Origin of the sequence: Kribbella monticola, from assembly GCF_003261635.1 — a bacterium.
In the GTDB taxonomy this organism is placed as follows: Bacteria; Actinomycetota; Actinomycetes; order Propionibacteriales; family Kribbellaceae; genus Kribbella; species Kribbella monticola.
In genome coordinates this window covers 1-230686 of the sequence record NZ_QFXK01000022.1, presented here as the reverse complement: position 1 = coordinate 230686, position 230686 = coordinate 1, and the positions used below count along the sequence as shown (strand labels likewise).

The 230686-nt window shown below is 68.5% G+C and carries 206 protein-coding genes, 1 tRNA gene and 2 pseudogenes (1 of these 209 cut by a window edge); 79 read left to right on the top strand and 130 right to left on the bottom strand.

From position 1 onward, the window contains the following. A protein-coding gene (locus tag DIZ26_RS10130; protein ID WP_269815380.1) for a Gfo/Idh/MocA family protein crosses the window boundary here: on the bottom strand, positions 1–498 show its 5' end (the start). It extends 675 nt beyond the left edge of the window; only the first 498 of its 1173 coding nucleotides appear in the window; it begins with the start codon at positions 496–498; its stop codon lies beyond the left edge, outside the window. On the opposite strand from DIZ26_RS10130, the gene glgX reads away from it, so the two are divergent. Then, positions 432–2537: a glycogen debranching protein GlgX gene (gene glgX, locus DIZ26_RS10125; RefSeq protein ID WP_232828243.1), complete on the top strand. Its 2106-nt coding sequence runs from the start codon at positions 432–434 to the stop codon at positions 2535–2537. The genes DIZ26_RS10130 and glgX overlap by 67 nt on opposite strands. A 101-nt stretch (positions 2538–2638) precedes the next feature. Continuing rightward, positions 2639–3439 (top strand): SGNH/GDSL hydrolase family protein, encoded by an 801-nt coding sequence (locus DIZ26_RS10120; RefSeq protein WP_112239683.1) that lies wholly within the window; start codon positions 2639–2641, stop codon positions 3437–3439. On the opposite strand, the gene DIZ26_RS10115 is transcribed toward DIZ26_RS10120, so the two are convergent. From DIZ26_RS10115 to DIZ26_RS37820, 4 genes are all read right to left on the bottom strand, one after another. Next, complete coding sequence (locus tag DIZ26_RS10115) at positions 3413–3886, bottom strand: hypothetical protein (RefSeq protein WP_112239681.1); 474 nt, start codon at positions 3884–3886, stop codon at positions 3413–3415. The genes DIZ26_RS10120 and DIZ26_RS10115 overlap by 27 nt on opposite strands. Continuing rightward, a complete protein-coding gene (locus DIZ26_RS10110; RefSeq protein WP_232828230.1) occupies positions 3883–4380 on the bottom strand; it encodes an RNA polymerase sigma factor in 498 nt (165 codons plus the stop codon). The genes DIZ26_RS10115 and DIZ26_RS10110 overlap by 4 nt, the downstream gene beginning before the upstream one ends. Next, complete coding sequence (locus tag DIZ26_RS10105; RefSeq protein WP_112239678.1) at positions 4377–5678, bottom strand: alpha/beta fold hydrolase; 1302 nt, start codon at positions 5676–5678, stop codon at positions 4377–4379. Before DIZ26_RS10105 ends, DIZ26_RS10110 begins: the two co-directional genes overlap by 4 nt. A 77-nt stretch (positions 5679–5755) precedes the next feature. Beyond that, the gene (locus DIZ26_RS37820; RefSeq protein ID WP_232828242.1) at positions 5756–6175 is read right to left on the bottom strand and encodes a PadR family transcriptional regulator; all 420 of its coding nucleotides are present in this window, start codon (positions 6173–6175) and stop codon (positions 5756–5758) included. Positions 6176–6534: 359 nt separating this feature from the next. Here DIZ26_RS37820 and DIZ26_RS10095 point away from each other — a divergent pair, with 359 nt between their 5' ends. Both DIZ26_RS10095 and DIZ26_RS10090 read left to right on the top strand, forming a co-directional pair. Then, the gene (locus DIZ26_RS10095) at positions 6535–7383 is read left to right on the top strand and encodes a MerR family transcriptional regulator (RefSeq protein WP_112239676.1); all 849 of its coding nucleotides are present in this window, start codon (positions 6535–6537) and stop codon (positions 7381–7383) included. Continuing rightward, positions 7380–8276: a transglutaminase-like domain-containing protein gene (locus DIZ26_RS10090; protein ID WP_112239673.1), complete on the top strand. Its 897-nt coding sequence runs from the start codon at positions 7380–7382 to the stop codon at positions 8274–8276. The genes DIZ26_RS10095 and DIZ26_RS10090 overlap by 4 nt, the downstream gene beginning before the upstream one ends. On the opposite strand, the gene DIZ26_RS10085 is transcribed toward DIZ26_RS10090, so the two are convergent. Further along, positions 8254–9156, bottom strand: coding sequence for a DMT family transporter (locus DIZ26_RS10085; RefSeq protein WP_112239671.1), 903 nt, complete (start codon positions 9154–9156; stop codon positions 8254–8256). The two genes, DIZ26_RS10090 and DIZ26_RS10085, sit on opposite strands and share 23 nt — an antisense overlap. A gap of 237 nt (positions 9157–9393) precedes the next feature. Continuing rightward, positions 9394–11991 carry an alpha-glucan family phosphorylase gene (gene glgP / locus DIZ26_RS10080; protein WP_112239809.1) on the bottom strand — a complete coding sequence of 866 codons (2598 nt, stop codon included), beginning with the start codon at positions 11989–11991 and terminating at the stop codon, positions 9394–9396. Between the two features lie 247 nt (positions 11992–12238). On the opposite strand from glgP, the gene DIZ26_RS10075 reads away from it, so the two are divergent. Then, complete coding sequence (locus DIZ26_RS10075; protein WP_112239669.1) at positions 12239–14227, top strand: alpha-1,4-glucan--maltose-1-phosphate maltosyltransferase; 1989 nt, start codon at positions 12239–12241, stop codon at positions 14225–14227. On the opposite strand, the gene DIZ26_RS10070 is transcribed toward DIZ26_RS10075, so the two are convergent. Together DIZ26_RS10070 and DIZ26_RS10065 are read right to left on the bottom strand one after the other, a co-directional pair. Further along, positions 14224–15399: a threonine synthase gene (locus DIZ26_RS10070; RefSeq protein ID WP_112239667.1), complete on the bottom strand. Its 1176-nt coding sequence runs from the start codon at positions 15397–15399 to the stop codon at positions 14224–14226. The genes DIZ26_RS10075 and DIZ26_RS10070 overlap by 4 nt on opposite strands. An 11-nt stretch (positions 15400–15410) precedes the next feature. Beyond that, positions 15411–15983 carry a winged helix-turn-helix domain-containing protein gene (locus DIZ26_RS10065; RefSeq protein WP_112239665.1) on the bottom strand — a complete coding sequence of 191 codons (573 nt, stop codon included), beginning with the start codon at positions 15981–15983 and terminating at the stop codon, positions 15411–15413. A 328-nt stretch (positions 15984–16311) separates the two neighbouring features. Here DIZ26_RS10065 and DIZ26_RS10060 point away from each other — a divergent pair, with 328 nt between their 5' ends. Then, the gene (locus DIZ26_RS10060; RefSeq protein ID WP_232828229.1) at positions 16312–20679 is read left to right on the top strand and encodes a S8 family serine peptidase; all 4368 of its coding nucleotides are present in this window, start codon (positions 16312–16314) and stop codon (positions 20677–20679) included. A 96-nt stretch (positions 20680–20775) separates the two neighbouring features. On the opposite strand, the gene DIZ26_RS10055 is transcribed toward DIZ26_RS10060, so the two are convergent. Further along, positions 20776–21303 (bottom strand): winged helix-turn-helix domain-containing protein, encoded by a 528-nt coding sequence (locus DIZ26_RS10055; RefSeq protein ID WP_112239661.1) that lies wholly within the window; start codon positions 21301–21303, stop codon positions 20776–20778. Positions 21304–21621: 318 nt separating this feature from the next. Here DIZ26_RS10055 and arfA point away from each other — a divergent pair, with 318 nt between their 5' ends. The 5 genes from arfA to glgB all read left to right on the top strand — a co-directional run bounded on the left by arfA (position 21622) and on the right by glgB (position 29440). Further along, on the top strand, positions 21622–22788 hold the full coding sequence (arfA, locus tag DIZ26_RS10050; RefSeq protein ID WP_112239659.1) for a channel-forming protein ArfA/OmpATb: 1167 nt from the start codon (positions 21622–21624) through the stop codon (positions 22786–22788). Between the two features lie 224 nt (positions 22789–23012). Next, entirely contained in the window at positions 23013–23633 is a 621-nt protein-coding gene (locus DIZ26_RS37815) for a sunset domain-containing protein (protein ID WP_198676020.1), read from the top strand. A 296-nt stretch (positions 23634–23929) separates the two neighbouring features. Beyond that, positions 23930–25645: a maltose alpha-D-glucosyltransferase gene (gene treS / locus DIZ26_RS10040; protein ID WP_112239807.1), complete on the top strand. Its 1716-nt coding sequence runs from the start codon at positions 23930–23932 to the stop codon at positions 25643–25645. Further along, a complete protein-coding gene (locus DIZ26_RS10035; RefSeq protein ID WP_112239657.1) occupies positions 25642–27063 on the top strand; it encodes a maltokinase N-terminal cap-like domain-containing protein in 1422 nt (473 codons plus the stop codon). Before treS ends, DIZ26_RS10035 begins: the two co-directional genes overlap by 4 nt. Positions 27064–27235: 172 nt before the next feature. Beyond that, the gene (gene glgB / locus DIZ26_RS10030; RefSeq protein WP_408610224.1) at positions 27236–29440 is read left to right on the top strand and encodes a 1,4-alpha-glucan branching protein GlgB; all 2205 of its coding nucleotides are present in this window, start codon (positions 27236–27238) and stop codon (positions 29438–29440) included. 2 nt (positions 29441–29442) lie between these two features. Here the strand turns inward: glgB and DIZ26_RS10025 are convergent, their stop codons facing one another. Together DIZ26_RS10025 and DIZ26_RS10020 are read right to left on the bottom strand one after the other, a co-directional pair. Further along, positions 29443–30765: a hypothetical protein gene (locus tag DIZ26_RS10025; RefSeq protein ID WP_112239653.1), complete on the bottom strand. Its 1323-nt coding sequence runs from the start codon at positions 30763–30765 to the stop codon at positions 29443–29445. Positions 30766–30904: 139 nt separating this feature from the next. Continuing rightward, complete coding sequence (locus tag DIZ26_RS10020) at positions 30905–32176, bottom strand: hypothetical protein (RefSeq protein WP_112239651.1); 1272 nt, start codon at positions 32174–32176, stop codon at positions 30905–30907. Positions 32177–32313: 137 nt separating this feature from the next. On the opposite strand from DIZ26_RS10020, the gene DIZ26_RS10015 reads away from it, so the two are divergent. Further along, entirely contained in the window at positions 32314–33342 is a 1029-nt protein-coding gene (locus tag DIZ26_RS10015; protein ID WP_232828228.1) for an NUDIX hydrolase, read from the top strand. Here the strand turns inward: DIZ26_RS10015 and DIZ26_RS10010 are convergent. From DIZ26_RS10010 to DIZ26_RS10000, 3 genes are read right to left on the bottom strand one after another with little or no spacing between them, the layout of a single operon-like run. Then, positions 33335–34258 carry a phosphotransferase family protein gene (locus tag DIZ26_RS10010; protein ID WP_112239647.1) on the bottom strand — a complete coding sequence of 308 codons (924 nt, stop codon included), beginning with the start codon at positions 34256–34258 and terminating at the stop codon, positions 33335–33337. The genes DIZ26_RS10015 and DIZ26_RS10010 overlap by 8 nt on opposite strands. Before the next feature lie 27 nt (positions 34259–34285). Further along, positions 34286–35509 (bottom strand): RNA polymerase sigma factor, encoded by a 1224-nt coding sequence (locus tag DIZ26_RS10005; protein WP_112239646.1) that lies wholly within the window; start codon positions 35507–35509, stop codon positions 34286–34288. Then, positions 35509–35877, bottom strand: coding sequence for a YciI family protein (locus DIZ26_RS10000; protein ID WP_112239644.1), 369 nt, complete (start codon positions 35875–35877; stop codon positions 35509–35511). Before DIZ26_RS10000 ends, DIZ26_RS10005 begins: the two co-directional genes overlap by 1 nt. A gap of 91 nt (positions 35878–35968) precedes the next feature. Here DIZ26_RS10000 and DIZ26_RS09995 point away from each other — a divergent pair, with 91 nt between their 5' ends. Further along, positions 35969–37417, top strand: coding sequence for a flavin-containing monooxygenase (locus tag DIZ26_RS09995; protein WP_112239642.1), 1449 nt, complete (start codon positions 35969–35971; stop codon positions 37415–37417). Here DIZ26_RS09995 and DIZ26_RS09990 read toward each other — a convergent pair. After that, the gene (locus DIZ26_RS09990; RefSeq protein ID WP_112239640.1) at positions 37414–38580 is read right to left on the bottom strand and encodes a citrate/2-methylcitrate synthase; all 1167 of its coding nucleotides are present in this window, start codon (positions 38578–38580) and stop codon (positions 37414–37416) included. The two genes, DIZ26_RS09995 and DIZ26_RS09990, sit on opposite strands and share 4 nt — an antisense overlap. Positions 38581–38655: 75 nt before the next feature. Here DIZ26_RS09990 and DIZ26_RS09985 point away from each other — a divergent pair, with 75 nt between their 5' ends. Next, complete coding sequence (locus tag DIZ26_RS09985; protein WP_112239638.1) at positions 38656–39846, top strand: citrate/2-methylcitrate synthase; 1191 nt, start codon at positions 38656–38658, stop codon at positions 39844–39846. On the opposite strand, the gene DIZ26_RS09980 is transcribed toward DIZ26_RS09985, so the two are convergent. Both DIZ26_RS09980 and DIZ26_RS09975 read right to left on the bottom strand, forming a co-directional pair. After that, positions 39806–40675 (bottom strand): MurR/RpiR family transcriptional regulator, encoded by an 870-nt coding sequence (locus DIZ26_RS09980; RefSeq protein ID WP_112239636.1) that lies wholly within the window; start codon positions 40673–40675, stop codon positions 39806–39808. The two genes, DIZ26_RS09985 and DIZ26_RS09980, sit on opposite strands and share 41 nt — an antisense overlap. Positions 40676–40724: 49 nt before the next feature. Next, complete coding sequence (locus DIZ26_RS09975; protein WP_112239634.1) at positions 40725–41720, bottom strand: SMP-30/gluconolactonase/LRE family protein; 996 nt, start codon at positions 41718–41720, stop codon at positions 40725–40727. A gap of 97 nt (positions 41721–41817) precedes the next feature. Here DIZ26_RS09975 and DIZ26_RS09970 point away from each other — a divergent pair, with 97 nt between their 5' ends. Continuing rightward, entirely contained in the window at positions 41818–42267 is a 450-nt protein-coding gene (locus tag DIZ26_RS09970; RefSeq protein ID WP_198676019.1) for a MarR family winged helix-turn-helix transcriptional regulator, read from the top strand. Here the strand turns inward: DIZ26_RS09970 and DIZ26_RS09965 are convergent. From DIZ26_RS09965 to DIZ26_RS09955, 3 genes are read right to left on the bottom strand one after another with little or no spacing between them, the layout of a single operon-like run. Then, positions 42264–43208 (bottom strand): tetratricopeptide repeat protein, encoded by a 945-nt coding sequence (locus tag DIZ26_RS09965; protein ID WP_112239632.1) that lies wholly within the window; start codon positions 43206–43208, stop codon positions 42264–42266. The genes DIZ26_RS09970 and DIZ26_RS09965 overlap by 4 nt on opposite strands. A gap of 37 nt (positions 43209–43245) precedes the next feature. After that, the gene (locus DIZ26_RS09960) at positions 43246–45078 is read right to left on the bottom strand and encodes an NAD-binding protein (RefSeq protein WP_112239630.1); all 1833 of its coding nucleotides are present in this window, start codon (positions 45076–45078) and stop codon (positions 43246–43248) included. After that, positions 44999–46672 (bottom strand): acyl-CoA mutase large subunit family protein, encoded by a 1674-nt coding sequence (locus DIZ26_RS09955; RefSeq protein WP_112239628.1) that lies wholly within the window; start codon positions 46670–46672, stop codon positions 44999–45001. Before DIZ26_RS09955 ends, DIZ26_RS09960 begins: the two co-directional genes overlap by 80 nt. Before the next feature lie 107 nt (positions 46673–46779). Between DIZ26_RS09955 and DIZ26_RS09950 the strand changes: the two genes are divergently transcribed. After that, positions 46780–47283 (top strand): MarR family winged helix-turn-helix transcriptional regulator, encoded by a 504-nt coding sequence (locus DIZ26_RS09950; RefSeq protein WP_112239626.1) that lies wholly within the window; start codon positions 46780–46782, stop codon positions 47281–47283. 35 nt (positions 47284–47318) lie between these two features. Then, positions 47319–48065, top strand: a complete 747-nt coding sequence (locus tag DIZ26_RS09945) for a maleylpyruvate isomerase family mycothiol-dependent enzyme (RefSeq protein ID WP_112239624.1) — start codon at positions 47319–47321, stop codon at positions 48063–48065. A gap of 3 nt (positions 48066–48068) precedes the next feature. On the opposite strand, the gene DIZ26_RS09940 is transcribed toward DIZ26_RS09945, so the two are convergent. From DIZ26_RS09940 to DIZ26_RS09925, 5 genes are all read right to left on the bottom strand, one after another. Further along, positions 48069–48644, bottom strand: a complete 576-nt coding sequence (locus DIZ26_RS09940) for a dienelactone hydrolase family protein (protein ID WP_112239622.1) — start codon at positions 48642–48644, stop codon at positions 48069–48071. An 86-nt stretch (positions 48645–48730) separates the two neighbouring features. Then, the gene (locus DIZ26_RS09935) at positions 48731–49456 is read right to left on the bottom strand and encodes a PH domain-containing protein (RefSeq protein ID WP_112239620.1); all 726 of its coding nucleotides are present in this window, start codon (positions 49454–49456) and stop codon (positions 48731–48733) included. Between the two features lie 109 nt (positions 49457–49565). Continuing rightward, on the bottom strand, positions 49566–49724 hold the full coding sequence (locus DIZ26_RS37810; RefSeq protein ID WP_166678885.1) for a hypothetical protein: 159 nt from the start codon (positions 49722–49724) through the stop codon (positions 49566–49568). Positions 49725–49965: 241 nt separating this feature from the next. Next, positions 49966–50922 carry a methylmalonyl Co-A mutase-associated GTPase MeaB gene (gene meaB, locus DIZ26_RS09930; RefSeq protein WP_112239618.1) on the bottom strand — a complete coding sequence of 319 codons (957 nt, stop codon included), beginning with the start codon at positions 50920–50922 and terminating at the stop codon, positions 49966–49968. Between the two features lie 12 nt (positions 50923–50934). After that, positions 50935–52149, bottom strand: coding sequence for an acetyl-CoA C-acetyltransferase (locus DIZ26_RS09925; RefSeq protein WP_112239616.1), 1215 nt, complete (start codon positions 52147–52149; stop codon positions 50935–50937). Positions 52150–52242: 93 nt separating this feature from the next. Between DIZ26_RS09925 and mce the strand changes: the two genes are divergently transcribed. The 7 genes from mce (at position 52243) to DIZ26_RS09890 (ending at position 60064) form a co-directional block, all read left to right on the top strand. Next, positions 52243–52674, top strand: coding sequence for a methylmalonyl-CoA epimerase (gene mce / locus DIZ26_RS09920; RefSeq protein ID WP_112239614.1), 432 nt, complete (start codon positions 52243–52245; stop codon positions 52672–52674). Positions 52675–52730: 56 nt separating this feature from the next. Then, positions 52731–53642 carry an anti-sigma factor RsbA family regulatory protein gene (locus tag DIZ26_RS09915; protein ID WP_112239612.1) on the top strand — a complete coding sequence of 304 codons (912 nt, stop codon included), beginning with the start codon at positions 52731–52733 and terminating at the stop codon, positions 53640–53642. A gap of 167 nt (positions 53643–53809) precedes the next feature. Further along, positions 53810–55141, top strand: a complete 1332-nt coding sequence (gene ccrA / locus DIZ26_RS09910; protein WP_112239610.1) for a crotonyl-CoA carboxylase/reductase — start codon at positions 53810–53812, stop codon at positions 55139–55141. Between the two features lie 244 nt (positions 55142–55385). Then, positions 55386–57260 carry a transposase gene (locus tag DIZ26_RS09905; protein ID WP_232828227.1) on the top strand — a complete coding sequence of 625 codons (1875 nt, stop codon included), beginning with the start codon at positions 55386–55388 and terminating at the stop codon, positions 57258–57260. Next, positions 57257–58615 carry an AI-2E family transporter gene (locus DIZ26_RS09900; protein WP_112239608.1) on the top strand — a complete coding sequence of 453 codons (1359 nt, stop codon included), beginning with the start codon at positions 57257–57259 and terminating at the stop codon, positions 58613–58615. Before DIZ26_RS09905 ends, DIZ26_RS09900 begins: the two co-directional genes overlap by 4 nt. A gap of 67 nt (positions 58616–58682) precedes the next feature. Beyond that, positions 58683–59657 carry a GNAT family N-acetyltransferase gene (locus DIZ26_RS09895; protein WP_232828226.1) on the top strand — a complete coding sequence of 325 codons (975 nt, stop codon included), beginning with the start codon at positions 58683–58685 and terminating at the stop codon, positions 59655–59657. Continuing rightward, positions 59654–60064, top strand: a complete 411-nt coding sequence (locus tag DIZ26_RS09890; RefSeq protein ID WP_112239605.1) for an HIT family protein — start codon at positions 59654–59656, stop codon at positions 60062–60064. Before DIZ26_RS09895 ends, DIZ26_RS09890 begins: the two co-directional genes overlap by 4 nt. A 36-nt stretch (positions 60065–60100) precedes the next feature. Here DIZ26_RS09890 and DIZ26_RS09885 read toward each other — a convergent pair whose 3' ends face one another. From DIZ26_RS09885 to DIZ26_RS09870, 3 genes are all read right to left on the bottom strand, one after another. After that, a complete protein-coding gene (locus DIZ26_RS09885; protein WP_112239603.1) occupies positions 60101–60865 on the bottom strand; it encodes an alpha/beta fold hydrolase in 765 nt (254 codons plus the stop codon). 118 nt (positions 60866–60983) lie between these two features. Continuing rightward, entirely contained in the window at positions 60984–61223 is a 240-nt protein-coding gene (locus DIZ26_RS09875; RefSeq protein WP_232828225.1) for a hypothetical protein, read from the bottom strand. Positions 61224–61411: 188 nt separating this feature from the next. Further along, positions 61412–62482 (bottom strand): fatty acid desaturase family protein, encoded by a 1071-nt coding sequence (locus DIZ26_RS09870; protein WP_112239599.1) that lies wholly within the window; start codon positions 62480–62482, stop codon positions 61412–61414. 241 nt (positions 62483–62723) lie between these two features. Here DIZ26_RS09870 and DIZ26_RS09865 point away from each other — a divergent pair, with 241 nt between their 5' ends. From DIZ26_RS09865 to DIZ26_RS09855, 3 genes are all read left to right on the top strand, one after another. Beyond that, positions 62724–64022 (top strand): sensor histidine kinase, encoded by a 1299-nt coding sequence (locus DIZ26_RS09865; protein ID WP_112239597.1) that lies wholly within the window; start codon positions 62724–62726, stop codon positions 64020–64022. Next, entirely contained in the window at positions 63974–64621 is a 648-nt protein-coding gene (locus DIZ26_RS09860; protein WP_112239596.1) for a response regulator, read from the top strand. Before DIZ26_RS09865 ends, DIZ26_RS09860 begins: the two co-directional genes overlap by 49 nt. 143 nt (positions 64622–64764) lie before the next feature. Further along, complete coding sequence (locus DIZ26_RS09855) at positions 64765–65637, top strand: DUF559 domain-containing protein (protein WP_232828224.1); 873 nt, start codon at positions 64765–64767, stop codon at positions 65635–65637. 111 nt (positions 65638–65748) lie between these two features. On the opposite strand, the gene DIZ26_RS09850 is transcribed toward DIZ26_RS09855, so the two are convergent. Genes DIZ26_RS09850 through DIZ26_RS09835 form a run of 4 tightly spaced genes read right to left on the bottom strand, consistent with a single transcriptional unit; the run spans position 65749 to position 69055 of the window. Continuing rightward, positions 65749–66480, bottom strand: coding sequence for an amino acid ABC transporter ATP-binding protein (locus DIZ26_RS09850; RefSeq protein WP_112239593.1), 732 nt, complete (start codon positions 66478–66480; stop codon positions 65749–65751). Continuing rightward, a complete protein-coding gene (locus DIZ26_RS09845; protein ID WP_112239591.1) occupies positions 66477–67328 on the bottom strand; it encodes an amino acid ABC transporter permease in 852 nt (283 codons plus the stop codon). The genes DIZ26_RS09850 and DIZ26_RS09845 overlap by 4 nt, the downstream gene beginning before the upstream one ends. Then, positions 67325–68185 (bottom strand): ABC transporter substrate-binding protein, encoded by an 861-nt coding sequence (locus tag DIZ26_RS09840; RefSeq protein ID WP_112239589.1) that lies wholly within the window; start codon positions 68183–68185, stop codon positions 67325–67327. Before DIZ26_RS09840 ends, DIZ26_RS09845 begins: the two co-directional genes overlap by 4 nt. A gap of 54 nt (positions 68186–68239) precedes the next feature. Beyond that, the gene (locus DIZ26_RS09835; protein WP_112239588.1) at positions 68240–69055 is read right to left on the bottom strand and encodes a helix-turn-helix domain-containing protein; all 816 of its coding nucleotides are present in this window, start codon (positions 69053–69055) and stop codon (positions 68240–68242) included. A gap of 49 nt (positions 69056–69104) precedes the next feature. On the opposite strand from DIZ26_RS09835, the gene DIZ26_RS09830 reads away from it, so the two are divergent. After that, a complete protein-coding gene (locus tag DIZ26_RS09830; protein WP_112239586.1) occupies positions 69105–69893 on the top strand; it encodes a phytanoyl-CoA dioxygenase family protein in 789 nt (262 codons plus the stop codon). A 25-nt stretch (positions 69894–69918) separates the two neighbouring features. Here DIZ26_RS09830 and DIZ26_RS09825 read toward each other — a convergent pair whose 3' ends face one another. From DIZ26_RS09825 to DIZ26_RS09815, 3 genes are all read right to left on the bottom strand, one after another. Next, entirely contained in the window at positions 69919–71697 is a 1779-nt protein-coding gene (locus DIZ26_RS09825) for a 3-hydroxyacyl-CoA dehydrogenase family protein (protein WP_112239584.1), read from the bottom strand. Between the two features lie 64 nt (positions 71698–71761). Further along, positions 71762–72664, bottom strand: coding sequence for a class I SAM-dependent methyltransferase (locus tag DIZ26_RS09820; RefSeq protein WP_112239582.1), 903 nt, complete (start codon positions 72662–72664; stop codon positions 71762–71764). Continuing rightward, positions 72661–72984: a hypothetical protein gene (locus DIZ26_RS09815; protein WP_112239580.1), complete on the bottom strand. Its 324-nt coding sequence runs from the start codon at positions 72982–72984 to the stop codon at positions 72661–72663. Before DIZ26_RS09815 ends, DIZ26_RS09820 begins: the two co-directional genes overlap by 4 nt. Positions 72985–73057: 73 nt before the next feature. Here DIZ26_RS09815 and nucS point away from each other — a divergent pair, with 73 nt between their 5' ends. The 5 genes from nucS (at position 73058) to mmuM (ending at position 77785) form a co-directional block, all read left to right on the top strand. Continuing rightward, on the top strand, positions 73058–73717 hold the full coding sequence (gene nucS, locus DIZ26_RS09810; protein WP_112239578.1) for an endonuclease NucS: 660 nt from the start codon (positions 73058–73060) through the stop codon (positions 73715–73717). Positions 73718–73804: 87 nt separating this feature from the next. After that, positions 73805–74080 carry an HU family DNA-binding protein gene (locus DIZ26_RS09805; protein ID WP_112239576.1) on the top strand — a complete coding sequence of 92 codons (276 nt, stop codon included), beginning with the start codon at positions 73805–73807 and terminating at the stop codon, positions 74078–74080. 34 nt (positions 74081–74114) lie between these two features. Then, positions 74115–75935, top strand: a complete 1821-nt coding sequence (gene glmS, locus DIZ26_RS09800) for a glutamine--fructose-6-phosphate transaminase (isomerizing) (RefSeq protein ID WP_112239575.1) — start codon at positions 74115–74117, stop codon at positions 75933–75935. A gap of 66 nt (positions 75936–76001) precedes the next feature. Continuing rightward, on the top strand, positions 76002–76928 hold the full coding sequence (locus DIZ26_RS09795; protein ID WP_112239573.1) for an FAD-dependent oxidoreductase: 927 nt from the start codon (positions 76002–76004) through the stop codon (positions 76926–76928). Then, positions 76928–77785 (top strand): homocysteine S-methyltransferase, encoded by an 858-nt coding sequence (gene mmuM / locus DIZ26_RS09790; RefSeq protein ID WP_232828223.1) that lies wholly within the window; start codon positions 76928–76930, stop codon positions 77783–77785. The genes DIZ26_RS09795 and mmuM overlap by 1 nt, the downstream gene beginning before the upstream one ends. Here mmuM and pdxR read toward each other — a convergent pair. Next, the gene (gene pdxR, locus DIZ26_RS09785; protein WP_112239571.1) at positions 77782–79191 is read right to left on the bottom strand and encodes a MocR-like pyridoxine biosynthesis transcription factor PdxR; all 1410 of its coding nucleotides are present in this window, start codon (positions 79189–79191) and stop codon (positions 77782–77784) included. The two genes, mmuM and pdxR, sit on opposite strands and share 4 nt — an antisense overlap. A gap of 47 nt (positions 79192–79238) precedes the next feature. Here pdxR and DIZ26_RS09780 point away from each other — a divergent pair, with 47 nt between their 5' ends. Genes DIZ26_RS09780 through DIZ26_RS09770 form a run of 3 tightly spaced genes read left to right on the top strand, consistent with a single transcriptional unit; the run spans position 79239 to position 81388 of the window. Then, the gene (locus DIZ26_RS09780; protein WP_112239569.1) at positions 79239–79703 is read left to right on the top strand and encodes a carboxymuconolactone decarboxylase family protein; all 465 of its coding nucleotides are present in this window, start codon (positions 79239–79241) and stop codon (positions 79701–79703) included. Between the two features lie 11 nt (positions 79704–79714). Next, positions 79715–80431 (top strand): isocitrate lyase/PEP mutase family protein, encoded by a 717-nt coding sequence (locus tag DIZ26_RS09775; RefSeq protein WP_112239797.1) that lies wholly within the window; start codon positions 79715–79717, stop codon positions 80429–80431. A 48-nt stretch (positions 80432–80479) separates the two neighbouring features. Beyond that, positions 80480–81388 carry a cyclase family protein gene (locus DIZ26_RS09770; protein WP_112239567.1) on the top strand — a complete coding sequence of 303 codons (909 nt, stop codon included), beginning with the start codon at positions 80480–80482 and terminating at the stop codon, positions 81386–81388. 3 nt (positions 81389–81391) lie between these two features. Here the strand turns inward: DIZ26_RS09770 and DIZ26_RS09765 are convergent, their stop codons facing one another. The 6 genes from DIZ26_RS09765 to DIZ26_RS09740 form a co-directional block, all read right to left on the bottom strand. Beyond that, a complete protein-coding gene (locus DIZ26_RS09765; RefSeq protein ID WP_157979667.1) occupies positions 81392–83071 on the bottom strand; it encodes a DNRLRE domain-containing protein in 1680 nt (559 codons plus the stop codon). Positions 83072–83149: 78 nt separating this feature from the next. Next, the gene (locus DIZ26_RS09760; RefSeq protein ID WP_112239563.1) at positions 83150–89218 is read right to left on the bottom strand and encodes a DNRLRE domain-containing protein; all 6069 of its coding nucleotides are present in this window, start codon (positions 89216–89218) and stop codon (positions 83150–83152) included. Positions 89219–89452: 234 nt separating this feature from the next. Beyond that, positions 89453–90499 (bottom strand): LuxR C-terminal-related transcriptional regulator, encoded by a 1047-nt coding sequence (locus DIZ26_RS09755; RefSeq protein WP_157979665.1) that lies wholly within the window; start codon positions 90497–90499, stop codon positions 89453–89455. Between the two features lie 121 nt (positions 90500–90620). Continuing rightward, positions 90621–92507: a hypothetical protein gene (locus tag DIZ26_RS09750; protein WP_112239559.1), complete on the bottom strand. Its 1887-nt coding sequence runs from the start codon at positions 92505–92507 to the stop codon at positions 90621–90623. Positions 92508–92541: 34 nt separating this feature from the next. Beyond that, positions 92542–94521 carry a protein meaA gene (locus DIZ26_RS09745; RefSeq protein WP_112239557.1) on the bottom strand — a complete coding sequence of 660 codons (1980 nt, stop codon included), beginning with the start codon at positions 94519–94521 and terminating at the stop codon, positions 92542–92544. Between the two features lie 81 nt (positions 94522–94602). Further along, positions 94603–94935: an STAS domain-containing protein gene (locus DIZ26_RS09740; protein WP_112239554.1), complete on the bottom strand. Its 333-nt coding sequence runs from the start codon at positions 94933–94935 to the stop codon at positions 94603–94605. Positions 94936–95059: 124 nt separating this feature from the next. Between DIZ26_RS09740 and DIZ26_RS09735 the strand changes: the two genes are divergently transcribed. The 4 genes from DIZ26_RS09735 (at position 95060) to rox (ending at position 99228) form a co-directional block, all read left to right on the top strand. Next, positions 95060–95392, top strand: a complete 333-nt coding sequence (locus tag DIZ26_RS09735) for a hypothetical protein (RefSeq protein ID WP_112239552.1) — start codon at positions 95060–95062, stop codon at positions 95390–95392. 283 nt (positions 95393–95675) lie between these two features. Then, positions 95676–96338: an RNA polymerase sigma factor gene (locus tag DIZ26_RS09730; RefSeq protein WP_112239550.1), complete on the top strand. Its 663-nt coding sequence runs from the start codon at positions 95676–95678 to the stop codon at positions 96336–96338. Continuing rightward, on the top strand, positions 96331–97497 hold the full coding sequence (locus DIZ26_RS09725; RefSeq protein ID WP_112239548.1) for a CU044_5270 family protein: 1167 nt from the start codon (positions 96331–96333) through the stop codon (positions 97495–97497). Before DIZ26_RS09730 ends, DIZ26_RS09725 begins: the two co-directional genes overlap by 8 nt. Positions 97498–97791: 294 nt before the next feature. Further along, the gene (gene rox / locus DIZ26_RS09720) at positions 97792–99228 is read left to right on the top strand and encodes a rifampin monooxygenase (protein ID WP_232828240.1); all 1437 of its coding nucleotides are present in this window, start codon (positions 97792–97794) and stop codon (positions 99226–99228) included. Between the two features lie 83 nt (positions 99229–99311). Here the strand turns inward: rox and DIZ26_RS09715 are convergent, their stop codons facing one another. After that, positions 99312–99761, bottom strand: coding sequence for a MarR family winged helix-turn-helix transcriptional regulator (locus DIZ26_RS09715; protein WP_112239544.1), 450 nt, complete (start codon positions 99759–99761; stop codon positions 99312–99314). Between the two features lie 73 nt (positions 99762–99834). On the opposite strand from DIZ26_RS09715, the gene DIZ26_RS09710 reads away from it, so the two are divergent. After that, positions 99835–100449: a maleylpyruvate isomerase family mycothiol-dependent enzyme gene (locus tag DIZ26_RS09710; protein ID WP_112239542.1), complete on the top strand. Its 615-nt coding sequence runs from the start codon at positions 99835–99837 to the stop codon at positions 100447–100449. Between the two features lie 28 nt (positions 100450–100477). Next, positions 100478–102478, top strand: a complete 2001-nt coding sequence (locus DIZ26_RS09705) for an RCC1 domain-containing protein (RefSeq protein ID WP_157979664.1) — start codon at positions 100478–100480, stop codon at positions 102476–102478. 54 nt (positions 102479–102532) lie between these two features. Here DIZ26_RS09705 and DIZ26_RS09700 read toward each other — a convergent pair whose 3' ends face one another. Next, the gene (locus tag DIZ26_RS09700; RefSeq protein ID WP_112239539.1) at positions 102533–103315 is read right to left on the bottom strand and encodes an LLM class flavin-dependent oxidoreductase; all 783 of its coding nucleotides are present in this window, start codon (positions 103313–103315) and stop codon (positions 102533–102535) included. A gap of 264 nt (positions 103316–103579) precedes the next feature. On the opposite strand from DIZ26_RS09700, the pseudogene DIZ26_RS09695 reads away from it, so the two are divergent. Further along, positions 103580–104041, top strand: a pseudogene (locus tag DIZ26_RS09695) (ATP-grasp domain-containing protein); the annotation flags it as partial. Beyond that, a complete protein-coding gene (locus tag DIZ26_RS09690; RefSeq protein ID WP_112239537.1) occupies positions 104028–106529 on the top strand; it encodes a DEAD/DEAH box helicase in 2502 nt (833 codons plus the stop codon). The pseudogene DIZ26_RS09695 and the gene DIZ26_RS09690, both read left to right, overlap by 14 nt. 61 nt (positions 106530–106590) lie before the next feature. Here DIZ26_RS09690 and fabV read toward each other — a convergent pair whose 3' ends face one another. Further along, the gene (fabV, locus tag DIZ26_RS09685) at positions 106591–107769 is read right to left on the bottom strand and encodes an enoyl-[acyl-carrier-protein] reductase FabV (RefSeq protein WP_112239535.1); all 1179 of its coding nucleotides are present in this window, start codon (positions 107767–107769) and stop codon (positions 106591–106593) included. Between the two features lie 56 nt (positions 107770–107825). Next, positions 107826–109112, bottom strand: coding sequence for a UDP-N-acetylglucosamine 1-carboxyvinyltransferase (murA, locus tag DIZ26_RS09680; protein WP_112239533.1), 1287 nt, complete (start codon positions 109110–109112; stop codon positions 107826–107828). A 50-nt stretch (positions 109113–109162) separates the two neighbouring features. On the opposite strand from murA, the gene DIZ26_RS09675 reads away from it, so the two are divergent. After that, positions 109163–109747, top strand: a complete 585-nt coding sequence (locus DIZ26_RS09675; protein ID WP_112239531.1) for a cob(I)yrinic acid a,c-diamide adenosyltransferase — start codon at positions 109163–109165, stop codon at positions 109745–109747. Here DIZ26_RS09675 and DIZ26_RS09670 read toward each other — a convergent pair. After that, entirely contained in the window at positions 109742–110710 is a 969-nt protein-coding gene (locus tag DIZ26_RS09670) for an AraC family transcriptional regulator (RefSeq protein WP_112239529.1), read from the bottom strand. The genes DIZ26_RS09675 and DIZ26_RS09670 overlap by 6 nt on opposite strands. A gap of 69 nt (positions 110711–110779) precedes the next feature. On the opposite strand from DIZ26_RS09670, the gene DIZ26_RS09665 reads away from it, so the two are divergent. After that, positions 110780–111517: a phytanoyl-CoA dioxygenase family protein gene (locus tag DIZ26_RS09665; protein ID WP_112239527.1), complete on the top strand. Its 738-nt coding sequence runs from the start codon at positions 110780–110782 to the stop codon at positions 111515–111517. Positions 111518–111527: 10 nt separating this feature from the next. Here the strand turns inward: DIZ26_RS09665 and sppA are convergent, their stop codons facing one another. From sppA to DIZ26_RS09595, 14 genes are all read right to left on the bottom strand, one after another. Beyond that, the gene (gene sppA / locus DIZ26_RS09660; protein WP_112239525.1) at positions 111528–113186 is read right to left on the bottom strand and encodes a signal peptide peptidase SppA; all 1659 of its coding nucleotides are present in this window, start codon (positions 113184–113186) and stop codon (positions 111528–111530) included. 29 nt (positions 113187–113215) lie between these two features. Beyond that, positions 113216–113647, bottom strand: a complete 432-nt coding sequence (locus DIZ26_RS09655) for a DUF2550 domain-containing protein (protein WP_112239523.1) — start codon at positions 113645–113647, stop codon at positions 113216–113218. 110 nt (positions 113648–113757) lie between these two features. Next, on the bottom strand, positions 113758–114162 hold the full coding sequence (locus DIZ26_RS09650; protein WP_112239521.1) for a F0F1 ATP synthase subunit epsilon: 405 nt from the start codon (positions 114160–114162) through the stop codon (positions 113758–113760). A gap of 1 nt (position 114163) precedes the next feature. Next, a complete protein-coding gene (gene atpD / locus DIZ26_RS09645; RefSeq protein ID WP_112239519.1) occupies positions 114164–115618 on the bottom strand; it encodes a F0F1 ATP synthase subunit beta in 1455 nt (484 codons plus the stop codon). 5 nt (positions 115619–115623) lie between these two features. Next, a complete protein-coding gene (locus DIZ26_RS09640; protein ID WP_112239516.1) occupies positions 115624–116535 on the bottom strand; it encodes a F0F1 ATP synthase subunit gamma in 912 nt (303 codons plus the stop codon). Positions 116536–116541: 6 nt separating this feature from the next. Next, complete coding sequence (atpA, locus tag DIZ26_RS09635) at positions 116542–118179, bottom strand: F0F1 ATP synthase subunit alpha (RefSeq protein ID WP_112239514.1); 1638 nt, start codon at positions 118177–118179, stop codon at positions 116542–116544. A 90-nt stretch (positions 118180–118269) separates the two neighbouring features. Next, positions 118270–119067, bottom strand: coding sequence for a F0F1 ATP synthase subunit delta (locus DIZ26_RS09630; protein WP_112239512.1), 798 nt, complete (start codon positions 119065–119067; stop codon positions 118270–118272). Continuing rightward, positions 119067–119639: a F0F1 ATP synthase subunit B gene (locus tag DIZ26_RS09625; RefSeq protein ID WP_112239510.1), complete on the bottom strand. Its 573-nt coding sequence runs from the start codon at positions 119637–119639 to the stop codon at positions 119067–119069. The genes DIZ26_RS09630 and DIZ26_RS09625 overlap by 1 nt, the downstream gene beginning before the upstream one ends. A 32-nt stretch (positions 119640–119671) precedes the next feature. Beyond that, positions 119672–119896 carry an ATP synthase F0 subunit C gene (atpE, locus tag DIZ26_RS09620; RefSeq protein ID WP_112239508.1) on the bottom strand — a complete coding sequence of 75 codons (225 nt, stop codon included), beginning with the start codon at positions 119894–119896 and terminating at the stop codon, positions 119672–119674. 77 nt (positions 119897–119973) lie between these two features. Continuing rightward, positions 119974–120756 (bottom strand): F0F1 ATP synthase subunit A, encoded by a 783-nt coding sequence (atpB, locus tag DIZ26_RS09615; protein ID WP_112239506.1) that lies wholly within the window; start codon positions 120754–120756, stop codon positions 119974–119976. 106 nt (positions 120757–120862) lie between these two features. Continuing rightward, positions 120863–121069, bottom strand: a complete 207-nt coding sequence (locus DIZ26_RS09610) for an AtpZ/AtpI family protein (protein ID WP_112239504.1) — start codon at positions 121067–121069, stop codon at positions 120863–120865. Between the two features lie 114 nt (positions 121070–121183). Further along, positions 121184–121648: a hypothetical protein gene (locus DIZ26_RS09605; protein ID WP_112239502.1), complete on the bottom strand. Its 465-nt coding sequence runs from the start codon at positions 121646–121648 to the stop codon at positions 121184–121186. 251 nt (positions 121649–121899) lie between these two features. Further along, entirely contained in the window at positions 121900–123018 is a 1119-nt protein-coding gene (locus tag DIZ26_RS09600; protein ID WP_112239500.1) for a glycosyltransferase family 4 protein, read from the bottom strand. Next, positions 123018–123905 (bottom strand): L-threonylcarbamoyladenylate synthase, encoded by an 888-nt coding sequence (locus DIZ26_RS09595; RefSeq protein ID WP_232828222.1) that lies wholly within the window; start codon positions 123903–123905, stop codon positions 123018–123020. The genes DIZ26_RS09600 and DIZ26_RS09595 overlap by 1 nt, the downstream gene beginning before the upstream one ends. A gap of 130 nt (positions 123906–124035) precedes the next feature. Between DIZ26_RS09595 and DIZ26_RS09590 the strand changes: the two genes are divergently transcribed. Both DIZ26_RS09590 and DIZ26_RS09585 read left to right on the top strand, forming a co-directional pair. After that, complete coding sequence (locus DIZ26_RS09590) at positions 124036–125055, top strand: adenosine deaminase (RefSeq protein ID WP_112239498.1); 1020 nt, start codon at positions 124036–124038, stop codon at positions 125053–125055. Between the two features lie 64 nt (positions 125056–125119). Beyond that, entirely contained in the window at positions 125120–126073 is a 954-nt protein-coding gene (locus DIZ26_RS09585; protein WP_232828221.1) for a DUF3558 domain-containing protein, read from the top strand. A 3-nt stretch (positions 126074–126076) separates the two neighbouring features. On the opposite strand, the gene prmC is transcribed toward DIZ26_RS09585, so the two are convergent. The 14 genes from prmC to DIZ26_RS09515 form a co-directional block, all read right to left on the bottom strand. Further along, a complete protein-coding gene (prmC, locus tag DIZ26_RS09580) occupies positions 126077–126910 on the bottom strand; it encodes a peptide chain release factor N(5)-glutamine methyltransferase (RefSeq protein WP_112239496.1) in 834 nt (277 codons plus the stop codon). Next, on the bottom strand, positions 126907–127983 hold the full coding sequence (gene prfA, locus DIZ26_RS09575) for a peptide chain release factor 1 (protein ID WP_112239494.1): 1077 nt from the start codon (positions 127981–127983) through the stop codon (positions 126907–126909). Before prfA ends, prmC begins: the two co-directional genes overlap by 4 nt. Positions 127984–128074: 91 nt before the next feature. Further along, entirely contained in the window at positions 128075–128281 is a 207-nt protein-coding gene (gene rpmE, locus DIZ26_RS09570; protein WP_112239492.1) for a 50S ribosomal protein L31, read from the bottom strand. 270 nt (positions 128282–128551) lie between these two features. After that, positions 128552–130897, bottom strand: a complete 2346-nt coding sequence (rho, locus tag DIZ26_RS09565; RefSeq protein ID WP_112239490.1) for a transcription termination factor Rho — start codon at positions 130895–130897, stop codon at positions 128552–128554. A 343-nt stretch (positions 130898–131240) separates the two neighbouring features. Then, positions 131241–132290: a homoserine kinase gene (gene thrB, locus DIZ26_RS09560; RefSeq protein WP_112239488.1), complete on the bottom strand. Its 1050-nt coding sequence runs from the start codon at positions 132288–132290 to the stop codon at positions 131241–131243. Then, positions 132287–133375: a threonine synthase gene (gene thrC / locus DIZ26_RS09555; RefSeq protein WP_112239486.1), complete on the bottom strand. Its 1089-nt coding sequence runs from the start codon at positions 133373–133375 to the stop codon at positions 132287–132289. The genes thrB and thrC overlap by 4 nt, the downstream gene beginning before the upstream one ends. A 2-nt stretch (positions 133376–133377) precedes the next feature. After that, the gene (locus DIZ26_RS09550) at positions 133378–134667 is read right to left on the bottom strand and encodes a homoserine dehydrogenase (protein ID WP_112239484.1); all 1290 of its coding nucleotides are present in this window, start codon (positions 134665–134667) and stop codon (positions 133378–133380) included. After that, a complete protein-coding gene (lysA, locus tag DIZ26_RS09545; RefSeq protein WP_112239482.1) occupies positions 134664–136070 on the bottom strand; it encodes a diaminopimelate decarboxylase in 1407 nt (468 codons plus the stop codon). Before lysA ends, DIZ26_RS09550 begins: the two co-directional genes overlap by 4 nt. Beyond that, positions 136067–137728, bottom strand: coding sequence for an arginine--tRNA ligase (gene argS, locus DIZ26_RS09540; protein WP_112239480.1), 1662 nt, complete (start codon positions 137726–137728; stop codon positions 136067–136069). Before argS ends, lysA begins: the two co-directional genes overlap by 4 nt. Before the next feature lie 63 nt (positions 137729–137791). Then, on the bottom strand, positions 137792–138205 hold the full coding sequence (locus DIZ26_RS09535) for a type II toxin-antitoxin system VapC family toxin (protein ID WP_112239478.1): 414 nt from the start codon (positions 138203–138205) through the stop codon (positions 137792–137794). After that, positions 138205–138447, bottom strand: a complete 243-nt coding sequence (locus tag DIZ26_RS09530) for a FitA-like ribbon-helix-helix domain-containing protein (protein WP_112239475.1) — start codon at positions 138445–138447, stop codon at positions 138205–138207. The genes DIZ26_RS09535 and DIZ26_RS09530 overlap by 1 nt, the downstream gene beginning before the upstream one ends. Before the next feature lie 45 nt (positions 138448–138492). Then, positions 138493–138924, bottom strand: coding sequence for a hypothetical protein (locus tag DIZ26_RS09525; RefSeq protein ID WP_157979662.1), 432 nt, complete (start codon positions 138922–138924; stop codon positions 138493–138495). Positions 138925–139014: 90 nt separating this feature from the next. Continuing rightward, positions 139015–139542 (bottom strand): hypothetical protein, encoded by a 528-nt coding sequence (locus tag DIZ26_RS09520; protein WP_112239471.1) that lies wholly within the window; start codon positions 139540–139542, stop codon positions 139015–139017. Between the two features lie 48 nt (positions 139543–139590). Then, positions 139591–139776, bottom strand: a complete 186-nt coding sequence (locus DIZ26_RS09515) for a PspC domain-containing protein (protein ID WP_112239469.1) — start codon at positions 139774–139776, stop codon at positions 139591–139593. 153 nt (positions 139777–139929) lie between these two features. Here DIZ26_RS09515 and DIZ26_RS09510 point away from each other — a divergent pair. Next, a tRNA-Arg gene (locus DIZ26_RS09510) sits at positions 139930–140001 on the top strand. 165 nt (positions 140002–140166) lie between these two features. On the opposite strand, the gene DIZ26_RS09505 is transcribed toward DIZ26_RS09510, so the two are convergent. Next, positions 140167–141030 carry an AraC family transcriptional regulator gene (locus DIZ26_RS09505; protein WP_112239467.1) on the bottom strand — a complete coding sequence of 288 codons (864 nt, stop codon included), beginning with the start codon at positions 141028–141030 and terminating at the stop codon, positions 140167–140169. A 138-nt stretch (positions 141031–141168) separates the two neighbouring features. On the opposite strand from DIZ26_RS09505, the gene DIZ26_RS09500 reads away from it, so the two are divergent. After that, positions 141169–142182: an aldo/keto reductase gene (locus tag DIZ26_RS09500; RefSeq protein WP_112239465.1), complete on the top strand. Its 1014-nt coding sequence runs from the start codon at positions 141169–141171 to the stop codon at positions 142180–142182. 57 nt (positions 142183–142239) lie between these two features. Here DIZ26_RS09500 and DIZ26_RS09495 read toward each other — a convergent pair whose 3' ends face one another. The 3 genes from DIZ26_RS09495 to DIZ26_RS37805 are packed head-to-tail and all read right to left on the bottom strand — an operon-like array spanning position 142240 to position 144410. Next, the gene (locus DIZ26_RS09495; RefSeq protein WP_112239463.1) at positions 142240–142863 is read right to left on the bottom strand and encodes a maleylpyruvate isomerase family mycothiol-dependent enzyme; all 624 of its coding nucleotides are present in this window, start codon (positions 142861–142863) and stop codon (positions 142240–142242) included. A 36-nt stretch (positions 142864–142899) separates the two neighbouring features. Next, positions 142900–144081: an RNA polymerase sigma factor gene (locus DIZ26_RS09490; protein WP_198676018.1), complete on the bottom strand. Its 1182-nt coding sequence runs from the start codon at positions 144079–144081 to the stop codon at positions 142900–142902. Further along, on the bottom strand, positions 144078–144410 hold the full coding sequence (locus DIZ26_RS37805; RefSeq protein ID WP_198676017.1) for a YciI family protein: 333 nt from the start codon (positions 144408–144410) through the stop codon (positions 144078–144080). The genes DIZ26_RS09490 and DIZ26_RS37805 overlap by 4 nt, the downstream gene beginning before the upstream one ends. 145 nt (positions 144411–144555) lie before the next feature. On the opposite strand from DIZ26_RS37805, the gene DIZ26_RS09485 reads away from it, so the two are divergent. From DIZ26_RS09485 to zwf, 3 genes are all read left to right on the top strand, one after another. Beyond that, positions 144556–145449, top strand: coding sequence for a serine hydrolase domain-containing protein (locus DIZ26_RS09485; protein ID WP_198676016.1), 894 nt, complete (start codon positions 144556–144558; stop codon positions 145447–145449). After that, positions 145404–145655 carry a serine hydrolase family protein gene (locus DIZ26_RS38585; protein WP_198676015.1) on the top strand — a complete coding sequence of 84 codons (252 nt, stop codon included), beginning with the start codon at positions 145404–145406 and terminating at the stop codon, positions 145653–145655. Before DIZ26_RS09485 ends, DIZ26_RS38585 begins: the two co-directional genes overlap by 46 nt. Before the next feature lie 84 nt (positions 145656–145739). Then, positions 145740–147242 (top strand): glucose-6-phosphate dehydrogenase, encoded by a 1503-nt coding sequence (zwf, locus tag DIZ26_RS09480; protein WP_112239459.1) that lies wholly within the window; start codon positions 145740–145742, stop codon positions 147240–147242. A 9-nt stretch (positions 147243–147251) separates the two neighbouring features. On the opposite strand, the gene DIZ26_RS09475 is transcribed toward zwf, so the two are convergent. Beyond that, on the bottom strand, positions 147252–148124 hold the full coding sequence (locus DIZ26_RS09475) for an LLM class F420-dependent oxidoreductase (protein ID WP_112239457.1): 873 nt from the start codon (positions 148122–148124) through the stop codon (positions 147252–147254). Between the two features lie 131 nt (positions 148125–148255). Continuing rightward, positions 148256–148876: a TetR/AcrR family transcriptional regulator gene (locus tag DIZ26_RS09470; RefSeq protein WP_112239455.1), complete on the bottom strand. Its 621-nt coding sequence runs from the start codon at positions 148874–148876 to the stop codon at positions 148256–148258. 124 nt (positions 148877–149000) lie between these two features. Here DIZ26_RS09470 and DIZ26_RS09465 point away from each other — a divergent pair, with 124 nt between their 5' ends. Then, positions 149001–149756: an SDR family NAD(P)-dependent oxidoreductase gene (locus tag DIZ26_RS09465; RefSeq protein ID WP_112239453.1), complete on the top strand. Its 756-nt coding sequence runs from the start codon at positions 149001–149003 to the stop codon at positions 149754–149756. Positions 149757–149766: 10 nt separating this feature from the next. Here DIZ26_RS09465 and DIZ26_RS09460 read toward each other — a convergent pair whose 3' ends face one another. Beyond that, the gene (locus DIZ26_RS09460; protein WP_112239451.1) at positions 149767–150648 is read right to left on the bottom strand and encodes an aminoglycoside phosphotransferase family protein; all 882 of its coding nucleotides are present in this window, start codon (positions 150646–150648) and stop codon (positions 149767–149769) included. Positions 150649–150650: 2 nt separating this feature from the next. Next, entirely contained in the window at positions 150651–151034 is a 384-nt protein-coding gene (locus DIZ26_RS09455; protein WP_112239449.1) for a nuclear transport factor 2 family protein, read from the bottom strand. An 87-nt stretch (positions 151035–151121) separates the two neighbouring features. Between DIZ26_RS09455 and DIZ26_RS09450 the strand changes: the two genes are divergently transcribed. Then, the gene (locus tag DIZ26_RS09450; RefSeq protein ID WP_112239447.1) at positions 151122–152042 is read left to right on the top strand and encodes an XRE family transcriptional regulator; all 921 of its coding nucleotides are present in this window, start codon (positions 151122–151124) and stop codon (positions 152040–152042) included. Positions 152043–152105: 63 nt separating this feature from the next. Here DIZ26_RS09450 and DIZ26_RS09445 read toward each other — a convergent pair whose 3' ends face one another. Next, a complete protein-coding gene (locus DIZ26_RS09445) occupies positions 152106–155423 on the bottom strand; it encodes a trypsin-like serine protease (RefSeq protein WP_112239445.1) in 3318 nt (1105 codons plus the stop codon). Between the two features lie 229 nt (positions 155424–155652). On the opposite strand from DIZ26_RS09445, the gene cobF reads away from it, so the two are divergent. Next, complete coding sequence (gene cobF / locus DIZ26_RS09440) at positions 155653–156405, top strand: precorrin-6A synthase (deacetylating) (protein ID WP_112239443.1); 753 nt, start codon at positions 155653–155655, stop codon at positions 156403–156405. 74 nt (positions 156406–156479) lie between these two features. Further along, positions 156480–158108, top strand: a complete 1629-nt coding sequence (locus DIZ26_RS09435) for a carboxylesterase/lipase family protein (protein WP_198676014.1) — start codon at positions 156480–156482, stop codon at positions 158106–158108. Here the strand turns inward: DIZ26_RS09435 and DIZ26_RS37415 are convergent. Next, positions 158097–158714: a TMEM175 family protein gene (locus DIZ26_RS37415; RefSeq protein ID WP_232828239.1), complete on the bottom strand. Its 618-nt coding sequence runs from the start codon at positions 158712–158714 to the stop codon at positions 158097–158099. The genes DIZ26_RS09435 and DIZ26_RS37415 overlap by 12 nt on opposite strands. Positions 158715–158810: 96 nt before the next feature. Between DIZ26_RS37415 and DIZ26_RS09425 the strand changes: the two genes are divergently transcribed. The 6 genes from DIZ26_RS09425 (at position 158811) to DIZ26_RS09400 (ending at position 164963) form a co-directional block, all read left to right on the top strand. Continuing rightward, complete coding sequence (locus DIZ26_RS09425; RefSeq protein ID WP_112239439.1) at positions 158811–159971, top strand: N(5)-(carboxyethyl)ornithine synthase; 1161 nt, start codon at positions 158811–158813, stop codon at positions 159969–159971. Between the two features lie 67 nt (positions 159972–160038). Then, positions 160039–161232, top strand: a complete 1194-nt coding sequence (cobG, locus tag DIZ26_RS09420) for a precorrin-3B synthase (RefSeq protein ID WP_112239437.1) — start codon at positions 160039–160041, stop codon at positions 161230–161232. Further along, positions 161229–161861, top strand: coding sequence for a precorrin-8X methylmutase (locus tag DIZ26_RS09415; protein ID WP_112239435.1), 633 nt, complete (start codon positions 161229–161231; stop codon positions 161859–161861). The genes cobG and DIZ26_RS09415 overlap by 4 nt, the downstream gene beginning before the upstream one ends. Next, positions 161858–163372, top strand: a complete 1515-nt coding sequence (locus tag DIZ26_RS09410) for a precorrin-2 C(20)-methyltransferase (protein WP_112239433.1) — start codon at positions 161858–161860, stop codon at positions 163370–163372. The genes DIZ26_RS09415 and DIZ26_RS09410 overlap by 4 nt, the downstream gene beginning before the upstream one ends. A 73-nt stretch (positions 163373–163445) precedes the next feature. Beyond that, entirely contained in the window at positions 163446–164114 is a 669-nt protein-coding gene (locus DIZ26_RS09405; protein ID WP_112239431.1) for a hypothetical protein, read from the top strand. A gap of 81 nt (positions 164115–164195) precedes the next feature. Beyond that, a complete protein-coding gene (locus tag DIZ26_RS09400; RefSeq protein ID WP_198676013.1) occupies positions 164196–164963 on the top strand; it encodes a YrzE family protein in 768 nt (255 codons plus the stop codon). Positions 164964–164968: 5 nt separating this feature from the next. Here the strand turns inward: DIZ26_RS09400 and DIZ26_RS09395 are convergent, their stop codons facing one another. Beyond that, positions 164969–165520, bottom strand: a complete 552-nt coding sequence (locus DIZ26_RS09395) for a GNAT family N-acetyltransferase (protein ID WP_112239429.1) — start codon at positions 165518–165520, stop codon at positions 164969–164971. A 111-nt stretch (positions 165521–165631) separates the two neighbouring features. On the opposite strand from DIZ26_RS09395, the gene DIZ26_RS09390 reads away from it, so the two are divergent. Beyond that, entirely contained in the window at positions 165632–166690 is a 1059-nt protein-coding gene (locus DIZ26_RS09390) for an FAD-dependent oxidoreductase (RefSeq protein ID WP_112239427.1), read from the top strand. Between the two features lie 32 nt (positions 166691–166722). Here DIZ26_RS09390 and DIZ26_RS09385 read toward each other — a convergent pair whose 3' ends face one another. After that, complete coding sequence (locus DIZ26_RS09385) at positions 166723–167205, bottom strand: GyrI-like domain-containing protein (RefSeq protein WP_112239425.1); 483 nt, start codon at positions 167203–167205, stop codon at positions 166723–166725. Positions 167206–167328: 123 nt separating this feature from the next. Here DIZ26_RS09385 and DIZ26_RS09380 point away from each other — a divergent pair, with 123 nt between their 5' ends. Then, positions 167329–168621: a glycoside hydrolase domain-containing protein gene (locus tag DIZ26_RS09380; protein ID WP_232828220.1), complete on the top strand. Its 1293-nt coding sequence runs from the start codon at positions 167329–167331 to the stop codon at positions 168619–168621. 176 nt (positions 168622–168797) lie between these two features. Here the strand turns inward: DIZ26_RS09380 and DIZ26_RS09375 are convergent, their stop codons facing one another. Continuing rightward, positions 168798–169169, bottom strand: a complete 372-nt coding sequence (locus DIZ26_RS09375; RefSeq protein ID WP_112239421.1) for a cupin domain-containing protein — start codon at positions 169167–169169, stop codon at positions 168798–168800. A 62-nt stretch (positions 169170–169231) separates the two neighbouring features. Here DIZ26_RS09375 and DIZ26_RS09370 point away from each other — a divergent pair, with 62 nt between their 5' ends. Continuing rightward, positions 169232–169696: a MarR family winged helix-turn-helix transcriptional regulator gene (locus tag DIZ26_RS09370; RefSeq protein ID WP_198676012.1), complete on the top strand. Its 465-nt coding sequence runs from the start codon at positions 169232–169234 to the stop codon at positions 169694–169696. Positions 169697–170931: 1235 nt separating this feature from the next. On the opposite strand, the gene DIZ26_RS09365 is transcribed toward DIZ26_RS09370, so the two are convergent. The 4 genes from DIZ26_RS09365 to DIZ26_RS09350 all read right to left on the bottom strand — a co-directional run bounded on the left by DIZ26_RS09365 (position 170932) and on the right by DIZ26_RS09350 (position 178072). Beyond that, complete coding sequence (locus tag DIZ26_RS09365; protein WP_232828219.1) at positions 170932–172827, bottom strand: DUF222 domain-containing protein; 1896 nt, start codon at positions 172825–172827, stop codon at positions 170932–170934. Between the two features lie 487 nt (positions 172828–173314). Further along, positions 173315–176206, bottom strand: a complete 2892-nt coding sequence (locus DIZ26_RS09360) for a DEAD/DEAH box helicase (RefSeq protein WP_112239417.1) — start codon at positions 176204–176206, stop codon at positions 173315–173317. An 85-nt stretch (positions 176207–176291) separates the two neighbouring features. After that, positions 176292–176948, bottom strand: a complete 657-nt coding sequence (locus DIZ26_RS09355; RefSeq protein WP_112239415.1) for a response regulator — start codon at positions 176946–176948, stop codon at positions 176292–176294. Continuing rightward, complete coding sequence (locus tag DIZ26_RS09350) at positions 176945–178072, bottom strand: sensor histidine kinase (RefSeq protein WP_112239413.1); 1128 nt, start codon at positions 178070–178072, stop codon at positions 176945–176947. The genes DIZ26_RS09355 and DIZ26_RS09350 overlap by 4 nt, the downstream gene beginning before the upstream one ends. A gap of 163 nt (positions 178073–178235) precedes the next feature. Here DIZ26_RS09350 and DIZ26_RS09345 point away from each other — a divergent pair, with 163 nt between their 5' ends. Both DIZ26_RS09345 and DIZ26_RS09340 read left to right on the top strand, forming a co-directional pair. Next, entirely contained in the window at positions 178236–180398 is a 2163-nt protein-coding gene (locus DIZ26_RS09345) for an MMPL family transporter (protein WP_198676011.1), read from the top strand. 77 nt (positions 180399–180475) lie between these two features. Beyond that, positions 180476–180805 carry a hypothetical protein gene (locus DIZ26_RS09340; protein WP_232828218.1) on the top strand — a complete coding sequence of 110 codons (330 nt, stop codon included), beginning with the start codon at positions 180476–180478 and terminating at the stop codon, positions 180803–180805. Here the strand turns inward: DIZ26_RS09340 and DIZ26_RS09335 are convergent. The 6 genes from DIZ26_RS09335 to DIZ26_RS09310 all read right to left on the bottom strand — a co-directional run bounded on the left by DIZ26_RS09335 (position 180802) and on the right by DIZ26_RS09310 (position 185429). Then, positions 180802–182085, bottom strand: a complete 1284-nt coding sequence (locus tag DIZ26_RS09335) for a winged helix-turn-helix domain-containing protein (RefSeq protein WP_112239409.1) — start codon at positions 182083–182085, stop codon at positions 180802–180804. The two genes, DIZ26_RS09340 and DIZ26_RS09335, sit on opposite strands and share 4 nt — an antisense overlap. Before the next feature lie 126 nt (positions 182086–182211). Next, positions 182212–183063 carry a chitosanase gene (locus DIZ26_RS09330; protein ID WP_269815379.1) on the bottom strand — a complete coding sequence of 284 codons (852 nt, stop codon included), beginning with the start codon at positions 183061–183063 and terminating at the stop codon, positions 182212–182214. Positions 183064–183169: 106 nt separating this feature from the next. Next, the gene (locus tag DIZ26_RS09325; protein ID WP_112239407.1) at positions 183170–184042 is read right to left on the bottom strand and encodes a YegS/Rv2252/BmrU family lipid kinase; all 873 of its coding nucleotides are present in this window, start codon (positions 184040–184042) and stop codon (positions 183170–183172) included. Further along, on the bottom strand, positions 184042–184800 hold the full coding sequence (gene tatC, locus DIZ26_RS09320) for a twin-arginine translocase subunit TatC (protein ID WP_112239405.1): 759 nt from the start codon (positions 184798–184800) through the stop codon (positions 184042–184044). Before tatC ends, DIZ26_RS09325 begins: the two co-directional genes overlap by 1 nt. Before the next feature lie 76 nt (positions 184801–184876). Then, a complete protein-coding gene (locus DIZ26_RS09315; RefSeq protein ID WP_112239403.1) occupies positions 184877–185185 on the bottom strand; it encodes a twin-arginine translocase TatA/TatE family subunit in 309 nt (102 codons plus the stop codon). Between the two features lie 52 nt (positions 185186–185237). Beyond that, positions 185238–185429: a hypothetical protein gene (locus DIZ26_RS09310; RefSeq protein ID WP_112239401.1), complete on the bottom strand. Its 192-nt coding sequence runs from the start codon at positions 185427–185429 to the stop codon at positions 185238–185240. A 127-nt stretch (positions 185430–185556) separates the two neighbouring features. Here DIZ26_RS09310 and DIZ26_RS09305 point away from each other — a divergent pair, with 127 nt between their 5' ends. Then, on the top strand, positions 185557–186747 hold the full coding sequence (locus DIZ26_RS09305; protein ID WP_112239399.1) for a winged helix DNA-binding domain-containing protein: 1191 nt from the start codon (positions 185557–185559) through the stop codon (positions 186745–186747). A 37-nt stretch (positions 186748–186784) separates the two neighbouring features. On the opposite strand, the gene DIZ26_RS09300 is transcribed toward DIZ26_RS09305, so the two are convergent. The 3 genes from DIZ26_RS09300 to DIZ26_RS09290 all read right to left on the bottom strand — a co-directional run bounded on the left by DIZ26_RS09300 (position 186785) and on the right by DIZ26_RS09290 (position 189940). Further along, entirely contained in the window at positions 186785–187756 is a 972-nt protein-coding gene (locus DIZ26_RS09300; protein WP_112239397.1) for a helix-turn-helix transcriptional regulator, read from the bottom strand. After that, positions 187753–188715, bottom strand: coding sequence for a helix-turn-helix transcriptional regulator (locus DIZ26_RS09295; protein WP_112239395.1), 963 nt, complete (start codon positions 188713–188715; stop codon positions 187753–187755). The genes DIZ26_RS09300 and DIZ26_RS09295 overlap by 4 nt, the downstream gene beginning before the upstream one ends. Before the next feature lie 70 nt (positions 188716–188785). Beyond that, a complete protein-coding gene (locus tag DIZ26_RS09290) occupies positions 188786–189940 on the bottom strand; it encodes a LuxR C-terminal-related transcriptional regulator (protein ID WP_157979660.1) in 1155 nt (384 codons plus the stop codon). Between the two features lie 190 nt (positions 189941–190130). Between DIZ26_RS09290 and DIZ26_RS38690 the strand changes: the two are divergent. From DIZ26_RS38690 to DIZ26_RS09275, 4 genes and pseudogenes are all read left to right on the top strand, one after another. After that, positions 190131–190436, top strand: a pseudogene (locus tag DIZ26_RS38690) (SDR family NAD(P)-dependent oxidoreductase); the annotation flags it as partial. Positions 190437–190512: 76 nt separating this feature from the next. After that, positions 190513–190920, top strand: a complete 408-nt coding sequence (locus DIZ26_RS38240; RefSeq protein WP_232828216.1) for an SDR family NAD(P)-dependent oxidoreductase — start codon at positions 190513–190515, stop codon at positions 190918–190920. Positions 190921–190979: 59 nt separating this feature from the next. Next, a complete protein-coding gene (locus DIZ26_RS09280; RefSeq protein ID WP_112239392.1) occupies positions 190980–191840 on the top strand; it encodes an alpha/beta hydrolase in 861 nt (286 codons plus the stop codon). A gap of 37 nt (positions 191841–191877) precedes the next feature. Next, positions 191878–192969: a DUF3866 family protein gene (locus tag DIZ26_RS09275; RefSeq protein WP_112239390.1), complete on the top strand. Its 1092-nt coding sequence runs from the start codon at positions 191878–191880 to the stop codon at positions 192967–192969. Positions 192970–193005: 36 nt separating this feature from the next. On the opposite strand, the gene DIZ26_RS09270 is transcribed toward DIZ26_RS09275, so the two are convergent. From DIZ26_RS09270 to ald, 10 genes are all read right to left on the bottom strand, one after another. Next, positions 193006–194004 (bottom strand): FKBP-type peptidyl-prolyl cis-trans isomerase, encoded by a 999-nt coding sequence (locus tag DIZ26_RS09270; RefSeq protein ID WP_112239388.1) that lies wholly within the window; start codon positions 194002–194004, stop codon positions 193006–193008. 271 nt (positions 194005–194275) lie between these two features. After that, the gene (gene pafA, locus DIZ26_RS09265) at positions 194276–195637 is read right to left on the bottom strand and encodes a Pup--protein ligase (RefSeq protein ID WP_112239386.1); all 1362 of its coding nucleotides are present in this window, start codon (positions 195635–195637) and stop codon (positions 194276–194278) included. A gap of 81 nt (positions 195638–195718) precedes the next feature. After that, positions 195719–196459 (bottom strand): pseudouridine synthase, encoded by a 741-nt coding sequence (locus tag DIZ26_RS09260; protein ID WP_112239384.1) that lies wholly within the window; start codon positions 196457–196459, stop codon positions 195719–195721. Then, on the bottom strand, positions 196452–197825 hold the full coding sequence (gene scpB, locus DIZ26_RS09255) for an SMC-Scp complex subunit ScpB (protein ID WP_232828215.1): 1374 nt from the start codon (positions 197823–197825) through the stop codon (positions 196452–196454). The genes DIZ26_RS09260 and scpB overlap by 8 nt, the downstream gene beginning before the upstream one ends. Beyond that, positions 197822–198823, bottom strand: a complete 1002-nt coding sequence (locus DIZ26_RS09250; protein WP_112239382.1) for a segregation and condensation protein A — start codon at positions 198821–198823, stop codon at positions 197822–197824. Before DIZ26_RS09250 ends, scpB begins: the two co-directional genes overlap by 4 nt. Beyond that, positions 198820–199224 (bottom strand): hypothetical protein, encoded by a 405-nt coding sequence (locus DIZ26_RS09245; protein ID WP_112239380.1) that lies wholly within the window; start codon positions 199222–199224, stop codon positions 198820–198822. Before DIZ26_RS09245 ends, DIZ26_RS09250 begins: the two co-directional genes overlap by 4 nt. Continuing rightward, positions 199209–200084, bottom strand: coding sequence for a ParA family protein (locus DIZ26_RS09240; RefSeq protein WP_232828237.1), 876 nt, complete (start codon positions 200082–200084; stop codon positions 199209–199211). Before DIZ26_RS09240 ends, DIZ26_RS09245 begins: the two co-directional genes overlap by 16 nt. Positions 200085–200483: 399 nt before the next feature. Continuing rightward, the gene (locus DIZ26_RS09235; protein WP_157979659.1) at positions 200484–201755 is read right to left on the bottom strand and encodes a low temperature requirement protein A; all 1272 of its coding nucleotides are present in this window, start codon (positions 201753–201755) and stop codon (positions 200484–200486) included. Between the two features lie 14 nt (positions 201756–201769). Further along, entirely contained in the window at positions 201770–202708 is a 939-nt protein-coding gene (gene xerD, locus DIZ26_RS09230) for a site-specific tyrosine recombinase XerD (RefSeq protein ID WP_112239779.1), read from the bottom strand. Then, on the bottom strand, positions 202705–203820 hold the full coding sequence (ald, locus tag DIZ26_RS09225) for an alanine dehydrogenase (RefSeq protein WP_112239376.1): 1116 nt from the start codon (positions 203818–203820) through the stop codon (positions 202705–202707). Before ald ends, xerD begins: the two co-directional genes overlap by 4 nt. 634 nt (positions 203821–204454) lie before the next feature. On the opposite strand from ald, the gene DIZ26_RS09220 reads away from it, so the two are divergent. Beyond that, positions 204455–205285 carry an LLM class F420-dependent oxidoreductase gene (locus DIZ26_RS09220; protein ID WP_112239374.1) on the top strand — a complete coding sequence of 277 codons (831 nt, stop codon included), beginning with the start codon at positions 204455–204457 and terminating at the stop codon, positions 205283–205285. 25 nt (positions 205286–205310) lie between these two features. On the opposite strand, the gene DIZ26_RS09215 is transcribed toward DIZ26_RS09220, so the two are convergent. After that, entirely contained in the window at positions 205311–205748 is a 438-nt protein-coding gene (locus DIZ26_RS09215) for a cupin domain-containing protein (protein ID WP_112239372.1), read from the bottom strand. A gap of 80 nt (positions 205749–205828) precedes the next feature. Between DIZ26_RS09215 and DIZ26_RS09210 the strand changes: the two genes are divergently transcribed. The 4 genes from DIZ26_RS09210 (at position 205829) to DIZ26_RS09195 (ending at position 211331) form a co-directional block, all read left to right on the top strand. Further along, the gene (locus DIZ26_RS09210; protein WP_112239370.1) at positions 205829–206440 is read left to right on the top strand and encodes an HIT family protein; all 612 of its coding nucleotides are present in this window, start codon (positions 205829–205831) and stop codon (positions 206438–206440) included. A gap of 214 nt (positions 206441–206654) precedes the next feature. Further along, a complete protein-coding gene (locus tag DIZ26_RS09205) occupies positions 206655–207005 on the top strand; it encodes a VOC family protein (protein ID WP_112239368.1) in 351 nt (116 codons plus the stop codon). 171 nt (positions 207006–207176) lie between these two features. Beyond that, the gene (locus DIZ26_RS09200) at positions 207177–210575 is read left to right on the top strand and encodes a GH92 family glycosyl hydrolase (protein ID WP_198676010.1); all 3399 of its coding nucleotides are present in this window, start codon (positions 207177–207179) and stop codon (positions 210573–210575) included. Between the two features lie 27 nt (positions 210576–210602). Beyond that, positions 210603–211331, top strand: a complete 729-nt coding sequence (locus DIZ26_RS09195) for a peptidylprolyl isomerase (RefSeq protein WP_112239366.1) — start codon at positions 210603–210605, stop codon at positions 211329–211331. 70 nt (positions 211332–211401) lie between these two features. Here DIZ26_RS09195 and DIZ26_RS09190 read toward each other — a convergent pair whose 3' ends face one another. The 13 genes from DIZ26_RS09190 to DIZ26_RS09130 all read right to left on the bottom strand — a co-directional run bounded on the left by DIZ26_RS09190 (position 211402) and on the right by DIZ26_RS09130 (position 225543). Next, the gene (locus DIZ26_RS09190) at positions 211402–212052 is read right to left on the bottom strand and encodes an NUDIX domain-containing protein (protein ID WP_112239364.1); all 651 of its coding nucleotides are present in this window, start codon (positions 212050–212052) and stop codon (positions 211402–211404) included. Continuing rightward, entirely contained in the window at positions 212049–213782 is a 1734-nt protein-coding gene (locus DIZ26_RS09185) for a CTP synthase (RefSeq protein WP_112239362.1), read from the bottom strand. The genes DIZ26_RS09190 and DIZ26_RS09185 overlap by 4 nt, the downstream gene beginning before the upstream one ends. A 21-nt stretch (positions 213783–213803) precedes the next feature. After that, entirely contained in the window at positions 213804–214829 is a 1026-nt protein-coding gene (locus DIZ26_RS09180) for a glycosyltransferase family 4 protein (RefSeq protein ID WP_112239360.1), read from the bottom strand. Then, the gene (murJ, locus tag DIZ26_RS09175) at positions 214826–216451 is read right to left on the bottom strand and encodes a murein biosynthesis integral membrane protein MurJ (protein ID WP_232828214.1); all 1626 of its coding nucleotides are present in this window, start codon (positions 216449–216451) and stop codon (positions 214826–214828) included. The genes DIZ26_RS09180 and murJ overlap by 4 nt, the downstream gene beginning before the upstream one ends. Next, complete coding sequence (locus DIZ26_RS09170) at positions 216430–217245, bottom strand: hypothetical protein (protein ID WP_112239358.1); 816 nt, start codon at positions 217243–217245, stop codon at positions 216430–216432. The genes murJ and DIZ26_RS09170 overlap by 22 nt, the downstream gene beginning before the upstream one ends. Positions 217246–217260: 15 nt before the next feature. Continuing rightward, complete coding sequence (locus tag DIZ26_RS09165) at positions 217261–218202, bottom strand: copper transporter (RefSeq protein WP_112239356.1); 942 nt, start codon at positions 218200–218202, stop codon at positions 217261–217263. After that, positions 218199–219380 (bottom strand): putative cytokinetic ring protein SteA, encoded by a 1182-nt coding sequence (steA, locus tag DIZ26_RS09160; protein WP_112239354.1) that lies wholly within the window; start codon positions 219378–219380, stop codon positions 218199–218201. Before steA ends, DIZ26_RS09165 begins: the two co-directional genes overlap by 4 nt. A 143-nt stretch (positions 219381–219523) precedes the next feature. Further along, entirely contained in the window at positions 219524–221251 is a 1728-nt protein-coding gene (gene recN, locus DIZ26_RS09155; protein WP_112239352.1) for a DNA repair protein RecN, read from the bottom strand. Between the two features lie 4 nt (positions 221252–221255). Beyond that, positions 221256–222200, bottom strand: a complete 945-nt coding sequence (locus tag DIZ26_RS09150; RefSeq protein WP_112239350.1) for an NAD kinase — start codon at positions 222198–222200, stop codon at positions 221256–221258. A gap of 35 nt (positions 222201–222235) precedes the next feature. Then, on the bottom strand, positions 222236–223051 hold the full coding sequence (locus DIZ26_RS09145; protein ID WP_112239348.1) for a TlyA family RNA methyltransferase: 816 nt from the start codon (positions 223049–223051) through the stop codon (positions 222236–222238). 32 nt (positions 223052–223083) lie between these two features. Further along, positions 223084–223707: a hypothetical protein gene (locus tag DIZ26_RS09140; RefSeq protein WP_112239346.1), complete on the bottom strand. Its 624-nt coding sequence runs from the start codon at positions 223705–223707 to the stop codon at positions 223084–223086. Position 223708: 1 nt separating this feature from the next. Next, a complete protein-coding gene (locus DIZ26_RS09135) occupies positions 223709–224299 on the bottom strand; it encodes a polyhydroxyalkanoate synthesis protein PhaF (protein ID WP_112239344.1) in 591 nt (196 codons plus the stop codon). A gap of 131 nt (positions 224300–224430) precedes the next feature. Next, a complete protein-coding gene (locus DIZ26_RS09130) occupies positions 224431–225543 on the bottom strand; it encodes an HAD-IIA family hydrolase (RefSeq protein ID WP_112239342.1) in 1113 nt (370 codons plus the stop codon). A 24-nt stretch (positions 225544–225567) separates the two neighbouring features. Here DIZ26_RS09130 and DIZ26_RS09125 point away from each other — a divergent pair, with 24 nt between their 5' ends. Then, positions 225568–226731, top strand: a complete 1164-nt coding sequence (locus DIZ26_RS09125) for a DUF1015 domain-containing protein (RefSeq protein WP_112239340.1) — start codon at positions 225568–225570, stop codon at positions 226729–226731. A 5-nt stretch (positions 226732–226736) separates the two neighbouring features. Here the strand turns inward: DIZ26_RS09125 and DIZ26_RS09120 are convergent, their stop codons facing one another. From DIZ26_RS09120 to DIZ26_RS09105, 4 genes are all read right to left on the bottom strand, one after another. Further along, on the bottom strand, positions 226737–227600 hold the full coding sequence (locus DIZ26_RS09120) for a CHAD domain-containing protein (protein WP_112239338.1): 864 nt from the start codon (positions 227598–227600) through the stop codon (positions 226737–226739). A 100-nt stretch (positions 227601–227700) separates the two neighbouring features. Beyond that, positions 227701–228768, bottom strand: coding sequence for a tetratricopeptide repeat protein (locus DIZ26_RS09115; protein WP_232828213.1), 1068 nt, complete (start codon positions 228766–228768; stop codon positions 227701–227703). Next, positions 228765–228950: a hypothetical protein gene (locus DIZ26_RS09110; RefSeq protein WP_112239337.1), complete on the bottom strand. Its 186-nt coding sequence runs from the start codon at positions 228948–228950 to the stop codon at positions 228765–228767. The genes DIZ26_RS09115 and DIZ26_RS09110 overlap by 4 nt, the downstream gene beginning before the upstream one ends. Before the next feature lie 18 nt (positions 228951–228968). Further along, on the bottom strand, positions 228969–230153 hold the full coding sequence (locus DIZ26_RS09105) for a hypothetical protein (protein WP_198676009.1): 1185 nt from the start codon (positions 230151–230153) through the stop codon (positions 228969–228971). Positions 230154–230686: the final 533 nt, after the last annotated feature.

The following is a 230686-nucleotide window of genomic DNA, read 5'->3' as shown; positions in this document are numbered from 1 at the left end:
AATCCGTACGCCGGCCGCGGTCGCCGCCTCGGACAGCTCGCGGGAGTCCGCGGCGGTCAGCGTCAGTGGTTTCTCGCAGATCACGTCACGGCCGGCCTTGATCGCGGCCAGCGTGATCTCCTTGTGCGTCGCCGACGGCGTGACGATGTCGACGAACTCCACCTCGCCGAACAACGCGTCCAGCGAATCCACCGCCTCCAGCCCGTACTGCGTGGCGAGCTCGGCGGCACCCGCATGCGAATGCACCAACACCCGGGCACCCAGCGCCTTCCAGGCCGCGACGTGCACGTGCGCGATGTTGCCCGCGCCGATCAGCCCGACCGTCAAGCCGGTCAGTTCCGGTTCACCCATGCTGGCCTCGACTTTGTCCTGAGTAATGGAGGAAACTTTATTATGTGCCCTTGAAGCATCCAAGGCCGCTCTTGGGCACAATGTGCCGGGTGACCGAAGCCACCGCCGCCCCGAACGAGCTCGGCCCCGCCCCCCACCCGGACCCACGGCTGGGCGCGGTGGTCCAGCACGACGGCACCACTTTCACGTTGTGGGCTCCCGCGGCCGAGCGCGTCGAGCTCGCCCTGATCGCTCCTGACGGCAGCCAGCGCAACCTCGACCTGGTGCACACCGGCGAGTACTGGACCGGCTTCGTCCCGGACGTCGGCCCCGGCCAGCGGTACGGGTACCGGGTGCACGGTCCGTTCGACCCGACCCACGGACTGCGGTTCAACCCGGCCAAGCTCCTGCTCGATCCGTATGCGCGCGCGGTGGACGGATCGCTCGACTTCGGCAGCCCGCTGATCTACGACTCCTCCGAGGGTGACTCCGCCGGGCACGTCCCGGTCGGTGTGGTCGTCGCGTCCTCCGAGCCACCACCACCGATCAGCCGGCCGGTGCCGTGGACCGAGACGGTCATCTACGAGCTGCACACGAAAGGTTTCACCAAGCTGCACCCCGACGTACCGGAGCATCAGCGCGGGACGTACGCCGGGCTCGCGCATCCGTCCGTGATCGCGTATCTGGTCGACCTGGGCATCACGTCGGTCGAGTTGTTGCCGATCCATCACTTCCTCACAGAGCCGGCCATCGCGGCACGTGGGCTGCCCAACTACTGGGGTTACAACACGCTGAACTTCTTCGCCCCGCATGCGCCGTACTCCTCGTCGGGCTCGCTGGGTGAGCAGGTCGCCGAGTTCAAGGCGATGGTCGCCGCATTCCACGCCGCGGGGATCGAGGTCATCCTCGACGTGGTCTACAACCACACGGCCGAGGGCGGGTTCGACGGGCCGACGCTGAGCTTCCGCGGCATCGACAACCGCGCGTACTACCGGCTCACCCAGGGCGGCGCGATGTACGACGTGACCGGCACCGGGAATTCCGTCGACACGTCGCACCCGCAAGTCCGCCGGCTGGTGATGGACTCGCTGCGCTACTGGGTCGAGGAGATGGGCGTCGACGGGTTCCGGTTCGACCTCGCGGTAACGCTGATCCGCAACGAACGGCACGAGGTCGACACCGTCAACCATCCGTTCCTCGCCGAGGTCGCCGCCGATCCGGTGCTCGGCCGGGTCAAGCTGATCTCCGAGCCGTGGGACGTCGGCAACTTCGGCTACCAGGTCGGCAACTTCGGTACGCCGTGGTCGGAGTGGAACGGCAAGTTCCGCGACTCGGTCCGAGACGTCTGGCGGACGTCGTCGTACGGCGTGCAGGATCTCGCCTACCGGCTGTCCGGCTCCAGCGACCTGTACGGCGACGACGGGCGCTACCCGTATGCCTCGATCAACTTCGTCACCGCGCACGACGGGTTCACCCTGCGCGACCTGGTCTCCTACAACCACAAGCACAACGAGCAGAACCAGGAGGACAACCGGGACGGCACCGACGACAACCGGTCCTGGAACTGCGGGGTCGAAGGCGAGACCGACGACCCGGGCGTGATCGCGTTGCGCAGACGGCAGATGGCGAACCTGATGGCGACGCTGGTGCTGTCCACCGGCGTACCGATGATCACCGCCGGCGACGAGTGCGGGCGCACCCAGCACGGGAACAACAACGCCTACTGCCAGGACAACGAGACCTCCTGGTTCGACTGGACGCTGTTGTCCTCGTGGTCGGACCATCTGGAGTTGACCAAGAAGCTGCTGGCGCTGCGTTCGGCCCACCCGGCGTTGCGGCAATGGCACTACTTCTCCGGTCAGCCGGTCGTCCCGGGCGGCCGCAAGGACCTGTCCTGGATCGCGCCGCACGGCGGGGAGATGACCGAGGCCGACTGGCACGACGGCAATCTCCGCACGATCGGGATGTTCCTGGCCGGCGACGCCATCCGCGGAACCGATGCCGAGGGCAACGTTCCGGTGGACAACTCGTTCCTGCTCGCCCTCAACGCCACCGCCGAGACCCGCGAGGTCGTCGTCCCCGACGCCTCCTGGGCCCCGGCGTACGAGGTCGTACTCGACACGTCCGGAAGCGGCGCCACCGAGGTCGAGGCCAACGCCGTCGTTCCCCTCGCGCCCCGCTGCCTGGTGCTGCTCCGCGCGCTCTGAAGTTGTTCACCTAGCTCGGGTACCTTCGTTCGTCACCAACTGTTCACGTCCGGGACACCTCCAGTGGTCCGGCGGTGAAGTGATGTCCGGAGGGGGCCTGAATGGCGTTATTGGGAACGGCGGAGCGGCACTACGAGCGCAGCGAGCAGGACCACACCACGCCCATCGGTGTCCTGCACCAACTGGTCGTGCGCTGGGGTGACGCCGAGCGGATGACGTCTCGGCGTGCCTTCCGGCGTTGGTGCGACGGAGTGGCCTTCGTCGATGTCCAGGCGCGGACGTTCGCGGAGTACTGGACTGAGCAGAACTCGGTTGCCCGCACCGGTGACGGTCCGCTCTGGGTGGTGCTGGGCGACTCGACTGCTCAAGGTCTTGGCGCCAGCTCACCGCTGCACGGGTACGTCGGTCAGGTGCTGCACGTCTTGAACGGCCGGTCGCATCGTCCCTGGCGCATCCTCAACCTCTCCCGCGCCGGCGCTCAGGCCGCGCATGTGCTCAACGACCAGCTGCCGTTGCTCGAAGCGCTCGGCACCGAGCCGGACCTCGTCACGTGTGGGATCGGCAGCAACGACATCCTCGGCAGCGCTCCGAAGAAGGTGCACGGCAACCTTCGTCAGCTCATCCACCGGCTGCCGTCGACCTCGGTCGTGATGGATCTGCTGCTGCCGGACAGGTTCTGGCTGGTCGGCGGCATCTGCAGCCCGTACGTCGCCGCCCTCAACCGGACGATCCATGCGACCGCGCTCGAACGCGGCCTTCCGGTGGCCGAGGTCTCCCGTCACGTCCGCCCACCGTGGCGCGGCAAGCTCGCCCCCGACCTCTTCCACCCGAACGACCACGGCTACCGGCCATTGGCCGACGCCCTTCTCGCCGCGCTACCCAGCACTGTCGCGCAGTACTAGCTCCTGAAGGCGATCGAGCGACTTGGTGCTCTCTCGTCGTACGCCGATGGGCACGAGCGCTGCGCGAGCAGGGATGCGGACTCCCCCGGTCAGCGCGACGCGGGTGCGGCCGCCCGGTTCCTCGGCCGCCGCCATCCCGATCAGCAGGAAGCGGCTCTGCAGCCAGCACCAACCAGGACGGACGGTCCCTTGCAGGTGGGCCCGGAAACCGTAGCGGCTACGGGCGTGCAAACTGACGCGGTCGCCGTCGACGGTCAGGTCGGTGATCGCGTGCATGTCGGGCTGGATCTCGGCGAAGCTTCGGCCGTCGTCCCACATCAACTCCCACACGACCGGAAGCGGACGATCGAAGACTCGCTCGGTGACGACGGCACCCGGAATCCCGGCAGCGAGCGCGCGGAGCCGGCGGACGGCATCGAGTTCTACTTGCGGCCAGTTGGCGGTCATGAGGTCCAGGCCTTTCGGAAGCTTGCTCGGGCGCGATGAAGGCGGGATTTCGCCGTCCCTGCCGGTACTGCGAGGAGCTCCGCGGCCGCCGCCTCGTCGAGTCCTTCCAGGTCGCGCAGTACCAGCAGGGCACGGTGTTCGGGCGATAACCTCGCCAAGGTGTCCTGTACGTCGATCGCCAACTGCGGATCGCCGCGGGCGGGCAACTCGGCGAGCTCGGCGACAACCTGCCGCCCCTCCCGCCGTGCCACCCGGACCGCTTCGCGCACCGCGATCGCCCGGACCCAACCGAACAGCGCGGCCGGCTCCTTCAAGGTGCGCAGTGATCTGAACACCGCCACGAGCGCCTCCTGGGTCGCGTCCGGTCCGTTGCCCAAGGCAATCGGCCCGCAGATGCGCCCGACGTACGGCGTGAGCTGGTCGAGCAGGTCGTTCATCGCGAGCGTGTCTCCACCCTGCGCCGCGCGCACGAGCCGCTCCGGATCGTCGATCACTCCACGAACTCTTCCAGCAACCGCGTGACCCGGTCGGCGCAGTCCAGGGTGAGCGCATGGCCGCACCCTGCCAACGTGTGCACAGTTGCGTGCGGCAACAAATTGCCGAAGCGAGCCGCTTGCGCGACCGGCAGCACGGTGTCCTCCTCACCCCAGACGATCAGGACCGGTTGTTCCGTCGACGGCAGCGCCGCCTGGGTGACGCGCCAGTCGAGACCGCGTTCGAGCGCGTACATCGCCCGGACGTTGTCACGATACGTCCCCGGAACCCACATCTTGTCGACAAGTGCTGGAGTCACCAGTTCCTTATGGACAAAGAGATCCCGGACAGCGGTCTGGACGGCTGACCTACTCGCCCCAAGCTTCGCGAGCAGTTCGCCGGCGAGTGGCAGCTTGAGGATCTCCCAGCTCGCCGGGTCGGGCTCGTCCAGCCCGGACGGCGCGAGCAGGAGCAGCTTGGAAGCGCGCTCGGGATGCCGCTGTGCGTAGGCGAGTCCCCAGCCGCCGCTCCAGGAGTTGCCGCCCAGAACGACCTGCTGGAGGTGCAGCTGGTCCAGGAACTGGTCCAGTGCTCCGGTCATCGCGTCCAGGTCGAAGGCGAAGCCCTTGCCGTGCAGCCGGGTCTCTCCTTGGCCAGGGAGGTCCACGACGTACACGGCATGGGTCTTCGACAATGCGTCGAGTTCGGGCTGCCAGGCCGATGCCGGTGACGCACCTGGTGACAGGAGCACCACGGGTGCGCCACTGCCGCGCTGCAAGTAGTGGAACCTCGCCACGGGCGTATCGACGTACCGGGAGTCGCTGGACGGCTCCGGACTCGGCTGGGCCGTCGGTTGATAGGTGTAGGCCAGCAAGCTGATCAGTACTACGCCGAAGACGGGCAGTGGAATGACCAATCGCTTGAGCCACTTGGCCTGCAGCAGCCTGACGTCTATCACCAGGAGTGCCACACAGGCTGGGGTGTAGAGAAACAGGTTGAGCCAGAAGAACGCAGTACCGGTGCCGGTGAAGGTCCAGACCAGGCCGAGAGTGGCTCGGGCGGTCAGGCCTGCGGCGAGGCCGGCTACTACTGCTCTGGCGAGTGCGGACCGGGCGGACCGGAGTACAGCCGTCGCTAGCAGCAGGTGCAGCGCTGCCAGTGGCAGCACCACTTGAGGAGCGAACGACGCTTCACCGCCGAGGACCGCTCGGGACAGTGATCGCTCGTCGGACGCGGGCCAGCTTGCGCCCGTCGCCCAGTAGAGGTGCACTGCCGCCAGCAGGACGTGTGCGCCTGCGGCGACTTTTCGAGACTCCATCCCGACCCCTCCTCAGATGTGTGGACATCGGGGAAGAGGAGCCGTTCGACCGAAACGTTCCCTGCGTGACTCAGGTCTCAGGCTTCGGGACTCTGCGGGCCGTCGGCCAGCAGCAGATAGAGCGAGCGCCGGGCTTCGGCCAGGATCTTGGCGGCCGCCGCGCGCTGCTCTTCCGAGCCCCTTCGGCCGACCTGCCGCGTTGCCGAGTGCAACTCCTCGAGCAGTCCTCGCAGATCAGTGGCGGGCTCGGTGCTCGCGAAGCCGGCGAACGGGTCGACGGACGTCTCGCGACGACCTTCGACGTACTCGCGTCCGGCGTCGGTCAGGGTGACGAGCTTGCGGCCGGCTTCCGCGGTCACGGTGACCAGGCCCTCGTCTTCCAGTTGGTTGATGGTCGGGTAGATCGCGCCGGGGCTGGGGGTCCAGCGCCCGCCGCTGCGGTCGGCGATGGCCTGCATCAACTGGTAGCCGTGCATCGGCTCCTCGGCGAGCAGCATCAGCACGGCCGATCGGACATCACCGCGCGGAGCCCGGCCACGGCCCGGGCCCCGACGAGGCCCGCGCCCGTAGCCACGCTCGCTGCGTTCTCCGCGTTCTCCGCGCTCGCTGCGGCCGGAGCCGCGCTCGCCTCGCTCACCGCGTCCGCGGTGCATCGGGGCGCCTTCTTCGCCCATCCGCGGTCCACCGCGGCGGGGGTGACGATGACCGCGTCCGCGGCCTCTGAGTTCGTCTGGGGTGTTCATCATATCCTCCAAGATATTGTTGATGACACTAACGATATATCGCTACCGTCACTAACGCAAGCCGCGCGGAAAAACTTCCCTCTGCCCCTGGGGCAGGGTGTTCACTGGCGTCCATGGCTGCCCGGGATCTCGACGACGAGCTGACGATCAGCGAGTTCGGCCGCCGGGCCGGGCTCTCCCACAAGGCACTGCGCCTGTACGACGTGTCGGGACTGCTCGCCCCGGCCAGGGTCGACCCGGCCAACGGGTTCCGGTTCTACTCGGTGACCCAGCTCGAGCGGGCCCGCCGGATCAGCGTGCTGCGCCAACTCGACGTACCGCTCGCGACGATCACCGAGATCCTGGCCGGCACCGACGAGGAAGGCCTGATCCGGCTCGACCGCTGGTGGGCCGCCGAGCAGGCCACGAACGAGGCCCGCAAGGCGACGCTGGAGTATCTGCGCGACCGGCTGATCCGGCCGTCGAGTCCCGGCCTGGCGCCGCGGCCCGTCCTGACCCGGGAGGTCCCGGAGACCAAGATCGCCACGATCCGGACCGACACCGACCAGCAGTTGCTGGTCGGGGTGATCATCTCCTCGGCGATGCAGATCCGCGCGCACCTGGCCCAGGCCGGTGCCGTGCTGACTGCCGGCTCGTGGGTGATCTTCCACGGCGCGGTCACGCCGGAAGGCGAGGCACCCGTCGAGGTGTGCATCCCGTTCAGCGGGCTGGTCGACCCGGCCGGGCCGATCGCGATCCGGGTCGAACCCGCGCACACCGAGGCCTATTGCACGCTCACCAAGGACGAGTGCGCGTACCCGCGGATCATGCTCGCCTACGACCTCCTCAGCGACTGGGTGCGGCGAGCCGGCGTACCGACGACCGGCGCGGTACGCGAGATCTACCACCCGAACTTCCCGGCGGCTGCGGGCCCGGACCTGGCCGTCGACATCGCTCAACCGATCGAAGGACCACGGAAATGACGACTCCCCCACCGACTCCCGCCGACTACGCCACCCAGACCCGCTACAGCGATCCGGGCGAGTACGCCGAACTCTTCGACGCGGTCCCCGCCGACATCCCCGGCCTGACCGAGGTCATCCGCAACCTGGTGATCCATTACCGCGGCGGCGGCATCGAGTTCACCGGCGACCGGTACGAGGAGATCAACCATCGCTGGGTTTCCGCGATGCTGGCGACCGACCAGAAACGCAACGGTACGGCGCTCGCCGTACCGCGGGAGCCCGTCGACCGGATCGTCGGGTGCTGCCGCGACTACACCTTGCTGACGGTCTCCGCCCTTCGCCACAAGGGGATCCCGGCCCGCAGCCGGGTCGGTTTCGCGTCGTACTTCGCCGAGGGCTTCAATCCCGATCACGTCGTCGCGGAGTACTGGAACGGTGATCGGTGGGTGATGGTCGACTCGCAGCTCGGCCCGGACCCGCACTGGAAGTTCGACCCGCAGGACATGGAGCCGGGCTGGTTCCGCTCGGCGGCCGAGGTCTGGCTGGGCTACCGTTCGGGTGCGCTGGACGGCGACGACTTCGGGGTCGATCCGGGGATGCCGATCCGCGGTGGCTGGTTCATCCGCAATTACGTGTTCTTCCAGCTGTCCCATCTGCAGGGCGACGAGCTGCTGCTGTGGGACGCGTGGGGCGCCCAGTCGGGCTCGCTCGACGACGCCGACCTCGAACTGTCCGACGAGATCGCCACCCTATTGGTTGCCTCTGACAACGGAGATGCGGAGGCGACCGCAGTACTGGCTGCTCGGTACGCGGAGGACCCGCGGCTGCACCCGGGCGATCAGGTCCTGCAACTGTCGCCGGCCGGGCATCCGCCGGTCACCGTCGATCTCAGGACGCGCGCGACGGTCTGATCATCGTGATCGCGACCGCGCCGAGGGTGAGCGCGATCGCGATCCACGTCGCCGGCGGCGGCCGGTGCGAGCCGAGTGCGTCGAGCAGTACGGCGCCGAGGAGTTGACCCGCGATGCTGGTCAGGCCGAAGACGAGTACGCCGAGGGTGCGGACGACCGAGGTCGCGATGGCGATCACGCCGACGCCGACGAAGCCGCCGCAGTACAGCCACGGCTCTGCCGGGAGTACGCCCGGTGTCTTGCCGCGGATCAGGAACTCGATCGGCAAGGCGATGCAGAGCGTGCAACCGGCCACGACGAAGTTGACCAGCGCACCGGCCCAGGGCGATCCGGCGACCGCGCCGACCCTTCCGTTGAGGGCCGACTGCAGGGCAAGACCAAGACCGGCGACCAGCGGAAGCACGAGCAATGCTGGGGAGCCGTTGCCGGTGAGGCGATCATGACCGGCAACGGCGACCGCACTCACTCCCGCTGCCGCGCCGATCAGCCGGCGCACCGTGATGACCCGGACGCCGCCCGGGCCGAGTCCCACCCGATCAACGGCCAGACTGCCCACCGACGTACCGCCGACCACCGCAACGGTGAACACTCCAACCCCGAGAGCGCTGACACTGACGCCTTGGCTCACGACGTACAAGGCTCCAGCCACCCCACCGAGACACTGCCACCACCGAAGGCCGCGGACTCGCAGTGCTTCACGGATCTGCCCCAACGCGCGACGACCGGCTCTCGAGCCCGGCACGATCGCGAGCAGCACGAGGACCCCGCTGCCGGTGGAGATCATCGACGCGACGACACCGTCGCCAAGGCTGGCCCCCAGTCCCCCGTTGAGCCGAGCCTGCACCGCCAGCCCCACCCCACCAACCACCGCCAACCCCACCGCAGTAACCTGCCGAACCCCGAGTGCCTCCACCCCACCGATCCTGCCCCAACCCCTGAGCCCCACACGCCGCGCCCGTCCCGACCGACAGGTAGTGCACTGCCTGTACGCCGTACGCGGGTGCCCCGCTGCGCTCAGCTGCACTAGTTGCCCTCGGCTACCTCCTGTCCTTCGGCACGGCAAACAGACGCGAGCCCCGCCGAGTGAGGTCGGCGGGGCTTGCGGGGTGAGCGGTGGTCAGAACTCGGAGCCGGCGGGGAGGTCCGGGGTTTCCGGGTCCTCGGGATCCGAGGGGCCGGCGGCCAGACCCAGCTCGGCGGGGCTGGCGAGCATGGCGTTCTTCGGGAGGACGCGGACCGTGTAGCCGAACGGGCCGGTGCGGTCGAGCTTCAGCTCACCTTCGTACCGGTGCCGGTTGCCTTCGTACGTCTCGGCCAACGACAGCGACACGCGGACCGGATCGGTGATCTCGTCATCGGAGTTCACCCGGCCGTGCAGCGCCTCGACGTCGATGTCGGCCGGCGTCAGGTCGCCGAGCGTGACATAGGCGCGGATCCCGACCGTCGTACCGAGTTGCGGTACGTCGCCGAGCCCCTGCAGCTCCACGTGGTCGACGCGGATCTGCGGCCACGCGGCCCGCACCCGCTTCTTCCAGGCCGCCAGCTCACGCGCGCCGTCGTACGTCGAGTTGAGTTCGCGCGACGAGTGCGCGGCCGGGACGTACAGGCGCTCGACGTAGTCGCGCACCATCCGGGTCGCGAGCACCTTCGGGCCGAGTTCCTTGATCGTGTGCCGGAGCATCTCGATCCAGCGGCCCGGGACGTCACCGTCGTAGAAGCGCGGCGCGACCTGCTTCTCGATCAGGTCGTACAGCGCGTGCGCCTCGAGGTCGTCGCGGCGGTCGGTGTCCTCGATCCCCTCGGCGGACGGGATCGCCCAGCCGAACTCGTCGTCGTACCACTCGTCCCACCAGCCGTCGCGGATCGACAGGTTGAGCGCACCGTTCAGCGCCGCCTTCATCCCCGACGTACCGCACGCCTCGTAGGGACGCAGCGGGTTGTTCAGCCAGACATCGCAGCCCGGGTACATCGGCTGCGCCAGCGCGATGTCGTAGTCGGGCACGAACACGATGCGGTGCCGGACCTCGGGGTCGTCGGCGAAGCGCACCATCTCCTGGATCAGCTTCTTGCCGCCCTCGTCGGCCGGGTGCGCCTTGCCGGCGATGACGATCTGGATCGGCCGGGTCGGGTGCAGCAGCAGCGCCTTCAACCGGGCCGGATCGCGCAGCATCAAGGTGAGCCGCTTGTACGACGGTACGCGGCGCGCGAAGCCCATCGTCAGGACGTCGGGGTCCAGGATCGAGTCGACCCAGCCCAGTTCGGCCTCCGAAGCGCCCCGGTTCACCCAGGACGCGCGGACGCGGGCGCGGGTGTCGTCGATGAAGCGCTGCCGCAGCATCCGCTTCGTCTCCCACAGCTGCGCGTCGGTGGTCTTGTCCAGACCCTCGAACATGCCCTCGGAGTCACCCTGATCGGCGTTCGCGTAGGTCAGTGCCGAGATCTCCCGCGCCACCCAGGTCGGCGCGTGCACGCCGTTGGTGATCGAGGTGATCGGCACGTCGGACGGATCGAAGCTCGGCCAAAGGCCGGCGAACATGCCCCGGCTGACGACACCGTGCAGCTTGGAGACGCCGTTGGCGCGCTGGGCCAGCCGCAGGCCCATGATCGCCATGTTGAAGACGCTCGGGTCACCGTTCTCGAAGTCCTCGGCGCCGAGCGCGAGGATCCGGTCGATCGGGACGCCGTCGCCGAACACGTCCGGCGAGAAGTGCTGCTGGATCAGCTCGACCGGGAACCGGTCGATACCGGCCGGGACCGGCGTGTGGGTGGTGAACACGGTGCCGCCGCGGGCGACCTCGAGCGCGGTGTCGAAGTCGAGCTTCTGCTCGGTGGCGAGTTCGCGGATGCGCTCGATGCCGAGGAAGCCGGCGTGGCCCTCGTTGGTGTGGAACACCTCGGGCGCCGCGTGGCCGGTGATCCGGCAGTACTCGCGGACCGCGCGGACACCGCCGACGCCGAGCAGGAGCTCCTGCAGCAGCCGGTGCTCGGTCGTGCCGCCGTACAGCCGGTCGGTGACCTCGCGCTCGGCGGTCTCGTTCTCCTCGATGTCGGAGTCGAGCATCAGCAGGGGGACGCGGCCGACCTGGGCGACCCAGATCTGCGCGTGCAGTTCGCGGCCGCCGGGCAGGGTGACGGTGACCAGGGCAGGTGCCTCGCCGTCGCGGAGCAGGCTGATCGGCAGCCCGTCCGGATCCACCAGCGGGTACCGCTCCTGCTGCCAGCCCTCGCGGTTCAGCGACTGCACGAAGTAGCCGTGCCGGTACATCAGCCCGACGCCGATCAGCGGCACGCCGAGGTCGCTGGCCGCCTTCAGGTGGTCGCCGGCCAGGATGCCGAGACCACCGGAGTACTGCGGCAGGACGTGGGTGATGCCGAACTCCGGCGAGAAGTAGGCGACCGAGTTGACCGGCGTACCGGCGTCGGCCTGGAACCACCGGTCGTCGGTCACGTAGCCGGTCAGGTCGGCCACCGCCAGCTCGAGCCGGCGCAGGAAGGCATGGTCGTTCGCCAGCTCGTCGAGCCGGGCCGCCGGGACCTCACCGAGGAGCCGGACCGGGTCACCGCCGGTGGACCGCCACAGCTGGGGGTCGACAGCCTCGAAGACATCTTGTGTCTCCGGGTGCCAGGCCCAGCGAAGGTTGTTCACCAGGGTGCCGAGACCGGTCAGCGGCTCGGGCAGGACAGGGCGGACGGAGAATCGTCGTATCGCTCGCACCGGGACACCGTACCGGCAGACCGAGCCCAGAACACCCTCGGGATGCATCAATCTTGCAACGCGAGCAAGATCTTGCAGGACCAGACCAGTTGCACAGCAGGACCAGCCGGTGACGGAACCGACCGAGTGCTGGACAGGCCGACCGAACTGTGACCCTTGCATGGCGTGGCGACACAATGGGAACCGATAACGTCAGTGCTGTACTTCTCTGTCCCCGCTAGTCGGAAAGCGAAGGTTCGTTAACTCCATGACTGGGCGCATCCCGATCACCGACGTCAGCCCGACCGTCGACGCCGGAGCGTATCCGGCCAAGGCGTCGGTCGGCGAGACCTTCACCATCGCGGCCGACGTGTTCCGCGAAGGACACGACGCGGTGAACGCGAACGTCGTGCTGACGTCGCCGACGGGACAGACCAGACGGATGCTGATGTCCCCGGTCGGCCAGGGCAGCGACCGGTGGACCGTCGACGTCACCCTGCAGGAGCAGGGCGCGTGGACCTTCGCCGTCGAGGGCTGGAGCGACCCGTACGGGACGTGGCGGCACAACGCCGAGATCAAGATCCCGGCCGGGATCGACGTCGACCTGATGTTCGCCGAGGGCGCGGCGTTCTTCGATCGGGCCGCGGCTGGTGTGCCACCGGCAGTGCGCGTGGATCGCAGTACGTTGAGTGACGCCGCGCAGGCGCTCGCGAACGGCGCGCTGCCGCCGGAGGCCCGGCTCGCCGCCGGGATCTCGCCGCAGGTCCGCGCCGCCCTCGGGCGGTACCCGGTCCGCGAGCTGATCACCTCCTCGGAGACCTTCCCGGTCTGGGTGGACCGCCGCCTCGCGCTCTACGGCAGCTGGTACGAGTTCTTCCCGCGCTCCGAAGGCGCGAAGTACGACGAGGAGACCCAGACCTGGCAGTCGGGCACCTTCCGTACTGCGGCCAACCGGCTCGAGGCCGTCGCCAAGATGGGCTTCGACGTGCTCTACGTGCCGCCGATCCACCCGATCGGCCAGTCGTACCGCAAGGGCCCGAACAACACCCTCGACCCGAAGCCGGGTGACCCCGGGTCGCCGTGGGCGATCGGTTCGGCCGAGGGCGGTCACGACGCGATCCACCCCGAGCTCGGCACCTTCGAGGACTTCGACTACTTCGTCGGCCGTGCCCGCGAGCTCGGGCTCGAGGTCGCCATCGACCTGGCCCTGCAGGCCTCGCCGGACCACCCGTGGGTGACCGAGCACCCGAAGTGGTTCTCGGTCCGCGCCGACGGGTCGATCGCGTACGCGGAGAACCCGCCGAAGAAGTACCAGGACATCTACCCGATCAACTTCGACAACGATCCCGAAGGCATCTACGCCGAGGTCCTGCGGATCGTGAAGCTGTGGATCTCGCACGGCGTCACGGTGTTCCGGGTCGACAACCCGCACACCAAGCCGGTGAACTTCTGGGAATGGCTGCTCGGCGAGGTCCGCAAGACCGACCCGGACGTGGTGTTCCTGTCCGAGGCGTTCACCCGCCGGCCGATGATGCGTGAGCTGGCGAAGGTCGGGTTCCACCAGTCGTACACCTACTTCACCTGGCGCAACGAGAAGTGGGAGCTGGAGGAGTACCTGCAGGAGCTGACCCAGGAGACCGGGCACTACCTGCGGCCGAACTTCTTCGTGAACACGCCGGACATCTTGACGGCCTACCTGCAGTACGGCGGTCCGGGCGCGTTCAAGATCCGCGCCGCGATCGCCGCGACCTCCGCACCGGCCTGGGGCGTGTACGCCGGCTTCGAGTTGTTCGAGCACGTCGCGCTGCGGCCGGGCTCCGAGGAGTACCTGGACACCGAGAAGTTCCAGTTCCGGCCCCGCGACTGGGAGGGCGCGGCGGCCGAGGGTCGCACGCTCGCGCCGTACATCACGCTGCTGAACAACATCCGCCGCCGTCACCCCGCGCTCCAGCAACTGCGCAACCTGAGTCTGCACACGGTCGACGACGACCAGATCATGTGCTTCTCCAAGCGGGTCACCGGCCCCGACGGGCACAGCGACACCGTCATCGTCGTGGTGAACACCGATCCGCACTCGGTCCGCGAGACGATGGTCCACCTGGACATGGCCGCGCTCGGCATGCGCCCGGAGGACACCTTCACCGTGTACGACGAGATCAGTGGCGCCACCTGGCGCTGGGGCCAGCAGAACTACGTCAAGCTCGACCCCAACGGCGAACCGGCGCACATCCTCGCCGTCCGCCGCGGTCAGGCCTAAAGCGGAACCGTCTCCGGGTACTTCAGGCCGGTACCGGTGTTCAGGGCAACGACCTGGTCATCGGCCTTGATCCAGCCTGAAGCCCGGAGTTGCCGGACAGCGGCGAAGTTGGCAGCTCCTTCGGGGCAGACGAAGGAGCCTTCCAACTCCGCGCAGCGACGCTGAGCGGCAAGGATCTCGTCGTCGTCCACGGCGACAGCGCAACCATCGGTCTCCGCGATCGCTTGCAGGACAAGGAAATCGCCGAGCGCCTTCGGCACAGTGATGCCGAAGGCAACGGTTTTCGCGTCGACCCAGGGCTCGCTCTCCGGCAGGCCCTTCTCCCACGCCGTCACGATCGGCGCACACCCGGTGGCCTGTACTGCGACCAGCCGCGGCATCGGCCCGTCGACCCAGCCGAGCTCGGCCAGTTCGGCGAGGGCCTTCCAGATCCCGATCAGCCCGACGCCGCCACCGGTCGGGTAGAGGATCACGTCCGGCAGCTTCCAGCCGAGTTGCTCGGCGATCTCCAGCCCCATCGTCTTCTTGCCCTCGATCCGGTAGGGCTCCTTCAACGTCGACACGTCCAGGTAGCCCTCCCGCGTCGCCAGCTGCTCGCGGATCCAGGCGCCGGCGTCACCGATCAACCCGTCGATCAGCTTCAACTCCGCGCCGACGATCTTCACCTCGCGCCGGCAGATCTCCGGCGCCGCGATCGGCATCGCGATCAGCGCCTCCATCCCCGCCCGGGCCGCGAAGGTGGCCCACGCCGACCCGGCGTTCCCGTTCGTCGGCATCGCGATCTTCCGTACGCCGACCTCGTACGCGCGCGACACCCCGACCGCGGCCCCGCGCGCCTTGAACGTGCCGGTCGGGATCAGCCCTTCGTCCTTCATCAGCAAGTTCGGCACGCCGAGCTCCCGCCCGTACGCCGGTAAGCCGAGCAAGGGGGTCATCCCCTCACCCAGGCTGACCACGTTCGCCGGATCGCGGACCGGCAGCAACTCGTGGTACCGCCAGAGATCGGGCGCCCGCGAGGCGACCTCCGCCTTGGTCAGGCCGGCCCGCACCTCGTCGAGGTCGTAGCGGGCGAGCAGGGGCGAGCCGCAGGCGCACAGACCGATCACCTGATCGGGGTCGTGGACGAGACCGCACTTCGGGCATTCGAGCTGACGCAAGGCTGAGAAGCGCACGAGTTCAGAGGCTACCCGGCCCGCAACCCGGTGATCGACGGTCGCTGGTGATCGGTGAGCCGGAAGCCGGTCCCCCGGACCGCGTCGATGGTGACCGTCGTACCGAGCTCGTCGAGTTTGCGCCGCAGCCGTTTCACCAGCGAATGCACATCGGCCGTTCCGCGCAGATGCCGGTTGCCCCAGACGGCCTGGTGCAGGGCCTCGTACGTCCAGGTCCGCAGCGGCTCGATCGTCAACTGCAGCAGCAGATCGTGTTCCAGCTCCGTCAACGGAACCTCCCGGTCCCGCCACTGCGCCACCGACCGCGCCGAATCGATCGTCAGTACGTCGGCCGACCGCGGCCTCCCCTCGCGTCCCGACCGGGCGACCGCTTCGGCGGGCTCCGGCGGTTCGGGTTGCTCGGGTTGGGTGGCGGGCGTGATCAGCTTGCGGAGTTCTTCCAGGCTGGAGACGAGCAGCAGCGGCGCGACGTCGTCGACCAGTTCGGCCAGGCGGACACGCTCCTCCAGCGAGGCGGTGACGGCGATCAGGAGCGGAAACGGGGCGGGGTCGTTCGGTGGATCAGGAACACGGGCGGTGACCATCCGGCTACGGTGTCAACCCCTGCCCGTAATCGTCAACGGATTGACAAATAATGGCGAGCTTTGCCCGGAAGCGGTCAACCGCTAGTGATGTCTTGCTCACGAAGTGTGCTTGTTCAGACCTTTGCGTGACACATAGGGTCCACGACAAGCTCGCGGCGTCACAAACCGCGACCTGGGGGGCACGGAGCGTTCGCAGAACCGGTTCACCACCCTGAACCCTGCGAAGCCCTGCACCTCGCAAGTTGGCTCGGGGGCCGACTCGGGGATGTACAAGTGAGGGGCTGCAGAGATGTCACATCAACGAAGAGGGGGACTCGCCAGATCTCTGGTGAGTGCCCTGGCGGCGGTCGCCGTGATCACGACCGGGCTGGCCTCGGCCGCCCAGGCGGCGCCACCCACCAAACCCAGCGGGACGCCCGCGCCGGCGAGCAAGATCAAGCCTGATCTGCTGTCGAAGCTGCAGGGTGACAACGCCAAGGAAGCCACCGATTTCTGGGTTCACTTCAACGCGAAGGCCGACCTGACCGCCGCGAGCAAGATCACCGACTGGAACCAGCGTGGTACGGCGGTCGCCGCCGCGCTGAAGAAGACCGCCGCGGAGAGCCAGGCCGCCGTCAAGGCCCAACTCGAGGCCGGCCACGCGTCGTACAAGAGCTACTGGGCCACCAACGCGATCGTCGTCAAGGGCGGTTCGCTGGAGATGGCGCAGAGCCTGGCCGCGCGCAGCGAGGTCGAGGCGATCTACAACCCGGTCAAGTACGAGATCCCGAAGACCACCGTCGGGACCACCGAGCACCAGATCAACTCGGTCGAGTGGGGTATCGCGAACATCAAGGCCGACCAGGTCTGGTCGCAGTACGGCGACAAGGGCGCCGGCATCGTGGTCGCCAGCATCGACACCGGGGTCCAGTACGACCACCCGGCGCTGGTGAACTCCTACCGCGGCAACCTGGGCAACGGCCAGTTCGACCACAACTACAACTGGTTCGACGCGGCCGGCACCTCGCCGAGCGCGCCGGCCGACGGCAACGGGCACGGCACCCACACGATGGGCACCATGGCCGGCGACGACGGCGCGGGCAACCAGGTCGGTGTCGCACCGGGCGTCAAGTGGATCGCGGCCAACGGCTGCTGCCCCAGCGACGACGCGCTGATCAGCTCCGGTCAGTGGATGCTCGAGCCGACCAACCTCGCCGGGCAGAACCCGGACGCGAGCAAGCGACCGAACGTCATCAACAACTCCTGGGGCAGCACGCTGCCGTCGAACGACCCGTTCATGGAGGACGTCACCAACGCCTGGACCGCGTCCGGGATCATGGGTGTGTTCGCCAACGGCAACAGCGGCCCGGGCTGTAACACCAGCGGCTCGCCGGGCAGCACGCAGAGCATCTACTCCGCGGGTGCCTACGACATCAACAACAACGTCGCCTCGTTCTCCGGCCGCGGTTCCGGCCAGAACGGCGTGATCAAGCCGAACATCTCGGCCCCGGGTGTCAACATCCGGTCGAGCCTGCCCGGCAACACCTACGGCGCCTTCAACGGCACCTCGATGGCGACACCGCACCTCGCGGGCGTCGTCGCGCTGTTGTGGTCCGGGGCGCCGAGCCTGAAGGGCGACGTCGCGGCCACCCGGGCGCTGCTCAACCAGACGGCCGTCGACAAGTCCGACACCACCTGTGGTGGTACGGCGACCAACAACAACGTGTACGGCGAAGGCCGGCTCGACGCGCTCGCACTGCTGAACGCGGCTCCGGTCGGCGACACCGGCACGCTCAAGGGCAAGGTCACCGCGACCGGTGGCGCTGCTGTCGCCGGCGCCTCGGTGACGATCAGCCAGACCGGTACTCCGGACAAGGTGCTGACCACTTCGGCAGACGGCAGCTACTCGGCCATCCTGCCTGCCGGTGACTACTCGATCGCAGTGGCCGCCTTCGGCTACGTCGGCCAGAGTGGCATGGCAACGATCACCGTGAACACCACCACGACGAAGGACTTCACCCTGGCGTCCGCTCCGACCGTCAACGTCGGCGGCACCATCACGGACGGCTCCGGCCACGGCTGGCCGCTGTACGCGAAGGTGAGCGTGGTCGGTCCGGGTGGCGTCTTCGACTACACGACTCCGACGAACGGCCGATACAGCCTCAAGGTGCCGGCCAGCGCGTCGTACTCGCTCAAGGTCGAGTCGCAGTACCCGGGCTACCAGACGGTGACCCAGCCGATCGCGGTCGGTACGGGCAACCTGACCAAGAACGTCGCCGTACCGGTTCGTGGCGACGCCTGCCTGACCGCACCCGGCTACCGCAACGGCTCGGACGGGGTCTACGAGACCTTCGACGGCACCACCGCGCCGAGTGGCTGGACCGTGGTCGACAACAAGGGCAACGGCCAGACCTGGAAGTTCACCGACGCCGGCAACCGCGGCAACCTGACCGGCGCGTCCGGCGGTTTCGCGATTGTCGACAGTGACAAGTACGGCTCCGGCCAGTCGCAGGACACCTCCCTGGTCAGCCCTGTCGTCGACCTCAGCGCGGTCACCGCGCCGGTGGTCCGCTTCAACCAGGACCTGAACTACCTGTCCGGTGAGAAGGCCGACGTGGATCTGTCGATCGACGGCGGCACGACCTGGAGCAACCTGGTCGCCCAGACCGCGGACCTGCGCGGAGTGAAAGAGATCCCGATCCCGCAGGCGGCCGGCAAGTCCGCCGTACAGGTTCGTTTCCACTACTACGACGCCTCGTACGAGTGGTGGTGGCAGGTCGACAACGTGCTGATCGGCAGCACGATCAGCTGTGAGCCGACCGGCGGCGGCCTCGTCGTCGGCAACGTCAAGGACGCCAACACCGGCGGTTTCGTGAACGGTGCCGTCGTCACCCGTGACGACAAGCCGGCCGAGACCGCGACCACCGTCGCCACCCCGGACGACACCGGCCTCGCCGACGGCTTCTACTGGCTGTACTCGTCGGATTCCGACACGCACGGCTTCACCGCGAAGGCCGGCAACTACGTCGCGGCGAACCAGTCGGTGAACGTCGAAGCCGACTGGGTCACCCCGGCCGACTTCACCCTGGCCGCCGGCCGGGTCAGCGTCACCCCGTCGGCGATCACGGCCAACCTGAAGATGCCGGACGGCAAGGTCACCAAGTCGTTCACCGTCACCAACACCGGTGGCGCACCGGTCGACCTGAAGTTCGGTGAGCGCGACGGCGGCTTCGTCCTGCAGAACGCCAACGGCAGCACGACCACCAAGACGCAGGTGCTGACCGGCACCGGCGCCCCGCTGCAGCGGCTGGAGGTACCGACGTACTTCGGCAGCAAGCTGACCGGCAAGACGAACGGTGCCGCTGCTCCGGTCAAGCCGCTCGCGGCCCCGTGGCAGGACATCGCCGACTACCCGTCGGTCGTGATGGACAACCGGACGGTCAACGTCGACGGCAAGATCTACTCGATTGCCGGCGGCAACGGTTCGGCCTCGTCGGCGAACAACTACGTCTACGACCCGGCCACGTTGGCCTGGACGGCGATCGCGCCGCTGCCGGGCGCCCGCAACGCGGTCAGCGTCGGTGCTGTCGGTGGCAAGATCATCGCCAGCAGCGGCTGGGGCGCGTCCGGTCCGGATCCGGCAACCTGGTCGTACGACCCGGCCGCCAACACCTGGACCGCAGTAGCGGCCAACCCCGCCCCGCGGGCGGCCGCCGGTACCGCTGTCCTCGACGGCAAGCTGTACGCCGTCGGCGGCTGCACCAGCGCCAACTGCACCCCGATGTCCAACTCGGTCGTCGCGTACGACGCGGCAGCCAACAGCTGGTCGACGGTTGCGAACTACCCGAAGTCGGTGGCGTTCCTGGCCTGTGGCGCGATCGACGGGAAGGTGTACTGCTCCGGCGGTAACGACGGAGCAGCGGCGCAGAAGGGCGGCTACGTCTACGACCCGTCGGCCAACTCCTGGTCGCCGATCGCCGACGCTCCGGCCGACCACTGGGCCTCGTCCAACTCGGTTGCCGGCGGCAAGCTGATCGTCGTCGGCGGCGTCCAGGCCGGCGCCATCACCAACGCCGGCTTCGCCTACGACGCGGCCGCCAACACGTGGACCGCAACGCCGAACGCCAACCAGCCGCGGTACCGCGGTGGCGCGGCGTGCGGCTTCTACAAGATCGGCGGTTCGTCCGGATCGTTCAACGCGACCGCAAGCAGCGAAGTACTGCCCGGTCTCGAGGACTGCTCCGAATCGTCGGCCGACGTCAGCTGGCTGACCGTCGACCACACCGAGGCCACCTTGGCCCCGGGCGAGAAGGTCGTCGTCAAGGTCGGCCTCAGCGCGACCGTCGACCAGCCGGGCACCTACACGGCCACCGTCACCATCGGTGAGAACACGCCGTACACGGTCAACCCGGTCGACGTGAAGATGAACGTCACCCCGCCGACCACCTGGAGCAAGCTGCTCGGCACCGTCAGCGGTGTCAGCACCTCCGGCGTCACCGCTCCCCTTCCGGGCGCCACCGTCGAGGTCGACTCCTGGGCGTCGTCGTACACCTTCATCACCGACAAGGACGGCAACTACGCCTACTGGCTGGACCGTCGCAACAACCCCCTCACCCTGATCGCCGCCAAGGACGGCTACAAACCCCAAACCCGCACCACGAAGCTGGTAGCCGGCACCCCGGTCACCGAAAACTTCGCCCTGAAGGCCACCAAGTAACCCAGGCCTAGCAACCCCGGCCCCGCCCACAACCTGTGGGCGGGGCCGGTCTGCTTGTACTACGAGCCCGCATCGCGGCTCCGCGTACGCGGGGAGTCAGGCCGGTAAGAGGTGGAAGCCGACGCCTCGGACTGCGTGGATGGTGACGGTGGTGCCCAGGTCGGCGAGCTTTTGGCGGAGGCGTTTGACGACGGAGTGGATGTGGGAGCCGTGGCCGAGGTGTTCGTTGCCCCAGACGGCGAGGTGGAGGCGTTGGTAGGTCCAGACGCGGCCGGGTTCGGTGACCAGGCAGCGCAGGAAGTCGTGTTCCAGCCGGGTCAGCGAGATCTCGCGGTCCCGCCAGCGGACGACACGGCGGTGGACGTCGAGACTGAGCCCGTCCGGATCGGATGTGGCTTCCGGGTCGGATGCAGCGGCCGGGGTCGGGCGAGGTTCGGCAGCGGGAGTCAGTACTACTGGTGTCGTCTCGGGCGCCGTGGTCAGCGCCAGGAACGCGCGGGCCTGTTCGGCGCTGGAGACCAGGAGTACCGCGTCGGCGCCGGCGAGGAGCCGGGCCAGGTTGACCCGCTCGGCGGTGGACGTGGCCACGCCGATGACCAAGGACGAGTCGGGCGGCCGCTGCATGAGCCCCTCCTGTCAGCGCTTGCCGAGTCGGGCGCAGGGTCAAGTACGGCCAACCACGAGGGTTAAGTCAAGGGATTCCCTCCGCATCAACATGGCACATATGCGCCCTGTCCGAGACAGGACAACGATGGACAGCCCCGTTCACGCAGCGCCACGGAATGGGCCTTCCCCGGTCGCAGACAGTCGCAGTACTGCGGACGCCGGGGGCAGCGGTGATCGGCCGCGGATGTCGAGGCGTGGGCGGGCGTGCGCGACGGACGCCGTACGGAGTAATCTCTGCGCGCACGGTCACGCTTGACCGCAGTCGACGGAGGAACAGTGCCCGGACCCTCGGACGAGAACCGGTCCGACCCCATTCCGGCAGTCGCGACGAGTACCGGACTCGTCCACCGACGGCCTGGTTTCGTCTGGCTGCTCGCCGCGTTGCTCGTCTCCGCGCTGCTGGCCGCCGCCCTGCTCGTCTCCCGCACCGGCGCGACCGAGGAGGACCTCCGCGAGAGATCGTTGGCTGCTCTGCAGGCCCAGGGAATCAACGGGGTCCAGGTCACGATCGACGGCCGGGACGCGACGGTCGTCGTACCGGCCGGCGCCGACGCAGCGCAGGCTCGGGACGTCGTCGCGCGGGTCGACGGAGTCCGGGCGGCCAAGGCCACCGGCGGCAGCGTCGACACAGCCGGGGCGAACCCGTCGGCCTCCCCCACGACGCCCAGCCAGCCGTCTCAGACAGCGCAGGCAGGCATCGCGCCGTTCAGCTTGAACAGGACCGACACGTCGTTCGAGGTCACGATCGCGGTGCAGAACCAGGCGATCAAGGACGCGATCGTCACCGAGGTGCAGTCGTTGCTGAAAGAGGGCGGCACCTTCGGCGACAAGATCACCGTCGACCCGAACTCCGGTCTGGCGAACGCGACGGCGGTGACCGGTCTGCTCCGCGCGCTCTCGACGGCGACCGGTGACGCGTCGGTGGAGTACGACGGTACGACGGTCAAGTTGGTCGGCCGGGTGGCGGACCAGGCCACCAAGGCGACGGCCGCGCGCGCTGCCGCGACCGCCGTGCCGGGTGCGGTGATCGCGAACCAGTTGACCGTGCCGCAGGTCGCGAAGCCGCCGGTCTCCGAGGCCTGCCAGACCTTCGAGGCGCGGCTGGCCCAGTTCACCGCGCAGAACAAGATCATCTTCCTGTCCGGGACCGCGATCGTGAACGATCCCTCCCGCCCGTCGGTCGTCAAGGCGTCGGCACTGCTCAAGAGTTGTGACAGCACCCGCGTCGAGGTGGCCGGCTACACCGACAACCTGGGCAGCAGCGCGAGCAGCCTCCCCTTGTCGCAGCAGCGCGCCGACGCGGTGAAGGCAACGCTGGTGAGGCTCGGCGTACCGGCTGAGCGCCTCATCAGCCGCGGGTACGGCGAGGCCGACCCGGTCGCGTCGAACACCACGGCGGCCGGCCGCGTCGCCAACCGCCGCGTCGAACTCCGCATCCCGTAGCCCATGTCGTTGCCGTGCGCAACAATGCTGGCGGGCCGGCAGTTGGCCTGCCCGCAGTCGAGCGAGTAATGTCCTCGCGCACGGTCCATAGATTCCGTAGGGGACTCCATGAGTTGGCTCGTCGCGCAGGTCTGGATCTTGCTGTTGGTCGCGTTCGTGCTCGGTAGTGCCGCCGCCTGGCTAGCCTTCCGGCTCGCACCTGCCCGGTTGAAGGGCGCCCGCCGATGAGCTGGCTCTTCCGCAACAACTGGCCGTGGTCGCTGCTGGCGTTCCTGCTCGGCGCGATCATCACCTGGTTCCTGCTCGCTCGCCGGCCACAGCCGCAGGTCGCGCCGGTCGCCGCGCGACAGGCCACCGAGGAGAAGGCGGACGTCCTGGTCGGAGCAGCCGCAAGAGCAACCGGTACGCCGGACGCCTCACCACCTCCCTCCCCCGCCACCCCGAAGCCCACGCCCGCAAAACCCGCGGCACCGGCCGAGCCCGCCATTCCGGCGGAGCACGCAGTACCGGTAGAGCCCGCGGAACCCGCAGTACCGGTCGCTCAGTTTTCGCAGCGGATGGATGCGGGGGAGGCTGCGGTGCCGACGTTGTTCGACGAACCGATGGACGACGTGCCGCCCGGACGGTACGGCGAAGGCTCGGCCGACGCGGTGCCGCACCAGGGGCCGCCGGACGGTTTCACCATCAAGGGCAACGCCCAGTCGATGCTGTTCCACACCCCGGAATCGCCGTACTACGGCCGGACCCGGCCCGAGGTCTGGTTCCGCACCGAGGCCGACGCCGAGCGCGCCGGTTTCACCAAGTACGTCCGCAAACCACGCAAGTCACCGACCGCCGGAAAGTAGCGAAATCGGCCCGCAGATAGGGCGATCAGGCCCCCATTTGCATGTACTGGCAAAGGCCCGGCAGACTGAGCGGAGCGTCGGCCAGGACCGCCATCCCACGGCCGTTTCCACAGCACCGGACATCACCGGACCGCACTGCCCTTTTGAGAAACCGTCTGACGGGTAAGGGATATCAGTGCAGCCCGGAGAAAGCGTGTCCACCCGCGCGTCGCCGGATCGTTTCGGCGTACCGCAAACCGCATCACAGCTAGGTTTGGACCGAGGGATGACACCCATTGGAGGTGAGCGTGACCGACATGCTGCCGGAGCAGCACCACGGACTGACGAAGAGTGACCCGCTGTGGTTCAAGCGGGCTGTCTTCTACGAGGTCCTGGTGCGGTCCTTCAAGGACTCCAACGCCGACGGCATCGGCGACCTGCAAGGCCTGACCGAGAAACTCGACTATCTCGAGTGGCTCGGTGTCGACTGTCTGTGGTTGCCGCCGTTCTATCCCTCACCTCTGCGTGACGGCGGCTACGACATCTCCGACTACACGAACGTGATGCCGGAGGTCGGCACGATCGCCGACTTCGCCGCGTTCATGGACGCGTGCCACCAGCGCGGCATGCGGGTGATCGTCGATTTCGTGATGAACCACACCTCGGACCAGCACCCCTGGTTCCAGGAGTCCCGCACCAACCCCGACGGCCCGTACGGCGACTTCTACGTCTGGTCCGACACCGACGAGGCCTACGCCGACGCCCGGATCATCTTCGTCGACACCGAGACGTCGAACTGGACCTGGGACCCGGTCCGAGGCCAGTACTTCTGGCACCGGTTCTACTCCAACCAGCCGGACCTGAACTTCGAGAACCCGGCCGTCGGCGACGCGATGATCGAGGCGCTGAAGTTCTGGCTCGACCTCGGCGTCGACGGGTTCCGGCTGGACGCGGTGCCGTACCTGTTCGAGGAGCAGGGCACCAACTGCGAGAACCTGCCGCGCACCCACGAGTTCCTCAAGCGGGTCCGCAAGGAGGTGGACGCGAACTACACCGACCGCGTCCTGCTCTGCGAGGCGAACCAGTGGCCGGGCGACGTGGTCGAGTACTTCGGCGACCGCGAGTCCGGCGGCGACGAGTGCCAGATGGCGTTCCACTTCCCGGTGATGCCGCGGATCTTCATGGGCGTACGGCGTGAGTCGCGGTTCCCGATCTCGGAGATCCTGGCCCAGACGCCGCAGATCCCCGACACCTGTCAGTGGGGCATCTTCTTGCGCAACCACGACGAGCTCACGCTCGAGATGGTGACCGACGAAGAGCGCGACTACATGTGGGGCGAGTACGCCCAGGACCCGCGGATGAAGGCCAACATCGGTATCCGCCGCCGGCTCGCGCCGTTGCTCGACAACGACGTGAACCGGATGGAACTGTTCACCGCGATGCTGCTGTCGCTGCCCGGCTCGCCGATCCTGTACTACGGCGACGAGATCGGGATGGGCGACAACATCTGGCTCGGTGACCGCGACGGCGTCCGGACGCCGATGCAGTGGTCCCCCGACCGCAACGCATCGTTCTCGACGGCCACCCCGGGCAAGCTGACGCTGCCCGTGATCATGGACCCGGTCTACGGGTTCCAGGCGGTCAACGTCGAGGCCGAGATGGAGAACGCGTCGAGTCTGCTGCACTGGACCCGGCGGATGATCCAGACCCGCAAACAGCACCCGTGTTTCGGGATGGGTACTTTCACTGACCTAGGCGGTTCCAACCCGAGCGTGCTGTCCTACGTTCGCGAGTTCGGTGACGACGTCGTGCTGTGCGTGAACAACCTGTCACGCTTTCCCCAGCCGATCGAGCTGGACCTGCGGCAGTGGCAGGGCGTGGAGCCGGTCGAGTTGCTCGGTGGGGTGCACTTCCCGACCATCGGCGAGCTGCCCTACCTGCTCACCCTCGGTGCGCACGGTTTCTACTGGTTCCGCCTGCCAGTCAACAACTCCGGGGTCGCCCAGGCCAATCGTGAGGAGAGCTCTTCGTGACTTCCCATCTGGACCAGGTCCAGTCCTTCTGTGCCAACCAGCGATGGTTCTCAGAGAAGGGACACGACGTCCATGTCGATGCGATGGCCACCTCGGCCTGGCTGTCGGACGAGGGCGTCTGGCCTGCGGTCCGGATCGGATTCGTCTACTGTGCCGGGCCTCCCGGTGCAGAGAACGCGATCCGGGTCTACCAGCTGCCGCTCAGCTACCACCAGTCGCCGCCCGACAACATGGGTCACGCGCTGGTCGGTGACTGGGTGGAGCAGGACCTCGACGACACGAGGGTCTGGGTGTACGACGCGCTGCACGACAAGGAAGCGACGCCGTACTGGCTGGACGCGCTCACGCACGGCCGCACGCGCGACGGGCTGGAGTTCCACCCCGTGCACGCGCCGGAGCGCACGATCGTCGTACCGGAGGACGCGCAGTCGCTCGTCCTCACGGTCGAGCAGAGCAACACGTCGCTGGTCTTCGGCGACACCGCGCTGCTGAAGGTGTTCCGCCGGCTCGAGCCCGGGAGCAATCCCGGCGTCGAGATCGAGTCGGCGCTCACCGAGGCGGGCTCCGAGCTGGTGCCCGCGGTACTCGGGACGGCGCGTGGCTCCTGGCCGCGCGCCGGCGGCGGCACCGATTCGGGTGATCTGGCGATGATGACGGCGTTCCAGAAGAACGCGACCGACGGCTGGTCGTACGCGACCACCTCGGTCCGGGACCTGTACGCCGAAGCGGATCTGCACGCCGAAGAGGTCGGCGGCGACTTCGCGGGTGAATCCCACCGGCTCGGCGCGGCCACCGCACAGGTGCACGCCGAACTGGCCAAGGCACTCGGCACCGACGTCTGGGAGCCGGCGCTGATGGTCGAGCACGCGGCGGCGATGAAGCGCCGTCTCGACAAGGCGGCCGCGGCGGTGCCCCAGCTGGAGCCGTACGCCGATGGTCTCTGCCGGGCGTTCGAGGCCCTGGCGGAGTACGGGCAGCCCGTGACGGTGCAGCGGATCCACGGTGACTTCCACCTGGGTCAGGTGCTGCGCACGATCGACGGCTGGAAGCTGATCGACTTCGAGGGCGAGCCGGCCAAGTCGCTGATCGAGCGGCGCGCGCTGGACACCCCGATCAAGGACATCGCCGGGATGCTGCGTTCGTTCGACTACGCGGCCCGCTCGTTGCTGGCCGATCACCAAGGTGACCAGCAGATCGCGTACCGCGCGGCCGAATGGGCCAACCGCAACCGCAAGGCCTTCTGCGACGGCTACGCCGAGGTGTCCGGCACGGATCCTCGCGACCAAGCTGTCCTGCTGAGCGCGTTCCTGGCCGACAAGGTCATCTACGAAACGCTGTACGAAGCCCGCAACCGCCCGACCTGGCTCCCCATCCCGCTGGCCGCGGCCGCCCAACTGAGCGCCTCCGCCGACGACTGACCCGGCGCCGCCGTGTAGGTGTGAGGCGTTCGGGTACGGGGTGCGGGAGATGTGTGGTCTATCGGGCAGGATGGGGTGTATGGATTCGAGTGAGCGGGACACCGAGGTCAGTGAGGTGGCCGGAGCGCCGATCTCCGAGCCGATGAGCGAACCCGAGCACGTGATTCCGGTGATGCCGGACGCGCCGGCCGAACCGGTCGGGCTGGTGGCCGTGCCGGTCGAACGCCAGATCCTCGAGCGGCTCGTCAGCGGGACGTACCACGATCCGCACCAGGTGCTCGGTCCGCATCTCGGCGAGAGCGGTGTGACGCTGCGCGTGTTGCGGCCGTTCGCGCAATCGGTGACCGCGGTCTTCGACGACCAGCGGGTCGAGTTGGTGCACGAGTTCGAGGGTGTCTGGGTCGGCGTGCTCGAGGTCGACAAGGTGCCCGACTACCGGATCGAGGTCACCTACACCGACGGTCCCGCGGTCGAGCTCGACGACCCGTATCGCTACCTCCCCTCGCTCGGCGAGATGGACCTGCACCTGATCGGCGAGGGCCGGCACGAGCAACTGTGGACCGTGCTCGGCGCGCACGTCCGCCGCTACGACGGCCCGACCGGCTCCGTGACCGGTACGTCGTTCGCCGTCTGGGCCCCGAACGCCCAGGGCATCCGGCTCACCGCCGACTTCAACTTCTGGGACGGCCGCGCGCACCCGATGCGCACGATGGGCTCGTCCGGCGTCTGGGAGATCTTCGTCCCCGGCGTCGGCCCGGGCACGCGGTACAAGTTCGACATCTGTGGGCGCGACGGGGTCTGGCGGCAGAAGGCCGACCCGATGGCCAACCTGGCCGAGACGCCGCCCGCGAACGCCTCGGTGGTGCACGAGTCGACGTACGAGTGGCAGGACTCCGCCTGGATCGACCGGCGCGCCGCCTCGCAGGCGTACGCGGAGGCGATGAGCGTCTACGAGGTCCACCTCGGCTCCTGGCGCAAGGGCAGGTCGTACCGCGAACTCGCGGACGAACTCGTTGCCTACGTCACCGAAATGGGCTTCACCCACGTCGAACTGATGCCGGTGATGGAGCATCCGTTCGGCGGTTCCTGGGGCTACCAGGTCACGTCGTACTTCGCGCCGACGTCGCGCTTCGGCAGCCCGGACGACTTCCGCTACCTGGTCGATTCGCTGCACCAGGCCGGTATCGGCGTCATCGTCGACTGGGTGCCGGCCCATTTCCCCAAGGACGCCTGGGCGCTGGCCCGTTTCGACGGTACGCCGCTGTACGAGCACCCGGATCCGCGCCGCGGCGAGCAGCCCGACTGGGGCACGCTGGTGTTCGACTTCGGCCGCCCGCAGGTGCGGAACTTCCTGGTCGCCAACGCGGTCTACTGGGCCGAGGAGTTCCACATCGACGGCCTGCGGGTCGACGCGGTCGCCTCGATGCTCTACCTGGACTACTCCCGCGAAGAGGGCCAGTGGGTGCCGAACCAGTACGGCGGCCGCGAGAACCTCGAAGCGGTGTCCTTCCTGCAGGAGATGAACGCGACCCTCTACAAGCGGGTTCCGGGCGTGATCACCGTCGCCGAGGAGTCGACCTCGTGGCCGGGCGTCACCCGCGCGACCCATCTCGGCGGCCTGGGCTTCGGCTTCAAGTGGAACATGGGCTGGATGAACGACTCGCTGCGTTACCTGGAGCACGAGCCGATCTACCGGCAGTACCACCACAGCGAGATGACGTTCTCGATGATGTACGCGTACTCCGAGAACTTCGTGCTGCCGATCTCGCACGACGAGGTGGTGCACGGCAAGGGCTCGCTGCTGCGCAAGATGCCGGGCGACCGGTGGCAGCAACTCGCCAACGTGCGCGCGTTCCTGGCGATGCAGTGGGCGCATCCCGGTAAGCAACTGCTGTTCATGGGGTGCGAGTTCGGGCAGGAGTCCGAGTGGTCCGAGAAGGGCGAACTCGACTGGTGGCTGCTCGACCACTCCGACCACCGCGGCCTGCAGCAGTTGGTGAAGGACCTGAACGGCAACTACCGCGACACGAAGGCACTGTGGTCGACCGACCACGCGTCCGAGCGCTTCTCCTGGATCGACGCGAACGACGCCGGCAACAACGTCTTCTCCTTCGTCCGGTACGGCGACGAGGGTGAACCGACCCTCGCCTGCATCACCAACTTCTCGGCCGTCCCCCACCACGGCTACCGCCTCGGCCTCCCCTACGCGGGCCACTGGCAGGAACTGGTCAACACCGACGCCGCCGACTACGGCGGCTCCGGCGTAGGCAACTTCGGCGGCATCGAAGCCAACGGCCCCAACTGGCACGGCATGCCCAGCAGCGCCGAAATCTCAGTCCCTCCCCTGGCCACCGTCTGGCTCCGCTACAACCCCTGACCTCACCGCACGGTCAGACTGAACGGCCCGGTGTAGACCGGGCCGACCGGGAGCCCGTTGTGGGTGCTGGTGGGGACGTACCAACGAAACTGGGTGGTGCCGCGGCGGTTCCAGGGGAACTGGAGAAGGCCTTTGCCGGCGTACAAGGTCTTGTAGGCGACGCCCTGCCAGGCACCGGTGGAGTTCTTGTACTGGAGGGCTGCTCGTTGGGTGCCCGCCGGATTCACCCAGAGGTACGCCTGCGGCCTGGTGCCGTAGCTGATCGTCGGCGTGATGAACTTGGCTGACATCACCCGGGTTGTCGCCCTCACCAGTCTCGATGCCGAAGTGCTGCCGTAGCTGGCCGTCGGCGAGCCGGACCGATTCGCGACGACGGTGCGGTACTCCCTGGCGCCGGGATTGGGCAAGCTGAAGGTGTACTTGCCTCCGGCAACCGTATGCGTGGTGCCGATGACGTACCACGAGGCAGTGCTCGTGTTGCGCCCCTGCAGGGTGACCAGTTCGCCACTGCCGATGGCGCTGCTCGTCTCCATACAGGCAGGCGGCATGCCGGTCTCATAGATATACCGACCCGACAGCGTGCCGGTCAGGGTCATCGGTACGCCGTACCCTGACGAGCCGGGTGCGCTCAAAGTCAGCGCCGTCGTCGAAACGTGCCCATAGCCGCCGATGCCTCCGTGGAGTCCGTTCGGAGCCCACTCGTTCACGGTGTCGACGAACAGGTCGTACGGCTTGTTCCGGTTCGCGATGGTGCCGCTCGGTTCGGTGGTCGTGAACGTCACCTCGCCACAGTTCATCACCGTGTACGGCAGCTCGTTCAGTCGCAAGATCAACGAGTAGCGCGCGAGCTCGTCCAGGTCCAGCGGGTCGTGCGGCGTAGTGTCCTGCCCCGACGCAGCAGGCACCGACCAACGCACCCGACCATCAGCCATCACCACCAGCTCGGGATCGGAGACCCCAGGAACGAAGCGATCGAAGCCCGGCGAGCTCGCCTCGCCGCCCGACTGGTCCGTCACCACGATCTTCGAGATGGCGGAAGACGACGTGGAGCCGAGCTGGCTGGTGTTGACCAGCAGTTCGTTCGGCGCGCTCGCCGGCACCGATCCGAGCGACACCGGGTCGGCCCCGTCGCCCGGCTCGAGACTCAGCGAGTTGGCGACCGGAGTGGTCTCGGTCCACGTGATCCGGATCTTCGTATGTGTCGCGTCGGCCCATGCGAGATCGACGCCGCTCACCGCGGTCCCAGCGGCAACGGCCGACGAGCCCTGCCACCCTGCGAGCAATACCAGCCCGCAGCCGACAGCAATCGTCCCTTTCAACAGCATGCGCCCACTCCTCAGTCGGTCCATATCCGTCTCGATGCACGGTGCGGCCGGGAAGTTGCGCAGTCTTGTGGACCCGCAACACGAAGGCTGGGCGGACGTTGCCTGAGGCAGCGCCGCCCAGCCTTGGTTCAGCCCGAGATCAGTTGACCCTCAGGCCGAACGGCGCCGTGTAGATCGGGTCGACCTGGAGGCCGTTGTGAGTGCTCCCGCCGACCCACCAGCGGAACGAAGCCACTCCACGGCGGTTCCAGGGGAAGGTCACCAGGCCCTTGCCGGACGACAACACCTTGGTCGTCACGCCTTGCCAGGCGCCACTGGCGTTCAAGAACTGCAACGCCGCCTGCTGGGTGCCGGCCGGATTGACCCAGATGTAGGCCTGCGGCTTGGCGCCGTAGCTGATCGTCGGCGTGATGAACTTCGCCGACATCAGCGCAGTGGTCGCTCGCACGGTCCTTGATGCGCTGACACTGGCGTACTGAATTGTGCCGGCCAGGCTGTTCTCGTTGACCCAGACCCGGTACTCGCGGGCGCCCGGGTTGCTGAGCGTCACCTTGTAGTTGCCTTGGGCATCCGTGTTGCCAGGGCTCACCAGGTACCACGGGCTGGTGGCCGAGTTGCGGCCCTGCAGGCTGACCTGGATCCGGGCGCGATCCGGGTCGTCGGCCTCGACGCAGGTGCTCCCGCTCTCGACGATGTGCCGGACGCTGACCTTGCCGGACAGCACGGCCGCGGCGCCGAACCGGGTACTCGCCGGTGCGGACAGGGTGACCGAGGAGGTCCGCACCTGCTTGCGGTAGTAGTTGTCCCGGCCCCACTCGTTGGCGGCCTGCAAGGTCAGGTTGAACGGCCGGCCCTGGTTCGGAATGGTGCCGCGCAGCTCCGTCATACTCGGTTGGCTCTTCACCGTGCAGCCGGCGAACTTCATGATCGGCGTGATGTGGATCGGGCCCGCCAGGTCGAGCGGATCGTTCGGCGTACCGTCCACGGCCGAATCGCCCGGGACACTCCACGACAGTTCGCGGCTGTTCATCCATGTTTCGGTGAAGGCCGGCGTGCGGAAGTAGGTGTCGAACGCGGCCGACTTCGCTTCTCCACCGGCGCTGTCGGTGACGGTGATGACAGCGGCGGACGCCGGGTCGCTGCTCACCCCGATCGCTGCCGGGTCGACCGACAACAGGTTCGCCCCGGTCGCCGTCGTCGTCCCCAGCACCTTGGCCGGCTGCCCGGCCCGCGTGACGGTGATGGTGTTGGCGACGGCGGCGGACTCGCTCCAGGTGACCTTCACCCGGGCGCTGTCCCAGCCCAGCTCGACCTTCGATACCGTCGCCGCCGACCCGGTCGCAGCGTGCGCGACCGCCGGCACCCCGAGCGCGGTGACGAACACCACTCCAGCCAAAGACTTCTTGAACATCGGCAAATCCCCCTAGCAGCTATGAACACAACTTCGTACTCCCCTTGACGCGCTGTGCCGGCCGAAACATTGAGTCCCGGCCGAAACTTTTTTCCCCCGATCGGCGATCGCTCGGATGGGCCGGGTAGCGTTTGGGTGTGACTGGTGTGCCGCCGCAGCCGACGTTGAGCGATGGGGAGTTGACGCTGCGTCCGTGGCGCGCGGAGGACATCGAGGTCGCGCACGGGCTGACCGATGACGAGATCGTCCGCTGGTTCGATCTCGACGGAGTGACTCCGCGGGACGGGTTGGCCGCGGCGCTCGACAGATGGCGACGCCTGTACGCCGAGGATCGGTCGCTGGTGACGTTCGTCGTCGAGCTGGCCGGCGTCTCCGGTCCGGTCGGGACGGTCGCGGTACGGCGTACGTCGGAAGGCGTCGGCAACATCACCTGGTCGACCTTCAAGCCGTACCGGGGCCGCCATGTCGCGCAGCGCGCAGTACAGCTGCTGGTCGTGTACGCCTTCGGTGAGCTCGGGCTGGAACGGCTGCAGGTCGAGGTCGATCCCGAGAACCGCGCGTCCGCCCGGGTGGCGATCCGCTCCGGGTTCCGGCGCGAAGGGCTGCTGCGAGGCGGCGCGACTTTGCAGGGTGAGCGCCGCGATCTGGCGATCTACGGACTGCGCCGCGACGACCCGCGTGCGGACACAGTGACCGGGTGGACCGCGCTGATGGACTCGGTGCTGCCGAAGAAGCGGGTGATCGCGCACGTGGTGGTTCGCGACACCGGCGGCCGGGTGCTGCTGTGCAAGGTCAGCTACAAGCGCGATCTCGAACTGCCCGGTGGCGTGGTCGAGCCGGACGAGGACCCGGCGACCGGTGCGCTCCGCGAAATGGAGGAGGAACTCGGCGTCTCCCTCCCGCTGCTCGGCGTCCTCGCGATCGATTGGCTACCCCGCTGGGAGGGCTGGGGCGACGCGATCGAGATCCTGTACGACGGTGGTGTCCACGACCCGTCTTTCATCGACACCCTGCACCCCGACGGCTTCGAGATCCTCGGGCTCGCCTGGTACGCCGCCGACGAGCTCACCGGCCTCGTCAGCCCGCTCAACCAGCGCCGACTCCCGGTGATCCTCAAATCGCCGACTCCCCTGCACCATCTCCGCGACGGCAACCCGATCACCTGATGGCCGGGCCAAACTTCGTCAGGTCGCGCAGGCACCACTGGTAGTGCCCGTCGCGGGCATCTGGGCTGTAGATCGTCGCCGTGATGATCGCGTAGGCGACCCGGTACAGGTGCATGCGATCCGGCGAGTGCCCCAGCTTCTCGAAGCGCCCCAGTAGCTCGGCGTCCAGGCTCTCGGCGTCCGCGCCGTACATGTCGAAGAAGCCGGCGGCAGTCGCGGCATCGAAGGTGTTGTCGCCGGCTGTCGTGAGGAAACCCCAGTCGAGCAAGGCGACCTCCCCTGCCTGGCCGACCAGCACGTTCGGCTGACAGATGTCGCCGTGAACGATGCTCGGCTCCTCGACGACGACTTCCCGCAGCCGGCCGACGACCCGCTCCACGAGTTCGTCGAACCCGTCGACGTCCGCCGAAAGCAAAGGCCGTCCCACCGCGGCCCGCCGCATCACCAACTCGGCCAGCGCGTTTCCCCAGACCAACGCGGGCGGTGTGGAGGATGAAGGAGGCCAGAAGGGCTCGGACTCACCGATGACCGCCAATGCCTTCGTCGCTTCGCCTGCGGATGTGGTGCCGAGCGCGGTGACCAGGTCGACGAACAGGTCCAGCGCGTCCGGCAGGCCGATCAGCCCGGACTCGAGCGCGTCTCGCAGCGGCGTACCGGCCAGCTTCACCTCGACACTGACGGCTCGATCCTCGACTTCGCCGACAGCGCGGATCTCCGGCGTCCTGAACGGCAGCCGTTGACTGCTCAGCTCCAGCAGGAAAGCCTGCAAGGGCCGAACCTCTGCCGCCGACCGGTGGAACCACGTCTTCCCGACCAGGTCGCCGCCGAGGTCGACGACCGCACCCTCCATGCCCTGACCGATCGGCTCGATCGGGCCGACGGCGTACGACTGGAAGAACTCACTCGATGACGACACGGCGATCCAGTCAACACGATCCGCAGGTCACTCCGCGAGAGCGGCGCGGCGACGACGGAGGAACCGTTGCTCGGCTCCGTTGACGGTCAACGCGATCGCTTCGTCGTACGCCGCGACGGCCGCCTCCTTGCGCCCGAGGCGAGCCAGTACGTCGGCTCGCGCGGCGGGCAGGTAGCCGTACGACCTCAGCGTCGGTTCGTTGCTCAGAGCATCTAGTTCGGCGAGTACGGCGGTCAGGTCGGCGCCCGGGACCAGGCTGTGCGCGGCCGCCCGGTTCAGCGCCACGATCGGCGACGGCCAGCTGACCAGCATGGCGTCGTACATCCGGACCACCTGGTGCCAGTCGGTCTGCTCCCACGACTGAGCAGTGACGTGGAGCCCGGCAACCGCCGCCTGCAGAGCGAACCGGCCATGTCCCCGCTCCAACGCGGCCGTGGCCCGCGAAAGCCCTTCGGCCAGCAGCCGCACGTCCCACCGCGAGCGGTCCTGATCGGCCAGCAGCACCAACTCGCCGTCTTCGCTGAGCCGGGCGTCACCGCGCGCTTGCGTCATCTGCAGCAACCCCAGCAACGCTTGGGGTTCCGGCTCGTCCGGCATCAGTCTCACCAGCAGCCCCGCCAACTCCAGCGCGCGCCCGGTCAGATCGGCCCGGGTCAGGTCGGGACCTGCTGCCACGTGGCCGGCCGTGTAGACCAACTGCACCACGGTCAGCACCACATCGAGTCGTGAGGGCAGTTCCTCGTCGGGCGGAATCCGGTACGGGATGCTTGCCGCCGCGATCTTCTTCTTCGCCCTGGTGATCCTCGCGGCCGCGGTCGCTTCGCTGATCAGCATCCCGGCCGCCACCTCACGGGTGGTCAGCCCGCAGATCAGCCGGAGCGTCAGCGCCACCTGCGAGTCACGCGCCAGCGCCGGGTGACAGCAGGTGAACACCAGCCGGAGCGGATCGGTCGGCTGCTCGACGTCGTCCGGCGAGACCGGATCCTCGATCAGCAGCGGCAACTTCCGCCGCAGCGTCGTCTCCCGCCGGAGCCGGTCGAGCGCGAGCCGCCGGGCGACCGTGGTGAGCCAGCCGGCCTGATTGACCGGGACCCCGTCCGGCCAGGTCCGCAGCGCCTGGACGAAGGCGTCCTGGGTGCAGTCCTCGGCCAGATCGAGGTCCCGGGTCAGCCGGACGGTCGAGGCCAGCACCGTCGGCCAATGCCGACGGTGTGCCTCATCCACCACCCGGGCGATCTCGCGCGCGGACATCAGGCCGGCGGCGCCGAGCCCTCCGAGGTGTCCATCACCGGACGGACCTCGACATTGTTCGACGGGCAGAGCTTGGCCAGTGCGAGCGCCTGGTCGAGATCCTTCGCGTCGATGAGGTAGAACCCGCCGAGAGCCTCCTTGGTCTCGATGAACGGGCCGTCCGTGACCAACGGCTCGCCGCTGCCCTGCTTCACCGTGCTCGCCGTGGACGACTTCTCCAGCGCCGCTCCGCCGAGAATGCTGGCACCGGCCGCCTCGACCGCCTCGGCGAAGGCGGTGTGCAGCTTCATCGTCTCCTGCCAGCCCTCCGGCGTGACGTTGTCGTAAAACTCTTCGGTGTCGAACAGCAAGAACATGTACTGCGCCATCGCCGGCTCCCTTGACTGGGTCTGTACTGGACATCTTGCTGACGAACGGCCGGGAGCGGAATCGACAGGACCGACCGGGATAATCTCGATCATGCCAAGAGAGCACCTGGACGTCCTGATCGTCGGCGCCGGCCTGTCCGGCATCGGCGCCGCCTACCGGCTGCAGACCCAGGCTCCCAGCCGCTCGTACGCCGTCCTCGAGGGCCGGGACGACCTCGGCGGCACCTGGGACCTCTTCCGCTATCCGGGTATCCGCTCGGACTCCGACATGTTCACGCTCGGCTTCCCGTTCCATCCGTGGACCGCGGCCAAGGCGATCGCCGACGGACCGTCGATCCTGGAGTACCTGCACGAGACCGCCGCCACGTACGGGATCGACAAGCACATCCGGTTCGGGCGCCACGTAGTACGGGCGTCGTGGTCGTCGGACGATGCGCTCTGGACCGTCGAGACGAATCAGGAGTCGTACACCTGCTCCTTCCTCTACGTCTGCACCGGCTATTACGACTACGACTCCGGGTATCAGGTGGCCTTCCCCGGGCTCGACAGCTTCGAAGGCACCGTCGTCCATCCACAGCACTGGCCGAAGGACCTCGACTACACGGGCAAGCGAGTCGTGGTGATCGGCAGCGGTGCAACCGCGGTGACGCTGGTACCGGCGATGGCCCCGGACGCAGCGCACGTCACGATGCTCCAGCGCACTCCGAGCTATGTCGCGTCGCGGCCGGCCCACGACGCCTTCTCCGACAAGCTTCGGCAGTTGCTGCCGGAGAAGCTCGCGCACAGAGTGATCCGGACGAAGAACGTCGCGTTCAGCTCGGCCGTCTACGCCGCCTTCCGGAAGTGGCCCGCGCACGCCGCCTGGCTCCTCAACAGCACGGTCGCCAAGCAACTCCCCGATCACATCCCGGCCGACCCGCACTTCACCCCGCGGTACAAGCCATGGGACCAGCGGCTCTGCCTGGTCCCGGACGCGGATCTGTTCGAGGCCTTGCGAGCCGGTACGGCGTCCGTGGTCACGGACGAGATCGAGACCTTCACCCCGACCGGTATCCGGCTGCGCTCCGGTGACGAACTCGAGGCCGACCTGGTGGTGACCGCGACCGGCCTGCAAATGGTTGCCCTGGGCAAGATCAAGGTGACCGTGGACGGCCGGGACATCGATCCGCACGACACCTTCGTCTACAAGGGGATGATGCTCAGCGGCGTACCGAATCTCGCGTGGTGCATCGGCTACACCAACAACTCGTGGACGCTGCGCTCCGACCTCACCTCGCAGTATGTCTGCCGACTGCTGAACCACCTGGAGCGCACCGGCACCAGCATCTGCGTCCCGGAGATCGACGCGAGCGAGTACGACGCCCCGCCGCGGGCCGTGGTCGACCTGTCCTCGGGCTACATCCGCCGCGCCGCCAACCTCCTCCCCCGCCAGGGCTCCTACGGCCCCTGGCGGCTCCGGCAGAACTACCCCCGCGACTTCCTCTCGCTCCGCTACACCTCCCTCACCGACGGCTCGATGCGCTTCAAGCGAGCCGCCTAGTTGGGGACGGGCACCGGAGGGGCTTCGCCGACGTAGCGGGCGGATGGCCGGATGATCTTCGATGTACCGGCCTGTTCGAGGATGTTGGCGCTCCAGCCGATCACGCGGCTGACCGCGAAGGTCGGCGTGAACAGTTCGCGCGGCAGACCGCACAGGGACATCACCACGCCTGCGTAGAACTCGACGTTCGCATAGAGGTTGCGGCCGGGCTTGAGTTCGGCGAGCACCTCGACGATGCGCCGCTCCACGGTCGTGGCGAAGTCGACCAGGTCACCGCCGAGTTCTTGCGCGATGTCGCGAAGCATCAGCGACCGCGGGTCCTCGGTGCGGTAGACCGCGTGCCCGAAGCCCATGATCCGGTCGCCGGAGCTCACCTTCGCCCGGACCCACGCGTCGATCCGGTCCGGCGTACCGATCTCGTCCAGGCTGGCCAGCGCGCGGTCGGGCGCGCCGCCGTGCAACGGTCCCGAGAACGCACCGATCGCCCCGGCGACCGCGGACACCACGTCGGCACCGGTCGACGCGATCACCCGCGCGGTGAAGGTCGAGGCGTTGAAACCGTGGTCGATCGTCGCGATCAGATAGTGCTCGATGGCCCGGGTCTTCGACTCATCCGGTACCTCGCCGGTGACGAGGTACAACCACTGAGCTGCGGCGCCCAAGTCGTCGCGTGGCTCCAACGGCTCCAGCCCCGCACGCAACCTGTACAGCGCAGCCAGAATCGTCGGCGTCACCGCGCAGACAAGCGTCGCGTCGGCCTTCCGCCGAGCCGGATCGGCATCCCACAGCGGCGGCAGCTCACGAGCCGCGGCCAGCACAGACAGCGCGGTCCGCAACCCGGCCAGCGGATTGAACGACGACCCCGCAGCCGCGATCGCAGGAAGAACAGCCTGTACTTCGGGCGGCAGCAGCCGAAGTGGCGCGAGCTCGGCCAGGAAGCCGGCGCGCTCGGCCGCGTTCGGCAGCCGGCCCTCGAACAACAGGAACCAGACGTCCTCGACCGTCTTCGAGCGCGCCAGGTCGATGGCGGAGTACTGCCGGTAGTGGTAGAAGCCCTCGTCACCGCGGACGTCGCCGAGCCGGGTCTCGGTCACCACGACGTTGCGCAGCCCTGCGGGTACTTCGATCGGTCCGTCGACCGGGCTTTCCAGTGAAATTGACATGCGTCTCAGACTTGAACTCGAATCAAGTATTGTCAATGTTGATCCAGTCAATATGAACGGCTCGCGGAGCGGTGGATGGCACAGCAGAGTGACGAGAATTACCTGACGACGGCCGAGGTCGCTCGCCGGCTCAACGTGAAGCCGGAGACGATCTACGCCTACGTCAGCCGGGGGCAGCTCACCAGCGTTCGAGCTCGCGGCCGACGCGGCAGCCTGTTCGCCGCGGCCGACGTGGAGCGGCTGGCCGGCCGGAGCGTGGAACACCCCGGCGTGGTCGAGCGGATCGAAACAGAGCTGAGCCTGCTGCAGGACGACGAGCTGTACTACCGCGGCCGCCTCGCCAGCGAGCTCGCCACCACCAGCACGGTCGAGTCGGTCGCACACCTGCTATGGACGGGCGAGCTGGCAGAGCAGGACCCCTTCCCCGCTCCCCCGGAGTCAGTGGCGCTCGCTCGTGCTGCGATGAACGTGGCGCCATCGAGCGCGCGAATGACGGACCAGTTGCGGATAGCCGTCGCAGTACTGGGCGCTGGAGACCCGCTGCGCTTCGGGCTCGCACCGGAATCAGTGATGGCCGCTGCGCGCCGGCTCCTCGGCGTACTGGTTGATGCGCTGCCCGGTGAAACCACGGTGGGCACGCTGGGCGCCAGGCTTTGGCCGAAGGTCAGCACACAACCGCCGCAACCCGCAGTACTGGATGCTGCCTTGATCCTGTTGGCAGACCACGGTCTAGCCGTCTCCACGATCGCTGCGCGGGTCGCGGCGAGCGCACGCGCCAACCTGTACTCCGTGGTGTCGGCCGGCCTCGGCGCTCTCGACGGGCACTACCACGGGGCTGCGACGACGCTGGCCTACAAGTTCCTCGAACGAGCGCTGCAAGATCCGGTCGAGGCACTGTCAGATCAGTTGCGCTCCGGTGAGCCGGTGCCGGGGTTCGGCCATCGCATCTATCAGCAGCGCGACCCTCGCGCGGAGGCGCTGTTCGAACTGCTTGCCGACAGCCCCGCTCTGCACAGCATCCAAAACCTCACGGAGAAGGTGCCCGGATTCCCCAACAGCGATCTCGCGGTCGCCGCGATGATGCACACCCACGGCTTCCGCCCGGACGCCGGTGAGGCGCTGTTCGCGATCGCGCGCATCATCGGGTGGACGGCCCATGCGCTGGAGGAGTACGCCGAACCAGGCCTGCGGTTCCGCGCCGCCGGCATCTACACGGGTCTGCCGATCAGCGCTGGACCCGATGCGCCGCGACAGCGTCGGCCGTGACGTCGAAGGCCTGCTCAGCCAAGGAGTAGTCGCGCTGAGCCACTCCGATGTACAACGCGTCGAGGACGATCATCTGCGCGTGCCGCCCCGACAGACCGCCCGTCCGAAAGGTCACGTCCCGCGCGGCCGTGATCAGTACGACATCCGCTTCGCGCGCGATCGGTGACCTCGGGTAGTTGGTGATGGCAACGGTTCGCGCGCCCTGGCCCCGGGCGCGGGTCAGCGGCTCCAGTACTTCGACCGTCTCGCCGCTGTGCGACAGGCCGATCGCGACGTCGCCGGCACCGAGCAGTGCCGCACTGGTCAACGCGTTGTGCACGTCGCTCCAGCAGTTCGCACTACGACCGATCCGGTGCAGCCGCAGCCGGAGATCCTCAGCGACGGTGGCCGACCCACCCACGGCGTACAGGTCGATTCGCCTGGCGTCGGAGACGGCCCGGACCGCCTGCGCTAGGGCACGGACGTCCAGCTCGGCGACAGTGTCCTCCAGCGCGCGAGCGTCGGCCCGCAGGAGGGTACGCAGTACGTCGTCCAGACTGTCGTCCGCGCCGACCTCTCCCCCGGTGCCCAGCTCCCAACTGGCGCTGGACCGTCCGCTTTCGGCCGCCAGCGCCAGCCTGAGTTCGGCGTAGCCGCTGAGTCCGAGCGCCAGGCAGAAGCGGGTGACGCTGGGCAACGAGGTACCGCAGCGGGCGGCCAGTTCGCCGATCGTCGACGAGGCTGCGGCGGCCGGATCCCGCAGTACCTCGTCGGCGACCTGCCGTTGGGCCGGACTCAACCCCGGCAGCAAGCCGTGGATCCGCGCTTCGAGACGCTCGCCGGCATTCATGTGAATGATTCTCAAAACTGTCGACGTTGCCTGTCAACAGTTCACACGCTCAGAACCGATGCAGGTCGAATTCGTTCGACTGGCCGCCGGCCAGCAGGACGTCGATCCGGCCACTCAGCACGTACATCCCGTGCGGGCTGAGCGCGACCGTGGTGGGGCCGCCGATCGGCCACGCCTTCGCCGCGACCACCCGGGCCGACCGGTAGTTGTCCGTACTCCGCAGCACGGCCACCTCTTCCACCCCGGGCGCACCAAGCTTGTTGGTGACGGCAACCAACTTGCGATCGGCCGTCATCGCGAGCCCGTCGCCGCCCACCAGCGCCTTGGGCAACTTCACCTCGGTGATCGCACCGGCCGGCGAGATCTTCAGCACCGAGCCGACGTCGTACCGGACTGCGAGCAGGTAGCCCGCCGGATCCCAGACGATCCCGTTCATCCCGATCCTCGGGCTGGCCAGCCGGGCATCCCGGACGAGCACGGACGCCTTGCCCTGTGGGGTGATCCGGTAGATCGCATCCCCGGCGGGATCGGTGACATAGGCGTTGCCGCGACGGTCGATCGCCAGATCGTTGACCCCGTGCCGGCCGCCCGCCGGGTTCAGCGCGGGCGTGTTCAGGTCGACCCGGTACTGCAGCCGCCCGGTCCGCAGGTTGTAGATCGCGACGCCGGACTGCTTGGAGGTGGTTGGCTCTGACGACCGCTCCCCGCTGCCGATATCGGCGTACGTCACCAGGAATCGGTTGCGCACGGCATCGACATGCAGGCCGAACGTCGAAACCCCCGGCGCCTGTTCGACCAACGGCCTCGACCTGCCGTGACGGTCCACCACGTCGATCCGTCCGGTCGCTATCGAGCCGACCAGGAACGCCTGCCGGCTCGGATCCCAGGTCACTCCTTCCGGATACCGATCCGCGGTCTGCCCTCTGATCGTCCCCGGCCATCCCCGCGACGCGTCGGCCCGCAGTGCGGACGCCGGTACTACGGACGCCGGCGCCGCGGTCGCGAACGTGAGCAGAGCGACGGCTGCCGCTGTGCGTCGGAACATCTGATGCCTCCCTCGATTGGATACGAGCACGGAGACTAATCAGAGCTCTGATGGCTGTCAATGCATATACAGATAGCTACGTTCGTACGATAGGGACATGCGGATGTCATTCGAGGAGCGCCTGGGCAGCCACCTCAAGCGGGTCGAGCAGGAACTCACCACCGCGAAGGCGGCCGCCGTGAAGCCTGCCGGGCTGACCGTTCCGCAGTACGCGGCGCTCTTCGTCTTGGACGAGCAACCGGGCATCTCAGCCGCCGAGCTGGCCCGGCGTTGCCTGGTGACACCTCAGACGATGACCACGATCCTGCGCAACCTGGAGTCGGCCGCGCTGATCGAGCGCACGCCGCACCCACTGCATCGGCACGTCATCGAAACCCGCACGACGCCGACCGGCCGGAAGGCCCTCGACCAGGCCGACGAGCGGGCCGCCGGAGTAGAACGCCGTCTGGCGGCCGCGTTCACCGCGGAGGAACTCGACACCCTGCGCACTCTGCTGGCGCGGGTGTCGGAGTCCCTCACGAACGATCCGATCCTGAAGACCTCTTAGAACAGCGCTGCCATCAGCCGGCGGCGGGCCTTGACGACGCGCTCGTCGTCGGCGCCGACCACCTCGAAGAGCTCGAGCAGATGCTTGCGGACGGCGTCGCGCTCGTCGCCCGCGGTCAGCTGGATCGTCTTGATCAGCCGGGCGAAGGCGTCTTCCACGTGCCCGCCCATCAGATCGACATCGGCGACCAACTGCTGCGCCTCGATGTCGGTCGGGTTGTCGGCAGCCCTAATCCGCACCTCGGCCGGCACGTCGCGGGTCCGCTTCACCAACTGGACCCGGGCCAGCCCTGCCTTGGCCTCCGCGTCGTTCGGCGTCTCCTTGAGCAACACCTCGTACGCCGTGATCGCGCCGTCCAGGTCGCCCGCGGCCAGAGCGTTCTCGGCCGCCTCGTACCGCGGGTCCGGCTCGGGCTCGGCCGCCTCTTCCGCACCGGCCGGGCCGACCGGGTCCGTGCGGCCGGTGATGCCGTTGGCAACGGCCACCGTGAGCAACTGGTCGACGTACTGACGTGCCTCCGGCTCACCGACGGCACCCTGGAAGAGCGGGACCACCTGCCCACGCAGTACGGCGATCACCAGCGGCACGGTCTGCACGCCGACCGCCTGCGCCAGTTGCGGGTTCGCGTCGATGTCGATCCGGGTCAGCAGGAACTTGCCGGCGTACTCGGTGGACAGTTTGACCAGGATCGGGCTGAGCGCGAGCGACGCCTCCGAGCGCGGCGAGTGGAACTCGACGATCACCGGCACCTGGATCGAGCGCTCGATCACGTCGGCCTGGAAGGTCGGCTCGGTCACGTTCAGCACGTACGCACCACCGGTCGCGGCGCCACCGGGAGCCGCCGGGGCTCCGGGTGTTGCGGCACCGGGTCGTGGTGCGGCGGGCTTGCGCAGGGACGACAGGTCGATCGCCCCGGGACGGGAGAAGTTCGGCTGGCTCACCGGTGGCCTCCGGTCGGCAGTCGGTCGGTACGTACGGTCATGGGTCCATCCTCCCCGACGGCCCCGAACGGTGTGGAGCGCGGGTGGCCAGCAGCAGCCGAGCGAGGCCGCTCCGGGTGCCCGCGACCGCCAGCCGGGTGCCTGGCGCGAGGGGCCGGTCGAACGCGGGCTCCCAGTCCCAGCCGTTGCCGTCCTGCCTCGCCAGCACTCGCAACCCGCCGGCCTCGTCCAGCTCACCGAGGCGCTTGCCGACCGCCACCGAGTCTCGCTCGACCGTGACCTCAGTCAGCAGCAGGACCCGGCGGCCGGCCGGAATCGTCGCCTGACTGCGCCTGTTCGCCACTGCCGCCGCGATGGCCGGTGCGACCAGCATCGACACCGACCGGCTGTGCCCGAGCCCCAACTGCCGCTCGACCCGCTGGGCCAGGTCGTGGTCGAACATCCGCATCGTGATCCGCGCATCGGGGTTCAACTCGCGGACCACCATCGCGGACTCGAGATTGGTGATGTCGCCGTTGGTGATCGCGAGCACCGCCTGGGCTCGCTGGACCCCGGCCGACCGCAACGTCTCCTCGTTGCTGCTGTCCCCGATCACCACCGGGATCCGCAATCGATGAGCAGTCTGTACGCCGGGGGCGTCGTCGTCGTGCTCCACGCCGACCACGGCCACGCCTCGTTCGACCAGGATCTCCAGCACCCGGGCCCCGACCGTGCCTAGTCCGCAGACCACCACGTGATTGCGTGGCCGGCCACGGACGCCGCCGATCACCCGGGACAGCCGGGCGCCGATCAACGAGTCGACGATCACCGCGGTCAGCAGTGCCATCAACACGATCCCGGTGAGCTGGACGACGACCGCGGCGACCTTGGCCCACGGCTTGGCGTCCGAGAAGGTGTTGTCCTCGATCCCGGCCGACGTCACCGCACCGGCGGCCAGATAGAGCGCCCGGAGCCATTCGACGTGGGCGATCCAGTGCGTCAGCGCCGTACCGGTCAGGATCAGCCCGGCCATCACAGCCCCGATGACCCGGACCCGGCGATCCATCACGTCCCGGGTCGCCATCAGCCAGCCGGCCCGGCGGACGTCCCTGGTCCGCAGCACCTTGCGCAGCCCGGTCCCAACCACGATGTCACCGGCCGGGTCCGGACTCACCGCGGGCAGCAGCTCAGGTGTCGCGGACGAACTGGTGTCGGCAAGCACAGTCAGGTGCGGTGTCCGGATGAGCGCGGCCGGACCGGCCACGAGCCGGCGGCCGCCGACCTCGAACCAGGTCAGCTCGTCGTCCTCCAGCGCGTCGGCGACGAACGCCGGTGCCGCCAGCGAGGGTCCGGCGATGACCACGCAGTCGCCGAGCAGGTTGTGCAGCTGACCACCGAGCCGCGGATTGACCATCTGGATGACGATCTTCAGGTCCGGATCCATGTCGCGAGCCGTCAACGCGGTGTGCACGTTGTGGACGTCGTCGGCGTCCAGCAGCACCAGGGCGCGCGCGGTCGACGGCTTGCCGTCTGCGGCATCGATGCCAGCGCGCCGCAGTACGGACTCGCTGACCACCCGCACACCCATCACCTGCGCGCCGAGCTCACCGATCCGCTCGAAGTGCCGCGACGCCGGATTGACCACCGCGGTGACGTGCTCGCCCGAGCCGACCAGCTCGGTGACCACCCGGAGCATGGTCCGGTCGGAGCCGCAGACGACCACGCCGCGACTGTCCGGCGTCGGCGTGGCCGTGCGCGTCTGGGTCTTGCCGCGACGCCGGCTCTGGGCGGCGGGCTCTGTCTGTTCGGCCTCAGAAGCGGGCGGGCTCTCGGTACTCGCCCCATTCGAGCCGAAGAACGTGACAGATCTCCCCCATCGTGGCCTCGGCACGCGCAGCCTCCAGCATCGGCTCGATCAGACTGCCGGTCCCACGGGATGCCTCGACCAGCGCCGACAGCGTACGACGTACCAGGTCCTCGTCGCGTTGCGCCTTGCGTGCCGCGAGCACCCGGCACTGCTCGATCTCCACCTCGTGGCTGACCCGGAGGATCTCCAGCTGGCCGGACACTGTGTCGGTCTGGGTGTTCACCCCGACGATCTTCTTCTCGCCCTTCTCGAGCTTCTGCTGGTACTCGAAGGCGGCGTCGGCGATCTCGGCCATGAACCAGCCGTCCTCGATCCCGCGCAGGATGCCGCCGGTCATCGTGCCGTCCGGGCTCATCTCCTTGATCCGGGCAAAGATCTCCTCGGCCTCGGCCTCGATCTTGTCGGTCAGCGCCTCGACGTACCACGAACCGCCGAGCGGGTCGGCGACGTTGGTGACGCCGATCTCCTCCATCAGCACCGACTGGGTGCGCAGCGCGATCTCGGCCGACTGGTCGGTCGGCAGCGCCAGCGTCTCGTCGAGTGCGTTGGTGTGCAGGGAGTTGGTGCCGCCGAGGACCGCGGCGAGCGCCTCGACCGCAGTACGGACCACGTTGAGCGTGGGCTGCTGGGCGGTCAGCGAGACGCCTGCGGTCTGGGTGTGGAACCGCAGCCACTGGGCCTTGTCGGTCTTGGCGCCGTAGACGTCGCGCAGCCAGCGGGCCCAGATCCGGCGGCTCGCGCGGAACTTGGCGATCTCCTCGAAGAAGTCCAGGTGGCTGTCGAAGAAGAACGACAGACCGGGCGCGAAGGTGTCGATGTCGAGCCCGCGGCTGAGCCCGAGTTCGACGTACCCGAAGCCGTCGGCGAGCGTGTAGGCGAGCTCCTGCGCGGCCGTCGAGCCGGCCTCGCGGATGTGGTAGCCGGAGACGCTGAGCGGCTTGTACGCCGGGATGTTGGCGGCGCAGTACTCCATCAGGTCACCGATCAGCCGCAGGTGCGGCTCCGGCGGGAACAGCCATTCCTTCTGGGCGATGTACTCCTTGAAGATGTCGGTCTGCAAGGTGCCGTTGAGCTTGGTGATGTCGGCGCCCTGGCGCTCGGCCGCGACGAGGTACATCACGAAGGCCGGTACCGCGGGGCCGGAGATCGTCATCGACGTGGTGACGTCCTGCAGCGGGATGTCCTTGAACAGCCGGTCCATGTCGGCCGCCGAGTCGATCGCCACCCCGCAGTGGCCGACCTCGCCGAGCGACTTCGGGTCGTCGGAGTCACGCCCCATCAGCGTGGGCATGTCGAACGCGACCGACAGCCCACCGCCCCCGGAGTTGAGAATCATCTTGTACCGCGCGTTGGTGTCCTCCGCGTTGCCGAAGCCGGCGAACTGGCGGATCGTCCAGGTCCGGCCGCGATAGCCGGTCGGATAGAGCCCGCGGGTGAACGGGAACTCCCCCGGCCAGCCGATCCGCTCCATCCGGGGGTCGTCGTAGCCCTCCGGCGGGCCGTAGACCGGCTCCACCTCGGTGCCGGACAACGTGGTGAAATCCGCCTCCCGGCGGCGCGACGCGTCGTACCGCTGCTGCCATCGGTTCCGTCCGTCGGCGATCTGCTCGGCGTCCATCAACGACCTCCCTGGGTTGCTCACCCCCAAACTACTAGGACGTCCTACTAAATACCACTTCGCGGCCTTCCCTCGTCGACCGCCGGTGGACCGTTAACCTTCCGGGCATGGCCAGGAAGAAACCGCTGCCGTTCGATCCGATCGACGAGGCGTCACGGCAGTGGGGCCGGCGCTGGGGAGCCGTCGAGCAGATGCGGGCCGTCACGTCGCTGATGCGCGCCCAGCAGATCGTGATCGGCGAACTCGACGACATCCTGAAGAACCACGGCCTGACCTTCGCCCGCTTCGAGGCGCTCGTGCTGCTCACGTTCTCCCGGCGCGGCTCGTTGCCACTGGGCAAGATGGGCGAACGGCTCCAGGTGCACCCGACCTCGGTCACCTCGATCGTCCGCCGCCTCGAAGCCGCGGGCCTGGTCACCCGGACCCCGCACCCGGACGACGGCCGCGCGGTGCTGTGCGAGATCACGACCGCCGGCCGCGAACTCGTCGAGGCAGCCACGGCCGATCTCGTCGCCGCCGACTTCGCTCTCCACGGCCTGACCGACGAGCAACTGAAGATGCTCTGGACCGTCCTGGAACCACTGCGGCACTCCGCCGGCGACTTCAGCTGAGGAAGCTGTCCGTCGGTTCTGCCATGCTCTGCGGCATGTCTACATCGCCCGAGCGTGCCGCGTTCTACCTCGCCTGCCTGCAGTCCGATTCGGCCCGCTTCGCCGAAGTCGCCCGACTCGGGCTCCCCGCCAAGGTGCCGAACTGCCCCGACTGGACGGTCGAGGACGTCGTACTGCACTTGGCCACCGTCTACCTGCACAAGGTCGAGATCCTGCGCCTCAACGCGCTGCCGGATCCCTGGCCGCCGGAGTTCGGCGACCGCGATGCGCTCGAGGTGTTCGACGACGCCTACGCGAAGCTCGTGCCTGCGCTCGAAGCGGCCGGGACCGGGCAGGAGACCTGGACGTTCTCGCCGACCGACAAGACGTCGGCGTTCTGGTATCGCCGGATGGCACTGGAGACCGCGGTGCACCGCATCGACGTCGAGCAGGCCCACGACGTCGTCGCGCCGATCGACAACGAGCTGGCGGTCGACGGCATCGACGAAGTCCTCACGCTGATGCTCGGCGGCCCTTGGTGGGAGGAAGGCGACACCAAGCACCCGGTGGACGCGACCATTCGGATCACCACCGAAGGCCGGTCCTGGACGATCCGCCTCGACGCGACCAGCGCGATCGTCACTCAGGGCGCCGAAGGCTCCGTCGATGCGGAGGTCTTCGGCGACGCCAACGAGCTCTACTTGTGGCTCTGGGGCCGGGGCGAACTGGATCTGGAGCAGGCGGCCGGCGACGACGCCGCCGTACAGGAGTTCCGGGCGCGGCTGGCCGAGACGCTGACCTGAGCCTCAGACCTTCTTGAGCAGGTCGAGGCTGCGGCTGATGAGGAGTTCGGTCGCGGCCTCGTCGTACGACGCCAAGGTGCTGTCGGCGAAGTAGTGCTGGTCGCCGGGATAGGTGAACAACTCCGCGTCGTCGGTCGCGGCGACCAGGGCGCGGGCCGCGTCGATGTCGCCCTCGTCGACGAAGAACGGGTCGGCGTCGGCGCCGTGGATCTGGACCGGCACACCCTTCGGCCAGGTGGGACTGAACTCCTCCACCGGCACGCACGAGTAGTACAGGAGTGCACCCTTGGCACCGGGACGCGTCTGGGCCAGCCTCTGCGCCGCGACGACACCGAGCGAGAAACCGGCGTACACCAGCTCGGCGGGCAGCTTCTCCGCCTCGCGGACGCCGCGCTCCATGACCTCGCCGAAGCCGATCTCCTGGGCGTGCTTGACGCCTTCCTCGAGAGTCGCGAACGTGCGTCCCTCGAACAGATCAGGCGTGTGGACGGTGTGCCCGGCCGCCCGCAGCCGGTCGGCGAACACGGTGACGCCGGGAGTGAGCCCGAGTGCATGGTGGAACAACAGGACCTCAGCCATGGTGACCTTCCGCTGGTCGTGAACTCGAATGATCCATGACTTTAGTACGTTCCGCCGAAGTCGATCAATAGCGGCAGTAGTCCGAGTCAGTCCCGGTCGAGGTCGTCGGTCCAGTTCCCGCGTTCGGAGTTGAAGATCGACTTGGACGCGTTGCCGGCCACCCGGGTGTGCTGGTGGGCGGGCGCGGGAACCGCCTTGGTCGTGGTGATGACGTCCTGGGCGGAGTCCATCCCGATCGGGCCCGTACCGTCGTCGTCGGTGTCGTCGTCGTCGCCCTGGACGACGTCCACACTGGCCGACGCGCGCAGGCCGGTGCGCTGGATGACGCGCTGGATGGTCAGGTCACGGTCGTCGGGCCGGCTGACGTACTTGATCTCGCGGAAACCCTGGTCCTGCGCGGCGGACTCGAAGACGAAGTGGCCGTAGCCGAACATCCGCCCGACGATCGGCTTCTGCAGGGTGATGTCGAGGATCCGGGCGATCGGGGTGGTCGCGACGGTCTGGGAGAAGACGCCGCGGATCCGCATCACCCGCATGTTCGTGACGACGAACCGGTCCCGGTGCTCGGTGAGGAAACGCCAGAACGAATGCGACAGCAGCACCAGGACGAGCACCAGCAGGACGCCGGCGCCCTTCAGCGGCAGCCACAGCATCGCCACCAGCAGTGCGGTGGCCAGGACGACCTCGAGCATCGGCACGGCGAACACCACCCAGTGGTGCCGCACCTCGTCGATGACGACCTCGCCCTCGTCCGAGATCAGATGGCGCCGGACCTTCGGATCGAAGATCCTGAAAAGGCCTATTCCGGCCATCCACTCACTCCCCTGTCCACCCCGCTGTCGGCCGCGCGGCCCTCACCGAACCCATCACAGCCAAGTGTCCCGCACGAATGCTCGTCACGGGACACCTGGAAGCGAAGGATCAGTTGAACAGCGCGGACAGGAAGACGATCACGCTCCCGAACGCATCGCCGACGGCCGAGAACGCACCTCCCACGGCATCTGCGGCGCCTCTGGGCTGTGTGAACAGATAGAACGCCGCAAAGGCGATGACCAGCCAGATCAGCAGCTTCTTCGGCATGTCACCACTCCTCGTTCGCAACCAACTCGGTCGACTGTGTTGTATCACGGATAGTCACCAAATGTCACTGACTGAACACAGCCCACCGCACAATGCTCACCAGCTACAAGATCCATTCTGTAACGGATCCGGGGGCATGGCAGCCACCGGCGCGCCGCTTGAGACGATCCGTCCCCAGTTGCCCGCTTTCGGATGTGACACAGAGTCGCCGAGTGTTTCACTGTACGACGGTCGGCGGTCGTCAGAGCGCAGCGATGAGTTCGTCGGCGGCGGAGTACGGATCGGTGTCGCCGTCCACGACCTTGGTGGCCAGAACGTCCAGCCGCGCGTCGCCGTGCAGGTGCGCGAACCGATTCCGCAAGGCCGTCATCGCGATCGCCTCGATCTCGTCCCGGGCGCGGGCCCGGCGGCGTTCGGTCAGCACACCGTTGGCTTCCATCCAGGCCAGCCGGTTCTCGATCGCGGCAACCACCTCGTCGACCCCTTCGTTGCGCGAGGCAACGGTTTTGAGGATCGGCGGGACCCAGTCGCCCTCGCGGCGTTCGGCCAGCCCGAGCATCGAGCGCAGATCGCGGGTGAGGTTCTGCACGCCGTCGCGATCCGCCTTGTTCACAACGTAAAGGTCGCCGACCTCGAGGATGCCGGCCTTGGCCGCCTGGATGCCGTCGCCCATCCCCGGCGCGAGCAGGATCAGCGTCGTGTCGGCCATCCCGGCGATCTCCACCTCGGACTGCCCGACGCCGACCGTCTCGACCAGGACGACGTCGAACCCGGCCGCGTCCAGCACCCGCAACGCCTGCGGGGTCGACCAGGCCAGGCCACCGAGGTGCCCGCGCGATGCCATCGAGCGGATGAACACCCCGGAGTCGGTGGCGTGGTCCTGCATCCGCACCCGGTCGCCCAGCAACGCACCGCCGGAGAACGGCGACGACGGGTCGACAGCCAGTACGCCGACGCGCTTCCCAGTCGCCCGGTACGCCGTGACGAGCGCGGAGGTGGACGTGGATTTGCCCACCCCGGGCGAACCCGTGATGCCGATGATGTGCGCTCGCCCCGCATGGGGTGCGAGCGCCGCCATCACCTCACGGAGCTTCGGCGACTCGTCCTCGACCAGCGAGATGAGCCGGGCGACCGAGCGGGAATCACCTTCCCTGGCACGTTCGACGAGTTCGGCGACCGGGGCTGTCCGTCGGGGCATCAGGTCAGTCTGTCAGCTGCTGGGCACGCGGACGATCAGGGCGTCACCCTGCCCGCCGCCACCGCACAGGGCGGCCGCGCCGGTGCCGCCACCGCGGCGCTTGAGCTCCAGCGCGAGGTGCAGGACCAGTCGTGCGCCGGACATACCGATCGGGTGGCCGAGGGCGATCGCGCCGCCGTTGACATTGACCTTGTCCAGCTCGACGTTCAACTCGCGCGCGCTGGCGATCCCGACCGCCGCGAACGCCTCGTTGATCTCGATCAGGTCGAGCGCGGCCGGCTCGATGCCTTCCTTCGAGCAGGCCTTGACGATCGCGTTCGCCGGCTGGCTCTGCAACGTCGAGTCGGGACCGGCCACCGAACCGTGGGCGCCGATCTCGGCGAGCCAGGTCAGCCCGAGCTCTTCGGCCTTCGCCTTGCTCATCACGACGACGGCACAGCCACCGTCGGAGATCTGCGAGGCCGAGCCGGCCGTGATCGTGCCGTCCTTGCCGAAGGCCGGCCGCAGCCGCGACAGCGTCTCGACCGAGGTGTCGGCCCGGACGCCTTCGTCGCTGTCGATCACCAGCGGGTCGCCCTTGCGCTGCGGCACCTCGACCGGGACGACCTCGTCGGCGAACACGCCGTTCTTCCAGCTCTGCGCCGCCAGCTGGTGCGACCGGGCGCTGAACTCGTCCTGCTCCTCGCGGGTCAGCTGCAGGCCCGAGTTGTTCGCCTGGTCGGTGAGCGCGCCCATCGCCTGGTCGGTGAAGGCGTCCCAGAGTCCGTCGAAGGCCATCGAGTCGACCATCGTCACATCGCCGTACTTGAAGCCCTCGCGCGACTTCGGCAGCAGGTGCGGGGCGTTCGTCATCGACTCCATCCCGCCGGCCACCACCACGTCGTACTCGCCGGCGCGGATCAGCTGGTCGGCCAGCGCGATCGCGTTCAGGCCGGACAGGCAGACCTTGTTGATGGTGATCGCGGGAACGTTCATCGGGATACCGGCCTTGACGGCCGCCTGGCGGGCCGCGATCTGGCCCGCGCCGGCCTGCAGCACCTGGCCCATGATCACGTACTCCACCTGGTCCGGCGCGACGCCGGCCTTGTCCAGCGCGCCCTTGATCGCGAAGCCACCGAGGTCGGCACCGGTGAAGCCTTTGAGGCCGCCCAGCAACCGCCCGATCGGGGTCCGTGCGCCGGCGACGATGACACTGGAGTTCTGCGAGCTGCGAGTGGCGTCAGACATGTCTGTCACGATACCTGCGAGGACACTGGTACGCCGCTGTCGATCGGGTCACACTCCTTGGATTCAAGGCCGGAACTGGGACAGTCTGTGGCCATGGAGCACACCGGAACCCTGACGCTGTTCGAGGCGATCGACCACGTCGGCATCGCCGTGGCGGACTTCGACGAGGCCGTCCGGTACTACGCGGAGATGTTCGGGATGACGGTCGCGCACGAGGAGATCAACGAAGACCAAGGGGTCCGCGAGGCGATGCTGTCGGTCGGCGGGTCCGGTTCGTCGATCCAGTTGCTGGCGCCACTGTCCGACGACTCCCCGATCGCCAAGTTCCTCAGCCGGCGCGGCCCCGGGATCCAGCAGCTCGCGTACCGGGTCCGCGACCTCGACCAGGTCTCCGCCACTTTGCGCGAGCGCGGCGCCGAACTCCTGTACGACGAACCGCGGCGCGGGACGGCCAACTCGCGGGTCAACTTCATCCACCCGCGCTCGGCCGGCGGCGTCCTGGTCGAGCTGGTCGAGCCCGCCTGAGATCTGCCGGGCGCTGTCACGAGGCCGACCCGCCGGTACGGGACTAGTCTGTTGGAGTGCTGATCGACAGCGCTACGAGATCCCTGCACGGTGCCCCGGACGGGTTTCTGCACGACGCTTTCGTCTATCGCGACGACGACGAGTTCGTCCAGCAGACCTCGGCCTTCGTCCGCGACGGCGTGGCCGGTGGCGAGGCCGTGCTCGCGGCACTGCCGCCTGCCGGGATCACCAAGCTGCGCTCGGCTCTGGGCTCCGCCGCGGACCAGGTGACCTTCCTCGACATCACCACGGCGGGCCGCAACCCGGCGCGGATCATCCCACTGTGGCGCAATCTGCTCGACCAGCACCCGGGCCGGCCGGTGCGTGGCATCGGCGAACCCGCCTATCCGGGCCGGACCGCGGCCGAGTTCGCCGAGGCGACACTGCACGAGGCACTGCTGAACCTCGCGTTCGAGAACGACGGCCCGTTCCAACTGCTCTGCCCGTACGACGCGTCGATGGCGACCCCGGCGGTTGCCGAGACACACGCGGGTTGCTTCGATCGGTCGGCCACCGAGCGGGCTTTCCGAACCCCGCTGCCCGGCGTACCGGAGTACGCGGAAAGGCTCGACTTCGGGCTCGCCGAGCTGGCCGACGTACGGCGCTGGTTCACCGGGCGTGCGCGGTTGCGGGGTCTGCCCGGTTCGCGGATCGACGACGTCGCGCTGGCCCTGCACGAGATCTGTACGAACAGCATCCGCTTCGGCGGCGGGCGGGGGACGTTGTGGATGTGGTCCGAGGACGGCGCGCTGGTGCTGGAGGTGGCCGACCGCGGGCGGATCGACGACCTGCTGGTCGGTCGGGTGCTGCCGCCGGTCGACAGCCTCGGCGGCCGCGGCGTCTGGCTCGCGAACCAGCTCTGCGACCTGGTCCAGATCCGCTCCGGCGCCGGCTTCACCCAGGTGCGCCTGCACACCCGGCTGGACTGACCCGGCGCTGACATCGAAAGCCAGTCGCTCGATAAGACCACCAAACGCACTGGACTGAGAAAGTGACGGTCGTCTCAACGGCTGCGAACTAGGTCACAGACCGCTGCAGCGCGGGCATACTCGTCGGTAGATTCCGCTCACACGCCCCACCTATTCGGAGGTACGACGTGAAGCAGATCCTCGACGCGATCCTGGCCGGCGAGAACGCAGCCCTCGGCGAAATCCCGGTGCCCGAGCACTATCGCGGCATCACCGTGCACGCCGACGAGGCGACCATGTTCGACGGGATGGACAGTCGCGAGAAGGATCCGCGCAAGAGCCTGCACCTGGACGACGTACCGACGCCGGAGCTCGGTCCGGGCGAGGCGCTGATCGCGGTGATGGCCAGTGCGATCAACTACAACACGGTCTGGACGTCGATCTTCGAGCCGGTCTCGACGTTCAGTTTCCTCAAGCGGTACGGGAAGTTGTCGCCGCTGACCGCCCGCCACGACCTGCCGTACCACGTGGTCGGCTCCGACCTGTCCGGCGTCGTACTGCGGACCGGGCCGGGCGTGAACGCGTGGAAACCGGGCGACGAGGTGGTCGCCCACTGCCTGTCGGTCGAGCTGGAATCGCCCGATGGGCACAACGACACGATGATGGATTCGGAGCAGCGGATCTGGGGCTTCGAGACCAACTTCGGCGGCCTGGCCGAACTCGCGCTGGTGAAGTCGAACCAGTTGATGCCGAAGCCGGCCCACCTCACCTGGGAAGAGGCTGCCTCGCCCGGCCTGGTGAACTCCACGGCGTACCGGCAGTTGGTGTCGGCGAACGGCGCGAACATGAAGCAGGGCGACGTCGTGCTGGTCTGGGGCGCGTCGGGTGGTCTCGGTTCGTACGCGACGCAGTTCGCGCTGAACGGCGGGGCGATCCCGGTCTGCGTGGTGTCGTCGCCGGAGAAGGCGGAGATCTGCCGGGCGATGGGGGCCGAGCTGATCATCGACCGGTCGGCCGAGGGGTACAAGTTCTGGTCGGATGAGCAGACGCAGGATCCGAAGGAGTGGAAGCGGCTGGGTGCGAAGATCCGTGAGCTGACCGGTGGGGACGATCCGGACATCGTCTTCGAGCACCCGGGGCGGGACACGTTCGGAGCGTCGGTGTTCGTCGCGCGCAAGGGCGGGACGATCGTGACGTGTGCCTCGACGACCGGGTTCATGCACGAGTACGACAACCGGTACCTGTGGATGAACCTGAAGCGGATCATCGGCTCGCACTTCGCCAACTACCGCGAGGCCTGGGAGGCCAACCGGCTGATCGCGAAGGGCATGGTCCACCCGACGGTTTCGAAGGTCTACCCGCTGGAGGAGACCGGCCAGGCGGCGTACGACGTCCACCGCAACCTCCACCAGGGCAAGGTCGGCGTCCTCACCCTCGCCCCCACCGAAGGCCTCGGCGTCACCAACCCCGACCTCCGCGCCCAGCACCTGGAAAAGATCAACCGCTTCCGCAACCGCTGACCCGCACCAACCCGACAGCACACCTGGACAGCCCCGCCCCGCTGCCCAGCCACGCGCCGCACCCGGGCACCCAGCGATGAAGGTGAGGTGCCCGCGTCCCGCCCTACTTCATTTCAGTGGGTCGTGCACAGGGTTCCCTTCCCTTGAGTGGGTTGTGCACAGGGGCGGTTAGGTGTTGGTGGGGTGGTTCTGACAGGCTCTAGGGTGGGGATTTCATCCGAGCCGCCTAGAAGGGAACTTGGGGATGGCTGACGAGTCGAGCCTGCCGTTCTTCGACCGTACGGCGACCGCTGCCGGGGGCTTCCCCGTCGGTCGGCGCGGGTACGACAAGCAGGCAGTGGACGACTACGTCCGCGCGCTGGAGGCGCAGCTTGCCGAAGCGCGCAACCGGGTGGACGAGTTGCAGAACAACTCGGCGCCACTGCAACGCCAGCTCGACGAGGCCAAGCGCCAACTCGAGGCCAGCGCCAACCCGTCGTACGCGGGGCTCGGTGACCGCGCGGCGCAGATCCTCCGGCTCGCCCAGGACCAGGCCTCCGAGGCACTGGAAGAGGCCAAGCGCGAGGCCGACGAACTGCGCGCCACCGCCGCCAAGGAGGCCGCTTCGGCCCGGGCAGCCGGTGAGCGCGAGGCGCAGGACATCCGCACCGTCGCGCTGAACGAGGCCGACAGCCTGCGCCGTACCGCCGAGGGCGACGCGGCCGAGATTCGCCGCACCGCCGAGACCGAGGCGGGCGAGGTCCTCGCTGCCGCCCGCCGCAAGGCCGAGCAGTTGCAGCTGACGGCCGAGTCGCAGTCCAGCACGCTGAAGAACGGCGCGCTGCACGAGGCGGAGAAGATCCGTACGGCGATCCAGCGCGAGTCCGCCGCTCTGCGGGCCCGCCTCGCCGACGAGCGCGAGCAGCAGGCCAAGGAGCTGGCCGACAAGCACTCCCAGATCGCCAGCGACACCGAGAACCTGACCACCCAGATGCGCGAGGCCGCCGAGGCGTCCGAGCGTCGGGTCGCCGAGGCCACCGCACAGGCGGCGAAGATCCGCGCTCAGGCGGAGGAGTCGGCCGAGCGCACGCTCGCCCGCGCCCGTCGTGAGGCCGAGCAACTGCTCACCACCGCCCGGACGCGTTCGGAGGCCGAGCTGGCCAACGCCGCGGACGAGGCGGAGCGGTCCCGGACGATCGTCGCCCGCGAGACCGAGCGATTGGCCAAGCGCCGCGACGGCATCCTGGCCCAGATCGCCGGCCTGAACGAGATCGCCGGCAACATCGCCCGGCAGGCCGCCGAGCTCGACTCGGAGACCGCCGCCCCGACGTACACGCCGTTCAACTCCGGCGGCACTCCGGCTCCGGCAGCACCGAGCAGCAGCACGGACAGCCCGTTCGGTCGCACCGGGAGCCCGTTCAGCGCACCGGCCACCGACACCCCGTCGTACCCCAACATCGGTTCGTACTCCACACCGAGCAACGACAACGCGTACGGCGGCGCTTCATCGAGCGACAACTCGTACGGCAGTGCCTCGGCGAACGACAGCTCGTACGGCGGCGCTTCGGGGAACGACAGCTCGTACGGCGGAGCGTCGGCGAGCGGCAGTTCGTACGGCGGGGCGTCGGCCAAGGAGGCGCCGACCTCCGCGTTCGGTACGACGTCGAGCGGGAGCGCGTACGGCGGGAGCAGCCCGTTCACCGGGGCTGACGCGGGCGGCGCACGGGTCGACGAGACCCGGATCGACACCGGCCTGCGCGTGGACGTGTCGACGCTCGAGGCGGCGCGGTCCGACGAGCCGCGCGACGCGACCCGGATCGACGAGTTCCGGCTCGAAGGCTCGGCGAACGGCAAGAAGTCAGCGGCCGACGCGGTGACGGCGCAGGCCGACGCCGACGCGAAGGCCGGCACCGATGCCGATGCCAAGGCCGACTCCACCGCGAAGACCGACTTCACCGCGAAGAGCGACTCCGACGAGAAGACCGGCGCCAACGCGAAGACCGACTCCATCGCGAAGGCCGACTCCATCGCGAAGGCCGACTCCATCGCGAAGGCCGACACCGACACCGACGACGACGCCGAGATCGCTGCCGACAAGGCGGACGAGGGCGACGCCAAGGCCGCGAAGGACGACAGGTGACGCCACCCGGCGACGACACGTCGGCCGGAAACATCGCGGCGATCGAGGCCGCGGCCAGGGAGGCGAAAGCGGCGGCAGCCGAGGCTGAGGCCGCGGCCGACGACGCAGGCAAGTCCGCCGAGGAAGCGGAAACGTCCGCCGAGCTGGCCGAGGACTCGGCCACCAAGGCCAAGGTCGCGGCCCGCTCGGCCGATGCCGACGCCGACCGCGCGGACGCCGACGCCGATCGCGTGCAGGCCGATGCCGACGAAGCGGACAGCCTGGTCGGCGAACTACTGATCGACGAGCGTCATCCCTCCGAGGGGATGGGCGCGCCTGGTCCGCCACTGCGCCGGTCGAACCCATTCGTCTTCGGGTTCTTCGCCGCGCTGGGTGTGCTGGTCGCGTGGGGTCTGTGGCACGCGCTCGGTCAGGCCAAGTCGGTGCTGATCCTGCTCATCGTCTCGATGTTCATCGCGGTCGGCTTGAACCCGCTGGTCGAGTGGTTCATGCGCCGCGGGCTGAAACGCGGGCTGTCGGTCGGCGTGGTGTTCCTGCTGGTGCTCGGGGCGTTCGCGGGCGTCGGTTTCGCGATCGTGCCGGTGGTGACGGACCAGATCAACGGGCTGATCACCAACGCGCCGGACTGGCTCGATCTGCTGACGAAGTCCAAGACGCTGACGGACCTGGACACGAAGTACCACTTCATCGACAAGGCGAAGGACTACATCCAGGACCCGGCGCTGGCCCAGAAGGCCTTCGGCGGCGTGCTCGGCGTCGGCAAGGTGGTCGCGAACGCACTGTTCTCGGCGTTCACGGTGCTGATCCTGACGCTGTACTTCCTCGCCTCGCTGCCGACCGTGAAGAAAGCGGCGTACAGTCTCGTCCCGGCCAGCCGGCGGCCGCGGGTGTCGATCCTCGGCGACGAGGTGCTCGGCCGCGTCGGTGGGTACGTCAGCGGTCAGTTCCTGGTCGCGATCACCGCCGGGTTCTTCGCGTTCGTGTTCCTGGAGATCGTCGGCCTCGGCCAGTACGCCGTGGCGCTGGCGATCGTGGTCGTCTTCACCGACTTCATCCCGATGGTCGGTGGTCTGATCGGCTGCGTGATCATCACGCTGATCGGGCTGACCGACGGGTTGTGGACCGGCGTGTTCTGCCTGGCGTACGGCGTGATCTACCAGCAGATCGAGAACTACATCGTCGCGCCGCGAATCATGCGCCGCGCGGTCGACATCCCGGGCGCGGTGACCGTGATCGCCGCGCTGCTGGGTGGCGCGCTGCTCGGTGTGGTGGGCGCTCTGCTCGCGATCCCGACGGCCGCGGCCGTGCTGCTGATCATCCGTGAGGTGTGGGTCCGCAAGGCCGACGCTTCCTGAACCGCCGACCCGCCCCGCAGCCGGAAATGTGATTGACGGTTGCGGGGCGTTCGCGTTTCCTCAGCAGGTGACGAATCCTGCACTGCCGACCGCCAGGGACCTGGCCGGGTTCAGCCTGCCGGCTCAGCATCCGGTCAGCCGGGAGTGGGTCGACGACGAACTGCGGCTCCAGCTCCTGACCGAGCAGCACGAGCTGGACGTCGAACTGCTGACGGATCCGGAGATCGCGGCGATCCGCGCCGAGCGGTTCGCGCCCGGCCGGCCGATCGGGCTCATGTTCAACCAGTGGGTCCAGATCGCGGCCGATCAGCACGTGATGCTCAGCATGCGGTACGAGGGCGGCGACCCGGCGAAGCCCTTCGTCGACGCCTCCGCGCTGAGCCGCCCGTTGCAGCCTGGCGATCTGCGACCGGCGGCGAGGGCGGCCTGGGAGTACTTCGGTTCACTCGACCCGAAGTACCTGCGACTGTGGAGTTCGCAACCGGTCGGGTGGATCCCGGGAAGCCTTCCGGACAAGCGGTTCCTCGCCGCTCCCCTCGACGTACTACGACGTGCGGGCGAGCGCGTGCCCGAAGAGCTGACGTTGCTCCCGGCAACCTCCTTGGCGAACTACGAGCACGCGCAGGCGGCGTACGCGGCAGTTGACGCGGCGCACCCAGAACACTCCGAGCAGGCGCAACTACAGAGCCCTGACAAGCTGGAAAGCACCGTGGAAGACGGTCTGCTCTTCGAGGTGCTCGTCGACGGCTCCTGGGCCGGATACATCGCGGCCTCCCCCGACGGTCAGAACCTCGGCCTCCCGGCGTACATCGTCCAGGACGTCATCCTCGCCCCCACCTACCGCGGCCGAGGCTACGGCCCTCACCTCACCACCCTGCTAGCCCGCGCCCTCCCCACCCATCCGCCCAACCACCTGTCCTTCCTCCTCGGCACCATCCACGCCAACAACCGCGGCGCCCTCACCGCCGCCCACAACTCCGGCCGCACCGACCTAGGCGGCTGGCTCCAACTCCCCCTCCCAGCCGACGCAGGACAGCGATGAGCGATCACTGCATCTTCTGCGCCATCGCCTCCGGCCGCGCACCAGCCAGATTCATCTACATAGACGACAACGCGTGCGCCTTTCTCGACATCAATCCGCTCCGAACCGGCCACACCCTGGTCGTCCCGCGCCGTCACGTTCGCGACCTCGCGGACCAAGGCGCCGCCGAAGCACTCGCCGAGGTCGGCCTTGCGCTGCAGCACACAGCGCGGCTGCTCAGAGCGAGATTGGATGCCGACGGCATCAGTGTCCTCCAGGCCAACGGCGCCGCAGCCGGCCAAACCGTCTTCCACCTGCACTTCCACCTGCTCCCCCGCCCCGCTGGCGACAGGCAGCTCACCGACTGGACCGAAGACCGTCAAGCCCGCAAAACGCTCGACGAGACCCACCAGGCTCTGACCAGCTGAGCGGCGAGGTGGGCTTTACCTTGCCGCTGCGGAGGCTCAGGGCAGGAAGGGGGTGATGGTGGTGAGGAAGTCGTCCAGGCGTTCGGCGTGGACCCAGTGGCCGGCTTCGGGGATTTCGGCGTACTGGGCGTTCGGGAAGTAGGCGGCGATGGTGGCGCGGTGGTCCTGCTGGACGTAGTCCGATTTGCCGCCGTAGACGAAGAGGGTGGGGCCGGGGTAGGTGCCGGTGAGGTCCTCTGGCCAGCCCGAGATCGCGGGGAGGGCGGCTTCGATGACGGGGAGGTTCGGGCGCCAGCGGGCGCCTTCGGAGTCGAGGATCAGGTTCTGCAGGAGGAAAGCGCGGGTGCCGGGTGAGTCGACGGCATCGACCAACTGGGCTTCCACGTCGGCGCGGCGGCTGACGTTGGAGAGATCGGCCGCGCGCATCGCCTTGGCGTACTCGACGAAAGCCGGCGGGTACGTCACCGGCGCCGCGTCGACGACGATCAGCCGCTCGACCACCTCGGGATACTGCAGCGCAGTGACCATCGCGGTCTTGCCACCCATCGAGTGCCCGACCAACGCGACCGGCCCGACACCGAGCTCCGCGATCGTCTCCTGGACGTCCGCGGCCATCTCCGGGTAGCTCATCGTGTCGACATGCGGCGACGTCCCGTGGTTGCGCAGGTCGAGCGCATACACCCGATGCGCGGACGCCAGCCGGCGAGCGGCCGTCATCCAGTTCCGGCCGGAGCCGAACAGACCGTGCATCACCACGACCGGTGAACCACTCTCGCCGTACGCCGTGACCGGGAGCTTCATCGACACCTTCCTCGAACCGACCGAACCGACCGAACCAACTGAACCGACCGAACCAACTGAACCAGCTGAGCCGACTGAGCCGACTGACCCAGCTGAACCGACAAGACCGGCAGCACTGTCACCGCCGGCGTTGCCAGCAAGCCGTGTGCCAGTGCCGCCGCTCGTCCAGCGACTGCCCGCCGCCGATCGCCGCGAGCAGACTCGGGTTCTCCGGCCAGACCACCACGTGCGGCGTGGCGGGCAGGATCTGCTGGTCGCAGCCAGGACAGCGGTATGCCTTGGTCGACGCGGATCCGGACACCTGGCGGACGATCCAGTCGCCGTCGGCGTGCGATTCCCGGAGTTGATGACCACCCATCAACGGGCGGTCACTGACCGGCCGCGTGTGTTTCGAGGGCCTTCTCTTCCGGGGCGACACAGCAGCGAGCCTATCCGCCCCACCCAGCCCACTCGATCACACCCGCCCAGGCGGCTCACCCGCCCCGGGCGGCTCAGACGCGAAGTGCGACGGCTCGAGCCCGGGGCGGTTCAGACGACCGGTCCGGTTCAGATGCCGCGGGCGGCGTGTTCGGCGCGGAGGTCCTTGCCGACCTCGTGCATGTGGGACAGGCCCATCCGGTACGACTCGAGTACGCCGGTGCTCAGATACGGCATCCCGATGCGTTCGCAGTACGACTGGACCATCGGCTGGGCGAAGCGCAGGTTCGCCCGCGGCATGCTCGGGAACAGGTGGTGCTCGATCTGGTAGTTCAGTCCGCCCATCAGCCAGTCGACGACCAGGCCGCCCTGAACGTTGCGCGACGTCAGCACCTGCTTCTCCAGGTGGCCCCAGTTGGTGTCGTCGTCGGGCATCTCCATGCCCTTGTGGTTCGGTGCGAACACGCTGCCGAGGTGCAGCCCGAACAGCGCGTGGTGCAGCGCGGCGAACGCGATCGCCTTGCCGGGCGACATGATGAGGAAGAGCGCCCCGAAGTACAGGACCAGGTGGGCGGCCATCAGGCCGAGCTCGATCCGCGCCTCCCGGCTGCGGCGCTTGCCGATCAGGAAGATCACACTCGACACCTTGAGGTTCAGGCCTTCGAGGGTGAGCAGCGGGAAGAAGATCTTGGCCTGGTTGCGGCTCAGCCAGCCGTGCAGACCGGTCCGGCCCTCGGCTTGCTCCAGCGTCCAGACCAGCACGCCCTCGCCGACGTCGGGGTCCTTGTCGGTGTGGTTGGGGTTCGCGTGGTGCCGGTTGTGCTTGTCGTTCCACCAGCCGTAGCTCATCCCACAGAGGAAGTCCCCGTGCAGCATGCCGAGCCAGTCGTGCCACTTACGCGACTTGCTGATCTGCTGGTGGCCGGCGTCGTGACCGAAAAACGCTGCCCTGGTGGTGAAAATCGCCAGCGGTACGGCGAGCAGCAGCTGCAGCCACGAATTGCCGAGCAGGACGATGCCGGCCCAGGTCGCGGCCAGCAGCGCGACGTTCAAGGTGATGGCGATCACGTACGAGGCCGTCCGGCGCTCGAGCAGCCCGGCTTCTCTGACCTCACGCAGCAACGGAGCGAAATCGCTGCCCTTCGTGCCGGTGCCTGGACCGGAATTCGGGCGGGCGGAAGCAGTGACGGGCTGTGCCATCAGGGTCCTCATCTCAGAGCGGTGGGAGGCCTAGGCGAACAGCCTCGGCCAGCGTACGCCATCCAGCCTGGGCGCGAGGCGACACGAAAACAGCGGTCCTGGCACCAGTACGGCGTGGGTGGAGGGACCCCTGGAGAGAGTGGACCTAACACCACTGAGGAAGAACTGACGCTCCGTCATGATGGGAGGAGCCGGGTCTCCGGCACCATGGCCGAGACGCACTGCACGGGAGAAAACAGCGATGACGATCACCCAAGCGCCACCCCAGGCGCCGATGCGGTTCCCGCGCCTGGCGCAACCGTTCATCGCCCTGTTCCTGGCCGTCCTGGCCGAGCTCGGCATCGCCTTCTTCGTGCTCAACGTGGTCGCCGTACCGCTGATCGCGGTCTGGGTCGGCATCCCGCTGCTGCTGGTGTTCGTACCCTGCGTCCGCTGGTTCGCGAACTGCCACCGGACGTTGTTCGGCGCCATCAGCGGCACCGAGATCCCGCGGCCCTACAAGAAGCCGCCGCTGCCCGGCGTCCTGATGTGGTTGCGCACGACGCTGACCGATCCGGCCACCTGGCGCGACATCGCCTGGCTGCTGGCCAACGCCGTCGTCGGCTTCGTCCTGACGCTGGTGTCCGCCGTACTGTTCTTCACCACTGCCTTCTACCTGATCTACCCGCTCCTGGTCGGTGTGACGCCGCACGGTGTCTTCGACGAGCCGTTCGGCGGGCTGATCACGCTCAACTTCTGGCAGAGCTTCGGAATGGTGCCGCTCGGCCTCGTCGCGTTCGGGCTCTGGTACGCCGTCGGCGAGCGGCTGCTCAAGGCCGACGCCGTCCTCGGCCGGTCGCTGCTCGGGCCGACCGAGAGCGCGAAGCTGGCGATCCGGGTCCGGGAGCTGTCCGAGTCCCGCGCCGAGACCGTCGACACCCAGGCGGCCGAGCTGCGCCGGATCGAGCGCGACCTGCACGACGGGGCGCAGGCGCGGCTGGCCGCGCTGAGCATGAACCTCGGCATGGCGGAGGAGATGGTCAGCCGCGACCCGGCGCAGGCCGCCGCGTTGCTGACCGAGGCGCGCGAGTCGGCGAGTACGGCACTGTCGGAGCTACGCGACCTCGTTCGAGGCATTCACCCGCCGGTGCTGGCCGACCGGGGTCTCGAAGGCGCGGTGAAGGCGCTCGCGCTGACCTGCCCGTTCAAGGTCGACGTCACCATCGAGCTACCTGGCCGGCCACCGGCGCCGGTGGAGTCCGCGGCGTACTTCGCGGTCGCCGAGGCACTGGCCAACATCGTCAAGCACTCGGCCGCGACGACGGCCTGGATCCAGATCACGCACGAGTCCGAACGGCTGCACATCCTCGTCGGTGACGACGGGGTGGGCGGCGCCACGGTACGCCCCGGCGGCGGTTTGCACGGAATCGAGCGGCGGCTGAACGCCTTCGACGGTACGTTGACGGTGGCCAGCCCGACCGGCGGGCCGACCACCGTGATCATGGAGTTGCCTTGCGAGTCGTCATCGCTGAAGATCACGCCCTCCTCCGGGACGGCTTGATCCGCCTGCTCGAAGCCCACGACTTCCAGGTCGTGGAAGCCGTCGACAACGGCCCCCGGCTGGTCCCGGCGCTCGTCGAGCACCGGCCGGACGTGGCCGTCGTCGACGTCCGGCTGCCCCCGACGTTCACCGACGAGGGTCTGAAGGCCGCCATCGAGGCCCGCCGCCAGGTCCCGAACCTGCCGATCCTCGTGCTCTCGCAGTACGTCGAACAGCTCTACGCCCGCGAGCTCCTCACCGGAGGCGGCGGCGCCGTCGGCTACCTGCTGAAGGACCGCGTCTCCAATGTCGCCGACTTCCTCGACTCGGTACGCCGGGTCGCCGGCGGCGGCACCGCGATGGACCCCGACGTCATCGGCCAGCTGCTGGCCCGCAACACCCGCGACGAACCGATCAGCCGGCTCACCCCGCGCGAGTCCGAAGTACTGGGCCTGATGGCCGAAGGCCGCTCCAACGCCGCCATCGCCGCCGCCCTCTTCGTCACCGAGAAAGCCGTCTCCAAACACACCAACAACATCTTCGCCAAACTCGACCTCCCCCCATCCGAAGACGACAACCGCCGAGTAATGGCAGTCCTCACCTACCTCTCCTCCCGGTGAGCGTCCCGAGCGACAGGTAATAGTCCTCGTACTGCGACCGCCCGCCGCTTCCGTGAGCGTGGCGGCCGACTATTACCTGTCGCTCGGGACAGCCTGTGGATGAACTTCGGCGCGGGTGCGGCACCGACCGGCAAGATCTGCCGGTGGAATCCGTCAAGCTGGTTGAAACGGTGCCCGAGGTCCTGGCCAGGTTGCGGGGCCGGGCCACCTTCGCCGAGCTGACCCAGGTCATCTCGAAGCGAGAACTGATGGCCGCGGTCAGCTCCGGCACGGTCGTGCGGCTGGCGCGGGGGATCTACACCCTGCCCGGTCCCTTGACCGCCAAGCGCGTCGCCACAGCGTACGACGGGGTCGTCTCGCACCAGAGTGCGGCACTCGCGTGGCACCTCCCGCTGCTTGCGCCACCCGAGACACCGCACATCACCTTACCGCCGAAGCGGCGCCGTCGACCTGGGCCGCCTGCGGTGTTGCACTGGGCGCCGATCGCCTCAGCCGATCATCCCCGTCGGCTGACTTCTTTGCTTCGAACGGTGCTGGACTGCGCTCGGATCTTGCCGTTCGGCGAAGCGCTCGCGGTCGCGGACGCCGCTTTGGCCGGCAGATTGACTCGTCACCGATTGATCGGGGCAAGCATCGCGATGCGCGGTCCAGGCTCCAGGAACGCGCGCCAGGTGGCGGCCGCTGCCACGGGGGCGGCTGAGAGCTTTCTCGAGTCGATGCTCCGAGCGCTCGTCGTACAGGCCGGGCTGGAAGGGTTCGAGCCGCAGGTTCTGGTCGAGCGTAAGCGGTTTCGCGCGCGGGTGGATCTTGGGCATCGAGAGGCCAAGATCGCGGTGGAGGCCGAGGGGTACGCGTTCCACGGGTCCAGCGGGGACTTCGCCGCCGACTGCCGCCGGTACGACGAACTGGTGGCGGCAGGCTGGCTGGTGCTGCGGTTCACCTACCAACAGGTGCTGTTCGAACCGGACTGGGTGATTGCCACAATCCAGGATGCCCTCAAGCAGCGGTTGCCGTGATGGATACGTCCCGAAGGACAGGTAATAGTCCCCGTACTGCGGCCGGCCGCGCTTCTGTGAGCGTGGCGGCCGGCTTGTGGGCTGACTATTACCTGTAGCTTGGGACGCCCCCTACAACCGGATCCGGCGGAGGAATTCTTGGGTGCGGGGTTGGGTGGGGTTTTGCAGGACTTGGGATGGGGGGCCGGATTCTAGGAGGCGGCCGGCGTCCAGGAAGCAGATCTGGTCGGCTACGTCTTGGGCGAAGGCCATTTCGTGGGTGCAGAGGAGCATGGTCATGCCGTCGGTCTTGAGTTCGCGCAGGAGGTCGAGGACTTCGCCGACGAGTTCGGGGTCGAGGGCTGAGGTGACCTCGTCGAGCAGCATGAGTTTGGGCGAGTTGACCAGGGCGCGGGCGATGGCGGCGCGTTGTTGCTGGCCGCCGGAAAGGTCGTCAGGGCGGGACGAAGCCTTCGCGGCGAGGCCGACGCGGTCGAGCATTTCGAGGCCGCGGGCGCGAGCGACGTCACGTGGTACGCCGTGCACGCGGATCGGGGCGAGCGTGACGTTGTCGAGGACCGACAGGTGCGGAAAGAGGTTGTAGGCCTGGAAGACGATGCCGATGCCTGATCGGACCCGGTCGGCGTCGATGCGCGGATCGGTGATGTCGCGGCCGTCCAGCTCGATCACGCCGTCGTCGACGGTCTCCAGCAGGTTCACGCAGCGCAGCAGGGTCGACTTGCCGGAACCGGACGCGCCGATCAACACGACGCACTCGCCCGCTTCGACCTCCAGGCTGAACCGGTCGAGCACCACGTTGGCACCGAACGTCTTCCGCACCTCGCGGATGGACAGCAGGCTCACACCACACCTCCCCCGCCGCCGTACCACCCCTGCCGCCGGGCGACCCAGTCGGTCAGCCTGGTCAACGGGATCGTCAGCGCGACGAAGAGCAGCCCCGCCACGACGTACGGGGTGAAGTTGAAGTCGACGGCGGTTTCGAGTTGCGCCGCCCGGATCGCGTCGATGACGCCGAGGACGGCGATCAGGCCCGAGTCCTTCTGCAGCGAGACGAAGTCGTTCAGCAGCGGCGGCAGCACTCGCCGTACGGCTTGCGGCAGTACGACGAAGCGCAGGGTCTGCCGGTACGACAGGCCGAGCGAACGCGCCGCCGCTCGTTGGGAGGGATGCACCGACTCGATGCCCGCGCGGAACACCTCCGCGACGTACGACGAGTAGGTGAGCACCAGCGCCGCGCCACCCCAGATCACCGCCTGGTTCGGCAGACCGCGCAACTGCAGCGCCGGGACTCCGAAGCCGAGCAGGAAGATCACCAGCAGCAACGGCAACCCGCGGAACACGTCGGTGTAGGCGGCTGCGAATACCCGCAACGGAAAGAAGATCGGCCCGCGCAAGGTACGCATGATCGCCAGCGTCATCCCGAGGATCACGATCAGTACGGCGCAGATCAGCATCACCCGGACGTTCAGCCAGAGCCCCTGCGCGACGACCGGCAGCGCCTCCCAGCCGCGGTGGACGTTGAAGAACGTCTCCCGTACCCGCGGCCAGCCCGGCGTCGAGCCGACCGCGACCGCGACGAGCACGACCAGTACTACGGAACTGATCCCGGCGATCGCTGTCGACCGCCGGGCCCGGCTGCGCCGGTACGCGGTCCGTTCCAGCTGAAGCGCGGACGGCTGCCAGTCGCTCACGAGAGCTCCGGCGCGCCTTCCGAGGTCAGGAACTGGTCCTGCAGCCGGGTCAGCGTGCCGTCGGCGCGCAGCGCGTCCACGGCCTGCGAGACACACGCCGTCAGCTTCGACCCCTTCTCCAGCACGAACCCGAACTGCTCGGCCTGACCGCCGGCCGGAAGCTGCCCGACGATCTTGCCGTTGTCGAGCTGCGCGGCCGTCATGTAGAACCCGGTCGGCAGATCGACCACGATCCCGTCGAGCTGTTTGTTCTTCAGCGCCTGCACCGCGAGATCGTTGCTGTCGAAGACACCGGGCTTCTGCTTCGGCTTGATGATGTCGCGCAACGCGGTGTAGCTGGTCGTGCCGACCTGGGCGCCGAGTTTCGCATCGGCGAGTTCGGCGATCGACTTGGCGTTCGCGATCTTGCTGCCGGCCGTGGTGATCACGGTCTGCCGGACGTCGTAGTACCCGGTGGAGAAGTCGACGGCCTTGCGGCGGTCCTCCGAGATCGACACTTGGTTCACGTCGAAGTCGAAGTTCTTCGGCCCGGGCGCGAAGGCGGCGTTGAACTGCACCGTCTGCCACTTGACGTTGGCCGCCTCGAAGCCGAGCTTCTTCGCCACGGCGTACGTGACCGCCGACTCGTACCCCTTCCCGTTGGCCGGGTCGTTCGCCGAGAACCACGGCTCGTACGCCGGCTTGTCGGTCGCAACCGTCAGGGTTCCGGCGGTCTTGAGCGCCAGTTGGTCCTTGCTACAGGCGTCGGCGGCCGGCGGGGTGGTGGCACCACCGCTGGCGTTGTCCTCCGGAGCACAGGCGGTGAGTCCGACAACTGCGAGCACGGCCAGCGCGGCCAGGCCAGAACGTGAATTCATGGCAGCAGCGTAGAGGCACCTACCGGCATCGCCTGCAGGCGACCGGCATCTGGTTCAGCGGCGGCGGTAGGTGGTCGGGGGAAGCCCGGTGTGCTGGCGGAAGCGGGTGGAGAAGTAGAGCGGGTTGGTAAAGCCGACCTCGGCGGCGATGGCGGCGACCGGGCGGCTGGTGAGTTCGAGGAGGCGGCAGGCGGCGTCGAGGCGGCGGCGTTCGACGAAGCGCTGCGGGGTGACGCCGAGTTGTTCGCGGAAGAGATGAGCGAAGCGGGATACGGAGAGGTTTGCGACGCGGGCCAGGACGGCGACGTCCAGGTCCGCCCGCAGGTCGCGGTCGACGAACTCGATGGCGCGGAGCAGGCGATCGTCGATCTGGGCGGCTGACGGGTTCTGGGTGTCGCACCAGAGCATGGCCGCTTCCAGGGCGTTCACGCTGAGCATTTCGCCCTGCGCCAGGACGCTGTCCTGGTAGCGAACGCAGGCGTGCAGGTTGTCCGTGATCCGGTCGAAAACCTGATCGCCGGCCCGGAGCTGATGGATGCCCGGGGCAACTTCCGGCCAGTCGAGCAGCGGCAGCCAGTCCGGCTTGGGATGGAAGTGCACGAAGAGAAAATGCCAGTGCCGGTACTCCGGTTCGACGCCGTAGTCGTGCAAGGTGCCCGGCCGGACCAGCGTCGTCAACCCCGCGTCGGCGAACACGTCGTCGGCCTCGGGGACGCCGTACCGTCCCCGGCCGGCGAGCGTGTGGGTCAGCAGGAAGTCGGTGGTCCCCCGCGACCGGTAGGTGGCATAGCCGGCGTGCTCGTCGAATTCGCCGGCCATCAACCGGCGTACCGTCGGCGTGTGCGACTCAGCAGGATCTCGAATGTTCACAGCTCGATAGGCTATCCACTCGACGGCAAGGTGTCGCCAGACTGGAGACATGACAAGCACTGTCCAAGAGGTGTACGAACGCGACGGCATCGTTCAGGTCCCCGGACTGCTCAGCTCGGGCGAGATCGAGCAGCTCAAGACTGCTTATATGGAACAAGTTGCCGTCGACCACTCGCTGGCGATCGACGACGGCGTGCCGGCCGACGACCCGCTCGCCCGCTATCCGCGCTTCGTCCACCCGCATCGGCGGACCGAGGTCGAGGCCGGCCGGCTCGCGCTGGAGCTGATGCTCGACAGCCGGATCCTCAATGTGGTCACCACCTTGATCGGCCCGGCGCTCGGCGCCCAGTCGATGTTCTACTTCAAGCCGCCGGGCGCCCGCGGGCAGGCGATGCACCAGGACAACACGTTCCTCCGCGCCCATCCGGAGACCTGTCTGGCCGCCTGGATCGCGGTGGACGACGTCGACGCGGACAACGGCGGACTGGCCGTCGTACCGGGGTCGCATCAGGTCGAACTGGTCTGCCCGGAGCCTGCTGACCTGACCGAGTCGTTCACTGACGTCGAAGTACCGATTCCGGACGGGCTCAGCAAGGTTCAGACGCGCATGAAGGCCGGCGACGTGCTCTTCTTCCACGGCAGCGTCGTGCACGGCTCCCGGCCCAACACCACCACAGACCGCTTCCGCCGCTCACTGATCTTCCACTACATCCCCGAAACGAGCACCGAGATCGCGGCCTTCTACAACCCGCTGGTCCGCCCGGACCGGCAACCCACCCACCTCACCGAAGCCATCGGCGGCGGCCCCTGCGGCGACTACGCCACCGCGGAGCCGTGAGCAGCATCTTCCACGGGCTGCCGGCTCACTTGGCGTAGTCGCGGAAGCCGCGGCCGGTTTTCCGGCCGAGGTAGCCGGCGGTGACCAGGTGCTCCAGCAAGGGGGCCGGGGCGAAGCCGGGCTCGCGGAACTCCAGGTACAAGGTGCGCTGGATCGCCAGGGCGACGTCCAGCCCGACCACATCGAGGAGTTCGAACGGGCCCATCGGCAGCCGGCAGCCGAGCTTCATCGCGGCGTCGATGTCGTCGACACCGGCGTAGTGGGCCTCGAGCATCCGGACCGCGTCGTTCAGGTACGGGAAGAGCAGCGCGTTCACGATGAAGCCGGCCCGGTCGCCGCACCGTACCGGATGCTTGCCAGCGGCAACGGCCACCGCGGCGACGGCGTCCGCCACCTCGGGCGCAGTACTGACCGTACTGACCACCTCGACCAGTTGCATCACCGGCGCGGGGTTGAAGAAGTGCAGGCCGACCACGTCGGTGGGCCGCTTGGTCGCCACCGCCAGGTCGATCACCGGCAGGCTGGAGGTCGTCGTGGCCAGGATCGCGCCCGGCTTGCAGATCTCGTCGAACGTCTCGAACAGCGCCTGCTTCACGCTGAGCTCCTCGACCACGGCCTCGATCACCAGGTCTGCCGTGGCGAGGTCGTCGAGACGCGCGCTGCCCGTGATCCGGCGCAGCGCCGCGTCGCGATCCTCCGAGGACAGCTTGCCGCGCTGGACACCCTTCTCCAGCGAGCGTTCCAGCCCGGCCCGGACCCGGTCGACCTTCTCGGTGCCGCGCGCGACGTACAGGACGTCGTACCCGGCCTTGGCGCAGACCTCGATGATGCCGACGGCCATCGTGCCCGAGCCGACCACGCCGATCTGCTGCACGCGGCGCACCGGAGCGGTGTCCTCGGAGCGGGTCGGGGTCAGGTCGTCGTCCACCACGACCGGCGAGTCGGGCGACTCGTAGGTGTAGAAGCCGCGCCCGGTCTTGCGGCCGAGCAGGCCCGCGGTCACCATCTGCTTGAGGATCGGGGCCGGCGCGTGCAGCCGGTTCCGGCCCTGCTTGTACATCGTGTCGAGGATCTCGTACGCCGTGTCGAGGCCGATCAGGTCGAGCAAAGCCAGCGGCCCCATCGGGTAGCCACAGCCGAGCCGCATCGCGGCGTCGACGTCCTCGCGGGTCGCGTAACGCGACTCCACCATCGAGACCGCGTGGTTCAGATAGCCGAACAGCAGCGCGTTCGCGATGAATCCGGCCCGGTCGGCGGCGACCACGGGGACCTTGTCCAGCCGGCGCGCGAGCTCGGAGACGTCGTCGACCACGTCGGGCTCGGTGACGACGGTCTTGATCACCTCGACGAACTCCTGCACCGGAGCCGGGTTGAAGAAGTGCATCCCGACGACCCGGCGCGGCCGCTGGGTGGCCACGGAGATCTCGGTGACCGACAGCGAGGAGGTGTTGGTGGCGAGGATCGCGTCCTCGCCGACGATCTTGTCCAGCGCGGAGAAGATCTCCCGCTTCAGGTCGAGCCGCTCGACCACGGCCTCGATCACCAGGTCGCACTCGGCCAGCGCCTCCAGCTCGGTGGCGAAGGTGACCCGGTCGAACAGCGCCTGCTGGTCCTCGACGGACAGCTTGCCGCGCTTCACGGCCCGGTCGGTGGAGTGCTGGATGTGCCCGCGGCCGCGCTCGACCGCCTGCTCGTCGCGTTCCACGCCGACCACGCTCAGCCCGTGCCGGGCGAACACCTCCGCGATACCGGCACCCATCGTGCCGAGACCGACCACTCCCACCGTCTTCAAGTCACGAGCCATGGCTCGAAGTGTGCCAGTCGCCACACTGGTCCGCACATGAGCCACATCACGACCGAGGGCAACCTCACATCGCCAGCACGAAGAACCAGTTGCTGCCGGGGCGGGTCTGGTGCCGTTCGAGGTGGGAAACGGTCCAGCCGGTCTCGGTCAGCAGCTCGCGCAGAGGTTCCTCCTGCCACGAGTTGAAGCGTCTGGGCAGGTCGAGGAATCGGGTCGACCACTCACCGCCTTCACCCTCGCGGGTGGTGAAGGCCAACCAGGCAGCCGCGCGACGAGCTTTTCGCAGTACGGTCGTGAGTTCGGCGCGGTCGAAGTGCAGGAAGACGGCGTCGGCGAAGATCAGGTCGTACGGGCCGCCGAAGTCGTCGGTGAGCGCGTTCAACCGGTCCGCCGGGTAGCCGTCGGCGCGGATCATCTCGACGAACGAGCCCGCCGCGTCAGTACGCCGTACGCGATAGCCGCGTTCTTCCAGCGCCACCGCGTCCTCGCCGGTGCCACTGCCGATCTCGAGCACGCTCGCGCCGGGCGGGACCACCTCGCCGATCCGGTCGAACCAGCGATCCATCACCTCGGTCCGCCCGTGCGGCAGCGTGTCGCGGAACTTGTCCGCCGCCTGCTCGTACGCCGCCAGCGTCACCTCGTTGTCGCTCGGCAGCACGGACCAGCCGTCACCGGTGTGCTCGATCACCAGGCGACGGTCGGCCGGGATCGCCAGGCCGAGATCGAGCCCGGGCGCGACCACCACGACCGTCTCGCCGCGGTGCACGTCAGCGATGTCGCGCAGCGCCTCGCCCGCATCCAGCTCCGGATCCACCGTCAACCGCACGCCGAGTTCGGCGGCCCAGCGTGCTGCGGTCGCCTCGCCTCTGGCGTTCGCATAGACCGCAGCAACACGTTCTCCCGGCGGCACCTCGACCGGTAGCTCGTCGGGGACCAGGATGAGCCGCGCGGGGCACATCAGGTTCATTCGCTGACGAACTCCAGGGCCAGTTCGGCGTACTTCGGCCAGCTCGCGCTGTGCTCCAGCGGAACCACGACCCACTCCTTCATCGGTCGCCCCATCCCAGGGTCGAAATGTTCGGCTCCAGCGAGCGCGAGCGCCTCCTCGCGCGGTTCGGGCGGCAGTTTGAAGGTCATCGCGTCGCCGTACAGCCCGCCGAGCATCTTCTTCTCGATCTTCAGGCACGGCATCCCGAACATGGATCCCTGCACGACCCCGGCGTCGGCCAGTCCCTTGGCCACGTCGTCGTACGCGAGCCGGGCTTTCAGGCTGATCTTCGGCTTCATCCCAGCAGCGTGCCACCCGGACCCGGCACGCCGCCAGCGCATCGTCGTGACGAGTGCACTACGGTGCTTTGTCGTGCGCCTGGTGATTGCTCATTGCTCCGTGGACTACTCCGGCCGGCTGACCGCCCATCTCCCGATGGCGCCGCGGCTGCTGATGGTCAAGGCGGACGGCTCCGTCCTGATCCACGCCGACGGCGGTTCGTACAAGCCGCTGAACTGGATGTCTCCCCCGTGCAAGCTGACGGAGGAGGACGGCGTCTGGAGCGTCACCAACAAGGCCGGCGAGGAACTGCGGATCACCTTCAAGGAGGTGCTCAGCGACACGTCGTACGAGCTTGGCCTGGACCCGGGGCTGATCAAGGACGGCGTCGAGGCGCACCTGCAGGAACTGCTGGCCGAGCACGTGACCACCTTCGGCGAGGGCTTCACGCTGGTACGGCGTGAGTACCCGACCGCGATCGGCCCGGTCGACCTGCTGTGCCGCGACGCCGACGGCAAGCACGTCGCCGTCGAGATCAAGCGCCGCGGCGAGATCGACGGCGTCGAGCAGCTCACCCGGTACGTCGAACTGCTCAACCGCGACCCGCTGCTCGCCCCGGTCCGCGGCATCTTCGCGGCCCAGCTGATCAAGCCACAGGCTCAGTTCCTGGCCACCGACCGCGGCCTGGAGTGCGTCACCGTCGACTACGACGCCCTCCGTGGGATGGAATCCGACGTCCTTCGGCTGTTCTGAAGCCTCCTTTCCTTACTGTGCCCCCTGTGCCCGATTTCGGGCAGATCCTTGGATTTTGGCCCGGATCGGCTGCACAGTAGGCGGGTGATGACCGAGGTAGGCGTCCCGAGTGATGAGCTGGTCGAGCAGGTCAGCCGGACCACCGGGCTGACGCCCGAGGACGCCCGGCGCGTGGTCGCGGACGTGCTGGCCTACTTCACCGAGACGACCGAGGAGTACGTCCGGCGCCGGCACCGCGAACTGCAGACCTACGGCGCCCGCAACGACGAGATCTTCGCCCGTCTCGGCATCGAGCTCCGGCACTGGCCGGTCCGCTCCCCCGAACTCTCCACGCGTCAGCTCCGACGGATCGTCTACGGCTGACGCCGCCCTGCCCCCAACGAAAGGACCATCTTTCATGTGCGGAATCGTCGGGTACGTCGGTACGAAGCCGGCCGCGCCCATCCTGGTCGACGGACTCGCCAGGCTGGAGTACCGCGGCTACGACTCGGCCGGCGTCGCGGTGGTCGGCTCCAGCGAGCTGCGGGTGCACAAGGACGCGGGCCGGGTGCGTGAGCTCGAGGCGTCACTGCCGAAGCGGTTCGGCGGCAAGCTCGGCATCGGGCACACCCGGTGGGCCACCCACGGCGGTCCGAGCAAGGACAACGCCCACCCGCACGTGAGCGGCAACGAGCGGATCGCAGTCGTCCACAACGGCATCTTCGACAACGCCGGCGTACTCCGCGCCCAGCTGGAGGAGGCCGGCGTCAAGCTGCGCTCCGAGACCGACACCGAGGTCCTCGCGCACCTGATCGAACAGGCCGAGGGCGACACCCTCGAGGAGAAGGTGCTGGCCGCCCTGCGCCGGCTCGAAGGCACCTATGGCATCGCCGTGATCGACCTGGACTTCCCGGACCGGATCGTGGTCGCCCGCAACGGCAGCCCGCTGATCCTCGGCGTCGGCGACGGCGAGATGCACGTCGCGTCCGACGCGGCCGCGCTGATCCGCTACACCCGCCAGGTCGTCTACCTGGACGACGGCGAACTCGCCACCGTCCGCGCCGACGGGTACCGCACGTTCACCCAGGATGCCCGCGCGACCACCAAGACCGAGAAGACGGTCGAGTGGACCGCCGACGAGTACGAGCGCGGCGCGCACGAGCACTTCATGGTCAAGGAGATCCACGAGCAGCCCGAGGCCGTCCAGCGCGCGACCCGGGGCCGGCTCGACGAGCGCTTCCACACCGTTCACCTCGGTGGCCTGAACATGGACGCCCGGGAGGCCCGCGAGATCAAGCGGGTGAAGATCCTCGGCTGCGGTTCGGCGTACTACGCGGGCCAGCTCGGCGCGCAGTTCATCGAGGAAGTGGCCCGGATCCCCGCCGACGCCGAGCCCGCGTCGGAGTTCCGCTACCGCAACCCGGTCGTCGAGCGGGACACCCTGTACGTCGCGGTCAGCCAGTCCGGCGAGACCCTGGACACGCTGGTGGCTGTCCAGGAACTCAAGCGCAAGGGCGGCCGGGTGATCGGTCTGGTCAACGCGGTCGGTTCCAGCATCGCGCGCGAGGTCGACGGCGGTGTCTACCTGCACGCCGGCCCCGAGGTGTCGGTCGCGTCGACGAAGGCGCTGACCAACATGGCCGTCGCGTTCGCGATGCTCGGCATCCACCTCGGCCGGATCCGGGACGTCTCCCCCGCCGACGGACGCCGGCTGATCGAGGGGCTGAAGAAGCTTCCCGCGCAGATCCAGGCGATCGTCGACACCGAGCAGGAACTGGCGTCGATCGCGGGCCGGCTCGCCCAGCACGAGAGCATCTTCTTCGTCGGCCGGACGCGTGGCTACCCGGTCGCTCGTGAGGGCGCGCAGAAGCTCAAGGAGATCTCGTACCGGCATGCGGAGGCTTACCAGACGTCGGAGCTGAAGCACGGCCCGCTGGCCCTGATCTCCCCGGACGTACCGACGGTCGCGATCGTCCCCGACGACGAGCTCCTCGACCGCAACATCGGCGCCCTGCACGAGATCGCCGCCCGCTCCGGCCCCTTGTACGTCGTGACGCACGCGTCGGTCGACGTACCGGACGGTGCGGCCGCCATCATCCGGGTCCCCAAGAACGAGCCCGAGCTGGACCCGATCCTGCTCACGATCCCGCTCCAGCTGCTCGCGTACCACGCGTCGGTCGCCCTCGGCCACGACGTGGACAAGCCCCGCAACCTGGCCAAGTCCGTCACGGTCGAGTAATCCCCGGGACGCGAGCCGTCACCGGCTGTGGTGGCGGCTCGCGGCTCGGCGGGACACAATGCGGGCATGCGCGTGATCGTGGTGGGTGCCGGCGTGATCGGGCTGAGCTGTGCCATCAGGCTGGCCGAGTCGGGGTACGAGGTGGCCGTGCTGGCGCGGGATCTGCCCTTGGAGACCACGTCGGCCGTGGCAGGAGCGATCTGTTATCCGTACCTGTCGGCGCCGGTGGATCGCGTCGCGGGCTGGGCACGGGCGTCCTACCAGGAGTTCACCAAACTGGCCGAGAACGAGCCGTCGGTGCAATTGCGGCACGGGCAGGAGTTCAAGCATGCGGTGACTCCTGATCCGGTCTGGACGGACGTGCTCAGCGACCTGCGCCGGGTCGGCTCGCCGCCGCCCGGGTTCAAGGACGGCTGGTCGTTCACCGCACCCGTGATCGAGATGCCGAGCTACCTTCCCTACTTGGTGAAACGCCTCGAATCCGCCGGCGGAACGCTGACCCGAGCAGCCTTGTCCGGTCTGCCGACCGACGCCGAGCTCGTCGTCAACTGCACCGGCCTCGGGGCGCGGTTGACCGCAGGCGATCCGACTGTCACGCCGGTTCGCGGCCAAGTACTGACCGTCGAGCAGTTCGGTCTCACCGAATGGCTGATGGCCGACGAGGGGCCGCACGACCTCGTCTACGTCTTTCCACGCGGCAAGGACATCGTCGTCGGTGGCACCAGCCAGCCGGACAGCTGGGATCTGGCCGTCGACCCGAAGACGGCGACCGCGATTCTGGATCGGGCCTCCGCGTTCGTTCCCCAGCTACGCAAGGCGAAAGTGCTCCGGCACCGCGTCGGGTTGCGGCCCGCGCGGCCCGCCGTACGGTGTGAAGCAGTTCGTACTGCGAGCGGCCAGCGGGTCATCCATTGCTACGGGCACGGCGGCTCCGGTGTCACGCTCTCGTGGGGATGTGCCGACGAGGTCCTCGACCTGGTTCGGCAAGGCTGATGCAGATTCTCGACGGCGGGATGTCGAACGCGCTGGAGGATCGCGGCCACGATCTGTCCGACGAGCTCTGGTCGGCGCGGTTGCTGCGGGACGCACCCGGTGAGATCGCCGCCGTCCATCGCGCGTACTACGAAGCCGGCGCCACCTTCGCGACGACGGCGAGCTACCAGGCGAGCGTCTCGGGCTTCGCCAAGGCCGGCGTACCGCGCGATGAGGCCGAGCGGTTGATCACGTCCAGCGTGACCATCGCGCGGCAGGTCCGAGACGCGTTGGCGGTCGACGGGCGACAACGCTTCGTGGCGGCATCGGTCGGCCCGTACGGCGCGGTGCTCGCCGACGGATCGGAGTACCGGGGCCGGTACGGCGTGAGCAAGGCGTTCCTCCGCGATTTCCACCGGCCGCGGCTGGAGCTACTGGTTGCCGCAGGCCCTGATCTGCTGGCGGTCGAGACGATCCCGGACGTCGAGGAGGCGGAGGTGCTGGTCGAGTTGATCGACGAGATCGCCTTCCCTGCTTGGGTTTCGTACTCCGTGGCCGGTGGCCGGACTCGCGCCGGCCAGCCGCTCGAGGACGCGTTCGCTGTTGGCAGTACGCATCTTGTTGCCGTTGGCATCAACTGTTGCGCACCGGAGGACGTGCAGGAGGCGGTCGAGCAGGCTGCCGTCAGCGGGAAGCCGGTCGTTGCCTACCCCAACAGTGGGGAGGGATGGGATGCGGGAGGCCGGGGCTGGACCGGTGATGCGTCGAACTCGACCTCGTTGGCGCCCGCTTGGGCCGCCGCCGGCGCGGAGTACATCGGCGGCTGTTGCCGGGTGGGACCGGACGACATCCGCGCGCTCGCTCGCACGCTCGGCTAGACGGCGAGCACCTGGCAGAGCAGGTCGAGCGCGCCGCTGTAGGCGTGGTCAGGCGGAGTGCCGTAGCCGACAATGACCGCCTGGCGGTCGTCGGGATCGGGGACGAAGCGATACCGGTCGAGGGCCGCGATCGCGAGCCCTTGCCTGGCCGCGCGCTCGACCATCTCGGCCGCCTGCCCCGGTACGTCGAGGAGCACGTGCAAGCCGGCCGAGATCCCGGCCACCTTGACGTCCGGCGCGCGGACGGCGAGCAACTCGACCAGCCTGTCGCGGCGCCGGCGATAGTGCAGCCGCGAGCGCCGGACGTGCCGGTCGTAGTGGCCGGAGGCAATGAATTCGGCGAGGACCAACTGATCCAGGGTTGCGGTGAGCAGATCGGTGGTCCGCTTGGCGGCGAGGACCGGATCCATCAGCTGTTCGGGCAGCACCATCCAGGCCAGACGGAGTGCCGGCGCGAGGCTCTTGCTCGCCGTACCGGTGTAGACGACGCGCTCGGGATCCAAGGCCTGCAAGGCGCCGACGGGCTGGCGGTCGTACCGGAACTCGCCGTCGTAGTCGTCCTCGATCAGCAAGGCTCCGGTCTGCCGTGCCCATTCGATCGCCGCCGCTCTCCGGTCCGGCGCCAGCGGCACGCCCGTCGGCATCTGGTGGGCGGGGGTGAGGAAGGCGGCCTGGCCGGTCAACAGGTCCGCGCGTACGCCGTACTCGTCGACCGGGACCGGAACGGGTTCGAGCCCGCGCGATCGGATCACATCCCAGTGCAGGTCGTACCCGAACTCCTCCACCGACATCGTCGTCGCGCCTTGCACCCGGAGTACGTCGCTCAGCAGGTTCAGCGCCTGGATGTAGCCCGAGCAGATCAGGATCCGCTCGGGATCGGCCCGTACGCCGCGCGCGCGGGCGAGGTAGTCGGCGAGCTTCTCGCGGAGTTCGGGGCGGCCGCGCGGATCGCCGTACCCGAAGGCGTCGTTAGGTGCCGAGGGCAACGCTTTGCGAGCCGCGGCGAGCCACTCGGTTCTTGGGAAGGTGGAGACATCCGGGGAGCCGGGGGTCAGGTCGTACCGGAACTGGGTCGGACCCGGCCTCGGCGAGACCTTCTTGGCTGTCCCGGTCAAGGTGGGGGCGCGACCGGCGACGACGGTGCCCGAGCCTTGGCGGGCGGTGAGCCAGCCCTCGGCGACCAGTTGGCCGTAGGCGTCGGCGACCGTGTTGCGGGCGATCCCGAGGTCTTTCGCGAGTGAGCGCGACGAGGGCAGCCGGGTGCCTGCCGGCAGCCGGCCGGTCCGGATCGACTCGTGCAGCGCCTCGACCAGGTCGGCCCGGCCGCGCCGGTTGGCCAGATCGAGATGCAGGTCGGCGCCGGTGCCGGGCCCTGAGTCGCCGGAATTGGCCCTTTGATCCTCCATGGAAGTGGACCATACACCTGGGCCGATCTGCGCCTAGCGTTGTCGTCATGAGCACATCGACACAGCGACGAGTCAAGGTCGCCTCTCTTGCCCCCGACTTCTACAAAGCCATGATCGACCTGGACGCCCAGTCCGCCACCGGCCTCGACCCGCGACTGGCCGACCTGGTCCGGATCCGCGCCTCCCAGTTGAACGGGTGCGCCTACTGCCTCGACATGCACACGCTCGACGCCAAGCACGCCGGCGACTCGGAGCAGCGACTGCACCTGGTCGGCGCCTGGCGCGAGGCCCGCAAGTTCTACAGCGAGCAGGAGCAGGCAGCACTCGCCCTCACCGAGGCGATCACGCTGATCAGCGTCGACCACGTCCCCGACGACGTGTACGCCGTCGCCGCCGCGGCCTTCGACGACAAGGAACTGGCCCAGCTGATCGGCCTCATCATCACCATCAACGCCTGGAACCGGATCGGCGTCACCTGCCGCCTCGAGCCCGGCCACTACGACCCCAGCTGACGATGACTTCGATGAAGAGCACACCGACAGACGCCGAACTGTTCCGGGCGATGCACCACGGCCCGGAACCGCTCATCCTCCCGAACGCCTGGGATCCGGTGAGCGCACGGGTGATGGCCGACGCGGGCTATCGGGCGATCGCGACCAGCAGTGGCGCGGTCGCCCGGGTCCTCGGGTACGACGACGGCCAGCTGACTCCGCCGGCCGAAATGTTCGCGGCAGTCGCGCGAATCGTCCGCGCGGTCGGCGTACCGGTGACTGCCGACATGGAAGCCGGCTACGGCCTTGCCCCGAAGGAGTTCGCCGAGCGGCTGCTCGAAACCGGGGCGGTCGGCTGCAACCTGGAGGACTCCGTCGCCGGCTCCCTGGTGGACCCGGCGGAGCAGGCCGACTACCTCAACGCAGTACGAGCCGCCGCGGGCGCCGACCTCGTCATCAACGCCCGCGTCGACAACTTCCTGTCCTCCGGTGACGTCACCGACGCCATCGCCCGCGGCCGCGCCTACCGGCGGGCCGGCGCCGACTGCATCTACCCGATCATGGCGCCGGTGGACGTCCTCCATCACCTGGCCACCGAAATCGGCGGCCCCCTCAACGCCCACGCCACCCCGACCGGCCCCACCGCCGCCGACCTCCTCACCGCCGGCGCCACCCGAATCTCCTACGGCACCAGCCTCCACACCCACACCACCAACACCCTCCGCGCTCTCCTCCCCACCCTCACCTGAGTACTACGCGCTGGTGGTCGGCTGATGGAATGGGTGAGGATGCTGGGCATGACCACGTATCGCGCGCGCTTTGATGCCTCTGTCAGCTTTACCAACGGCGGAGGGCTGCAGGTGCAGGGGTTCTTGGTGGATGTGCCGTCGGCGGAGGTGACGGCTGCGGAGGTTGCGCAGTTGTTCCTCGCTTCGCTCGGGCTGTTGATGGCCGGTGAGGTGGAGCTGAGCAACCTGGAGATCGTGGCGGCGGCGCACAAGGGGACTCGGGGTGGGCCGGCGGAGCGGGCCGTGGTGGGAGGCGACGGGCCGCGGTACGTCGAGCTCAGCCATGTGATTCGGGACGGCATGGTCACGTTGCCGAATCTGCCGGGGCCGGAGTTGGCGGAGCATCTCAGTCGGGAGGCGTCGCGGGCGATCTATGCGGAGGGGACGGAGTTCGAGATCGGGCGGATCTCGATGGTGGCCAATACGGGGACGTATCTGGACAGTCCGTATCACCGCTACCCGGACGGACACGACCTCACCGGGTTTTCGCTCGACCGGCTGGCGGGATTGCCCGCGGTGGTCGTGCGGGTGGCGGACAGCGGGCGGCTCGGGATCGACGCGAACGCGCTGGCGACGTACGACGTACGGGGGAAGGCGGTGTTGTTGCATACCGGCGACGACGCGCGGTTCGGAACTCCGGAGTATGTCGAGGATGCGCATTTTCTGACCAGGGACGGCGCCGAGCACCTGATCGGCCAAGGGGCGGCGCTGGTGGGGATCGACGCGGCCAATATCGACGACATGACCGACGGCACGCGCCCGGCGCACACGTTGTTGCTCGGCGCCGGGCTGCCGATCGTCGAGCATCTCACCAAGCTGGACGAGGTGCCGCCGACCGGTGCGACCTTCACCGCTACGCCGCCGCGCATCGCGGGTCTCGCCACGTTCCCGGTGCGAGCCTTCGCGACGATCGGCTGAGTACTACATGGTGATCACCGTGAACTCGCACCAGTTCGACCACTCGCCGGGCGTCGTACCGTCGGTGCCCTGGACCCGCCAGGCATAGCTGCTGCCTTCGGTGAACGCGTCGTCGGGGATGGTCGTGCCCAGCCACGAGCCGGACGCGCCAGGGCCTTCGGTTGCGGTGGAGCTGGTGATGCCGCCGACCACCTTCCACTCGAAGACGGCGTACACCTGTGCGCCCTGGGTGTCGCTGATCTGCGCGCGCAACTGTGGGTTCAGGGTGGACATGGCCGGTCGATCCGCGCCGGTAACGCAAGCGGTGTCGGGTGCGGTCGCCTGGGCGTCCACGGAGGTCTTGGTCTGATAGGTGATCGTCACCGACGGCGGGTTGGCACCCTCGCGGGAGTTGAACCGCTTCCAGCCGTAGTTGTCGGTCTCGCTCGCCGCGCTGATACCGATGTTGGTCTTGCTCAGCCGGTGCGCCGCCGTGTACTGGAAGGCCGCGGTGACCGGGATCGTCACCCAGCCGGCACCACAGGAGCTCGAGAAGCCCTTTGTCTGCGTCGATGTCCCGACCTGCTCGTACTGCGCGGGCCGGTTCGTCCAGCGGGCTGTATTCGTGACATCCGCGACCCGGTACGCCACCCATCCCCTGGCCGTGCAGGAGTACGAGTGGTGTTCCCACAAGCTCAAGGTGGCCGCCTGGATCTGCTTGTCCCACAGCCAGTCCTGGTTGTCGAACCGCAGATACGACCTGGCCTTGTTGGCACCGGAGTCGTACGTGCCGATCTTCAGCTCGGTCGCCGCCGACTGGTCCGTGCTGTAACTGGACTGCACGAACGCATCGAAGTTCGGACCCGAGCTCTGCGACGGGTCGATCGTGACCGGGTAGACGGTCTTCGGGTCGGTCAGGAACGACGCGTCGGGCGTCAGCAGCAACGCATCCTTGCCTAGGGCAAGCTTCACCGGCGCCCTCCTGAGATGCTCACCGGACGCCTTGTCCACGGTCGAATCCCACATCACCGAAGCCGGCGACGTAGCCGGACCGTCAACTTTCCAAGGCATCCTGAGCTGCTTGAGCTGTACTGCGGCCTGCCGGCTCTTCACCACCAGCTGCTGCTCGTAGCCGGTACGAGTCGCCTGCACGACCAGATCGACACCCGGTTTCACCTCGCGATAGGTCGCTGTGGTTCCGTCGAGCTCCGGCGCCGGCAGCCGACCGGACCAGCCAAGTCTCGAACCTCGCCCGGGCGCACCGAGCTCGACAAGGTCGTGATCCCCCGACCGAGCAGGCCCGGACAGCTTGAGGCCGTAGGGATGAGCCTTGGAAGTAACCGAACCGTCGGCCTGCCGGACCAGCGAGACATCGACGGCGATCCACGAGCCGTTCGCGCCCCGCATCCGGACCGGTCCAGCGGCAATGATCGCCTCGATGAGGCCGGAGGGCAGCGCGCGGTACTCCGTGGTCTCGGTCGTCTTGCTCGTGATCAGCACCGGCTTGCCGCTTGCTTTGGCGGTAACGAGGGCCGCGGCGACGGTCGAGGCTTCGCCCGAAGGGCCCAGCGCGGGTTTCTCCACCACCATGGCGGATGCGGGCAGCAGACCGGCGATCGACACCAAGCAGACGGCTGCGGAGAGCCAACGCGCCGAGCGGTACCGCGGAACGGGCAGCTGATGCGTGCGGGGATCAGGGGACATGCGCAGGACCTTTCTGGACAACGCATCCCGGGCGGCCGCGAGGGCCGCCCGGGACACGATCACTGGATCAACCCGACGTCACCACGTGCGCGGGAACGGGTACTTCGGCCTCCACTGCCTGACCTTCTGCCAGACGTAGAGCTTGACGACGCCGAACGCGCACCCTTGCGCGCCCCAGCGGCCGACCTTATACGGGAGTCGCCTGAACTTGGCCCAGAACGACTTCCTCAGCATCGACAGACCGGCACCCTTGGCACAGGCCCGCACGTACTTGTTCTTGACGACCTTGCGCCAGACCCACCGCACGTACTTGTTCTTCCGGATCTTCTTCTTCAGCGCCTTCAGCTTCTTCGCGGCCGCCTTGAGCAAGCACTTCTTGCTCCAGCACGGCCACTTGCCGTCCAGGTCGACCTTGTCCACCGGGTCGGCGCAGGTGTACTCGTACGCGTTGCAACTGGCGCCGTAGATCGGGTCCGTCTGCAGGAAGCGCCCGGTGGTCGGGTTGTAGAGCCGCACACCCATCAAGACGATCCCGGACGGCGCGTCCGCGGCCCGCTGCTGCGTGCCGAGCCAGCCGTACCGCTGCTTCCCGACGGCTTCGGAGTCGCCCAACTGACCGTATTCATCGGCCTCGCTCGTGCTGGACAAACCCTCGTCACCACTGTGGATCGTGGCGACGATGTCACCGGACAGATCGGCGATCTGCCAGTCCGGCGCACCACTGTCGCTGTCGACGATCGCGGTCATCCCGGACAAGCCCGCGACGACCCGGGTGAACCGGCTCGCGCCTTCCTGCGTCCAGGCCGGCGAATCCGAGTCCTCGTCGTAGTGCTGGACGTTGGTCACCACCTCGCCGGTGGAGTTGTCGGTCCAGGACCGGACCCGCTCACCGGTGACGTCGATCGTGTAGTCCGTCGTACGACCGCCCTGCGTCACCGTGTCGACCAGGTCGTCCGCGTGGTAGGTGGCCGTCACGTCGCCGGCCGCGGGTGCTCCCGTGTCGATCGCCGGCACTGTCGTGGTCCGGCCGAGAGCGTCGTAGGCGTAACCGGCGGAGGTCACCCGGTTCGCCGTGTCGTAGGTCCAGGTCCGAGTGGATGCCGGGGTGGTCGACTGACAACTGCCGTCGGCAGCCGGACCGTACTCCGCGCTACTCGTCCTGTCGGTTGCAGGACTGAACCCGTAGGTCCTGGTCACACACTTCTCGCCGACCGTCTCCTCCACCGACGTGACCCGACCGGCCCCGTCCTGGTGGAACAGCTGGCTGGACAGAGTGGAGATGCGCCTGGCCGTCTGGCCGTGCGCTGTCCCGGTCAGCGACTCGCTGAACAACGTGCAGTCGCCGGAGGCACACCCGGGCTTGCTGTAGGTGATACCGGCCTCCTCGCCGGCCTCGTCGTACCGGGTGTCGACCTTGACCCCGTTGGGCCAGGTCTCACTGATCAGCTGCCCGTCGCCGTTGTAGCTACCGGTGTAGGTGCCGGTCTGGCTGTCGTTCACCGAGGTGAGCAGACCGCGGAAGTCGTACCCGTAGGTGCGGGTGGCCTTGCCGTCCGAGCTGGTCGCCGGCCGGCCGAGCAGGTCGTACGTCGTGATCGAAAGGTTGCCATCGGCATCTTGATAGGAGGTGATCCGGCCGAGCGTGTCGTAGGTACGGATGATCTCGGCGGTGACGGCGCCGGCCGCGCTCACGGACTGGGACCGCAGCAGGTTGCCGTCGAGTGGGTCGTACACGTTGCGCTGGATCGGCACCGGCGTACCGAGCCCTGCTGCCGCCGTCAGTCCGATCTCTGCGATCCGGCCGGCTGCGTCGTACTTCGTGGTGCTGGTCCGCAGTGTCCCGGCGCTGGTCTTCTCGACCAGGACCCGCTGCTGGTTGAACATGTCGTAGGTCTGCACCTTGACCGGCAGCTCAGGACCGGTGGCCGCTTGACCACCTGGCTGGAGACGGCAGGTCAGGTTCGCCCACTCCGGTCGCAGGTCGCACTCGCTGTACCCCGAGCCGGCTGTGGCCCGGTAGTAGATCGTCTTCTGCGTGGCCGGGGTGTTGGTCGTCGTACCGCCGGCCACCTGGGTCTCGGAGGTTTCCAGACCGGTGACCGGATCCAGGCTGGTCCGAACCGTCTGGGCGAGACCACCTGGGTCGTTGGTCGTCACGGTCGGCATCCGCAGGGTCCAGTTGTAGCCGGTGGTGGTGACCCGGCGATCCGCCTCGACCGCCGTACCGTCCGCGCCCCAGAGCCGGACCTGCGACTCCGCGGTCGTGACCAGGTTGAACGGACCACCGGTGGTGGGTGCACCTTGGTCGTAGGTGTTGCGGGTCAGGTGCCTGCCCCTGACCGTGGCGCCGGTGCTGAGGCGGACCTCTGTCTCAGGGGCCAGCGTCGTCTCGAGTCGTTCTCCGTCCCGCGAGTAGGTGCTCACCGTGGAGTAGGTCTGCGCCAACGTCTGCTCTGCGGCGTCGTCGTCCGACGCCGACTGATTCAAGGCCCGGTTGCGGTTCTCCGCGGTCAGCGTGCGAACGGAGTTGCCGAAACCGTCGTACCAGTTGGTGGTGATGTTGCCGCCCGGTGTCGCCTTGTTGACCTCTTGGCCGTTGGCGTCGAGGTAGGTGACGGTTGCCCGCTCCCAGTTGGACGGCAGCGCACCGGTGGCTGGGTTGCCACTGGGCACCTGGTCCGGTGGGAAGACGGCAGCGGCGTCGGTCGGAGCTTCTGCCTGACCCCACCGCTTGGTCTGGCCAGGAGACAGGTCGTTCGGCGCACCCGCGCCGGACAGAGGAACCTTGTAGACAACGGTTTCGACAGCGGTGCCCGCGGTCAGGGCAGAGCGGGACACCTTGCTGAGCCGGCCGATGGCGGGGTCGTTGGGCAGTGTGGTGTAACTCAGCTGCCAGGGCTCCTGCCCTGCCGGCTTGATGGTCGAGAGAACCCCGTCAGCCTGGTAGCTGTAGAGATCGCCGACATGGGTGCTGCCGGAGTCCAGCCGCGGGTCCCAGCTGGAACGCAGCCGGCCGGTGTTGTCGTAGCTGTACCGCGAGACCGGCACGGTCCGCATGGCTGGCGTGGCAAGGTCCGGATCCCAAGCGGTGAAGGAGATCTCCTTGACCCTGCCGAGGTAATCGCCCAGCGTCGCCTCGGTCGTCCCGGTAGCGGTCGTTGTCGTGGCGTAGGTGAAGTTGAGTGCCCGGCAGCCGCGAGCCATCGTCGCACAGCTGACCCCGTCCGGAACGGGCGCCAGCATACGGATCGGCCGCACTACCTCGGCGCCGCCGATCGTCACCTTCTCCCAGGTGAAGGTGGTGACCTGGTTGCTGCCCGGCAGTGTGGTTGCGGTCGGGTAGTAGTGACCCGCAGACGTTCCCGTCACCCGGCCGAACGTCACGATCGAGCCCTGCTCGTCGGTGAGCTTGTACGAGTCGGTCGCACTGGCATAGCTGAGCTTCAGCGTCTCCTGCCCGACCTCGGGGTCGAAGTTGACACCGTCGCGGGCCGTGAAGCCGACCGTGTCGCCGTCGGGCGTGCCGACCTGGACCAGCGTTCCGAAGACATCGAGAGACGTGTACGGCGTGTCCGCCTCGTCCACCACCGCGCCGGAAATCCAGCCTGGGCCGAACATGTTCGAGTTGTCGGTGCCGGCCGACTGGCGGCTGTTGTAGGTCCGGCTGACGGTCAGATCGCTGCCGTAGGAATCGACTGACACATCGGTGTCGGACAAGGTGTAATTGCCGGTCAGCAGGTTGACCTCACCGGGACCGACCTCGTCGGTGGCGGCCGTCGCGAGGTTGCGGTCGAAAGTGAGCTTCACCGCGCCGGACGACGCGGCCGTGCCACCGGTGAAGTTGCCCCGGAGCTGTACCGGTCCGTCCCGCGGGACGGACTGCGCGTCGACGGCGGCGAGAGTGGCCTCCAGGTTCCAGTTCAGCTTCGGGAACTGTCCGTTGCCGCTGGTCGGCAGCGGCCAGGTCACTGCGCCACCACCAGCCGCGACCTGCACATGGGCGGCCGGGATCGTCACCCACGCGTCGGTGTCGCCGCGACGCCACTGGTAGGTGACACCGGTCGCAGTACTGCGGCCCGCTCCGACGATCGCCGTCTTGGCCGCGCTGACATCACCGTTCTTCGGCGCGATCACAGCGCCACCACCGACAGAGAACTCGTACGCCGTCAGCGGCGACCGGTTGCCCGCTCGATCCCGGGTGCGCACCCACAACGTGTGCGGTCCATCCGCGGTCGGGGTGATGCTGATGCTCGTGGTCGCGCCAGGAGTGGCGGCGTTCACCACCTGGTCCGGCGGGTTGGTGTCGACGCCGTACTCGTAAGCCACGACATCGCCGGCACCTGCTGCCCCGAAGGTGAAGGTGCCGGCCGTGCCCGCTCCTCCTGACCACTGACCCACGGGGTACGTCGTCGAGGAGACAGTCGGTGCAGAGGCGGGCGCAACCGTGTCGACGGTGAATTCGCACCAAGGTGACCATGCGCCAGGCGTCGTACCGTCAGTGCCCTGGACGCGCCAGGCGTAGCTGCCGCCCTCGACGAAAGCGCCGGCAGGGATGGTGGTGCCCAGCCAGGCGCCGGACGCACCGGGTCCTTCGGTGGCGGCGGTGGTGATTCCGCCGACCGGCTGCCACTCGAAGTTGCCGTAGACCGCGGCGCCGAGACCATCGCTGATCTGCGCCCGCAACTGGGGCGTCTTGGTGGAGATGTACGGACGCGTTGCGCCTGTACCGCAGACCGTCGCAGGGGCCGTCGTCTGCGCGTTCACCGCGGTCTTGGTCTGGTAGGTGATCGTCACCGACGGCGGGTTGGCCGCGGCCTCACGCGAGGCGAACCGCTTCCAGCCGGCGCTGTTGGTCTCGCTGGTCGCCTTGATCCCGATGTTGGTTTTGGCCGCGTGGTTGGTGGCCGTGTACTGGAAGGCGGCGGTCACCGGGATCGTCACCCAGCCGGCAGCGCAGGAGCTCGAGAAACCCTTTGTCTGCGTCGATGTACCGACCTTCTCGAGCTCGGCCGGCTGCGCGGTCCAGCGCGCCGCGCTAGTCACGTCGGCGGTGCGCCATGCCTCCCAGCCCGCCGTCGCGCACGAGTACGAGTGGGTCTCCCACAGGTTGAGCGTGGCGGCCTGGATCTGCTTGTCCCACAGCCAGTTCTGGTTGTCGAACCGCAGATACGACTTGGCCCGGGTCGAACCGCCGTCGTAGCTGCCCAGCTTCAGCTCGGTTGCCGCAGACTGGTCGCTGGAGTAGGTGTTCTGCACGAACGCGTCGAAGCTCGCACCTGAGCTCTGCGACGGGTCGATCGTCACCGGATAGACAGTCTTCGGGTCACTCAGGAACTTGGCGTCCGGCGTCAGCAGCACTGCGTTCCGCGCCAGCCCGAGTCCGACCGGCGCCCGGCGGGTGTGCTCCCCCGACGCTTTGTCCACGGAAGAGTCCCACATCAACGGCGCCGGTACGTCGAAGCTCTCGCCACCCTTGCGAACCGCGAGGCCACCCTTGCCGTCCGCCTTCGCGGTCAGCCCGTCCACCTTCCACGGCATCCGGAGCTGCTTCACCTGCGCGGCTGCGGCCCGGTTCTTCACCAGTAGGTGCTGCTGGTAGCCGGTACGCGTTGCCTCGACGACGAGGTCCACGCCGGGCTTCACTTCGCGGTACGTCGCGATGGTGCCGTCGATCTCGGGGGCCGGCAGGGGGCCGGACCAGCCCAGCGCGGAACGGTTGCCTTCGGCACCTAATGCGACGAGTTCGTGATCGCCCTTACCGGCCGGACCGGACAGTGTCAGTCCGTACGGATGGGCCTTGGGCTCGACGGTGCCGTCGGGGAGCCGGACCAGCGACACGTCGACATCGATCCAGTCACCGTCCTCGTCGCGCATCCTGACCGGCCCGGCGGCGACGGTCGCCTCGATCCTGCCGGACGGCAGCGCGCGGTACTGCGTGGTCTCGGTGGTCTTGCCGCTGATCACCACGGGTTTGCCGGTGGTCCTCGCGGTGATCACCGCGGACGCCTCGTCGGCGCGCTCGAGCGGTTGGTCGGCGACGGTCTGCTGAACATCGGAAGTGTCGTCTTCGGCGGCCGTGGCCTCAGGTGGACCGGACAGCAGGCCGGCAACCAGTGCCAGGCCCAACCCGGCACTGAGCCAGCGCACCGGCCGAGTGGCCGGATAGCCATTCAGCAAGCGTGATCTCGGATAGGACATGGGCGACCTCTCTACGAAGCCCTCCCGCGCACGTCGAAGTCCATCGCGCGGTGGCCCGCGCGATGGGAGGGGACGGACGTGGACGGGAACCTCAGGGGCGGAAGGGCGGGAATCACCAGGGTGGGGGCAGCGCTCGCCGTCCGACAGGGCAAAAGTGGACAAGTTCCCCAACCGGCCAAGGCCTCAGCCGAGCAGACCGAGCCGTTGAGCGGCGGCGCCGGCCGCGAACCGGGTCGGGGCGTCGACGAAGTCCATCACCGTGGCGATGTGCCGGCGTACGGTCCGGACGCTGAGGCTCAGGTGCCTGGCGATCGCCTCGTCCTTGAGGCCGTGCACCAGCAGGGTCAGCACTTCGCGCTCGGTGCGGCCCAGGTTCTTGGCGGCCTGCCGGGATCGCGACACCGGCCCCACACCCGGCAGCACCACCGGAGTGGCGGTGGCCCAGATCTGGTCGTAGTACTGCGTGAGCGCAGCGATCAGCACCGACGACCGGATCAGCAGCGCACCGCTGTCACCGGCCGGGACCAGACCGACCAGAGCGAAGTGGTCGTCGACGATGATCATCCTGGCCGGCAGCGTCTGGGCTGTACGGACCTCGATTCCGGCGTCGATCGCGGCCCGGATGGCATCGTTACCACGCGGGTGCGCGAGGCACTCCGGCGTACAGAGCTGGCGGAACTGCATGGAATCGCACTGACTTGCCAGCGCCGACGGCAGCACGGGCGCTGTCTGCGCGGGATCGTGGCCGGCTATGGACCGGTAGGTGCACTGGACCGTGTGGATCGAGGTCGTCCAGCGCTCGGCGATCTCGTCGGAGTCGGTCAGCAGCTGCGCGAGCACCGACGGGACCTCGCCTGGCTGTTTGTCGTGCAGCTGACGCTGATGGAGTTCGGCAGCCGCCACATAGCCCTGCAGCAGCCGGTCCTGGTGCCTGCCGAGCTCACGCTGCACCTGGGTCAGCAGGCCGGTGGTCGCGATCAGGGGATCGACCGGCCGCAACGTCACCGAGCCCTCGGAGCGATGCCGGTAGGCAAGCTGACGGGTGACCAGTTCCTGGTCGATCCCTTCCTGCACAGCGCCGGTCTGCTCGGTGATCTCGCGCTGGCCCAGCTCGAGCAGTTCGAAGTACGTGTCGGCGACCGGGCCGGGGAGCAGTTCGCGGAAGAGTTTCTCGTGCTCGGAGAGCTCTTGCTGCTGGATCCGATGGCGCAGACTCAGATTGACCACCACGGCGACCCCCACCACAGTCAGCCACCAAGCGGTGGCACACAGTCCCGAGGTGAAGAAGCTACCATTGGACAACGATTTCTGGCAGTTACTTTCATCAGAGCGCCAAATGATCGGCTTCAGGTCAGGTGAGCCCGAAGCGCAGGGCGTACACGAGCGCCCAGTCCTGGTCGTTGGCGAGCGGGTCGGCGACGTGAGCGGGTCGGCCGTTGACCGCGCTCGGGTAGACGAAGGCGCAGGTGGCCGAGCCGTCCGGGAAGAAATTGACCAGATTGGCGCGCAGGATCGCGCGCCCGATGTGTGCGAGCTCGTCGGACGGCCAGGAGAGGTAGACGGCCGCACTGAGCACCGACCAGTAATGCGGGAACACGTCAGCCCAGAGCCGGAGCAGCCCGAACCAGTAGCCGTCCCAGTGACGGATCGGGATGTGACGCAGCCGTACGTCGGGCTGGTCCGCGGCGAACGCCGTCAGCCAGGGCAGCCGGCGATCCAGTTCAGCGCGATCGACCAAGCCTGCTTCATGGGCCGCCACCAGCAGTTCCAGCAGCGGAGCGACCATCGACTGCTCGTAATTCACCTCATGGGGTGGCAGGTCTTCGCCGTACTCCAGGAAGATCCGCGCATGCCGGTCCAGGTGCTCCAGCAGGCGCGGCGAATGCTCCGACAACGCCAGGAGCAACGGGCCGAGGTCGAACGCCAGATAGTGGTCGCCACCGAGTTCGTAGTACCGGTCGATGATCTGTACTGCGCGGTCGTGGTCGCCCTGGCCGAGGAAGAACCGGGCGAACCAGGGGAAGTTGTAGAGCCGCGTCGGGCTCTCGTGCAGGCTGTCGTCGGCAACAGTGCCATCGGCTGCCACCAGGTGCTCCACTACGAACTGCTCGTACCCCGTCAGCGCTTCGTCGAGCTCGGCCCGGTCGCCCCAGCCGCGATCGCGCGCCTCCTGCAGAAGCAGAGCCGTACCGATTCGCTCTCGTGCGTCCGACCAGTCGCGCCAGGCGCCCGACAGCACGGTCAGCCCGGTCTCGTTGTCGTACGGCAGGAAGGAGAACCGCCTGCTGTCGCTTCGCTCTGCCGGACGCTGTCTGTCGAGCACGAACCGCAGCCGCGACTCGACCAACTCCCGCAGCGGCTGGTGGAACAGCACCTGGATCCGCGAGCTCACCTTGCCGTCAGTGGCTTCGACGTACTGCGTACCGGGTATCGCCGAGGTGACCGACGACGGACCGGTCACACCGTGGGCCGGCCGCACCGACAGCGTCTCCCCGACCTCGGCCACCAATTCGGTTGCCTCCAGCAACGGCTGCCGGGTCGCGTGGAAGTCGGCGAGGCTGTCGTGCCAGCCGAGTTGCCAGGTCCAGCGATAGGAGTCGCCCGGCCGGAGTACGAGCTGCGGTTGACCACCCATCGCGTGCGGCGCCCGGAAGTGGTCGGTGACGTGCAGGTAGAGGTGTCCCCTGCTGTTGCTGCCGATCCCGCCGTCACGTGACTCGACCGAGTACGCCCAGAGCTCGCCCTCGGTGAGCTGCAGGCCGAGCCCCGGTCCGCTGCCGTCCATCGGCGTCGCCCAGACCCATGAATCTGCGCCACCGGTCCACACATGCGCATGGACCGCCTTCCGCAAGCTCTCCCGGCTCGACTCGTAGACATCGCGCCACGGCGTACTGACCGCAAGGGACCCGACAGCAACGGACTCACCCGAGACATTCCGTACTTCGTACGTCTCGGTCCACACGTCGCCGAACCGCCGGCCCACCCGCAACTCCAGGTCGCCCAGTTGATACAGCAGATCGATCCCGGCCGATCGCCAGCGCTGACTCACCGGCGCGTCCCAGCGGTGGCTGCCGCGATCGGTGATCACGAAACCCTTGCCCCAGTACCGCGTCGGGTCGTGCACCACCCCGTCCTCGAGCAACACCGAGGACCCGCGCACCGGATGAACCACGGCCGCGACGGCCCCGTCCTCCGTCAACTCCACCGACCCGGCCCCGAACCTGAACGTCTGCCCCATCGTCCCAACCTAACCGCCGTTGCGGGGGCTGAGGTCAGAGGTGGTTGGCGTGGCGGATCACGTCGACGACGTTGGACATCATGCCGGTGAGGTCGTAGTCCTTCGGGGTGTAGACGGCCGCGACCCCGGAGCCGAGGAGTGCTCGCGCGTCACCGTCGGGGACGATGCCGCCGACGACCACAGGCACGTCCTCGAGGCCGGCTTCGCGCAGGCCCGCGACGACCTGCGGTACGAGTTCCATGTGGGAGCCCGACAGGATCGAGAGACCGACGCAGTGCACGTCCTCGGCGACCGCGGCCGCGACGATCTGCTCGGGCGTCAACCGGATGCCCTGGTAGATCACCTCGAACCCGACGTCACGAGCCCGGACGGCGACCTGCTCGGCACCGTTCGAATGCCCGTCGAGACCGGGCTTGCCGACCAGGAACCGCAGCCGGCCGCCGAGTTCCTCCGACGTCGACGCCACCTTCGCCCGGACCGCGGCGATCGCCTCGCCACCGCTCGACGTACCGACCGAACCGGAGACACCCGTGGGCGCGCGGTACTCGCCGAACACCTCACGTAGTACGCCGGCCCACTCCCCCGTCGTCACACCCGCGCGGACACATCGCAAGGTCGCCGGCATCAGGTTCTCGGTCCCCTTGGCCGCCTCGCGCAAGGACGCCAGCGCTTCCTCGACCGCCTCGTCGTCGCGCTGCTCACGCCACTCGACCAAGGACGACAGGGCGGCGCTCTCGGCGGCCGGGTCGACGGTCTGGATCGCGGTCTCGAGGTTCTCGGTCAGCGGCGACGGTTCGGTGTTCTCGAACTTGTTCACGCCCACGACGATCTGCTCGCCCGACTCGATCCGCTGCCGCCGTTCGGCATGGGACGCGACCAGCGCCTGTTTGAGATACCCGCTCTCCACCGCGACGACGGCACCGCCCATCGCCTGGACGCGGTCGATCTCCTCCTGCGCCCCGGCGACCAACTCGTCCACCTTCGCCTCGATCACGTGCGAGCCGTCGAAGATGTCGTCGTACTCGAGCAGATCCGATTCGTACGCGAGCACCTGCTGCATCCTGAGCGACCACTGCTGGTCCCACGGCCGCGGCAGACCGAGCGCCTCGTTCCAGGCCGGCAACTGCACCGCCCTGGCCCGGGCGTTCTTGGACAGTGTCACGCCGAGCATCTCCAGCACGATCCGCTGCACGTTGTTCTCGGGCTGCGCCTCGGTGAGCCCGAGCGAGTTGACCTGTACGCCGTACCGAAGGCGGCGCGCCTTCGCATCGGTCACGCCGTACCGGTTGAGGCAGACGTCGTCCCAGAGCCGGACGAACGCGCGCATCTTGCAGGTCTCCTCGATGAACCGCACGCCCGCGTTGACGAAGAACGAGATCCGCTGCACCACCTCGCCGAACCGGTCGGCCGGCACTTGGCCGCCGTCGCGGACGCGATCCAGTACGGCGATCGCCGTCGAGAGCGCGAACGCCAGCTCCTGCACGGGCGTCGCCCCGGCCTCTTGCAGGTGGTAGCTGCAGATGTTGATCGGGTTCCACTTCGGCACGTTCGAGACCGTGTAGGCGATCAGGTCGGTCGACAACCGCAGCGACGCGTCCGGCGGGAAGGCATACGTACCGCGGGACAGGTACTCCTTGACGATGTCGTTCTGCGTCGTCCCGGTCAGCTCGTCGGGCAGCGCGCCCTGCTCCTGCGCGGCGACCTGGTAGAGCGCGAGCAACCACATCGCGGTCGCGTTGATCGTCATCGACGTGTTCATCTGCGCGAGCGGGATCTGGTCGAACAACGCCCGCACGTCACCCAGATGCGCCACCGGTACGCCGACCTTGCCGACCTCGCCCTTCGCCAACGGGTGGTCCGCGTCGTACCCGGTCTGCGTCGGCAGGTCGAAGGCGACCGACAGCCCGGTCTGCCCCTTGGCCAGGTTGCGCCGGAACAGCGCGTTCGACTCCACCGCCGACGAGTGCCCGGCGTAGGTCCGCATCACCCAGGGGCGGTCCTTCTCAGTCGTCATGTACCCGAGAGTAGGACTCTGTGCCCTTGTGAGTCCGCCCCTCGTGACGGGCGTCACCAGCGGCTTACATCACAGCTCGGACTAGGCGGAGATCGGGAGTGGGGTGCGTTCTACGTGGAGGATTCGGTGTAGGCGGGTGACCGCGAGGATGCGGACTACGGACGGGACCGGGTGGCGGAGGACCAGTTGGCGGCCGAGTAGCTGGGTGCGCCGGTGGGTGGCGACCAGCAGGCCGAGGCCGGTGGCGTCGAGCGCGTCGAGGGCCTCCAGGTCGACGATCACGTCGCCGTCGGAGCTGTCGATCAGCTGGTTGAGCTCTTCGCGGACTTCGGCCACCGAGCGGACGTCGAGGAATCCGGAGAGGTAGACCACGTTCGTGCAGTAACTGGTCGCTTCAGGGGTCGGTGCGAGCATGTCCGTGCCCTCCGCTCTTCGGGCGGTCGGCGAGTATCGACCGCACTCCGGCGTTGTAGTGGTACAGACTCCCTGGAGACACGAAAGGTTGCCAAGGTCTCGAGGTCTTCCATTTCGCGAGACAATGGTGTGCGTGTTCGCGGAGCACTACTTTCTCTTCCCCGTCGTGGCGATCGTGCTCGCCGGGGTGATGGTGCTGCTCACCCGCTGGGCGTTCTCCAAGCCCAAAGGCGGGTCGCTGGTGCGCCGTACTGACTATTCGCCGGCCGATCGGGACACCTTCGGGCTGTTGGTCGACGTCCGGACCGTCGGTAGTTACAACGAGGCCCGGGTGAAGGTCACGATGCTGAAGAATCTCGGCATCAAGGCCACCGCGGCCCGGACCAAGGACGGCTGGTCCGTCTACGTCTGGCCCGCCGACGAAGCCGCCGCCCGCGGCTTCCTCGACGCTTCTTAAGCGCAGTCTCGACGCTTCGTAAGCGCAGTCTCGACGCTTCGTAAGCGCGCTCGCTGCAGAGCAGCCTCGACGCTTCCTGAGGCGGATCGCGGCCTCGATTCCGGGCCGGATGTCATCCGGCTGCGCCGGTCGCGCGTCAAGGTCGCGGACGGTCGGCGGGGTCGAGAAGGGTGCTGGGCACATCGGACAAGAACTAGGTGAGCCGACCGGCAGCGCCGCTGCCACGGGACCGGAACCACCCGAGCAGACGGGTCCCGACCGGGCCGGCCGCGTAAGGAGTCCGATGACGCCCGACCTCGCCCTGGCGACGCTTGCGTTGCCCGGCCGGCCGATGGCGCCCCGAACCGCGCGGACCCCCGTCAGCACGACCGACGTAGGCGCCGACGAGGACGGCCGGATCCTGGAGTCGTCGGTGCGCGAACCCGACCGCTTCACGGTCATCTTCGACCGGTACTTCCCGCAGGTGCATTCGTACGTCGCGCGCCGGCTCGGCACCGATCTCGCCGACGACCTGTCCGCGGAGACGTTCCTGATCGCCTTCCGCCAGCGGGACCGGTTCGACCGCCGCAGCGGGGTGGTCCGCGCCTGGCTGTACGGCATCGCCACCAACCTGATCCGCCGGCACCGCCGCGACGAACTCCGGGCCTGGCGGGCGACGGCCAAGCTGCCGCTGCCGGTTCCGGCGCCCGGGCACGAGGAGCGGGTGACCGCTCAGGTCACGGCGCAGGCCACGAACCGCCGGCTCGCCGCGGCCCTGGCGAAGGTGTCCGCGAAGGACCGCGAAGTACTGATGCTGGTCGCGCTCGGCGAGCTCACGTACGACGAGGTCGCGGCCGCGCTGGGGATCAAGTACGGGACGGTGTGCTCGCGACTGTCACGGGCGCGGCGGGTCGTCCGCGAAAATCTTGGCCACCTCGATCCGACCGGGGGCACCGATCATGGCTGATCCGACCGACGAGTTCGAGACGATCCGGTCCGCCTTCCCTGAGCAGCCCGGTCCGTCGCCGGAGGTTACCGCGCAGGCCCGTCGTCAGGTCCAAGACCTCGTCCGCGCCGAGCTGACGGGCCGCCGCCACGATCGGTGGCGGGCCGCCGTACGCTCCGGGCGCATCGGTATCGCCGTGACCGCGACAACCGCCGTCGTGGCGCTGACCGCGCTGTCGGTCCCGTTGTTGCGATCCACCGGCTCGGGCCCTGACGCCGTTCCTGTCCCTGGCAGCGGTTCGCCGGCACCGCGGCTGACCGGCGCCAGCAAGGTGCTGCTCGACACCGCAGTACGCCAGGAAACGAACGAGTTGGTGGCCGGGAAGTACTTCCGGGTCCGCAGCCTGCTGATCAGCACCGGCGGCGTGCAGGTCGGCAACCCGAAGTACACGTTGCAGAAGCGGCAGATCACCGAGAGCTGGATGCCGATGAAGCGCGGGGTCCAGTCCTGGTTCGGCTGGGTCGATCTGGGGTCGCGCCCGGCGACCGTCGACGACGTGGCGAAGTGGCGGGCGCAGGGTTCGCCGACGTCGTGGCAGCTGCCGTACGAGGAGACGCCGACCACGATGGCACCCGGCGAGTCGGTGGTGAACAAGATGTCGTTCCGCGACGTACCGCCCGGCTACTACCTGAACGACGCGAAGCCGCTGACCGCCCAGCAGATCGAGGCACTGCCGACCGATCCGGCGAAGCTGCGTGCTGTTCTCAGCCGGAACATCCGGCCTGGAGCCGGTCCGGAGGAGATCGAGTACGACATCTTCAGCGCCGCCGGCCGGCTGCTGTTCGAGCTGCCGTCGCCACCGAAGCTGAGGGGTGCCGCGCTGCGGGTGCTGTCGGAACTTCCGGGAACGACGCTGCAGGAACACGTCAAGGATCCGATCGGCCGCGTCGGTACGAAGATCACCATGAACCTGCAGTGGGTCGAGAAGGGCGGCACCCCGAGCGCCTCACCGACGCTGGCCATGGGCAGCACCGGCAGCAGCTTCATCATCGATCCGGCCACCGGCCGACTGCTCAGCTCGGAATTCAAGTCGGCCCGCAAGGGCACCGGCATCACCGTCGTCCTCGAATCCGGCTGGACCGACGAACGCCCGACCCCACCCAGCAAGAAGACCCGCTAAACCACTCCCCTGACCAACCGGGCGGCCTACAGAGCGGTACCAGCAGTCCACGGAGATCTTTCGAAAAACGGTGAAAGATGCCGTTGGCAACCAGGTGCGGCAGACGATCGAGCCCGCCTTTGGGCTGAAATAGCCCGGAAAACAAGGAGGGAGGGGAACTCAAGAGTTCCCCTCCCTACTCAAGGTATAACGCATGGGGGGACTTGCCGCAACCCCCGAAATCTCCGGAGAATCACTGCCCGTAGCCGGATTCACCGGCTGCGATTCGAAGGATCGGGGTTCCTTTTGTTTGACGTGATCATTGCGGGTGGCGGACCGACCGGCATGATGCTCGCGGCCGAACTGCGGCTGCACGGCGTCCAGGTGGTGGTCCTGGAGCGGGAGGCGGAGCCGAGTCCCGTCGTCCGTGCACTCGGGCTGCACGCCCGCAGCGCGGAGGTGATGGACCAGCGCGGATTGCTGGACCGGTTCCTGGCCGTCGGTACGCCGCACCCGATCGGCGGTCAGTACGGCTTCTTCGCCGGCATCGGCAAGCAGCCGCCGGAGCACCTGGACACGGCGTTCCCTTACACGCTGGCGCTCTTCCAGCCGATCATCGACCGGATCCTGGCCGAGCACGCGGTCGAGGTCGGCGCGGAGGTCCGGCGTGGCAGCGAGCTGGTCGGGCTCAGCCAGGACGAGGATTCGGTCACCGTTGACCTTGCCGACGGCAACCAATTGCAGGCGCGGTACCTGGTCGGCTGCGACGGCGGCCGCAGTACGGTGCGCAAGGTGCTCGGTGTCGCCTTCCCCGGGCAGGACGCCCGCAACGAGTATCTGCTGGGCGAGATGAAGCTCGACGTGGACCAGGAAACGCTGACCGCAATCATGACCGAGGTCCGCAAGACGCAGCTGTTCTTCGGGGCGGGCCCGGTGGGAGACGGGCTGCACCGGGTCGTCGTACCGGCCGCCGGGGTGGCCACGGACCGCCGGACCGCGCCGACCATCGAGGAGTTCCGGGAGCAGTTGCGGGTGACCACGGGGACGGACTTCGGGGCGCACTCGCCGCGCTGGCTTTCGCGGTTCGGTGACGCGACCAGGTTGGCCGAGCAGTACCGGTCGGGGCGGGTGTTGCTGGCCGGCGACGCGGCGCATGTGCACCCACCACTGGGCGGGCAGGGGCTCAACCTGGGCGTCCAGGACGCGTTCAACCTGGGCTGGAAGCTGGCTGCGGAGGTCAACGGCTGGGCTCCGGAGAGCCTGCTGGACACGTACCACGACGAGCGGCATCCGGTCGCCGCGATGGTGCTGGACAACACGCTGGCGCAGGGGGTGCTGATGGATCCCGCCCCGGGTCCGCAGGCGATGCGGCGGTTGATGTCGCGGCTGATGGACTTCGAGGATGTCAACAAGTACGTGATCGAGATGGTGATGTCGATCGGGATCCGCTACGACTTCGGCGACGACAACGAGCTGGTCGGCCGGCGCCTGCGCAACGTCGAACTGAAGAACGGCCGCCTGTACGACCAGCTGCACGCGGGACGCGGCCTGCTGCTCGACCAGACCGGCCGTCTCACCGTCGACGGCTGGGACGACCGCGTCGACCACATCGTCGATACGGTCGACGGCAGTGAGGGCCTCGACTTCCCCGCGGCCCTCCTTCGCCCCGACGGCCACATCGCCTGGATCGGCGACAACAACCCGGACCTGTTCACCCACCTCACCAAGTGGTTCGGCACTCCGGTGAACTGATCCGCGCCGAGTGATCCGGGCCGACGCCCGGCCTCTGCTGTTCGTCAGGTGGGGCCAGGCCGACGCCCGGCCTCTGCTGTTCGTCAGGTGGAGGCCGGGCCGGCGTACGGATCGGTGATCTCGCGGAGCTTGCCGAGTGCCCGCCGGAGTTGGGCTGCCTGGGTGGCGCCCAGATGGGCGGTCCACTCGGCCTCGATCTCGGCGACGACGGCCGCGGCGATCGGGATCGTCTCGGCGCCGCGGTCGGCGATCTGCACCAGCCGGGCGCGGGCGTCCGTCGGATCCGGAACGCGACGGACATAGCCGGCCTTCTCCAGTTGGTCGACCAGGAAGCCGGCCGTCTGCTTGGTCACCTGCGCCTGTTCGGCCAGCTCGGTCAGCCGGCTACCGGTCGCGCTGATCCGCTGGAACACCCTGGCCTGGGCCGGCGTGATGTCGTACCCCGCCCCCGCCAACCGCTCGAAGACACGGTTCTCCATCGCTCGGTACGGGATGAACAGCAGCAATCCCAGGTTCAGCTCGTCGTCCGGCACCAGACCAGCTTGACGGGTAGTCAGAGAAACTGTCTAATTTGGTCAGAGAGGCTTACTAGTTCCGGGTGGAGCGATGGAGACCGAACAGATCTGGCGGTACGTCGACGCCGAGCGGGCCGCCTTGGCCGACCTGCTCGAAGGATTGAGCGAGGCCGAGTGGGCGACGCCGTCGGCCTGTCCGGGCTGGACGGTTCGCGACGTCGCCGCGCACGTGATCTCGTCGCCCCAGGCGCGGGTGCTGCCCGTGCTGGCCGGGATGATCCGGGCTCGGGGCAACTTCAACCGGTTCGTGTTCGAGGAAACACGGCGGCTCGGCGCGCGGTACTCGGGTGCGGAGATCGTCGCGCAGTACCGGCGTTTCGCTGGTTCGCGCCGGCGTCCGCTCGGTACGACGGTGGTCGATCCGCTCCTCGACGTCCTGATCCACACCCAGGACATCGTCCGGCCGCTGGGCCGTACTCACGAGATGCCACCCGACGCCGCGATGGTCGCGGCCGACCGGATCTGGACGAAGTCCTTCCCCTTCAAGGCCCGCAAGCGGTTGACCGGTTCTCGCCTGGTGGCCACCGACGTGGACTGGTCGGTCGGCGAGGGCACCGAGATCCGTGGCCCGATCGCGGACCTGCTGCTCCTGCTGAGTGGCCGCGAACCTGTCCGCCCCTGGACGGATGGGGCGGCGCGCGGGTAGAACGGTGCCCCAAGGGGAGGGGCGCGCTATGAAGCTGCGTTGGGGGATTTTCGCTGTCGGCTGCCTGATCGTGGGTGGGCTGCATCCGGTCGAGGCCGCGGCGGCCGATCCGGGGGCGGCCTGGACGTGGGGTGGCAACGGGACGGGTCAACTGGGCAACGGGACCACGACCACTCGCCCGACGGCGGCGGCGGTCAACTCGTTGACCAACGTCGTCGAGGTCGAGGCAGGGCGTGAGCACTCCATCGCGCTGCGATCCGATGGAACCGTCTGGACCTGGGGTTTCAACGAGATGGGCCAGCTCGGCGACGGGACGACTACGAACCGGCTGGCACCGGTCCAGGTCGGTGGCCTCAGCAACGTTGTCGACATCGCGGGCGGGCACTATCACAGCCTCGCGCTGCTCGCGGACGGAACGGTGCGCGGCTGGGGCTACAACTCGTTCGGCCAGTTGGGCAACGGCGCAACGACGAGCGCCCAGCGAACGCCGGTCGCGGTGAGCCCGCTCACCGACGTGATAGCGATCGCGGGCGGCCGCGACATGAGCTACGCCCTGCGCTCAGACGGCACGGTTTGGGGCTGGGGTCTCAACGACACCGGTCAGCTCGGTGACGGCAGCACCACCATGCGTACGCGACCGGTGCGGGTCGGTTCGCTGGAGGGCATCACCGCGATCGCCGGCGGCCGCGACCACGGGCTGGCGGTCCGATCCGACGGCACCGTCTGGGGCTGGGGCGACAACTCCCAAGGAGAGGTCGGCGACGGGACCCTGACGAATCGGCTGTCCCCCGTGCAGGTGAGCGGCCTGACCGGCGTCGTCGAAGTTGCCGCGGGCGCCTATCACTCCCTTGCCCGGTTGGCTTCCGGGGCCGTCCGCTCCTGGGGATCGAACTCGAACGGCCAACTAGGAGACGGGACGACGACCCGCCGTACGACGTCTGTCGCCGTCGCCGGAGTCAGCGGGGCGACCGCGATCGCGGCCGGACGGCAGCACAGTCTCGCGGTCGTCGGCGGCGGCGTAGTACGGGCGTGGGGATCGAATGCGACCGGGCAGCTCGGTGACGGCACCCTGGTCGATCGCAGCAGCCCGGTCACGGTCGGCGGTCTGTCGGGGGTCAGCGACATCTCGGCTGGGCGGGATCACACGATCGCCCTGGTACCGGCTGTGGTCGGTCCGCCGGATGTCACGCCGCCTTCTGCGCCAGGGGTTCCGGCCGGGGTGAGCAACTCGAGCTCGACGATCGACCTCACCTGGGCGGGATCGACGGACGACGTCAGTACTTCGTTGCGCTACCGGCTCTTCGAGGACTCCCCCACGAATCAGGTGGCGGAGGTGACCAGTTCGGCGTCGTCGGTGAGCTACCAGCGCACCGGGCTCGCGGCCGCGTCCACCCACACGTATTGGGTGACGGCAGTGGATGCCGCAGGCAACGTCAGCGACCAGGCCGGTCCATCGGCGCCGATCACGGTCCAGAACGCCTCCTCGGCGATCTACTCGACCGACTTCTCCGGCGGCTTCACCGGCTGGACCAACTCCGGACTGACCCTCGACTCGACCCAGGGCGCCGCAGCACCGCCGAGCGCCCGCGGCAATCCGACGGCGGCTCGCGCATCGGCGTACCGCGCGCTTGGAACCAGCTACCCGAACGCCTGTATGAGCACCCAGTTCCGGGTCACCTCGCTCGGGGCGAGCGTCGACCTGCTCCGGCTGCGGACCGCCACGGACGGCGGCATCATCCGCGTCTACATCGACGCCAACCGCGTCCTTTGGCTCCGCTCCGACGCCGCCGGCACCCAACGCTCGTCCGGCGTCGCCGTCCCCCTCAACACCTGGCAGAACCTGGAGCTCTGCGGCACGGTCGGCACCGCCACCACCTGGTCGCTGTACCTCAACGGCACCCTCCGAGGCACTCCTTGGCAGGCCAACACCGGCACCACCGGCATCGGCCGCATCCAACTAGGCGACACCGCCGCCAAAACCTGGACCATCAACTTCGACGACGTAGTAGTCGACCAGACCCCCGGCTAACCCGAAGCCACACCGTCTCCCACCACCCGGAGCCCGTTGGGCGTAGCGCTGGAGTTAAACAGCTGAACGCAGCTCGGCTGCTTGGTCGTAGTCACGGCGCCAGTCGCCGGTTGGGGGGAGGATGATTCGTTCGGTGCCGGCGGCCTCGTAGGCGGCGAGTTGCTCGGCTGGATCACCGTTGAGCTGAGGAGCGACCACGGTGGCCTTCAGTTGCTTGCCGTCGGCAAGTTCGTTGATGCGATCGAGGTTGGTGCGAACCTCCTCCGGTGTTGCCGCGATCGTCGCCCACCCGTCGCCGTACCGTGCGGCGCGGCGATGTGCGCGCGCACCGTTGCCTGCGACAAAGATCGGCGGCACCGGCGAACCGGGAGCGAGCGCGACCTCCAGCTTCCCGATCGTCGCGGTCTTCCCGGCGATGAGATCCCGCAGTACGGCGAGAGCCTCGTCCGTCAACCATCCGCGCTCCGAGTACTCCACGCCGGCCGCTCGCCAGCCGATGTCACCGTGCGCGGGATTCCCGGTGCCGACACCGAGGACGAGCCGGTTGTTCGACACCAGTTGCAGCGTGTTGATTTGCTTCGCCGCCCACGCGACCGGGCGCAGCGCCAGCAGCATCACGTTGTACCCGACCGTGATCCGCTCGGTCACCGCGGCTGCGGTCGCGAGCACGACGGCACTGTCGAGCAGCGGCGCACTCGCCACCAGGTGATCCGTCGACCACACCGAGTCCAGCCCGACGCTCTCGGCGTACCGGGCGCTCTCCCGTACGTCGCCGAGGATCGGGCGCTCCGGGTCCGGCGTCGAGGTGGGAAGGATGACTCCGATCTCAAGGCTCATACCCAGGGGCAACCGCCGTCCCGCGACGGCTATTCCGCCGTGGTGAGGGAATGCACCGCGGTTCGGAGCAGATCGACGATCTTGTCCGGATCGGCCTCGGCGACCCTCGACCAGACCCCGGGATAATCCAGAAGCGCATTCTCCGCCCGGCCGGTCGAGGCCGTCGCGGGCGTACCGGCTTCGGAGGACGCCGTCTACCGCGCTGGATGACGACGGCAGCGCAGTACATGGACCTGTCAGCCGCCGTACTGCGATCACGTCAAGTCGATGAAGCACTACTGGCAGGAGGCGGCATACATCCCCGACCTCGCCGACGCGGACGCCGTACGCCGGGTCGCCGCGCGGTTCCTGGAGCTGCGTGACGACGCGTTCACCGGTGGATTCGTGCTGCGCCGATTCGAGAACTTCGTCGGCGCTGAGGCGCGGACTTGGTGGATCGGCGGCCAGTGCGCTCTGGTGACGCCGCATCCTGACACGCCCGACGAGGTTCCCGATGAGGTCGACCTGACGCAGCTCGAGCCGCTCGTCGCCGAGCTGATGCTGCCGTTCGTGACGGTCGATCTGGTACGCCGTACCGACGGTGCCTGGCGAGTCGTGGAGTTGGGTGACGGGCAGGTCAGTGATTGGCCGCTCACGCGTGATCCCGCTGAACTGATCACCGCGCTGGCGTCGCCGGTCGGGGGGTTGGTGGGGATGCGGGAGAATGGAGGGGATGACGCTGACTGAGCTGTTGCCGGGGACTGTTGGGCCTGATGCGCTGTACGACGCGTTCGCGACGTGGGTAGGTGAGCAGGGCATCTCGTTGTACCCGGCGCAGGAGGAAGCGCTCATCGAGGTGATGACCGGGGCGAACGTGATCCTGTCGACGCCGACCGGGTCCGGGAAGTCGCTGGTGGCGACCGGTTCGCACTTCGCGGCGCTGGCGAACGGCGTACGGACGTTCTACACAGCGCCGATCAAGGCGCTGGTGTCGGAGAAGTTCTTCGCGCTCTGTGACATCTTCGGCGCGGACAAGGTCGGCATGCTCACCGGTGACGCCTCGGTGAACGCCGGTGCGCCGATCATCTGCTGTACCGCGGAAGTGCTGGCGAACATCGCGCTCCGTGAGGGCAGCGACGCCGACGTCGGCCAGGTGGTGATGGACGAGTTCCACTTCTACTCCGAGCCCGACCGCGGCTGGGCCTGGCAGGTCCCGCTGCTGGAGTTGCCGAAGGCGCAGTTCATCTTGATGTCCGCGACCCTCGGCGACGTCGAGCGGTTCAAGATCGACCTGAACCGCCGGACCGGGCGGCCGACCTCGATCGTGTCGTCCGGCGAGCGGCCCGTCCCGCTGATCTACAAGTACGTCACCACGCCGCTGCACGAGACGCTCACCGAGCTGCTGGTGACGCATCAGGCGCCGGTGTACGTCGTCCACTTCACGCAGGCGTCGGCCCTGGAACGCGCCCAGGCGCTGACCAGCATCAACGTCTGCACGAAGGAGGAGAAGGACAAGATCAAGGAGCTCATCGGGCACTTCCGGTTCAGCCCCGGCTTCGGCAAGACGCTGCAGCGGCTGATCATGCACGGGATCGGCGTCCACCACGCCGGCATGCTCCCGAAGTACCGAAGGCTGGTCGAGCAGCTCGCTCAGGCCGGTCTGCTCAAGGTCATCTGCGGCACCGACACCCTCGGCGTCGGCATCAACGTGCCGATCAGGACCGTGTTGCTGACGGCGCTGAGCAAGTACGACGGACGCCGGCAGCGCATCCTCAAGGCACGCGAGTTCCATCAGATCGCGGGTCGCGCGGGCCGCGCCGGGTACGACACCTCCGGCACGGTCGTCGTGCAGGCGCCGGACCACGTCGTGGAGAACGTCCGGCTGATGGCCAAGGCCGGCGACGATCCGAAGAAGCAGCGCCGGGTGCAGCGGAAGAAGCCGCCGGAGGGGTTCGTCACGTGGGGCGAGGACACCTTCGACCGCTTGGTCGCGGCCGAGCCCGAAGCGCTGCAGAGCAGGATGCGGGTCAGCCACGCGATGCTGCTGAACGTGATCGCCCGCGACGGCGACGCGTTCGCGAGCATGCGGCATCTGCTGCAGGACAACCACGAGGATTCGCGCGCGCAACTGCGGTTGATCCGCCGCGCGATCCAGATCTACCGCACGCTGCTCACCGCGGGCGTCGTCGAGCGGCTCGACGAGCCCGACGAGAACGGCCGGTCGCTGCGGCTGACGGTCGATCTGCAGAAGGACTTCAGCCTGAACCAGCCGTTGTCCACCTTCGCGCTGGCCGCGCTCGACCTGCTCGACCCCGAGGACCCGACGTACGCGCTCGACGTCGTCTCGATCATCGAGGCGACGCTGGAGGACCCGCGCGCGGTTCTGCTCGCCCAGCTGCATCACGCCAAGGGCGAGGCCGTGCAGGGGATGAAGGCCGACGGGATCGAGTACGAGGAGCGGATGGAGCTGCTCGACGAGATCAGCTGGCCGAAGCCGCTCGAAGAGTTGCTCGAGGCAACGTTCGACATGTACCGCCAGACGCATCCGTGGATCGCGGACACCGGGTTGTCACCGAAGTCCGTGGTCCGGGACATGTTCGAGCGGGCGATGACGTTCGGCGAGTTCGTCCAGTACTACGGTCTAGCCCGCTCGGAAGGCGTCGTACTGCGGTATCTGTCCGACACCTACAAGGCGCTCCGGCAGACCGTGCCGCCGGACAAGGTGAACGAGGATCTCACCGACCTGATCGAGTGGCTCGGCGAGGTCGTCCGGCAGACCGACTCCAGCCTGCTCGACGAATGGGAGGAGCTGACCAACCCGGCCACCGACCAGGTCGTCGCGCCGGTGCCGGCCGGACCGCGCCGGATCACCTTGAACAGCAGGGCTTTCCGGGTCCTGGTCCGCAACGCGATGTTCCGCCGCGTCGAGCTCGTCGCGCTGCACCGCTGGGCGGAGCTCGGCCAGCTCGACCAGGAGTCCGGCTGGGACGCGGGCCGCTGGGCAGAAGCCGGTACGGCGTACTACGCCGAGCACAGCAGCCTCGGAACAGGACCGGCCGCTCGCGGACCGGCACTGTTCATGGTCGAGGAGCACCCCGGCTACTGGGAGGTGCAGCAGATCATCGACGACCCCGAGGGCAACCACGACTGGCGCATCACCGCCACCGTCGACCTCGAGGCCTCCGACGAAGCCGGCGCCCTGGTCCTCGAACTCGTCTCCTTCAAACCACTCTAGAGCCCTTGCGTCCGAAGAGACGTGGGTCCTGCCCCTCGATGCTTCGGACGCAAGGGATTGATCAGGTGGGCCACTCCATGTCGACCTTGGTCTCGCGGTCGTAGTCGACGCCGGGGACGTCGAAGCCGTAGAGGCGGCGGACTTCTGAGTAGAACCAGGCGGCGTCGGCGACCTCACCGATGTTGTCGACGGTCGCCGAATCCCACTGCTCCTTGACCGCTGCCTGCACGGCCGGATCGAGTTCCCAGCGATCCAGGCGGATCCGGCCGTCCTCGTCGAGGTCGAGCGGCTTCGCGCCGGTGAGCTGGTCCCACAACGAGATCGACTGCTGCATCGGCGTCTGCAGCTTGTCGCCGAGCACCTTGTGCAACACGCTCACGTACAGCCCGATGCCGGGGATCGCGGACGATGCCTGCGTCACGGCGGCCCCGTTGACCGACGTACGGGCCTGTACGCCGTCGCGCTCGCGCAGTGTTTCGGCCGTCTTCTCAAGGTGCGCCTTCGCAGCGCCGATCGAGCCCTGCCGGTAGATCGGGCCGGTCAGCTCCGAGCCGATATAGGTCAGCGCGACCGTGCTGAACCCGTCCTTGAGCAGTTTGCGCTCCTCCAGCGCGTCCACCCAGCGGATCCAGTCCTCACCGCCCATCACCTGGACGGTCTCGGCGACCTCTTCGTCAGTCGCAACCTCGATCGCGACCTCCTGCAGCACCGGTTCGCCGTCCTCGAACGCGAGGCTCTTCGTCCGAGCCGGCTGCCCGATCGCCTTGATCACCGATTGGTACGTCGTGTCCGTGCGCGGGTCGACCCGGCGCGGCGCGGCGACGCTGTAGATCAGGTAGTCCACTCCCCCGAACCGCTCGGCGATCAGGTCGAGCACGTCCGCCTTCGTCGTGTCCGCGAAGGCGTCCGCGTTGACGAAGTGGAACTCGCTGCCGCGCTCGGCCGCATACGCCGCGGTCTCCGCGGTCCGGTACCAACCCGCGGTCGCCGTACGCCGATGGGTCGGCGCCTTCTCGAAGGAGACACCGACGCCGTTGATCCCGTACCGGGCGAGCCCCGCGACCGTCGCGGCCAGTCCGTACCCCGAGCTGGAGCCGACGATCAACGCGACCGGCCGCGAGTCCGTCGTACGGGCCTCGACCTGGCCGGTCAGGTCCCGGACCAGCTGGGCGCACCCGGCCGGGTGCGAATCGAGGAACAGGAAACCACGGCCGACGGGTTTGATCAGGCGGTCAGTCATGGGCCCGACCCTAACCCGTGCCCGTCATACCGCGGCACTACTTCCAAGTACGGCGGTCAGTTCCAGTACAGCTCGGCGTCGTCGGGCTCGACGGTGACGTCGGCCCCGAGGCGGCGCAGGTTGCCGGCGAAGTCGGTGTAGCCGCGGTGCACGTGGTGCGCGGCCGACACCAGGGTCTCCCCCTCGGCCGCGAGCCCGGCGATCACCAGCGCAGCGCCTGCCCGGATGTCACTGGCCACCACCGGCGCTCCGGACAGCCGCGGGACGCCCCGTACGACGGCGTGGTGCCCGTCGGTCTGGATCTGCGCGCCGAGCCGGGTCAGCTCCTGGGCGAAGGTGAACCGGCCTTCGAACAGGTTCTCGGTCACCATCGCGGCGCCGTCGCTGACCGCGTTCATCGCGATCACGAAGGCCTGCAGGTCCGTCGCGAAGCCCGGGTACGGCAGGGTGACCACGTCCACCGGCTTCGGCCGGTCGTGCATCACGACCCGGAAGCCCGGATTCAGGACGCTGATCTCGGCGCCGGCCTTGTGCAGCTTGTCCAGCGGCAGTTCGAGATGCTCGGCGTGACCGTTCGCGATGGTGATGTCGCCCTTGGTGATCGCCGCCGCGAACGCCCAGCTGCCACTGACGATCCGGTCCGGGACCACCACGTGGTCGACCGGCTGGAGCAGTCCGTCGACGCCGGAGACCTCGATCCGCGGCGTACCGGCGCCGTCGATCTGGGCACCCATCTCGACCAGCATCGCGGCGATGTCCTGGATCTCCGGCTCCCGGGCGGCGTTCTCGATCACCGTGGTGCCCTTGGCCAGTACCGCGGCCATCATGATCGTCTCGGTCGCGCCGACGCTGGGGAAGTCGAGCCACACCTCGGCGCCGTGCAGGCCCTGCGGCGCCTCCGCGATCACGAAACCGTGCTCGATGTGGACCTTCGCGCCCATCGACTCCAGGCCCGCGACGTGCATGTTCAGCCCGCGCGAGCCGATGTTGTCGCCGCCGGGCAGCGCCACCTCCGCCTGACCGCACCGGCCGAGCAGCGGCCCGAGTACCGAGATCGAGGCCCGCAGCTTGCGGACCAGCTCGTAGTCGCACTGGTGGCCGATCTCACCCGGCACCGCGATGGTCGCCGTACTGGCGTCCGCGTCGACCTTCACCGAGCAGCCGAGCGTGTCCAGCAGCTGGGCCATGAAGGTGACGTCCAGGATGCTCGGCACCTGCCGGAGCGTCGTCGTCCCCTCGGCCAGCAGAGCCGCCGCCATCAGCTTCAGCACGCTGTTCTTCGCGCCTGCCACCTCGACCGTGCCCTGGAGCCGTGCCTCACCTGCGATCCGAAACCGTTCCACCTGCTGACTGTATCGGCTCGGCTTCTCGACCCTGCGTAGAGTGCCGTGACATGGCTGTGAACTTGACGCGGATCTATACCCGGACCGGCGACGCCGGCGAGACCCGCCTGGGCGACATGAGCAAGACCACCAAGACCGATCCGCGGCTGGCGGCGTACGGCGAGGTCGACGAGGCGAACTCCTCGATCGGCGTCGCGATCGCGGCCGGCCATCTCAACAGTTCGCTGGTGCTGCTGCTGACGCGGATCCAGAACGACCTGTTCGACGTGGGCGCGGACCTGTGCAATCCGATCACTCCCGACCCGGAGTACCCGCCGCTGCGGATCACCCAGGAGTACATCGACCGGCTCGAAGGGTGGTGCGACGAGTACAACAACCGGCTGACCAAGCTGCGCTCGTTCATCCTGCCCGGCGGTTCGGTCGGGTCGGCGTACCTGAACGTGGCCCGCACGGTCACCAGGCGGGCCGAGCGCGCCGGCTGGGTGGCGGTCGAGGCGCACGGGCCGAGCGTGAACCTGCTCGCGATCACCTACCTCAACCGGCTGTCCGACCTGCTGTTCATCCTCGGCCGGGTCGCCAACCTCTCCTCCGGCGGCGACGTCCTCTGGGTGCCCGGCGGCGACCGGAAGTCATAGCCGCTGCGTGCGGGCGCGGTACTCGCTAGGGGTGGAGCCGACCAGGGCGCGGAAGCGACGAGCGAAGTAGGTCGGGTCGTCCCAGCCGACCGCCGCGCCCACGCGCGAGGCCGGCAGAGTCGTCTGGACGAGCAGCGTTGCTGCACGCTCCGCTCGGAGCCGGGCGAGGAAGCCGAGCGGGCTCAAGCCGGTGTGCCGCCGGAAAAGCCGGCTCAGGTACGCCGGGTCGAGGTTCACCGCTGCCGCTAGGTCGTCCAGCCGCCACGGCTCGGTCAACGCTGCCTGGAGGTGCCCCACCGCGGCCGTCACCGCCGGGTGCACGGCCTGGTGAGGTGTTGCCGGCTGCTCAATCAGACCGTCGGCCAGAATGCCCAACACACTCACCAACCGTCCAAGCAACCGCCCGGACTCGCGCCGCGCATCGCGCTCGGGCTCGCGGTCGGCCGGTCCGCTGCTGCGTCGGGGCTCGCGGTCGGCCGGTCCGCTGCTCGGCCGATGCTTGCGATCGGGCGGCCCGCTGCTCCTCCGGTGGGACAACTCCCGCTCCAACCTGGCGATCTCTTCGATCGCGTCGTCCGCGGCGTCCGGAGCGACCTGGACCACCGCGAGGCCGTGGGGTCCGCGGGCGATCGGCGCTGTCCAGAGAAGATCCCGTAGTACGGGAATCTGCTGCAATGCCGACAGCTCGGCGCTGAGCCCTTGCGCCGAGATGCAGCAGTTGGCGACGACCAGGTCCGAGCACTCGCGGAACGCGTGCCACGCGCCCGGGCGCAGCACGATCACCTGCCCACGGCGAACCAGCTGTTCGCCCTGGCTCGTCTGGTGACGACCTGTTCCGGTCCCGACGACGGCGATCTCGACGAAGTCGTGCGCATGCGCCTCGACATCCACGTCCAGCCGGTGCACGCCACCCCAGACCGGGCCGCCGAGAAACAGCTCCGCCTCGTGCAGGGTCTCCGGCATGTCAGAATCGTACGACTGTTGCCCGGGATCTTCCTGTCTCCTCACGCTTGTCAGCAGCAGAGTGGAGACATGAACGATCTCGTTGATTCCTATCGCAAAGACGGATTCGTCCGAGTCCCCTCGGTGCTCACGAGCGACGAGGTGAAGCGGTACCGCGACCGGGCCGCCGGTTACCTCGAGCAGCACCGCGCCGACCGGCTGCAGCACGACGCCATCTTCAGCCAACTCGTCAACGTCTGGCAGCAGGACCCGGTACTACGTGAGCTCACGCTCCACCCCGGTATCGCCAAGATCGCCGAGGAGCTGGCCGGGTTCCCGCTTCGGCTCTGGCACGACCAGATGCTCGTGAAGGAGCCGCACAGCAACGCGGCGACCCAGTTCCACCAGGACCGGCCCTACTGGCCGCACGCAGGAGACCGGCTGCCCTTGTCGGCCTGGATCGCCCTGGTCGACGTACCGCCCGAGCGCGGCTGCATGACGTTCCTCCCCGGCTCGCAGACCCGCACGGACCTGAAGCCGCAGAACCTCGCCGACGAGGAGGACCTCTTCACGATGGCTCCCGAGCTGCGCTACTCCTCCAGGGTGACGGTCCCCTTGTACGCCGGCGACTGCACCTTCCACTCCGGCTACACCGGTCACATGGCGCTGCCCAACACCACCGACACGGCCCGCTTCGCTCACATCAACATCTACATGGACGCGGACACGACGTACTCCGGCACTCCCCACGTCGTCACGGACCCGCTCGCCTTGCCCCCCGGCGCTCCGCTCGACGGTCCGCAGTTTCCTCGCCCGTGGGCGAGCTGACGCCTTGTCGCTAGCTGATCCGCCAGGTCAGCGGCATCGTCAAGGCTCCGCTCGGCGGTAGCCCGAGAGCGGTGTAGACGGCTGCGGTCAGGCCGTCGGCGCTGAACGCGGACTTGGCGGTAGCGGCCAGGTCTTCGGTGGTGGTCGGTGGGCGCAGACGGTCGAGGAGGGAGCGGTGCGGAGCCGTGGCGACGGTGATGTGGTCGCGGTCGAGACCGGCTCGGTTGCAGGCGAGCCGGAGCGCGTGCTCGAAACCGCCCAGTTCGTCGACGAGCTTGTGGGCGTGGGCATCCGCACCGGTCCAGACCCGGCCGCGGGCCAGCGCTTCCAGCTCCGCCTCGGGCAGACCGCGGTCCTGAGCCGCCTTGGCGACGAAGTCGGCGTAGATCCGGTCCAGAGTCTCCTCCAGGCGCTCCCACTGCTCGGGGGAGAACTCCTCCTGGGCGGAGTACATCCGGGCGTTCTCGCCCTCCGAGACGGCCTGCTGCGAGATGCCGATGCGGCCCAGCGCATCCCGGACCACGCCCTTGCCGGAGAGCACGCCGATGGAGCCGGTGATGGTGCCTGGCTGAGCTACGACGACATCGGCCGGCATGGCCACGAAGTACCCGCCGGACGCGGCCACGCTGCCCATAGAGGCGATCACGGGGCGGCCGGTGGCGCGCAGCCGCAGTACCTCGTGGCGAATCGCGTCAGAAGCGACATACGAGCCGCCTGGGCTGTCGACCCGCAGTACGACGGCTTTTACCTTCTCGTCCTCGGCCACAGCGCGCAGAGCGGCACCGATGGTGTCCGAACCGGAGCCGGGGCCACCCAGCGGCCCACCGCCGGAGTTGCGGCCGACCGTGATGCCGCCGCTGATCCGGATCACCGCCACGACAGGCTTCTGCGGCCAGGGCAGGTTGTCGCGCACGTCCTGCAACGTCCGCGGCCCACGCCGTACGTAGCGCTCGGCCAGCAGCGGCTCGAACTCCTGCTGCTTGCGAAGCGCGTCGTACACGTCCGAGCGATACCCGAGCTGATCCACCAACCCGGCCTCGCGACCCGACTCGGCCGACAGCGGCGCGCTGTCCACCAGCTCACGGACGCGAGCAGGCTCCAGCCCGCGCCGTACTGCGATGCCCTCGACGATCTGCTCGTACGCCGACTCCGCCAGCCGCGACGCCATCTCCCGGGCGGGGCCGGTCATCTCCCTCTCGGTGAACGTGTCCACGGCGGTCTTGTACTCGCGCCGCTTGCCGAACTGCGGGATGACCCCGGCTTTGTCCAGCGCACCCCGGATGAAGGTCGCCTGGACGGAAACGCCGGTGATCCCGAGCTCACCCGACGGCTGCAGCCAGATCTCGTCGAACGCGGTCGCCAGGTAGTACGGCACGGTCCCGCCGCCCACCTCGCCGAACGACTCGGTCCAGACGACGGCGGGTTTCCCCGACGTACGGAACTCCGTCACCGCCTCGCGCAGATCCTGCACCTGCGCGAGCGACAACCCCTGCCCACCGAGATGCGCCACGAGCCCGACCACCGAGTCGTCCCGCGACCCCTTCCGCAGCGCCGACACCAGCTCACGCAGCGTAGGCAAATGCCGCGCCCGAAACGCAGCCAACGGCGACGCAGGCGGCGTCTCCACCACACCCCTGGTCAAATCCAACTCCAGCAACACACCCGTCATATCCCGACCCTAGTCGGGACGGGCAAACCTCACAGGTAGGTCTGGGTGCTGGGTGGGGCGGATTCCATCCAGGCGAGGACGCCGGTGAGGGCTTCTTCGGTCATCGCGAAATGGACGGTGCGGTCGCGGAGTTCGGCGTCGACGATGACGTGGCCGGCGTAGGTGACGAGTGGCTCGTTGCCCATCGGGCGGCGGGTGGTCACGCCTTGCAGTTGGCGGCGGTTCACCGTGAGCTTCGGCCACCAGGCGAGGCTGAAGACCCGGAACCACTGGAGGTCGTCACCGACGTACCGGGCCAGGCCGAGGGCCCAGCCGCGGCCGTGCTCCTTCTCCGCGAGTTGGAGGCTGGCATCGAACGTGCCGCCGTCCCTGGACAACCAGCGACGGCGGCACGCGAAAGCAACGATCAGCAGTAGGGCGGCAAGCAGACAGACCCCGACCACATCGAGGACTGTGCTCATAAGTGCCGACCTCATTCCTGATGCCGACGACCTGGCGGCACCTTCCCCGAACCTTACTGACTGTCACTGTCCTGCTTGAATGCACTCTTTTTCAATTATGGCAGGTGGGTTCAGGACGCCTGTTCGGCGGCCCTCACCCTGGCCTCGGCGAGCCGGACGTGTTCCTGCTCGTCCTCGGAGTCCGTGCCCGCGGCCTGGGCCCGCTCGAGCGCGAGCTTGGCCTCCTCCAGGTCGATGTCACGGCCCATCTCGGCGTTCTCGGCCAGGATCGAGACCCGGTCGTTGGCCACCGAGATGAAGCCGTCCGGCGCGGCCGCGACGAAGTACTCGTCGTCGGTCGTCCGCACCTGGACGGTGCCACCCTGCAGCAGACCCAGCAACGGCGCGTGACCCGGCAGGATGCCGACGTCACCGTCGGTGGTGCGGGCGATCACGATCTTCGCCTGCCCCTGCCAGACCGTCCGCTCCGCCGCGACGAGGGCTACCTCGAGGTGCTTCGCGGATTCGTCGGCCATGTCAGTTTTCCTTCTGCAGCTCGGCCCACTTGCGCTCGACGTCCTCGAGCGAGCCGGTGTTGAAGAACGCCTGCTCGGCGATGTGGTCGCACTCGCCCTCGGTGATCTTCTTGAAGGACTCGATGGTGTCCTTCAGCGGCACGGTGGAACCCGGGATGTTGGTGAACTTCTCCGCCATGTAGGTGTTCTGCGACAGGAACTGCTCGATCCGGCGCGCCCGGGCGACGACGATCTTGTCCTCCTCGGACAGCTCGTCGACACCGAGGATGGCGATGATGTCCTGCAGTTCCTTGTTCTTCTGCAGGATCTGCTTCACCCGGACGGCCACGTCGTAGTGCTCCTGGCCGATGTACTGCGGGTCGAGGATCCGCGACGTCGAGGTCAGCGGGTCGACGGCCGGGTACAGACCACGCGACGCGATGTCGCGCGACAGCTCGGTGGTCGCGTCCAGGTGGGCGAACGTGGTCGCCGGAGCCGGGTCGGTGTAGTCGTCGGCCGGCACGTAGATCGCTTGCATCGAGGTGATCGAGTGACCGCGGGTCGAGGTGATCCGCTCCTGCAGAACGCCCATCTCGTCGGCCAGGTTCGGCTGGTAACCCACCGCGGACGGCATCCGGCCGAGCAGCGTGGAGACCTCGGAACCGGCCTGGGTGAACCGGAAGATGTTGTCGATGAACAGCAGCACGTCCTGGCCGGCGACGTCGCGGAAGTACTCCGCCATCGTCAGCGCCGACAGCGCCACCCGCAGCCGGGTGCCCGGCGGCTCGTCCATCTGACCGAACACCAGCGCGGTGTCCTTGAAGACGCCGGCCTCTTCCATCTCGTGGATCAGGTCGTTGCCCTCACGGGTGCGCTCACCCACACCGGCGAACACCGAGGTACCACCGAAGTTGTGCGCGATCCGGTAGATCATCTCCTGGATCATCACCGTCTTGCCGACACCCGCACCGCCGAACAGGCCGATCTTTCCACCCTGCACGTACGGCGTGAGCAGGTCCAGCACCTTGATGCCGGTCTCCAGCATCTGGGTCTTGGACTCGAGCTGGTCGAAGGCCGGCGCCTTGCGGTGGATCGGCCAGCGCTCGGTGATCTCGAACTCGGACTCGTCCTGGTTCAGGCACTTGCCGGTCACGGACCAGACCCGGCCCTTGGTGACGTCGCCGACCGGGACGGAGATCGCCGCACCGGTGTCGCGCACCTCGGTACCGCGGACCAGACCGTCGGTGGGCTTCATCGAGATCGCCCGGACGATGTTGTCGCCGACGTGCAGCGCGACCTCGAGGGTGATCGTCTGGGTGGTCTCGCCCAGGGTGATGTCCACCTCGAGCGCGTTGTACATGTCGGGCATCGCGTCCGCGGGGAACTCGACGTCGACGACCGGGCCGATCACCCGGGCTACGCGGCCGACGCCCGGGGCGACAGCCTCGTTGTTCTTCTCGGTAACCGTGGCAGTCATCTCTCTCACTCGCTCCCGGCGTTGGCATCGGCCAGCGCACTGGCGCCACCGACGATCTCGCTGATTTCTTGGGTAATTTGCGCCTGACGCGCCTGGTTGAACTGCCGCGTCAGCGACTCGATCAGATCTTGGGCGTTGTCGGTCGCGGACTTCATCGCCCGCTGCCGGCTGGCCAGCTCGGACGCCGCGGCCTGCAGCATGCAGTAGTGGATCCGGCTGGCGACGTACTTCGGCAGCAGGCCGTCCAGCACCTCCGAGGCCGACGGCTCGAACTCGTACAGCGGCAGCACCTCGTCCGGCGCCGGCGGCTCGTCACCCTCGACGACCTCCAACGGCAGCAACCGGATCACTTCCGGGCGCTGGGTCAGCATCGACACGAACCGGGTGAAGACGATGTGGATCTCGTCCACGCCGCCTTCCTCGGTCGGGGTCAGGAACGCCTCGATCAACGCGTCGGCGATCTCCCGGGCCCGGGCGAACGACGGCGAGTCGGAGTCGCCGCTCCACGACTGCGCGACCTCGCGCTGCCGGAAGGTGTAGTACGCGATGCCCTTGCGGCCGCTCAGGTACGGAACGACCTCCTTGGCGTCGTCGCGCAGCAACTGGTTCAGCCGCTCACCTTCGCGGATCACGGAGGAGGAGTACGCCCCGGCCTGGCCACGGTCCGACGTGATCAGCAGCACCGCCGCCCGCTTCGGGTCCGGCTTCTCGGTGGTCAGCGGGTGGTCGACGTTGGAGTACGTCGCCACCGCCGACACGGCACGGGTGAGCTCACGCGCGTACGGACCGGCCGCCGCCGCGCGTTGCTGCGCCTTGACGATCCGGGACGCCGCGATGAGCTCCATCGCACGGGTGAGCTTCTTGATCGTCGAGACCGAGGCCCGGCGCTCACGAAGCTCCCGCAGACTGGCTGGCATGGGTGATCAGCCCCGCTTCTGCTTGCGGATCTGCTCCTGCTCGACGTCCTCGGAGTCCATCGCCGCGGTCTCCTCCTTGCCGGCCAGCAGCTGGCCGTCGGAGGTCTGGAAGGTCGGCTTGAACTTGTCCAGGGCGTCGGACACGGCCGCGGCGGACTCGTCCTCGAACTTGCCCGACTCGCGGATCGCGTCCAGCACGTTGCTCTCGCGGCGCAGGAAGTCCAGGAACTCGCGCTCGAACCGCAGCACGTCGCTCACCGGCACGTCGTCGAACTTGCCGTTGGTGCCCGACCAGATCGAGACGATCTGCTCTTCCACCGGGTACGGCGAGTACTGCGGCTGGCGCAGCAGCTCGACCAGGCGCTGGCCGCGGTCCAGCTGACGACGCGAGGTGGCGTCGAGGTCGGAGGCGAACATCGCGAACGCCTCCATGGCCCGGAACTGCGCCAGGTCCAGCTTGAGCGAACCCGAGACGTTCTTCATGCCCTTGACCTGCGCGGCACCACCGACGCGGGACACCGAGACACCGACGTCGATCGCGGGCCGGATGTTGGCGTTGAACAGGTCCGACTGCAAGAAGATCTGGCCGTCGGTGATCGAGATGACGTTGGTCGGGATGAAGGCCGAGACGTCGTTGGCCTTGGTCTCGATCATCGGCAGACCGGTCATCGAGCCGCCGCCGAGCTCGTCGGACAGCTTCGCGCAACGCTCGAGCAGCCGGCTGTGCAGGTAGAAGACGTCACCCGGGTAGGCCTCGCGGCCCGGCGGGCGGCGCAGCAGCAGCGACATCGACCGGTAGGCCTCGGCCTGCTTGGTCAGGTCGTCGAAGACGATCAGGACGTGCTTGCCCTGGTACATCCAGTGCTGGCCGATGGCCGAACCGGTGTACGGCGCGACGTACTTGAAGCCGGCCGCGTCGGAAGCCGGGGAGGCGACGATGGTGGTGTACTCCATCGCGCCGGCCTCTTCGAGCGCACCGCGCACGGAGGCGATCGTCGAGCCCTTCTGGCCGATCGCGACGTAGATGCAGCGGACCTGCTTCTTCGGGTCGCCGGACTCCCAGTTGGCCTTCTGGTTGATGATCGTGTCGACCGCGATCGCCGTCTTACCGGTCTTGCGGTCACCGATGATCAGCTGCCGCTGGCCGCGCCCGATCGGGATCATCCCGTCGATCGCCTTGATGCCGGTCTGCAGCGGCTCGCGGACCTCCTGGCGGTCCATCACGCCGGCCGCCTGCAGCTCCAGCGCGCGGGTGCCCTCGAGGTCCTTGATCTCACCCAGGCCGTCGATCGGCTTGCCGAGCGGGTCGACGACCCGGCCCAGGTAGCCCTCACCGACCGGCACGGACAAGACCTTGCCGGTCCGGCGGACCTGCTGGCCTTCCTCGATGCCACTGAACTCACCGAGCACGGCGACGCCGATGTCACGGACGTCGAGGTTCAAGGCGATGCCCTGGCTGCCGTCCTCGAACACCAGCAGCTCGTTCGTCATCGCCGAGGGCAGTCCCTCGACGTGCGCGATGCCGTCACCTGCGTCGACAACGATGCCGACCTCTTCGCGGGTCGCCGTCTCCGGTTCGTAGTCGGAGACGAAGCGATCCAGGGCGTCCCGGATTTCCTCCGGCCTGATCGTGAGCTCCGCCATTATCTTCCGTCCCTGCTTCCTTGACCTAGCTTGGCCTGTGATGGCTCTAGAGGTTTGCTGACCACTAGCGCCGCAATATGTCGTTAGGGGTCAGCCCGCGATGCGCCGTTGCGCCTCGTCGAGCCGGGCCGCGATGGTTCCGTCGATCACTTCGTCGCCGATGTCCACCCGGACGCCGCCGACCACAGCCGGATCCACGATCACGTTCAGCTGGATCTGCCGACCGTACTGCCGGCCGAGCGCCTCGGCGAGCCTGCTGCGCTCGCCCTCGGTCAGATCGGCCGCCACGCGGACCGTTGCCACACTCGCGTCCCGCCGGGCCGCCGCGGCGACCTGGTAGGACCGCATCGCGGCCGCGAAGTGCAGGCCCCGGCCGTCCACCGCGCGCTCGGCCAGCCGCACGGTGACGTCGTCGGCCTTGCCCTGCAGCAGTCCACGCAGGAGTTCTTGCCGGGCCGCGACCGGGATGCTGCGGTCGTTCAGCTTGTCGGCGAGCGCCCGCTCTGCCACGACCACGCGGTCGAGGCGGAACAGCTGGTCCTCCAGCTCGTCGAGCTTGCCCTGGGAGTCGGCGTACGCGACCTCGGCCTCGACGCTCAGCTGGTCGAGGGCGTCGGCCAGGTCCCGGGCGCTGACCCAGCGCCCGTCCACCGCGGCGGTCAGGATCTCCAGCGCGGGCGCGGAGATCTTGCCGCCGAACAACTGCCCGACCAGACCGGTCCGGGCCGCGGCAGGCCGGGCCGGGTCGGTCAGTGCCCGCCGCAACGAACCGTTGCTGTCGAGCACCTTGGCGACCGAGAACAGCTCGCCGCCGAGGCTGTCGGAGACGGTGACACCCGCCAGGACCGCTTGGGCCCGGGCGAGTGACTCCTTCGATGCGCCGCGCATCAGCCGTCCGTTCCGACTGCCTGCCGGGCCGACTCCGAGGACTCCAGCTCGGCCAGGAAACGCTCGACCGTACGACGCTGGCGCGCCTCGTCCTCGAGCGACTCACCGACGATCCGGCCCGCCAGCGAGGTGGCCAGCGTGCCCACCTCGCTGCGCAGCGAGGCGACCGCCTGGCTGCGCTCGGCGTCGATCTGGGTGCGGGCGTGGGTCACGATGCGTTCTGCTTCGGCGTTCGCCTGCTCACGCATCTCCGCGATGATGAGCGCGCCCTGCTCGCGGGCGTCCTCGCGGATCTTCGCAGCTTCCTGCCGGGCTTCGGCCAGCTGCGCGTTGTACTTGTCGAGCGCCGCCTTCGCCTCGGCCTGGGCCTGCTTGGCCTCGTTCATCCCGCCTTCGATCGCCGCGGTCCGATCGGCATAAGCCTTCTCGAACTTCGGAACGACGACCTTGGCGAAGGCGATGGCCAGCAGGATCAGGAAGACGAAGCCGAAGATGATCTCGGCGTTGTGCGGCAGCAGCGGGTTCGGGTCCTCGCCCGCGGCCTCGCTGAGCGGTAGCACGATCGTCAACATGTCTGAGTCCTGTCAGTCAGTAAAGAGTGGGCTCACTTCTTGAACACGAAGGCGAGGGCGATACCGATGATCGCCAGCACCTCGGTGACACCGAAGCCGATCCACGCGATCGACTGCAGCTTGCTCTGCGCCTCCGGCTGACGCGCGGTGCCGTTGATCACGGCGGCGAAGATCAGACCAACACCGACGCCCGGGCCGATCGCGGCGAGGCCGTAGCCCAGTACGGCGATGTTGCCGGTGATGTCGAGAGCGTTCATTGCGCTGTGTTCCTTTCGGTACGGATAAGGGCTATCCGGGTTTCCGTTACAACGGGTCTGTTGAGTGGTACGGCGGATCAGTGCTCGTCGGCGATCGCGCTGCCGATGTACTGCGCGGTCAGGACGACGAAGATGTAGGCCTGGATGCACTGCACGAACAGCTCCAGGCCGGCGATCGCGAGGCCCATCAGCAAGGTGATGATGCCGACGCCGCCGAGCGCGATGCTGCCGGACTCCCGCAGCATGTAGTCGCCACCGGTGACGAAGACGAGCAGCAGGATGTGGCCGGCGAACATGTTGGCGAACAACCGCAGACTCAGCGAGACCGGCCGGACCAGGATGTTGGAGATGAACTCGATCGGGATCATCAGCGGCATCAGCCAGACCGGCACACCGGCCGGCATCGTCTGGTGCTTGAAGTAGCCCCACAGGCCCTTCTTCTTGATGCCCACCGCGTTGTAGATGACCCAGCTCATGATCGCGGCCACGTACGCCCAGCCGATGTGGCTGAAGGTCGGGAACTGGATCAGCGGGATCGTCCCGGCGACGTTGTTCAGCAGGATGAAGTAGAACAGGCCGCACAGGTACGGCACGTACTTCATGTAGTCGTGGCTGCCGATCGCGTCGCGGGCGATCGAGTTCCGGACGAAGTTGTAGCCCAGCTCACCGGCGAACTGCAGCTTCGACGGCACGACCGCGGCCTTGCGCGAAGCACCCCAGTAGAACCAGACGATCACCACCACGGACAGCGCGGCCACCAGGACAGGCTTGGTGAACCAGTCGACACCGTCGATGATCGGGGTGGTGTTGAAGCTTTGTGGACCGGGTGAAATGAACTCGGTCGAAACGCCGGCGCTCACCGGGTCTCCTCTCGCGTCGTGCTCAAGTCGTTCGCCATCGGGCTAAGGGCAGGGCGGCTCAGGGCAAGGCGGTCAACTACGTCAGACCCGGTACGGCTCAGGGACGCTACCGGTACCGGAAGTTCAGCAACACAATCGTCAGGCCGGCACCGAGCACGATGCCCACCGGAAGCAGAAACTGGGTGCCCAGCCAGCGATCCAACCCGAAGCCGATTCCTCCGTAGACGAGGATTCCGCCGATCAAGTAGGACAGGACCCGCCAGCCGTCGCCCGATGTGTTGGGTGTCGGCTTCGGATCCTCGTGCTGGCTCATTGGCACCCGAAAGGTACCAGTCGGCGCGTCGCGCGGTCACCTTGACATCCGTGCACTGCGCCACATCCCTTGTCACAGTTGGGAAACGGCTTGCCGCGGCACTACCGCGGGTGATCACGCCGTCACCTCGTGGTCCAGGTCGTAGATCGGCACCCGCAGGTGTGACCAGGCCCAGATCTCGCCGGCCATCCAGCCCATCACGACCACGACGGCGCTGATTCCCAGCGCGGTCAGGTCGACGTTCTCACCGAGGCTGTCGGAGTTCATCGCGACGGCGAGCAGGCCACCGAAGATCGCGATCCGCCCGGTGTAGGAAGCCATCGCGAGGGCGAGCTGCATGGTCGGCGACGTACGCCGGGACAGGTGCAGCGCGAGCAGGCCGGCGCCGGAGAAGACGACCACCATCAACAGGCCCAGCAGTGCGCCCCACAGGCCCTTCAGGCCGGCCGCGACCGCGGAGACGGCGGCGGCGTTCACGCCGACGACGACGCCGGCGACGAGAGCGCCGCGCAGCATTGCCAACGCCGGATGCCTGGTGGCCTGGCCGGCGACTTTCGGACCTCGGTCTGAGGGAGCCATCTGGTGGTTCCGTCCTGCTGGCGACCGGGATTCTTGCCCTCGGTCGTCGGGTGGGCGGGGTCAGGGGTGAAACTCTTCTTAGCTGGTGCTTGTGAAAACTAGCACAAAGTCTACGGCGCTAGCAAAAAGGTCAGCAAAACGAGCGTCCCTGCCGCTGTACACGAACACCCTATCGGTAGGCCACGACACGCATTGGTCTGGTCCCCTGCTCGTACTGCAGGGGCTTGTTGCCGGTGGGCGGGCCGCGCGGGTCAGACCTTCGCCAGCGGCTTCGCGGCGCGGCGTGGGATTCCGGTGGTCAGGAGGATCGCGGTGACCGTCACGGCGAGCACGAGGATGACCGTCCAGACCGACAGGAGCAGGCCGAGGACGACCACACCGAAAGCGATCAGGGCGGTCCACAGGTACATCAGGAGGACCGCGCGGCGGTGCGAGTGACCGCGTTGCATCAGGCGGTGGTGCAGGTGGAGCTTGTCGGCCGCGAACGGAGAGCGACCCGCCTTGGTACGCCGGATGTAGGCCAGCGTGAGATCCAGCGCGGGGATCGCGAGCACGGCGATCGGCAGGATCAGCGGCAGCAGGGCGGGCAGCAGACTCGAGCCGCCGACCTCGTACGGGACGGCGTTGGGGTCCATCTGGCCGGTCAGGCTGATCGTCGACGCGGCCAGCATCAGGCCGATCAGCAGGGCTCCGGAGTCGCCCATGAACACTCTGGCCGGGAAGAAGTTGTGCGGCAGGAAGCCCAGACAGGCACCGGCCAGCGCGACCGTGATCATCGTCGAGGTGGTCGCGCGGTCGAGGTTCTGCTCGACGTTCAGCACGTAGGAGTAGGTGAAGAAGGCGGTCGCGCCGATCGCGGTGACGCCCGCGGCCAGTCCGTCCAGGCCGTCGACGAAGTTCACCGCGTTGGTCGAGACCAGCAGGATGCCGGCGGTCAGCACCGCGAGTTGCGAGGGTGGCGGCGAGAAGATGCCGCCGGGCAGCGGCAGCCAGTACAGCTGGATGCCCTGCACGATCATCACGCCGACGGCCAGCACCATGCCGGCCAACTTGGTGATCGGGTCCAGCTCGACCAGGTCGTCGATCACGCCGACCGCGCAGATCACCACCCCGCCGATCAGGATCGCCCGGGCGTCGTGCGCGACCTGCAGGCTGTCACCGAGGAACGGCAGGCTGGAGGCGACCGCATAACCGGCGATCAGCCCGCCGAGGATGGACACGCCGCCGAAGTACGGGATCGGGACCTTGTGGACGTCGCGGGAGCGGACCTTCGCGACGGCGCCGTACCGGAGGGCGATCTTGCGGGCGATCCCGGTCAGCAGGAAGGTCGTGGCCATCGCCACGAAGAGGACGAGCAGATACTCGCGCACTAGTCCGCCGGCCTCGCATCAGGCGCCTTGCCGTCCACCGTCGTCTCCTCGGCAGCGGCGTCCTCGATCGGCTTCTCGGCCGGCTGCTCTTCGTTGGACGCCGCAAGGGGCTGATCAGTTGGCTCGTCCTGCACAGGCTCCTCGACGACGACGTCCTCGTCCTGCACCGTCTCCTCGACGACGACGTTCTCGTCGGGCTTCACCTCTTCGGCGGCAGCCTCGTCCTGCACCGGTACGTCGGGCTCGAGGTCCGTGGTCGCTTCCGGGACGATCTCGCGGATCTGGGCCATTGAGAGGGCGCCGAGCCGTACGACGTGCGGTACGTCCCCGGTCAGGTCGACGATGGTCGACGGCTGCCCACCTGTGACCTCACCCCCGTCGAGGTACACCGCGACCGAATCGGCCAGCTGCGCCTCAGCGTCGTAGACGTCCAGTGCTGCCGGCTGCCCGCTCTTGTTCGCCGAGCTGACAGCCAGCGGACCCGTCCGGGACAACAGTTCGCGGGTGTTCTCGTGATCGGGCACGCGCAGCGCGACGGTCCCGTGGGTCTCCCCCAGGTCCCACATCAGCGACGCCTGCGCATGGCAGATCACCGTCAGCGGCCCGGGCCAGAACGCCTCGCACAGCTTCCGCCCGGCCTCGGGTACGTCGGTCGCCAGCGCGTCCAGCGACTCGACCACCGAGATCAGCACCGGCGGCGGCATGTCCCGCCCGCGGCCCTTGGCGTCCAGCAGCCGCTGTACGGCGTCGGCCTTGAAGGCGTCCGCGGCGATCCCGTACACGGTGTCGGTCGGCAACACGACCAGATCACCGGCCTCGATGGCGTCCACGGCCGCACGGTAGGCCGGCACCAATTCGTCTCCGGTGAAGTCAAAGCGCTCGCTCACGCAGTGAATCGTGCCACTCACCCGGTCGCGGTCTCCAGCCGGGCCACCCAGCGGGCCGGCCGGAGCACTGCTGACAAATGATTGTCAGCTTCCGAGCGGGCCCACCGGTCCCGTGCATAGGATCCCGGCCATGACTGTGTCGCGTGAATTCCTTGCCGGGTTGCCGAAGGCCGAACTGCACGTCCACCACGTCGGATCGGCGACGCCGCGGATCGTCGCCGAACTCGCCGCCCGCCATCCCGGCTCGCCCGTGCCGGCCGACCCGGCCGCGCTCGCGCAGTACTTCACCTTCACCGACTTCGCCAAGTTCATCGAGGTCTACCTGACCGTCGTCGACCTGATCAGTACGCCGGACGACGTGCGCCTGCTCACCTTCGAGGTGGCCCGCGAGATGGCCGCGCAGAACATCCGGTACTCCGAACTCACCGTCACGCCGTACACGTCGGTATTGCGCGGGATCGCGCCGGAGGCGTTCTGCGAGGCGATCGAGGACGCCCGGACCGCGGCCGAGAAGGAACTCGGCGTGACCCTGCGCTGGATCTTCGACATCCCCGGCGAGCTGGGGCTCGAGGGCGCGGTGGAGACCGCGAAGATCGCGACCGGCATCCGGCCCGAGGGCCTGGTCGGCTTCGGCCTCGGCGGCCCGGAGATCGGCGTACCGCGGCCGCAGTTCGCGCCGTACTTCGACGAGGCCCGCGCGATCGGTCTGCACAGCGTCCCGCACGCGGGCGAGACGACAGGTCCGGAGACGATCTGGGACGCGCTCCGGGTGCTCAAGGCGGAGCGGATCGGCCACGGCACCTCGGCGACCCAGGACCCGGCGCTGATCGACTATCTCGGCGAGCACCGGATCCCGCTCGAGGTCAGCCCGACCTCCAACCTCGCCACCCGGGCGGTCCGCTCGTACGACGAACACCCGATCCGCGCGATGGTCGACGCCGGCCTGGTCGTCACGATCAACTCCGACGACCCGCCGATGTTCGGCACCACCCTGGTCAACGAGTACGCCGTCGTGGCGGACCTGCTCGACCTGGATGCGCACGGGATCGCGGAGTTCGCCAAGACCGCGGTCAGCGTGTCGTTCGCCGATGACAGCACCAAGACCGCGCTGCTCACCGAGATCGACGAGTACGTCGCCAAGCACGCCTGAGGCCGGCTCGAGGCGTGACACGCGACGGCGTGGGTCTGTCGGCTCGGCGTGGTTGGGTGGTGCGGTGGTCCAACAGCACAAGCTCCTTGTCGTCCTGATGGCGCTCGTGTTCGGTGTCGTCGCCGGGTGCAGCGACACCAAGGCAGATACCGGTTCGCAGCCTCCGCCCGCCCCGAAGCCGTCCGCCAGACCGTCCACGACGCCGTTGGCTGCGCCGCCTGCGGACGGGGATCTTCCGCGTGGCGGCCGGCAGATCTTCCCGAAGTACCAGCTGGTCGGGTACGTCGGGCTGCCCGGCTCCCCCGCGCTCGGGCCGCTCGACAAAGACCTGGAGGCCAAGGCGAGCCAGCTCGAAACGCTCTCCAAGGCGTACGCCGGTAGCCGGACTCCGTTGCCGGTGATGGAACTCATCGTGGTGGTCGCGAACGGCCATGCCGGCAAGGACGGCCAGTACCGCAGCCGCTTGCCCGACGCCAAGATCCAGGACTACCTCGCGGTCGCCCGAAAGCACCGGATGCTGCTGTTGCTCGACATCCAGCCGGGCCGGGCCGACATCCTCCGAGAGGTCAAGGTCCTCCAGCGCTGGCTCAAGGAACCCGATGTCGGGCTCGCCTTCGATCCCGAGTGGGCGGTCGGTCCCGGCCAGGTGCCGGGCAAGGTCTTCGGCCACACCACCGGCGCCGAGCTCGACTCGATCGCGGCGTACTTGGCCGGCCTCGTCGCGCAGTACAAGCTGCCGGAGAAGGCCTTCGTCTTCCATCAGCTCTCGGTCCGGATCGTCAGCAACGAGAAGGCGCTGAAGCAGCATCCGGGCGTGCAGATCATCAAATCGGTCGACGGCATCGGCGGTCGGGTCGACAAGGAATCCACCTGGCGCAAGCTCACCACGACGATGGCGCCCGGCGTCCACACGGGCTTCAAGCTCTTCTACAAGGAGGACACCCGGCACGGCGCCCTGATGACACCGGCCCAGGTGCTGGCGCTCAAGCCCAGGCCGGAGTTCGTGGTCTACGAGTAGCGCTCAGATGCGACGGCCGGTGGCGAACCGGTGCCGACCGGCCAGATCCAGTTGGTCGCGTACTTCGGTGAACAGCCCGGTCGCGGCGAACACAGCAGGAGCCGACTCACCCTGGACGTCCGCATGCTCACAGCCGAACCAGCCACCGGGCTTGAGCAACCGCCCTGCTGTCGCCGCGACCACCTTGATCTCGTCGAGCCCGTCGTCGCCCGACCACAGCGCCAGCGCCGGATCGTGATCGCGGACTTCGGCCGTCACGGATTCCCAGGCGGTCAAGGGAATGTACGGCGGGTTGGCGATCACCGCGTCGACCAGGCCGTCGAGTTCGGGCAGGCAGCCGTCGATATCGCCCTCGTGCAAGGTCGCGCCCGTACCGGCCAGATTGCGCCGCGCCCACACGCACGCGTCGGGCGACAGCTCCACCGCGTGCACGGTGCTGTCCGGCCGCTCGGTCGCCACGGCCCCCGCGATCGCGCCCGATCCGCTGCACAGGTCCACCACCAGCGGTTCCTTGACGTCCGCGATCCGATCGAGGATCCAGCCGACCAGTACTTCGGTCTCCGGGCGCGGCACAAAGACGCCGGGGCCCACGACGAGTTCGCGGTAGCGGAAGGCCGCCGTACCGGTGAGGTGCTGCAGCGGTTCGCGGGCGGCACGGCGGGCCACCAACTCGTCGTACCGGGTCTGTAGCTGGTCGGTGAGGTCGATCAGGCCGAGCTGGAGGCGGCTGACGCCGGCGACATGGGCGAGCAGCTCGGCGGCGTCGTAGTCGGGTGAGGCGACGCCGGCCTCCCGCAGTCGCGCGGTCGCTTCGGCGAGGACGGCTCTGGTGCTCACTGGGATTCGACGGCCTCGAGGCGTGCGGTCAGGTCGGCTTCGGTGAGGGCCTGGATCACCGGGGCGAGATCGCCGCCGAGAACCTGGTCCAGGTTGTGCGCCTTGTAGCCGACCCGGTGGTCGGAGAACCGGTTCTCCGGGAAGTTGTAGGTGCGGACCCGCTCCGACCGGTCGACCGTGCGGATCTGCGAACGCCGGGCGTCGCTGGCTTCCTGATCGGCGGCCTCCTGCGCCGCGGCGAGCAGCCGGGACCGCAGTACGCGCATCGCCTGCTCGCGGTTCTGCAGCTGGGACTTCTCGTTCTGCATCGAGACGACGATGCCGGTCGGAAGGTGGGTGATCCGGACCGCCGAGTCGGTCGTGTTGACGCTCTGGCCGCCCGGACCGGACGAGCGGAAGACGTCGATCCGCAGGTCGTTCTGGTCGATCTCGACATCGACGTCCTCGGCCTCGGGCAGCACCAGGACACCGGCCGCCGAGGTGTGGATCCGCCCCTGCGACTCGGTCACCGGCACCCGCTGGACCCGGTGCACGCCGCCCTCGAACTTGAGCTTCGCGTACGGCGCTTCGCCGGGCTCGGGTGTGCCCTTGGCCTTCACCGCGACCGTGATCGACTTGTACCCGCCCAGATCGGACTCGGCCGCGTCGATGACCTCGGTCTTCCAGTTCTGCGACTCGGCGTACTTCAGGTACATCTTCAGCAGGTCGCCGGCGAACAGGGCCGACTCGTCGCCGCCCTCACCGGCCTTGATCTCGAGGATCGCGTCCTTGTCGTCGCTCGGGTCCCGCGGCACGAGCAGCACCTGCAGCTTCTCGGCCAGCTCGTCGCGCCGGTGCTCGAGCTTGGTCGCCTCCTCGGCGAACGCCGGGTCCTCGTGCGCCAGCTCCTTGGCCGCCTCGATGTCGTCGGCGGTCTGCAACCACTCGTCGTACGTCCGTACTACGGGCGCCAGCGCGGCGTACCGCTTGCCGACCTGGCGCGCGACCGCCTGGTCGGAGTGCAGCTCAGGGTCCGACATCCGTCGCTCCAGCTCGGCGTACTCCGCCTTCAGCGACTGCACTGCCTCGAACATTGCTGCACTCCTCTCCTAGGTCTTTGTGGACAACGCAACGGCGCCGGTCCCGGATCCCTGTCGGGATCCACGGACCGGCGCCGGAATGCAGCTACTTCTTCGCGTACCGCTTCTCGAAGCGGGCGACGCGGCCACCGGTGTCGAGAATCTTCTGCTTGCCGGTGTAGAACGGGTGGCACTGCGAGCAGACGTCGGCGTGAATCGTGCCGTTCTCCGCGGTCGAGTGCGTCTCGAACTGAGCGCCACAGGTGCAGGTCACCTTGGTCGCCACGTAGTTCGGGTGGATGTCGCTCTTCATGGGTCTCCTCGAGTCAAGGCGCTCCGGGTCGTCCGCCAGGTGCGAACGTGAACCGGAACCAACGAACAATTCTGCCATCAGCACCCCCAACCTGACGAATCGCCCCCGCATTCCCCGGCGAACCCACAGTTCCAGGGGTCATCCCCTCAAAGTGTGGGTTGGCGCGCGGTATGCACGCAGGCAACCCACAGTTTCAGGGGATAACCCCTGGAACTGTGGGTTCGCCGGGCAAGGGGTGGGACGCCGGGGGGTGCCCGGCGGGCCGTCGTACTAGTTGCCGTCGTCCGTACTGCGGCCGGTGCCGCCGGTCGACGGGGTGGTCTTGTTGACCTGGAGCAGGAACTCGATGTTCGACTTGCTCTCCTTGAGCTTGCCGATCAGCAGTTCCAGGGCGGCCTGGCCGTCGAGTGCGGACAGCACCCGGCGGAGCTTCCAGACGACCTGGGTCTCGTCCTTGCTCATCAGCAGTTCCTCGCGGCGGGTACCGGAGGCGACCACGTCGATGGCCGGGAAGATCCGGCGGTCGGCGAACTCGCGGCGGAGCCGGAGCTCCATGTTGCCGGTGCCCTTGAACTCCTCGAAGATGACCTCGTCCATCTTGGAGCCGGTCTCGATCAGCGCCGTCGCGAGGATGGTCAGCGAACCGCCGTCCTCGATGTTGCGGGCCGCGCCGAAGAACCGCTTCGGCGGGTACAGCGCCGACGAGTCGACACCACCGGACAGGATCCGGCCGCTGGCCGGCGCCGCGATGTTGTACGCCCGGCCGAGCCGGGTGATCGAGTCGAGCAGGACGACCACGTCGTGGCCGAGCTCGACCAGCCGCTTGGCCCGCTCGATCGCCAGTTCGGCGACCGTGGTGTGGTCGTCGGCCGGCCGGTCGAAGGTCGAGGCGATGACCTCACCCTTGACCGTGCGCTGCATGTCGGTGACCTCTTCCGGCCGCTCGTCCACCAGCACGACCATCAGGTGTACTTCGGGGTTGTTCGTGGTGATCGCGTTCGCCAGCGCCTGCAGCACCATCGTCTTACCGGCCTTCGGCGGCGACACGATCAGGCCACGCTGGCCCTTGCCGATCGGGCTGACGATGTCGACGATCCGGGTGGTGAGCACGTTCGGCTCGGTCTCCAGGCGGAGCCGCTCGGTCGCGTACAGCGGGGTCAGCTTGTTGAAGTCCTGACGCTGCTTGGCGACCTCGGGGTCCGACCCGTTGACGGTGTCGATCCGGACCAGCGGGTTGAACTTCTCCTTGCGCTCGCCGTCCGACGGCTGCTTCACCGCACCGGTGATCGCGTCACCCTTGCGCAGGCCGTAGCGCTTGACCATCGACAGCGCGACGTACACGTCGTTCGGGCCCGGCAGGTAGCCGCTGGTCCGGACGAATGCGTAGTTGTCGAGCACGTCGAGGATGCCGGCGGCCGGCACCAGGATGTCGTCCTCGCTGATGGTCGGCTCCGGGTCGAAGCGCTCGCCCCGGCCGCGGTTGTTGCGGGGGTTCTCGCGGCCACCGGAGTCGCGGCCGGTGGTCTGACCGCGGTCGCGGTCACGCCCCCGGCGGCGGCGACGGCGCCCGTCACCGTCCTCGCCCCGGTCGGTCTGGCTCTGCCGGTCGTTGCGCTGGTCGCCCCGGGCACCGTCGGTGCGCTGCTCGCCGCGGTTGTCGCGGTTCTCGGTGCGGTCGCGGTTGTCGCCGCGTCCGTCCCGGTTCTGGCCGTCGCGATTCTGGCCGTCGCGGCTGTCCCGGTTCTGGGCGCCGTCGCGGCTGTCCCGGCTCTGACCATCGCGGCTCTGGCCGTCGCGGTTGTCGGTGCGGTCGCGGTTGTCGGTGCGGTTCTGACCGTCCCGGCTGTCGCGGGCCTGGGCGTCGCGGCCGTCGCGGACCTGGACCTCGCGGCCGTCACGCGCCTGTACGTCGCGGCTTTCGCGGGCGGGCGCCTCGCGGCCGTCGCGGGCCTGGTTGTCGCGACCCTCGCGGCTGTCCCGGGCCTGGGCGCCGTCGCGGTCGGTGCGCTGGTTGTCGCGACCGCGGCTGCGGTCCCGGCCACCTTCGCGGCCACCGGAGCGGTCGTCCCGGCTCTCGGTGTCGGCGTCGGCGTGCCGCTCGACGACCGGTGCGCTCGCGGCCGCTTCGACCGGAGCAGAGCCGGCCTGGGTCGCACCTGTCTGGGTCGCGCTCGTCTGGTTCGCGCTCGTCTGGGCGACACCGTTCTGCGCGGGCTTTTCCTGGACGGCGGCCTTCGCGGCCGGCGCCTCGACGTTCTTCTCGGCCGCGCCGTTGTCGGCTGCGGCGGCCCGGGCCCGGCGAGTGCCGACCCGTGCCGGAGCTTCGGCCTTGACGGCCACCGGCTCCGCGGCTGCCTCGTCCAGCGTCGGCTGGCTGGAGCGCGAACGCGCGGCGCCCGCCGAACCGGCACCCGACTGGGCAGCCTTGATCGCCTCGATCAGCTGGCCCTTGCGCAGCGCGCCGGTGCCCTTGATGCCGAGCGTCCCGGCGAGCTGCTTGAGCTCGGGGAGCAGCATGCCTTCGAGGCCGCCTCCGGCCTTGCGGCGGCGCGTGGTGGCGCCCGCGTCGGCCGGCGAGGTGCCGGCTCCGCTGGAGGCTTCAACAGTTTCTGTCACGTGAGGTCCTTCCCACACGGATGGACGATGTCCTCAGGTTCATCGCCCGGAATCATCACCCACGACCGACGCCGTCTCGATCGACGGGGAGGTGACGTGGGTATAAGAGGCTCTCGCTGAATCCGGTTCCCCCCGGAGTTATCCGACGCAGGCGGCGCAAGTCCTTCACAGGGAGGTCGCCGCAGACATCTGGTGTCGGGAGCTAAGCCCGGAAGCGACGAGAGTTCGCCGATCACCTGGAGGGGATCGGGTGAGTCGAGACTAGCACCACCAAGGGGGCAACTGGAGACTCGGGAGGTTCAACGCGTGTCCGGCTCTGTTCATTCCCGTCGGCGCCTCGACGTCAGTCGCCGTCGCCCGACCAGACCTGTACGCCGACTGGATCGATCCCGAGCTCGTACCGCTCCCACCCGTCGGGCGCGGCCGGAAACGCTTCGGCACCCGTTGCGCCCAAGGGTTTGTCGTCGCTCGCAGTCGTCAGCAGCAGCACGGTCGGACCCGCGCCGCTCACGATCGCGGGCAGGCCACTGCCGCGGAGCTTGTGTACCAGCGCGAGGCTCTCCGGCATCGCCGGTTCGCGGTACTCCTGGTGCAATCGGTCCTCGGTCGCCGTCATCAGCAGCTCCGGTCGCGAGGTCAGCGCCGCGACCAGCAACGCCGCCCGGCCCGCGTTCGCAGCAGCATCGGCATGCGGTACTGCGGCCGGCAGCAACCCACGTGCCTCTTTCGTCAGCACCCGAGTCACCGGCACATACGCGACCGCCGCCAACCCGGCCGCCGGCTCCAGCCGAATCGCGCGCCCCTGCTCGCCATCGGTCCACGCGATCGTGAATCCCCCGAGCGCCGCGGCCGCCACGTTGTCCGGGTGTCCCTCGATCTCGTTCGCGAGCTCGACGATCCGGTCGCGATCGAGCGGCGTACCGGTCAGCCCGTACGCCGCCGCGATGCCACCGACGATCGCGGCGGACGACGAACCCAGTCCGCGCCCGTGCGGAATCCGGTTCTCACACCGCAAGCTGAACCCCGGTACGCCGGCGCCGAGCGACTCCAGGCCGGCCCGGATCGAGCGCACCACGAGATGCGACTCGTCCAACGCGACCTCACCCGCGCCCGGCCCCACCACGTCGACGGTCACGCCGGACCCACCCGGCGTCACCGTCAACTCGTCGTACAGGCTGAGCGCGAGCCCGAAGGCGTCGAAGCCCGGACCGAGATTCGCACTCGTCGCAGGCACTCGAACCCGCACCACCCCGCCCGCCGACGCCGCCGCTCCATCGGCCGATCGAGCCGCGTCGGCCCCGTCGGCCGGTCGAGCCGCGTCGGCCGGTCGCGCCGCGTCGGCCGGTCGCGCCGCGTCGGCCGGTCGAGTCGTGTCTGGTGTTTCCGGGGTCATACCAGTCCGGCGACGCGGGCTACGGCGTCGGTTTCTGCAGGGGTCACCGCAGACTCGTGGGGCAGCGCGTGGGCGAGTGCGGTGTCGATGTCCTTCAAGCCATGCCCTGTGACAGTGATCACCACGGTCTGTCCGCCGTCCAACCGCCCGGCCGCCTTCGTCGCGAGCAAGCCGGCCACACCAGCAGCAGAAGCAGGCTCGACGAAAACACCTTCCCGGGCAGCCAGTTCGCGTTGCGCCGCAAGGATCTGCGCGTCGGAGACCGCCTCGATCCGGCCGCCCGACTCGTCCCGGGCGTTCTCGGCCAGCGTCCAGGACGCCGGGTTGCCGACCCGGATCGCGGTCGCCTCGGTATCCGGGTTCGCCACGATCGCACCGCGCACGATCGGCGCGGCACCTTCGGCCTGGAACCCCCACATCTGCGGGGCTTTCGAGGAGATCCGGTCCTTCTTGTACTCCAGGTAGCCCTTCCAGTACGCCGCGATGTTGCCCGCGTTGCCCACCGGGAGCACGTGCAGATCGGGCGCGTCGCCGAGCGCGTCGCAGACCTCGAACGCCGCCGTCTTCTGGCCTTCCAGCCGGACCGGGTTCACCGAGTTCACCAGCGCGACCGGGTAGTGCTTGCCGAGTTCCCGCACGATCCGCAGACAGTCGTCGAACCCGCCGTCGATCGTCACCAGTTGCGCGCCGTGCACGATCGCCTGCGCGAGCTTGCCCTTCGCGATCCGCCCGGCCGGGATCAGCACGAGCGGCAACAGACCGGCGCGTACGGCGTACGCGGCGGCCGAGGCGGAGGTGTTCCCGGTGGAGGCGCAGACCACCGCCTTGTCACCGGCCTGTGCGGCCAGCGAGATCGCGACCGTCATGCCACGGTCCTTGAACGAACCGGTCGGGTTGTTTCCCTCGACCTTGAGCCAGACCTCGCAATTGGTCTGCTCGCTGAGCCATTGCGCGGCCACCAGCGGCGTTCCGCCTTCGCCGAGCGTGACCACGGGAGTGTCCCCCGAGACCGGCAGCCGGTCGCGGTATTCCTCGATCACGCCTCGCCAGAGAACAGGCCGCTGCTGTGGCCTCTGCTGAGTCATCTCTAGTCCCCTTCGACCCGCATCACACTGCTGACTTCTCGCACGATGTCCATGTCGCGCAGGGCCTCCACGGTCGCGGAGAGTGCGGCGTCGGTGGCGGTGTGGGTGACCACGACGAGCTGTGCCTCACCGCCGCGGCCTTCCTGCCGGACGGTCTGGATCGACACCCCGTGGTCGGAGAACGCAGTCGCCACCGCCGCCAGCACGCCGGCCTTGTCGGCCACGTCCAGCGACACGTGATAGCGAGTCAGCGCATCCCCCATCGGCCGGACGGCCCGCTGGGTGTACGACGACTCGCCGACCCCCGGCACACCCTTGAGCCGGTTGCGCGCGGCGGACACCAGATCCCCGAGGACAGCACTGGCCGTCGGGGCGCCGCCGGCACCACGACCATAGAACATCAGCTCGCCGGCCGCTTTGGATTCCACGAAAACGGCGTTGTAGGCGTCCCGGACCGAGGCCAGCGGGTGGTTCGACGGGATCATCGCCGGATAGACCCGGGCGCTGACCGAATCGGTCGCCTCGTCCAGCTCGCAGATCGCCAGCGACTTCACCACACAGCCCATCTCGCGGGCAGAGGCGATGTCGGTGGCGGACACCTCGGTGATGCCCTCGCGGTGCACGTCGGCGATGGAAACCCTGGTGTGGAAGGCCAAACTCGCCAGCAGCGCCGCCTTCGCGGCCGCGTCGAAGCCCTCGATGTCCGCGGTCGGATCGGCCTCGGCGTACCCGAGGGCCTGGGCCTCCTCGAGCGCCTCGTCGAAGCCGGCGCCGGTGGAGTCCATCTTGTCCAGGATGTAGTTGGTGGTGCCGTTGACGATGCCCATCACCCGGGTCACGTCGTCACCGGCCAGCGACTCGCGCAACGGCCGGAGGATCGGGATCGCCCCCGCGACGGCGGCCTCGAAGTACAGGTCGCGCTCGTACTTCTCCGCGGCGGCGAACAGGGTCGGGCCGTCCTCGGCGAGGAGCGCCTTGTTCGCCGTGATGACCGAGGCGCCGTTCTCGAGCGCGGTCAGGATGAGGCCGCGGGCCGGTTCGAGTCCGCCGATCACCTCGATGACGAGGTCCAGGTCGCCGCGGGAGACGAGCGCCTGGGCGTCGGTGGTGACGAGAGCAGGGTCGACCGCGATATCGCGGGCGCGGCCGGCCCGGCGTACGGCGATGCCCGCGATCTCCAGCGGCGCACCGACCCGGGCGGCGAGGTCGTCGGCGCGCTCGGTGAGGATCCGGACCACCTCGGTCCCGACCACGCCACAGCCCAGCAGTCCGACCTTCAGAGCCTTGCTCACTTCGCTGCCCCCATGTCGAGTGTCAGCATGTCGTCCTCGGTCTCGCGGCGGATGACGACGGTGGTCCGGCCGTCCTTCACAGCGATCACCGGCGGCCGCGGTACGTGGTTGTAGTTACTCGCCATGGACCGGCAGTACGCCCCGGTGCCCGGTACTGCGACGAGGTCGCCGGGCTGCACGTCCGAGGGGAGGAACTCGTCCTTGACGATGATGTCGCCCGACTCGCAGTGCTTGCCGACCACGCGGGCCAGCGTCGGGGCCGCATCGGAGTACCGGTTGGCGAGCGTGCAGGAGTAGTCGGCGTCGTACAGCGCGGTGCGGATGTTGTCGCTCATGCCGCCGTCGACGGAGACGTAGGTGCGTGAGGCGCCCGCGTCGAGCTCGACCTCCTTGACCGTGCCGACCGAGTAGACCGTGCACATGGCCGGCCCGACGATCGCGCGACCGGGCTCGATCGAGACCTTCGGCACCTCGACACCGAAGCCGCGGCACTCGTGCTCGACGATCTTGCCCATCTCGGTGGCCAGCTGCGCGGGATCGGCCGGATCGTCCTGGGTGGTGTAGGCGATCCCGAAGCCACCACCGAGATCGAGCTCCGGCATGTCCACACCGAGCTCGTCGGAAACCCTTGCGTGCAAGGCGATCACGCGCTTCGCGGCGACCTCGAACCCGGACGAGTCGAAGATCTGCGAACCGATGTGCGAGTGCAGCCCGAGCAGCTGCAGCTCCGGCGCTTCGTTGACCCGGGCAACGGCTTCGTACGCGGCGCCGGAGGTGATCGAGAAGCCGAACTTCTGGTCCTCGTGCGCGGTGGCGATGTACTCGTGGGTGTGTGCCTCGACGCCGGCGGTGACCCGGACCATCACCGGGGCGACCAGGTCGCGCTCGGCGGCCAGCTCGATCAGCCGGGAGATCTCGTCCTGGGAGTCCACGATGATCCGGCCGACGCCGGCCTCGAGAGCCCGGGTCAGCTCGGAGACTGACTTGTTGTTGCCGTGGAACCCGAGCCGCTTCGGGTCCGCCCCGGCCCGCAGCGCGACAGCGAGCTCGCCGCCTGAGCAGATGTCGAGGTTGAGCCCTTCCTCCATCACCCAGCGGACGACCGTCGTACAGAGGAACGCCTTGCCCGCGTAGTAGACGTCGAAGTCCTTGAAGCCCTCTTTGAAAGCGCGGGCGCGGGAGCGGAAGTCGTCCTCGTCCAGCACGTACGCCGGGCTGCCGTGCTCGGCGAGCAGGTCGCGGACATCGACCCCGCCGACCTCGAGCGCGCCTTCGGCGTTCTTCTTGGAGTTCGTCGACCACAGCTGGGTGACCAGGTCGTTGACGTTGCCCGGCGCCCGCAGCCACGGCGGTGCCTTGTGCCCGATGTCGGCGTGCAGGGTGCCCGCCTCGTGCGCCCTCACATCCGCTCCGGAGCGGAGACGCCGAGCAGGTCGAGCCCGTTGGCGAGGACGGTCCGGGTGGCGGCGACCAGGGTGAGCCGGGCCTGATGCACCGGCTCGACCTCCTCGTCGCCGCGTGGCAGCACTCGGCAGCTGTCATAGAACTTGTGGAAAGCCGAGGCGGTGTCTTCGAGGTATCGCGCGATGCGGTGCGGCTCGCGCAGCTCGGCGGCGGTCGCGACGACGCGCGGGAACTCGGCCAGCGCGCGCAGCAGATCGCCCTCGCGCTCATGGCTGAGCAGACCGGGCTCGAACTCGTCCAGCTTGATGCCGAGGTCGTCCGCGTTGCGCAGGATCGAAGCCAGCCGGGCGTGCGCGTACTGCACGTAGTACACCGGGTTCTCGCTGACCTGCCTGGTCATCTCCTCGATGTCCAGCGTCAGCGGTGAGTCGACCGGGTAGCGGCACAGCGTGTACCGCAGGGGGTCGACGCCTCCCTCTTCGACCAGCTCGGCCAGCGTGACGATGGTGCCGGCCCGCTTGGACAGCTTCATCTCCTCGCCGCCCTTGAGGATCTTCACCAGTTGGCCGATCAGGATCTCGATGTTGTGCTCGGGGTCGTCGCCGGCGCAGGCCGCGATCGCCTTGAGGCGGTTCACGTACCCGTGGTGGTCGGCGCCGAGCAGGTAGATGCAGACCTCGAAGCCCCGCTCGCGCTTGTTCACGTAGTACGCCGCGTCGGAAGCGAAGTACGTCGGCTCGCCGTTGGTCCGGATCAGCACCCGGTCCTTGTCGTCGGTGAAGTCGGTCGTGCGCATCCAGAGCGCGTCGTCCGCCTCGTAGAGGTGACCTTGCTCACGGAGCTTCTCGATCGCGTGGCCGACACCGTCCTGCTCGTGCAGGCTGCGCTCGGACATCCACACGTCGAACTTGGTCCGGAAGTGCTCGAGCTGGCTCTGCTGCTCCTTGAGCTGCCGCTCGTACCCCGCCTCACGGAAGGCGACGCTCTGCTCGGCGTCGGGCAGCATCATGATCGAGGGGACTTCCTCGACGATCTGCTTGGCCAGGTCGTTGATGTACTCCCCGTGATAGCCGTCCTCGGGGATCGGCTCACCGTGCGCGGCTGCCTTCAGCGAGGCGCCGAACTTGTCCATCTGTGCGCCGCGGTCGTTCACGTAGAACTCCCGGGTCACCTTCGCGCCGGCCGCGGTCAGCACCCGGGCCAGCGCGTCACCGACGGCGGCCCACCGGGTATGCCCCAGATGCAGCGGTCCGGTCGGGTTGGCGGAGATGAACTCCAGGTTGATCGGCTGACCCTTGAGCGAGTCACTGCCGCCGTACGCCGGTCCGGCCGCGAGGATCTGGGCGGCGATCTTGCCCTGGGCATCGGCCGCGACCTTCAGGTTGATGAAGCCCGGCCCGGCGATGTCGACCGCCGTGATCGCCTCGTCGTCCTGCAACCTGGCGGCGAGCAACTCGGCGAGCTTGCGCGGGTTGCCGAGGCTCGACCGCTTCCCGAGCTGCATGGCGACGTTGGTCGCGTAGTCCCCGTGCTCGGGGTTCTTGGGTCGCTCCACCTTCAGCTCACCCGGCAGCCCGCCGTCAACGGTGATGGTGCCGTCGTCGACGAGCGCGGTCAGGGCCTGCAGGATCTTCTCAGCGAGCTGTTCCGGAGTCACCGCCTCAGCCTAATGGCCCGCCGCCCAAACCCTTGCCCCACCATCCACAGCCCGGTACGAGCCTCACTCCCACGGGTTGATCAGCTCTATCCCGGTCTCGGCGAAGTCTTTGAGGTTCCGGGTAACCAAGACGGCCTTCTCCGCCCGGCAGATCGCGGCAATCTGAGCGTCATAGGTCTCGATCGGCAATCCGCTCCGGCTCCGGCCGAGCATCACCTGCGGATAGGCCTCGGCAGCCGCCGTGTCGAACGGGAGGATCTTGCCGTCGAACCAGCCGAAGACGTCCTCGGCAGCCTCCTGCAACAACGAGCGTCGCCGGCCGATCGGCACGCGCTCGATTCCCCACCGGATCTCGGCGACGGTGACGGCAGTGGTGCACAACCGATCGCGAGGCTGCTTCACGACCCAGTTCCAGACTGCGCCGTCCGGAGACGGTTTCATCAGTTCGGAGGCGACGTTGGTGTCGAACACGATCATCAGTCGAATTCCACGACCCGCGGTGTGCTGTTGCGTTCCGGCAGTTCGAGGTCGACGCCACCGACTTCGGCGAACCGTCGATGTAACGCCATCAGAAAGTTCTCGCCCGGATCTTCCTCACTGACCGCGTCGACGATGATCGCCCGCACTTCCGCCTCCATCGATCGACCGTGGCGCGCAGCCCTGACTCGCAGACGCTGCTTTATGTGATCATCGAGGTTACGTACAGTAATCACTGCCATGCAAATCACCTCTTGCCAGCAATGCTAGCAGTGCCAGCGTTGATGTCACGCGGGATGGAGGCGGAGGATGGCTGTGGGGCTGGTGATGGTGACCGTGGTGATCTTGAGTTTGTTGAGGCGGACGGTTTTGCCGGGTTGCTGGTTGGTGGCGCTGACGCTGCAGCAGGCGCTTCTGCCGCCGTAGTCGACGCCGCCGGCGCTGACCCGGGTGACGGTGAGGGTGGCGGAGCCGAAGAGCTTGGTCTTGACGGGGATCCGGGTGCCGGTCTTCACGTAGACCTCGCAGGTCCCGTCCGCGCACGCCTTCAGGTTGTTGCCGTCCGCGGCCTTCCGCGCGACCGGCTTCGCGGAAGGCTTGGCGCTCGGAGCCGAGACGCGCTGAGCGCTGCTCGGCGGCGGGTTACTGGTGTCGTCCTTGCCGGAACAAGCCGTCAGCAGGGCGACGGCTGCGGCGATGACTGCGACCGTGCGGATCATGGGTGAGACCTCCGTGAGTTCGGCGGCAGCCGAGCGCACGTCGTACGGCGAACTGCCCTGCCAACACAATCCGTACTACGGGCTGCCGCGTTACGGCCGCGGCCCATCTTTCGCCGTCACCTGGATCTTGACGTCCCGCTGCAACGGGGTGTCCCAGGCGGCCGGCTGCCCGTTCACCAGGACCGTGACTCCCCCACACGCGTCGCCGAGACACTTACCGTCGTACCGGACTCCCCACAGCTCGAAGAACTGTTTCAGGGTCGGGCGCTCGGCGGTGGTCTTCGCCTCGACGTACACGGTGCCGTCGGCAGCGTGCGTGTGAACGGCAGCCTGCTCGGCGCGACGCCGGTCGACGCCGATACCGGGCGGGACCTGGACGGACTTGCCGCCGACAGTGACGGCGATCTTGAGCGTGTACGGCGCCGGGCCGCTGAAGTCGAGCGGCAATCGCTCGAAGCCGGCCTTGTCGATGTACGAGACCGCGTCGCGCGGCGCATCCCACGGCGGCGGCCCGGCCCGGAACTCAGCAGGCCCGGGCGCCGCCGGACCGACCTGACAGCCGCCGACCAGCGGCAGCAGGCTCAGTACGGCGACCAGCGCCGGCACCCGGACTCTCATGCGGAGCAGGTTTTCACGCCCGCTCGCGCCGATCGCCTACCGGGTGCCTCAGTCCTCGGACGGCATCAGGGCCCAGAGCACGATGTAGATCAGGAACTGCGGGCCGGGCAGCAGGCAGCTGACCACGAAGATCAGGCGCATCACGTTCGGCGTCGTGCCGAAGCGACGCGCCAGGCCGGAACAGACACCGCCGATCCAGCGGTCGTTCTTCGGACGAACCAGTGCGCTAGCCATGATGAGTTTTCCTTTCAGCTGTGGGGTTACGACCACTATGACGCCGACTCACCACGCACAGATCCCGACGCGCAGAAGACCCAGGGCCGGTTCAGGGTCCTCCCCAATGCGGGACCTCATGGATATCCCTGCTAATGTTCTGCTCGTTCCTGAGCCCCCGTAGCTCAGGGGATAGAGCACCGCCCTCCGGAGGCGGGTGCGCAGGTTCGAATCCTGCCGGGGGCGCGGTCAATCTGGGCGGTCTGTACTCGCGGAGAGCGCGAGTAGGGATCGCCCGATGTGTTTTGTGGGGCCGCGGCCCCCACACCCCGCCCGGACGGGCTTCCCCCCGGCGGTGATTGCTAGGGACTTCCCAGGTGCGGGGACGCTGGGGTCGCCCGTCCGGTGAGTTCAGCCGCGCGTGCGGTCCTCGCCGGGCGTCACGCCGAAGGCCTTTCGGTAGGCGCGGGTGAAGTGGGCGGGGCTGGTGTAGCCGATCTGGTAGGCGACCTCGGCCGCCGTCAGCGCCTGTGTCCGCAACAGCACGCGGGCCTGTTGGAGGCGGATCTCCTTCTGGAACTGGATCGGGGTCATCGAGGTGGCGGCGCGGAAGTGGCGGTGGAAGGTGGACGGGCTCATGCCGGCCAACTCGGCCAGGTCCGCGACCAGGAGGGGTTCGTTGTGGTGGGTGCGGATCCAGCGGATCGCCGTCGAGATGTGGGCTAGCATGCCGTCGGCGAGACCGATCTGCCGGACCAGCGCGCCCTGTTCGCCGGTCAGCAGGCGCCATAGGATCTCCCGCCGGATCCCCGGCGCCAGGACCCGTACGTCGTCCGGCCGGTCGGCGATCCGCAGGAGTCGCACGACAGGATCGAGCAAGTCCGTCGTCGCGTCGCTGACCACCAGACCGCCGTACTGCGGTGGGCGGGCCGGCGCCTCGAGCAGCAGCGGTGCGATCTCCACCGGGTCGAGCCGGAGGCTGACCACGGCGAACGGCTCCTCCCGGCTCGCCTTCAGTGCCTGGCCGATCACCGGCAGATCCAGTGACGCGACGAGGAACTGGCCCGCGCGGTACTCATAGGCCACACCGTTGAGCGTCGTCCGTTTGATGCCAGAGGCAACGATTGCGACCGACGGTTCGGCCACGCCCGCGGTCGGCTCGGTCGGTTCGTCGAGCTTGCTCACCTGGACGCCGTCGATCACGTGCCGGCTGTGCCCGCGCTGCCCGGCGGCATGCCGGATGATCAGCGTCCGAAGTTCGTCGAGCAGGTCCACTCCCCCAGTCTGCGCCCCACGTCAACTGCCAAGTCGGCAGGATCGCGCAAGCCGGCGCCAGCATGAGGCTCACACTTCGGCGCCTCCCGATGCTGTCATCGAAGGGTCAGCAAATCGGGCAGAAAGGCAGCGATTCCCATGCAACGCAGAATCCTCGGCGCAACCGGCATCTCGGTCGCGGACGTCGCCCTCGGCGCGATGATGTTCGGCGCGATGGGCAACCCGGACCACGAGGACTCGGTCCGGATCATCCAGCGCGCCCTGGACGCCGGGATCAACCTGATCGACACCGCCGACGTGTACTCCGGTGGCGAGTCCGAGGAGATCGTCGGTACGGCGATCAGGACCCGGCGCGACGACGTGGTCCTGGCGAGCAAGTTCGGCCTGCCGATGGGTGCCGACCCGAACCAGCGCGGCGCCTCCCGGCGCTGGATCGTCCGATCCGTCGAGAACAGCCTCCGCCGGCTCGGCACCGACCACCTCGACCTCTACCAGCTCCACCGCCCGGACCACGAAACCGATCTCGGCGAGACGCTGGCGGCGTTGTCCGATCTCGTCCAAGCGGGGAAGATCCTGGCTTTCGGGTCGTCGATGTTCCCGGCCGAGACGATCGTCGAGGGCCAGTGGGCCGCGGAGCGGCGGAGTACGCACCGGTTCTTGACCGAGCAGACCATGTACTCGATCTTCACCCGTCGCCCCGAAGGGTCCGTCTTCCCGGTGACCGAGCGGTACGGCGTCGGCGTCCTCACCTTCAGTCCGTTGAACGGTGGCTGGTTGTCGGGCCGCGCGGACCTCACTTCGTCGCACCGGGCGTCGACACGTCCCTCCAGCTACGACCCGAGCACTCCGACCGGCCAGGCGAAGGCGGCGGCGGTCGCCAAGCTCACGACGCTGGCCGACGAGGCCGGGATGACGCTGCCACAGTTGGCCATCGCGTTCGTCCGGGCGCATCCCGCCGTGACGTCCGTCCTGATCGGCCCGCGAACCCAGGAGCAACTCGACAGCCTGCTCCCCGCCGCCCAACTCGACCTGACCCCCGAGCTCCTCGACCGGATCGACGAGATCGTCCCGCCCGGCACCGAACTGGACCCGGCCGACAACTACCACGCCACGCCACCCGCGATCGAACACGCACACCTACGCCGCCGCTGACGAGTCAGAACGCCTACCGACGGCTTCTCGCGAACGGCTTCGAACCGCGACAGCTGCTCAAGCGGCACGGGTGAAGCGGTTGGCTGTTGGGCCGGTCAGGTGGCCGGGTGGGAGTAGGCGGCCGCAGAGGACGAGGAGTAGGTGCTGGGCGGTGCCGGTGAGCGGCTCGCCGGCACCGTAGGTCCAGTCCAGGTCGGTGGCACGGAGCTGGATGCCGGTGAGGTCCACTCCGAAGTACTTGAGCTGCCGCGGACTCGTGCCGTCGAGGACGAGCCGCATCCGCTCCGCGGGGACCTGGCGATCGATGCCGAGGGCAACGGTGAGGTCGAGGCCGTGGATCACGTCGTGCGACAACGCGCCCTGGTCGCCACCACCGGGTGGCTTCCAGGGATTCTCGAGGTTCTGCCGCAAGATCTCGATCAGCTCGCCCGGTGAGAGCGCAGCCGCCTCACTGCGGGCATACCGGTCCGCCAGCCGGTCGAACCTGCCGCGCGCCTTCACCATCCCGAGCAAGAAGCTCGCCGTCGACATGCGGTACGGCATCACGATGTGCGCCACCAGCTCCCGTACCCGCCAGCCTTCGCACAGCGTCGGCCTGTCCCAGTCGGCCGCGGGCAGTTCTTCCAGCAGTACGGCGAGGTCGGCCCGCTCCCCTGTCACCGCAGTTCTGATGTCCGTCATACCCGACCGACGAACGGCTTCCGCCCGGACGGACAGCTACTGCGAAACCTCTTCCAGCCGTCGGGCGAGGTACCGGCGCTCGGCCTCGGTCGTAGCCAGCTCGAGGGCTTCGCGGTACGCCGTTGCCGCCTCGGCCAGGCGTCCGAGGCGTCGGAGGAAGTCGGCGCGGGTGGCGGGTAGGAGGTGGTAGCCGGTCAGTGGGCCGGCTGCCAGCTGTTCCAGCAGCCGCAGGCCGACGGCTGGACCGTCCGCCATACCGATCGCTACGGCGCGGTTGAGTGCGATCACCGGGGTTTGCTTGAGCTGTCCGTACAGAGCGGCGATCTGGGGCCAGTCGGTGTCTGCTGCGGTACGAGCCGTCGCGTGGCAGGCGGCGATGGCCGCCTGCACCTGGTACGGGCCGGGCGTCCCGCGGGCCAGCGTTGCATCGAGCAACTCCACACCCTCGGTGATCTGCGCGTGGTCCCACCTAGTGCGGTCCTGCTCGTCCAGTGTCACCAGTACGCCGTCCGCGCTCAGCCGGGTGTCGCGTCGCGCGTCGTGCAGCAGCATGAGTGCAAGGAGTCCACAGGCCTCCGGTTCGTCCGGCATGAGCTGCACCAGCAGCCTCGCCAGCCTGATCGCCTCACCACTCAGGCTGCTCCGTACTACGTCGGAGTACCCCTCGTTGAACAGCAGGTAGAGCACAGCGAGTACTGCGGGCGTCCGCTCGGGCAGCAGATGCGCGGGCGGCACGCGGTACGGGATACCGGCGTACTGGATCTTCTGTCGGGCCCTGGTGAGCCGCTTCGACATGGTGGCCTCTGGGACCAGGAATGCGCGGGCGATCTCCGCAGTACTCAGTCCGGCGAGTGTCCGCAGCGTCAGCGCGACTCGCGCCTCCATGGCCAGCGCCGGGTGGCAGCAGGTGAACATCAGCCGCAGCCGGTCGTCCGGCACGTCGTACGCCGGTTCGGGTTCGTCGCTCATCGCAGCCACCTCCTTGAGCTTGGCGGCCCCCACCGCTTCGCGGCGCAGCCAGTCGATCGCACGGTTGCGTGCGGTGGTGGTCAGCCAGGCACCCGGCTTACGCGGTACGCCGTCGCGGGGCCAGCGCTCCAGAGCGGCCGCGAACGCCTCCTGCGCGCACTCCTCGGCCAGCTCCCAGTCACCGGTCAGGCGGATCAGCGTGGCGACCACCTGGCCCCACTCCTGCCGGTAGACGTCCTCGAACTTCACGTCGGCGGGAACTCCAGCACCGGCCGGATCTCGATCGTGCCGTAGCCGGCCGCCGGGTGCTTGGCGGCGATCTCGATCGCCTCGTCGAGATCGGTGCAGTCGATCAGCACGAAGCCACCGATCTGCTCCTTCGTCTCGGCGAACGGGCCGTCGGTGATCCGCAACTCGTCGTCGCGGACCCGCACGGTGGTCGCCTCGCGCGGCGGTCGCAGCCCGGCGCCGCCCGTGATCACCCCGCGCTCCGTCATCTCCTCCGTCCACCCGCCGCACCCCGCGTCGGCGTACTCCTCGGCGGACTCGTCGCCGCAGATCATCAGCAGATACTTCATCGATCTCTCCTCCAGTCGGCCCGTCAACCCACCGACGAACAACAACCCACCGATCCGGACACCTTTCCACCAGCATCCTCGCCGCCGCTGCCGCTGGGTGGTAATTGGCTGGTCCGTTCGTGGAGTCGGGGGTTTGATGTGGTGCATGGCCGACATCCACGGCAGCTGCGGCGGGCGGTTCGAGGCGGTGCGCTACGCACTGGCGAAGTCCCTCGACACCGTGGACGTCGGCGCGTCCGCCGCTGTCTATGTCGGCGACGAACTGGTGGTCGACCTCTGGGGCGGGTACGCCGACGCCGAGCGCACCCGGCCGTGGGAGCGGGACACGATCACCTGCGTCTGGTCCACCACCAAGACGATGAGCGCCCTGTGCGTGTTGATCCTGGCCGACCGTGGCGTCCTAGACCTGGACGCGCCAGTGGCGGCGTACTGGCCCGAATTCGGTGCCGCAGGCAAGGAAACGGTCCTGCTCAGGCACGTGCTCGGGCACACCGCTGGCCTGCCGACCTGGCAGCAGCCGCTGCGAACCGAGCAGCTCTACGACTGGTCGACGATGACAAGCTTGCTGGCTGAGCAGGCGCCCAGCTCGGTGCCGGGTGAGGTGGGTGCCTACCACGCGATCACCCAGGGATACCTGATCGGCGAGGTCGTCCGCCGCGTCACCGGCCGCAGCCTGCCGACCTTCTTCGCCGACGACGTCGCCGGGCCGCTCGGTGCCGATTTCCACCTGGGAGTGTCACCCGAGGACGATCACCGCGTCGCTCCGATCATCCCGGCACTGAGCAGGGCACCGGAGTTGTTGTCGCGGGGTGAGGCCAACCCGCCTGTCCCGGCCGACGTCGCCAACACCGCGGCGTGGCGCCGGGCGAACATCCCCTCCGCCAACGGGTTCGGGAACGCCCGGTCCGTTGCCAGGGTGCAATCGATGCTGGCCTGTGGTGGGGAGGCTGGTGTCGTGCGGCTGCTGTCGTGTCGCAGGCAGGCTGCGAACGCGTGCTGGAGGAGCAGTTCGCCGGCCTGGACGAAGTACTGGGCCTGAACATCCACTACGGAATGGGCTACGGGCTGCAAGGACGGGCGTGCTCCTGGGGCGGCTGGGGTGGGTCGCTCGTGTACGTCGATCTCGACACCCGGCTCACCGTCGCCTACGTGATGAACCAGATGGTGGAGGAAGGACCGCTCGGAGACGAACGCGGGCTGGAGATTCTGATGGCTGCTTACGAGGGACTCACGAACACCGCTTGAGTGCGCTCCCCGGGTCACCTGAGGTGCCTACACTGAAACCGTTTGTGGCCTGTGGTGTGAGTGTCATCCGTAGGAGGACCGAGAATGCCCGACTCCCGTACCCAGACGATCGCCTACCCCGCTCCCGGCGCCCGTCCGTCGCGGCGGGATCTGGAGCCGCTGGCACCGCACGTGATCGTGTTGTTCGGCGCGACCGGCGACCTGGCCAAACGCAAACTGCTGCCCGGGCTGGCGTATCTGCAGCAGTCGAAGTTCGCGCCGGACGTCTGGATCATCGGTACGGCGACCGAGGACCTGACCACCGAGGAGTTCCGGGAGCGGGCCCGCAAGGCGGTCGACACCTTCGGCACCCACAAGATCACCGACGAGGACTGGGCGCGGTTCTGCGAACGCCTCACCTACGTACCGACCACGGCCGGCCCGGACGCCCTGGCCGCCGCTGTGAAGGAGGCCGAGACGGCGCTCGGCCCCGAGACCCGGCGGCTGCACTACCTGTCGGTGCCACCGAAGGCCGCGCGCTCGGTGATCCAGATGCTCCGGGACGCCGACCTGGTCGACCGGGCCCGGGTGGTGATGGAGAAGCCGTTCGGTGACAACCTGCAGAGCGCGATCGAGCTGAACGACTTCGTGCACGAGACGTTCGACGAGGCGCAGATCTTCCGGATCGACCACTTCCTCGGCAAGGAGGCCGCGCAGAACATCCTCGCGTTCCGGTTCGCCAACGGGCTGTTCGAGCCGATCTGGAACCGCAACTTCATCGACCACGTGCAGATCGACATCCCCGAGTCGCTCGGCCTCGACCAGCGGGCCACCTTCTACGAACCGACCGGCGCCTTCAAGGACATGGTCGTCACGCACCTGCTGCAGGTGCTCGCGTTCGTCGCGATGGAGCCGCCGACCGCGCTGGAGCCGCGCGCGATCTCGGAGGAGAAGAACAAGGTCTTCCGCTCGATGCTGCCGATCCGCCCCGAGGACGTCGTACGGGGTCAGTACGGCGGTTACCGGTCCGAGGAAGGGGTCGCGCCGGACTCCGACACCGAGACGTTCATCGCGATGAAGGTCGGGATCGACAACTGGCGCTGGGCCGGGGTGCCGTTCTACCTGCGCACCGGCAAGAAGATGGCCGAGGGGATGCGGATCATCTCGATCGCCTTCAAGGAGGCGCCGAAGACGATGTTCCCGTCGGGCTCCGGGGTCGGGTCGCAGGGCCCGGACCACCTGACCTTCGACCTGGCCGACTCGTCGCGGGTGTCGCTGTCGTTCTACGGCAAGCGGCCCGGCCCGGGGATGCGGCTGGAGAAGTTGTCGATGCAGTTCTCGACGCAGGAGACGGAGACGGCAGGCGACGTACTGGAGGCGTACGAGCGACTCATCCTCGACGCGATGCGCGGTGACCACACGCTCTTCACGACAGCCGAGGGCATCGAGTCGCTGTGGGAGAACTCGACGTTGCTGCTCGAGGACCCACCGCCGGTGAAGCCCTACGCGCCCGGCACCTGGGGGCCGAACGCGATCCACCAGCTCATCGCGCCACGCGCCTGGCGGCTTCCCTTCGAGCGTGAATGGCGCGAAGGGAAGCCGCGCTGACGGTATCGGTCAGAAGGCGGCGGCGACGGGGATGACGTCGGCGCCGATGCGCTCCAGCGCGTCCAGGTCGGGCAGCGTCGGTACGCCGCCGATGGCCGCGTCGAAGCCGAGTTCGTGCAACCGGCCGAGTTCGTCGACGAGTTCGGCGGTCTTCTCGCCGTTCGCGCCGGTGTCCAGCGTCTGGTAGACGGTCTTGGTGATCTCGTCGTAGTCGCGGCCCTCGTTCTCGCAGTGCTGCTTGAGCACCTCGAGCTTGTGCGCCACGTCCGGCGTGTTGAACAGGTTGCAGGCATCGCCGTACTTCGCGACGAAGCGCAACGTCTTCTTCTCGCCGCCGCCACCGACCATGATCGGCGGGTGCGGCTTGCTCAGCGCCTGCGGAACGTTCATCAACCGCTCGGCCTGATAATGCTTGCCCTCGAACGGGCCGTCGTCGTCGGACCACATCTGCAGCACGTAGCGCAGCGTCTCCTCCAGCCGCTCGAACCGCTCGGCGAGCGGCGGGAACGGGAAGCCGAGCCCCCGGGACTCCTCCTCGTTCCAGCCCGCGCCGATGCCCAGTACCGCGCGGCCGCCGGACAGCACGTCGAGCGTGGTGACCGCCTTCGCGAGCAGCGCCGGCTCGCGGTAGTGCACGCCGGTGATCACGGTGAGCAACTTGGCCCGCTGGGTGTTGGCGGCCAGGAAGCCGAGCGTCGTGTACGCCTCCAGCATGTCGTTCTCGACCGGACCGACGGCACTGATCTGGAAGAAGTGGTCCATCACCGCGAGATAGCCGAAGCCGGCGCGATCGGCGGTCCGGGCCACCTCGGCGAGTTCGGCACCGAGCGCGGACACGCCGTTCGGCCAGGTGAAGTCGGGAACCTGCAGACCGATTTCCATCAGGGATGTCCTCCAAGCGAAGCAGGCGGGACCGGGAGTCCCGCACCAACTGCCAACCGCCGGTCGCGGCGATCTAATCCCCAGAAACGGAGTTTCCTCCGATTTTCTCCGCGACGCACGCCGGCGCCGCGTCAGGCTGACCTGCGGCGGGGGGCGGGGGCGGGCCGGCGGAGGGTGTCGATGGCGTCGGTGAGGGCGATCTGGAGGTAGCTGATCCGGTCGGTGGCCTGCAGCATGCCGGCGCCACCGGTCACGGCGGTCAGGATCGAAGTTGCCGCAACCCGCGGATCGACGCCGGGATCCGCCTCACCGGAGTCCTTGAGCGCCTGCACGCCGGCCACCAGATAGCCCTGCCAGCGATCGAGGAGATTCGCGTGAATCTCCCGCGTCGCCGGGTCCCCGGTCCCGAGCTGCGCGGTCAGCGCGGAGAGCGGGCAGCGCTGGCGCTGCGCGTCGTAGATCTGGATCACCCGCCGCCGCCAGGCCTGCCACTTCCGCCAACTGGTCAGGTCGGCCAGCTGCGGCAGCTGCTCCGCGATCACCTGCTCGGCCTCGAACTTCGCGACCGCGAGCATCAGATCGGCCTTACCGGCCGGGAAGTAGTGGAACAACTGGCTCTTGCTGGTCGCCGTGGCCGCCCGGATGTCGTCGAGACCGACATTCGGTACGCCGTCCGCACGGATCAGCAAAGCCGCACCCTCGACGATCCGCTGCCGGGTCGCCGCGCCTTTCGCCGTGAGTGCTCGCTCCATGGGCTTCACCCTACCTATTGGACCGCGCGGTCCATTCTTCATGCTACTTTGGACTCATCGGTCCATTCTATCCAGCATCTTGGACCGTGTGGTCCATTCGAGATACTTACCCTGAGGAGCAGTCATGCGGTTGGCAGGTAAGAAGGCCCTGGTCACCGGAGCCACCAGCAACATCGGCAAGGCGATCGCAACCGCCTTCGCTGCCGAGGGCGCTCATGTGATCGTTGCCGGACGCAACAAGCAGCGCGGTGACGAGGTGGTCGATCAGATCCGTACGGCGGGTGGGCGGGCGGACTTCGTCGCGGTCGACCTGGACGGTTCCAAGGCTGCGGCGAACGCCTTGGCCGAGGAAGCGACCCGGCTGCTCGGCGGCCGGATCGACATCCTGGTGAACAACGCCGGCGCGATCGACGGCACACCGACGGCCCAGACGAACGAGGAGACCTTCGACCTCGTCTACCAGGTCAACGTGAAAGCGCCGTACTTCCTGATGGCCGCGGTCGCACCGGCGATGGTGCGTGCCGGTGGCGGCGCGGTGATCAACCTCGGCTCCTGGGTGGCGCGACTCGGCATACCGGTCGGCGCGGCGTACGCCGCGAGCAAGGGCGCGCTCGAGACGCTGACCCGCGCTTGGTCGGCGGAGTTCGGCCCGGCCGGAGTACGGGTCAACGCGATCTCGCCAGGGGTGGTCTACGCCGACCCCACACCGGACCAGCCGGGCGCCTCGATGATGACCGGCACACCTCACGGCACCATCGGTACGCCGGACGCGATCGCGAACGCCGCGGTCTTCCTGGCCGGCGACGAGTCCGCGTTCATCCACGCCGCCACCCTCGACGTCGACGGCGGCCGCATCGGCGCCGCCGTCATCGCCGGGTGAACAGGTCGAGCTAGGCGGATGCGAGCAGGCGGGCCAACGCGGCTTCGCCGGCGGGGCGCCAGGTGGGTTTGCCGCCGGGGAGGCCCCGGTCGCCGGCCAGCCCGATACTGATCAGGGCGAGGGTGCGGAAGACGGCCCAGCCCCGGGCGCGGCGGATGGTGGCGTCGTCCGCGGCGTAGGCGGCGAAGAAGCGGTCCGCGGCGCCATCGGGAAGAAGCACCCAGGCGGAGGCCAGGTCCACCGCAGGATCGCCGGCACAGAGCTCGCCGAAGTCGATCACGCCGGCGAGGGAGCCGTTCGCGGTGACGATGTTCGCGGGATGCAGATCCCCGTGCACCCACACCGGGGCGCGATCCCACTCCGGCGCCGACAAGGCATCCGCCCAGACCGCGCGAAGCTCATCGGCCCGGTCGTCAGGCGCATTCGTCAGCCACTTCTCCAGGTCCGCCTCGTAGGCCTTCAGCGGAACCCCGCGGCTCGGATTGATCGGCGCGTCCGCGGGCGCATCCTGGTGCAGCGCGGTCAGGAAGCCGGCCAGTACGTCGGCGTCGCCGAGGTCGGTGATCGGCGCGCGGTCGGCCGGCTCCCCCGCGACCCAGGTCGTGATCGTCCAGGTCCGCGGGAAGCGCTCAGAGGGTTCGCCGACCCGCACCGGTGTCGGGACCGGAAGTGGCAGGCCCGGAGCGAGGACCGGCAGCCACCGTTGCTCCATGCGCAGGAGTTCCGGAGCGCGCGGCGTACGCGGGATCCGTACGGCGAGCTCGTCGCCTAGTCGCCACTGCTGGTTGTCCCAGCCGCCATCGACCAAGCGGAGGTGATGTACGGCGAGGTCCGGGTGCTGCTCGGTCAGCAGCGTCCGCACCGTGCTCTCGTCGATCTCGAGGAGGTCCACGTCTAGGGCGCGATCTCCAGACTGCTGATCAGACCGGCCTCGTTCAGGGTGAAGCGGTAGATGAGGTCGACGACGCCACCGGGGAAGTCGCCTTCGAGGTGGTTGGTGACGACGTAGTGCGTGTCGTCGAACTGGTCGGCGTGGCTGGTCTCGACGGTGTAGGTGTATTCACTCGCCTCGTTCTCCCGCCACCGGTGGATCTCGTCGTGCCCGGTGTAGGTGTTGCCGTCGTCAACGACCGTCGCGTCCGCGGCGAAAGCGGACAGCAGGTCGTGCGCGTTCGCCTTGTGCTGCGGGTCGGCCTCGCGCAGGTAAGTGGTGATCGCGGGCGGCAGGTGCTTCACCTTGTCGGTCGCGGCCGGGTCGGGCGGGGTCGGAATCGTCATCGGTCACACCTTCCAGAAGAGACTGCTTCGAAACTACCTTGGCTGGACGACAGTCGAATCGAAGGCCCTGGGGATCGAGGAGGTGCGATGGCCGGAGCGACCTCGTTGCCGGTGGACCGCGAGCTGCGCCGGCTGCTACGGACCGGCACGTTCGCGGAGGCCCTGGACCATGCGCTCAACGTCCGCGGCCTGAGCCTCGAACGGGTTCAGCACCACCTGGCCGAACGTGACGTGCGGGTGAGCCGGGCCGCGCTGAGCTACTGGCGGCATGGACGCAGCCGACCGGAGCGGGCCGAGTCGCTGCGCGCTGTTCGTGCGCTGGAGGAGGTGCTGGACCTTCCGGCGGAGACGCTGGTGTCGATGCTCGGACCGCCGCGTCCCCGGGGCCGCGCCGCGACCTTGCCGGGTGCGATGGACCGGCGCAGGTTGTGGCCGTCGCACAGCCCTCTGCTCACGGCGATGGACGCACCGCCGGACGGACAGCTGTCGTTCCTCGACGTCCACGAGCACGTGCTGGTGGACGAACACCGCCAGCTGGCCGCCGTACGGACCCGGCTGGTGGTGGAGGCGAATGCGGACCGTATCGATCGTTGCGTGGTGTACCTGTGGACCGAGGAGCCCTCGAAACCCCGGTTGACCGGGCTGCGCTACTGCCGGCTCGGCAGGATGCGGTCCAACGACGAGTTGGGCGCGGTGGTGACCGAACTGATGCTCGACCAGCGGTTGTCGACCGGCGAACGGTCCGTCCTGGAGTACGAGTGGAACTTCCCGCCCGGCCCGGAGCTGACGTTCTTCCATCGCCGCTTCACCCGGCCGAGCCGCCAGTTCGTGCTGCAGGTCGAGTTCGCCGGTGAGGTGCCGGCGACCTGCGTGCCGTACCGGCAGCTCACGATGGAGGCGCCGCGGCAGCTCGACCGGCCGCTGTGGATCGGCGCGTCGGAGACCGCCCACCTGGTCGTCACCGATCTGCGTCCGGGCATCGTGGGCCTGACCTGGGAATGGGACTGACCGGCGGGCGCCGCCGCACCGCCGGTCAGCCGATCAGGAGGTCGGCAGTCAGTCAGTACGCCGTCAGGTCACGTACCACCCGATCTGGACCTTGCCCACTCCCCCAGCCGAGTCGGTGGCTGTCACCGTCGACTGGTAGATCACGTTCGCCGCGGACGGGGTTCCACTGATCAACCCGGTAGCGCTGTTGATCGACAAGCCGGTCGGCAGAGCAGTGGCGGTCCACTTGTAGCTGCCAGTTCCGCCGGTCGCCTGGAGTTGCAGGTTCACCGGCTTGCCGTGCTGGACGAACTGCCAGCCGGGATCCTTGATCGTGACTGGGCCGCTGGGCGCGGCCTGCACGGTCAGGGTGAAGGTGGCGGTACGGCTGGTGGCCGCGTTCTTACCGGTGATCGTCACCGGATAGGTGCCCGCCGGTGTGGAGGACGACGTGCTGATGGTCAGCTTGGCGGATCCGCCCGTCGTCACCGAGGACGGATCGAAGCTTGCGCTTGCACCGCTCGGCAGACCGCTTGCCGTCAGGGCGATGTCGCCGGTCGAGGGGCTACCGGGCAGCTGCGCCTTGATGTCGGCGGCATAGGTGGTCACCCGCGCGTACACGCCGTACGTGTCGCAGTTGTTGGACATCCAGCTGAAGATGCCGACGATCTGGTTACCCACGAGGTACGGGCTGCCGCTGTCGCCGACGCAGACGCCCTTGTGGCCGTCGGCGTACCCGGTGCAGAGCATGGAACCGTCGGACTTCCAGTTGCTGCCCAGGACCGGCTGCTGGGCGCAGTCGGAGTCGGCAGCGATCGGGAAGGCCGCGACGCGGAGTACGTCGGAGTACGTGTTCGCTCCGGTCTTTCCCCAGCCGATGCCGGTGCCCACGGTGCCGGGCTTGTTGAGGGCCGTGTCGGTCGCGATCGTCGGGTAGACGATGCCGGCCGGTACGGGGACGTCGCGGTCGAGAGTGACCACGGCGACGTCATGACCGGTCTGCCAGCCGTTGTAGCCGGGATGGGTCCAGTACGACGCGATGTTGGCGCGGAACCCCGAGTCGTTCAGGTTGGTCGCGCCATAGACGAACCACTTCTCGCCGTCCTTCTCCAGCAGGCAATGCGCCGCACCGACTGCCGTATGCGGTCCGACGAGCGCCATGGTGCAGGACTGCTGACCGGGGAAGGCACTGCCCTGACGCCGCATCGAGATGATGAACGGGTACTTGTCGACGGTCGTCGGATCACCACCGACGACGGCCGGTGCCACCTTGTTCACAAGGGCCGCTGCGGTCTTCACCGTAGCGGTCGTCGACTGTCCGGCGGTGACTGTCGCCGAGCTCGGATCGACGCTGAGCGCGAAGTCACCAGGCCCAGAACCGTTCACTGTAAGGGAAATGGCCGTATCATGGCTGGCGTCGCTGGTCTTGCCGGTGACCGTGACAGTGCTGGAGCCAGGCGACGCCGAAGCAGCTGCGGACAGCGTCAACGTGGCCGAGGCGCCGGCGGTCACCGAACTCGGCTCGAACGTTGCCATGACCCCAGCCGGCAGCCCGGCCGCGCTCAGCGCCACCGTCTGCGCGGAGCCTTTCGTCACCTTGGTGCTGATCGTCGAGGTCACCGACTTGCCGGGATCGACGCTGACCGATGACGGGGCGGCGCCGATCGAGAAGTCGTTCGCGACCGGCGGTGCGGCGCCGTTGATCAAGGGGTCGACCAGGTTGTCGCCCTGCGGTGAACCCCAGCCGGTACACAGGTCGTATCCGGTGCCCGCGCTGTACGTGCCGTTGCTGCCGGTTGTGACGTCGTGGAACGTCGACGAGTACTGCGACGACTTCGCCACGGCGTACACGGTCGGGTTGATGCCGCCGACGTTCGGTTTGCCGTTCGCCTTGGCCTTCTGGTTGACCATCGCGATGTAGCCGGCCCACAGCGGCGAGGACAGGCTGGTGCCGCCGACGTCCTGCCAGCCGCCGTTGTTGTACACCGACAGCGCGCCGGCTCCGTAGTCCGCGTCGAGCGCGACGTCGGGCACCGACCGGTACTGGTTGCTGCCGACCTGCCAGTCGGGCTTGGGGAAGACGGCCGAGTACGCGCCGCCCGAGCGGGTGTTGCCCGAGCCGCCCTGGTTCCAGCACGACTCCGACTGCCAGGTGCCTGCGCTGTCGCTGGTCTTCAGCTGAGTGCCGCCGACACCGGTGAACAGCGGATCACTGGGCGGGTAGTCCGCCTGGATCGTCGAGTTGTCACCGTTGTAGCCACAGCCGGTTGCTCCCCAGTCGCCGGAGGCGGACAGCATCGTGACGCCCTGGGCAGCGAGCTGGGTGTAGGAGTCGTGCGATGCCTGGATCGGGTCGGACTCACACTTCTCGCCGAGCAACCAGGAACCGGACAGGACGGTGATCGCGTTGTCGGAGGCGATCTTGGCCATCTCGTCCACCCACGCCTTGTCGCTGTTCGGCGCCTCGTAGACGATCTGGGCCGCCTTCGGCGCGGTCGCCGCCACTGCCTGGATGTCGAGCGTCACCTCCAACTGGCCGGAGCCGGTCGTCGTACCGCCGTCCACCGGCACCACCTTAGGTGTCACCGCCGGCTGGCCGAAGTACTTGGTCCAGGCGTCGATGTCGGACTGCTTGAAGGCGTCGAACTCGATCAGCCCGACCGTCTGCCCGCTGCCGTCGTACGAACCGGACAGGTTCTTCATGCTGTACGCCGTCCGGAACTGCGCGGGCGTGTAGCCGCCCCCAGGTCCGGCAGGACCCGCCGGGGCACTCGCCCGATGAGCCGCCGGACGACTGTCGAGACCGGCGACATCCCGTACGACGCCGGCCAGCGCGGCCGGGACGGACGGGCGCGAGTCGTTGGTGTAGAACCGGTGGCCGTCCGCGGCGACGTACTCGCTGATCACGGACCCGAACGCGCCCTTGAGCTGCTCCGGCGTTCCGACCGCATCGACGACCTGGTGGTTGCCGGAGACGGAGGTGACGCGCAGTCCGTTCGTCCGCAGGAATGTCGTGACGGCGTCGAGGTCGGCCGGCCTGGGCGCGAAGCGCTCGGCGTACTCCTGACTGCTGAGGTAATGCCTGTACTGCGGTGAGGCGGGGTCGCTGACCGCCTTGACGAAGCCGTTGAGAGCGGCCTCGTCGTGAGGCCGGAGCGCGATGGCCACGTCGACGGCGCGATCCGGCGCGAGGGCGCCGACACGGTGCGCACCGGGCGGTGTCGGCTCGCCGTGCGCGCCGAGCGGAACGCGGACGTCCCGCTGCATGCGGCCGGCCGAGGGGTGGTCCGGCTGTGGTGGGCGATTCATGACGGCGGCCGCGGGACCGGTCGCCAGCGCGGCGGTGAGGCCGAGCAGGGTTGTCGCCGCGAGGGTGCTCGCGACTTGGCGGGATCTGGGCATGCAATCCTCCAGTGCCGAAGGTGCTTGATTCGACGGTCAACGTAGGGCCGCCGGTAGCCGATCGGGTGCGCCAAGTGAATGTTCAGAGACGTTCACGAACGAGCCAGGACGGCTCGGCATCCGGGCAGGTCAGCGCCGCTTTTCCGGCACAGACGTCAACAGGGCGACGGGCGCTGTCACGGTTCCCGGCGGCCGGCCGCGGTGACCGGGTCGTCTAGGCTCGCCGGTCATGGAGATCTTGGTGATCGGGATCGGGGCCGGGGATCCGGACCACCTGACCCTGCAGGCGGCGAAGGCGATCGAGCGGGTCGATGTGTTCTTCGTGCTCGACAAGGGCGAGGTCAAGCAGGAACTGGTCGACCTGCGCGAGGAGATCCTGCGCCGGCACGGTTCGCAGTACCGGCTGGTCGTCGGGCGGGATCCGGAGCGGGACCGCAGCAGCGCGGCGTACGTCGAGTCGGTGGACGACTGGCGGCGGCGCCGGGCCGATGTCTGCGCGGACCTCATCGCCGGTGAACTCGGCGCCGATCAGGTCGGGGCGTTCTTGGTCTGGGGCGATCCGTCCCTGTACGACAGCACGCTGGCGATCCTCGACGACATCCAGGACCGCGGCGAGCTGACGTTCGACGTGGAGGTGATCCCCGGCATCAGCAGTGTCTCCGCGTTGGCCGCACGGCATCGGGTCGGGCTGAACCAGGTCGGGCGGCCGATCCAGATCACCACCGGTCGGCGGCTCGCGAAGAGCTGGCCCGACGAGGTCGATGACGTGGTCGTGATGCTCGACGCGCAGACGGCCTTCACCGCTCATACCGACCAGGACGCGGAGATCTACTGGGGTGCCTATCTCGGCACGCCGGACGAACTCCTGGTCGCCGGGAAGCTGTCCGAGGTGGCCGAGGAGATCACCGAGATCAGGGCCGCGGCGCGCGAACGCAAGGGCTGGATCATGGACACCTACCTGCTCCGCCGGAACCAGCGGTAGTTCGACCAAAGGTGTAGGTGGACTGGCCGTCCGGCCGAAGCGGCACAGCTCTGTCCTGGCCGAGGCTGCAGGACATGACAAGACTCCGAATCACTCGTAGCAAGCTGCGGCTGGCCATGGCGCTCGCGCTGGTCCCTGCCGCAGTGCTGGTCAACAGTGCGACGGCAGCTCAACCCGAGAGCGCTCCTGGCGCAGAGCCGGCCGTAGTACGGACAGATGCCGGCGTACTGCGTGGCGCCACGTCGGGCAGCGCGCGGCTCTTCAACGGCATCCCGTACGCCGCTCCGCCGGTCGGCCCGCTGCGGTGGAAGGCTCCGCAACCGGTGAAGCCATGGACCGGCGTACGCGGTGCACTGTCGCTCTCAACGCCGTGTGCTCAGTCCAGTGAGAACAACAGCGAGGTCCCCAAGGGCTCGACCGAGGAAGACTGCCTCTACCTCAACGTGACCACCCCGGCGACAAAGTCGGCGCATCCGCGGGCCGTGGTGGTGTGGATCCCCGGTGGCGGGTTCTTCCAGGGCGCGGGCAACAGCTACCGCGCAGCGAAGCTGGCGACTCGCGGCGACGTCGTGGTGGTCACAGTCAACTACCGGCTGGGGATCTTCGGGTTCTTCGGCTACCCGGGGCTGGCCGGCTCCGGCACGTACGGCATCCAGGACCAGCAGGCGGCACTGCGCTGGGTTCAGCGGAACGCCCGGGCCTTCGGTGGCGACCCGCGGAACGTGACTGTGGCCGGCGAATCGGCCGGTGGCATGAGTGTCTGCGCACAGCTGACCTCCCCGACCGCGGCCGGGCTGTTCGCGAAGGCAGTCATGCAGAGCGGCTCCTGCGCCTTCAACTGGGCCGACAACAGCCAGTACCCGACACAGGCCGCCGACTCGCCATGGGTGAAACAGAGCCGAGTGCAGGCCAATGGCAAGGAGTGGGCCGCGTCCAGCACCAAGGAGCTCGGCTGCAAGCCGGGTCAGCCGATGCTTGCCTGCCTGCGCGCCGCAGACCCCGCAGTACTGGTGGACAGCACGCTGAACTTCACCCAGGTGGCGTACGGCGGTACTGCGGTGCTGCCGCTGAGTCCGGCGAAGGCGATGAAGGCCGGCCTGTTCCACCGGGTGCCGGTGTTGTCGGGCAACAACCATGACGAGGCCACACCGTGGGTCACCGCGTTCAACGGAGGCGTGCTGACCGACGCGGACTACCCGAAGCTGTTGACCGCCATGGTGGGCGCGAAGGACGCCGCCAAGGTGCAACGCGAGTACCCACTGGCGCAGTACGGGTCGACGGCTGCTGCGTGGGGTGTCGTCACGACGGACCGGATCTGGTCGTGCACGCAGGTGGCCAACGACCAGCAGGCGGCCCGCAAGGTTCCGGTGTACGCGTACGAGTTCGCCGACAAGCACTCGCCGATCTCCCAGCCTGGGTTAGGCGCCTCGCATGCGACGGAGCTGCCGTACCTGTTCAGCCTCGGTGGATACGACTTCCCGATGACGGACGGCCAGCAACGGTTGTCGGAGCAGATGATGGACTACTGGACGGCGTTCGCACGCACCGGCAATCCGAATGGGCCGGATCGTCCACATTGGGCTCCTACCGGCAGGCACACCGTCACCGGGCTCTCACTGGCCCCGACCGAGCAGGGCGGCATCAAGAAGGTCGACCTGTCGACCGAGCACCACTGCGCCTTCTGGGCCGCACTAGGCAGCTGATACGCGACGCTCGCGCAGCCGGTACGCGAGTCTGGCGGCAGGGGCGGCCACGAAGAGAGCGAACAGCGAGTAGAAGTTGACGCCGGGCACCAGGGCCGCGAGGAGGAACGCGATCAGCGAGAAGACGCTGAAGGTGATGGAGCCGACCACCTCGCGGCCGGTGACCGGGTTCTCGTCGACCTCGAGTTCCCGGTGGCCGTGGATCAGCAGCGTGAGTCCCGTCTGGCAGAGGCTGAGGACGGCCAGCGTGCCGACATAGAAACCGGCCGTGAACCGGCTGCTCTGGAAGTGCCCCATGATCTCGGTCGGGAACGGCAGGATCACGATGCAGAGCAGCCAGAGCAGATTCAGCTGCACCAGCAGCCGGTTGTAGGCCTTGACGTGTTCGAAGACGCGATGATGGGTCAGCCAGAACCTTGCGATCACCACGAAACTCAGCAGGAACGAGTAGATCGCGTCCTTCTGGTCATGGACCATCGCCCAGGCGGTCTCGTCGGCCTGGGCCGCCTCCGTCACCGCTTCCACCAGCGGCAGGATCAGCAGTGTCACGGCGATCGCGACGACAGCGTCGGTGAACAGGACGAGCCGGTCGGGATCCCTAGTCATACTCACGGCCGACACCGTAGCGGACCACCGGGCTCCAGCAGGGTCGCGAGCTGACGCCGCGGTTGTGCTAGACAAGGAGTAACCAAAGGGGCTCCCGTGGACCAGCTCAGCCTTGGCGTCGTCGGGCGTTCTCGCAAGGAGAACGAACATCGACTGCCGATCCATCCCAGTCATTTCGACCGGATCGACGAGGAGCTGCGGCAACGCATCTACGTCGAGACCGGGTACGGCGAACGTTTCGGCGTCTCCGACGCGCAGCTGGCCCGGTCGGTCACCGGCATCCTCGACCGCGACGAGCTCATCGCGACCACCGACGTCGTCCTGCTGCCGAAGCCGCAGATTGAGGACGTCGCCGAGCTGCGCCCGGGTCAGGTGCTCTGGGGCTGGCCGCACTGCGTCCAGGACGAGAAGCTCACCCAGCTGGCGATCGATCGCGAGCTGACCCTGATCGCGTTCGAGGCGATGAACCACTGGAGCAGCGAAGGCGCGTTCGACCTGCACGTGTTCCACAAGAACAACGAGTTGGCCGGCTACTGCTCGGTGCTGCATTCCCTGGGCCTGATCGGTTCGACCGGCGACTACGGCCGCAGGCTGCGCGCCGTCGTGATCGGGTTCGGCGCGACGGCGCGAGGCGCTGTCACCGCGCTGAGCGCGCACGGCATCCACGACGTCGACGTACTGACCGGCCGCGACGTCACCGCCGTGGCGTCGCCGATCCATTCCGCCCGGATGGTCCGCTACGACCAGGACGAGGTCGAGCCCGGCGCGGCGGTCGATCCGCGCCGCAGCCACGCGCTGCTGGAGGACGGCCGGGTGCCGCTGGCCGGGTTCCTCGCCGAGCACGACATCATCGTCAACTGCGTACTGCAGAATCCGGATGCGCCACTGACCTTCCTGATCGACGAGGACCTGGCACTGCTGCAGCCGGGCAGCCTGATCGTCGACGTCTCCTGCGACCTGGGGATGGGCTTCAGCTGGGCCCGCCCGACCAGCTTCAGCGAACCCACGTTCGTCGTCGGCGACAACATCACGTACTACGCGGTCGACCACACCCCCTCCTACCTGTGGAACTCCGCCAGCTGGGAGATCAGCGAGGCCCTGCTGCCCTACCTCGACACGGTGCTCGGTGGCCCACAGGCGTGGTCCGCCGATGAGACGATCCGCCGGGCCATCGAGATCGAGCGCGGCCATATCAAGAACCCCGGGATCCTGTCCTTCCAGAACCGTTCGCCCGAGCACCCGCACCCCCACCTGTGAGTGACAGCCACCACACCGCGTCCCGCGGGGCGCAGAGCGCGGGTGGGCGGCACGTAGCATCTCGGCTGTGACCAGCTCGGCAAGGACTCAACCGGACCGTTGTCCTGGAGTCCTTGCCGTGCACCAGGCGGCCGACGGCGGACTGGCCCGCGTACGCCTGCCCGGCGGCTTGCTGAGCGCTGAGCAGCTCAGGCTGCTCACCGCCGCCTCCATTGAGCTCGGTGACGGCAACCTGGAGCTGACGTCGCGCGCGAACATCCAGATCCGCGCACTACGCCCCGGAGCGCCGCAGGAGCTGTCAGACCGCCTCTACGCGGCCGGCTTGCTCCCGTCGATCTCCCACGAGCGAGTGCGCAACATCCTCGCCTCCCCGCTCTCCGGCCTCGACCACCACAGCCAGTACGACGTACTCCCGCTCGCCGCCGAGCTCGACCGTCTCCTGCGCGCGCATCCGGAGCTCGCCGAGCTACCTGGCCGGTTCCTGTTCGCCCTGGACGACGGTCGAGGCGACCTGAGCGCAGCCGGAGCTGATGTCGCTGTGCGGGTGTTGTCCACGCAGACGGCCGTGCTGATGCTCGGCGGGGAGTCGCGCGGCGCAGAGATCGCTCTGGACGAGGCCCCCACGCTCATGGTGGCCGCTGCGGAGGCGTTCTTGGCTGAGCGTGCCGCGCAAGGATCGGAGGCTTGGCGGATTGCTGAGCTGCCCGACGGCGCAGTACAGATCTATAAGCGGCTAGGGCTCTCGCAGGTGACAGCGGTCGAGCAGGCCTCGGGAGAGTTGCTGGCTGGGTCGTACGCGCAGACAGATGGACGGACCGCGCTCGTGGTTACTGTGCCGCTGGGGAGTCTGGCGCCTGCGCAAGCTGCTGCCTTGGCGGACGTGGCTGACCGGGGGGACGGTCAGCTCAGGGTGACGCGTTGGCGTTCCGTAGTACTGGGTGGTTTGGCTTCGGCTCAGGACTTGGAGCTGGCTGGGCTGGTGGTCGAGCCTGAGTCGTCCTGGAACGGCGTGACCGCGTGTGCCGGGAAGCCGGGCTGCGCGAAGGCGCTGGCGGACGTGCGGGCGGATGCGCGAGAGGTGACGCCGCGGATACCGGCCGGGCGGAAGCCGGTGCACTGGTCCGGGTGTGAACGACGCTGCGGGCGTCCGGCCGGTGGATTTGTCGATTTGGTTGCTGTTGGCAATGGGTATGTGCTGGACGGCGTACCGGTGACGGCAGGGTTGGCGCAGGCCGTTGCGGCCGCGAGAGGAGTGCAGTGAGCAGGTACGAGTACGTGACCGACGGAGCCGAGATCTACCGGCAGTCATTCGCGACGATCCGGGCGGAGGCGGCGCTCGGCGATCTGCCCGCCGACGTGGCGCAGGTCGCCGTACGGATGATCCACGCGTGCGGCATGACCGATCTGGTGGCGGATCTGGCGTACTCGGCCGGTGTGGTGAAGGCTGCTCGGTCCGCACTGCAGGCCGGGGCGCCGATCCTGTGCGATGCGGCGATGGTTGCCGCAGGCATCACGCGGCGGCGGTTGCCGGCCGGTAACGAGGTGATCTGCACACTGAGCGATCCCTCCGTGCCGGAGTTGGCCGCGGCGTTGCGAACCACGAGGAGCGCGGCCGCCCTCGATCTCTGGCTGGACCGGCTCGACGGCTCGGTCGTTGCTATCGGCAACGCTCCGACCGCGCTGTTCCGCCTGCTGGAGCTGATCCGTGACGGCGCGCCGCGGCCGGCCGCCGTCCTCGGCATCCCGGTCGGTTTCATCGGCGCGGCCGAGTCGAAGCAGGCATTGGCAGACAACGACCTCGGACTGGACTACCTGGTGGTCCGGGGCCGACGGGGCGGCAGCGCGATCACCGCGGCCGCCGTCAACGCGATCGCGAGCGAGGAAGAATGACCGGACGGCTGTGGGGCGTCGGGCTCGGCCCGGGCGACCCCGAACTGATGACGGTGAAGGCCGCCCGGCTGATCGGCGAGGCGGACGTGATCGCGTTCCACAGCGCCCGCCACGGCCGCAGCATCGCGCGCTCGGTCGCCGCGCCGTACCTGCGGGACGGCCAGGTCGAGGAGCACCTCGTCTATCCGCTGACCACCGAGACCACTGATCACCCCGGCGGCTATCAGGGCGCGATGGACGACTTCTACGCCGAGTGCGCGGTAAGGCTCGCGGCTCACCTCGACGCCGAGCGGGACGTCGTCGTCCTGGCCGAAGGCGATCCGCTGTTCTACGGGTCGTACATGCACATGCACAAGCGACTGGCCGACCGGTACGAGTGCGAGGTCGTGCCCGGCGTGACGTCGGTCAGCGCGGCCGCCGCAGTGCTGGGTCGTCCGCTGTGCGAGCGTGACGAGGTCCTGACTGTGCTGCCGGGGACGCTGCCTCCCGACGTACTGGCTGAGCGGCTACGTACTACGGACGCCGCCGCCGTGATGAAACTCGGGCGCACCTTCGCGGGCGTCCGGGAGGCCTTCGAGCTCGCCGGCCGACTGGACGAGGCCTGGTACGTCGAACGCGCGACGACCGCGGAGCAGCGAACCGCTCCGCTGGCCGATGTCGATCCCGACTCGGTGCCCTACTTCTCGCTCGCACTGCTGCCCAGCCCGATCAACAACTTCGTGGCGGCGTCTGACGCTCCCCGGATCGACGGCGAGGGTTCGGTGACCGTGGTCGGTCTCGGCCCGGCCGGTCCGCAGTGGATGACACCCGAGGTCCGGTCGGCGATCGCCGCCGCGGACGACCTCATCGGCTACAGCCCGTACGTCGACCGGCTGCCGGATCGCGCCCGGCAACGCAAGCACGGCTCGGACAACCAGGTCGAGTCGGAGCGGGCCGCGTTCGCACTCGACCTCGCTCGCAAGGGCTCTCGGGTCGTCGTGGTGTCATCCGGCGACCCGGGGGTGTTCGCGATGGCGAGCGCTGTCGCCGAGGTCGCCGCCGAGCCGGAGTACGCCGATGTCGTCCTGAACGTCCTGCCTGGGATGACCGCGGCGCAGGCCGTCGCCAGCCGGGTGGGTGCTCCCCTCGGCCACGACTACTGCGTGTTGTCACTGTCGGACCGCCTCAAGCCGTGGGAAGTGATCGCTGCCCGACTGACGGCGGCAGCCACAGCCGACCTGGCGATCGCCATCTACAACCCGGCCTCGAAGTCACGAACCTGGCAGGTCGGCGCGACCAAGGACCTCCTGTTGCAACACCGCGACCCCACCACACCCGTGGTGATCGGCCGCAACGTCGGCGGCGCCGCCGAAGCGGTCACGGTGACCACACTCGGTGAGCTGGATCCCGATCAGGTCGACATGCGCTGCCTGCTGCTGATCGGCTCCTCGCAGACCCAGACCGTGCAGCGTCCGTCCGGTCCGCTGGTCTTCACTCCTCGCCGCTACCCGGACGGGCAAGGCGCCGGTTAATTCTCGAGCGGTGCCGCATAGGACGACGCCCGGCGGGGTAGGCACCTCCGCGGGGCGGACCTATGAGGAGACCATGACAGTGGAACAGTACGGCGAGAGCGACACCTTGACTCAGCCTGTGCCCAGTCCGACCACCCAGCGCTACGAGGAGGCCCGCGCGGCCGCCCACCGTGCGATGACCAGCGTCACGCTGGTGCCGGACTCGCTGCCTGTCACTGACCCGGAGCGCCTTGCCTACCGGGGCTTCAAGTTCGGTGCGGCATTCTTCGGCTGGCTCATCATGCTGTCGATGATCGTGCTGCTCACCGCTGTAGTCACCGGCGCCGGAGCCGGTGCGAGCTATGTGCTGGACTACACCAAGTCGGACGCCAGGCAGCAGGCCGGCGCAGCGGCCATCACCTCCGCAGCCGTCGTCGTCCTGGTGCTCAGCCTCGCCTTCTACATCGGCGGGTACGTCGCCGGCCGACTCGCGCGGTTCGATGGCGCACGCCAGGGCTTCGGCGTGTGGATGATCTCGCTGCTGCTCGTAGTGGCCGCCGCTGGCGCCGGCGCGTTCCTGAACAGCCAGTACGACCTGCTCGGCCGCGTGCATCGGCCCGACGTGCCGCTCACCAACGACAGCCTCCTCACCGGCGGACTGATCACCGCGGCCGCGGTACTGATGTTGCCCCTGCTTGCAGCGCTTCTCGGCGGCAAGAACGGCCAGCGCTACCACGACAAGATCGACGCTCTGCTCGACTGAACTGCGTCAGCGCATGCGCGGCACCTACCGGGGGTACCGAAAGAGTTACCAGACGGGGCCGTCTTGTGAGGAGAAGGTGACATGGTTCAGCACTACGGCGACGGCACGAACACGCAGCAGCTCAGCCCGCCCAGGCAGTTCTCGGACGACCGCATCATCGCGCAGCGTGAGGCAGCGGACCGTTCCGTCGAGGAGCGCCCCGTGGAGCGCACCTCGACCCAGGTGCCGGTGGCGGCTGCTCCTGGTGTCGCAGAACCCGGCGTGAGCGCTCCCGAGGAGGAGCGTCGAGCTGCGCATCGGGCGAACGTCAAGACGTCCACGGCGGCCGAGGTCGACCCGGCGTACCGCGGGTTCAAGTCCGGCTCAGCGTTCTTCGGCTGGCTGATCGCAGTCGGGCTGACCGTACTGATCACCGGGATCCTCGTCGCGATCGCGGCAGCGGTCGACTACGCGGTCACCTTCGATCGCAGCACCTTCGACGACCACGCCGGAACCATCGCGATCGCGACCGCCGCGGTGGTCATCGTGATGCTGGCGATCGCCTGCTACAACGGCGGGTACGTCGCGGGTCGCCTCGCGCGCTTCGACGGTGCGCGTCAGGGCTTCGGCGTCTGGGCGATCGGGCTGGTGATCGTACTGATCGTGATCGGCCTCGGCGCGCTCGCGGACTCGCAGTACGACCTCGTGAACCGGCTGGACCTGCCGTCCGTGCCGATCGCGCACGACCTGCTCGTGTCCGGCGGAGTGATCGCGGCTGGGGCGCTGCTGGTCGTGACGCTGCTCGCGGCTGTCATCGGCGGTAAGGCAGGGCAGCGGTACCACCACCGCATCGACAACAGCTGGGACTGAACTCCTCATTTACCTAGAGAAGCCAACTGGGTGGCATCCGGCCAGGCCATACGGAAGCAGTCTGGTGCGCCGTTGAGTCGGGCCGGATCTCCACCGGGTGGCGGAACCGGCGCGGTCTCCACGTTGGCGGCTCCGGTGGCCAGGTAGAACTGTTGCGCGGCTGTGTTCTGTTGGAGGACCCAGAGGTAGATCGCGTTGCTGTTTGCTGACGTGAGGACCGCTTGGCCAGCGCGCGCCAGCAGCTGGGTGCCGATGCCGGTACGGCGTTGGGCGTTCTGCACGTGCAAGTTGTCGACGAGACTGCCCCATTTGGGGTCGTGGTCGAACGCGACGTGTACGAAGCCGGCCAGCTGACCGTCCTCGGTTTCGGCAAGGATGGTCGCAGTACCGGCCGGTGCCGCGAGCCTCGTCGACCAGACCGCTCGCCGCTCGGTCTCGATGTCTCCGTCGAGGAACGAGTCGGCGTACGCACCGCGATAGTGCCGCCGCCAGCTGTCGGCATGCAGCATCGCGACTCGGTCAGCGTCGTCAGGTCCGGCAGATCGAAACCGCAGCATGCAATCCTCCGTCCACCGGCCGCCGAGGCGAGATCCACGGCCGTCTCAGGCTATCCGCGGTGCTCGGACGGGTCGGGAAGATCTTGAGCCGCGGACGGTGTTGAACCCGGTGTGAAGACGACCCAGGTGCTGGTGATCGGAGCGGGCCAAGCGGGCCTCTCGGCCGCGTATCACCTGGTCAGGATGGGATTCAGCCGGTACGACGGTGTGCTCGTCCTGGATCGCAATCCGGCACCTGGTGGAGCGTGGCAACATCGCTGGGACTCACTCACCATGCACGACGTACACGGAATCGCGAACCTGCCCGGAGTCGCCGTACCGGAAAGCGCGGGCGGCGAGCGGGCCAACGAGTTCGTCCCTCGCTACTTCGCCGACTACGAGGCTCGTTTCGACCTGCCGGTGATTCGCCCGGTCGCCGTCGAGAGCGTACGGCGTGACGGCGAGCACTACCTGGTGAGCACCGACCGCGACACTTATCGGGCCGAGGCGATCGTCAACGCGACCGGCACCTGGGACCGGCCGTTCATTCCCTGGTATCCGGGGATCGAGACCTTCCGTGGCCGGCAACTGCATACGGCCGACTACAACGGTGCCTCCGAGTTTGCGGCTCAGCACGTGCTCGTGGTCGGCGGCGGCGCATCCGCGGTGCAGTTGCTTGCCGAGATCTCCGAGGTCGCCCGTACTACGTGGGTCACGCGGCGGGTGCCCGAGTGGCGTACGGACGGTGAGTTCGGGCCGGAACTCGGGCGGAAGATCATCGCCAAGGTCGAGGAGCGGGTGCGCGCGGGCTTGCCGCCGAAGAGCGTGGTCAGCGTCACCGGGCTGCAGCTGCGCGAGCAGGAGCAGGCGGCGTACCGGCGGGGTGTGTACACACGGCTGCCGATGTTCGAGCGAATCACGCCGGACGGGGTGAAGTGGGCCGACGGGCGGACCGAGCAGGTGGACGCGATTCTGTGGGCCACCGGGTTCCGGGCCGATCTGGGCCATCTGGCGCCGCTGCACCTGCGTGAGCCGTCCGGCGGGATCCGGATGGACGGCACGCGGACGGTACTGGATCCGCGGGTGCACCTGATCGGGTACGGCCCGTCGGCAAGCACCATCGGCGGCAACCGCGCCGGCTTCGCCGCAGCCCGCCAACTCCGCGATCTCCTGCTCCCGGTCGCCGCCTGACCTTCGTCAGCCGCAGATCTGTCCGCGGTTTGTCAGCTGCGGAGGCGGAAGAGGAGTTCGGTCTCCCAGTCGTTCATGTCCGGGACCTCGCGGGGATCCGACTTGTAGACCTCGAGCCGGCAGCCCCACTTGTTGCCGTCGGCATCCCACTCGAGGCCTTCCTTCTCGGCCCAGGCCAGCAGTTGTCCGGTCGCCTCGCGGAGGCCGTCCGGGTGCCCGAAGTGGGTGACACTGGCGTACCGCCCGGCCGGCAGGACGCCGCCGACGATCTGCTCCTCGCCGGTGTGCCGCTCCTCGACGGGGAAGCCGATCTCCATCACGAGACCCTCGTCCATGTCGACCAGGTCGTACTTGAAGAATGGAGCGCCCACCGGCTCGATGTTGCGCGCGGCGATCCAGCCGATCACCTCGTGCAACCGGTCGGCGAACTGAGCGATCCCGTCCATCGCCACCTTCCCCCGCAACGCGACGTACGGCTGCTCGTCCCGCTCGACGATCGTCGGCTCCTGCGTCATCGTGCTCCCACCTCCACGGTTCGGTGCTTGTCATCCTGCCGCAAAGTGCCCTCTATGCAACCAGTCCGAACGGGCGTGTACTGCAAGAGGGCGGATTGCCCGTCGGGTCCAGGGGGTGGGGTCGTGTTCCGGGTCAAGCTTGTCGTGGGACTGGTGGTCGGGGCGTTGGGACTCAGCGGTGCGGTGCCGGCGGTTGCCGCGCCCGCGACCACCATCGTTTATCCCGGGGGTTCGGTGGCGACGCGGCAGGTCGGGCTGGCGTTCGACACCTGTACTGCGCCGACCGTGGCGCAGCTGACCGCTTGGAAATCTTCGCCGTACAAGGCGCTCGGGATCTACATCGGCGGAGTAAACCGCAGCTGTGCACAACCGCAGCTGACGGCGAGCTGGGTCAGCGCGGTGACCAGGATGGGCTGGCGACTGATCCCGATCTACCTGGGCCTGCAGGCCCCTTGCACCAACAGGACGACCGCGCAGAAGATCTCGCCCACTGCTCCAGGGACGCAGGGGACGGCCGCCGCGACTGACGCCTTCAACAAGGCGAGGGCGCTCGGGCTACTGGCCGGCAGTGCGATCTACGGGGACATGGAGCACTACGACCCGAACAACTCCAGCTGCAAGCTGACCGTGCTCTACTTCCTGTCAGCCTGGACGAAGGAGCTGCACCGCCGCGGCTTCGTAGCGGGCGTGTACGCCCACCAGGACTCAGGTGCGCTGCACCTCGCGCAGTACTACAACTCGACGACATTCGCCCGTCCGGACGCGTTGTGGATCGCGCGCTGGGACAAGAGCTCGTCCCTGATCAACTGGCCGACGGTCCCCAACACGTATTGGACAGTGGGCCAGCGAGCCAAGCAGTACAACGGCGATCACAACGAGACGTACGGCGGCGTCACCTTGAACATCGACAACGACCGGTTCGACGCACCGGTCGGCTCCGTCGGGTTCGCTTACAAGACCACGACCACCGTGAGCGCCCGGAGCGGACCGACCACGGCGTACCCGGTCGTGGCCACCTACCCGAGTGGTTCGACCGTGCAGGTGTCCTGCCAGACGTACGGGACCAAGGTGGGGACCACGACGGTCTGGAACAAGCTGACCAACGGCAGCTACGTCACCGACTACTACGTCAACACACCGTCCAACACGACGTACAGCGCGCCGGTCCCCGGCTGCAGCCTGCCGTTCCAGACCACCACGGCAGGCTTGAGCAGGCGGAGCGGCCCGAGTACGTCGTACGCCGTGCTCGGTTCGCTCAATGCCGGTGCGCTGGCGTGGGTCACCTGTCAGGCACCGGGTAGCAAGGTCGGCACCACGTCGGTGTGGGACCGACTGACCGACGGCAGCTACGTCACCGACTACTACGTAGCCACCGCCAGCAACAGCACCTACACCGCTCCCCTACGCCGGTGCTGACCGACTTGCCTGCGCCGGCGCCAGCCGGGTTGTCTGCGTCGGCGCCAGCCGGGTTGTCTGCGTCGGCGCCAGCCAAGTTGTCTGCGTCGGTGCTGACTTGCCTGCGTCGGTGCTGACGGGTTGCTTTGTTGGGTTGCGCTGCCGGGGTGCGTTGCTGGGTTGCCTTGCTGGGCCGCTTACTGCGCCCAGGGTGGCTGGACGGTTGATCCGTCGGCCATCGTGCCGGTGAAGCCTGCCGTAATCGCGACGTACACCTCGGCCTCGGTCTCGCCGAGGTTGGCGAGCTGGATCGGCTCGCCGGCCGGTACGACGGCTGCGTCGCCGGGGCCGAGCTTCTCGCCGTCCGGCGTCACCTGGACGGTGCCGGACAGCACCATGAACACCTCGTCGCGGTCGATCGTGTGCGGCTCGTCGTTTCGGAACCCGCCCTCGACGGTGAGTCGCCACGTGCACAGGTCCTTCGAACCACGGCTCGGCGCGGCCAGCACGGTGAACTCGACGCCGGGGAGCTGGAACCGCGGGGCCTCGGTCGCACGGGTGATCTGCATATTTCCCCCTCTAGAATTAGACAAGCTGACTTGTTCAACTTGACTTGTCTATCATGGGGGACATGAGCACTTCACGCAAGCCCGATTTCGGCATCCTGCTCGTGCTGGCCGAGCAGGAGTTCGTCCGCGAACTCCGGGCCTCGATGGCCGCGCAGGGCTTCGACGAACAAGGCCGGTCCGACGGCTTCGTCCTGCGCACGCTCGGCGCGACGCCGATGACGATCAGCGCGCTGGCCGAGCGGCTGGAGATCAGCAAGCAGGGCGCCGGCCAGATCGTCGACGACATGGAGCGCCGCGGATTCGTCGTACGCAAACCAGACCCGACCGACGGCCGCGCCCGCCTGCTCCACCTCTCAGCACGCGGCGAGGCAGCCTTAGCCGCCGCCCGGAAGTTCCACCAAACCTACGAACGCCGCCTCCGCAAAACACACGGCGATGCGGCGATCGACGCAGTACGAACCGTCTTCACCGCAATAGCCGGCGAGGACCGAACCGCCGACCCCCGCTTCCGCCCCCTGATGTTCTAGGCCGCACGCAATCGCTTGACCGCAGGCGATGTAGCCCCAGCAACCCTGCGCACACCCACCCGCGCACCGGCATACCGTCATCCTCCACCAACCGCGCGGTACTAGCACGCGGCGTGACGCCCGGCGCCGGGTGGTCCTCCGGCCAGACACGCAACGGGCGGCAGCGCCTGGCTTCCCGTTCGGCTAGGCGCCCGGTAGGCGTACAGCGCCTCGGGGCTCCGCTCCGCCTACACGCCCAGGCGGCGCACAGCACCCCGGCGCGCCCTCCGCCTAGACACCCGGCGGGTCTGCGACGCCTGGGACGTCCTTCAGCTAGGCGCCCAGTTGGCGTGCAGTACCTGGATGCCCTCCACCAATCACGTGGTACTAGCGCACCGCGTGACACGCGGCACCCGGGTGTCCCCCGCCTAGACGCGCAGTGGCGTGCAGTACCTCGGTGCCCTCCGCCTAGACACCCAGTCGGCGTACAGCACCCCGGCGCGCCCTCCACCTAGACACCCGGCGGGCCTGCGGCGCCTGCGACGTCCTTCAGGGAGGCGCGCTCAGTTGACGTGCAGTACCTGGATGCCCTCCGCCAATCGCGTGGTACTAGCGCACCGCGTGACACGCGGCACCCGGGTGTCCCCCGGCTAGACGCGCAGTGGCGTGCAGTACCTCGGTGCCCTCCGCCTAGACGCCCAGTGGGCGTACAGCGCCTGCGTGCCCTCGGCCTGGACGCGCAGGGGGCCGTGCAGTGCGTGGGTGCCTTTCGGCTAGACGCCCGGTGGGCCTACAGCACCCCGGCGGAACTGCGGCGCCTGGGATGCTCTTCAGCTAGGCGCCCAGTTGGCGTGCAGTGCCTGGGTGCCCTCCGCCAATCGCGTGGCACTAGCGCACCGCGTGACACGCGGCACCCGGGTGTCCCCGGGCTAGACGCGCAGTGGCGTGCAGTACCTCGCTGCCCTCCGCCCAGACGCCCAGTCGGCGTACAGCGCCCCGGGGGCGCCCTCCGCCTAAACGCGCAGAGGGCAGTGCGTGGGTGCCTTTCGGCTAGACGCCCGGTGGGCGGACAGCGCCCCGGGGGCGCCCTCCGCCTACACGTCCAGTCGGCGTCCAGTGTCCCGGGGGCGCCCTCCGCCTGAACGCCCGGTGGGCCAGCGGCGCCTGGGGCCAGCGGGTGGACGTGCCGGGGTGTGCGGCGGCCCGGGCCTGGTCAGTGGTGTCGGCGGCGGGGCGGCCGGGGATGGCGGATGTGGTTATCCGGTGTCGAGGGTTTGTGGTGCCCATGGGTCGAAGTTGGGTGGGTGGCTGGTGAGTGGTGGGGGGTCGCCGTACAGCGGGAAGGCGCGAGCGGGGCGGAGATCGCGGCTGGGAGTGGCGGGCCAGGGGGCACCGTCGGTGCCGAGGAGTTGGTGCTGCTCGGTGCTGGTGGCGACTGGTCTGGTGAGGCGGAGGTTGGGGTTGGGGGTTGCCCAGGTGGGGCGGGTGACGTGGGGGATGCCGTCGATGATCGCGACGGTGTAGACGCCGGCGTGTACGGCGATGTGGTCGGTGCCGCAGAACAGTGCCAGGTTCTCCAGCGAGGTGGGTCCGCCGTCGGCCCAGTGCACGATGTGGTGGGCGTGGCAGTACCTGGGCGGAGCGCCGCACACGACACAGCCCTTGTCACGTCGATTCAAGGCGCGACGGATCGCCTTGGTCACATAGCGTTCCTCACGCCCGACATCGAGCGGCTGCGACTTCGACCCGAGAACGATCGGGATGATCCCGGCATCACACGCCAACCGGCGCACGGCCGCCGCCGACAGGCCGTCACCGAACTGCAGATCGCCCGTCGCATCGCGCCCAGCGGCTTTCAGGTCGGTGAAGTCGATGGTGACCGTCACGTGCGGCTTCACCCCACCCTGCGCCGGCAGGTCACCAGCTGCTGCCGCGGCGGTGAGGACCTGGGTGAGAGCGTCAGCTTGGCGCTTGTCCCGCGACCGCGGATCCGGCTTTCCATCGGAGGTCTTGTGGGGTTTGGCCGCGGCCCCGATCAGGGTCCGGAACAACTCGGCGTTGTCGTTGGCCAAGAACCCGGAGAACTTCACCCCCTGGTCGGCGTTCGCGAGGCGCAGCGACTCGCGTCGCGCCGCGGACTCCTCGGCCGGCTCCGGCCCGTCGGTGTCCAGCACCTCACGCATCTGCCGACCCAGGCGCTTCAAATCCGCCGGCCCCAGATGCCGAGCAGCCTCGACCAACTGCTCTTCCGCGGCCTGCAACTCCTCCACCGGCACCGTCGCCACCGATGAAACCGCCTCCAAGGCCGCCACGATCACCTCGGTCTGCCCCCGATGCAACAACACCGGCAAAGCCACCTCGTCATCCGCAGCTACCCGCTCGTCGCGACGACCGCTGTCGGCGCACCCTGCCAGGTGGGTGCCGACGACGCCGCAACATCCGTTGCCGATGCCGACGCTTGGACCGATGCCGACGCCGGGATCAGTGCCGACGCCTGGACCAGTGCCGACGCCTGGACCGATGCGGACGCCGGGATCAGTGCCGACGCCTGGACCAGTGCCGACGTCTGGACCGATGCGGACGCCGGGATCAGTGCCGACGCCGGGACCGATGCGGACGCCGGGATCAGCGCCGACGCCGGGACCGATGCCGACGCTGGAATCAGCTCCGACACGGGGATCGATGCCGACACTGGGATCAGTGCCGACGCCGGGATCGATGCCGGTGTCGGGATCGATGCCGGTGCTGGGATCAGCGCCGGTGCTGGGATCGGTGTGATCGCCTACATCGGGGCCGTTGCCCGTGTCTGTGTTGGTGTCGGTGGGGGTGGCGGCGTATTGGATGGTCGGGTCTGGGCCGGACGGGGCGAAGGGGTCGGGCTGGGCTGCGGTGACAACGCAGTACTTCGGGAGTGCCTTGGCCAGCGCGAGGTCGCGGCGTACTACGTACCGGTCGCGGCGGTAGCGGTCAGCCAGGAACGCGACGGTGTCTTGCCCGGTGGACTCAGCGGTGTAGCCGGTCTCAGCGAGGCGGGCGGTGAGCTGCAACTCGTAGGTCTGCAGACGTGCGACCTCAGCATGCACCGCATCCAGAGCGACGAGAATTTCCTCGCCACTCAACAGATACGCAGGCCGCGCCTCCACCGACTCCATACCGCAACCCTAGACACCCCCACCGACAGTCTTTGAACGCCGCAATCCCTTACCAGCAAGAAGATTGACGTTGAACAACATCCAGCCAAGTTGTCCACAGCAACTACCACGCTGTGGAACAAAGGAGACACTGAAGGGCACCAACGACGACCGGGCGCTGACCCCGCCTACCCCAAGGACGCCGTCGTTCGTCGCAGCTGAAAGGCGTGCGGTGGTGGCCGTCCTGCCGCTGCGAGCAGATGTGGGCCGCTCCGCGAGGCAGTCGGTTGCTAGCCCGTCGAGCGCTCGGGTCATCAGCCGGTTCACTCCGCACACCGTGAAGATCTGCTCGATCGTGCGGCGGGGCTTGGCAGTTGTCGGCCAGCCAGCGCCCGCGCGATCGACCACGGCCACCACCACACGCGTTTCAGCCGCGACGGACGAGCGGCGTCTCCGGGTGGGTGGGTCGACGTAGGAGGGGCGAAGCGGGTGCAGTTCGCGGTACGGGTTAGTTGTCGGGTTCGTCGACGACGGAGGCGTAGGCGATGACGCCACGGCGGAGTTCGTCGGTGAGGGCGCGAGCTGTTTTGCGGAGTGGGGTCGGGCCGGCTGCGTCGGCGACCTGTTCGGTCAGGTCGATCAACTGCTTCACCCAGCGGACGAAGTCGCCGGCGGCCAGGTCCGACTCGTACAGGACTTCGGCCAGGGACGCACCCGAGGCCCAGCGGAAGGCTGCCCAGCAGAAGCCGAGGTCCATCGAGCGCAGGAAGTCGACGCGCATGTCCCGCTCCAGCGCCGACAGCTCGCGCCAGATGACTCCCATCTGCTCCAGCGCCGGCCGCACGTCGCCCCGCGGCAACCGTGGCGACGTCGGCTCGTCCTTGGAGCGCGACTCATAGACGAGCGCGGCCAGGCAGGCAGCCAAGTCCGGTACGTCGAGGTCGTCGAACACCCCGACGCGCAAGCACTCGGCGGCGACCAGGTCGAGCTCGGTGTAGATCCGCGACAGCCGGTCACCGGCTTCGGTGGTCTTGTCGCCCTCCAGGTAGTGCAGCGCGTCCAGCACCTGGCAGACCCGGTCGAACTGACGGGCGATCGTGTTCGTCCGCTGCTCGATCTTGCGCTGTACCTCGCGGTTCTCGCGGTCCAGCCGGAAGTACCGCTCGGCCCAGCGGGCGTGATCCTCACGATCCGAGCAGCCGTGGCACGGGTGGGCGCGCAGTTCCGCCCGCATCTGCTGCAACTCCGGATCGTCGGCGTGCGTGACGACGTCGCCGTTGCGGCTGCGCGACGACGGCGGGCCCTCCTCGCCGATCATGTCGGTGCGACCTCGTAGTACATGGGCAAGCTCGCGCCGCTGCTGTGGGTTGCGCGCGTTGAACTTCTTCGGCACCCGCAGCGAGCTGATCGACTCGACCGGAGTCGGGAAGTCGATCATCGACAGCTTCCGCACCTGCCGATCGAGCGTCAGCACGGTCGGCCGCGGCCCCTCGCGCTCGGACCGGACACCAGGATCGAGGACCAGCGCCCAGCCCGCACTCCGGCCGGCCGGGATGCGGATGATGTCGCCGATCCGCAGCTTCTCCAGCGACTCCTGTGCCTCCACCCGGCGATCCAGCTTGCGCCGCTTGGAGCCGGACGACTCGCGCTCACCGATGCGGCGGCGCAGGGCGGCGTACTCGAGGAAGTCACCGAGGTGGCAGTTGATGGACTCCTTGTATCCCTCGAGAGCCTCGTTGTTGCGTTGCACCTGGCGTGCCAGACCGACGACGGCCTGGTCGGACTGGAACTGTGCGAACGACAGCTCCAGCATGTCGCGCGCCCTCGACCGCCCGACCTGACGGACCAGGTTGACGGCCATGTTGTACGACGGGGAGAACGACGAGCGGAGCGGATACGTCCGGGTGCTCGCCAGGCCGGCCACGGCGCGCGGGTCGAACCCCGGTTGCCACAGCACGACCGCGTGACCCTCGACGTCGATACCGCGGCGACCCGCCCGGCCGGTCAGCTGGGTGTACTCCCCCGGCGTGATGTCGACGTGGGCCTCGCCGTTCCACTTGCTCAGCTTCTCCAGTACCACGGTGCGCGCGGGCATGTTGATGCCCAAGGCAAGGGTCTCGGTGGCGAAGACGACCTTGATCAGGCCGCGCGCGAACAGTTCCTCGACGACCTCCTTGAAGGCAGCCAGCATTCCCGCGTGGTGCGCGGCGATCCCGCGGCTGAGCGCCTCGGAGAAGTCGTGGTACCCCAGTACGCCGAGGTCCTCGTCCGGCAGGTCCGCCGTACGCTCGGCCAGCACCCGCTTGATCTCGTCCCGCTCGCTCGGCTTCGTCAGCCGCAGGCCGGACCGCAGGCACTGCAGCATCGCGTCCTCGCAGCCCTTGCGCGAGAAAATGAAGTAGATCGCCGGCAGCAGCGCGCCCGCGTCGAGCTCCTCCACCACATCCGACCGGTACGGCGTGAAGTGCGACCGGGCCGGCCGCTGCTTCGGCAGATCCCGGCGGCGACGCGGCTTGCGCGAGTCGTCGCGGAAGATCCGGCTGTCGTCCCGGGCGATCCGGACCAGCTGCGGGTTGACCAGATCCCTGAGATCGGCCGTGCTCTTCTGGCCGTCCTTCGCCTGGTTGGCCTTCGCCTGGTTGGCCTTCGCCTGGTTCGCCTTGGCGGGATTGCCGGAGCGGCTCTGCGGTCCGTACTGCGCCTGGCCGGCTCGCGCGGTCGGCGCCTCGCCGGCGAACAGGTCGTGCAGCCGCTTGCCCACCATCACATGCTGGAACAGCGGCACCGGCCGCTTCTCCTCCAGCACGACCACCGTGTTCCCGCGCACGGTCTCCAGCCAGTCGCCGAACTCCTCGGCGTTACTCACCGTCGCGGACAGTGACACCACCGCCACCGAGTCCGGCAGGTGGATGATCACCTCTTCCCAGACCGCACCACGGGCCCGGTCGGCGAGGTAGTGGACCTCGTCCATCACCACGTAGGACAGGCCGAGCAGGGTGTGCGAACCGGCGTACAGCATGTTCCGCAGCACCTCGGTCGTCATGACGACGATCGGCGCCTCGGAGTTGATCGAGTTGTCCCCGGTCAGCAGGCCGACCTTGTCGCTGCCGTACCGGCGGACGAGGTCGCTGTACTTCTGGTTGCTCAGCGCCTTGATCGGAGTCGTGTAGAAGCACTTCTGCCCCCGCTGGAGCGCGAGGTGAACCGCGAACTCCCCGACCAGCGTCTTGCCCGACCCGGTCGGGGCCGCAACCAGCACCTGGTGACCGTCCTCGAGCGCGGCACACGCCCGCAACTGGAACTCGTCCAGCTGGAAGTCGTACAGCTCCCGGAACTCCTTGACCGCAGGATGCTCCTGGTCCGAGCGGAAAACGGCGTACTTCTCGGACGGGGTGCTCATATCCCCCAATCTATCTGCCCCCACCCCCAGAACCCCGCGCCCCCGTCGTGCGCCGGGCAAAGCCGCCGACGCGGCCCGGCTTCGCTCAGGGGTGGACCCGGCGGGTTTCATAGGCCCACATCACGAGTTCCACCCGGTTCCGGGCGCCCAGTTTGGTCATGATGCTGGTGAGGTGGGTCTTGACCGTGCTGAGGCTGATGTGGAGGTCGGTGGCGATCTCGGCGTTGGTGCGGCCGCGGGCGACGGTGAGCAGGATCTCTTCCTCGCGGGTGGTCAGTGGTTCGACTGGTTGCGCCGGTGGGCGGCCCAGGCGGGTGTCGGAGAAGGCTGCGAGCAGCCGAGCGGTGATGCTCGGCGCGATCAGTGCGTCACCCTGAGCGGCGGCGTGGATCGCCTGGACCAGGAGTTCGGGGCCGGCGCCCTTGAGCAGGAAACCGCGAGCGCCCGCCTTCAGCGCGCCGTGCACGTATGCGTCGAGGTCGAAGGTGGTGATCACCACGACCGCCAGCGGGTCCTCGACATCGGGTCCGGCGAGTTCGCGGGTCGCCGCGATGCCGTCCAGACCGGGCATCCGGATGTCGAACAGGCACACGTCAGGGCGGAGCCGGCGCGCGAGCTCCACCGCCTCGCGGCCGTCGGCCGCCTGACCGACCACCTCGATCCCGGGTTGCACGGACAAGATCATCGAGAGGCCGGTGCGGACGAGTTCCTGGTCGTCGGCGACGAGCACCCGGACGGTCATCTCGGCAGCACCGCCTCGACGATCCAGCCGCGCTCCGGGCCGGGGCCCGCCTCGAACGAGCCACCGAGCAGGCTGGCCCGCTCGGTCATCCCGACCAGCCCGTACCCGACCGGTCCGGCCGACCCGGCCTCGCCGTCGTCATGGACGGTCAGCCGGACGCAGGTGTCGTCAGCGGCAACCCGTACGTCGACGCGGGTCGCCTCGCGGGCATGTCGTACGGCGTTCGTGATCGATTCCTGGGCGATCCGGTAGATCGCCGCTCCCACCGAAGGCCCCAAGTCGTCGAGATCACCCGATAACTCGACCTCGACCCTCGGACGAGGTCCCGTACTACGGGCCAGTCGCTCGAGGTCGGCCACGCCGGGCTGCGGGGTCAGCGCGGCGGCCTCGTCGGCGCGAAGCCCGGCGACCATGCTGCGCATCTCGGCGAGCGTCCGCGACGCCTCCGCCTCGATGATCGACAGCGCGTCGACCGCGGCCTCGGGGTCGGAGGCGGCGACCACCCGCCCCGCCTGTGCCCGGATGACGATCGCCGAGACATGATGGGCGACCGTGTCGTGCAGCTCGCGGGCCAGCTGTTCACGCTCCCGGAGCCGCACCTGGTCCAGCTCACGGACCCGCGACGAGGTCCGGTACCGCACTGCGGCCCCGAGTGTTGCGGGGAAGAGCAGGAATATGCTTCCGAACACCGAGTCGACAAAGCCGGTGTAGTCGACCGCCAGCCCGAGCGACAGCGCGCCCAGGATGATCAGCAGGCCGATCCCGATCTCCCGCCCGGAGCCCCAGCGAGCCAGCGAGTACGGCAGCAACACGACGCAGATCATCATGTACAGGCCCACCGGCGCGTGCACGGTGAGGAGGCTCACGCCACTCAGCACGATCAGCGAACCGAACACCGCCGCCACCGCTGCCAACGGATACGTCCGCCGCCAGAGCAGAACCAGAACTGCGCCCACACCGAACGCGATCGCGACGGGCCGCCAGACAAGCTGATCGCGGAAGATCCCCTCGAGGATCGCCGTCGGCAGCAGCAGGCCGACCAGCAGCCAGTCCCGCCAGACGCGAGCGGGTGGTTGTGGCGCGCGCGGCTCGGCCCACAACGAGCGAACCGCGTTTCTCAGCATGGGCTCACAGTAGACAACCGCGGCGCGCCGCGGATCGGCCCAAAGTACGGCTCGCCCCTCGGCCGACCGGCTGAGTGAACTCCGGCCCTTCTCCCGAGGTTCCGAGCCTGCGAACTCGGGAAGCTGAGTCCACTGTTCCTGGGCCCGTCGAAGGAGTTCACCGATGATGTCGCACGCTTTGTACAGATTGGGCCGGTACGCCGCCCGCCGGCCGTGGACGGTGATCGGCACCTGGTTGATCGTGTCCGTGCTCGTGGTCGCGGCGTCGAGCGCCTTCGGTCACAAACTCGAGGACTCGATGGGAGCACCGGGACTCGACTCGCAGCAGGCGACCGACCTGCTCACCCGGACGGATCAGGCCGGCCTCACCGCGCAAGTGGTCGTCACGCCGGCCGACCGCAGTACGACATTTCTCGACTCGGCCGCGGCCCGCGCGGCGCTGACCACCGTTCGGGCGGCGGCCACCGAGCTCCCGAATGTCCTTGCCGCCGGCGATCCGGTGCGCGACGGAACGATCTCGCCGGACGGGCGCGTCGCCGTCATCCGGCTCCAGTACCCCGTGCAGGAACACCTCGGCCCGCCAGATCTCCAGAATCTCAAGGACTTTGCGGCCCAGATGGCCGAGGTGTCTCAGCTCCGGATCGAGCTCGGCGGCGATCTGTTCTTCGCCTTCGAGCAGCCGGCGACCGGCGTCGGTGAGGCACTGGGTCTGCTGGTTGCCGTCGTCATCCTGCTGGTGACGTTCGGGTCGCTGATCGCGATGGGGCTGCCGATCGGGCTCGCGCTGTTCGGGCTCGCTCTCGGCATCAGCTCGATGTCGCTGCTCACCTACCTGATCGACGTTCCCAGTTGGGCGCCGGTGATCGGCAGCATGGTCGGGCTCGGGGTGGGCATCGACTACGCGTTGTTCGTCGTCACCCGGCACCGCGAATACCTTGCCCAAGGCAACAACATCGAGGAGTCGGTCGGGCGCGCCGTCGCGTCCGCCGGGCAGGCCGTCGTCTTCGCGGGCGGCACGGTGGTAATCGCGATCCTCGGTCTCGCCGTCGCCGGCGTACCGTTCATCACCGCCGGTGGGATCGCCGTCTCGGTCGTCGTACTGATCATGGTCGTTGCCTCGATCACCTTGTTGCCCGCGTTCCTGGGACTCGCCGGGCACTGGATCAACCGCCTCGCGGTACGACGCCCCAAGGTGCGCACCGCGGGTTGGCAGCGTTGGGCCGGGCACGTCTCCAAGCACGCCGTCGCTTATCTCGTCGGCGCCACGATCGCGCTGCTGGCACTGGCCGCGCCGGTGCTGGCGTTGCGCGTCGGCACCCCCGACGAGGGCTCGCTGCCCGAGAGCAGGACGGAACGGCGGGCGTACGACCTCGTCGCCGCGGGATTCGGCCCCGGCATCAACGGACCGTTGGTGATCGCCGTGGACATCTCGAAGGACTCGAGCGTCGTTCAGCCGCTCGTCGAGGCGATCGAGAGCGATCGCGGTATCACCGCCGTCGCCGCGCCCGACGTGAACGTCGCGGCCGGCCTGGCAACCCTGGTCGCGTTCCCGACCACCGGACCGCAGGACGACGCCACGGTCGCAACGATCCGGCGGCTGCGCGCGGACGTCTTTCCCGCCGTACTGCGAGGGAGCCAGGCGACGGCTCACGTCGGTGGGCAGACGGCGTCGTTCGCCGACGTCGGCGCCAAGGTCAACGACCGGCTGCCGCTGTTCGTCGGCGCGGTGATCCTGCTGTCGATGCTGCTGCTCACGGTGGTTTTCCGGTCGATCGTGGTGCCGCTCAAGGCTGCGCTGATGAACCTGCTCAGCATCGGCGCCTCGTTCGGCGTGATGGTGATGGTGTTCCAGTGGGGCTGGGGCGCCGACCTGATCGGGTTGGAGTCGACCGTGCCGATCGTGTCGTTCATCCCGATGTTCATGTTCGCGATCCTGTTCGGGCTGTCGATGGACTACGAGGTGTTCCTGCTCTCCCGGATCCGCGAGAGGTACCTGGTCACCGGTGACAGCGACGACTCGGTGGTCCATGGGATCGCCACGACCGGACGGGTGATCACGTCGGCCGCGCTCATCATGGTCTCCGTCTTCCTGGGCTTCGTCGTGAGCAACGACCCGTCCGCCAAGATGTTCGGCCTCGGTCTTGCGGTCGCCATCTTCATCGATGCGACCGTGGTACGGATGATCCTGGTTCCCGCAACGATGAAACTGCTCGGCGACGCCAACTGGTGGTTCCCGCGGCGACTCGACCGCCTCCTCCCGGTCGTCCAGAGCGAGGCGGTCCCGACGGAGCACGCCGTACCGGCTGCCGTCACCGAGCTAGTCTGAGCCCGCCCGTTGATTTAGGCCGAGGGGAAAGGAAAACGGCTTTGTACGAAGGTGTACTCATCCTCGAGAGTCTGCGTGTGGGTGCGTCGCTGGAGGGCATCCCGCTGGTGATCCGGAAGCTGACCAGGTCCGCCGTCGACGGCACCTCGCCTGATCAGCCGTCGGTGTGGACGCTCGTCGAGTTCGAGGTGGACGGCAGTCACGCGCAGCCGCTGGCAACGGCGTTGGCGGGGCTGCTCGACCAGCCGGGTTGGTACGCCGACTTTCACAACGAGCGGGAGATCTTCGTGGTGTTTCCGGAGCGGGTCTTCCGCTACCCGCGGGGCGACGCGGCCGGTCGCGCGGCGGCGCAGGAGCATGGTCGGAGTCTTGCGATTCCCGAACCGCAACTCGACTGGGCCGACTAGACGAGCTGGGAAAGCGCGCGGGCGAGGTCGCCTTCGGCTGTGACGAGGACGCGGTCCAGGTCAAGCCAGCGGGCCATCAGGGTGAGTTCGGCGGCGAGCGGTTCGGCGATGTTGGTTGCGCCGGGCTCGGGGGTGACGGTCGGGACGAGGAGCGTGGAGTTCTTGCGGTCGGATTTGAGGTCGACGCGGGCCACGAGGCGATCGCCGAGGAGGAACGGCAGGACGTAGTACCCGTGGATCCGTTGTGCGGCGGGCGTGTAGATGCTGATCCGGTAGAAGAAGTCGAAGAGGCGGTGGGTGCGATCGCGGTTCCAGATCAGGGTGTCGAAGGGTGAGAGCAGGGCGCGAGCGTCGACCGGGCGGTCCTCGGCGCCCTTGGCGAGATAGCTCTGCTGCTTGACGCCTTCGACCTGCACCGGGATCAGCTCGCCGGAGTCGACGAGTTCGTTGATCACCTGCTTGGCGGTTGCCGTCGGCAACGGGAAGTAGCCGCTGGTCGCACCGCAGAGTTCGCCCTGCGTTGCGACACCGAGCGCCTTGGCCGAGAGTTTGACCAGCTCGCGGCGGGCTTCGTCGGCCGGGGGTTCGGGCGCACGCAGTACGGCGGGCGGCAGAACCCGTTCGGTGAGGTCGTACAGCCGCTCGAAGTTGCGCCGGCCGGCGATCGTGACGCGGCCGGAGGCGAAGAGGTACTCGATGGCGATCTTGGCGTCCTGCCAGTTCCACATCCGCCCGGTGGTCGGATCGGGATCGGGGTCGCCGGCCTTCCGCCGTACGCCGTCCGGGCTCGCCTCGCCGGCCGTGATCGGGCCCTGGTCGGTGACCTTCGCGAGCACCTGCTCGACGTACCCGGGCCGCTCCTTGCTCAGCCGCTGCATCCCGATTACGACCGACCACGGCGCCGACACCTCCGGGTCGCTCCAGTCCTGCCGCTCGACAGCTCTCATCCGCCAACGCAGCAAGGGATACGCGCTCAACGGCAGCAGACTCGCCTTGTGCCCCCAGAAGTACTCGAACAACTTCCGGTCATCGGCCCAGCAGATCCGGTCGAGCGCCGCCCGGTCATACGCCCCGACCCTCGCGAACACCGGCAGATAATGCGACCGGCACAACACATTCACCGAATCAACCTGCAGTACGCCGACCCGCTGGACGACCTTCTCCAGCCGCCGAACATCCACCCGCCCACCCGGCCGCCCCTCCGCGAACCCTTGCGCCCCCAACGCAACCCGCCGCGCGGCATCCCCCGACACCGCCTCACCTACCACCCGCCGAGCCATAACAGAACCTAACCCGCCTCCAGTACACCCATCACCTTCCAACACACGCCGTGGACGGACGAGGTACGAGGAAGACCCTCGCACCCCCGGGACTGTGGGGTGCGAGGGTCTGTGTTGGGCTCGGTGTCAGCTGATGTGGTAGCTGTCGCCGTAGACCTTCCAGTCGAGGGGGGTGTTGAGGTTGAGGTTGCCGTTGCGGAGGAAGACGCGCTGGGCGGTGTCGACGCGGCTGGTGTCGCTGTGGGCCTCCTCCTGCTTCATCGCCCAGACGCGGGCGTCGAGGAAGGCGTTCAGCCAGGTGGTCTCGTTGCCGCCCTGCGCCGGCGGCTTGGCCTTGGTCAGGGCGCGCTTGCGGATGCCGCCGAAGCTGGTGGAGTCGTCGCCGTCACCGTGCATGACGATCGCGTCGTAGTAGATGAACTGGCCGAGGGTGCCGACGCCGTCGGACTTGCCCCGGGAGACGGCCGGGTTGAAGTAGACCCGGTCGCGCTCGCTGTCCTGGGCGGCCTTGAAGACGGAGTCGCCGGCGGCGGTGCGCCAGTCCTTGGTGAAGTTCGGGTCGAGACCCGAGTGCGAGTCGGTGCCGTTGACCCGCTCGAGCGCCGGCAGGTACTTCTCCAGAATGTTCCCGGGTTTGCGGGCCTTGTAGAGCTTGACCAGGTCGAGCATGTCGCCGGTACCGGAGCAGAACCCGATGATGCCGGCCGTATAGCCGCGGCCGTCGTCGATGTCCTCGATGTACTTGTACTGCGCCTTCCAGTCCAGCGAGGAGTTCTCCGCACTGGAGACGAGCTTCATCGCGATCTCCTTCTTGACCGGGTCGTCGAGCCCGGTCGCCGTCACCTTCGTCACCTGCTGGGCGGCGTCGTTATGCGGCGTGAACGGCGAGGCCATCGCATAAGCGGGAGTAGCTGCGACGGCGAAGCCGAGCAGGACGGCGGCCAATTTCGTGCTGGTCTTACGGGGGCGGTTGAGCACGATCTCTCCTTCGAGGGGCGTCGAGAGTTATCTGTTAGGAACCTTTCCTATCAGACAATGGTCGCCACGAACAGAGATGAAACAAATTCGTGTAGTGATTGAGCAACTAGGCGAAGACGGTCAGCGCACCAGGAGCGATGCCGATGTCGACCGGCAGCGGCCCGAGGATCTCGCCATCGGCGTACGCCGTGACCGTCGGCGACTCCAGTCGCACCGAGCGCCCGCGGAGCGTGTGCACCATCGGGTGCCCGAGATGCGTGCCCTTGGCCAGCTTCGGGAACATCTGCAGCAACGTCAGCCGCGAGACCGGCTTGATGACAGTGATGTCGAGCAGCCCGTCGTCGATCTCGGCGCCCGCGCAGATCTGCAGCCCGCCGCCGTACGTCGGGCCGGTGCCCACGGCGACCAGCATCGCCTCGGTCTCCAGGACCTCGCCGTCGACGGTCACGACGTACGAGAGCGGCTTGAACGTCCGCAGCTCCGCCAGCGTGGCCAGCGTGTACCGCGAGTTGCCCTTCGGCCAGCTCATCTCGTTGGCGCGCTTGTTCACCAGCGAGTCGAAGCCACCGGCGACCACCGTGGTGATGAACCTGTCCTTCGCGACCGCCAGGTCGACCAACCGGGTCCTGCCGGCCACGATCAGCTCGGCCGCAGCCAGCGGGTTCTTCAGCGGTACGCCGATGCCGCGGGCGAAGTCGTTGCCGGTGCCGGCCGGGATCACGCCGAACGGCATCCCCGACTTGGCCAGCACCTGGGCGCCGAGGTGGATCGTGCCGTCGCCGCCGATCAGCGCGACCGCGTCCGCTCCGGAGGCGATCACCTCCGCGGAGATCCGGCCGACATCCTCGGCGCAGGTGGTGGCGTACTCCGTGACCGTCAGCCCCGCGGACTCCAGGCGCCGGCGGACGACCGGCGCGACCCGGGCACCAAGGCCCCGGCCACTGGTGGGGTTGACCACCAGGGCGATGTGTCGGCTCATCAATCGGCCAGCATTTCCTCGGCCTTGCGCGACCGGCGCTTGTCGTTGATCCGGCAGATCACTTCGGCGATGAAGAACAGCAGGCACATCGGGATCGCCAGCAGACACATCGTGAACGGGTCACCCGACGGGGTGGCGACGGCGGCGAAGACGAAGATCACCAAGATGATGTACGGCCGGAACTTGCTGAGCGCGGTCGCCGGCACCAGGCCGACCATGTTCAGCAGCACGACGACCAGCGGGATCAGGAACGCGACGCCGAACACCAGCATGGTCCGGATCACGAAGTCCAGATAGTGCTGCACGTCGACCAGGTTCTGGACCGACTCCGGGGTGAAGCTGATCAGGATCGCGATGCCCTTCGGCAGCGTCCAGTAGGCCACTGCCATCCCGCCGGCGAACAGCGGCGCGGCGATCCCGGCGAACAGGAACGTCCACTTCTTCTCGCTGCGGTGCAGTCCGGGCGCGATGAATGCCCACAACTGGTAGAGCCAGATCGGCCCGGCCAGGATCAGCCCGATCAGCGCCGAGACCTTGATCTGGAAGGTCAGCGCGTCACCGACCCCGCCCAGGGTCAGCTCCGGCCGCTTCTCCCCCGGCTTGGGATTCAGCTGCCGGACGCTCTCGACGAACGGGCTCGTCAGGAAGTGGAACGCCTGGTCGTAGATGAACCAGGCCGCGATCGTGCCGACGACGATCGCGGCGACGCTGACGACCAAACGGTTGCGGAGCTCGATGATGTGCTCACGCAGGGTCATCCGACCCTCTTCGTCCTTCGGGCGGCGCTCTTTCCGCCGTCCGATCCTCACCACTGTCACAGATGGAGCGCGAGGCTCAGTTGGCCGTGTGCGTCGGCGGCAGACCGTCGCCCGGCGCCTGACCGTTCACCTGGTTCGGCTGCTGCACGGGCTGCTGGCTGGGAGCCTGCACCGGGGGGTTCACCTGCTGGGTCGGCGCCTGGACGCCCTGAGTCAGCTCGTCGTCCTTCTTGCGACCCGGGCCAACCTCTTCTTCCCAGATCTTCTTGGACTTCCCGAGCTGCTTCACCAGTGCCGGCAGCTTGGCCGAGCCGAAGAGCAGGACGACGATCGCGAGAATGACGAGCCACTCAGCGCCCTGGGGCATACCGAGAAACGGAACCATGACGAACTCCCTCTACCGACTTCTACTCGTGGCTCAACAGTGAGCGCCGATACTACGCCCGGGCCCGCGCACCTTCGCCGGACTGTCCGGATCTGGTCTGTGACTGCGCGGCGTCGAGCTTGGACTGGGCGGCGACCAACTCACGTGTCAGTGCCTTGGTCTGGCCCCACAGCTTCTTGGCGAGCAAGGCGAGGACAAGAAGCCACACCGCCACCACGCCGAGGAACAGCAGGAACCAGTACATGCCCCGAGCCTATCCGGTCCCGGACCAGGATCGCGGCCCGCAGGCGGTCCTGAGGCCCAACGCCGGCGGAACGTAGCTGGAACGTGATGGTAAGAACTGTGTATCACCACGAGGGATGGGGGCGTTGATGGAGCGGATCGGGGTCGGCGAGCGGAGGGCGAGGATCGGCCGGCGGCACCGGCTGGCACCGTCCTGCCAGGCGGCCGGTCCGGTCGAGGCCGCCGCGGCCGTGGTCGTGCTGCACGCCACCGACCCGGCGACCGTGCACCTGTCCGTAGCCGCCAGGGTGCCGGGCAGTGAGGTCGCGGGCACGGAACGTGCCCTGTACGACGATCGCACGCTGATCCGGATGCTCGGCATGCGGCGGACCGTCTTCGTGGCGCCGACGGCCTTCGCGCCGGTGATCCAGGCTGCCTGCACCGACGACATCGCCGTGAAACAGCGCAAACTCCTGATCAAGCACCTCGTCGAGGCCGGGATCGGAGCGGACGCGGAAGCCGCCGGCAAGTGGCTGCGGGCCGTCGAGGAGTCGACCGCGACCGCCCTGTCGCTGCGCGGTTCCGCCACCGCGAACGAACTGTCCGCGGACGAACCGCGCCTGCGCACCCGGCTCTCGATGGCCGAAGGCAAGTCGTACGCCGCTCAGCCGTATGTCACCAGTCGAGTCCTGTTCCAGCTCGCCGCTGAGGGTCGAATCGTCCGCGGCCGCCCGCTCGGCACGTGGCTCAGCGGCCAGCACCAGTGGTCCCCCGCCGAGAACTGGCTGCCGGGTGGCCTGGGCGACAAACTGCCCGCCGAGGAAGCCCGGGCGGAGCTTGCCAAGGCCTGGCTGACCTCGTTCGGGCCTGGAACGGCCGCGGATCTGCAGTGGTGGTCAGGCTGGACGCTCGGCCAGACGAAGAAGGCGCTCACCGCCGTCGACGCCGTAGAGGTCGACCTGGACGGCGCGATCGGCTACGTCCTGCCCGGCGACGAGGGGCCGGAGCCCGAGGTCGAACCGTGGGTGGCGCTGCTGCCGGCGCTGGACCCGACGCCGATGGGCTGGAAAGAGCGCGATTGGTACCTGGGCGAGTACAAGCCTCAGCTCTTCGACACCACCGGCAACGTCGGGCCCACGGTCTGGGTGAACGGCCGGATCGTCGGCGGCTGGGGGCAGCCCGAGTCCGGCGAGGTCCGCTTCAGGCTACTGGAGGACGTCGGCGCCGAGGCCACCCGGGCGATCGAGGTCGAAGCCGCGAAATGGACTAGCTGGCTGGCCGGCGTACGGGTGACACCGCGCTTCCGGTCACCGCTGGAGAAGACGCTGTCCCAGGGCTAGAAACGCTGTCCCTGGGTCAGAAACACTGTCCTCAGGGCTAGACGTCGTACGCCGAGAGGGCGTCGCGGGCGGTGGCGGCGATCTGGTCGCTCAGGTCGGCCGGTTCGAGGACCGTCGCGGAGCCGCCCAAGCGGAGTACGAGGCGTTGCAGCCAGGCTGTGTCGGCGACGCGCAGTTTGACGATCAGCGACCCGTCCGGGCCTTCCTCGACCGACTCGATCGGGTAGTACTCCGCGACCCAGCGCGCGGGCGGCGCGAGTTGCACGGTGGCGAGCAGGTCGTGGTCCGACGGCTGGAACATGCCGTTCGACAAGTCCCGCGGCGTCGCCTCCGGCGGTGGCTCGCTCGGCAGGTCGAGCACCTTGGCGGCGGCGATCCGGTCGAGGCGGAACAACCGGACGTCCTCGGCCAGCCGGCACCAGGCCTCCAGATACGTCCGGCCCTCCGACACGACCAGGCGCATCGGGTCGACATCGCGCTCGGTGGTCTCGTCGCGAGACGGTACGTCGTACGTCAGGTGCATCCGGCGATGCTCGGCCAGCGCCCGGTTCACCATGTCGGCGATCTCCGGGGCCGCCGGCTCGACGTGGACGTGCGCCGCCGAGCCTTCGATGGCGGCAGCGCCCTCGCCCGCGGCCCGCTCGAGCTTGGCGATCGCCCGGTCGACCGCGTCCCGGTCGTGCCCGGCGGTGACCTCACGGAGCGTCCGCAGCGCGGTCAGCAGCGCCAGCGCCTCGTCCGCGGCCAGCCGCAACGGCCGGGCCAGGTAGTCGGCGTTGTTCAGGTGGATGACGCCGTCGCCCTCGGCCGCGTCGATGTCGATCTCGATCAGGTCGCCCATCTGCGCGCCGGGCAGCCCACAGAACCAGAGCACCTTGAGGTCGGCGATGATCTGCTTCGGCCGGACGCCGAACTCCGCGGCGACGTCGTCGACTCGCGCGCCGTCGTTCTCCCGCAGGTACGGCACCAGCGCGAGCAGCCGCTGCACCTGATCCCGGGCGTTGCTCATCCGGCCACCCCGGCAATGGTCCGCAGCCGACGCAGTACGCCGTCGAGCACGTCTCCGGGTCCTTCGACGACCGCGTCGGGCCCGTACGACGCGATCTCCTCGGCGAGCACCTCCGAGTCGGCGTACGGGACGTGCAGCAGGTCCCAGCCGTCCTCGTACGGCTCGATCGCGTTCGCCCGGCGGCGCAGGCTGACGCAGGAGCCGGTCCGGGCCCGCACCTTCGCCTCCGACGTCGGCCGCGGCGGCGCCAATTCGGACACGAGCGACCGGAGATCGGTGCCTTCCGGTACGACGAAGGCCCCCGGTTCGCCGACCGTCTTCACGTCGCCGCCGATCCTGGACAGCCGGAACATCCGGGTCGCTTCGCGGTCACGGTCGCGGCCCACGACGTACCAGCGGCCGTGCCAGGAGACGATGCCCCACGGCTCGAGGGTCCGTTGGGTCGGCTCGGCGAGACCGCTGCGACGGTGCTCGAAGCGGACGACGCTGCGGCTGACCACGGCTGACCAGAGTGGATCGAAGGCGGGCTCCGAAGCACCGACGTGCGGCTCGATGGCGCTGAGCGCGGACTGGTCGGTCTGGATCCCGGCGGCCTTCAGCTTCAGCACGGCCGACGTGGTCGCCTCGGCCAGGCTGGCGTGCTGCCAGACCCTGGCGGCAACGCCCAGTACCGCGGCCTCGTCCGGCTCCAGGTGTACCTCGGGCAGCTCGAACACGTCCCGGCGGATCCGGTAGCCGACGTCGTCGGAGAAGAACTTGTCGATGGTGCCCATCTCGATCGGGATGCCGAGGTCGCGCAACTCGTCCTTGTCGCGCTCGAACATCTTCTCGAAGGCGTCGTCGGTCTGCCCGGCGTACCCCTCGACCACCTCGCGGATCCGCTCCTTGGTCACATACGTGCGCGCGACCAGCAGGCAGATCACCAAATTGAGCAGCCGCTCACTCTTCCGCGCCGACACCCGACCACCTTACGGCGTCCCCGGTCCCCGTCCCCACCCCCGCGCCGAACAGGTGTTCCCTTACGTGCTGTCAGCGGGTCCGCTCGACGATCCGGGCGAGTTCGACCCGTGACTGTACGCCGAGGGTGCGGAAGATCTGCCGCAGGTGGTAGTCCACCGTGTGGGGTGACAGGAACAGCAGCGCGGCGGTCTCGCGGTTGGTGAGTCCGCGCGAGACCTGTTCGGCGATGTTCCGCTCGGAGTCGGTGAGGAGCGACCAGCGGCTCGCGGCACCTGTGTCGGACAGCGCCGCGGGCGGCGCGGGGTTCATCCGGCGGCCGATCCGGACGACGGCCCCGGCTAGCGTCGAGCCGTCGTACACGGGTTCGCAGCGAGTGGACCTGGGGCCCGAGGTGTAGGCGACGACCGCTTCCAGGGCTCCGACCTGGTCGCGGATCGCCCGTTCGGCCCACTCCCACAGCAGCGCACGGTCGGCCGGGGCGGCGAGGATCGGGCCGGCCGCGGTGTTGAAGAACATGGTGTTGGCGCTGACGGCGGCGAGCGCGCCCTTCGACCGGCGGCGTGCGGTCAGGAACGCGGCACGGAGTGCGGATGAGGGGACGCGCGATTCCTCGATCAGCCGGCGACGGGTCTCGGCCACGACCCGCCCGACCAGGGCGGGCATGACCGGGTTGTAGATGCTCCCCGGACAAGTGGCGTTGACGACGCCCAGCAGTTGACCGGTCGCGGGATGGACGACCGGGCTGGAGGCACAGGACACAGCGGTCAGGTTGTCGGCGTAGTGCTCGAAGCCGCGGACGACGGCCGGTCCGGAGGTCAGCAGAGCCAGGCCGATCGAGTTGGTGCCGACGAGTTCCTCGCGGCACACGTAACCGGGTGCCGCGCCGATGCCGTCCATCAGGTCCGAGGTACTGCTGGAGCCGGCCCAACGATCGACCACGTGTCCGGTGTGGTCGCTGAGCAGCAGCGCGACAGGGAGATCGGACAGGTCGGCGCTGACGGCAGCCATGGCCGGCGCCGCAGCCCGGCGAAGCCTGCCGTCCTTGTCGACGTCGGCGTCGAACGGGACAGCGACGTGGTCAGTGGGCAGCCCGGCGTCGGCGGAACGCTGCCAGGAGAGCTGGATCGCCTCGGAGACCGCGCCCGGACCGTGGCCGCCGTGCGCGACCCGGTCGAGGACGTATTGGACCGCCTCGCCGCGTGCTGGCCCTCCCGCGTCGTCCATGGCTCCTCCGGCGTCGGTGAACGCTCCAGGCGGCGGCCGGTATCCCCACGTACGACCTGCACTCATCGTCGCCCGCGACTCCGCCGGGCGGCAGGCGATTCGGACTACGTGATCACGTGGTGTCGGACCGAGGGCCGGCGGGCCTAGCGTCGGGACCGCCGACGCAGTACCCCGACCAGGGAGAGAACACGTGGAGCTTCATCTGACCGGCAAGGTCGCAGTGGTGACCGGTGCGAGCAAGGGCATCGGCCTCGCGATCACGCGATCACTCGCGGAGGAAGGCGTCGCGGTCGTGGCCGGCGCGCTGCACGGCAGCGACGAACTCGACCTGCTCGCCGACCGCTTCCCGGTCGCCGTGATCAAGGTCGACCTCACCGAAGCGGGCGGACCGGCGTACCTGATCGAGGAAGCCGTCGGCAGGCATCGGAGCCTGGACATCCTGGTCAACAACGTCGGTGCCGTCCGGCCGAGGCTGGACGGATTCCTGGCGATCTCCGACGAGGACTGGGACGCGACTCTCACGATCAACTTCCTGGCCGCCGTCCGGAGTATCCGGGGCCGCGCTGCCACACATGCTCGGGCGGCCGAGCCCGAGCATCGTGACGGTTGCCTCGGTCAACGCCTCGCTGCCCGATCCGGCGGTGATCGACTACAGCGCGGCCAAGGGGGCGCTGAGCAACCTGTGCAAGTCGCTGTCCAAGGAGTTCGGCCCGCAGGGCGTCCGGGTCAACACGATCAGCCCCGGTCCGGTACAGACCGACCTGTGGCTCGGCGCCGGCGGAGTCGCCGAAACGATCGCCAGAGCACGCGGCCTCAAACCCGACGAGGTCGCCGGCAGCGCCGCCGCCGACAGTCCGACCGGCCGCTTCACCACCCCACAAGAGGTCGCCGACCTCGCCCTGCTGCTGGCCAGCGACCGGGCCGGCAACGTCAACGGCAGCGATTTCGTCATCGACGGCGGCCTCATCACCACCGTCTGACTCCACTGAACCACCGGCGGCTCGTGCAGCCGACCATTCCTTCCACGCTAGGGGACCCAATGTCTGATTCCGCTGCCCGGACCATCACCGAGCACGAGCTGGAGCAATGCAAGCAGGCGAACGCCGCGGGGCGTCCGCCGGTCGTTTTCATCCACGGGCTGTGGCTGTTGCCGAGCAGCTGGGAACGTTGGGTGACGCTGTTCGAGCAGCGCGGGTACGTCGCCCTGACGCCCGGCTGGCCGGACGATCCCGAGACGGTGGAGGAGGCCAACGCGCACCCGGAGGCGTTCGCGGGGAAGTCGATCGGCCAGGTCGCCGACCATTTCGAGGAGATCATCCGCGGACTGGACACCAAACCGGTCATCGTCGGCCACTCGTTCGGTGGCCTGCTGACGCAGATCCTGGCTGGACGCGGCCTTGCCGCAGCGTCCGTGGCGATCGACCCGGCGCCGTTCCGCGGCGTACTCCCGCTGCCGATCTCCGCCTTGAAGTCGGCCTTCCCGGTGCTCGGGAACCCGGCCAACCGCAACCGGGCGGTTCCGCTCACCTACGACCAGTTCCGGTTCGGCTTCGCGAACGCGGTCGAGGAGGACGAAGCCAAGTACCTGTACGAGACGTACGCAGTACCGGCGGCCGGCAAGCCTCTGTTCCAGGCAGCGGCAGCCAACCTCAACCCCTGGACCGAGGCGAAGGTCGACACCTCGAACCCCGACCGCGGTCCGCTGCTGATCATCTCCGGCGAGAAGGACAACACGGTCCCGTGGGCCGTCGCGAACGCCTCCTACAAGCAACAGCAGGACAACCCCGGTGTCACCGAGATCGTCGAGCTGGAAGGCCGCGGCCATGCACTGACCATCGACAGCGGCTGGCAGGAGGTCGCCGACACTGCCCTGGACTTCCTCAAGCGCACCGCGTCGTAGCCGCCCCGAGCGGGCAGTTGGCTACAGTCAGCGGGTGATGCGGTGGCGTGAAGGGGTTGTCAGCGGGCTCGGGCGGGGCTGGCCCGGGGCGCAGGAACTGGCCGTGGTGATCGGGGACCGGGCCGTGCGCGCTCTGGCCTATCCGGAGCTGGTCGGGTCGCCTGTGGTGGGTGACCGGGTGCTGCTGAACGTCGGCGCGCTGGACCGTGGGCTGGGGACCGGCGGCTACGCACTGGTGGTCGCGATCCCCGACCGGCTGCCACCTGATCCACCGGAGACGGGCCACCTGGTCAAGGCCCGCTACACACCGCTGCAGTCGATGGTGCTGGGCGCCGACGAGCAGGACTCCCCCGACCACGCCGTACTGCGTGACGCCGACGACCTGTTCGGTACGCCGGTGGTCGTGGCGGACCTGCACTCCGCGCTGCCGGCCGTGCTGGCCGGAGTGTTCGAGGCCAGGCCTACTACGCGCGTCGTGTACGTCATGACGGATGGTGGCGCGCTGCCGCTGGCGTTCTCGCGCACTGTGCCGGCCTTGAAGGACGCGGGCTGGCTGAGTGGGACAGTGACCGTCGGCCAGGCGTTCGGTGGTGACCGGGAGGCTGTGACCGTCCACACCGGCCTACTGACCGCAGTACACGTCCTGGCGGCCGAAGTCGTCGTCATCACGCAGGGGCCGGGCAACCTCGGCACGGGGACCCGCTGGGGCTTCTCCGGCGTTCAGTCGGGCGAGGCGGTCAACGCGATCGGCACGCTCGGCGGTCGCGCAGTGGCGTCGCTGCGGATCTCCGAGGCCGACCCGCGACCACGGCACCGCGGGATCTCCCACCACAGCCTCACGGCGTACGGGCGGGTCGCGCTGCAGCCGGCCGACGTCGTCGTACCGGATCTCGACGGTGACTTCGGCGACCTCGTCCGGGACGCCGCCGAACCGCTGAAGGCGCGGCACCGCGTCGTACGGGTGTCCGTGGACGGCCTGTACGACGCGCTGGCGGCCGCTCCGGTCAAGCTCTCGACGATGGGCCGCAACCTGGACACGGACCGCTCGTACTTCGAAGCAGCAGCCGCCGCCGGGCGCCACGCAGCGGGCCTGGTAGACGTGCCGATGGGGCAGCAAAAGGCGGTCTGAGACTCCGGAGAGTCCCAGACCGCCTTTGAGCACTGCTCAGTTCGAGGGGGTTGCCTCGGGGGTGGCCGGCTTCGGGGCCGGGAACGCGTTCAGGATGTCGATGACGGCGAAGGCGTTGACCGTCTTCCCCTTGTCGTCCTTGCTGGCCGGGAGTTCGACCAGAACGCGGCTGCCGATCGGGATCCCGGCGAGGCCGTCCAGGGCACCGGTCTGGCCGTTCGGACCCGGGCCGACCTGGAGCTGGTCGGTCGGGGCGCCGGGCTGCGCCGGTGCGGACGCCGAGGCCGGCGTGCCGTCCCAGGTGCTGGCCTGCTTCTTGCCGGTGTAGTCGTAGACGACGTAGCGGCCGACGAGCTGGCTGGCCTTCTCGACCGGCTTGCCCTTACCGGTGGCGATCACGACCGGCTTGCCCGGCTTGGCCGGCGGCTTGGTGCCGGCCGGGACCGTGACCTTCGGCTCGGCGTTCAGCTCGCCGGTGACCTTGAACGGGGTGGCCGGCGCGGCGACCGGGTCCGCGTCCAGCTTGGTGTCGTTGGCGGCGGCGCTGACCAGGTCGACGACGAAGATCAGCGTGTCGTCCTTGGTGATGCCGGCCTTCTCGTTACCGCCCGACGGCCCGTAGCCCTTGTCGGCCGGAATCGACATCAGCACGCGGCTGCCGATCTTCTTGCCGACCAGGCCCTCGTCCCAGCCGGAGATGACGCCACCGACGCCGATCGGGAACGACGACGGCGCACCGCGGTCGTAGGAGTTGTCGAACACCTTGTTGTCGCGCCAGATCTGGCCGAGGTAGTTCGCGGTGAGCAGTTCGCCCTTCTTGACGACCGGGCCGTCGCCCTCCTTGAGCACCTCGGTGACCAGGGACTTGTCGGGGTCCCCGTCGCGGTGCGTCACGGTCGGCTTCTTGCCGAACTCCTCGGTCACCTTGATCCCGGACTTGCCGAAGTCGCCTCCGGCTTTGGAATCGTCCGAGCCGCAGGCGGCCAGGGACGACCCCAGCGCCAGCACAGCGACCAGACTCAACAACTTGCGCACGAAACGAGCACCTCGAAAATCTCACGGCGAGGCCCTGGAAACCGCGGGGCCTACCTGGATACGGCCGGATGAACGCCGCCCACCCTAGCCTGCACGGGCAAGCACGCGACCATTCACCTCAGTCACCGTTCGATCACGTCACGCAGCGTCGCACACCAAACTGCCAGCAGGCTCACAGCAACCACCAGTACGCCGTACCGCCGGTTGCCGCGGCCTCACCGACTCGCCCTCTACCCGTTCGTCGTGCTTCCCCCACCACGCCTTTTGTCTTTCACATGCTGGCGATGAGCTTCTCGACCCGTTCGTCGTGGGACTTGAAGGGGTCTTTGCACAAGACCGTTCTTTGGGCCTGGTCGTTCAGCTTCAGGTGCACCCAGTCGACGGTGAAGTCGCGACGACGCTCCTGGGCCCGCTTGATGAACTCGCCCCGCAACCGCGCCCGGGTCGTCTGCGGCGGCACCGACTTCGCCTCGAACACCCGCAGATCGTCGACCACGCGAGTCACCGCGCCCTTGCGCTCGAGCAGGTAGTACAGCCCACGCGGGCGGTGGATGTCGTGGTACGCCAGATCCAGCTGAGCCACCCGCGGGCTCGCCAGGCCGAGGTTGTTCTGCTGGCGGTAGCGCTCGATCAGCCGGTACTTGATCACCCAGTCGATCTCGCGCTCGATCCCGGACAGGTCGCCGGACTCGATCGCCTTCAGCGTCCGCTCCCACAGCGACAGCGCGCGCTCGACCGCCGGCGTACCGAGCTCGCGGCGGTCGACGAAGTCGCGGGCCTTGGTCAGGTACTCACCCTGGATGTCCAGGGCGCTCGCCTCGCGGCCGTTGGCCAGCCGGACCTCGCGGCGCCCGGTCATGTCGTGGCTGATCTCGCGGATCGCCCGGATCGGGTTGTCCAGCGTCAGGTCGCGCATCACGATGCCGGCCTCGATCATCCGCAGCACGAGGTCGGTGCTGGCGACCTTCAGCAGCATCGTGGTCTCGGACATGTTCGAATCGCCGACGATCACGTGCAGCCGGCGGAACCGCTCCGCGTCCGCGTGCGGCTCGTCGCGGGTGTTGATGATCGGCCGGGACCGCGTCGTCGCGCTCGAGACGCCCTCCCAGATGTGCTCGGCGCGCTGGCTCACGGAGTACACCGCGCCGCGCGGCGTCTGCAGCACCTTGCCGGCGCCGCAGATCAGCTGCCGGGTGACCAGGAACGGGATCAGCACGTCGGCGAGCTTCGCGAAGTCGCCGTGCCTGCTGACCAGGTAGTTCTCATGGCAGCCGTAGCTGTTGCCGGCCGAGTCGGTGTTGTTCTTGAACAGGTACACGTCGCCGAAGATGCCCTCGTCGTGCAGCCGCTTCTGGGCATCGACGAGCAGTCCTTCGAGGATCCGCTCGCCGGCCTTGTCGTGCGCGATCAGGTCGGTGACCGAGTCGCACTCACCCGTCGCGTACTCCGGGTGGGAGCCCACGTCGAGGTAGAGCCGGGCCCCGTTGCGAAGGAAGACGTTGCTGCTCCGCCCCCAGGACACGACTCGCCGAAACAAGTACCGCGCCACCTCATCGGGGGTCAGTCGGCGCTGACCGCGAAAAGTGCAGGTGACTCCGTACTCGTTCTCCAGGCCGAAGATTCGCCGGTTCACATCCCCCACCCTACGGCGCGGCTCCGACATCCGTGCCCTGTCTCAGGCGCGCCGTCTTGCTGCGTTATCCCTTTGATGCCGTCAGAGGTCGACCAGGTCGAGCAGCTGACCCAGTTCTTTCTGGTCCAGATCGCGCAGTTCGCCGGTGTGCAGGTTGCCGCGGCGGACCGGGCCGATCGCCGTCCGGGTGAGGCGTTTGACCGGGTGGCCGACCGCGTCGAACATCCGGCGGACGATCCGGTTGCGCCCCTCGTGCAGAGTCATCTGGATCAGGGTCCGGCCCTTGACGGTCGACATGATCTTCACCGTGTCGGCCTGCGCCGGGCCGTCCTCGAGCTTGACGCCGTCGAGCAACTGCCGCAGTACGCCCGGTTTGACGTTGCCGTCCACCTCGGCGACGTACGTCTTCGAGACCTCGTACGACGGGTGGGCCAGCCGGTGCGCGAACTCACCGTGGTTGGTGAGCAGCAGCAGGCCCTCGGTGTCGGTGTCGAGCCGGCCGATGTGGAAGAGCCGCTCGGGACGGTCGTGGACGTAGTCGGCGATGCACGGCCGGCCTTGCGGGTCCGACATCGTGGTGACGACACCACGTGGCTTGTTGAACACGAGGTACGCGTGATCGGTGAGCGGCGGAATGCGCTCCCCGTCGACCCGGATCACCGAGACCGCCGGGTCGACCCTGGTACCGAATTCGGTGACGACGACGCCGTCGACCTCGACCCGGCCCTGCTCGATCAGCAGTTCGGAGTTGCGCCGGCTGGCGATGCCGGCCTGGGCGAGCGCCTTCTGGAGCCGGATCCCGGTCTCCTCGGTGTCACTCATCGCGATCGTCGGCCTCGGCCCGGTACTGCGAACCGTCGGCAACCTCGTCGGCATCCAGCCCGTCAGCCGCGCCCGCCGCCTCAAGGTCCTCGGCCGCCGGCAACCGCTCGTCGTCCTCGTCGTCCTCGTCGGTTTCGTCGTCCTCGTCGATCTCGTCATCCGCGTCGGACTCGGCGGTCACCTCGCCGGCGCCCGATCCGTCCGCATCGTCCTCGATGCCGGAATCGCCTTCAGCACCGTCGAAATCCGCCGCGTCGTCATCAATGTCGTTGCTATCGGCATCTTCTTCACCGGCTGGGATCTCGCCCGGGTCGACGTCGGCCTCGACCGGGTCGCCGCCGGCCTCCAGCTCCTCGGCCGGTTCCAGCTCTCCGCCGTTCTCCTCGGCGGGATCGAACTCTCCGCCGGTTTCCTCGTTCTCAGCCACAGGTTCCTCCACCGCCCCAGTCTCGGCCACCGCCGCGATCGCGTCAGCCTCACCGGCAGTCGCGTCGGCCTCACCGGCTGTTGCCGCGGTGTTCTGGGCGGCCAGTTCTTCTTCCATGTCGTCCATGTCTGGGAGGTAGGGCGCGAGTTCGGGCAGGTCGTCGAGGCTTTGCATGCCCATCCGTTCCAGGAAGTACGAGGTGGTGCGGTACAGGGTCGCCTGCGATTCGGTGTCCGATCCGGCTTCTTCGACCAGGCCGCGGCTGATCAGCGTACGCATCACGCCGTCGACGTTGACACCGCGGATGGCCGAGACGCGCGCACGGCTGACCGGCTGCTTGTACGCGACCACCGCGAGCGTCTCCAGCGCCGCCTGGGTCAACCGCGACTGCTGCCCGTCGAGGACGAAGCGTTCGACGTACTGCGCTGCGTCGGCGCGGGTGTAATACCGCCAGCCGCCGCCGACCTCGCGCAGGTCGAACCCACGTCCCTGCTCGGTGTACTCCCCCGCCAGCTCGTTCAGCGCGTTCGTCACGTCACCGGTCGGTCGCCCGACGGTCCGCGCCAGCGTCAACGCCGGCAACGGCTCGTCGGTCACCATCAGAATGGCTTCCAGCGCCCGCCGCATCGTCTCGTCGTCGACGACAACCTCTTCCCCCGACAACACCCCTTCGTCATCCCCGAACGGCGCAACCTCGGCCGACGCGACCTCGCCCTCGGCCGGAACATCCTCGACCTCGGCCGGCGCATCCTCCACCTCGGCCAACGCGAGCTCGTCCTCCGCCGACGCGACCTCGCCCCCGCCCTCCACCGGCGCGGCTTCGCCGTCCTCCGCGCGGTCGACGACCTGTTCGGTCTCGCTCACCGACTCCAGCGCATCAGCAGTCGCCGCGTCGACAGCGGGGAGGTCGAGTTCGGTTGTGGTCTGGTCTTCGGTCACTGGTCCACCGTCTCGTTCTGGACTGCCGTGTTCTCGGGTTCGGGCGGGTCGTCGACTGTCACCGGCGTACCGGAGGCGAACCACTCCGGTGTCTCGTCCGATACTTCGGGCGCCTCACCCTCGGTCGACTCCGGCGCCGCCACCTCGTCGAACTCGTCGCTGACGTCGATCTCACCGTCGTCGGTACCCGTCCACCGGATCGTCAGCTCCCCCAGCGGCGTCACCTGGTCGAACGCCACCGCTGCCTCCCGGAACAGCTCGAGCAGCGCCAGGAACCGGCACACCGTGGTGACCGTGTCCGGTGAATCCGCGACCAGCGCGCGGAACGTAGTACTGCGCTGGCGCCGCAACCGATCGACGATGACCAGCGCCTGCTCACGAACCGTCACCGCCGGCGCGTGCAAGTGGGTCAGCGAAACGCCTTCAGGAACGTTCTCCTTCGGCGCCAACGCGCGAGCCGCCAGCGCGGCCAACCCGGCCGGGTCGACCCCGAGCAGTACTTCGGGGAGCAGATCGGCGAAGCGCGGCTCCATCCCGACCGCCCGCGGGAACCGCTTGGCCTCTTCCGCCATCCGGTTCTGCATCAGCGCCGCGATCTGCTTGAACGCCCGGTACTGCAACAGCCGCGCGAACAACAGGTCGCGCGCCTCCAGCAACGCCAGATCCTCCGCATCCTCGACATCGCCCTGCGGCAGCAACTGGGCTGCCTTCAGATCCAGCAGCGTCGCCGCGATCAGCAGGAACTCCGACGTCTGGTCCAGGTCCCACTCCGACCCGAGCGCCTTGATGTGCGCGATGAAGTCGTCGGTGACCTGGGACAGCGAGATCTCGGTGATGTCCAGCTTGTGCTTGCTGATCAACTGCAGCAGCAGGTCGAACGGACCCTCGAAGTTGACCAGGTGAACGCTGAAACCCTTGCCCTCGGCCGCGGTCGGCAGCTCCGAGTCGACAGCGCCCGGCAGCTCGATCGGCAGTTCCGAGGTGGGGGCGTCGCTCATGACGAGGCAGGCTCCGTGGCCGACTCGGCGGCCCGCAGCCGCTGCACCAGGACCGAGTCCGGTCCGTGGTCGACGAAATCGGCCAGCAGGACGTCGATCGCCTCGCGGACGATCCGGCCGCGGTCCGCGGTCAGGCCGTGCTCGGCTCGCAACGCGAGTCTGGTCTGTTCCAAACCGAGCAGCTCTTCCTCGGTCACGTACACGGTGATCTTCGTGTCGTGCCGGATCCGGCCACTGGACTTGCGGTCCTCGACGACGGCCGTGCGCGACCGTCCGGTCGAACTCCGGCGGTCGTCGAGCGACGATCCGTCAGTGGCTGTGCGCTTCTCGGGTCTGGTCTGCTTGGGTGCCGCACCCCCGAACAGCTCGCTGGCACCTGGCAGGCTCACCCGACGGGACAACGCGCCAGCACCTCCTTGGCAAGGTCGCGGTACTGGGTAGCCGCTTGGGACGATGGCGCGTACGTCGTGATCGGCTCGCCGACGACCGTGGTCTCGGGGAACTTGACGGTACGCCGGATGACGGTGTGGAACACGCGCTCGTCGAAGGCCTGGACGACCCGGTCGAGCACTTCCCGGGCGTGCGTGGTGCGCCCGTCGAACATGGTGCCGAGAATGCCGACGATCTCCAGCTTCGGGTTCAGCCGGTCCTGCACCTTGCCGATCGTGTCGGTCAGCATCGCCAGGCCGCGCAGCGCGAAGAACTCGCACTCCAGCGGCACCACGATGCCGTTCGACGCGGTCAGCGCGTTCACGGTGAGCAGGCCGAGGGACGGGGCGCAGTCGATCAGGATCACGTCGTACAGCGGGATGATCGGTTCCAGGACGCGCTGCAGCGTGTACTCGCGAGCGACCTCCTGGACCAGCTGGACCTCGGCCGCGGACAGGTCGATGTTCGCCGGCAGCAGGTCGAGGTTGTCCACCCGGGTCGCCTGGATCACCTCGGCGGGGGTGATGTCGCGCTGCATCAGCAGGTTGTAGACCGACAGCTCGAGGTCGTGCGGCTGTACGCCCAGGCCGATCGAGGCCGAGCCCTGCGGGTCGAAGTCGATCAGCAGCACCTTGCGCCCGGTCTCGGCGATCGCGGCGCCCAGGTTGATGGTCGTCGTGGTCTTGCCGACGCCACCCTTCTGGTTGCACATCGCGATCACCTGCGCGGGTCCGCGCCTCGTCGGCGGCAACACCGACGGCAGATCGGGAAGCGGCCGGCCGGTCGGTCCGATCTTGTTCCTCGGACCGTGCGGGTCATTCACAGGTGCCATGTCCTCCGCGGTCAGCTTGGCCGTCGGCCGGGGCATCTCCGCATAGTTGCTGGGTGGGGTGACGACGGTCCGTGCCGGGGACGGCGGCGCGGGCGTGTGCTGAGGGGTCGGTTCTGCTGGCGTGGCGGGCGCCGGGTCCGGGGTCGACGGGATCGGCTCCATCGGCGACGGCAGGTGCTGGGTGCCCGGGAATGTCGACTCGTTCATGACTCGTCAAACCTTTCAACCGATACGGGCGATCCCAGCGACTGTAAGCGTGCATTCAAGCACTCTCAACCAGCCACTCCGCAGCGGGGTCGGTCGGCCTTCCGGACACGGCCGATCACACCGTCAGATTGACCGACCGTGACCGAATGATTGCACACCGCAGACGAATCGCCGCACCAGGGGTCGCCGGTACTACGCGGCATCCGCCCCCGGTTCGCGCCGGTCCATCAGCCAGTTGTAGCCGGAGAACCAGAACAGGATCACCCCGGCGAGCACCGCCAGCGACCAGGCCGGCAACGGACCAGCGAGTACGCCGACCGCGACCGATGCGAGCAGACTCGGCAGCGACCAGCCGAGGAACCACTTCAGCGGGGCCCGGCCGGCGATCCCGGTCAGCACGCTGACCACGAAGTACAGGGTCAGGCCACCGAACAGGTACCAGCGTTCCTTCGTCTCCAGTTCGTGGCCGGCCTGGAGGATCAGCGCGCCGAGGCCGGCCGCGATGGCGATCATGGCGGCGGTGACCCCGAGGTGGGCCGGCAAGGCCTTGGCCGGCTCGAGCGGGGCGGTGGTGCGGGGCGCAGTACTGAATCCGTAGAGGGTGGTCAGCCGCCAGAGTTCGACCAGGAGCACGAAGCCCATCAGCGAGGCGATCACGACGGGAGCGGTCCACTCCAGGTCGGCGTTGGCAGCCACGACCTGGGCGACGGCCTCGCCGAGCACGATGATGACGAACAGGCCGAGCCGCTCGTCGAGGTGACCTCGTTCGACCTTGGCGACGGACAGCAGCGTCGGTTGCGGTGCGTCAGCCGTGGACACCCGATCCTTCGTCAGCAACCTGAGGAACCGGCGATAGGCCTGGCGGTCCAGGTGCTCCTGCCGTTTCTGCATCGCCTGAGTCGTCCGGTCCATCGCCTTCTGGTCACGCGCGCCCATCATCGACGACACCAGGTCGGCCACGACGCCTCCGGCCCACAACCAGTACGCCGTCTCGTCGGGCACCACCAGCGCAACCACCCACGGCGCGGCCATCAGGCCCTGCGTCGCGGGCCAGAACGCGACCACCTGCCCGTCGCTCCCCGCGGACCTTGCCGCGATCAGCCGGCAGAGCAGGAAGGCCACGGTGAAGGCGACCGTCCGGCCACCCGGATGGTGGCTGCCCTCGGGCAGCAAACCGGGCCATACACCGGGAACGGAGGCGGACATCACGCCCACGCCGAGCATCGTCAGCAGGACCGAGCGTTGCCTGGTCCGTTCGCCGGCGATGTTCGCGTAGATGCTGGTCGTGGTCCAGACGCTCCAGATCGCGTAGAACATCGCCGCGCAGATCGCCACCTGACCGACGGTCTCCGCGCCGTGCAGCCGGTGCGAGATCTGCGCCGCGGCCGCGACGACCGTCAGGTCGAAGAACAGCTCCAGCCAGCTCGCATGCCGCTCTTCGGCCACCTTCACGTCGTCCGCCACGGGCGACACCCTAATCAGCCGGACAGGGCACGCGGGTGCGAGGTGGCGTAGACCTCGCGGAGTTTGTCGACCGTGACGAGCGTGTAGACCTGCGTGGTGGTGACGGAGGCGTGACCGAGCAGCTCCTGGACCACCCGGACGTCGGCGCCGCCGTCGAGGAGATGGGTGGCGAACGAATGGCGCAGCGTGTGCGGCGAGATCTCCTTCGCGATCCCGGCGCGCTCGGCCGCACGCCGTAGTACGGTCCAGGCACTTTGCCGGGAGAGCCGGCCGCCGCGGGCGTTCAGGAACAACGCGTGCGAGCCGCGCCCTCGGGCGACCAGATCGGGACGGCCACGCACCTGGTACGCCGCGAGGGCGTCGCGCGCGTAGGAGCCCACCGGTACGACGCGTTCCTTGCTGCCCTTGCCGCGCAGCAGCACCGTGCCGGTCTCCAGATCGACCTCGTCGACGTCCAGCCCGACCGCCTCCGAGATCCGCGCGCCGGTCCCGTAGAGGAACTCCAGCAGCGCGGCATCACGAGTCGCCAGTACTGCGGGCTCCGCCTCGGCGCCGGCCGCCGCGGCAAGGATCCGCGTGACCTCGTCGACCGTCAGTGCCTTCGGCAACCGTTGCGGTGGCGTCGGCGGCTTCACCGCGGCCGCCGGGTCGACCGCGGTCAGCCCCTCGCGCAGGCAGAACTTGTGGAATCCGCGCACCGCGACGACCGTCCGGCCCGCGCTCGACGCGGTGAGCGGCGGATGATCCGCGTCGCCTTCGCGAAGACGCATCAGGAAGTCGCCGATGACCGCCTCGGTGATCCGGCCGAGGCCGTCGATCCCGGTGGTGCCGAGATACTCGCCGTACCGGCGCAGGTCCCGCCGGTACGAAGCGAGGGTGTTGGCGGCCAGTCCGCGTTCGACCGTCAGATGGTCGAGGTACGCACTGACCGCCCGGGTGATCTCCCCGCTCAGACCAGGACCTCGTCGAGCTTGAGCTGGTCGAGGCCGTGCGCTTCGGCGACCGGGCCGTAGGTGACGTGACCGTCGAAGGTGTTCAGGCCGAGCGCGAGGCTGTGGTCGTTCTTGAGTGCCTCGCGCCAACCGAGGTTGGCCAGCTCCACGGCGTACGGCAGCGTCACGTTGGTGAGCGCGTACGTCGAGGTGTTCGGCACCGCGCCGGGCATGTTCGCGACGCAGTAGAACAGCGAGTTGTGCACCTTGTAGACCGGGTCGGCGTGCGTGGTCGGGTGCGAGTCCTCGAAGCAGCCGCCCTGGTCGATCGCGATGTCGACGAGCACGCTGCCCGGCTTCATCCGCGAGACCAGCTCGTTGCTGACCAGCTTCGGCGCCTTCGCCCCGGTGACCAGGACCGCGCCGATGACGAGGTCCGCGTCGAGCACGGCGCGCTCGATCTCGAACGCGTTCGAGGCGACCGTGCGGAGGTGACCCTGGTACGTGCGGTCGGCGTCGCGCAGCCGGGCGATGTTGCGGTCGAACAGCTGCACCTCGGCCTGCATGCCGAGCGCGATCGCCGCCGCGTTCATCCCGGCGACACCGGCACCGATCACGACCACGCGGGCGGCGTGCACACCGGAGACGCCGCCCATCAGGACACCGCGACCGCCGCCGTTGGCCATCAGGTGGTAGGAACCGGCCTGTGGCGCGAGCCGGCCCGCGACCTCGCTCATCGGGGCGAGCAGCGGAAGCGATCCATCCGGAAGCTGGACCGTCTCGTAGGCGATCCCGGTGATCCGGGCGTCGGTCAGCGCCTTGGTGGTCTCCGGGCTGGCCGCCAGGTGCAGGTAGGTGAACAGCACCTGGTCCCTGCGCATCCGGTGGTACTCCTCGGCGACCGGCTCCTTCACCTTGAGCACCAGCTCGGCGTCGGCCCACACGTCGTCGGCGGTCGGCACGATGCGCGCGCCGGCGGCCACGAACTCTTCGTCGGTGAGCAGCGAACCGCTACCGGCCCCTTGCTCGATCAGAACCTCGTGCCCATTACGCACGAACTCGTGCACGCCGGCCGGGGTGATCGCCACCCGGTACTCGTGGTTCTTGACTTCCTTCGGAACTCCGACCTTCACAACTTGCCCTTCTTCCGTATCCAGGTGTGCGGCTCACCTCGCTGTGGTCCGCGGCCCGGCCGTCTCGAGGGGTTGGGAACGCCAGGTCGATGCCGAGTGTAAGCCCGCAAGGTTCATACCACCCGACCGGTTGGTCTTGTTCGGGCCCGACGCGCGGATGTGCGTCCTGCGGTCCGGTTACACTCTCGTAAGACGCCGTGGCGCGACGTGAGGTTGGCCGCCGGATCCACGCTCTGGAAGGCCACTCGGCGCGTTCGCGCAATTTTGACGCAAATCTTTCGTTCGCCTTAACACCTGCTTTGCACAACGCCGCACGCCTGCTTTGGACAACGCAGCAGACCTGCTTTGTCCTGATGGACAGAGCCCTGCCAAGTGACTGTCCAGTACCCCGTTCCGAAACGATCGGTGCGGTGGCGGCTGGCATCGTTGCCGGTTCCGGAGTGAGTTTGCGCACTTACCGGCGGTCGCGCGAGTCCTTGCCCCCGCAACGATCGTTGACGGGACAGCGGGGGTGTCGGCGATGCTTGCCTGTGTCACCTTCCTCCGCCGGGTGACGGCTGGACCGGCGCGGGGGAATGACCGGCCCACCGCCCTGGGTTGCCACGAACGGAAGTTCTGACGAGAGGGGTAGGACATGGCGGTCGATCTGGGACGGGTCGGGGTCTGGCATCAGGCGCACAAATGGGGGCCGGAGCTCGCGGCCGGGGTCGAGCAACTCGGCTACGGAACGCTCTGGCTGGGCGGCTCCCCCGCGGCCGACCTGCGCGACGCCGAAGTACTACTGGCAGCGACGGACTCGGTGGCCGTCGGCACCAGCATCGTGAACGTGTGGAAGTCCGATCCGGTCCAGGTGGCGGAGTCCTACCACCGGCTGGAGGACGAGTTCCCGGGGCGGTTCCTGCTCGGCATCGGGGTGGGTCACCGGGAGCAGACAGGCGAGTACAAGTCGCCGTACGAGACGCTCGTCGACTACCTGAACGTGCTCGACGACGGCAAGGTCCCGATGGAACGACGGCTGCTCGCAGCCCTCGGCCCGCGGGTGCTCAAGCTGTCGGCGGCCCGCACAGCCGGGGCAGTGCCGTACCTAACGACTCCCGAGCACACTCGCGAAGCGCGGGCGACGCTCGGCGACGCGGTGCTGCTCGCGCCGGAGCAGAAGGTCGTGCTGGAGACCGACAAGGAGATCGCGCGCGCGGTGGCGCGGGACTACCTGGCGACGTACCTGAAGCTGAGCAACTACACGGCGAATCTGAAGCGACTCGGCTTCTCCGACGAGGACTTCGCTGACGGCGGCAGCAACGACCTGGTCGACGCGCTCGTGCTGCACGGCACCGCGGTCGAGGTGGCCGACGGTCTGCGGGCGCACCTCGAAGCGGGCGCCGACCAGGTCGTCGTACAGCAGATCGGCAAGGAAGGGCCCGACCTGCTGCCTGGGTACGAGGCGCTCGCGACAGTTCTTTTCTAGTGCCTCACCGCAGAGTTCTGGCGGCTCAGCGCAGAGTGAAGTCGGCGAAGTCGAAGCCGGGCGAGACGATGCAGGAGACCAGCACCGGCTGATCCCCGGCCGGTCGCGCCGCTTGCCAAGCACCCGCCGGTACTACGGCCTGCGGGTGCTGGCCGGCCTCCACGTCCGGTCCGAGCGTGATCGGACTGGCTTCACCTGGGTCCTCGCCGGTCCCGCCGAGTTCGAGGGTCAACGGACCGCCCGAGTGCCAGAGCCAGATCTCGGCCGACTTCACCCGATGCCAGCGCGACTCCTCGCCCGGCGCGAGCAAGAAGTAGATCGCGGTCGCACTGGCCCGCTTACCGTCGTACCCGTCGGGTTCGAACTCGACCTCCGACCGCCACGTCTCCCGGAACCACCCACCCTCGGGATGCTTCTCGAGCCCCAGCACCTCAGCCAACTCCGGCCGCACGTCATCACCCATGCCTCGAACGCTACCCACTCGGCTTGCAGGTCGGTGCAATGCGGTGGCGCTGGGCGGGCGGGTTGGGCAGAGTTCGGGCTATGAGCGATGTCGAGCTGCCGTCCGAGTACCACCGCAGGCTTCCGTACGGCGAGCGGATGTCGGCGGAACCCCTGCTGGGTGGTCCGTTCTTCCCGTTCGAAGGCGATCTCCAGGTGGTCCCGCTCGATGAGCCGGTGCTGCCTGAGCCGCCGCGCGCGGGCGAGCCTGGCGGCATACCGTGCATGACATGCGCCGAACCGGAGCGGGGCGCGATCTGGGCCGACGACCAGTGGATCCTCAAGGGTGGGCTTCAGAACGGCCTGCAGATGGTCGCGCTCCTGGTCCCCCGCGAGCACTACCGGCTCGACAACCTCCCACCCGAACTCACCGCGACCCTCGGCCCGATGATCCAGCGCGTCGCCGGCGCGATCCGCCGCATCGACGGCGTCGGCCGCACCCACTTCAACCGCTGGGGCGACGGCAGCGAACACTTCCACATCTGGTTCCTCGCCCGCCCCGTCGGCATGATGCAACTCCGCGGCGCCATGATCGCCGCCTGGGACGACCTCCTCCCCCCACTCCCCGCCGAAGAGTCGAAAACCAACGCCCGCACCGTCGCCCAAGCCCTGGCCGAACTCTCCGGCACTCCCCTGGGCATCGCCACCACCTAACAACCCGCTTCGCACCTCCTCCGTCGGCGCTCGACCCACCCACCCCAGATCGCCGCTTCATCGCGGCGCGAACAGCGTGTCGTGGCAAGCGTGGCTCCGGTGGTTACTCGTGCGAAGCGCCCGCTCGCACCTCGTCCGTCAGTTGCCCGCTCGTCGCACCCTTCGCTCGTCGGACCCATCGCCAACGGGTCTGGGGGTACCTATCGTCGGGTGGGTGATCAATGGTGCGCATGTCATCATCTACAGCCGGGACGCCGAGGCGGATCGGAAGTTTTTCGAGGAGGTGCTCGGGTATCCGCATGTCGATGCCGGGCATGGGTGGTTGATCTTCAAGTTGCCGCCGGCCGAGGTCGCCGTTCACCCCGCCGACCAATCCGAAGCGCATGAGCTGTTCTTGATGTGCGACGACCTCGAGCAGACGGTTGCGGAGCTGACCGCGCGGGGTGTCGAGTTCGTCCGGCCGGTCGAGGATCAGCGCTGGGGCATCCTCACCTCGATCCGTCTTCCCGGCGGCGGCGAACTCGGGCTCTACCAGCCGCGGCACCCACCGGCGTACGACCTCTAGCACCGCGCCACGGTCGCGCTCCGGCAGCGTGTAGTTGCGGAACGTGCCGGAACTCTTGACTCACCCCATCGGCTCGGCTATCTATTGCTGACAACGATGTCACGCCGCCCGTGACCCCGTCGCCGCGTTCTGCGAGGCGACGTTGTCTCGACGTCGAAGGTGGGGAACCCCATGAAGAATCGCAGCAGCCGTCGTGCGTCCGCAGTACTGGCCGGGTCGGTGATCTCGGCCCTGGCCCTCGCCGCCACCGCGCAAGCCGGCCCCAGCCCCGCACCGCCCAGCAACCACGCAAGGCAGACCAGTTATCCAACGACCGCCACGCCACCAGATCCCGTACTACGTAACCTCAGAGCGCCCGAGCCGGTCGGCGCCAGCAGGATCACCACAACCTCGGCCGACCCGACCGAGCAGGTCGATCCGCTGATCGGCACGTCGAACGCCGGCAACGTCTTCCCCGGCGCGGTCACGCCGTTCGGGATGTTCTCGTTCAGCCCCGAGACCAGCCGCGGCAACGCCTACCGCACCGCCGCACCTGGCGGCTACCTGTACTCCGCTTCGAAGATCCGCGGCTTCAGCCTGACCCACATGTCGGGCACGGGCTGCGCCGGCGGCTCGGGCGACATCCCGATCTTCCCGTACGCCGGGGAGGTGACCTCGTCGCCGCAAACCGACGCCAAGGACGAGGTCTACGCGAGCACGTTCTCGCACGCGAACGAGGTCGCCCGGCCCGGCTACTACAAGGTCGGCCTGGACTCCGGCGCCACCGCCGAACTCGCCGCGACCACCCGCACCGGGTCCGCGGCCTTCACCTTCCCGCAGGACAAACCGGCCACGGTGATGTTCCGTACGTCGAACTCCGAGGTCGGCTCCAGCGACGCCCAGCTCTCGATCGACCCTGCGAAGCGAACCGTGACCGGGTCGGTGACGAGCGGCAACTTCTGCGGGTACCTCGCCTCGGTCGGCCGGCGCAGCTACTACACGCTGCACTTCGTCGCGGAGTTCGACCAGCCGTTCGCGAAGACGGGAACCTGGCAGGACACGACGGTCACCCCTGGGTCGACGAGCGCACACGGCGGTACGTCGTACGGGGTTGATGGGTGGATGCCGCCGAACAAGGGCTCGGGCGGCTATGTCGGGTTCGACGCCAAGACGGTCACGATGCGCGTCGGCATCTCGTACGTGAGCGCGGCCAACGCTGCTGCCAACCTGAGGGCCGAGAACCCGCGCGGCACCTCACTGGCCAAGACAGCGGCGCGGGCGAAGCAGGCCTGGCGCGACCAGCTCAACCGGATCGAGATCGGCGGCGGTACGGCCGAGCAGCGCACTACCTTCTACAGCGCGCTGTACCACGCACTGCTGCACCCGAACGTGTTCAGCGACGTCAACGGCCAGTACTGGGGCTTCGACCAGAAGCCGCACCGCGTGCAGCACGGACAGGCAGCGCAGTACGCGACCTTCTCGGGCTGGGACGTCTACCGGTCGCAGCTGCAGCTCCTGACGCTGCTGGAACCACGAAAGGCCGGTGACATCGCCCAGTCGCTGCTGAACCAAGCCCAGCAGAACAACGGCATCTGGGATCGCTGGACGCACGCATCGGGCAGTACTGCGGTAATGACGGGCGACCCGTCTGCTCCGGCCGTTGCCGGCATCTACGCCTTCGGTGGTACGAACTTCGACGCACGCACTGCGCTCAAGTCGTTGGTTAAGGCAGCCACTGTGCCGACCGCCAGCGACCTCAGCTCGGCCGGTAAGCCAGTGATGTCGATCGGGCAGCGTCCTTCGCTCGACAAGTACCTGGCGCTGCACTACCTGCCCACCAAGTCCAACGCCTGGGGTGGTGCGGTCGAGACGCTGGAGGACAGCACTGACGACTTCGCGCTCGCACAGCTCGCCGCGCGGACCGGCGACAAGGCGATGTACGACCAATTCCTGAAGCGGTCGCAGTACTGGCAGAACGTGTTCAATCCCGAGAACGGCGGCTACATCCAGAACCGCGACGACAACGGCGCCTGGCCGGCGTTCGAGCCCGCGACCGGCGACGGCTTCGCGGAGGGCAGCAGCGCGCAGTACACGTGGATGATTCCGCACAACAGGGCTGGGCTGTTCGACGCAATGGGCGGTACTGCTGCCGCGACCGCACGGCTCGACGCGTTCTTCAAGGATGCCGACGGCAACTGGGCCCTGACGAAGTCCGGCGATCTGCACGCCGAGATGGACAATGAGCCGTCGATCAACACGCCCTGGATCTACAACTACACCGGGCAGCCTTACAAGACACAAGAAACGTTGCGGCAGGCAATGACGCAGCTGTGGAACACCACGACCGGCGGTATTCCTGGCAATGACGACCTGGGCGCTATGTCGTCGTGGTTCGTGTGGAGCTCGCTCGGGCTCTACCCGGACGTGCCCAGTCGCGCAGACCTACAGGTAGCCGCACCGTTGTTCCCGCGTGCAGTAATCCATCGCGACAGCGGTCGGACCATCCGCATCAACGCACCTGGAGCACCAGCGACCTATGTGCAGAGCCTGAGGGTGAACGGACGTAGTACGAGCAAGCCGTGGCTGCCCGAGTCTTTCGTGAGCCATGGCGGCACACTCGACTTCAAGCTCGGTACTGCGGCCAACACCGCTTGGGGCTCGGCTGCTGCCGACGCACCGCCATCGTGGCGCACCGGCGAGATCCCCTTCCAGACTGCAACCGATGCGAGCCGCGTTGTCGTCGCCCCTGGCGCCACCAGCGATCCGGTGACCATCAAGGCGCACCGGTTGAATGGAACCGCCAGCACTGTGCAGTACTCGGTGACAACCCCTGCAGGACTTACTGCGTCGCCTGCCAGTGGTTCTTTCACAGTCGATCCGGCCAGTGGCGTCGGTGGAGCTCCAGTACGAATCAGTGCAGCCGCTGGTACGCCGGACGGCCGCTACGAGGTCACTGTGGCATTGAAGGCAGCAGACGGTACTGCGCTCCCCCGGCTCGGGTTCACCGTTGTTGTGGGCCTGCCGAACACCTTCTCCGTACTGCGCGAAGGCGTGGCCGTCTCTGACGACGCGGGCGATCACAACGAAGCCGACTACGATGGCGGCGGGGTCAGCTACTCGCGACAGGCTCTTGCCGCCGCAGGGCTCAGCCCGGGCAGCACTGTGACGCAGGAGGGGCTGACGTTCACCTGGCCCGGCGTACCGGCTGGGGAGCCTGACAACGTGCCTGCTGACGGGCAACTGCTGAACCTGGACCTCCCAGCCGGTGCCACGAAGCTGTCGTTCGTCGGCAGCGCAGTGAATGGCAACCAGGAGGGTGAGGGGCTCCTGACGTTCTCGGACGGCAGTACTGCGCCGATCGACCTCTCCTTCAGCGACTGGACGCTGGGTGGCGGCGGCGACGCCGTGCACTTCGGCAACCTGGTGGTCGCGACCACGCCGTACCGGAATGAAGCAGGCGGTGGGCGCGACAACGTGGCGACCAACATCTTCGCCACCGCACCGATGACCTTCCCGACGGGCAAGACGCCGGTTAGCGTGACGCTGCCGAAGAACCGCGACCTGCGGATCTTCACGCTGGCCACCGGCTGATCCCGACGCCCATTAGGAGACAGATCGATGAGAGTCACCACTGTCATCGCGTGCAGCGCGCTGACCATCGCAGGACTGCTGACCACCGCCCCGACCGCCTCGGCAGCACCCGTCGCGGACGCCGTCACCACCAGCGGCCCCTGCCAGTACACCGCGACGCCGGACGACCCGTCGCCGCGTCCGGTGTCCCTGCCGCCCGACCCGGTGAACACCCCGAACAAGGGCATCGTGAAGGTCGTCCTCGCCACCAACCAGGGCCCGATGCTGCTGTCACTCGACCGCGCCAAGGCACCCTGCACGGTGCAGAGCTTCCTTCACCTCGCCCGCAGCCGCTTCTACGACTTCACCACCTGCCACCGGCTGACCCTGTACTCGACCCTCAAGGTCCTCCAGTGCGGCGACCCGACGGGAACCGGCGAACGCGGCCCCGGCTACTCGTACAAGGACGAACTCCCCACCGACCTCCCGAACTGGCCCACCGACCCGACCGGCACCAGCAAGGTCTACGCCCGAGGCACCCTTGCGATGGCCAACGCGGGCCCCAACACGAACGGCAGCCAGTTCTTCCTGGTCTTCGCCGACTCCCGCCTCCGCCCCAACTACACAGTCTTCGGCACCGTAGACCGCCTAGGCCTCCGCGCCCTCGACCGCGTAGCCGCCGCCGGCGTCCAACCCACCCCCGAAGACCCAGCCCCGGTCGACGGCACCCCCGTCCGCACCACCAACATCCTCATCGCCCGCCAACTAGGCCACTAACCCACGCGGCTCCGTCAGCGCTCCCACCCACGGCTGGACGGTGGGAGCGGTGACGGAGGAGCTGCGTGGGTCAGTCTTTGGCGGGCCAAGGAGAGTTGGCCGGGCGGAGGTTGTCGAAGCCGGGGCCGTTGAGGGCTGCCCAGGCTGCTAGGGCACCCATGACGAGGATGGGGTTGTGCAGGTCGCCGGCCAACACGGCGCCTACGACGTCGACGAGGGGGGCCCAGACTGTTTCCATGTCGGCCTCTTCGTGGAGGCGGTCGTAGACCTCGGAGGCTTCTGACAGCTCGCGGGCCAGGAAGATCCGGACCGCCTCGTTGGTGAGACCTGGGGAGGTGAAGGCGTCGACCAGGACGCGCCAGTCGGCTGCCTTGGTGGCGGCTTCTTCCCAGAGCTCCCGTTCCGCGCCGATCTGGTAGTCCTCGCCGGCCACGTCGAGCAGCCCGGCGGGCGGCTCCAGCAACCGGTAGCCGACGGGATGCCGGTACTGCCGCACCAGCAGCATCCGGTTGTCAGCGTCGAGCGCGACGACCCCGACAGCGCCAGGATGAACGACGACGTCCCGTACGAAGGGCTCGCCACCAGAAGGCGGGACCACCTGGTCCCGCCGTACGGAGATCACCCGGCCGGTCGAGTGCACTACCTCGGACGAGGCGACGTCCCAGGATTCCCGGGAGTCGGCCAGCCCCGCACCGAACCGCAGTACAGGGTGGTCCTTCATCGCGCCTTCACCGGTTCAGCGGCGGCAGCAGCCTTCTTGGAAGTAGTGGCCTTCTTCAGCGCCACCTCGTCCACCGGCAACCGCGACTCCCGCTGCCGCACCAACGCCGCCGCGATCAACCCGGAGAACAACGGATGCGGCTTCGTCGGCCGCGACCGCAGCTCGGGGTGCGCCTGCGTGGCCACGAAGTACGGGTGCAACGACCGGTCCAGCTCGATGAACTCGACCAGCTCGTTGTCCGGCGAGACCCCGCTGAACACCAGCCCAGCCGTCTCCAGCTTGTCGCGGTAAGCGTTGTTGACCTCGTAACGGTGCCGGTGCCGCTCCTGTACCGAAGGCGACCCGTAGAGCCCACGCACGATCGACCCGTCCGCCAGATTGGCCGGATACAACCCGAGGCGCATCGTCCCGCCCAGGTCGCCACTACCGGAGACGATGTGCTTCTGCTCCTCCATCGTCGCCACGACGGGCTCCGACGCATCGGCATCGAACTCGGACGAGTTCGCCTCGACCAACCCGGCGAGATCCCGGGCGACCTCGATCACCATGCACTGCAGCCCGAGGCAAAGCCCAAGGATCGGTACGCCGTTCTCCCGCGCGTACCGGATGGCGCCGATCTTCCCCTCGATCCCGCGCACCCCGAAGCCACCAGGAATGCAGACCGCGTCCACATCGCCGAGCAACCGAGCCGCCGCCTCGGGAGTAGCGCACTCGTCCGAGGCGATCCAGCGCAGATTCACCTTGGCGTCGTTGTCGAACCCACCAGCCCGCAGCGCCTCGGCAACCGACAGATAAGCGTCCGGCAGATCGATGTACTTCCCGACGAGCGCGACGGTGACCTCGTCGGCCGGCTGGTGCACCACGCGCAGCAACTCGTCCCAGCGGGTCCAGTCGACGTCGCGGAACGGCAGGTTCAGCCGCCGTACGACGAACGCGTCCAGCCCTTCGGCGTGCAGCACCTTGGGGATGTCGTAGATCGAGGGCGCGTCGACAGCGGCCACGACGGCCTCGATGTCGACGTCGCACATCAGCGAGATCTTCTTCTTCACGTTGTCCGGGATGTCCCGGTCGGCGCGGCACACGATGGCGTCGGGCTGGATACCGATCGACCGCAGCGCCGCGACCGAGTGCTGGGTGGGCTTGGTCTTCAGCTCACCGCTCGGGGCCATGTAGGGCACCAGCGAGATGTGCAGGAAGAAGACGTTGTCGCGGCCGACGTCGTGCCGGACCTGCCGGGCGGCCTCGAGGAACGGCAGCGACTCGATGTCGCCGACGGTGCCGCCGATCTCGTGCAGGACGACGTCGACGTCGGGGCCGGCCATCGCCAGCATCCGTTCCTTGATCTCGTTGGTGATGTGCGGGATCACCTGGACGGTGTCGCCCAGGTACTCGCCGCGGCGCTCCTTCGCGATCACCGACGAGTAGACCTGGCCGGTGGTGACGTTGGCGACCTGGGAGAGATCGCGGTCGAGGAACCGCTCGTAGTGCCCGATGTCCAGGTCGGTCTCGGCGCCGTCGTTGGTGACGAACACCTCGCCGTGCTGGAACGGGTTCATGGTGCCGGGATCCACATTGAGGTACGGATCCAGCTTCTGCATGGTCACCCGGATGCCCCGCGCCGTCAGCAGACTGCCGAGGCTGGAAGCCGTCAGCCCCTTGCCGAGACTGGAGGCGACGCCGCCGGTGACGAATACGTGCTTGGTCTGCTGCCCGAACGAAGCTCTGTCCACGGGCTTTAAGGCTACCTCTTGTCAACCAGTGGTCGCGACGAGACCCGCGTAGATGTCCAACAGATTCTTTGCAACCTCGTCTTCGTCCGGCCATCCGGCAGCCAACTTCAGGCCTTCTGTCCGCATAGCGGCCGCTGCGGCGGGATCGTCCAGAACCTTCCGTACGCCGTCCGCCAGCCCCCGCGAGTCCCCCGGAAACGCCAGTACCGCGCTGTCGCCGACCAGCTCCGGTACGCCGCCGACCGCCGTCGCCACCACCGGTACGCCGACCTGCAGCGCCTCCTGGAGCACCAGCGCCCGCGCCTCCCAGTGCGAAGTCAACAGGAACGCATCCGAAGCCCCGAGCAGATCCGCGACGTCGCTCCGATGGCCCAGCAACCGCACCGGCAGCCCTTCAGCGTCGATCCGCGCCTGCAAGTTGTCCCGCAGCGGCCCGTCACCTACCACCAGGAACACCACGTCCGGCCGGTCCTCAGCCACGAGCGCGGCTACCGACAGTAGCGTCGGGTAGTCCTTCTGCGGAGCGAGACGACCCACAGTGAGCACGACGGGTCCATCACCAAGCCCCAGCGACTCCCGCACAGCAGCCGACGGCGTACGAACCTCTGGCATCGCAGGCGCGGCAACAGGCGCGAGACGCGCCTGCCGAGCACCCAGCGAACGCGCGAGCTCCACCAGGTCGCTGGACGCCCCCAGAGTCAGATCGGCACCACGAGCCACCAAACGCTGCCCGAGCCGCATCACGACCCCGCGCGGCCCAGGAGCCAGTACTGCGTTGTGCCACGTCACCACGAGCGGCCGGAGCCGCGACCGATCGCGCAGTGCCGTCATACCGGCCCGGTAGCCGTGTGCGTGGATCACGTCGCAGCCACGCAACCCAGGAGCTTGGGCGACCACCACAGCCTCGCCGAAGTCGAAGTGATCCGTAGTACCGGGCGGTGCACAGACCACGACCTCGTGGCCGGCCTTGAGGTATCGCGGTACGAGTGAGGCGACGTGCTGACCGATCCCGCCCCGCGACTCCGCCAGCAGCAGGCCGATCCTCATTGCTTTTCCTCCGCACCAGTGGGGACGACTCCACGCCGCAGCAACACGCGAGTGTCCGAACGATCGACAGCCACCACGACACCGCCGTACACGAGCACTACGGCCAGCCCGGATAGCACCGAGAACACCAAGGCGCTCTCCCAGCCACCGTCACCCGCAGGCAACGCCACAACCCAACCGACCGCTCCGGCAACCACAGCACCCAGCAAGGCAGCCACTGTGGCGCGCAGCAACCCGCTGAGCACACCAGGTCCGGCGATCTGCCGCAACACCACAAGCAACACCACTGCTCCCCCGACCATGCCGACCGACATCGCAGCCGCCAGAGCGCCGACTGCGTCGAGCCCGTCCCACTCCAAGGTCAGGAGCACTCCAGCAACCGCCACGGCCAACCAGGCGCCGCCAGTGACCAGTGCGACCTGACGGCCAGCATGCCGCGCATAGAGCACGCGGCCGAGGTGCATCAATACGGAGAAGCCGATGATCGCCGGTGCGAAGGCAACCAGCCCAGCGCCGAGCGACGACGCCTGCGACTCCACGACCCGGCCGTCGTTGTAAGCAAAGATCCGCGCCACCGGTACCGCAGTACCCACCAAGAGAGCGGCACCGGCTCCACCAGCGAGCATGACTGCACGAGTAGAGCCACCGGCGTACAGGTCGAAGGCTGCGAAGTCCCGCGAATCGAAAGCGGCAGCCAGTCGCGGGAAGACCGCCGTGGTGATCGGAACAGCCAGTACTGCGTACGGCAGTAGGTACACCGCGTTCGCCCAGGTGTAGACGGCGATGCTTCCAGCAGCGCCTCGGTGGTTCGCCAAGTAGGTCGTGACGAGGAACGCCGCCTGCTGGGCAACCAACACGATCAAGCCGGCCGCAGCGAGCTTCCGCAGTACCGGTCCTACCCCGGGGTCGAGACGCAGCGTCGGCTTGATCGGCAAGCGCAGCAACAGCATCGGCACCAGCACGGTGAGGGCCAGTGCCAGTACGCCGAAGGTGGTGCCCCAGGCAAGCAAGTCGGAAGCTCCCCGCGAAGCCTGGTCGGCAACAGGAGCTACAGAAGCAAAGGCGATGTAGGTCGCCACCACGACCAGGCTGGACACCAGAGGAGCCACAGCACCGGCCGCGAACCGCTTGTGCGACTGCAGCACAGCCGTCGCCACCACTGTGACCGCATAGCCGAACACCTGCGGTACGAAGATCAGCAGCATCCGCGTCGCTGTGGCGGACGAACCACCACACTCAGGACCGGCGTCCAGCATCGCGTCCGTGTAGCGCGAGGCGAACAACCAGGCCAGCAAGGCGAACGGCGTCAGCAGCACCAGCGACCAGCTCAGCAGTGCACCGATGATCCGGCCCTGCGCGGCGCGATCGCCGCGAGCCACCGGACCGGCCAGCACCGGGATCACCGCACCGGCCAGTGCACCGCCGACCACGATCTCGAACAGGACGTTCGGAAGCTGGTTCGCTGTCGCGTAGGCGTCGGCGAGACACCCGGCGCCTACCGTCTTGGAGAAGACCAGCCATCGCCCGAACCCGACCACGCGCGCCAGGACCGTGACGCCCGCGACGAGCAGAGCGGCCCGGGCGATCCGACCACCGGTGGTCACCGGGGTCGTCGGCCCCACTGGTCGATCTTGTCCAGGGCCGGAGTCTCGGCGATCACCTTGGTGAAGCTGACCTTCTCGCTGGCGAGATTCAACGCGAGGACCACACCCAGCACCAGCACCTTGAGCGGACGCGGTAGCGACGCGGCCAACGCCGTACCGGTGATCGCGCCGAGGCCGTTCGCGCCGCAGTCGCCGAGCATCGAGCGCTCGCCGAGATCCGCGGGCGCCGCTGCGGCAGCCGCACCGACCACGGCCGACGCCGATCCGCTGACCAGAGCCACCGGAGCGCTCAGCGCGGTCACCGCCTTCAAGGCGCGTCCGGGGCGGAGGTCCATCAGGTTGGTGAGGTTCGCCGTACCGGCGATCAAGGCGCCGTCGGCAACGATCCCGACTGCGGCACCGAAACCCTTCGATGGGCGTGGCAGCAAGGCAGCGGCAACGAGTCCGGCCGCGCCGACCCCGAGGATCTTCACCGCACCGCTGGTCACCTCACCGCGCCGCAGCGCACTCAGATGACCGCGAAAACCCTTGGTGGTCGTGGTTCCCGCAAGATCGTCGTACGCGCCGACGGCACCGGACACCGAGCCGGCGATCAGCGCGGCCGTACGTTCGCGCCCAGAAGCTCCGGCGGCGACACCGGCGAGCGCGCCCAGCACGGCCACCGGGCCTTCCAGCAACGTGACCGTCTCGCCGCGATGGTTCGTGCGCTCGAACGGCGCCCGGTTCTCCTTCGGCAGCTTCGCAGCGGCTCGCTCAACGGCAGCAGCGGCCGCCGCGGACACCAGCGCGGTGCCCAACTTCCCCAAACCCATTGGCTTTCGAGCCTTTCAGTTCTTCGCCTGGACCGCGGTCGGCGCGACACCGTTCTTGGCGTCGACACCGCCGTACTGGCCCGCCTTGCCGCCGGCCTGCTCGACCAGGGCGAACACGATCGTCGCCTGACCGCTCGGCATGTTCGCGACATCGACGGAGGACAGGCTCTTGGTCGCGTCGGCGTCACCGCGCAGCGACTTCAGCAGGCCACCGTTCTGCGCGGTGTCCGGCGTCCCGGCGACCACCACGCCCGCGCTGCCCGCATCCAGTCCCTCGGCGAAGTCCACCGCGTCGTTGTACGACGAGTTGTCCGGGGCCGGCGTCGGCGGGTCCGCGGCGACCACCACAGCCAGGCTGCAGCGGTCCTTCGGCGTCGGCTTCAGCGACAGCAGCTTCGAGCCGGTCAGTCCGCTGATGATCTTGGTCGCCTCGGAGTCGACCAGCTTGCCCTCTTCCTTGCCGGCGACGCCGCGGGCCAGGATCATGCCGGCCCGCTGGTACGTCGTACTGTCGGCCGGGAAGGTCACGTCGGCGGTGACGAGCTCGTTGACCAGCGGCTCGACCAGCTGCCGCTGACCCGGGTCGAACAGCTTGCTGTCCAGCGCGATCCGGGTGGTCACCTGGCCGCCGGCCGCCTCGATCGTGTCCTGCACCTGGTTCGCCAGGTCGCCGTCGGCCGAGGGCATCGTCACGACGCAGACCCGCTTGCCGGTCAGCTTGCCGACGGTCAGCCCGGCGGTCACCTTGGCGACGTAGTCGTCGCGGTACTTGTCCAGCGACTGTGCCTGGATGAGCTCGGCGCGGGCATCCTCCAGCGCGGCCCGGTCCTTCTTGGCCTGCGCCTGGACGACGTCGGCGCCGGTCCCTTTCAGCGGCCCGGCACCGAGCACCACACCGGCGCCCAGGGCGAAGAAGATCGCCACGATCGAGACGATGTGGTAGCGAAAGTCGATCACGTGAACAGCTCCCGGATCCAGTAAACGAAGTCGTTCCAGCGCGCCTTCATGATCGACCACAGCACGTCGTCGGCACCGATGACCACCATCGCCACGCCCAGTGCGAACAACCCGGCCACGATCAGCGCTATCACCTGGAAGGTAGACACCCTGCTGCGGTACAGCCGGCCGACACCCTTGGCGTCCACCAACTTGGCACCGACCCGCAACCGGGTGATGAAGGTGCTCGCCATCCCGGAGCGCCCCTTGTCGAGGAACTCCACCAGCGAGTTGTGGGTGCCGACCGCGACGATCAGCGACGCACCCTTGGAATCGGCCAGCAGCATCGCGACGTCCTCGCTGGTGCCGGTGGCCGGGAACTCGATCGAGTCCACCCCGAGCCGCTCGAGCCGCTCCGCGCCCGGCGCGCGACCGTCGCGGTAGGCGTGCACGATCACCTCGGCGCCGCACTTGAGCGTCTCGTCCTTGACCGAGTCCATGTCGCCGACGATCACGTCCGGCACGTAGCCGTTCTCGACCAGCGCGTCGGCGCCACCGTCGACGCCGATCAGGACCGGGCGATACTCCCGGATGTACGGCCGCAGCGCGACGAGGTCCTCGCGGTAGTCGTACCCGCGGACCACGATCAGCACGTGCTTGCCGTCCATCGGCGTGTGGATCGCCGGTACGCCGACGCCGTCGAGCAGCAGGTCACGCTCGCGGCGCAGGTACTCCAGCGTGTTCGCGGTGAACGCCTCGAGCTGGGTCGACAGGCCCGCGCGGGCGTCGTCCATCTGCTCGGCTACGGTCTGGGTGTCCTGCGACAGCCCCTTGGCGATGACTTCCTCGCCGCGGTACAGCACGCCGTCGTGGACCCGGACCCGTTCGCCCTCGTGCAGCACCGAGAACACCTCGCGGCCGATGCCGTCGACCAAGGGGATCCCGGCCTCGACCAGGATCTCGGGCCCGAGGTTGGGATAGCGGCCGGAGATCGAGTCGGACACGTTGAGGACCGCGCCGACCCGGCAGTCCACCAGGGCCTCCGCGCTGACCCGGTCCAGGTCGACATGGTCGATCACCGCGATCTCGCCCGGCTTAAGCCGTTTGGTGAGATTCTTGGTACGGCGATCCAGCCGGACCACTCCGGTGATCCCGGGCAGTTCAGTGGGGCGTGCTCGACGCAGGCTGGGCAGTTTCATCGCGCTCTCATCCTGCCATGTCAAGAGCCTTCCGCCCGCCTTTTGAACCCGGGGCAGACTCATTCACATTCTCGTACCCGCTGACAACCCGCTGAATCATCCTTTTGACCCAGTGGTGAGCAAGCGGGCACCGACGGTGACGATCAGCGCTTCTTCTTGCGTGATTTCGTATGCCGCTCCGCCGCCAGCGCCAGCAATTCCTCGGCGTGTGCCTGGGCCGCGTCGGAGTTCTCCAGGCCGGCCATCATCCGGGAGAGTTCCTTCAGCCGGGCGTCGTCGTCCAGCGCGACCAGGCCGCTGGTGGTGACCGAGCCGTCGTCGCTCTTCAGCACCACCGCGTGCCGGTCGGCGAACGCGGCCACCTGGGGCAGGTGGGTCACCACGATCACCTGCGCCTTCTCCGCCAGCCGGGCCAGCCGCTTGCCGACCTCGACCGCCGCCCGGCCACCGATCCCGGCGTCGATCTCGTCGAAGACCAGCGTCGGCACCGGGTGCGTGTCGGACAGGATCACCTCGAGCGCGAGCATGACCCGGGACAGCTCACCGCCCGAGGCGGCCTTCTGCAGCGGGCGCGCCGGGCTGCCCGGGTTCGCCGCGAAGCAGAACTCGATCTCGTCGGCACCGAACGGTCCTGCGGTCGTCTCGTGCACCTCGACGGTCAGCGTCGCGTGCGGCATCGCCAGGCCACTCAACTCTGCCGACACCGCGACCCCGAGCCGCGCGGCCGCTTCCTTGCGAGCCGCACTGACCTGGCTGCCGAGATCCTTCAGCTGCGCCTGCAGCTCCAACTGCTCGGCGGTCAGCAACTCGACCCGCTCGTCGCTGCCGTCCAGCTCGGCCAGCCGGGCGGCCGATCGCTTGGTCCATTCGAGCACCTCGTCGACGGTGCCCTCCTGGTCGCCGTACTTGCGGACCAGGCCGGTCAGCAGGCTTCGCCGCTCACTCACCACGGCCAGCCGGGCCGGATCGGTGTCGATATCGGCCGCGTACGACGAAAGCTCGCCGGCCAGATCCGCCGCGAGATAGCCCAGTTCGCCGGCCCGGTCGGCGAGTTCGGCGAGCTTGTTGTCGTGCTCACGCTCGCCGTCGAGGACCTGCTTGGCCAGCGAGAGCAGGCCCAGTACGTCGTTCGGCCGGCTCGAATCGAGGTCGTCGGAGGCGAGCGCGTCGCCGGCCGTGGTGGCCGCCGACCGGAGGCCATCGGCGTACGCGAGGCGCTCCTCCTCGGCCGCCAGTTCGCGGTCCTCGCCCGGCAACGGCTCGGCCTTCGCGATCTCGTCGAGCCCGAACCGCAGCAGATCCGCCTCGGCCAGGCGATCGCGCTGCCGGGTGGTCAGCTCGATCAGCTCGGCCTCCACCTCACGATGCCGCTTGTACGCCGACGCGTACTCCCCCAGCGGCACCAGCACCGCCTTGCCGGCGAACGTGTCCAGCGTCTCCCGCTGCCGCGCGGGCTGCAGCAACCGCCACTGGTCGGCCTGCCCGTGGATCGCGACCAGGTCGCCGGAAACCTCGGCGAGCACCGACACCGGCACGGAGGCGCCGCCCAGGAAGGCCCGAGACCGGCCCTCGGACGACAATTCGCGGGCGATCAGCAACTCGTCGTCGTCATCCAGCTCGCCGCCGCGCTCCTCGGCCTCCCGGACGATCGACTTCGGCACGTTGCGCGCCCTGCCCTCGACCCGCGCACGCCGTACGCCGTGACGGACCAGGCCGCTGTCCGCGCGACCGCCGAGCAGCATGTTCACGCCGGTGACGACCATCGTCTTGCCGGCGCCGGTCTCACCGGTGACCGCGGTGAAGCCGGGATCGAGTTCCAAGGTGGCGTCCTCGATCACGCCCAGCCCGGTGATGCGGATCTCGGAAATCATCGCCCTACTTCTCCTCTTGTGCGCTCTGCTTGCGCCGATTCAGCTCGGCCGTGCCACGCCAGCCCAGCACCGGCAGGTCGAACTTGGCCACCAGCCGGTCGGTGAAGGAGGCCTCGTGCGCCCGCGCCAGCCGGACCGGCATCTTGCCGCGCCGGACCTCGATCCGGGCACCCGGCGGGACCTCGACCATCCGCCGGCCGTCGCACCACAACACCCCGCGCCCGTGCCAGGCCGCGACCAGCTCGACCGACAGCTTCGACGTCGGCGCCACCACGATCGGCCGGGAGAACAGCGCGTGCGCGCTCAACGGCACCATCAAGATCGCCTCGACCTCGGGCCAGACGATCGGGCCGCCGGCGGAGAACGCGTACGCCGTACTGCCGGTCGGTGTTGCGACCACGACGCCGTCGCAGCCCCAGCGCGACAGCGGCCGGCCGTCGACCGCGACCAGCACCTCGAGCATCTTCTCCCGGGCGGCCTTCTCGACGCTCGCCTCGTTCAGCGCCCAGGTGTCGAAGACCAGTTCGCCGTCGACCCAGACGTCGACCGCGAGCGTCATCCGCTCCTCGACCGTGTACGTCCGGTCGACCACGACCTGGACGATCCGCTCCAGGTCGTCGACCTCGGCCTCGGCCAGGAAGCCGACGTGTCCGAGATTGACGCCGAGCACCGGCGTCCCGTGCGGGCGGGCCAGCTCGGCGCCGCGCAGGATCGACCCGTCGCCGCCGAGCACGATGATCAGCTCGACATCCTGGGCCGCCTTCTCCGCGTCGTACGCGATCTCGACCGGGTCCAGCTCAAGCGCCTCCGCCTCGTCGCCGACCAGCCGGACCACCAGGCCCGCGCCGGTCAGCAGCCGGTGCGCCTCGCGCGCCACCTCGACGGCGAACTCGCGGCCGGTGTGCGCGACCAGCAGCACCCGCCGCGGATCGGACGCCTGCTCGACCACGGGGCTCCCCACCTCTTCTACTTCCAGCTCTCCGGTCACTGCGGACCGCTCTCGATAGCGGTCCGGAGCATCGTCTCATCGAGAGCAGGTGCAGAACGCCGTATCCACAGGAAGTATTCGACATTTCCTGACGGACCGGGCAGCGGACTGGCCGCCACCGACTCGACGCCCCAGCCGAGCTCGGCTGCTTTCGCCGCCACCCCGCGGACAGCGTCGGCCCGCAACTCCGGGTCCCGTACGACACCGCCCTTGCCCAGCCGCTCCTTGCCGACCTCGAACTGCGGTTTCACCATCAGCACCAAGTCGCCGTCCGGCGTCACCACGCCGAGCAGCGCCGGCAGCACCAGAGTGAGCGAGATGAAGCTCAGATCGCTGACGACGAGGTCGACCGGTACGCCGCCGATGTCCTCCAGCGTCAGGGTTCGGACGTTCGTACGGTCCATCACGGTGACCCGGTCGTCGGTCTGCAGCGCCCAGACCAGCTGGCCGTAGCCGACGTCGACAGCGATCACACTGGCGGCCTCATTGCGCAGCAGGACGTCAGTGAACCCACCGGTGGACGCACCCGCGTCGAGGCACCTACGCCCCTTCACCTGTACGCCGGTGAAGGCTTCCAGTGCGCCAACGAGCTTGTGGGCTCCGCGCGAGGCATAGCCCGGGTCGTCGGTCTCAGAGGTGTCCACCAGGATCGGCGCGTCGGCGCCGACCCCAGTGGCTGGCTTGCTCGCGACCGTGCCCGAGACCTTCACCTTGCCCGCGGCGATCAGCTCGCTGGCGTGCTCCCGGGACCTCGCCAGGCCGCGCCGGACCAGCTCAGCGTCGAGCCGGGACCGCCTGACTGCCTTGGCCACTCAGCCTGCCCTACTCATTCAGCCTCACTCATTCAGCCACGGTCCTCGGCGTCGGCCTCGACCAGCGCGGTCTGCAACCGCTCGTGCAGATCCGCATACACCTCGGCATGCTCGGCGACCGGCCGCTCCCGCAACTCGTCCAGCCGAGCCATCGCCTCCTCGACCAACGGGTGCGGAGCATCCTCGTCCCGCTCCTGCACAGGCTCTGGCGAACGGGGCTCGAAAGAAGCCGGAGACGGGACAGGCGGCCGGGGCTCGAAAGAAGCCGGAGACGGGACAGGCGGCCGGGGCTGGAACGACGCTGGAGAAGGAACAGAGGGCCGAGGAATGACTATTTCCTGTGGCTCTTCTGCTGGCTCTGTTACTTCGCCCAACTCGTCTACTGCAGGCTCTTCTTCGACCTCGTCCACTACCAGCGACGCCTCGAAAGCCTGCTCGGTATTTTCTTCTTCAGCCGGCAGTTCGCCGTACAGGGTGAAGCCGGCCAGCAGCGGGTCCGTGTGCGGGACGCCGTGCTGACTCGGCCGGTACGTCGACTGTGCGCCGGGCTCGGAGTCGTAGTCCGGCTCGGGGCTCTCGTCGGGCTCCGGTTCGTACCCGGGCTCGACGTCGGGGTCGACCTCCGAGGGGAACTGCTCGCCGGGATGATCCGTCACGTCAGGCCTTCTTCGCCGCGGCCTTCTTGGCCGCCTTCTTCACCACGGCCTGCTGCGCCGCGCTCTTCTTCGCCGTGCTCTTCTTCGCCGGCGCCTTGTTGGCGACCGGGCTCGGCACCGGTGCCTTCTCCGCCACGGCCTTCTGCACCGGCGCCTTCTTGACCGGAGCCTTCTTCGCGGCCTTCACCGGAACAGCAGCCTTCACCGGAGCCGGCGTCGAGGTCGCGCCGGCAGCCGACGTCGCCGCCGAACCCTTCGCTGCCAGCTCGTCCTTCGCGTCGGCCAGCTCGCGTTCCAGCCCCTCGACCCGCCGGGTCAGCGCCGCGACCTCTTCGGACCGGACGAACCCGAGTCGCGCGACCGCGCCCTCGACCTCGTTCGCCACGATCGCCTGCAGCAGCTGGCGGTTGCTCTTGCTGGTGGCAACGATCTCGTCCGCGAGTTCGGTCACCTTGCCGGTCAGGCCAGTGGTCAGCGCGTCCGCACCGGTCTGCTGCAGCAGCGCTTTGGCGGCCTGCTGGGCCCGCTGCTTCGTCACCTCGGTCAGACCGTTCGCCAGCTGTACATAGCCGCGCAGTGCATCCATCACCATGACTGCCTCCTTGCTAACTTCGTCCTCGCCTCAACGGTCCGGGCCTCGTTGCCTGCCACGGTATCGCGCCGACCGCGCATTACCAGGCCACCCATGCCTTCCGCCAGCCCGAGTTCTCGTACCGGACGCTGCTATTTCGCCAGTCCGACCTTCCGCAGGGCCGCGTCGATAGCAATGGACTCCGCCGTCGGCGCCGGCTTCGGCAGCGGCCGCCGCGCCCGCGAGGCACCCTTCGCCGCGGGCTTGGTCTCGTTCTTCGGGGTCCCGTCGGCCGCGGCCCACACGGCCGAGAGGATCGCCCGCAAACCGTCGTACGGCGCTCCTTCGCCGGTCACCGAGACGGCACTGTTCACGACCTCGGCCGTCCAGCCCGCGCAGCTGTGCTTGCTCCCGTCGACCGTGACGCCCGCCTGCTTCTGGGCCAGTGCGGCGAGATCGGCGGCGATGTACGTCGGTCGCTGGTTCTTCGGCGCCACCGCGAGATCGTGGGGGCCGTGCACGCCGGTGGCGACCCACAGGCTGGCGATGCCGACCGCGTTCGCGCCTTCGATGTCGGAGTCGAGCCGGTCACCGATCATCAACGGCCGTTCGGCTTCCAGCCGCTCGATGCTGGTCTCCAGCAGCGGTGGCTCAGGCTTGCCGGCGACGATCGGGTCCACCTCGACCGCGGCGCGAACGGCCTGCACCAGCGTGCCGTTCCCGGGTGCCTTGCCGCCGGCCGTCGGGATGGTCAGGTCGAGATTGGTCGCGTACCAGCGGGCACCTTCGTTGATCGCGTGCGCGCCGTCCGCGAGCATCACCCAGTTCACCTCCGGGTGGAAGCCCTGGACGACGGCGACCGGGTCCGCATCGCTGCTGTGCACCGGCTTCAGCCCGTACTCCTCCAGCGCGACGTAGAGTCCCTCACCGCCAACCACGAGCACCGGCGAACCCTTGGGGAACTCCCCGGCGATCAGCTTGGCGGCCGCCTGCGCCGACGTCACCACGTCCTCGGCGATCACGTCCAGCCCGAACGACGCCAGGTGCGCCGCAACCGCGGAGGCGGGCCGGCTGGCGTTGTTCGTGACGTACCCGATCCGCATGCCGTCCTTGGCCGCCTTGCGGAGGTGGTCGGGCGCATCCGGGACCGGATCCGGGCCGACGTACACGACGCCGTCCAAGTCCAGCAGCGCCACGTCGTACCGGCTGGCGAGCGGTTCGTCACATGCCGACAGTGGAGGGGGCGATTCCTGTGTTCTCGTCACCCTTCCCCCCGTACGATGCCGCCCATGTCGGAAGCCACCGAAAGCGTGCTGCGGTTGCAACCACTGCGCGCCTGGCGGTTCGTCGCGGGGAAGGTGAGCGCACTCGGCGCGGTGACCTCGCCGCCGTACGACGTGCTGGAACCCGCCCTGGTCCGGCGGCTGACTGATTCTGATCTGCACAACATGGTGAGGCTCATCCTTCCACGCGATCCCGACCTCGGTCGCGGCCGGTACGACGAGCCCGCGCGACGGCTGGTCGGCTGGCAGCGCGACGGCATCGTGGTGCAGGATCGCCGGCCCGCGCTGTACGTCTACGAGCAGCGGCTCGGCGGCGCGACGCTGGTGGGTCTGGTCGGTGCGCTGGGTCTCGACCCGGCCCGCAAGGTCGTGCTGCCGCACGAGAACGTCATGCAGCACTGGGTCGACGACCGGTACGACCTGATGGAGGCGACCGACGCCGATCTCGAGCCGATCCTGCTCGCGTACGGCGGTGGCGGTACTGCGAGCGACGCGGTCGACGAGGCGCGCTCCGGCGTACCGTGGCTTGTCGCGGACACCGAGAACGGCGCGCATCACCGGATCTGGCGGATCGAGGACCCGGACAAGCTCGCCGCGATCGCCGCCGAACTCGCGAGCCGCGAGGCCCTGATCGCCGACGGCCACCACCGCTACGCGGCGTACCTGGAACGCTCTCGCCGCTCGCCGAACCGTCCCGGCACCGACGTCGGCCTCGCCATGTTGGTCGACAACGAGCGGCACCCGCTCACGCTGGACCCGATCCACCGAGTCGTCCCAGGCCTCACCCTCGACCTGGTCAAAGCCCGTACGCCGGACGGCTGGGAGGTGCTGCCAGGGCGGGTGGAAGGCGTGCCCGACAGGATCGCCATCTTCGACGGGACCTCATGGGTCACCGTGCATTCCACTGAGGGCCAGGTGGCTCCGACAGTCTCCCTGCTGCACGACGAGCTGCTGCCGGCCTGGGGCGTCGCTGTGGACGAGATCTCCTTCCACCACGCGCTCACGGACGCCACAGCGCTGGCAGGGCCCACACAGGCCGCTGTGGAGCTCGTAGCGCCCCGGATGGATCAGGTACTACGGTCCGCTCTGCGCGGCGCCGTACTGCCGCAGAAGGCCACGTCGTTCGGTCCCAAACCGCGCGTGGGACTGCTGTTCCGCACGCTCAGCTGACCTTCTTACGGCCGGTGGTAGAGGGTCAGGAACTCCTCGCGGAGGGGCTTGCGGGCAGCTCGGTGCCGCTCGATCAGACGACCGAGAGAGAAGGACATCCGGGCGTCGGACTGTCCAGCAGCGTCCTTGGCCAAAAGGTGAAGGGCATCGGCGGCCGCGCAATGATCCTGGTGCTGACCGAGGAGCTCCTGGAATCGCGCCGCCTGGATCGCGGTCTCCTTCGCCTCGTCGCCGAGCACGGACGCGGTGGTGTCGGCGGCGTACCGGACTCGCTTCGCCAGCAACCGCACCTCGTGCCAGTCGTCGTCGGGAGTCCAGGGCTTCAGCTTCTCGGCCGCGTCGTTGAACTTCCCGCGGGCCGAGTCGAGCAGTTGCGGCAGCACCTCGACGCAGGGGCTTTCAGCCTTTGCCTTGAGCTTGGGGCGTGCTCCGACGGTCTGCAGTGTGTTGACCAGCCGGGCCGTGCGATCTCCGGTGACCGCTTCGGCGGATCTCGCCGCAGCCCGATCCAGCCCGACGGTCAGCGTGGTGAGAATCGCCGCGAGGTGGTCGGGGTCGTCTTCACTGGTCGCGTTGTCGCGGACCAGCGCGGCGATCACCTCGAGGTCGCGGGCTTCGCCGCAACTGGCGGCCAGCCAGGACAGCTCGGTCCGCAGCTTGTCGGCCCATTCGCCGGCCAGGAGTTTGCGGAACAGCTTGAGGTCGCTGCGCAACCGCCGGCAGGAAACCCGCACCTGGTGGATCGCGTCGTCCTCGGAGTTCTCCACCATGGCGATCGCCCGCAACAGCCGTTGCGTACCCCGGGTCAGCGCCTCCCCCACCAGCGAACCCACCGGCGATTCGGGCGTCAGCTTCTCCGGGTTCTCCACCGCCCCATTCTCACCGACAGCGCCTGATGCCCGCTCCCGACACAGCAAACGGCCCAAGCAGAAGGCGATCGCTCACCTCCCACCTGGGCCGTCACTCGACTCAGTCCTTCTCGTCGTCCTTCACAACACCCTCGACCACATCAGCCTCGTCATCCTCAGCCTCACCGACCTCGACATCACCAGCCTCGTCGTCCTCAACGTCGTCGGTGCCGTCAGCCTCGTCGTCGTCAACGTCAGCCTCGTCGTCCTCAACATTGTCGGTCACGGGCTCAGCCTCGTCGTCGTCAACGTCGTCGGTGACCTCAGCCTCCTCGGTGAGGGGCTCGTCGTCCACGTCTTCAACCAGCTCGTCCTCGGCGGTCTCGGCGTCGTCCTCGACCTCGTCGACGAACTCGTCGTCCTCATCGTCGACGGAGTCGTTCTGATCGTCGACGGAGTCGTTCTCGACCAGCTCGTCGGGCTTGAGATCGTCGTCGCTGTCGAACTCGTCCTCGTCGTCCAGGTCGGTGAACTGCAGACCTTCCAGCTCGGCCGCACGCTCAGCCGCGCCCGTGGAACCGTCCTGGTCCACCCCGGCCGCGCGGTGGAACCACACCAGCGCGTCCTCGGTACGACCCGCCTCCGCCAGCGCATCGGCGTACGCATACCGCAGTCGCGGCAACCACTCCGCCCGCGTCCGCTTCGTCAGCTCCGGTACCTCGAGCGTCTGGATCGCCGCAGCGGTCTGTCCCATGTCGCGACGCGCGCCGGCCGCGACGATGAGCATCTCCATCTGCGAACCCTCTTCGAGCAGCACGACCTGCTTCTCCCGCGACAACGCGAGCGCCTTCTCCGGCCGCCCGAGCGCACGCTCGCAGTCAGCCATCATCGGCAGCACTTCGTGGTTCCCCGTCATCCGCCGTACCGCACGGAATTCGGTCAACGCCTCGTCGTAGTGCTCAGCCAAGTACGCCGTGATAGCCACAGCCTCCCGTACGCCGCCCAGCCGCGCCGCCAGCCGCCGAGCAGTCTTGGCGTGCTGATACGCCAGCTCCGGGTCGACGTCCAGCAACTGCCCAGAGGCCACCAAGTGCTGCGCGACCAGGTCCGCCAGGCTGCGCGGCAAGGACCGCAGCTCCGCCTTCGCACCCTTGTCCAGCTCAGCGCCGGTGATGCCTGCCGGGATCACCGGATCGTCCCGACGCGGGCCAACCCTCTCCTCGTCGCTCCGGCCGACCCCACCACGGCGGTCGTCACCACGTCCACCGCGCTCAGGACGATCACCACGGCGAGGACCACCACGCTGGTCGCGACCACCACGGTCATCGCGCCGAGGCGACCGCTCACCCTGATACCCGGTCCGATCGTCACGACGAGGCTTGTCAGCCCCTACCCGATCATCACTCCGAGGCCCAGTCCGCTCGCCACCCTTGAACCCAGTAGGTCGATCATCCCGGCGCGGCCCACTCCTATCGTCACGCCTCGGGGCACTGCGATCGTCGCGCCGCGGAGCCCCACGCCCAGCAGCCCCACGATCATCCCGACCAGACGCCCCACGCTCACCACTCCGGTCATCCCGCCGAGGCGCACCCCGATCGTCCCCACGCGACGCCCCGCGGTCCTCCCAACGGGAACCACCAGCCCCGCGCTCATCCGACCGCGGCGCACTACCCCAGCGCGAACCACCGCGGTCATCCCCGCGAGCACCACCCCGGTCGTCACGCCCCGGAGCCCCACGGTCATCACCACGCGACGCACCACGGTCTTCCCAGCGCGATCCACCACGGGCGTCGCCGCCCGCGGCCCCACGGTTGTCACGGCGAGGCGCACTACGGTCGTCTCCACGCGCGCCACGGTCTTCCCAGCGCGATCCACCACGCTCGTCGCCACCCGAAGCCCCGCGGCTCTCCCAGCGCGAATTCCCACGATCGTCCCCACGGGACGTACGGTCGTCGCCGCCGGAGCGGTTCTCCCAGCGGGAGTTGCCACGGTCGTCGCTGCTGGCGGCGCCTCTGCCTTCCCAGCGAGAGGAACCGCGGTCGTCACGAGGTGCACTGCGGTCATCGCCACGCCCCGCACCCCGGTCTTCCCAACGGGAAGCGCTCCGGTCGTCACGCCGGGGAGCACCACGGCCGGTGCCACGATCGTCTCCAGCGGAGCCACCGCGGCTCTCCCATCGGGATCCACCACGATCATCGCGACGCGAAGCGCCACGGTCGTCTCGGGAGGCAGACCTGTCGTCACGACGCGGCCCACGCTCATCAGGTCCATCCAACTGACCACGGAACGGATCGCGGCCAGGAGCACCCCTGTCATCCCACCGCGTGTTCCGCTTCGGCTCCGGCCGCTCGTCACGGCGCGGCCCACGAGCACCACCACTCCGCGGCGCACCGCCGCGAGGCCCAGACCCACCGGCCCCAGCGCGGTAGCCACCACCGGTACCGCCAGTTCCACCGGACCCACCGGCTCCACCGCGATACCCACCACCGGAACCACCCGACCCAGAACCGCCCGAGTACCCACCGCCAGAACCCCCGCGGTAACCACCCCCGGAGGAACCAGCACCAGATCCACCAGAGCCCGCACGCGACCCACCGCCGGACCCCCCGGATCCACCAGAGCCGCCCCGGTAACCACCGCCGGAGCCACCAGTACCGCCAGAACCCCCGCGATACCCGCCGCCGGAGCCGCCAGTACCGCCGGAACTCGCGCGATACCCGCCGCCGGAACCACCGGTGCCGCCGGAACCGCCGCGGTAGCCACCGCCAGAGCTGCCGGCGCCGCCGGAACCGCCGCGGGGGCCGCCCGAGCCGCTGGAGCCGCCGCGGAATCCGCCGGAGCGACCGCCGCCTGAGCCGCCGGCACGGCCTGATCCGCCGGACGAACCTCGGCCAGAGCGGTCGCCCGGGCCAGAACGGGGGCTGCGAGGTGGCGTAGCCACGGTGACTCCTATCGATCGGTACGACGTGTTGCGCTCAGACAAAGCTACCGGCAAGACCACCGGCACAAATGTTAAGGGCCACCCGTGTGGGTGGCCCTTAACAGTGTGAATGTCCGGCGACGTCCTACTCTCCCACGACCTCCCGGTCGCAGTACCATCGGCGCTG

What these genes read in the sequence shown, in the direction of transcription:
- glgX (WP_232828243.1), top strand. Translation starts at nt 432, where the DNA reads ATGTGCCGGGTGACCGAAGCCACCGCCGCCCCGAACGAGCTCGGCCCC.
- DIZ26_RS10120 (WP_112239683.1), top strand. Translation starts at nt 2,639, where the DNA reads ATGGCGTTATTGGGAACGGCGGAGCGGCACTACGAGCGCAGCGAGCAG.
- DIZ26_RS10115 (WP_112239681.1), bottom strand. Translation starts at nt 3,886, where the DNA reads ATGACCGCCAACTGGCCGCAAGTAGAACTCGATGCCGTCCGCCGGCTC.
- DIZ26_RS10105 (WP_112239678.1), bottom strand. Translation starts at nt 5,678, where the DNA reads ATGGAGTCTCGAAAAGTCGCCGCAGGCGCACACGTCCTGCTGGCGGCA.
- DIZ26_RS37820 (WP_232828242.1), bottom strand. Translation starts at nt 6,175, where the DNA reads ATGCTGCTCGCCGAGGAGCCGATGCACGGCTACCAGTTGATGCAGGCC.
- DIZ26_RS10095 (WP_112239676.1), top strand. Translation starts at nt 6,535, where the DNA reads ATGGCTGCCCGGGATCTCGACGACGAGCTGACGATCAGCGAGTTCGGC.
- DIZ26_RS10090 (WP_112239673.1), top strand. Translation starts at nt 7,380, where the DNA reads ATGACGACTCCCCCACCGACTCCCGCCGACTACGCCACCCAGACCCGC.
- DIZ26_RS10075 (WP_112239669.1), top strand. Translation starts at nt 12,239, where the DNA reads ATGACTGGGCGCATCCCGATCACCGACGTCAGCCCGACCGTCGACGCC.
- DIZ26_RS10065 (WP_112239665.1), bottom strand. Translation starts at nt 15,983, where the DNA reads ATGGTCACCGCCCGTGTTCCTGATCCACCGAACGACCCCGCCCCGTTT.
- DIZ26_RS10055 (WP_112239661.1), bottom strand. Translation starts at nt 21,303, where the DNA reads ATGCAGCGGCCGCCCGACTCGTCCTTGGTCATCGGCGTGGCCACGTCC.
- DIZ26_RS37815 (WP_198676020.1), top strand. Translation starts at nt 23,013, where the DNA reads ATGAGCTGGCTCTTCCGCAACAACTGGCCGTGGTCGCTGCTGGCGTTC.
- treS (WP_112239807.1), top strand. Translation starts at nt 23,930, where the DNA reads ATGCTGCCGGAGCAGCACCACGGACTGACGAAGAGTGACCCGCTGTGG.
- glgB (WP_408610224.1), top strand. Translation starts at nt 27,236, where the DNA reads ATGCCGGACGCGCCGGCCGAACCGGTCGGGCTGGTGGCCGTGCCGGTC.
- DIZ26_RS10025 (WP_112239653.1), bottom strand. Translation starts at nt 30,765, where the DNA reads ATGCTGTTGAAAGGGACGATTGCTGTCGGCTGCGGGCTGGTATTGCTC.
- DIZ26_RS10020 (WP_112239651.1), bottom strand. Translation starts at nt 32,176, where the DNA reads ATGTTCAAGAAGTCTTTGGCTGGAGTGGTGTTCGTCACCGCGCTCGGG.
- DIZ26_RS10005 (WP_112239646.1), bottom strand. Translation starts at nt 35,509, where the DNA reads ATGTCCGCGCGCGAGATCGCCCGGGTGGTGGATGAGGCACACCGTCGG.
- DIZ26_RS10000 (WP_112239644.1), bottom strand. Translation starts at nt 35,877, where the DNA reads ATGGCGCAGTACATGTTCTTGCTGTTCGACACCGAAGAGTTTTACGAC.
- DIZ26_RS09995 (WP_112239642.1), top strand. Translation starts at nt 35,969, where the DNA reads ATGCCAAGAGAGCACCTGGACGTCCTGATCGTCGGCGCCGGCCTGTCC.
- DIZ26_RS09990 (WP_112239640.1), bottom strand. Translation starts at nt 38,580, where the DNA reads ATGTCAATTTCACTGGAAAGCCCGGTCGACGGACCGATCGAAGTACCC.
- DIZ26_RS09985 (WP_112239638.1), top strand. Translation starts at nt 38,656, where the DNA reads ATGGCACAGCAGAGTGACGAGAATTACCTGACGACGGCCGAGGTCGCT.
- DIZ26_RS09980 (WP_112239636.1), bottom strand. Translation starts at nt 40,675, where the DNA reads ATGAATGCCGGCGAGCGTCTCGAAGCGCGGATCCACGGCTTGCTGCCG.
- DIZ26_RS09975 (WP_112239634.1), bottom strand. Translation starts at nt 41,720, where the DNA reads ATGTTCCGACGCACAGCGGCAGCCGTCGCTCTGCTCACGTTCGCGACC.
- DIZ26_RS09970 (WP_198676019.1), top strand. Translation starts at nt 41,818, where the DNA reads ATGCGGATGTCATTCGAGGAGCGCCTGGGCAGCCACCTCAAGCGGGTC.
- DIZ26_RS09955 (WP_112239628.1), bottom strand. Translation starts at nt 46,672, where the DNA reads ATGGACGCCGAGCAGATCGCCGACGGACGGAACCGATGGCAGCAGCGG.
- DIZ26_RS09950 (WP_112239626.1), top strand. Translation starts at nt 46,780, where the DNA reads ATGGCCAGGAAGAAACCGCTGCCGTTCGATCCGATCGACGAGGCGTCA.
- DIZ26_RS09945 (WP_112239624.1), top strand. Translation starts at nt 47,319, where the DNA reads ATGTCTACATCGCCCGAGCGTGCCGCGTTCTACCTCGCCTGCCTGCAG.
- DIZ26_RS09940 (WP_112239622.1), bottom strand. Translation starts at nt 48,644, where the DNA reads ATGGCTGAGGTCCTGTTGTTCCACCATGCACTCGGGCTCACTCCCGGC.
- DIZ26_RS09935 (WP_112239620.1), bottom strand. Translation starts at nt 49,456, where the DNA reads ATGGCCGGAATAGGCCTTTTCAGGATCTTCGATCCGAAGGTCCGGCGC.
- DIZ26_RS37810 (WP_166678885.1), bottom strand. Translation starts at nt 49,724, where the DNA reads ATGCCGAAGAAGCTGCTGATCTGGCTGGTCATCGCCTTTGCGGCGTTC.
- meaB (WP_112239618.1), bottom strand. Translation starts at nt 50,922, where the DNA reads ATGCCCCGACGGACAGCCCCGGTCGCCGAACTCGTCGAACGTGCCAGG.
- DIZ26_RS09925 (WP_112239616.1), bottom strand. Translation starts at nt 52,149, where the DNA reads ATGTCTGACGCCACTCGCAGCTCGCAGAACTCCAGTGTCATCGTCGCC.
- mce (WP_112239614.1), top strand. Translation starts at nt 52,243, where the DNA reads ATGGAGCACACCGGAACCCTGACGCTGTTCGAGGCGATCGACCACGTC.
- DIZ26_RS09905 (WP_232828227.1), top strand. Translation starts at nt 55,386, where the DNA reads ATGGCTGACGAGTCGAGCCTGCCGTTCTTCGACCGTACGGCGACCGCT.
- DIZ26_RS09890 (WP_112239605.1), top strand. Translation starts at nt 59,654, where the DNA reads ATGAGCGATCACTGCATCTTCTGCGCCATCGCCTCCGGCCGCGCACCA.
- DIZ26_RS09885 (WP_112239603.1), bottom strand. Translation starts at nt 60,865, where the DNA reads ATGAAGCTCCCGGTCACGGCGTACGGCGAGAGTGGTTCACCGGTCGTG.
- DIZ26_RS09875 (WP_232828225.1), bottom strand. Translation starts at nt 61,223, where the DNA reads ATGGGTGGTCATCAACTCCGGGAATCGCACGCCGACGGCGACTGGATC.
- DIZ26_RS09870 (WP_112239599.1), bottom strand. Translation starts at nt 62,482, where the DNA reads ATGGCACAGCCCGTCACTGCTTCCGCCCGCCCGAATTCCGGTCCAGGC.
- DIZ26_RS09865 (WP_112239597.1), top strand. Translation starts at nt 62,724, where the DNA reads ATGACGATCACCCAAGCGCCACCCCAGGCGCCGATGCGGTTCCCGCGC.
- DIZ26_RS09840 (WP_112239589.1), bottom strand. Translation starts at nt 68,185, where the DNA reads ATGAATTCACGTTCTGGCCTGGCCGCGCTGGCCGTGCTCGCAGTTGTC.
- DIZ26_RS09830 (WP_112239586.1), top strand. Translation starts at nt 69,105, where the DNA reads ATGACAAGCACTGTCCAAGAGGTGTACGAACGCGACGGCATCGTTCAG.
- DIZ26_RS09825 (WP_112239584.1), bottom strand. Translation starts at nt 71,697, where the DNA reads ATGGCTCGTGACTTGAAGACGGTGGGAGTGGTCGGTCTCGGCACGATG.
- DIZ26_RS09820 (WP_112239582.1), bottom strand. Translation starts at nt 72,664, where the DNA reads ATGAACCTGATGTGCCCCGCGCGGCTCATCCTGGTCCCCGACGAGCTA.
- DIZ26_RS09815 (WP_112239580.1), bottom strand. Translation starts at nt 72,984, where the DNA reads ATGAAGCCGAAGATCAGCCTGAAAGCCCGGCTCGCGTACGACGACGTG.
- DIZ26_RS09805 (WP_112239576.1), top strand. Translation starts at nt 73,805, where the DNA reads ATGACCGAGGTAGGCGTCCCGAGTGATGAGCTGGTCGAGCAGGTCAGC.
- glmS (WP_112239575.1), top strand. Translation starts at nt 74,115, where the DNA reads ATGTGCGGAATCGTCGGGTACGTCGGTACGAAGCCGGCCGCGCCCATC.
- DIZ26_RS09795 (WP_112239573.1), top strand. Translation starts at nt 76,002, where the DNA reads ATGCGCGTGATCGTGGTGGGTGCCGGCGTGATCGGGCTGAGCTGTGCC.
- mmuM (WP_232828223.1), top strand. Translation starts at nt 76,928, where the DNA reads ATGCAGATTCTCGACGGCGGGATGTCGAACGCGCTGGAGGATCGCGGC.
- pdxR (WP_112239571.1), bottom strand. Translation starts at nt 79,191, where the DNA reads ATGGAGGATCAAAGGGCCAATTCCGGCGACTCAGGGCCCGGCACCGGC.
- DIZ26_RS09780 (WP_112239569.1), top strand. Translation starts at nt 79,239, where the DNA reads ATGAGCACATCGACACAGCGACGAGTCAAGGTCGCCTCTCTTGCCCCC.
- DIZ26_RS09775 (WP_112239797.1), top strand. Translation starts at nt 79,715, where the DNA reads ATGAAGAGCACACCGACAGACGCCGAACTGTTCCGGGCGATGCACCAC.
- DIZ26_RS09770 (WP_112239567.1), top strand. Translation starts at nt 80,480, where the DNA reads ATGACCACGTATCGCGCGCGCTTTGATGCCTCTGTCAGCTTTACCAAC.
- DIZ26_RS09765 (WP_157979667.1), bottom strand. Translation starts at nt 83,071, where the DNA reads ATGTCCCCTGATCCCCGCACGCATCAGCTGCCCGTTCCGCGGTACCGC.
- DIZ26_RS09750 (WP_112239559.1), bottom strand. Translation starts at nt 92,507, where the DNA reads ATGGGGCAGACGTTCAGGTTCGGGGCCGGGTCGGTGGAGTTGACGGAG.
- DIZ26_RS09745 (WP_112239557.1), bottom strand. Translation starts at nt 94,521, where the DNA reads ATGACGACTGAGAAGGACCGCCCCTGGGTGATGCGGACCTACGCCGGG.
- DIZ26_RS09740 (WP_112239554.1), bottom strand. Translation starts at nt 94,935, where the DNA reads ATGCTCGCACCGACCCCTGAAGCGACCAGTTACTGCACGAACGTGGTC.
- DIZ26_RS09735 (WP_112239552.1), top strand. Translation starts at nt 95,060, where the DNA reads ATGGTGTGCGTGTTCGCGGAGCACTACTTTCTCTTCCCCGTCGTGGCG.
- DIZ26_RS09730 (WP_112239550.1), top strand. Translation starts at nt 95,676, where the DNA reads ATGACGCCCGACCTCGCCCTGGCGACGCTTGCGTTGCCCGGCCGGCCG.
- DIZ26_RS09725 (WP_112239548.1), top strand. Translation starts at nt 96,331, where the DNA reads ATGGCTGATCCGACCGACGAGTTCGAGACGATCCGGTCCGCCTTCCCT.
- DIZ26_RS09710 (WP_112239542.1), top strand. Translation starts at nt 99,835, where the DNA reads ATGGAGACCGAACAGATCTGGCGGTACGTCGACGCCGAGCGGGCCGCC.
- DIZ26_RS09705 (WP_157979664.1), top strand. Translation starts at nt 100,478, where the DNA reads ATGAAGCTGCGTTGGGGGATTTTCGCTGTCGGCTGCCTGATCGTGGGT.
- DIZ26_RS09700 (WP_112239539.1), bottom strand. Translation starts at nt 103,315, where the DNA reads ATGAGCCTTGAGATCGGAGTCATCCTTCCCACCTCGACGCCGGACCCG.
- DIZ26_RS09690 (WP_112239537.1), top strand. Translation starts at nt 104,028, where the DNA reads ATGACGCTGACTGAGCTGTTGCCGGGGACTGTTGGGCCTGATGCGCTG.
- fabV (WP_112239535.1), bottom strand. Translation starts at nt 107,769, where the DNA reads ATGACTGACCGCCTGATCAAACCCGTCGGCCGTGGTTTCCTGTTCCTC.
- DIZ26_RS09675 (WP_112239531.1), top strand. Translation starts at nt 109,163, where the DNA reads ATGGCTGTGAACTTGACGCGGATCTATACCCGGACCGGCGACGCCGGC.
- DIZ26_RS09670 (WP_112239529.1), bottom strand. Translation starts at nt 110,710, where the DNA reads ATGCCGGAGACCCTGCACGAGGCGGAGCTGTTTCTCGGCGGCCCGGTC.
- DIZ26_RS09665 (WP_112239527.1), top strand. Translation starts at nt 110,780, where the DNA reads ATGAACGATCTCGTTGATTCCTATCGCAAAGACGGATTCGTCCGAGTC.
- sppA (WP_112239525.1), bottom strand. Translation starts at nt 113,186, where the DNA reads ATGACGGGTGTGTTGCTGGAGTTGGATTTGACCAGGGGTGTGGTGGAG.
- DIZ26_RS09655 (WP_112239523.1), bottom strand. Translation starts at nt 113,647, where the DNA reads ATGAGCACAGTCCTCGATGTGGTCGGGGTCTGTCTGCTTGCCGCCCTA.
- DIZ26_RS09650 (WP_112239521.1), bottom strand. Translation starts at nt 114,162, where the DNA reads ATGGCCGACGAATCCGCGAAGCACCTCGAGGTAGCCCTCGTCGCGGCG.
- atpD (WP_112239519.1), bottom strand. Translation starts at nt 115,618, where the DNA reads ATGACTGCCACGGTTACCGAGAAGAACAACGAGGCTGTCGCCCCGGGC.
- DIZ26_RS09640 (WP_112239516.1), bottom strand. Translation starts at nt 116,535, where the DNA reads ATGCCAGCCAGTCTGCGGGAGCTTCGTGAGCGCCGGGCCTCGGTCTCG.
- atpA (WP_112239514.1), bottom strand. Translation starts at nt 118,179, where the DNA reads ATGGCGGAGCTCACGATCAGGCCGGAGGAAATCCGGGACGCCCTGGAT.
- DIZ26_RS09630 (WP_112239512.1), bottom strand. Translation starts at nt 119,067, where the DNA reads ATGCGCGGCGCATCGAAGGAGTCACTCGCCCGGGCCCAAGCGGTCCTG.
- DIZ26_RS09625 (WP_112239510.1), bottom strand. Translation starts at nt 119,639, where the DNA reads ATGTTGACGATCGTGCTACCGCTCAGCGAGGCCGCGGGCGAGGACCCG.
- atpE (WP_112239508.1), bottom strand. Translation starts at nt 119,896, where the DNA reads ATGAACGCTCTCGACATCACCGGCAACATCGCCGTACTGGGCTACGGC.
- DIZ26_RS09610 (WP_112239504.1), bottom strand. Translation starts at nt 121,069, where the DNA reads ATGAGCCAGCACGAGGATCCGAAGCCGACACCCAACACATCGGGCGAC.
- DIZ26_RS09605 (WP_112239502.1), bottom strand. Translation starts at nt 121,648, where the DNA reads ATGGCTCCCTCAGACCGAGGTCCGAAAGTCGCCGGCCAGGCCACCAGG.
- DIZ26_RS09590 (WP_112239498.1), top strand. Translation starts at nt 124,036, where the DNA reads ATGACTGTGTCGCGTGAATTCCTTGCCGGGTTGCCGAAGGCCGAACTG.
- prfA (WP_112239494.1), bottom strand. Translation starts at nt 127,983, where the DNA reads ATGTTCGAGGCAGTGCAGTCGCTGAAGGCGGAGTACGCCGAGCTGGAG.
- rpmE (WP_112239492.1), bottom strand. Translation starts at nt 128,281, where the DNA reads ATGAAGAGCGACATCCACCCGAACTACGTGGCGACCAAGGTGACCTGC.
- thrB (WP_112239488.1), bottom strand. Translation starts at nt 132,290, where the DNA reads ATGACCCCGGAAACACCAGACACGACTCGACCGGCCGACGCGGCGCGA.
- thrC (WP_112239486.1), bottom strand. Translation starts at nt 133,375, where the DNA reads ATGACTCAGCAGAGGCCACAGCAGCGGCCTGTTCTCTGGCGAGGCGTG.
- DIZ26_RS09535 (WP_112239478.1), bottom strand. Translation starts at nt 138,205, where the DNA reads ATGATCGTGTTCGACACCAACGTCGCCTCCGAACTGATGAAACCGTCT.
- DIZ26_RS09530 (WP_112239475.1), bottom strand. Translation starts at nt 138,447, where the DNA reads ATGGCAGTGATTACTGTACGTAACCTCGATGATCACATAAAGCAGCGT.
- DIZ26_RS09525 (WP_157979662.1), bottom strand. Translation starts at nt 138,924, where the DNA reads ATGATCCGCACGGTCGCAGTCATCGCCGCAGCCGTCGCCCTGCTGACG.
- DIZ26_RS09520 (WP_112239471.1), bottom strand. Translation starts at nt 139,542, where the DNA reads ATGAGAGTCCGGGTGCCGGCGCTGGTCGCCGTACTGAGCCTGCTGCCG.
- DIZ26_RS09515 (WP_112239469.1), bottom strand. Translation starts at nt 139,776, where the DNA reads ATGGCTAGCGCACTGGTTCGTCCGAAGAACGACCGCTGGATCGGCGGT.
- DIZ26_RS09500 (WP_112239465.1), top strand. Translation starts at nt 141,169, where the DNA reads ATGCAACGCAGAATCCTCGGCGCAACCGGCATCTCGGTCGCGGACGTC.
- DIZ26_RS09495 (WP_112239463.1), bottom strand. Translation starts at nt 142,863, where the DNA reads ATGACGGACATCAGAACTGCGGTGACAGGGGAGCGGGCCGACCTCGCC.
- DIZ26_RS37805 (WP_198676017.1), bottom strand. Translation starts at nt 144,410, where the DNA reads ATGAAGTATCTGCTGATGATCTGCGGCGACGAGTCCGCCGAGGAGTAC.
- DIZ26_RS09485 (WP_198676016.1), top strand. Translation starts at nt 144,556, where the DNA reads ATGGCCGACATCCACGGCAGCTGCGGCGGGCGGTTCGAGGCGGTGCGC.
- zwf (WP_112239459.1), top strand. Translation starts at nt 145,740, where the DNA reads ATGCCCGACTCCCGTACCCAGACGATCGCCTACCCCGCTCCCGGCGCC.
- DIZ26_RS09475 (WP_112239457.1), bottom strand. Translation starts at nt 148,124, where the DNA reads ATGGAAATCGGTCTGCAGGTTCCCGACTTCACCTGGCCGAACGGCGTG.
- DIZ26_RS09470 (WP_112239455.1), bottom strand. Translation starts at nt 148,876, where the DNA reads ATGGAGCGAGCACTCACGGCGAAAGGCGCGGCGACCCGGCAGCGGATC.
- DIZ26_RS09465 (WP_112239453.1), top strand. Translation starts at nt 149,001, where the DNA reads ATGCGGTTGGCAGGTAAGAAGGCCCTGGTCACCGGAGCCACCAGCAAC.
- DIZ26_RS09455 (WP_112239449.1), bottom strand. Translation starts at nt 151,034, where the DNA reads ATGACGATTCCGACCCCGCCCGACCCGGCCGCGACCGACAAGGTGAAG.
- DIZ26_RS09450 (WP_112239447.1), top strand. Translation starts at nt 151,122, where the DNA reads ATGGCCGGAGCGACCTCGTTGCCGGTGGACCGCGAGCTGCGCCGGCTG.
- DIZ26_RS09445 (WP_112239445.1), bottom strand. Translation starts at nt 155,423, where the DNA reads ATGCCCAGATCCCGCCAAGTCGCGAGCACCCTCGCGGCGACAACCCTG.
- cobF (WP_112239443.1), top strand. Translation starts at nt 155,653, where the DNA reads ATGGAGATCTTGGTGATCGGGATCGGGGCCGGGGATCCGGACCACCTG.
- DIZ26_RS09435 (WP_198676014.1), top strand. Translation starts at nt 156,480, where the DNA reads ATGACAAGACTCCGAATCACTCGTAGCAAGCTGCGGCTGGCCATGGCG.
- DIZ26_RS37415 (WP_232828239.1), bottom strand. Translation starts at nt 158,714, where the DNA reads ATGACTAGGGATCCCGACCGGCTCGTCCTGTTCACCGACGCTGTCGTC.
- DIZ26_RS09410 (WP_112239433.1), top strand. Translation starts at nt 161,858, where the DNA reads ATGACCGGACGGCTGTGGGGCGTCGGGCTCGGCCCGGGCGACCCCGAA.
- DIZ26_RS09405 (WP_112239431.1), top strand. Translation starts at nt 163,446, where the DNA reads ATGACAGTGGAACAGTACGGCGAGAGCGACACCTTGACTCAGCCTGTG.
- DIZ26_RS09400 (WP_198676013.1), top strand. Translation starts at nt 164,196, where the DNA reads ATGGTTCAGCACTACGGCGACGGCACGAACACGCAGCAGCTCAGCCCG.
- DIZ26_RS09395 (WP_112239429.1), bottom strand. Translation starts at nt 165,520, where the DNA reads ATGCTGCGGTTTCGATCTGCCGGACCTGACGACGCTGACCGAGTCGCG.
- DIZ26_RS09385 (WP_112239425.1), bottom strand. Translation starts at nt 167,205, where the DNA reads ATGACGCAGGAGCCGACGATCGTCGAGCGGGACGAGCAGCCGTACGTC.
- DIZ26_RS09375 (WP_112239421.1), bottom strand. Translation starts at nt 169,169, where the DNA reads ATGCAGATCACCCGTGCGACCGAGGCCCCGCGGTTCCAGCTCCCCGGC.
- DIZ26_RS09370 (WP_198676012.1), top strand. Translation starts at nt 169,232, where the DNA reads ATGAGCACTTCACGCAAGCCCGATTTCGGCATCCTGCTCGTGCTGGCC.
- DIZ26_RS09365 (WP_232828219.1), bottom strand. Translation starts at nt 172,827, where the DNA reads ATGGAGTCGGTGGAGGCGCGGCCTGCGTATCTGTTGAGTGGCGAGGAA.
- DIZ26_RS09360 (WP_112239417.1), bottom strand. Translation starts at nt 176,206, where the DNA reads ATGAGCACCCCGTCCGAGAAGTACGCCGTTTTCCGCTCGGACCAGGAG.
- DIZ26_RS09355 (WP_112239415.1), bottom strand. Translation starts at nt 176,948, where the DNA reads ATGACCGTCCGGGTGCTCGTCGCCGACGACCAGGAACTCGTCCGCACC.
- DIZ26_RS09350 (WP_112239413.1), bottom strand. Translation starts at nt 178,072, where the DNA reads ATGCTGAGAAACGCGGTTCGCTCGTTGTGGGCCGAGCCGCGCGCGCCA.
- DIZ26_RS09345 (WP_198676011.1), top strand. Translation starts at nt 178,236, where the DNA reads ATGATGTCGCACGCTTTGTACAGATTGGGCCGGTACGCCGCCCGCCGG.
- DIZ26_RS09335 (WP_112239409.1), bottom strand. Translation starts at nt 182,085, where the DNA reads ATGGCTCGGCGGGTGGTAGGTGAGGCGGTGTCGGGGGATGCCGCGCGG.
- DIZ26_RS09325 (WP_112239407.1), bottom strand. Translation starts at nt 184,042, where the DNA reads ATGAGCCGACACATCGCCCTGGTGGTCAACCCCACCAGTGGCCGGGGC.
- tatC (WP_112239405.1), bottom strand. Translation starts at nt 184,800, where the DNA reads ATGACCCTGCGTGAGCACATCATCGAGCTCCGCAACCGTTTGGTCGTC.
- DIZ26_RS09315 (WP_112239403.1), bottom strand. Translation starts at nt 185,185, where the DNA reads ATGGTTCCGTTTCTCGGTATGCCCCAGGGCGCTGAGTGGCTCGTCATT.
- DIZ26_RS09310 (WP_112239401.1), bottom strand. Translation starts at nt 185,429, where the DNA reads ATGTACTGGTTCCTGCTGTTCCTCGGCGTGGTGGCGGTGTGGCTTCTT.
- DIZ26_RS09305 (WP_112239399.1), top strand. Translation starts at nt 185,557, where the DNA reads ATGGAGCGGATCGGGGTCGGCGAGCGGAGGGCGAGGATCGGCCGGCGG.
- DIZ26_RS09300 (WP_112239397.1), bottom strand. Translation starts at nt 187,756, where the DNA reads ATGAGCAACGCCCGGGATCAGGTGCAGCGGCTGCTCGCGCTGGTGCCG.
- DIZ26_RS09290 (WP_157979660.1), bottom strand. Translation starts at nt 189,940, where the DNA reads ATGGACGACGCGGGAGGGCCAGCACGCGGCGAGGCGGTCCAATACGTC.
- DIZ26_RS38240 (WP_232828216.1), top strand. Translation starts at nt 190,513, where the DNA reads ATGCTCGGGCGGCCGAGCCCGAGCATCGTGACGGTTGCCTCGGTCAAC.
- DIZ26_RS09280 (WP_112239392.1), top strand. Translation starts at nt 190,980, where the DNA reads ATGTCTGATTCCGCTGCCCGGACCATCACCGAGCACGAGCTGGAGCAA.
- DIZ26_RS09275 (WP_112239390.1), top strand. Translation starts at nt 191,878, where the DNA reads ATGCGGTGGCGTGAAGGGGTTGTCAGCGGGCTCGGGCGGGGCTGGCCC.
- DIZ26_RS09260 (WP_112239384.1), bottom strand. Translation starts at nt 196,459, where the DNA reads ATGAGTGACACCGAGGAGACCGGGATCCGGCTCCAGAAGGCGCTCGCC.
- DIZ26_RS09250 (WP_112239382.1), bottom strand. Translation starts at nt 198,823, where the DNA reads ATGAGCGACGCCCCCACCTCGGAACTGCCGATCGAGCTGCCGGGCGCT.
- DIZ26_RS09240 (WP_232828237.1), bottom strand. Translation starts at nt 200,084, where the DNA reads ATGGCACCTGTGAATGACCCGCACGGTCCGAGGAACAAGATCGGACCG.
- DIZ26_RS09220 (WP_112239374.1), top strand. Translation starts at nt 204,455, where the DNA reads ATGGCGGTCGATCTGGGACGGGTCGGGGTCTGGCATCAGGCGCACAAA.
- DIZ26_RS09215 (WP_112239372.1), bottom strand. Translation starts at nt 205,748, where the DNA reads ATGGGTGATGACGTGCGGCCGGAGTTGGCTGAGGTGCTGGGGCTCGAG.
- DIZ26_RS09210 (WP_112239370.1), top strand. Translation starts at nt 205,829, where the DNA reads ATGAGCGATGTCGAGCTGCCGTCCGAGTACCACCGCAGGCTTCCGTAC.
- DIZ26_RS09200 (WP_198676010.1), top strand. Translation starts at nt 207,177, where the DNA reads ATGAAGAATCGCAGCAGCCGTCGTGCGTCCGCAGTACTGGCCGGGTCG.
- DIZ26_RS09195 (WP_112239366.1), top strand. Translation starts at nt 210,603, where the DNA reads ATGAGAGTCACCACTGTCATCGCGTGCAGCGCGCTGACCATCGCAGGA.
- DIZ26_RS09190 (WP_112239364.1), bottom strand. Translation starts at nt 212,052, where the DNA reads ATGAAGGACCACCCTGTACTGCGGTTCGGTGCGGGGCTGGCCGACTCC.
- DIZ26_RS09180 (WP_112239360.1), bottom strand. Translation starts at nt 214,829, where the DNA reads ATGAGGATCGGCCTGCTGCTGGCGGAGTCGCGGGGCGGGATCGGTCAG.
- DIZ26_RS09170 (WP_112239358.1), bottom strand. Translation starts at nt 217,245, where the DNA reads ATGGGTTTGGGGAAGTTGGGCACCGCGCTGGTGTCCGCGGCGGCCGCT.
- steA (WP_112239354.1), bottom strand. Translation starts at nt 219,380, where the DNA reads ATGAAACTGCCCAGCCTGCGTCGAGCACGCCCCACTGAACTGCCCGGG.
- recN (WP_112239352.1), bottom strand. Translation starts at nt 221,251, where the DNA reads ATGATTTCCGAGATCCGCATCACCGGGCTGGGCGTGATCGAGGACGCC.
- DIZ26_RS09135 (WP_112239344.1), bottom strand. Translation starts at nt 224,299, where the DNA reads ATGGTGATGGATGCACTGCGCGGCTATGTACAGCTGGCGAACGGTCTG.
- DIZ26_RS09125 (WP_112239340.1), top strand. Translation starts at nt 225,568, where the DNA reads ATGTCGGAAGCCACCGAAAGCGTGCTGCGGTTGCAACCACTGCGCGCC.